Genomic DNA, 230686 nt, shown 5'->3' with positions numbered 1-230686 from the left:
ACCGACGGAATAGCCGGTGCCTAACCAGTTATCTTGCTGTACGCCGACCTGGAAGCTAACGCCGCTTTCGGTGCCGTAACCCACACCGAAGTTGAAGCTGCCGGTGTTACGCTCTTTCACTTTATAAACCACGTCGACCTGATCCGGGCTGCCTGGTACGCGCTGGGTATCCACATCAACCGTTTCGAAGTAGCCGAGGCGGTTTAGACGCTCTTTCCCCTGGTCAACCAGGTTGCTGCCGAGCCATGCGCCTTCCATCTGGCGCATTTCGCGGCGCAGCACGGAATCTTTGGAAGTGTCGTTGCCCTCAAAACGGATTTTACGCACATAGAAACGGTTACCGGAATCCACATTCACATGCAGCTTCACGGTCTTATCCGCATCGTTGATTTCCGGCTGCGTCTGCACGCGCGGATAGGCGTAACCATAACGACCCAACAGTTTCTTGATGTCGTCTTCCATTTTGGTCACTTTCGTGCCGTTGTAGAGCTCGCCCGGTTCCATTTTGGTCAGGCTTTCAATTTCAGCAGAGTGGCCAGCAAGGTTGCCGTTCACCTCAACGCCGGCAATCTTATACTGATCGCCTTCGGTTACGTTGACAGTGATATAGATACCTTTTTTATCTGGCGTCAGACTCACCTGCGTGGAGTCGATATTGAAACGCGCGTAGCCGCGGTCCAGATAATAACTGCGCAGCGTCTCAAGGTCGCCCTGCAGTTTCTGTTTCTGATATTTGCGATCGCCTACAACGTTCCACCACGGCACTTCGTCACGCAGCTGGAAGTGAGAGATAAGCTCTTCAGTGCTGAAAGCGTGGTTGCCAACGATGTTGATCTGCTGGATTTTGGCCGAAACCCCTTCCTGGAAGACCAGTTTGAGATCGACGCGGTTACGCGGTAGCGGCGTAACGACAGCTTTTACGCTGGCGCTATATTTACCAACGCTGTAGTAGAAATCTTCGAGTCCCTTTTCGATATCAGACAGGGTTGTGCGGTCAAGTGACTCCCCTACCCGAACGCCGGAAGCTTCGAGGTTCTGCTTAAGCATGTCATCCTTCACCGATTTGTTGCCGGAGAAGGTGATGCTGGCAATCGTCGGACGTTCTTTAACCTGAACCAACAGGTTGTCGCCGTCGCGCAGCACCCTTACGTCCTCAAAGTTGCCAGTGGCAAAAAGAGCACGGATCGTATTACTGATATCCTCGTCGTTAACCGTATCGCCTGGACGTACTGGCATACTGAGGAGGGCCGCACCAACGGCGACTCGCTGCAGGCCTTCGAAATGAATGTCCTTCACCACGAACCCGTCTGCACCGTATACGGTGGCGCTGCTAAACAGCAGCGACGCTATGAGCAACTTTTTCATCGCCATCGTTGTTATGCGTTCTTCCTAACCTGGCTCTCTTTATAACCGAGAGAAATCATTGAAAAGTGCAAGCCCCATTAACAACACCAGCAAAATCGAGCCAATGCGATAACTAAAGTCTTGAACTCGCTCGGAAACCGGCCCGCCTTTAAGCTTCTCAATCGCCAGAAAAAGCAGGTGTCCCCCATCAAGCACGGGCAGCGGAAACAGGTTGATGATGCCCAGATTGACGCTTATTAGCGCCAGGAACATCAGATAGTAAACCAACCCGTACTCCGCCGACATTCCTGCCCCCTGGGCGATAGAGATAGGCCCACTGAGGTTATTCAGTTTAACGTCGCCGGTTATCAATTTCCCCAGCATGGTTACTGTCAGCTTCATCAGTTGCCACGTTTTATCCGTAGCTTCAGCGATGGCGGCGAACGGCCCATACTGGCGCACTGTTTTATATTCATCAGGCAGCGGGATTACCTTCGGCACTACGCCTGCGAATCCCTCAGCCTTTTCATTACCGGGTTTTGTATCCGGTATCAGCGTTAAAGACAAGGGGCTCCCCTGTCTTTCTATCTCAATTGAGAGCGGCCGCGATGGGTTATCCCGCACCAGGGTGACAAAAGTCATCCACGTTGTCAGCGGCTGCCCTTCGACTTTAACGATCCTGTCTCCGGCTTGCAAACCTGCTTTGCTGGCTGCCGACTGTGGCTGTACCTCTGCAAGCACAGGTTCGATTTTCGGGCCGCGCGGCTGAATGCCAAGCGATGAGACCGGGTCTTCCTTGTCCGGTTCAAACTGCCAGTTGCGCAGGTCGAGCGTTTTCTCCGTACGCGCATCGCTGCCAAAAGGTGCGACGCTTAGCGTTGTTCGCTCGTCCCCAATTTTCGCTACCAACGCCAGGCGAACAGCATCCCAATCTGGCGTTTCGATACCGTCGATGGCTTTTAGTTCCGTACCCGGTTCGATTTGTGCCTGCGCAGCGATGGAGTTGGGCGTTATTTCGCCAATGACGGGCTTAACGCTGGGAATACCGATGAGAAAGACCAGCCAGTAGGCAAAAACAGCGAAGAGGAAATTAGCTATCGGGCCTGCTGCGATTATCGCCGCACGCTGGGCGACAGTTTTGTTGTTGAAAGCCTCGTGGCGCATCTCCGGCGTAACCGGCTCAACACGCTCATCCAGCATTTTGACATAGCCGCCCAGCGGGATCAGGGCAATCACATATTCGGTGCCCTGACGGTCGGTGCGTCGCCAGAGCGCTTTGCCAAAGCCGATGGAAAACCGCTCAACCCGCACGCCAGCTTTTCGGGCTACCCAGAAATGGCCAAACTCGTGCACGGTGATAAGAACGCCCAGTGCAACGATAAACGCCGCCAGATTCCAGAGTATGCTTAACATAAAAATTTCCGTCAGAGGATCCTGAAGACCAACAGCAGCAGGCATGCAAAGACCGGTACCGCCGCCGTCAGGCTGTCAATGCGGTCCAGTACCCCGCCGTGGCCAGGAATCAAATGGCCGCTATCCTTAATTCCCGCTTCGCGCTTAAACATGCTTTCCGTTAAATCTCCCAGTACGGAAGCAAGCGCCGCGACAACCGAACAAGCCAGCAGAACGCCTGGCGTTACGTTCAGATTCGCCCAGATGCCAAAGAGCCAGGCGATAACCGCCGAGGTAAGCAGCCCGCCGATAAAACCCTGCCACGTTTTCCCCGGGGAGACTTTCGGCGCCAGCTTATGCTTACCAAACAGCTTACCAAAAATGTAAGCGCCGGAATCTGCGCCCCATACAAGAAACATCACATAGAGCAGCCAGAGAGAGCCGCTGTACTGACTTGATTCATAGTGCCATGAGCGCAACGCCACCATGCCCCAGAAAAAGGGCACGATAGTCAAGACGCCAAAGATAAGACGTAGCACGCGTGAATGTCGCCAGAAATTCGCCGAGGCCGGATAAAACAGCACGAGCAATAATGCCCCGCACCACCAGGCAAGGGAGGCCCAAAGCGCCACCTGCACCATGGGCAATTCAATGGTGCGTTGGTAATCAGGCAAAATGAACAGCATTAAAGCGAGCAGCAAGCCGCAAAGCACCGCCAGACCAACCCGTTGCGCGCGTGAAGATAAACCGCATAGCTGGCCCCATTCCCAGGCTGCCAGCATGCAAACCACCAGGGTAACGACAGCGAAGCCCATTGGCGGCAGCCAGAAAAGCGCGGCGATAACAACAGGTATTAATACAAAAGCAGAAAGCAGGCGATACTTCAGCAAAAGCTACCCCCATCAGGCATCAATGCCACCCGGTGCAGTACCGCCAAAACGACGTTCGCGATTGGCAAAGGCATTTAATGCACCTTCAAAGTCTTGTTCATCGAAATCAGGCCAGAGAACATCGGTGAAATAAAGCTCCGCATAAGCGATTTGCCACAGCAGAAAATTACTGATTCGATGCTCTCCCCCTGTCCTAATTACTAAATCAACGGGAGCCAGTTCATGCATGCAGACCTGCTGGTTAAGCAACTCTTCATCAATCTCATCCGGGCGTAACTGCCCTTCCTGAACCTGTTCAGCCAGGCGTCTGACTCCCTGAATAATATCCCAGCGACCGCCGTAGTTCGCGGCGATATTCAGCGTCAGCCCGGTATTCTGGCTGGTTAACGCTTCAGCTTTATGGATGCGGTCCTGCAGGCGCGCGTTGAAACGGCTGATATCGCCGATAACCCGCAGACGTACGTTATGGCGGTGCAGGCTTTTCACTTCGCTATCCAGCGCCCAGACAAACAATTCCATCAGCGCGCTGACTTCCTGCGCGGGCCGATTCCAGTTTTCGCTGCTGAAAGCATAGAGCGTCAGAGCATCAATACCATTATTCGCCGCAAAAGAAACCGCGCGGCGAACTGATTTAGCCCCCGCTTTGTGACCAAAGGCTCGGATTTTCCCTTGTCTTTTCGCCCAGCGACCATTGCCATCCATAATAATGGCAACATGGCGCGCACCATGCGCGGGCAAGCTCTCGCTTAAGGGTTGATTAGCAGACAACATAACGCGTATTTATTCCCTGATAAGGATTAAGCGGTACTCAGGAACCTTGAAGCCTCGCATACACAAAAAAGCCGTGACAAACACGGCTGACCCGACCGGAATGGCTCGTTCACCTGCGTTCAGGTGGCGCAGACTATATCACTGAAGCACAACGCTAACAAATAACGTCTCTGCCGCTGTGTAAATGATCATCAGCTTGCGAAGCGAGTCACGAGTTTGTTCGCCGTTTCACGCGCCTTTGCATCAACCTGCAACACCTGCTCCACGCTTTCCGGTTCGTGGAGATCCATCTCGTTAAGCACGGCCTGATTAAGCGCGGCAATATCGGTGAAACGGATCGCGTGCGCCAGAAAAGCCGCTACCGTCACTTCATTCGCCGCGTTCAGCGCCGTCGTCGCCGCCTGCCCTTGCTCAAAGGCGTCAATAGCCAGTTTCAGGCAGGGGTAACGCTGATAGTCTGGCTCGCAAAAACTCAACGTTCCGATGGTGCAAAAGTCGAGCGGATTAACCCCGGAGCGGGCTCGCGAAGGCCAGGCCATCGTATGCGCGATGGGGGTGCGCATATCCGGTTCGCCTAACTGCGCCAGCACGCTGCCATCGGTGTAACGCACCATAGAGTGAATCACCGACTGCGGATGGATAAGCACTTCCATCTGATCGGCGCGAGCGTTGAACAGCCAACGGGCTTCAATATATTCCAGACCTTTATTCATCATGGTGGCGGAATCAACGGAGATTTTTCGACCCATTGACCAGTTCGGATGACGGCAGGCTTGATCGGGCGTCATACCCGCCAGCGCATTCAATGCCGTTTCCCGAAACGGACCACCAGACCCTGTGAGGATAATTGACGAAACGCCATTATCTTCTAACTTAGCGTACCCCAGGTTATGTTGAATTGTTCCCGGTAAACTCTGAAAAATCGCGTTATGTTCGCTGTCGACCGGCAACAGTTGCGCGCCGTTTTGCTTCACGGCGTCCATAAACAGGCGGCCGCAGGTTACCAGCGACTCTTTATTCGCCAGTAAAACGGCCTTACCTGAACCGATAGCCGCAAGCGTCGGCAACAGCCCCGCCGCGCCTACAATGGCCGCCATGACTTGATCCACCTCATCCAGCGCCGCCATTTCGCAGGCTGCCTGACGCCCTGCCAACACCTCGGTACGACTCCCCTGCTCGCGAAGCGCAACACGTACCGCACTGGCGCTAGCCTCATCATCCATTACGGCGTAGCGAGGATGAAATTCCAGACAATCCTCAACCATGCGGGCTACGTTTTTACCGGCTACCAGGGCGGTTACGGCAAAGCGGTCTGGATTATGACGAACAACGTCAAGAGTGCTGCCACCAATCGATCCGGTGGAGCCGAGAATGGTCAAATGCTTCATGAGACGCTCAACAGAGGGAAAGAGAAAGATCCGCGTCGCCGGACGCGCGGCCCAATGCAAAACGCCGTCAGCCAAAACCACAACATGCGGCCTGGCTGTACGGCGTTGTTTACCATCAGCGAGAAATCAGAACTGCATCAGTTCAGTTTCTTTGTCGGCCAGAGCCGCGTCCACTTTTTTGATAGCAGCGTCAGTCAGTTTCTGAACATCGTCCTGCGAACGACGATCGTCATCTTCACTGATTTCTTTGTCTTTCAGCAGCGCCTTCACTTTATCGTTAGCGTCGCGACGCACGTTGCGCACGGCAACACGGGCCTGCTCAGCTTCGCCGCGCACGACTTTGATGAGGTCTTTACGACGCTCTTCAGTCAGCGGGGGCAGCGGAACGCGAATATCGCTGCCCGCAGAGCTCGGGTTCAGACCCAGATCGGAAGCCATGATAGCTTTCTCAACGGCAGGCCCCATGGAGCGATCGAAAACGTTGATTTTCAGCGTACGGGTATCTTCTACCGTTACGTTAGCCAGCTGGCGCAGCGGAGTCGGCGTACCGTAGTACTCTACGACGATGCCATCCAGCAGGCTCGGAGAAGCGCGGCCGGTACGAATTTTGCTGATTTGGTTTTTGAAGGCCTCAACGCATTTTTCCATACGCACTTCGGCATCTTTTCTGATATCGCTAATCACGTTACGAATCCTTGAAAACTGGTTTTAGGCAGGCCATCTACGTTCGCGTCACGGCGTAATACGCGGTGAAGATAAGTATAGACCCGTTTAATTCATGGCAACCTGGCGTTACCTATCATCGAAACCGACTTTTGAAGCGGAATCTTACCCGTATTTCGGGCTCACGGAAATTAATCTGTGATGAGAGTGCCTTCTTTTTCGCCCATGACGACGCGGCGCAGCGCGCCTGGCTTATTCATGTTGAACACGCGAATCGGCAGGCTGTGGTCACGCGCCAGGGTAAAGGCCGCAAGATCCATCACTTTCAGCTCTCTTTCCAGCACTTCCTGGTAAGTCAGCTGCTCATAAAGCGTAGCGGTAGGATCTTTCATCGGGTCAGCGGAGTAAACGCCGTCAACTTTGGTCGCCTTCAGCACCACGTCAGCTTCAATTTCAATGCCGCGCAGGCAGGCTGCGGAGTCGGTGGTGAAGAACGGGTTGCCGGTACCGGCAGAGAGGATCACTACGCGGTTGTTGCGCAGCAGGCTAATCGCCTCAGCCCAGCTGTAGTTGTCGCACACGCCGTTGAGCGGAATGGCGGACATCAGTCGGGCGTTCACATAGGCGCGGTGAAGCGCATCGCGCATCGCCAGGCCGTTCATCACGGTGGCAAGCATGCCCATGTGGTCGCCCACAACGCGATTCATGCCCGCTTTAGCAAGGCCTGCGCCGCGGAACAAGTTGCCGCCGCCGATGACCACCCCGACCTGGATACCCAGCTCAACCAGTTCTTTAATTTCCTGCGCCATGCGATCCAGTATGCTCGCATCAATACCGAAGCCTTCTGCACCTTGCAGCGCTTCGCCACTCAGCTTGAGCAGAATGCGTTTGTAAACGGGTTTTGCATTGGTAGCCATGTTTCTTTCCTGGAACTGTCAACGAATGGGATGATTACTGGCGACATCTTGCGTCGCATTAGCGCCTTTGCTGTATAAGAGCAGGCTGAATTTGTAAGGCAGATAAAAAGGAGCCGCCCTGAGGCGGCTCGCTTACAGCATTAAGACTGCTTGGACATAGCAGCAACTTCTGCTGCGAAGTCAGTCTCAACTTTCTCGATGCCTTCACCCACTTCGAAGCGGATGAAGTTGATAACGTCAGCGTTGTGCTCTTTCAGCAGCTGGCCAACGGTCTTGCTCGGATCAACAACGAAAGGCTGACCGGTCAGAGAAACTTCGCCGGTGAATTTCTTCATGCGGCCTTCAACCATTTTCTCTGCGATTTCTTTCGGCTTGCCAGACTGCATGGCGATGTCCAGCTGTACCTGGTACTCTTTCTCAACCACTTCAGCAGACACGTCTTCCGGCTTAACGAATTCCGGCTTGCTCGCCGCAACGTGCATAGCCAGCTGTTTGATAAGCTCTTCGTCAGCGCCTTTAGCGGAGATCAGAACGCCGATGCGCGCGCCGTGCAGGTAGCTGCCAAGCTCAGCGCCTTCGAGGGCGGCAACGCGGCGAATGTTGATGTTCTCACCAATTTTCGCTACCAGCGCTACGCGCTCTTCTTCAAACTGTGCTTTCAGCACTTCAACGTCAGTGATTTTGCCAGCAACTGCGGCATTCAGCACTTTGTCAGCAAACGCCTGGAAACCGCCATCTTTAGCAACGAAGTCAGTCTGGCAGTTAACTTCCAGAATCACACCGTAGTCGCCTTCGATTTTGGTTTTGATCACGCCGTCAGCAGCCACGTTGCCTGCTTTTTTCGCTGCTTTGATAGCACCGGACTTACGCATGTTCTCGATTGCCAGCTCGATGTCGCCGTTGGCTTCAGTCAGCGCTTTTTTGCAATCCATCATGCCAGCGCCAGTACGTTCGCGCAGCTCTTTTACCAGGGAAGCGGTAATTTCAGCCATTCTATATTCCTCGGTTATCTCATTTGGGGAGATATACCCTACCGGCCTCAGGTTACAGTCTGCGACGTACCATAAAAGCGGGTGGGTATAGGCCTGGCGTGCCCGAAAGGTGTCTGACAAGCCAGACTCAAACAAAAAAGGGGCCTGAAGACAGGCCCCCTAACCAAACTTGTTACTACCTGGTTAATAAGGGCTCAATACGAGCGAACCTTATTATTCAGCTTCTACGAAGCTTTCTTCCGCCTGAGAAGCCAGGTCCTGAGAACGGCCTTCGCGTACGGTTGCAGCAACAGCGTTCAGGTACAGGCTAACAGCACGGATTGCGTCGTCGTTACCCGGGATAACGAAGTCAACGCCGTCCGGATCGGAGTTGGTATCAACGATAGCAAATACCGGGATGCCCAGGTTGTTCGCTTCTTTGATAGCGATGTGTTCGTGATCGGCGTCGATAACAAACAGTGCGTCCGGCAGGCCGCCCATGTCTTTGATACCGCCGAGGCTGTTTTCCAGCTTGTCCAGCTCACGAGTACGCATCAGCGCTTCTTTCTTGGTCAGCTTGTCGAAGGTGCCGTCCTGAGACTGAGTTTCCAGGTCTTTCAGACGCTTGATGGACTGACGAACGGTTTTCCAGTTGGTCAGCATGCCGCCCAGCCAGCGATGGTTCACGAAGAACTGATCGCAGCTCTGAGCCGCTTCTTTTACCGCTTCGCTAGCAGCGCGTTTGGTACCGACGAACAGGATCTTACCTTTACGGGAAGAAATTTTGCTCAGCTCAGCCAGGGCTTCGTTGAACATCGGTACGGTTTTCTCAAGGTTGATGATGTGAACTTTGTTACGCGCACCGAAGATGAACGGCTTCATTTTCGGGTTCCAGTAACGGGTCTGGTGACCGAAGTGAACACCAGCCTTGAGCATATCGCGCATGGAAACAGTTGCCATGTTTAAAACCTCTATATAAAAGTATGGGGTTATGCCTCCACGTATCCCATATTGCCGACCCCGAAGGGCACCCCGGAATATGTGCCGATACGTGTGTGTTATTACACAATGTGAGAGTAATCGCCTCTGCACCCGTTTTTGGTACAGAAGTCCGGCGCGCTTTATATCACAAAATCGGCCCAGACTCCAATAGTTGTTCACGCCCTTCCCGCTGAGTGAATCTCAATTTGGCACCCTATGCATGCCCTGATAACATTGATTTCACTTTCACTCTTATTTGTCGGGAATCCGGCAACAGCGGACCTGAATATGGCTATCTCAATTAAAACCCCAGAAGAAATCGAAAAAATGCGCGTCGCCGGCAGGCTTGCCGCCGAAGTGCTGGAGATGATCGAAGCGCACGTCAAACCCGGCGTCAGCACCGGCGAGCTGGATCGCATCTGCCACGACTACATCACAAATCATCAGCACGCGATCTCCGCAAGCCTGAACTACCACGGTTTTCCGAAATCGGTCTGTATTTCTGTCAACGAAGTGGTTTGCCACGGCATCCCGGATGACGAAAAGCTGTTAAAAGATGGCGACATCGTAAACATCGACGTGACCGTGATTAAAGATGAATATCATGGCGACACCTCAAAAATGTTTATCGTCGGCAAACCGACCATTCTTGGCGAGCGTCTGTGCCGCATCACGCAGGAAAGTCTCTATGCTGCGCTGCGCATGGTAAAACCGGGCATTCGTCTGCGCAGCCTCGGCGCCGCTATTCAGAAGTTTGTCGAAGCGGAAGGGTTCTCGGTCGTGCGTGAATATTGCGGTCACGGCATTGGCCGCGGCTTCCATGAAGAGCCGCAGGTGCTGCACTATGACGCGGATGACGGCGGCGTTATCCTGCAGCCGGGCATGACCTTCACCGTAGAGCCGATGGTGAACGCGGGCGACTACCGCATCCGCACCATGAAAGACGGCTGGACGGTTAAAACTAAAGACCGCAGCTTGTCTGCTCAGTACGAGCATACTATTGTGGTGACGGAAAACGGCTGCGAAATTCTGACGTTGCGTAAGGACGACACGATCCCCAACATCATTTCGCATAACGATTAATAAGAAGCCGGCTCAAGCCGGCTTTTTTATGGGCGGCGCATGATGAGTAATAGTTTACCTGAGCAGTATGCGAACACGGCTCTCGCTTCTTTACCGGGCCTGCCAGCCCAACCCGCCACCTGGCCGCAAGAAGCGTTACACTGCGCGGCGATAAAACAGCATCTGGATGATTTTCAACGCTGGCTCGGCGTCGCCTTCGACAGCGGCGTCAGCGCCGAAGATCTTGTCGAAGCGCGTACGGAATTTATCGACCAGCTTCTGCAGCGCCTCTGGCTGCATTACGGTTTTGGCGATACAGAGGAAACGGCGCTGGTGGCGGTCGGCGGTTATGGGCGCGGCGAACTGCACCCGCTTTCAGACATCGACCTGCTGATTTTAAGCCGCAAACGCCTGCCCGATGCGCAGGCGCACAAAGTCGGCGAGCTGTTAACCCTGCTCTGGGACGTGAAGCTTGAAGTGGGCCACAGCGTGCGCACGCTTGAAGAGTGTCTGCTTGAAGGGCTGTCCGATTTAACCGTCGCCACCAACCTGATTGAGTCCCGCCTGCTGATTGGCGACGTCGCGCTGTTTCTTGAACTGCAAAAACACATTTTTAGCGACGGCTTCTGGCCTTCTGAAAAGTTTTTCCCGGCGAAAGTGGAAGAGCAGAATGAACGCCACCAGCGCTATCACGGCACCAGCTATAACCTTGAGCCCGATATCAAAAGCAGCCCCGGCGGCCTGCGCGATATCCATACTCTCCAGTGGGTCGCGCGTCGCCACTTCGGCGCCACGTCACTGCGTGAAATGGTAGGGTTCGGTTTTCTGACGGAAGCGGAGCGCAATGAGCTCGACGAATGTCAGCATCTGCTCTGGCGCATCCGCTTCGCCCTGCACCTGGAGCTGAACCGCTACGACAACCGTCTGCTGTTCGATCGCCAACTGAGCGTCGCCCAGCGCCTGAACTACCAGGGCGAAGGCAACGAGCCGGTCGAGCAGATGATGAAAGATTTCTATCGCGTCACTCGCCGGGTGGGCGAACTTAATCAGATGCTGTTGCAGCTCTTCGATGAAGCGATACTTGCGCTCTCCACCGATGAAAAACCCCGCCCGCTGGATGATGATTTCCAGCTTCGCGGCACGCTTATCGACCTGCGCGACGAAACGCTTTTTATCCGCGAGCCGCAGGCGATACTGCGGATGTTTTACGCCATGGTGCGCAACCGGGACATCACCGGCATTTACTCCACCACGTTGCGTCATCTGCGCCACGCCCGCCGCCATCTTAAACAGCCGCTGTGCTATATCCCCGAAGCGCGTTCGCTGTTCTTGACCATGCTGCGCCATCCGGGCGCGGTCAGCCGCGGGCTGGTGCCTATGCACCGCCACAGCGTGCTGTGGGCTTATATGCCGCAGTGGTCGCACATTGTCGGCCAGATGCAGTTCGACCTCTTTCACGCTTACACCGTCGATGAGCACACTATCCGGGTGCTGCAAAAGCTTGAGAGCTTTTCTCTTGAAGAGACGCGGTCGAAGCATCCGCTGTGCGTTGATTTATGGCCGCGCCTCTCGCATCCGGAACTTATTCTGATCGCCGCGCTGTTCCACGACATCGCCAAAGGGCGCGGCGGCGACCACTCCGTTCTCGGCGCGCAGGATGTCTTAAAATTCGCCGAGCTGCATGGCCTCAACTCCCGTGAAACGCAGCTGGTAGCCTGGCTTGTGCGCCAGCATTTATTAATGTCAGTTACCGCCCAGCGGCGCGATATTCAGGATCCGGAAGTGATCAAGCAGTTCGCCGAAGAGGTGCAGACGGAAAATCGCCTGCGTTTCCTGGTGTGCCTGACAGTCGCTGATATCTGCGCCACCAACGAAACGCTGTGGAACAGCTGGAAACAGAGCCTGTTGCGCGAGCTTTACTTCGCCACCGAGAAACAGCTGCGCCGGGGCATGCAGAATACGCCGGATATGCGTGAGCGGGTGCGCCACCATCAGGTGCAGGCGCTGGCGCTGCTGCGTATGGAAAATATCAACGAAGAGGCGCTGCACCATATCTGGGCGCGCTGCCGGGCGAATTATTTTGTACGCCACAGCCCAAACCAGCTCGCCTGGCACGCGCGTCATTTGCTGAAGCACGACCTCAACCAGCCGCTGATTTTATTAAGCCCCCAGGCGACGCGCGGCGGCACGGAGATTTTTATCTGGAGTCCGGACCGTCCTTATCTTTTCGCCGCCGTGTGCGCCGAACTGGATCGCCGCAACTTAAGCGTTCATGACGCGCAAATCTTCACCACCCGCGACGGCATGGCGATGGATACCTTTATCGTGCTGGAGCCCGACGGCAGCCCGCTTTCCGCCGACCGCCATGAAGCTATCCGTCATGGGCTTGAGCAGGCCATTACCCAGCGAACCTGGCAACCGCCGCAACCGCGTCGCCAGCCAGCCAAATTGCGCCACTTTACGGTGGAAACCGAAGTGAATTTCCTGCCGACGCACACGGAGCGACGCTCATTCCTTGAGCTTATCGCACTCGACCAGCCAGGGCTTCTGGCGCGTGTCGGCCAGGTGTTCGCCGACCTCAGCATTTCGCTGCATGGCGCAAGAATCACCACCATTGGGGAGCGAGTAGAAGATTTATTTATAATCGCGACAGCTGACCGGCGCGCCCTTAATAATGTGCTGCAACAAGAGGTGCAACAACGGTTGACAGCAGCCCTCAATCCAAACGATAAAGGGTAAACCCTTTTTTACATCGTTAAGTGAACCATCAGGAAAGAGCAAATAATGCATCAGCTACAAAATGTTATTGAAACCGCCTTTGAACGTCGCGCAGAGATCACCCCGGCTAACGTGGATACCGTTACCCGTGAAGCGGTGAACCAGGTTATCGCCCTGCTGGACAGCGGCGAACTGCGCGTGGCAGAGAAAATCGACGGCCAGTGGGTCACCCACCAGTGGTTGAAGAAAGCGGTTCTGCTCTCCTTCCGCATTAACGACAACCAGGTTATCGAAGGCGCGGAAAGCCGTTACTTCGATAAAGTGCCGATGAAGTTCGCCAATTACGACGAAGCGCGTTTCCAGAAAGAAGGTTTTCGCGTAGTCCCGCCGGCCGCCGTTCGCCAGGGCGCGTTTATCGCCCGCAACACCGTGCTGATGCCTTCTTATGTGAACATTGGCGCGTTCGTTGATGAAGGCACCATGGTAGACACCTGGGCGACCGTAGGCTCCTGCGCGCAGATTGGTAAAAACGTGCACCTCTCCGGCGGCGTGGGCATCGGCGGCGTGCTGGAGCCGCTGCAGGCGAACCCGACCATCATTGAAGATAACTGCTTCATCGGCGCGCGTTCTGAAATTGTGGAAGGCGTTATCGTCGAAGAAGGCGCTGTGATTTCTATGGGCGTGTACATCGGCCAGAGCACCAAAATCTATGACCGTGAAACGGGCGAAGTCCACTACGGCCGCGTGCCGGCGGGCTCTGTTGTCGTGTCCGGCAACCTGCCGTCGAAAGATGGTTCTTACAGCCTCTACTGCGCCGTTATCGTGAAAAAAGTGGATGCGAAAACCCGCAGTAAGGTTGGCATCAACGAATTGCTGCGCACTATCGACTAACAGCAGTAAAAAAGGCGGGCCTGGCCCGCCTTTTTGCTCTCTGATGGTGGCGTAAAAGGATATTTTCGTGAATTATCTATAGGTTAATGATTCCCCAGGGGGCCCGCTTATGTACGATAATCTGAAGAGTCTTGGCATAACCAATCCTGATGAAATCGACCGTTACAGTCTTCGCCAGGAAGCGAACAACGATATTCTGAAAATCTACTTTCAGAAGGATAAAGGCGAATTTTTCGCCAAGAGCGTGAAGTTTAAATATCCCCGCCAGCGCAAAACGGTTGTCGCCGACGGCGTTGGGCAAGGGTTCAAAGAAGTGCAGGAGATAAGCCCGAACCTGCGTTACGTGATTGATGAACTCGATCAGATCTGCCAGCGCGATCGCAGCGAAGTGGATCTTAAGCGAAAAATTCTGGATGACCTGCGCCATCTGGAAAGCGTGGTCGCCAACAAGATCAGCGAAATCGAATCCGATCTCGAAAAACTTACCCGCAACAAGTAACGCCTTCAGGGCTGGCTTGCCAGCCCCTTTTGTTTTACCGCATCCCAGCTATCCCAACGTGTGCCTACACTTGCTCATCATCCGTATGAGAAAAGCGGCGTCATAAAAAAGGCCGCTCGGGGCGGCCTTTTTAGCGCAATGCCTTTTACTGCATCAACAGGTAGATAGAGCTGTCGCCGCGCTGAATATTCAGCGCCAGCACTGACGGCTTGCTGTCGAGAATTTTACGCAGCTCGGCGATGTTATTTACCGGTTGCTGGTTCGCCCCGACGATAATGTCGCCTTTCTTAAGCCCGATGCGCGCCGCCTGGGAGTTCGCCTTCACGCTGTTGACAATAACGCCCTGGTCTTTGCCCGTACGGTTGCTCATCTCCGCGCCTTCAATGCCGTTGAAGACGGTGGAAGACTCAACCTGAGTCTGGCTGCTCTGCTGCAGCTCCAGGTTAACGTTGACTTCCTTGCCTTCGCGCAGCAGGCCGAGCGTCAGCTTGCTGCCGACCGGCATAGAGCCCACCTGGGCGCGCAGCGCCGCGAAGCTGTTGATAGGCTTGCCGTTCAGGGAGGTGATCACATCGCCCGCCTTCACACCCGCTTTCGCGGCGGAGGAGTTCGGCATCACCTGGCTTACAAACGCGCCACGCTGGGCGTCGACTTTCATCGCTTTCGCCAGCTCAGAGTTCAGCTCGGTGCCAAGAATACCCAGCTCGCCACGGCGCACCTGACCATACTGCACCATCTGCGCAGTCAGGTTTTTCACCATGTTGCTCGGAATGGCGAAGCCGATGCCGATGTTGCCGCCGTCCGGCGCCAGAATAGCGGTGTTAATGCCTATCAGCTCGCCGTTCAGGTTCACCAACGCGCCGCCGGAGTTGCCGCGGTTAATAGCGGCGTCGGTCTGGATAAAGTTTTCGTAGTTTTCCGCATTCAGGCCGCTGCGGCCCAGCGCCGAAACGATACCGGAGGTCACGGTTTCACCAAGGCCAAACGGGTTGCCGATAGCGACGGTGTAATCGCCCACGCGCAGCTGATCGGAGTCGGCGATTTGAATCGCCGTCAGGTTTTTCGGATCCTGAATCTGAATCAGCGCGATATCCGATCGCGGATCTTTACCTACCATTTTGGCGTCGAGCTTACGCCCGTCGCTCAGCTGCACTTTAATTGAGGTTGCGTTATCCACCACGTGGTTGTTAGTCACCACATAGCCTTTCGCGGCATCAATAATGACCCCGGAACCCAGCGCCATAAATTTCTGCTGCTGGCCGCCGTCGCCGCCTTCACCGCCACCCTGACAGAAAGGCGAACTCTGGAAAGGCGAACCTTCCTGGCAGAACGGCGAGTTATCGCCAAAGAATTGCTGGAAATTACGCGGCAGACGCGGCGTATTCACCGTCGTGCTCCCTTCAACGTTAATGCTCACCACTGATGGCATCACTTTCTCCAGCATCGGCGCCAGGCTCGGCATCTGTTGCGAGGTGGCGGAAGAAGATGCAGTCTCAGCGGCGAAAGCGGACACCGGCCCCAGCGCCAAACCCAGACTCAGAGCCAGCGCACTCATTGCTAACGTGGTTTTTTTCATCTTTTCAATCTCAGCTAAAAGTTACGTCAATTACCTGCTGTGTACGTGACAGTAAGAGTGACTTTATAGCGCGAAGTTCCAGCGTTAAGTTTCTGAATAAGTAAAAATTTATTGAGCGTCTTTACAAAACTCGCGCTATTTATTCCACCGCCATCAGGCGTCGATATTCATCCCATGCATATAAATCGGTCATGCCGCTGATATAATCCTGAATCAAACGGCAGCGATAATAATATTCCCACAGGGGATAATCCGCCGCCTCGGGATGCAGATTATTCACCGCTTCAATATAAGCCAGCCGGTGACGACCAGAAAGCTTGTGAAATAAGCGCGTCTCAATCGGTAAACGTCGCACGCCTTCGGTTTCCACCAGCTCGCGGAAATCCGTCAGCGGCAGTTTTAACAGCGGCTGGTAAATATCCAGCAGGCCGCTTATCACCCGGTAACCTTGTAATTCTAGCTGTTCAACGTCGGGGTGATTAAATACGCGACGCACCGCCACGCGCTTATAGAGCTCAAGCAGGCGGCTTGACGGGCTCTCATCCTCAAGCAACGCCTGGTTAAACGAGCCGTCAAAAACAGCAGGCAGGTTTTCAATAAACCGCTGCGCGGCATAGGGCACCAGCTTATTTAGCGTATTGACGCGCAAATACATAAAGAACTGGTCTTCGGCAATGCGCCGAAGCGGATTGGTCTTCGCTTTTTCATAAGCGTTTTCCACTACCTGCGCGAAAAGATCTTCAGGCTCGTGCTCGCCCCAGGATTCATAAAGATGCTGATAAAGCTGCTCGACGGTAAATATGCGTTTCTCTACCGCGTCTTCAAGGTCGGCCACGCAATAAGAGATGTCATCCGCCGCTTCCATAATCCAGGTCAGCGGAAAACGGCTATATTCGCCAAGCGAAAGCTCTTTACGTAGGCGGGAAATATAGCCCTCTTCCGCCAGGTAAAAACCGGGCTTTTTCATCAAATAGCTGTGGCTTTTCGGCACCGGGCCAGCATGCCACGCCGGGCGCGTATATTTTAAAATGCAGCCCACCTGCGCCCAGGTCAGGTTCATGCGCAGCAAAGTATGGACAAGGCGAATGCCCTGCGCGTTGCCTTCAAAATGGCACAAATCCTGGCGTATTTTGCGACGCAGCGCGTTGAGTTCTTCTTCGCCTTCCTGCAGCTTTAGCACCGCGACGGCGCAGCGGTCGTGGCTCAGCGGCTGGCTGGCGGCGTCGACAGGAAAAAGACGCTGGCTGAACCAGTCGTTGATCGCCGCTTCGCCAAAATGGCCGAACGGCGGGTTGCCGATGTCATGCATCAGGCAGGCCATCTCGACAATGCTTTCAAACGGCCCGGTTAGCTCCGCCAGCCCGTATTGTTCAAGCTTGCCCTGCTCTTTCAGCCGGCTTAATACCTCTTTGGCGATATAACGCCCGACCTGTTGCACTTCCAGCGAATGGGTGAGCCGCGTGCGTACTGCGGCGTTGCGCTCCAGCGGAAAGACCTGCGTTTTTTGCTGCAGGCGGCGAATGGCTGGCGAATTGATAACGCGTCCCCGGTCGCTTTCAAAAATGCGCAGGATCTCATGTTCACTTTTCGCTCCCTGCGGCGAGCGATACCGGCGACGCCAGTTTATTTTGTTGCGAAAATCGATCTCAGCCATAGGCTCTCCCGGTTCGCGCGCTTACGCGAATTAAATCCTTGTTGTCTGCCATGATAGACTATCCCCGTTAATCCATCATTTAGCGAGTATCTCTATGAAAGCAGGCATTATTGGTGCAATGGAAGAAGAAGTTACGCTGCTGCGCGACAAAATTGAACATCGTCAGACGCTGAAACTGGCGGGCTGCGAGATCTATACCGGCACGCTTAACGGCGTCGAGGTGGCGCTGCTCAAGTCGGGCATCGGTAAAGTCTCCGCCGCGATGGGCGCGACGCTGCTTCTTGAACACTGCAAGCCTGATCTCATCATTAACACCGGCTCGGCGGGCGGCCTTGCGCCTACGCTCAAAGTAGGCGATATCGTGGTTTCCGACGAAGTTCGCTATCACGACGCTGACGTGACCGCCTTCGGCTACGAATATGGCCAGATGGCGGGTTGCCCGGCCGCCTTTAAAGCGGATGAAGCGCTTATCGCCGCCGCTGAAGCCTGCATCGGCGAGCTCAACCTGCATGCGGTGCGCGGCCTGGTGGTGAGCGGCGACGCCTTTATCAACGGCGCCGACGCGCTTACCCGCATCCGCACCCGTTTTCCGCAAGCGATCGCTGTGGAAATGGAAGCGACGGCTATTGGCCACGTCTGCCATAACTTCGGCGTGCCATTCGTGGTGGTGCGCGCCATTTCCGACGTAGCGGACCAGCAGTCGCACCTGAGCTTCGAGGAGTTCCTCGCTGTCGCGGCAAAGCAGTCCAGCCTGATGGTAGAAACGCTGCTCGCCGCCGTAAACCGTGGCTAAGCGGCCGCTTAACAGGGCGCTCGCCGCCCTGCTTCTTCTCTTCCCGGCGTGGCTGATAGCCGCGCCGCGCGTCATTTCGCTCTCCCCTGCCAATACCGAGCTCGCTTTCGCCGCCGGCATTACGCCCGTTGCCGCCAGCGCTTATTCTGACTATCCCGAAGCGGCGAAAAATCTGGAGCAGGTGGCGAACTGGCAGGGTATGAACCTTGAGCGCATCGTGGCGCTTAAACCCGATCTGGTGCTCGCCTGGCGCGGCGGCAACGCCGAACGCCAGGTCAATCAACTCAAATCGCTTGGCATTCAGGTAATGTGGCTTGATCCGGCAAGCGTGGAGCAGGTCGCGGCGGCGCTTCGCCAGCTCGCGGCCTTCAGCCCTGCACCTGAAAAGGCGCAAGCGGCGGCAACCTCGCTACTTGAGGAATTTACGGCCCTGAAAAAGCACTACGCCGGGAAAGCGAAAAAGCGGGTCTTTCTGCAATTTGGCGGCCAGCCGCTTTTCACGACCAATAAAAGCTCCATTCAGAATCAGCTTGTCGAGGTCTGCGGCGGCGAGAATATCTTCGCCGACAGCCCCGCGCCCTGGCCGCAGGTAAGCCGCGAGCAGGTGTTGATGCGCCAGCCGGAAGCCATCATTACTGCGGGCGATGAAAAGGAAATTCCACAGATAACGCAGTTCTGGCATGAGCAGCTAAAAGTTCCGGTTATTACCGTAAAAGACGACTGGTTTGAGCGCGCCGGGCCGCGTATTATCCTCGCCGCGAAACAGCTCTGCCAGGCACTGGCAGCTACGAAATAACGAGTCGAGGAAAGGAAATGCTGGTTTATTGGCTGGATATCATAGGCACAGCCGTGTTTGCCATCTCTGGCGTTTTGCTGGCCGGAAAGCTGCGGATGGATCCGTTCGGCGTTCTGGTACTGGGTGTGGTGACGGCGGTGGGCGGCGGCACGATCCGCGATATGGCGCTCGATCACGGCCCGGTGTTCTGGGTCAAAGATCCCACCGATCTGGTGGTGGCGATGGTGACCTGCCTGCTGACCATTGCGCTGGTGCGCCAGCCGCGGCGCTTGCCGAAGTGGATTCTGCCGGTGCTGGACGCCGTAGGCCTGGCGGTGTTTGTCGGCATCGGCGTGAACAAGGCGTTTCTGGCAGGCACCGGTCCGCTGGTAGCCATCTGCATGGGCGTGGTGACGGGCGTGGGCGGCGGTATTATTCGCGATGTGTTGGCTCGCGAAATTCCTATGATCCTGCGAACCGAAATTTACGCCACCGCCTGTATTGCGGGCGGCATCGTCCACGCCACCGCGTTTTACACCTTCAGCGTGCCGCTTGAGCAGGCCAGTATGACAGGCATGGCGGTGACGCTTGCCATCCGGCTTGCCGCTATTCGCTGGCACCTGAAGCTGCCCACCTTCGCGCTCGACGACCACGCATAAACAAAAAAGCCGTGTTTCACAACACGGCTTTTTTTCTCCGGCTTACCCGGCGGGATTAGATGCTGAAGGAAGAGCCACAGCCGCAGGTGCTGGTGGCGTTCGGGTTGCTCACCACGAAACGAGAACCTTCCAGCCCTTCGGTGTAATCCACCGAGCCGCCCACCAGATACTGCAGGCTCATTGGGTCAACCACCAGCGCGACGCCCTGTTTTTCGATGGTCATGTCGCCGTCGTTGATCTGGTCATCAAAGGTAAAACCATACTGGAAGCCGCTGCAACCGCCACCGGTGATGTAGACGCGCAGTTTAAGGTTCGGATTCTCTTCATCCGCGATCAGGCTTTTTACTTTATTGGCTGCTGCATCGGTAAATTGCAGAGGCAGCGCTATGTCATCACTCATTTTATGCTCCCAACGAAGACCGCAATCGGGCAAAGAATAACCCGATCTTTAAGGCCATTATCTATTACCCTGGTAAATCGTTCAAGTATTCTGCCCGGCCTGCGCCTGCTGTTCCGCCTGCTGTTTTGCCAGCGTACGGGCAAGAATAGAGGAATAGAGCGGCTTGCCGCCAAGAAACTGCGCCAGCAGCGTAGCGCCAAGGCAGGTAATGATCATTGGCAGAATGAGCTGGTAATTATCGGTCATCTCCAACACCAGCACGATGCCGGTCAGCGGCGCCCGCACGGAGGCGGCGAACAACGCGCCCATGCCGGCGATGGCGAACGTCCCCGCCTCCAGATGATACGCCGGGAACCAGGCCGCGCAGGCCATGCCGAACGCGGTGCCAAGCAGCGTGCCGAGCGCCAGCATCGGGGCGAAAATCCCGCCTGGCGCGCCGGAAGAGAAACAGAGCAGCGTGGTTATCACCCGGGCGATAAAGATAAACAGCAGCATGCCCACGCTAAAGTTACCCGCCGCGGCGATGGGGATAAGGTTAAAGCCGCCGCCCGCCGCCGCAGGCTCAATCAGCGCCAGCACGCCGCACAAGCCGCCAAGCGCGCCGCCCACCAGCACCCACTTCGTTATATTGCCGCCGTGAATACGTTGAAACATATCCTGGGCGCGAAAAATCAGATGGTTGAAAAGCGGGCCTACCGCGCCAAAAATAATGCCGAGCATCAGGTAGAGCCAGAGTGTATTGACCGGCGCGTTAGTCAGCCTGCCGACTTCAATCACTGCGCCTTCGCCATTAAAGAGGCGAAAAACGATGCTCGACATAATGACGCCGGTAAAGACCGCCTTGATGGAGATAAGGTTGTAGCGAAACTGCGGGCGCATCTCCTCAATGATAAACAGGATGCCTGCCAGTGGCGCGTTGAAAGCGGCCGAAAGCCCCGCCGCCGCGCCGGTGGCAAGCAGCGTATGGCGCGCCTCCGCGCCGCGCTGGCGAAACAGGTCCAGCACCATGCGGCCGATATTGCCGCCAATCTGCACCGTCGGCCCCTCGCGGCCCAGCACCATGCCCGCGCCGAGCGTCCCCATGCCGCCGATAAACTTCACCGGCAATACCCGCCACCAGCGCACCGGGCGCAGCTCTTCCAGCGCCCCTTCAATTTCAGGAATGCCGGAGCCGCCCGCCTCCGGCGCGAAGCGGCGCACCAGCCAGTACCCCACCATCGCCAGCAGCGCGGAGGCGATAAACGCCAGCGGCCAGACCAGCCAGGCGCGGTCGGCGACCTGCGCCAGCATGCCGATGCGGTTTTGCTGCACCCAGCCGACGGCCCGTTCAAACGCCACACCCGCCAGCCCCGCAAGCGTACCCACTACGGCCGCCATCAGCAAAATGGCCAGCGGCGTTTTATCGCGGCGGATCAGGTGGCGAATCATCATCATGCGGCGTAAGCGGAGCCGCTGTTGTGCTCTGAAAGGGGAAGCGTGTGGTTTCATGCCGTCATCATTTGTGGGTAAAACAGAATGGAGCGCTATTTTACCCGCCGTCCGTCGCCGCGTCGCATGAAAAATCCCCTGCTATTCGAGCACTTCAATCGGGCAAAACTTTCATAACCTTTATCGGATGCCTTAGAATAGCCCGTTACCCTTTTTCCCGAATCAGGAGCCGATTCATGAGTAAGTCTGAAAACCTCTACGCCGCCGCCCGCGAACTTATCCCCGGCGGCGTTAACTCGCCGGTGCGCGCCTTTACCGGCGTGGGCGGCGTCCCGCTGTTTATCGAGCGTGCGGACGGGGCTTATCTGTATGACGCCGACGGTAAAGCCTATATCGATTACGTGGGCTCCTGGGGTCCGATGGTGTTGGGCCATAACCACCCCGCCATCCGCAACGCGGTCATTGAAGCGGCGCAGCGCGGCCTGAGCTTTGGCGCGCCGACGGAAATGGAAGTGAAAATGGCGCAGCTCGTCACCGAACTGGTGCCGACAATGGACATGGTGCGCATGGTGAACTCCGGCACCGAGGCGACGATGAGCGCCATCCGCCTTGCGCGCGGCTATACCCGCCGCGACAAAATAATCAAATTTGAAGGCTGCTACCACGGCCACGCCGACCACCTGCTGGTAAAAGCCGGCTCCGGCGCGCTCACACTCGGTCAGCCTAATTCGCCGGGCGTGCCGGCGGATTTCGCGAAGCACACCCTGACCTGCACCTATAACGATCTCGCCTCTGTGCGCGAGGCATTCGAGCTCTATCCGCAAGACATCGCCTGCATCATCGTCGAGCCGGTCGCGGGCAACATGAACTGCATCCCGCCGCAGCCCGATTTCCTGCCGGGCCTGCGCGCGCTGTGCGATGAATTTGGCGCGCTGCTGATTATTGATGAAGTAATGACCGGTTTCCGCGTGGCGCTGGCGGGCGCTCAGGCCTACTACAACGTTGAGCCGGATCTCACCTGCCTTGGCAAAATCATCGGCGGCGGCATGCCGGTGGGGGCATTTGGCGGCCGCCGTGAAATCATGGAAGCGCTGGCGCCGACCGGGCCGGTTTACCAGGCGGGCACCCTCTCCGGCAACCCGATTGCGATGGCGGCGGGCTACGCTTGTCTTAGCGAAGTGGCGCAGCCTGGCGTGCATGAAACGCTGGACGATCTCACCACCCGCCTGGCCGAAGGGCTGCGCAAAGCGGCGAAAGAGGCGGGCATTCCGCTGGTGGTTAACCACGTCGGCGGCATGTTCGGCCTCTTCTTCACCGCGGCCGACAGCGTAACCTGCTATAAAGATGTGGTCGCCTGCGACGTGGAGCGCTTCAAGCGCTTCTTCCATCTGATGCTGGAGGAAGGCGTCTACTTCGCGCCCTCCGCGTTTGAAGCGGGCTTTATGTCCGTTGCCCACAGCGAAGAAGATATCAACAACACTGTCGACGCCGCCCGTCGCGTGTTTGCGAAGCTGTAATTTGTCTCGCGATAAAAAAAGGCGGGGACTTCCCCGCCTTTTTATTTGCCTTCACGCCCGCGCTTACCGGCTCTGCTTTCTCAACAGATAAACAAAGTAAGGCGCGCCGATAAAGGTCGCCAGCAGCCCCGCCGGGATCTGATAAGGGAAGATAACCATACGCCCGCACCAGTCGGCGAAGAGCATCAGCATGCCGCCCAGCAGCGCCGAGATAACCAACTGCGGCAGCGCCCGGCGAAAGCCCATCAGCCGGGTGATATGCGGTGCCATCAGGCCGACAAAGCTGAGCGGCCCGATAGTCAGCGTGGCCGCGGCGGTCAGCGCGGCGGCGAGCAGCAGCAGCGCAATGCGGGCAGGCGTCAGCGCCATGCCGACCGCGCGGGCGGTATCGCCGCCAAGCGGCAGGATAGTCAACCAGCGGCGGCAGAACGGCGTCACCGCCAGCAATACCGCCATTACGCCAAGCGTGCGCAGCGCATGCTGCGGGGTCACGCTGTAGGTCGAGCCAGAAAGCCAGGTGATAACCTGCGCCATACGCGGGTCGCCGCTTGCCTGCAGCATCACCAGCATCATGGTGAAGGCGGTACTCAGCGCCATCCCCGCCAGCAGCATGCGGTGCGGCGAGAAGCCTCCGCGCCCGGCGGCGATAAGGATAACGAGCAGCGTGCCTGCCGCCCCCAGGCTACCGGCGGGCAGCAGCCAGGCAAAAGCGTCCACGGGCACGAAAAAGAGCATCAGCACCACGCCGAAGGCGGCGCCCGCGCTGATACCGAGCACTTCGGGACTGGCCATCGGGTTGCCGGTCAAACGCTGAATAATACAGCCCGCCACCGCCAGCATGGCGCCGGCGCTGAGCGCCGCCAGCACCCGCGGCCAGCGCCACGGCATCATCTCATTGAGCAACGAACCGCTCGCCCACTGCCAGCCCTGCGCGTCGCGTCCCAGACAAAGCGCCGCCGCCAGCATCGCAAGCAGTACCACCAGACCCGCTATCGCCCAGCGCAGAAGATGCTGGCGCTCAGCGGGCACGCTGTCGCCTGCGCTCATGTCCGGCGCGCTCATGGTGCGAAGACGCGGCAGCAGCCAAAGCAGCAGCGGCGCGCCAATCAATGCCGTCACCATGCCGGTGGAGATCTCCATCCAGACGCGGGTCAGCCAGACGATGAACTGATCGGAAATCCACAGGATCAGCGCACCGATAAGCGGCGCCAGCAGCAGGCGCGCAAGCAGCCGTCTCGCGCCTAACATTTTGGCAAGCAAGGGCGCGAAAAGACCAATAAAGCCGATAATCCCCACCGCGTTCACCAGCAAGGCGCTGATGACTATTGCAAGCGTCAGCGCCGCCAGCCTCGCCAGCGAAAGCGCAAGCCCCAGGTTGCGCGCCACGCCGTCATCAAGACCCATCAGGGTTAACGGACGCAGCAGCAACAGCGTCAGCATCACGCCGCCCAGCAGCTGCGGCCACAGGCGATTAACGATGCTCCAGTCGGTCTGGTTAAGCGCGCCGCTGCTCCAGAGGAACATGCTCTGCAACTGCTCGTGATGAAAAATCACCAGCAGCTGATTTACCGCGCCGCAGTACAGGCTGACAACCAGGCCCGCAAGAATGAGCGTGACCGGCGAAAGGCGTTTGCCCCACGCTACACCGAACACCAGCAGGCCAACGAGACAGGCGCCTGTCAGCGCGGCGAATTGCATCGTGAAAACGCCGCCCGGCAGCGACCAGAGCGTAACGACAGTAATGCCAAGCTGTGCCCCGGTGGCGACGCCAAGCGTCGTCGGCTCCGCCAGCGGATTGCGCAGCACTTGCTGGAACAGCACGCCCACAAGCCCCAGCCCTGCCCCCACCAGTAGCGAAACCGCCAGGCGCGGCAGCGCGCTGTAGTGGAACAGCATCTGGTTGATGACGTTAACATCCGGCTGCCAGAGCGCCTGGCGCCATTCACCGCGCGGCAGTTGCGCGTTAAGGTTGAACCACGTCAGCGCAAGCGCGGCGATAAAGAGCGCGGCGAGCAAAAGCGTCGGGAAAAGCGCGTGGCGCGTTCTCATGCCCGGCCTCCCAGCGCGTTATCCAGCACGCGGCAAAAGCGCATGGTGGAGAGCGTCGCGCCATAAAACCAGACCGCCGGCACCCGCTGAAAACGTTGGTTGCGGATAAAGGGCATCGCCTGCCACAACGGCGTGGCGGCTATCTGCCCCATCAATGGGTCATCACCGTGTTCGAAGCAAAGCACATCGGCATCCTTGATAGCGGCAAGCTGCTCAATCCCTACGATCGCGCTGCCCCAGAAATTGGTCTCGCCCGTCCAGCCGTTGCGCACGCCCAGCACGTCCATCGCCTGCTGGAACAGGCTGTTTTGCCCAATCAGCAGCACGTGGCGGGCGTCTATCAGCGTCATCAGCACCACCGGCCTTTCGCCTCGCGCGGCGAAACGCGGCTTCATCTGCTGGAGAAAGTTATCAAACTGCGCCAGATGATCGCGGGCCGCCTGCTCGCGGTCGATACGGCTTGCCAGCTGCATCAGCGATTTGCGCGCCATCTCCAGCGGCGCTTTGCCGTCGGTAAAGGCGATGCCAAGGCCCGGCGCGATGCGCGACAGCTGCTCCTGCGAAGGACCATAGCCTGACGACCAGATAAGCAGCGTGGGTTTAATGGCGGTCAGCAGTTCCATATTCGGTTCGGTGCGCAGGCCGACATCAATAACGGAAGCGGGCAGTTTCGGGTCGTTAACCCACAGGTTGTAGTTCGGAATATCCGCGACGGCGTAAGGCGTAACGCCCAGCGCCAGCAGCTGTTCCACAGGCAGCCACTCCAGCGCCACGACGCGTTCGGTAACCGGTTCCGCCGCCCGGGCTTTTTGCATCTGCCAGAGCAGCGGCGAAAGCGCCATCGCCGTCAGCAACCGGCGGCGGCTGAAAGAGAAAGTGAAATCGCGCATCAGTAAACGAAGCTCACCGGCGCAAGGCCCGCCGGATGGGGCAGAATGCCCATCGGAATACCGTAGATCTGCGCCAGGTTTTCGCTGGTCATCAGCGCGTCGGGGCAGCCTTCGGCAATCATTTCGCCGCCGCGCAGCGCCACTAAGTGGTCGCAGTAGCGCGCCGCCATGTTGATATCATGCAGCACGGCGATCACCGTGAGCCCGCGCTGCTGGCTTAAGCGATGGATGAGCGCCAGCACCTCCACCTGGTGGGCGATATCGAGCGCCGAGGTCGGTTCGTCAAGCAGGAGACAGCGGCTGTTTTGCGCCACCAGCATCGCTATCCATGCCCGCTGCCGCTCGCCGCCGGAAAGACTATCCACCAGCCGGTGCGCCAGCGGCTTCAGGCCCACCAGCGTTATCGCCTCCTCCACCAGTTCGCGATCTTTCACGCCGAAGCGCCCAAGCGCGCCGTGCCACGGATAGCGGCCAATCGCCACCAGCTCGCGCACGGTCATCCCTTCTGCGGCGGGCAGTTGCTGCGGCAGATAAGCCACCTCGCGGGCAAACGCTTTGCTGCCCCAGTTTTCAAGCGGCTGGCCGCCCAGTGAAATCTCCCCTTCAGAAGGCGGCTGATGACGGCCAAGCATTTTTAACAGCGTGGATTTGCCGGAACCGTTATGGCCGATTAAGCCAGTAACCTTGCCAGCGGGAAACGTCAGGGAGAGCGGGTGAAGCAGCGTGCGGCCTGGCACACGAAAAGCGACTTGCTTGAGGGAAAAGGTGGTGTCGGGATACGTCTGTTTATCCTGCATAGTAGCCAACTTGTAAAAGGGCACGGCGAACCGTGCCCGAAAACGGATCAGAAGCGGAATGTCGCGGTAGCGGTGACCTGACGCTCCGCGCCCCAGAAGCAGCCGTAAGTCTGGAAGCAGCTGGCGACATATTCGCGGTCGAGCAGGTTATTCACGTTCACCGCAACGCTTGAGCCAGCAAGGCCGAAGCGCGCGAGGTCGTATTTCACCACAGCATCCATGACTGCGGCACTACCAACTTTAAAGGTGTTCGCCGGGTCGCCATAGCTGGAGCCGATAAAGCGGCCGCCGGTGCCGAGAGTCAGGCCGGAGAGCGGGCCGTCGTTAAAGGTGTAATCGCCCCACAGGGAAGCCATATGCTTCGGCACCTGCACCGGTGTATTGCCTTTGTAGTTGGTGTCGGTGGTGTATTCAGCGTCGGTATAGGTATAAGAAGCCAGTACGTTGATATTGGCGTTTACCGCCGCTTTCGCTTCCAGCTCTACGCCGCGAGAACGGATTTCGCCGCCCTGAACAGAGAAGAAAGAACCCGCCGGATCGCCCATCAGGTTATTGGTTTTCGTCAGCTGGTAGACCGCACCGGTAACCACAACCGGCATATCTTTCGGAACATATTTCACGCCAGCTTCGTACTGTTTACCTTTCGAAGGCGCAAAAATATCTCCGCCCGCACCTGTTGTTGAGGCAGGCTCAAACGACTCGCTATAGCTGAAGTAAGGCGATACGCCGTTATCGAACAGGTAGTTAATACCGCCGCGCCAGGTAAACTGGTTATCGTTACGGCTATCTTCCGTACCCGTTGAGCGGTTCAGAGATTTTTGTTCAGCCCAGTCGTAGCGGCCGCCCAGCGTTAGCACCCAGTTATTCCACTGCGCCTGATCCTGCGCATAAATACCGGTCTGTTTTTGCGTGTTTACAATGCTATAGGCCCCTGAAACAACGGGCTCTCTTGATCCAAAATCAAAATTATCATAGCTCGGGTTATAGACATCCAGAGCAGCGACAGAGCCTGCATAGCCAAACCAGGAGTCGATATCATTACGCATGCGCATAAAATCCACGCCGGTCAGCAAAACATGATCAACGTCGCCAGTGGCGAACGTGCTTTGCAATTGCGTATCCACGGAGAAGTTTTGCAGTTTTTCATTATCCGCAACGTACTGCCGCGTCAGGTAGTGCCCTCTTTCAGAGGCTGGAATGCCTGTACACGCCGCATTGGCTGAATTAATCGGATCAGAACACATGCCATAGCCATAGACGCTGTTCTGAGACGTTTTATTCTCTGCGAAGCGCAAATTCTGACGTACCGTGAAAGTATCATCAAAAGCATGGTCAAAACTGTAACCCACCATTTTCTGGTTACGGGAATAGGTATTGTTTTGCGCGCCTTCATTAAAGTCCGTGGATAAACGCTCACCGTTCGGCAGCGGATCGACTGTCCCCTCTTTTGGCAGCCAGCCGTAATACCCCGTATCCGGCTCGTTCTGGAAATAGGAGAGGAAAGTAAAATTGGTTTTATCGTCCGGGCGCCAGGAGAACGACGGCGCGATGGTGTAGCGCTGCTCCTCAGCCCTTTCCTGCTGCGCGTCTGCGGAACGCGCAAGACCGGTCAGACGATAAGAGAACTCACCGTTGTCATCCAGCGAATCGCTGAAGTCGAAGCCGGTCTGGTAAAGGTTATCCGTACCGACCTGGAACTGAATTTCGTGCAGCGGCTCGGTTGTCGGACGCTTGCTGACCATATTCACCAGCCCGCCAGGGTTGCTTTTGCCGTACAACACAGACGTTGGCCCACGCAGCAGCTCTACCCGCTCAAGGAAATAAGGGTCGATAACGGCGTCGTTATAGAAGTTGCCCTGAAGCTTCAGGCCATCAAGATAGTTGTTCTGGCTCTGCCCTTCTGCGGAGAACCCGCGAATGATCAAAAAGTCGTAGGTATTCGAAGCGCCACGGGTAGAAACGTTAACACCCGGCGTGTAACCCAGCGCCTCTTTCACCGACGCGGGCTGGCGAATGTCCATCTCTTCACTGGTTACCACCGAGATAGACTGCGGCGTCTTTTCAATCGGCGTGTCGGTTTTGGTGGCAGTCGCCGTGCGTTTGGCGGCGATGGTCGGCGCCGGACCCCAGGCGCTTTCCTGCGGCGCGGCGGCGCTAACGGTAATGGTATCTTCTTTTTTCGCCGTCTCGGCGGCGGTAGCGGTAACGGCGATGCTGCCGGTTGCCGCGGCAATCAGCACGGCAAGCTTGCGCAGCCGGGTATGAGTAGGCTGAAAGGTGTTGGAACGCGCCATTTTATTTTCTCTGAGTGAAAGTAACGAACGATAACGTAAACGAGAATTATTATTATGAACGCAAGATAATATGCGAAACGCCGTTTATATGGCAAGCGTCAGACGGCCCAGAGATGGCTAAAGGCAGCGTAATTAACCAGCGTAATAGCAGGGAGTTACGAGGTCGCTAAACAGCGGTTACCGGGTGGTAATAGAGAAGATAAAAAAACGCGGCGTAACAGGTTTCCCCATTACGCCGCGTTACCGTTGCGTTCATCGCGAAGCGAGGCGCGAACCGTTAATTACTGCCGAACATATCCTTAATCCAGCCCGCTACGCCGTCGCTCTTCTCCTGCTGCTGCGGCGCCTGCTGTTGCTGAGGCTGCTGCTGCGGCTGCGCCGGAGCAGACTGCTCAAACGGGTTTTCCGCCGGCGGCGGCGCGCTCTGCTGGCAAAGCGCATCCGGGTTGGTGGTCCACACCGGCAGCGTGCGGAAACCGCCGCCGCACTGGAAGTAGCCCATATCATCCACGCCCATCTCGACGATATCTTCCGGCGGCGTCAGCTCCAGCGGCACCGGCGACTGGTTGCTCAGATAGCGCTGGTAAATCGCCATCGCGCCGCTGGCCCCGTAGAGTTTAGTCGGCTGGTTGTTATCGCGACCCACCCAGGTTATTACCACTTCACGCCCGTCGATGCCGGCAAACCAGGTATCGACATTGTTGTTGGTGGTCCCCGTTTTCCCCGCCAGATGCAGTTTCGGGAACTTCGCGGCAAGGGCCCGGCCCGTACCGCGCTGCACCACTTGCTGCATCGTGTAGAGGGTCAGATAGGCCGCCTGCGGCGGCACGGCCTGCTCCGCCTGCGGGAAGCTCTGGAACAGCACCGAGCCATCTTCGGCGATCACCGAACGCAGCACGGAGAGCGAAGCGCGGTTACCGCCGCTGGCGATGGTCTGGAACGCCTGCGCCACTTCCACCGGCGTCAGGTTAAGCGCGCCAAGCAGCATCGCCGGAACCGGGTGCAGCTGCTCTTTCGGCACGCCAAGCTTCGTCCAGGTCTCGGTAACGGCTGGCAGCCCCAGCGCCATGCCAAGGTTAACCGTCGGCACGTTCATAGAGCGGGCAAGCGCATCCACCAGCATCACCTGGCCGCTGTAGCGATGGTCATCGTTCTGCGGCGACCAGACCTGGCCGTTCGGCTGACGCAGCGAAATCGGCGCGTCGGCAATCCAGGTATTCAGGCGATACTGGTTCGGCTGGCTTAACGCGGTCAGGTAAGTGGCCGGTTTCGCCAGCGAGCCGATGGAGCGGCGCGCCTGCATGGCGCGGTTGTAGCCCGCAAACTGCGGGTTCGCGCCGCCGACCATGGCGCGCACTTCGCCGGTCGTCTTGTCGACGACCACCATCGCGGTTTCCAGGTCTTTCAGCTTGCGCTGTTTAATCAGCGCCGGAATGCCTTCCGTCACCGCTTTTTCCGCGGCGTCCTGCGCAACCGAGTCAAAGGTAGTAAAGATCTTCACGCCGGAGAGATCTTTAACCTTGTCGCCCAGCTTGCTTTGCAGCTCCTGGCGCACCATCTGCATAAACGCGGGCTGCGGTGAGATCACCCCGCCGCGCGGCTGCACGCCCAGCGGCCGCGCGCTTAGCATGTCATACAGCTCCTGGTCTATTACTTGCTGCTCCTGCAGCAGACGCAGCACCAGGTTGCGGCGCTCCAGCGCAAGCTTCGGATTGCGCCATGGGTTGTAGAGCGAAGCCCCTTTCACCATGCCCACCAGCAGCGCCTGCTGGTCAAGGCTCAGCTCTTCCACCGGACGGCCAAAATAGTAAAGGCTCGCCAGCGGGAAGCCGCGGATCTGGTCGTCGCCGCTCTGGCCGAGGTAAACCTCGTTCAGATAAAGCTCCAGAATGCGGTCCTTGCTGTAGCGCGCGTCCATGATGAGCGCCATGTAGGCCTCGTTGGCTTTACGCCACAGGGTGCGCTTGTTGGTCAGGAAGAGGTTTTTCACCAGCTGCTGGGTCAGCGTACTGCCGCCCTGCACCGCCCGGCCCGCCGTCAGGTTCGCCAGCACGGCGCGACCGATAGAGTAGACGCTGATGCCGTCGTGCTCATAGAAGTGACGGTCCTCGGTGGCGATAAGCGTATCCACCAGCAAGTCCGGGAAGCCGGTGCGCGGCACAAACAGGCGCTGCTCGCCGTTCGGCGAAGAGAGCATGGTGATAAGCCGCGGGTCAAGACGGAAGAAGCCGAACTGACGGCCGCTGTCCATATTCTCGATAGACTCAAGGCGATCGCCGCTGAAGCTCAGGCGCGCGCGCACCTGTCCTTCTTTGCTGTCCGGGAAGTCGAACGGGCGACGAATCATCTCAATGCTGTTGGCCTGCACGGTAAACTCGCCAGGACGGGTCATTTTCGTCACCTGACGGTACTGCGTGGCCTCCAGCAGCTTGATCATCTCCTGCTTGCTGTAGAGCGAGTCCGGCTCAAGGTTGACCATGCGGCCATAGACAGCCGCCGGCAATTGCCAGACTTTGCCGTCGATGCGGCTGCGGATCTTCTGGTCGAGATAGACGCCGTAGGCGACCATCACCACCACGAGGATCAAAAACAGCTTTAGCAAAAACCAGAGCCAGCGGCGTTTTTTGGCAGGCTTGCGCCCTTTGCCGCCACCGCCGCCGTTGCCCCTGCCCTTCGCCGTTCTCGGCGCGGGTTCTTCATCTTCATACTCATCGTCATACTCCTCTTCCCTGAGCCGACGACGGCTAACTTTCTCTTTTACCGGACGCGCTGGTCTGCCCTTGCGTCCGATAGGTTCGCGGTCATTCCCCGCCATGCTTTTTCTCCGCAGATAATTCAGGCGCAAGGGCCTGATTCTTGTTTCTTCCGCACCCGCGCGAAAGAAGAAAGCTCTCAAATTAAAAGGCGAACGCTCCCGTTGCGTTACGAATACTTCTTCGTGCGGCGCGTGGGTTGCGCATTGGCCGGGTCATCCGGCCAGACGTGTTTCGGGTAGCGTCCCTTCATCTCTTTTTGCACTTCCCGGTAAGCGCCGCGCCAGAAGGCGGCCAGGTCGCGGGTTATCTGCAACGGCCGCTGGGCAGGCGAAAGCAGCTCCAGCGTCAGGGGTACCCGCCCCTGTGCAATGACCGGCGTTGCGGCTTCGCCAAACATCTCCTGCATCCGCACCGCCAGCGCTGGCGGGTTATCGGCGTCATAACGAATGGCTATACGGCTTCCGGTCGGCACAGTGTAATGAGTTGGCAATGCACTATCCAGCCGTTGACGTAATGACCACTCCAGCAGATGGTTAAGCGCCACCGTAAGGTTAAGGTTTTTTAGCGCCCGCAGCGAATGCACGCCGTTCATCTCCGGCAGCAGCCATTTCTCAAGCGAGGCCAGCAGCGCCTCGTCATCCACCGCAGGCCATGGATGCTCCGGCAGCCAGCGGGCGGCGCAGGCCAGACGCAAACGTAGCTGTTCTGCTTCCGGCGTCCAGTTAAGCACCGAAAGCCCTTTTTCGCGAATGCCGTTAAGCATCGCCTGGTGTAGCTCTTCTTCTGAGGGTTTCGACAGCGGCTGCGTCTTGACCACCAGTTGCCCAAGCCGCCAGCGGCGAAACGCCTTCAGCGTTCCCTGGGCTTCGTCCCACTCGACTGAATCGCTCTGCTGCAACAGGTGCGGATAGTCAGCGATAAGCGCGTCGAGGTCGAACGGCAGCGCCAGCAAAATACGCGCGTCCGGCGTGTTGCCGCCCTGCAACAACAGCGGCGCGATAAGCCACTCGTAGCGGGAGAGCGCATCGTCCTGATCGAGCATCGCCCCCATGCCGTTGGCGAGCTGATAACGGCCATCCAGCCCGCGGCGGCGGGCGATGCGATCGCTAAACGCCTGCGCCAGCAGCCCGGCGGCCAGAGAAATGTCGCCTCTACCGCCGGACGATTTTAATCGCTTAAGCAGCTGGTTGCCGCGCGCCTGCCAGTTGCTCTGGTTGCGGGCAAAGGCGCCGCGCAGATCGCTCTCCCTGCCGCGCGGCGGCTCTTCCAGCAGCGCGGCGAGACGGGCGGCGGTAGCCTGTTCGTCCGCATCGCCAGCGCCGACCAGCATTGCGGCCAGACGCGGGTCGTTGCCAAGCTGCGCCATCTGACGCCCGCGCGCCGTAAGCGCGTTGTTCTCCAGCGCACCCAGTTGGCTTAGCAGCGTCCGCGCCGCCTGAAGGTTAGCCGCAGGCGGCGTATCGAGCCAGCTAAGCTCGCTGATATCCCGACATCCCCACTGCAACAGCTCCAGCAGCAGGCCGCTGAGATCGCTTTGCAGGATCTCCGGTTCGCCCTGCGCCGCCGCGCGCTCCGCCTGCTCTTTGCCGATAAGATGCAGGCAGATGCCCTCTTCCAGACGCCCGGCGCGGCCTGCGCGCTGGGTCATGGAAGCCTGGCTTACCCGCTGCGTCACCAGCCGCGTTAAGCCGGTACGGGCATCGAAGCGCGCCACCCGCTCCTGGGCGCTGTCCACCACCAGACGAATGCCCTCAATGGTAAGACTGGTCTCGGCGATATTGGTCGCCAGCACCACTTTGCGAAAGCCCGGCGGCGCGGGCAGAATCGCTTTGCGCTGTTCGCTCAGCGGCAGCGCGCCGTAGAGCGGACAGAGGAGCACATCGGAGGCGACGCGTTCGGTCAGTTGCTCCTGCACGCGCTGGATCTCGCCCACGCCTGGCAAAAAGAGCAGCAGCGAGCCGCGCTCCTCCCGCAGCAGCCCGCTCACCGCCTGCGCCACCGCGTCGTCGAAGCGCTGGTGGGCGCTGAGCGCCTGGTAACGGCGCTCGACGGCAAACGCCCGCCCCTCGGACACGATCACCGGCGCCTGGGGGAGCAGCTGTTGCAGACGCGCGTTGTCCAGCGTCGCCGACATAATCAGCAGCCTGAGATCGTCGCGCAGCCCCTGCTGCACATCCAGCAGCAGCGCGAGCGCGAGGTCCGCCTGCAGGCTTCGCTCATGAAATTCATCAAGGATCACCAGCGAAACGCCATTAAGCTCCGGGTCGCGCTGGATAAGCCGGGTAAGAATGCCTTCCGTCACTACCTCAAGACGCGTATTCGGCCCAACGCACGTTTCAGCGCGCATGCGGTAGCCTACCGTTTCGCCGCACGCTTCGCCCAGCAGTTCGGCAAGCCGTTGCGCCACGTTGCGCGCCGCCAGCCTGCGCGGCTCCAGCAGCAGAATACGCCCGCTCAACCCGCCCTTTTGTAAAATTTGCAGCGGCAGCCAGGTCGATTTCCCGGCGCCGGTGGGGGCGATAAGCAGGGTCTGCGGGGCGTGTTGCAGGGCGGTGAGAAGTTCAGGCAGTACGGCGGCGACCGGCAATGACGACACAAAAGGCTCCAGCGGGTTAACATAATAAGGAGAGCATTGTAGCATCTCGCCTCTTCATTCACCGAGTCACGCTATGTCAGAGTCTAAACGCCTGTTTTTCGCGCTTGAAATACCCGGGGATATTCAGCAGCACATCGTGCGCTGGCGCGCCGAACAGTTTCCCGTTGAAGCGGGGCGCCCGGTAGCGGCGGCCAACCTGCACATTACGCTCGCTTTCCTGGGCGACGTGAGCGAGGAGAAGCAGCGGATACTCGCCGCCCAGGCGGGCCGCATCGCTCAGCCCGCTTTCCAGCTTCGCCTGGACGACGCCGGCCACTGGCCGCGCTCGCGGGTCGTCTGGCTTGGCCCGCGCCAGGCGCCGAGAGGGTTGCTGCAGTTGGCGAATCTGCTGCGCGCCCAGGCCGCACGCAGCGGCTGCGCGCAGTCGCCGCAGCCCTTTCATCCGCATGTCACATTACTGCGCAACGCTCAGCACCGGGTTGCGCTGCCGCCGCCAGGCTTTGGCTGGACGTTCCCTGTTGATGCTTTCGTGCTCTATGAGTCGCTGTTCGAACAGGGACGCACGCGTTACAAGCCAGTCGATCGCTGGTTGCTTAAATAAAGGAAGCGAAATGGAATTTACCCCTCCCCTGCAATCCGCCACGTTGATTAAGCGCTATAAGCGTTTTCTCGCCGATGTGATCACGCCGCAAGGCGAGACGCTGACGCTGCATTGCCCTAATACGGGCGCGATGACCGGCTGCGCCACGCCCGGCGACACCGTGTGGTACTCCACCTCGCCGAACCTGACGAGAAAATACCCGCATACCTGGGAATTAACCGAAACCCAAACCGGTTCGCTTATCTGCGTTAATACTTTACGGGCCAACGCGCTCGTGAAGGAGGCGCTGGTGGAAAACCGCCTGCCGGAACTGGCCGGTTATACCTCGATTCAGAGCGAAGTAAAGTATGGGGCGGAGCGCAGCCGCATCGACTTTATGTTGCAGGCGGATTACAGGGTTAACTGCTATATTGAGGTGAAATCCGTAACGCTATCGGAACAGGGATCGGGCTACTTTCCCGACGCGGTAACGGTACGGGGTCAGAAGCATTTACGGGAGCTGATGAGCGTGGCGGCCAGCGGCGAACGCGCCGTTTTGTTATTCGCGGTGCTGCACTCCGCTATCGGCCAGGTTGCTCCCGCTCGCCATATCGACCCCCGGTACGCCGGGCTTCTGGAAGAAGCGCTGCGCAGTGGGGTGGAAGTGATGGCGTGGAAAGCTTCGCTTTCGGCTACCGCGATGACGTTAACGTCGCCGTTAGCGGTCAACTTATAAACTTTTGATAAGAATTGTTGTTTAACCGTTCTGGTCGCGTATGCGAATACGCTTTTCCTCACAGGGTTGTCAAGTGTAACGTTTAGATAATTGCTATCCGGAAAAGCTTCTGCTATTTATAGCGGCCTGATTTTTCCCCCGACAAGGGGATCGATAGTGCGTGTTAAGGAGAAGCAACATGCAAGAAGGGCAAAACCGTAAAACATCGTCCCTGAGTATTCTCGCCATCGCTGGGGTGGAGCCGTATCAAGAGAAACCGGGCGAAGAGTATATGAACGAAGCCCAGCTGGCGCACTTCAAGCGAATTCTTGAAGCGTGGCGTAATCAACTCAGGGATGAAGTCGATCGCACCGTTACGCACATGCAGGACGAAGCTGCCAACTTCCCTGATCCGGTGGACAGAGCCGCTCAGGAAGAGGAATTCAGCCTCGAACTGCGCAACCGTGACCGCGAACGCAAGCTGATCAAAAAGATCGAAAAAACCCTGAAAAAAGTAGAAGACGAAGATTTCGGCTACTGCGAATCCTGCGGTGTGGAAATCGGTATTCGTCGCCTGGAAGCGCGTCCGACAGCCGATCTGTGCATCGACTGCAAAACGCTGGCGGAAATCCGCGAAAAACAGATGGCTGGCTAACGGCTTACGGTTATCTGACCTTATCACTGGCGGGAGCTTCTCCCGCCTTGTTTTTTTCTGTCTTATGTAAACCATGTCCTCGCAACCCTATATTGGCCGTTTCGCCCCCTCGCCTTCCGGCGAACTGCACTTCGGCTCGCTTATCGCCGCGCTTGGCAGCTATCTTCAGGCCCGCTCACAGCAGGGTCGCTGGCTGGTGCGCATCGAAGATATCGATCCGCCGCGGGAAGTGCCTGGCGCCGCCGGGACAATTTTACGCCAGCTGGAGCATTACGGCCTGCACTGGGATGGCGAAGTGCTGTACCAGTCCGCCCGCCATGAAGCCTACCGCGAAGCGCTCGCCTTCCTGCGCGAACAGGGTCTGAGCTACTACTGCACCTGTCCCCGCAGCCGCATACAGCAAATCGGCGGGATTTATGACGGCCACTGCCGAAACCTGCATCACGGCCCGGAAAACGCCGCCACGCGCCTTGTTCAGCAGCATCCGGTGCTGGCGTTTGACGACCGTCTGCGAGGGCATATTGTCGCCAACGAAGCGCTGGCGCGTGAGGATTTTATCATCCACCGCCGCGACGGCCTTTTTGCTTATAACCTGGCGGTCGTGGTGGACGATCATTTCCAGGGCGTGACGGAAATCGTGCGCGGCGCGGACTTAATCGAACCCACGGTGCGGCAAATTTCGCTTTACCGGCAGTTTGGCTGGCCTGTTCTGGACTACGTGCATCTGCCGCTGGCGCTTAACGCGCAGGGCAATAAGCTGTCGAAGCAGAACCATGCGCCAGCCCTGAGCCACGACGACCCGCGCCCGGTATTGCTGGCGGCGTTAAGCTTCTTAAACCAGCCGGTCACGCAAGCCATGCGGGAGCTGAGTCTCGCCGCTTTGCTTAACGAAGCGGTGCGAAACTGGGCGTTGTCAAGGGTGCCTGCGGCAGCTGCGGTGAATCCGGCATTCTCAAACGCGCCGCACTGAGCTATATTAGCCGCTGTTTTTTGTCCAGAGTCTCACTACCGAGGTGTACTATTTTTACCCGAGTCGCTAATTTTTGCCGTAAGGTGTTAAACCGCGAGGAGAGCGTGGTTGAAGAGGCCACCGTGCAACCAGCCATGACGATTATCCCGCGTGAACAGCACGCTATTTCCCGCAAAGATATCAGTGAAAATGCCCTCAAGGTGCTCTACCGTCTGAATAAAGCAGGCTATGAAGCCTACCTCGTCGGCGGTGGCGTGCGCGATCTGCTGCTTGGCAAAAAACCGAAAGATTTCGACGTCACGACTAACGCCACGCCCGATCAGGTTCGCAAACTGTTTCGCAACTGTCGGCTGGTAGGGCGCCGTTTCCGTCTCGCTCACGTGATGTTCGGGCCGGAAATCATTGAGGTCGCCACCTTCCGTGGTCATCACGAAGAGAGCCAGAGCGACCGCGCTATTTCGCAGCGCGGCCAGAATGGCATGCTGCTGCGCGATAATATCTTCGGCTCGATTGAAGAAGACGCCCAGCGTCGCGATTTCACCATTAACAGCCTTTACTATAGCGTGGCCGATTTCACGGTCCGCGATTATGTCGGCGGCCTGCGCGACCTGCAGGAAGGCGTGATTCGCCTGATTGGCGACCCGGAAACGCGCTACCGTGAAGACCCGGTGCGCATGCTGCGCGCGGTGCGTTTCGCCGCCAAGCTCGATATGCGCATCAGCGCAGAAACCGCTGAGCCTATCCCACGTCTCGCCACGCTGTTAAACGACGTGCCGCCCGCGCGCCTGTTTGAAGAGTCGCTGAAGCTGCTGCAGGCGGGCTATGGCTTCGCCACCTATAAGCTGCTTTGCGAATACAACCTGTTCCAGCCGCTGTTCCCCGTCATCAACCGCTACTTTACCGAGCAGGGCGACAGTCCGATGGAGCGCATTATCGCTCAGGTGCTGAAGAACACCGATACGCGCATTCATAACGATATGCGCGTGAACCCGGCGTTCTTGTTCGCTGCGATGTTCTGGTATCCGCAGCTGGAGACGGCGCAGAAAATCGCCCAGGAGAGCGGGCTTGCCTATTATGACGCTTTCGCGCTGGCGATGAACGACGTGCTGGACGAAGCGTGCCGCTCGCTCGCCATTCCAAAGCGCATCACCACGCTTATCCGTGATATCTGGCAGCTGCAGCTGCGCCTGTCACGCCGCCAGGGCAAACGCGCGTGGAAGCTGATGGAGCATCCGAAATTCCGCGCCGCTTACGATCTGCTGGCGCTGCGCGCCGAGGCGGAAAGTAACGCCGAACTGCAGCGCCTCGCCCGCTGGTGGGGTGAGTTCCAGTCCGCCGCGCCGCCGCTGCAAAAAGACATGCTGAACGACCTTGGCGATGAACCGGAAGCGCGTCGCCGCAACCGTCGTCCCCGCCGTCGCGCGCCGCGCCGTGAAGGCAATGCATGACCATCGCCTATATTGCGATAGGCAGCAACCTCGCTTCGCCGCTCGATCAGGTCAACGCGGCGATTGCCGCGCTCGCGGCGATCGCCCAAAGTCGGTTGCTGGCGCAGTCCAACTTCTACCGCACTCCGCCGCTCGGCCCGCAGGATCAGCCTGATTACCTGAATGCCGCCGTGGCGCTGGAAACCGCCCTCGCTCCCGACGCGCTGCTCGACCACACCCAGCGCATTGAACGGGAGCAGGGTCGGGTGCGCAAAGCGGAACGCTGGGGGCCGCGCACCCTCGATCTCGATATCATGCTGTTCGGCGACGAGGTGATTAACACGCCGCGTCTGACGGTGCCCCACTACGACATGAAAAACCGCGCTTTCATGCTGCTGCCGCTGAGCGAGATTGCGCCCACGCTGCGCTTCCCCGACGGCGCGCCGCTGGCGGGCGTGCTTGCCACGCTTGACCAGACGGGCATTTCCCGCTGGTAAAACCCCCAAAAAAGCCACGCTAAAAGTGTGGCTATCCACGTTTCTGGCAATCGATTACACTACGTTTCATTTTCAAATTTCGGGATTGTTATGAAACCGACAACCATCTCCCAGCTGCGTCGCTGGAAACAGGAAAAGACCCGCTTCGCCACCATTACCGCCTACGACTACAGCTTCGCGAAGCTGTTTGCCGAAGAAGGCATTGGCGTAATGCTGGTGGGCGATTCGCTGGGCATGACCGTACAGGGCCATGACTCCACGCTGCCGGTCACCGTTGACGAGATTGCCTACCACACCCGCGCGGTACGCCGCGGCGCGCCGCAGTGTCTGCTGCTCGCCGATCTGCCGTTTATGGCGTACGCCACGCCGGAGCAGGCGTTTGAAAATGCCGCGACCGTTATGCGCGCGGGCGCCAACATGGTGAAGATTGAGGGCGGCCGCTGGCTCGCCGAGACCGTGCGCATGCTGACCGAGCGCGCCGTGCCGGTTTGCGGCCATCTGGGGCTGACGCCGCAGTCGGTCAACATTTTTGGCGGCTATAAAGTGCAGGGCCGCGACGACGCGGCCGCGCAAACGCTGCTGGATGACGCGCTGGCGCTGGAAGCAGCGGGCGCGCAGCTGCTGGTGCTGGAGTGTGTGCCGGTGGAGCTTGCTAAACGCGTCACCGACGCGCTCTCCATTCCGGTTATCGGCATCGGCGCAGGCAACGTTACCGATGGCCAAATTCTGGTGATGCACGACGCTTTCGGCATCACTGGCGGCCACATTCCTAAATTTGCGAAAAACTTTCTCGCGCAAGCGGGCGATATGCGCGCCGCGGTGCGCCAGTATATTGCTGAAGTAACGTCCGGCGCCTATCCGGGCGAAGAACACAGTTTCCACTGACAGGAGTACGGTTGTGCTGATTATTGAAACCTTACCGCTGCTGCGCCAGCATATTCGCCGCTTTCGCATGGAAGGCAAACGCGTGGCGCTGGTGCCGACCATGGGTAACCTGCACGACGGTCATATGAAGCTGGTGGACGAAGCGAAAGCCCGCGCCGATGTGGTGGTGGTGAGTATTTTCGTCAACCCGATGCAGTTTGACCGCGCCGACGACCTGGCGCGTTACCCGCGCACGCTGCAGGAAGATTGCGAGAAGCTGAACCGCCGCGGCGCGGACATGGTATTCGCGCCCACGCCGGAAGAGGTTTACCCGAAAGGCATGGGCGAGCAGACCTTTGTTGAAGTGCCCGGCATCTCCTCCATCCTGGAAGGCGCCAGCCGTCCGGGCCATTTTCGCGGCGTCTCCACGGTAGTGAGCAAGCTCTTTAACCTGGTGCAGCCGGATATCGCCTGCTTTGGTGAGAAGGATTACCAGCAGCTGGCGCTGATTCGCAAGATGGTCGCGGACATGGGCTACGACATCGACATCGTCGGCGTGCCGACCGTACGCGCGAAAGATGGCCTGGCGCTGAGTTCGCGCAACGGCTATCTCACCAGCGATCAGCGGAAAATCGCCCCTACCCTTAGCAAAGTGATGAACGCCATCGCGCAGAAGCTGCGCGCGGGCGAGCGTAACCAGGACGAGATGCTGGCGGCGGCGGCGCAGGAGCTGAGCGAGAAAGGCTTCCGTCCGGACGACCTGCAAATTCGCGACGCCGACACGCTGCTGGAGCTGAATGACAAGAGTGCGCGCGCGGTTATTTTGATGGCGGCGTGGCTCGGTCAGGCACGGCTGATAGACAATCAGACCGTGGAATTAACCCAGTAGACAGAGGGTATAAAACGGGCAATACTGCCCGGGATAAATTCCTGGTGCGGCGGTAAACGCCGCGCTGATATCGTTCTGGTAAACAAGGTTCTATTTATGATTCGCACAATGCTGCAGGGCAAGCTGCATCGCGTCAAAGTGACTCAGGCGGACTTGCATTACGAAGGCTCCTGCGCCATTGACCAGGATTTCCTTGAGGCGGCGGGTATTCTGGAATATGAAGCCATTGATATCTACAACGTTACCAATGGCAAACGCTTCTCAACTTACGCCATCGCCGGCGAGCGCGGTTCAAAAATCATCTCCGTTAACGGCGCTGCGGCGCACTGCGCGGATGTGGGCGATATTCTTATCATCGCAAGCTATGTCACGATGCCGGACGCCGAAGCGCGCGCCTGGCAACCGAAAGTCGCGTATTTCGAAGGTGATAACGAAATGAAGCGCAAGGCGAAAGCCGTACCGGTTCAGGTTGCCTGAGCTCCTTCCAGGCCCTCTTCGCGAGGGCCTTGTTGTATCTGAGCGTTACCCCTGCGGCTGGTTCGTAATGATTTTCGCCATGGTCTCCAGCGAGTCCGTTTTCAAAATATAGAGCCGCTTAAGCAGGAACGGGTTGTCTCCCGGCTTTACTTTTCCCTTCACCGTCGTGACCGCCAGATGAAAACCGGCGTCGTTGGCCGCCTTTACCGCTTTCTCGTCATAGCCGCCGAATGGATATGAAAGATAGAGCACGTGCGGATTGAACTGCGCCAGCGCGCGGCGCGAACGTTCAAAGTCAAACAGCACATTGTGATAGCTGCGGCTTAACAGAATGGGGTGATGCAGCGCATCGACGCGATGAAGAAAATGGGTGTGGGACTGAATATCGAACACATCGGCTATCTCTCGCAGTTCAGAAACGCTCATAAACTGCAGCGACTTCGGGTCCCAGCGTTGCGGGCGGCCTTTAATGCGGGAAGAGATAATAAAGGCGGTGGCTTTAAAGCCGTACTGCTTCAGTACCGGGTACGCGTAGCGGCTTACCGATTTCAGCCCATCGTCGAAGGTTATCACCACCGCGCGAGCGGGCAGATTCATGCGGTTTCGCACGTAGCCCTCCAGCTGATACATCGACAGCGTCGCATAGCCTCTGTCGCGCAGCCAGGCCATCTGGTTGTTGAACGCGCGCACGGAAGTGGTGGTGGAGGTGTGCCGAAAACGGGTGTTCTCTTCGTCGCGCAGGATATGATGGTACGTCAGCACCGGAATGCCGTTATCCTGCTGCGCGTCAAGGCTGCTGATATAGCCCAGGCGGTTGCCGATGCGAACCTCATACCAGGTCTGGTTCAGACGATCTTTAAGCTTGCCGATAATCGGATAGCGCAGGTTTTCCGCGAGCGTGCCGAACGGCGCGCTGCGGCTGTCCGGGGCGTTATAGACGGTAACATCCTGCCAGGTGAGCAGGTTCTGGTTGCTGAGCGGCTTATTCAGATCGCCCAGCCTGTCCTGCACCCGCTGTTTGCCCTGCACCGGCTCCAGATGCTGTTTATCGATAAACCCGGTGCCGAAGCCGAAACGGAACTCGTAATAGTCCGCCGCCATCGGCGAAACGGCGATAATTTGCCCCTCTTCTATCGTGCCCACCGAGATGACCTGGTCCCCGACCTGCGCCCAGATATCGGCATCCTGCGTGGTTTGCATATATTGCGGCGGCACAGGCTGGCCGACAAACGGGCCTGCGTAAGCGGCGCCTGCGCATAACAGCAACAGGCTAAACAGAAGACGAGTCAACATGATGAAGCACAGAACCAGAGTGAAGCGAGTGGCCGCCAGTTTAACAAACCCACCGGCAATTACAGCGCGTGTTTGAGCACAAAGGGCGGGTTTTTCTGTTGCTGGTGCCAGAGGCTGCTGACGTTTTCGCCGCCCTGCTCCACAATTTTCAAGCGAAAAGATTCGCTGGTCAGCGTTTCTCGCCATGCAACCGCGGCGCCCAGCAGCGCAACCGTCACGCCCGAGATAACTTCACAGTGGGGATGCTTGTGGCTTAACAGCGCGGCGGTGCGATAAGGCGTGCCGCCATTCTCTTCGGTGAAGAAAATAACGCCGTCGCCGCTGTCGGTTTCGTGCAGCGCGTCGCAAAGCATGCGGCTCAGCATGTTGGCGCTTAGCCCTTCCTGCACATTCACCGCCCGGCACTGCGTCAGCGCGCCCGCTTTTTCTTCCAGCGCCGCCTGCATTTCCTGCGCCGCGTAGCCGCGACAGACGATAACCCACCCCAACATAGCGTATCTCCTTATTTCAGGCGGGCAGTTTACCCCAGGGAGAAATCGCAGGGCTGATATGCATCAACAGAAAGAAAAAGCCCTCCGCGACGGGAGGGCTTTTTTTCAGGTGCGCAGACCGCGTCCGCGGCTAATCAAATACCAGCACAGCAGGTAGAAGACGATGATAAACGCCGCCAGTACCGCAACGGTAAAGAGCAGCGGAACATCGCTGATGCCGAGAAAACCGAAGCGGAAACCGCTAATCATGTAGACTATCGGGTTTAAATGCGACAGCGCCTGCCAGAACGGCGGCAGCAGCGTCAGCGAATAGAACACCCCGCCGAGGTAAGTCAGCGGCGTCAGCACGAAGGTCGGGATCAGGCTGATGTCATCAAAGGTTTTCGCGAACACGGCGTTCAGCAAGCCGGCCAGCGAGAAAAGCACGGCGGTGAGCAGCAGCGTCAGCCCGACGAAAAGCCAGGAGTGAACCTGGAACGGCACAAAGAAGAGCGAAACCGCCGTAACCAGAATGCCGACGCAGAGGCCGCGCGCCACGCCGCCGCCCACATAACCTGCGATAATCACGTGCGTTGGCACCGGCGCGACCAGCAGCTCTTCAATATTGCGCTGGAATTTGGCGCTGAAGAACGACGAGGCGACGTTGGCATACGCGTTGGTGATCACCGCCATCATAATCAGCCCCGGCACGATGAACTGCATGTAGGTGAAGCCATGCATTTCGCCGATACGCGAGCCAATCAGGTTGCCAAAAATAATGAAATAAAGCGTCATGGTGATGACCGGCGGCACCAGCGTCTGCACCCAGATTCGGGTAAAGCGGTGGATCTCTTTGGCCCAGATGCTTTTTAGCGCCACCCAGTAAAGCTGCATCATGCGTGGTCTCCTTGTTTTTCGTTCACCAGCGTGACAAACAGCTCTTCGAGACGGTTGGCTTTGTTACGCATGCTTAATACCTGAATTCCCTGCGCCGTCAGTTGGTTAAAGACGCTATTGATCCCCTGCTCACGCAGCACTTCCACTTCCAGCGTAGAGGTATCCACCAGCCGGTACTGGTACCCGTCAAGCTTCGGCAGCGGGCTTTTCGACGCCAGATCGAGGATAAAGGTTTCTGATTTCAGCTTGGAAAGCAGCGACTTCATCGAAGTGTTTTCCACCAGCTCGCCGCGCTGGATGATGCCGATGTTGCGACACAGCATCTCCGCCTCTTCCAGGTAGTGCGTGGTGAGAATGATGGTAGTGCCTTTGTCGTTGAGATCTTTAAGAAAGCCCCACATGGAGCGGCGCAGTTCAATGTCCACGCCCGCTGTTGGTTCATCGAGGATCAGCAGCTTCGGCTCGTGCATGAGCGCGCGGGCTATCATCAAACGGCGCTTCATCCCGCCGGAGAGCATACGCGCACGTTCGTTGCGTTTTCCCCACAGATCGAGCTGATTAAGGTATTTTTCGCTGCGCGCGACGGCTTCGCGACGATCCACGCCGTAGTAGCCCGCCTGGTTGACGACAATCTGCTGCACCGTCTCGAAGGGGTTGAAGTTAAACTCCTGCGGCACGAGGCCGAGCTGGCGTTTGGCGTTCACCACGTCACGCTCAAGATCATAGCCAAACACCCGAACGCGCCCGGACGTTTTATTCACCAGCGAGCTGATGATGCCGATGGTCGTGGATTTGCCCGCGCCGTTTGGGCCAAGCAGCGCGTAAAAATCTCCCGCCTCCACTTTTAAATCAATCCCACGCAGCGCTTGTACCCCGCCTGCGTAGGTTTTCTTTAATTGCTCCAGTTCCAGTGCTATTGTCATGGATATTCGCTTACCTTATTTCGCACAAAAGTTGTGTGGTTTAAAAAATTTTTGAGTTGCCCTATATTACCCCAACGCAATTCTTCGGTTACAGGCCGTTAACCTTTATGAAAGATATCGACACACTCATTAGCAACAACGTCCAGTGGTCCAAAATGCTGGTGGAAGAGGATCCGGGCTTTTTCGAACGACTGGCGAAGGCGCAGAAGCCGCGCTTTCTGTGGATTGGCTGCTCCGACAGCCGCGTGCCCGCCGAGCGCCTTACCGGCCTCGAACCGGGTGAGATCTTCGTTCATCGCAACGTCGCCAACCTGGTCATCCATACCGATCTTAACTGCCTTTCGGTTATTCAGTATGCGGTTGACGTGCTTGAAGTGGAACACATTATTATCTGTGGACACTACGGCTGCGGCGGCGTGCAGGCGGCGGTGGAAAACCCGGAGCTTGGGCTTATCAACAACTGGCTGCTGCACATCCGCGACATCTGGTTTAAACATAGCTCACTGCTTGGTGAAATCCCGCAGGAGAAACGCCTCGACGCGCTGTGCGAGCTGAACGTGATGGAGCAGGTTTATAACCTGGGCCATTCCACCATCATGCAGTCAGCGTGGAAACGCGGCCAGAAAGTGACCATTCACGGCTGGGCCTACGGCATCCACGATGGCCTGCTGCGCGACCTGCAGGTAGCCGCAACCGATCGCGAAACGCTGGAACAGCGCTATCGCAGCGGCATCGGCAATCTTCAGCAAACGCACAATATTCACAAGTAATAGTGATAAAAAAAGGGGCCGCGGCCCCTTTTTTATGCCCGCCGGTTATTCGGCAAGCGGAACCACTTTGCCAATGAATGGCAGATGGCGATAGCGCTGGGCGTAGTCGATGCCGTAACCCACCACAAACTCATCCGGAATGGAAAAGCCGATAAACTCGACGTTCACTTCCACTTCGCGGCGGGAAGGTTTATCCAGCAGCGTGCAGATAGCCAGCGATTTCGGTTCGCGCAGGCTCAGGATCTCGCGCACTTTCGACAGCGTATTGCCGGAGTCGATAATATCTTCGACGATCAGCACATCTTTGCCGCGGATGTCTTCATCCAGATCTTTCAGGATTTTCACATCACGCGTGGTCGACATGCCGCTGCCGTAGCTCGAAGCGGTCATAAAATCGACCTCATGGGAAACCTGCACTTCACGGCAGAGGTCCGCCATAAACATAAACGAGCCGCGCAACAGACCAACCAGCACCATATCGCTGCCGCTGTCTTTATAACGCTCGGTTATTTCACGTCCCAGTTCTGCAACGCGCGCTTTGATGTCCGCTTCGGGGATCATTACTTCTACAGTATGTTTCATATCTATAACCATCTGATTTTAAATTGAAATCATCAAACGGCAGCGTTTCGTTCGCCAGCGCTTATTGATAAGGCAGGCAGTATACCAGCAAAAAGCATTTACGGCAGAAATGCATAAAAAAGCCTTTATTGTGATTCAGATCACACATGTTAATAACTATAATTAGTTGCTACTAAAAATATACGAGTGTCATCATGGCGGAAACAAAAGTAAAACAGTCACGTTTGCTCGTGACTCTGACAGCCCTGTTCGCAGCACTATGCGGACTTTATTTATTAATTGGCGGGGTATGGCTGGTCGCTATTGGCGGCTCCTGGTACTACCCTATCGCCGGGGTGGCGATGCTGGCGACGGCCTGGCTGCTGTGGCGTCGTAACGCGGCGGCGCTCTGGCTTTACGCCGCTATCCTGCTTTGCACCATGATCTGGGGCGTCTGGGAAGTCGGTTTCGATTTCTGGGCCCTGACGCCGCGCTGCGACGTGCTGGTGTTCTTTGGCATCTGGCTGATTTTGCCGTTTGTCTGGCGCCGTCTCGCCACCCCTGCGCGCCCGGGCGTTACCGCGCTGGTGGTTTCGCTTATCATTACCGGCGGCATGCTGGTATGGGCGGCCTTTAACGATCCGCAAGAGATTCACGGCACCCTTTCCGCCGACGCCACGGCGGCAGCGGCAAGCGGCGCGGCGGCTATTCCGGAAGGCGACTGGCCGGCTTATGGCCGCAACCAGGAAGGCCAGCGTTATTCTCCCCTCAAACAGATCACCGCTGATAACGTCCACCAGCTTAAAGAAGCCTGGACTTTCCGTACCGGCGACCTGAAGCTGCCGAACGATCCGGGTGAAATCACCAACGAAGTAACGCCGATTAAAGTGCGCGACACCCTTTACCTCTGCACCGCACATCAGCGTCTTTTCGCGCTGGATGCCGCGACCGGTAAAGAAAAGTGGCACCTCGATCCGCAGCTGAATACCAACCCGACCTTCCAGCACGTGACCTGCCGCGGCGTCTCTTACCATGAGGCTACCCCGGCTAACGCGACGCCGGAAGTGCTGGCCGACTGTCCGCGCCGCATTATCCTGCCGGTAAACGACGGCCGTCTGTTTGCGGTGAACGCCGATAACGGCAAGCTGTGCCAGACCTTTGCTAACAAAGGCATCCTGAACCTGCAGACCAACATGCCGGTCACCACGCCGGGCATGTACGAGCCGACGTCGCCGCCGATCGTCACTGACAAAGTGATTGTGATTGCCGGTGCGGTAACCGATAACTTCTCCACCCGTGAGCCTTCCGGCGTTATCCGCGGTTTTGATATCAACACCGGCGCGCTGCTGTGGGCCTTCGATCCGGGCGCGAAAGATCCGAACGCTATTCCGGCGGACGAACATCACTTCACGCCGAACTCGCCGAACTCCTGGGCGCCAGCCGCCTATGACGCGAAGCTGGACCTGGTTTATCTGCCGATGGGCGTGACCACGCCGGATATCTGGGGCGGCAACCGTACGCCGGAGCAGGAACGCTATGCCAGCTCCATTGTGGCGCTGAACGCCTCTACCGGTAAGCTCGCCTGGTCTTATCAGACCGTTCACCACGACCTGTGGGATATGGACCTGCCGGCCCAGCCGACGCTTGCCGACATTACCGTGAACGGCCAGACCGTACCGGTTATCTATGCGCCGGCGAAAACAGGCAACATCTTTGTGCTCGACCGTCGCAACGGCCAGCTCGTTGTCCCGGCGCCGGAAAAACCGGTTCCGCAGGGCGCGGCGAAAGGCGACTACGTGACGCCGACCCAGCCCTTCTCTGATCTCTCCTTCCGTCCGAAGCAAGATCTGAGCGGCGCGAACATGTGGGGCGCCACCATGTTCGACCAGCTGGTTTGCCGCGTGATGTTCCACAGCATGCGTTATGAAGGCATCTTCACGCCGCCTTCTGAACAGGGCACGCTGGTCTTCCCGGGCAACCTGGGGATGTTTGAATGGGGCGGTCTCTCTGTTGACCAGAACCGTCAGGTCGCGATTGCCAACCCGATTGCCCTGCCGTTCGTCTCTAAACTGATCCCGCGCGGCCCGGGCAACCCGATGGAGCAGCCGAAAGACGCGCAGGGCACCGGCTCTGAATCCGGCATTCAGCCGCAGTACGGCGTGCCGTATGGCGTAACGCTGAACCCGTTCCTGTCGCCGTTTGGTCTGCCGTGTAAGCAGCCTGCCTGGGGTTATATCTCCGCGCTGGATCTTAAGACCAACAAAATTGTCTGGCAGAAACGCATCGGTACCCCGCGCGACAGCTTCGGCTTCCCGATGCCGGTTCCGGTTCCGTTCACGCTGGGCATGCCGATGCTGGGCGGTCCGATTTCAACCGCGGGCAACGTGCTGTTCATCGCCGCGACGGCGGATAACTACCTGCGCGCTTACAACGTAACCAACGGCGACAAGCTGTGGGAAGGACGTCTGCCAGCAGGCGGCCAGGCCACGCCGATGACGTATGAAGTTAACGGTAAGCAGTACGTGGTGGTTTCCGCAGGCGGCCACGGGTCGTTTGGCACGAAGATGGGCGACTACATCGTTGCCTATGCGCTGCCGGATGACGCGAAATAATCTGCGATAAGCAAAACAAAAGCCCCTCACTGAGGGGCTTTTTTATGGGCATAAAGCAACGAGATAAACCGCGCGTTGCTTATACGCCCGGCATCGCTTTGCCGCCGGGAAAGGCGATAAGCCTTTCGTCGGGCGGGGTAGCGCCGCGCCGCGTCTTGCTTTTTTGGTGCGGCTTCAGCTCACCGTAAACCCTAACATCATGCCCGTATCTTCATGCTCAAGCAGATGACAGTGAGCCATATAGGCATGTTCAGCGGGCGCTACGTGGTCGAAACGCACCAGCACTTCGCTGCGCGCGCCCTCCACCCAGACCGTGTCTTTCCAGCCCGCGCGGTGCGCCGCAGGCGGCTTGCCGTTTTCGGTAAGGATGCGAAACTGCGTGCCGTGGATATGGAACGGATGCAGCATCATGTCGCCTTCGCCCGAGAGGGTCCAGCGCTCATACTGGCCTTTCGCCACGTTGAACGCCGGGGCGTTCATATCAAACGCTTTGCCGTTAATCTTGTTGGCGTTGTGGAAATCCATGCCGTGGCCGTGACCATGATTCATCTGCCCCATCATCTGCATATGCTGCTGATGGCCCGCCAGCGCCTGCTCGCCATATTTCTCCTGCAGCGCCTGCATGCCCATCATGTCGAGCATCGGGTCCATCATCAGCTGTAGCCAGCGCGCCTGTAGCCCGTCGAGCGAAGGCAGCGCGGGCGCCTTAACCAGAGTATCGGGCAGGCTGCCGGAGGCGGGAATGACCAGCGGCTGAATGCGCACCACCGGCTGCGGCTTATCGAACGGCGCTATCGCCATCCCCATCTGGTTGACCGGCAGCGTGATGATGTCGAACGGCTTGCTGTCGCTCGTATCCACCAGCACCTCAAAGCGTTCGCCGGTCAGCATGGGCAGTTCGCTCACCTTAACCGGCTCCGGCAACAATCCGCCATCGCTCGCCACCACATAAAGCGGGCGGTTGTCGCTGGCGGCAATCTTCAGCGTGCGGGCATTGCAGCCGTTTAACAGGCGCAACCGCAGCCAGCCTTTCGGCGCGTTATGTTGCGGATACGCCACGCCGTTGCAGAGCAGCGTATCGCCGAACCAGCCCACCGCCGCGCTCATCACATCCAGCTGATAATCGACGTGGCCGTCGGCGGTGAATTTTCTGTCCTGAATAATAAGCGGCACATCGTCGATGCCCCACAGCTTTGGCAGCATCAGTTGCAGGCTTTCGACATCCTCAATCAACACCAGGCCCGCCAGCCCCATCGCCACCTGATGGCCGGTTTTGCCATGCTGATGCGGGTGGAACCAGCAGGTCGCGGCGCGCTGCTGCGGCGTAAAACTCACCGTTCGGGTCGCGCCTGGCGCAATCACCCCCTGCGGCCCGCCATCCACTTCGCCCGGTATTTCCACGCCGTGCCAGTGCACTGTGGTTTCCTCGGGAAGCGCATTGCGGATATCCACCGTCACCGGTTTACCGGATGTGAGCTTTACCGCCGGGCCGAGCAGGTTGCCGTTATAGCCCCACGTCGCCACCTTCTGGCCGTTGAACTGGCTGGCGCCCGCCTGGGCGGTCAGGCGAATTTTGCTTTGCGCGTCGGGCGTTAAGAGTTCGGGAATGGGTAAGGTCGGGCGTTTTGCCGCAGGTATCACGCGCCCCCAGGCAGGCAGCATGCTGAACGCGCCCAGCGCGGCGCTGTATTTTAAAAAATCACGGCGGTGCATCTTATTTCCTTATCGACGACAGGCATGCCATGAGCTTAAACCTTTCCCCAACGGGAAGGTCAAGTTTCAACGGGAAAAAGCGAGGAGGAGCGCCCGGGCGGCGGTGAACCGGGCGTTGAGTGAGCATGGCGGCTCGGCATTTCTAAGCTGCTTGTGCGGCAGTGAACTGAACTACAGCGTTGCAGGGCTGGCAATATTTTTTCTAAGCTGCCTGTACGGCAGTGAACCCCAAGCCTCCGGCGTGGCAGCAGAAGCTACATTTCTAAGCTGCCTGTACGGCAGTGAACATGGAGTTCGCGCCGCTCGCAAGGATTGAGTTTTTCTAAGCTGCCTGTACGGCAGTGAACTGTACGCTCCGAGCGCTTGCTGGTATGGTGTGTTTCTAAGCTGCCTGTACGGCAGTGAACAAGGCGGAGGCGCGCCAGCGCGGGTATTCGGCTTTCTAAGCTGCCTGTACGGCAGTGAACAAGAGCGGATTTTAGCTAATTCGCTGTATTAACACCAAATACCTTTAATTTGCTGTTGCAGACCCTTTTTTCCGGCGCTTTTATAGCGCCTTTAAAATCAATCGTTTAAAAAACGGCGTTAAAAAAGGGTTTTGGCATGAGAGACAAAGTTAATTTTTCGTGCGCCGTTTCGTTCGCTTTCGCTTTTTGGCGAGGCCGCTTTTTCCTTTCGAAACGCGGCGTTTGCCGCTTACTTTTTCACCTCTGCTTAAATCATCTTGTTTTCATTTTGAAAAGCGCGCCAGGCCGCGTCATACGGGCATTTATCCGCCATAAAAGGGATCAAATATCCTCGTCGCGTCTGAACGAAATGTGCTATCGTTTGGTATCTTTTGGCGAGTGGTAGACGTAATGAACAAGTGGGTCAGGGTGATGTTGCTGGGCTGTCTGATGGGCTTTTCCGCCAGTAGCTTTGCGTTAAGTGAATCAGAAGCGGAAGACATGGCCGATCTCACCGCCGTTTTCGTGTTTCTGAAAAATGACTGCGGCTACCAGAACTTGCCAAACGGGCAGATTCGCCGCGCGCTGGTCTTTTTCGCCCAGCAAAACCAGTGGGATTTAAGCAATTACGAAAGCTTTAATATGAAGGCGCTTGGCGAAGACAGCTATCGCGATTTGAGCGGCATCGCCATTCCCACCGCACGGAAATGTAAGGCGCTGGCGCGCGATTCTTTAAGCCTGCTCGCCTACGTAAAGTAACCCCCTTCCCCGCCCCTTCGTCGAAATAATGACCGTGCATCCACGGTTATTGTTAGCTATTATGTTGCGCCCATTTTCCGAGGGTGTTAACGAAGGAGGTATCAGCCAATGACCGGGAATACGCTGTGGCACGAGACGCTGCACGACAAATTTGGTCAATACTTTGCCGTTGATAACGTGCTTTACCACGAGAAAACCGATCATCAGGATTTGATCATTTTCGAAAATGCGGCTTTTGGCCGGGTAATGGCGCTGGACGGTGTGGTGCAAACCACCGAACGTGACGAGTTTATCTATCACGAAATGATGACCCACGTGCCGCTGCTGGCGCACGGTCACGCAAAGCATGTGCTGATCATCGGCGGCGGCGACGGCGCCATGCTGCGTGAAGTCTCCCGCCATAAAAGCGTGGAATCCATCACCATGGTGGAGATAGACGCAGGCGTCGTTTCATTCTGCCGTCAGTATCTGCCTAACCATAATGCCGGCAGCTATGACGACCCGCGCTTTAAGCTGGTGATTGACGACGGCGTCAATTTTGTTAACCAGACGACGCAAACGTTTGATGTGATTATCTCTGACTGTACCGACCCTATCGGTCCGGGCGAGAGCCTGTTCACGTCGGCATTCTACGAAGGGTGCAAACGCTGCCTGAACCCAGGCGGAATTTTTGTCGCGCAAAACGGCGTCTGTTTTCTGCAGCAGGATGAAGCCATCGACAGCCACCGCAAGCTCAGCCACTATTTTACTGACGTCAGCTTCTATCAGGCGGCTATCCCGACCTATTACGGCGGCATCATGACCTTCGCCTGGGCGACGGACAACGACGCGCTGCGCGACCTGCCCACTGAAACCCTGCAAGCGCGTTTTCACGCCGCGGGAATTCAGTGCCGCTATTACAATCCGGCTATTCATACGGCAGCTTTCGCTCTGCCGCAGTATTTGCAAGATGCCCTGTCCGATCAGGCATCCTAAGGAGGTGATCAAAATTGAAAAAGCTGAAACTGCATGGCTTTAACAACCTGACCAAAAGCCTGAGTTTTTGTATTTACGATATTTGCTACGCCAAAACGGCGGAAGAGCGCGATGGTTATATCGCTTATATCGATGAACTCTACAACGCCAACCGTCTGACTGAGATCCTGACAGAGACCTGCTCCATCATCGGAGCCAATATCCTGAACATCGCGCGTCAGGATTATGAACCGCAGGGCGCCAGCGTCACCATCCTGGTGAGCGAAGAGCCGGTAGACCCGAAACTGATTGATAAGTCTGAACACCCGGGTCCGTTGCCGGAAGCCGTGGTGGCCCACCTGGACAAAAGCCACATCTGTGTGCACACCTATCCGGAAAGCCATCCGGAAGGCGGGCTTTGCACTTTCCGCGCCGACATTGAGGTTTCGACCTGCGGCGTGATTTCGCCACTGAAGGCGCTGAATTACCTCATCCACCAGCTCGAGTCCGATATCGTCACCGTCGACTACCGCGTTCGCGGCTTTACGCGCGACGTGAACGGCATGAAGCACTTTATCGATCACGAAATCAATTCCATTCAGAACTTTATGTCAGAGGATATGAAGTCGCTGTATGACATGGTGGACGTGAACGTTTATCAGGAAAATATCTTCCACACCAAAATGCTGCTTAAAGAGTTCGACCTTAAGCACTATATGTTCCACACCAAACCGGAAGATTTAACCGAAGAAGAGCGCAAGACCATTACGGACCTGCTCTGGAAAGAGATGCGCGAAATTTACTACGGCCGTAATATTCCCGCCGTATAAACGCCAGTGGAGCAGGGACGCTCCACGCCGCCGCGCTTAGCGCTGATTAAGAAAGGCGCGATAAGCCGCCGCTACCTGCAGGAAATCTTCAAGGCCACAGAGCGACAGGCTTTCTTCGTCGTAATAACTCATCCCCTCTTCCATCTCGTCGCCCGAAAACTCCAGCTGATTGGCGCGCACCATCACCTCTTCGCCATCAAGCCACAGCGTGTATTCGTGACCCGTTTTCTGCCACTGACGCTCGCTGCCTTTTACTTCACGCGCCGCCTGCTCCACTTCGTCGAGCAGAGACAAGTTGTCCTTCACTTCTTCGTTAAACCAGTGGCCGACCGCTTCATGCCCCATCGACATGCGCACTTTCACCGAGCCGGTAATATCGCGCAAGAATTCGTAATCCATGGTGTTTTCCTCTGCAAAAGGCAATGCGTGACCGCTGCATTGTACCTGTGTAGTTATTATCGCAGCATGAAAGCGAAAAAAAAGCGGACCGGGCGGCGTCTGGCGAAAAAAGCGCTGACGCCCGCCCTCTGGTCTGGCTGTGCTATGCTGTGACCTTTCTTAACGCCTTAATTCATAAAGACCTATGCAAAAATTGAAAATGACGCTCGCCCGGGCCCTGCTGCTGTGCGCCGTCGCGCTGCCCCTTTCCGCCGCTTATGCGGGCGAAGCGGTGCGGCTTGACTGCCTGACGCGGCAAAACGTGCTGATCTCCTTTTTTAAGTATCACCTCACCACCATGAAGTGGGGCGATCATTTTCAAATCGCTTCCGGTATTCATAAAGCGGAAACGAAATCGGGCAACCGTTACGACGTTATCTCCTTTCGCAACGGCGACGACTTAATCTACTTCCCGGCGAAAGAGAGCTATTTCCTGATTTATGCCGACCAGCAAAAGCCGGAGCGCTGCCGGACGGAAGAGAGTTTTACTTATCCCGTGGTCAGCCTGCCGCGCTACGACGGCAAAGCAAACTCCTGAGGCGATAATGCATAAAAAAAGGGAAGCGCTGAGGCTTCCCTTTTTTCGTGCGGCCCGGCGAACCGGGCACGCGTTGCATCAAACGGCGGTCTGGAAAATCACGCCGTCCGCTTTCTCGGTGTACTGGGAAAGCTGGTCGAAGTTCAGGTAGCGATACGTATCCACCGCGGTCTTATCCACCTGCGCGACAAAGGTCTGATACTCTTCCGGCGTCGGCAGCTTGCCGATAAGCGCCGCAACGGCCGCCAGCTCCGCAGAGGCCAGATAGACGTTCGCGCCGGTGCCTAAGCGGTTCGGGAAGTTACGGGTCGAGGTGGAAACCACCGTCGAGCCGTCCGCCACGCGCGCCTGGTTGCCCATGCACAGCGAGCAGCCCGGGATCTCAATACGCGCGCCGCTCTTACCAAACACGCTGTAGTACCCCTCTTCGGTCAGCTGCGCGGCGTCCATGCGGGTCGGCGGCGCCACCCACAGGCGGGTCGGCAACTGGCCTTTATGGCTGTCCAGCAGTTTACCGGCGGCACGGAAGTGGCCGATGTTGGTCATGCAGGAGCCGATAAACACTTCGTCAATCTTGTCGCCCTGAACGTCAGAGAGCAGGCGCGCATCGTCAGGATCGTTCGGCGCGCACAGAATCGGCTCTTTGATTTCGTTCAGATCGATGTCGATCACCGCCGCGTATTCCGCGTCGGCATCCGCTTCCATCAGCTGCGGATCCGCAAGCCACTTCTCCATGCCCTGGATACGACGCTCCAGCGTACGACGGTCGCCGTAGCCTTCAGCAATCATCCATTTCAGCAGCACGATGTTGGAGGTCAGGTACTCGATGATCGGCTCTTTGTTGAGCTTGATGGTGCAACCTGCCGCAGAACGCTCGGCGGAAGCATCGGTCAGCTCAAACGCCTGCTCGACTTTCAGATCCGGCAGACCTTCGATTTCCAGAATGCGGCCGGAGAAGATGTTCTTCTTGCCCTTCTTCTCAACGGTCAGCAGACCTTGCTGGATGGCATAGTAAGGGATAGCGTGAACCAGGTCGCGAAGCGTAATGCCCGGCTGCATCTGGCCTTTAAAGCGCACCAGCACCGATTCCGGCATATCGAGCGGCATCACGCCGGTCGCCGCGGCGAACGCCACGAGGCCGGAACCCGCCGGGAACGAAATACCGATCGGGAAACGGGTGTGGGAGTCGCCGCCGGTGCCAACGGTATCCGGCAGCAGCATGCGGTTCAGCCAGGAGTGGATAACGCCGTCGCCCGGGCGCAGCGACACGCCGCCGCGGTTCATGATGAAGTCCGGCAGCGTGTGGTGCGTGGTAACGTCAACCGGCTTCGGATACGCCGCAGTGTGGCAGAAGGACTGCATCACCAGATCGGCGGAGAAGCCCAGGCACGCCAGGTCCTTCAGCTCGTCGCGGGTCATCGGACCGGTGGTGTCCTGGGAACCTACGGAGGTCATCTTCGGTTCGCAGTACTGGCCCGGGCGAATACCCGCTACGCCGCAAGCGCGGCCGACCATTTTCTGCGCCAGCGAGAAGCCGCGGTCGCTCTCGGCGACATCTTTCGCCTGACGGAACACGTCGCTGTGCGGCAGACCCAGCGCTTCGCGCGCTTTGGTAGTCAGCCCACGACCGATGATCAGCGGAATACGTCCGCCCGCACGCACTTCGTCAATCAGTACGTCGGTTTTCAGTTCAAAGGAGGCCAGCAGCTCATCAGTGTAGTGATTACGCACTTCGCCTTTGTACGGGTAAATATCGATAGCGTCGCCCATATTGAGGTTCGACACATCGACTTCGATCGGCAGTGCGCCCGCATCTTCCATGGTGTTGAAGAAGATTGGCGCGATTTTGCCGCCCAGCACCACGCCGCCGCCGCGCTTGTTCGGCACGAACGGGATATCTTCGCCCATGAACCACAGCACGGAGTTGGTCGCGGATTTACGGGATGAACCGGTGCCCACGACGTCGCCAACATACGCCAGCGGGAAGCCTTTTTGCGCCAGCGCTTCAATTTGCTTGATAGGGCCGACTGCGCCTGGCTGATCCGGCTCAATGCCGTCGCGGGCGTTTTTCAGCATCGCCAGCGCGTGCAGCGGGATATCCGGGCGCGACCAGGCGTCCGGCGCCGGAGAAAGGTCGTCGGTGTTGGTTTCGCCCGTCACTTTAAAGACGGTAACGGTAATTTTCTCAGGCAGCGACGGGCGAGACAGGAACCACTCGGCATTCGCCCAGGAGTGCATAACCTGCTGCGCATGGGCGTTGCCCGCTTTCGCTTTCTCTTCCACATCGTAGAAGTTATCGAACATCAGCAGCGTATGGGACAGCGCTTTGGCGGCAATCGGCGCCAGCTTTTCATCATCCAGCGCGTCAATCAGCGGGTGAATGTTATAACCACCCTGCATGGTGCCCAGCAGTTCAATCGCTTTTTCCGGGGTGACCAGCGGAGAGGAGGCTTCGCCTTTGGCGATAGCGGCAAGGAATCCGGCTTTTACGTAGGCGGCTTCGTCAACGCCTGGGGGTACACGGTTGGTAAGCAGATCTAACAGAAACTCTTCTTCACCCGCTGGCGGGGTTTTCAGCAGCTCGACGAGCGCTGCCATTTGGGTTGCATCTAAGGGTTTGGCTACAATCCCCTCGGCGGCACGCTCAGCTACGTGCTTACGGTATTCTTCTAGCACGACGGTTCTCCTCGCTCTCATTGTCATATGGGGAGCCAGGCTATTCTCTTCACGCTCCTGTGAGACAGCAGTTTGTAGGGTAAATGCCCGGTTCCGCGTCGGGCAGAATAGCAGGAATTGGGGTCTCTGTTAATCTGTTTACAAAAAAGCAACATTAAATATTTGCTGAATCGTTAAGCAACGCATAACGCGTTTCAGAAGTGAGATTTCAGGCACAAAAAAACCGCCTGACGGCGGTCTTCTTGTTGTGTGCGGGTGGTAGCAGGCACCTTCACACAGGTTATGTGGCAAGTACAACACGAAATGAATCATGCCATCGGTTAAAAAAAGGGGCAAGTCGAACTGTACGATTTGCGCACCGCTTTCGGAATTTACATGTAAGCCAATGCAACGCTTTAAAACGGCTTTCAGCCCTGGAAAAAACGGTTTACCTTGCCCGCTGGCCTGCTTCGCTGGCGTAGCAGCCAGTCACCGGGCCCGGAAGCAGTTCCCTGATCCTACGTGGCAAGTACAACACACTTGCCTGGTTCTGCCTTTCCCGGTGAAGAAGGAATCGACGTAGCCCGCAAGGGATTACGCGCAATGGAAATGCGTTTGCTCTATACGCTTCTCATTGTATTAAGCGCAGCGATGGCGCTGATGCAGGGTGGCTGGAACATTTCAGACATCCACATTCAGTTCATCCTGAACTTAGGCAATTAAGCTCCTGACCGCCCGCAAGGGCGGTCTTTCAGGCGACCTCACAGCGGCAAATTTAATGTCGCTTATAATTGCGCAATAAATACTCACATTTTTATTCGGACAAATGCGGTTCATTGCCAGTTATAGCTAAAACCGTAAAAAAACGAAGGATATACTCGCGGCAACCCAAACGCCTTATGGCATCGCTCTCGTCGGAGTTCCCTATGAAGTTGCCTTTCAAGCCACATCTGTTTGTCCTGCTGTGCAGCGCCGGGCTCCTGGCTGCCTCAGGCGCGCTATTCGTAAAAAGCCAGACGCCTGCGGCTGTGAACGAAAACGCGCCTGCCGCGCCAGCGCAAACTCAGCCCTCTCCCGCCGCGCCGGCACCGAACCAGCCCACTCCCGCAACGCCTGTCGCGCCCACTTACACAGCCGCGCAAATCGACCAATGGGTGGCGCCCGTCGCGCTCTACCCTGACGCGCTGCTGTCGCAAATTTTAATGGCGGCGACTTACCCCGCGAATGTGCTTCAGGCGGTGCAGTGGTCGCGGGATAACCCCAAACTGCAGGGCGATGCGGCGATAGAGGCGGCTAAGAATCAGCCCTGGGACGCGAGCGTAAAATCGCTGGTCGCCTTCCCGCAACTCATGTCATTGCTGGGTGAAAACCCGCAGTGGGTGCAAAATCTCGGCGACGCATTCCTGGCGCAACCCAACGATGTGATGGACTCGGTGCAAAGGCTGCGCGCACTGGCTCAGCAAACCGGCGCGCTGACCTCCACTGCGCAGCAGAAAGTCACCACGACGACAAAAGCGGCAACGCCTGCCCCGCCAAAAGAAGCTAACGGGGCAGCGCCGTCAGCCGCCAGCAGCCCGACGATTATTAAAATCGAACCCGCCGATCCGCAGGTCGTTTACGTGCCGACCTATAACCCGGCGACGGTCTACGGCACGTGGCCGAACGCCAGTTACCCGCCGGTGTACCTGCCGCCGACGCCTGGCGAGCAATTCGGCGAGAGTTTCGTTAAAGGATTGGGTTACAGCCTCGGCGTCGCGACGACCTATGCGCTGTTCAGCAGCATCGACTGGGACGACGACGATCACCATGACGACCATCATCACGGCGGCGGCTATTCGCATAACGGCGACAACATCAATATCAATGTAAATAATTTCAACAAGATAACCGGAGAGCACCGCGTCGATAACACGTTGCGCTGGCAGCATAATCCCGCCTATCGCAACGGCGTTCCCTACTCTGACAACCGTGTCGCCACGCAGTATCGCGCCAACGCCGCAGCAAGCGTAAACGCCGCTTCGCCGCAACCGGTTAACCGGGATAGCCAGCGACAGGCAGCCATGGCGCAGCTCCAGCAAGCCGCCGGTAAAAACCGGACGCCAACGCCACGCCCGGCCATGAAAGAAGCGCAGCGGCAGGCGGCGAATCAGCAGCTCAAGCAGATAGCGCAACGCAATAACTACCGGGGTTACGACACCGATAAACCGCGCGCGCAGCAACAGGCCAACCGCCCGCAGAAAACGCAGCGGGCGAATAAACCCCAGCGTGAAGCCCCCTCTGCGGCGCGTCCGTCACCTCGCTATAACACAGCGCGCGCGAATGCGTTAAGCGGCAACGACAGCCGCTCAGCCAGCTGGCAGGCGCAGCAACAGCGCGGAATGCAGAGCCGTCAATATGCGTCGACAAATCGGGAGCGCGCGCCCGCCAGAGAGCGACGCGCTGAAAACCGCGACGTTAACCGCCATCGCTAAGGGAAAGAAAATGAAGCTAAAACGACTCACTGCGCTGGCGTTGTTCCTGGTCTCAGTTCACACCTTCGCCAACCAACCATTCACTACCCCGGAACAGGCCGCCGATGCGCTGATGCAGGCGATTGAACAGCAAAACGAAACCGCGCTGAATCAACTTCTCGGCGAGGACTGGCGACAATTTTTACCTTCTGAAGGGGTTGATCCCGAGGCCGTTGCGCGTTTTCTGCGCGACTGGAAAACCGGCCATCGTATCGTTCAGCACGGCGATACCGCGCACCTGGTGGTTGGCGATAACGGCTGGCAGCTGCCGATTCCTCTGGTAAAAGCAGCGGAAGGCTGGCGATTTGATATGCAGGCGGCGGAGGATGAAATACTGACCCGCGCCATTGGCCGCAACGAGTTGGCCGCTATCGAGGCGCTGCACGCCTACGTTGATGCGCAACAAAGCTATTACGCAATGCATCAACGCTATGCGCAAAAAATTGTCAGCGCCGTCGGGAAAAAAGATGGCCTTTACTGGCCGGTCAAACCCGGAGAACCCCCCAGCCCGCTTGGCCCCGCCTTTAGCCCAAAAGAACCGGGCATGGGATATCACGGCTACCATTTTCGCATTCTGCCTGATAACCGTAACGGCTTTGCGATGATTGCCTGGCCGGTCAGTTATGGAGAAAGCGGCATAATGAGCTTTATGATTAACGGCGACGACAATGTCTGGCAGGCGGACCTTGGCCCCGACACGGCGGAAAAAGCACAAGCGGTATCGGTCTATAACCCGGATGGGCAGTGGCAGCTTGTGGCGCCGTAGGCGCGTTACCCGACGGGTTTGTTTACGGCGTCAGCCGTAGCCGCGGCGACAGAAGCGTAACACAGCGGCGATAGCCTACGGCTTAACGGACCGCCCGGGTCAGCGGTCCGTTATCGCTACGGTTACAGAATGTTAGCAACCGATTTCGCCAGCTGCGCTTCGAGCTGTGGTTTCGCCTCTTCAAACTTCAGATTAACTTTGTTGGCGGTGGAAACGACGCGGGTCTGGTATTTCGCGCGGTTACCCTGCTCGCTGCTGGTTTGCAGTTTGATGCCGGAGGTTCCCTGACGCAGAGCCGCGATGTTGTCGGTAGTTACCGCTGTTTTGCTGCGCTCTGAAATCTGCAGGTCAGTGACCATGGTGTAGTTAACATCTTCCACCATCGCGTCAGCCGCCAGGCCAATCAGACCCGCCGCCAGGCCTACGCCCAGCGCCGCACCTGACGAGTTGCTGTTATAAGCGGTGATCCCCGCGCCCAGCGCCGCGCCCATTGCCGCCCCTTCGTAACCGCTCTTCAGGTAATTCTGCGATTCGCGCAGATCCATTTTGTCAGCCTTCAGCACGTTAGCCTGTACCCAGTAGTAAGCGGTATCCGGCGAACTGGTCACCTTGTAACCTTTCGCGGAAAGATCGTTTGCAATCAGCGTCTGCAGGTTGCTCATATCTTTATCAGAGGTGTTTTTCACCTGGATATAGACCGTTTTCTCAGAGGAAGGCTCCAGCCAGACGGTTTCGCTCATCTGGGTTTTCACTTCCAGGTTACGCTTTTTCACAGCGGTCGTCATTGCACCGCAACCAGAGAGGGCAAAGGCGGTCAACACCACGCTAACAACAGCCAACTTTTTAAAAGACATAGTTTTTCCTTTTTTGTCGATGAAATCGTCAGAGAGACGAAAAAGAGAAAGCCGGACGCCTGGCGCGCCAGCCAAATGCAGTGAGATTGTGTGTAGAGACCGCACAACGGCGGCACGATTTGAGAGAAGGTCAAAACTCAACGGCATTCCTTGTCCTGCGCATACCTGTCCGTGCGCCGCTAACGGCAACAACAATAAATGAACAGCTCACTCGGTAAACTTGTTTAACGTTATATCGGCAGCGGGAAACGAAGATTGAGAGAAAATTGCCTACCAGATTAGGTAGTTACGCAAGAACGACGCAGCGGGAGAAGTAAGGCGGAAATAAAAAACGCCTCCGAAGAGGCGTTTATCACTAAAGCGAAGAGGCTTATTTTTTCTTCGCTTTCGGGTTCGGCAGGTCAGTAATGCTGCCTTCGAACACTTCAGCAGCCAGACCCACAGACTCGTGCAGAGTCGGGTGCGCGTGGATGGTGAGCGCGATATCTTCAGCGTCACAGCCCATCTCGATAGCCAGACCGATTTCGCCCAGCAGCTCGCCGCCGTTGGTGCCGACAATCGCGCCGCCGATAACACGGTGGGTCTCTTTGTCGAAAATCAGCTTGGTCATACCGTCTGCGCAGTCGGAAGCGATAGCACGGCCGGAAGCCGCCCACGGGAAGGTGGCGGTCTCGTAGCTGATGCCTTTCTCTTTCGCTTCTTTCTCGGTCAGGCCAACCCATGCCACTTCCGGCTCGGTGTATGCGATGGACGGGATGACTTTCGGGTCGAAGTAGTGCTTCATGCCTGCGATAACTTCAGCGGCAACGTGGCCTTCATGAACGCCTTTGTGCGCCAGCATCGGCTGACCGACGATATCGCCGATAGCGTAGATGTGCGGCACGTTGGTGCGCATCTGCTTGTCAACGCGGATGAAGCCGCGGTCGTCCACTTCCACGCCCGCTTTGCCCGCATCCAGGTTTTTACCGTTCGGCACGCGGCCGATAGCCACCAGCACGGCGTCGTAACGCTGCGCTTCAGCTGGCGCTTTTTTGCCTTCCATGGAAACGTAAATACCGTCTTCTTTCGCTTCAACGGCAGTCACTTTGGTTTCCAGCATCAGGTTGAATTTCTTGCTGATGCGTTTGGTGAAGACTTTCACGACATCTTTATCGGCAGCCGGGATAACCTGGTCGAACATTTCAACCACGTCGATCTCTGAACCCAGCGCGTGGTAAACGGTACCCATCTCCAGACCGATGATACCGCCGCCCATGACCAGCATGCGCTTCGGCACTTCTTTCAGCTCCAGCGCATCAGTGGAATCCCATACGCGCGGATCTTCGTGCGGAATAAACGGCAGTTGAATCGGACGGGAACCCGCCGCGATGATGGCGTTGTCGAAGTTGATAACGGTTTTGCCGTTTTCGCCTTCAACTTCCAGGGTGTTGGCGCCGGTGAATTTACCCAGGCCGTTAACCACTTTCACTTTACGGCCTTTGGCCATACCAGCCAGACCACCGGTCAGCTGATTGATAACTTTTTCTTTCCAGGTGCGGATTTTGTCAATATCGGTTTTCGGCTCGCCAAAAACGATACCGTGCTCCGCCAGCGCTTTCGCTTCTTCGATGACTTTCGCTACGTGCAGCAGCGCTTTAGAAGGGATACAACCCACGTTCAGGCAAACACCACCGAGGGTGCTGTAACGTTCTACGATGACGGTTTCCAGACCTAAATCCGCGCAACGGAAGGCCGCAGAGTAGCCTGCCGGGCCTGCCCCAAGTACCACGACCTGAGTTTTGATTTCAGTACTCATCATGACCTCTTAATTTATATCCGGCGGGTCTGACGCTTTTGTTATTACGCCCATCATCCACCGGGACGTTCTATCCGCTCGCATTTTACAAAATTGTTAACAATTTTGAAACAACAAACGGCAAACGAATCCTGTTTAGCAGCCGATAATCTTACGCAACTCCTGAGATTATCAGAAAAAAGCCGGCCGTCAGGCCGGCTTCTTCGCTTACATCACCAGACGGCGAATGTCAGACAGCGTGTTGTTGATGATGGTGATAAAGCGCGCACCATCAGCCCCGTCGATCACGCGGTGGTCGAAGGAAAGCGAGATCGGCAGCATCAGGCGCGGCGCGAACTCTTTACCATTCCAGACCGGTTCCATGGACGATTTGGAGACGCCCAGGATAGCCACTTCCGGCGCGTTGACGATCGGCGCGAAGTGGGTGGTGCCCAGGCCGCCGATGCTGGAGATGGTGAAGCAGCCGCCCTGCATTTCGCCAGCGGTCAGCTTGCCATCACGCGCTTTTTTGGAGATGGTCATCAGCTCGCGAGACAGCTCGATGATGCCCTTCTTGTTCACATCCTTGAACACCGGAACCACCAGGCCGTTCGGGGTATCAACCGCCACGCCGATGTTGATGTATTTCTTCAGCGTCAGACGCTGGCCATCTTCGGACAGAGAACTGTTGAAGCGCGGCATCTGCTCAAGCGCTGCGGCGACGGCTTTCATGATGAAGACAACCGGGGTTATCTTCACATCCAGCTTACGCTTCTCCGCTTCGGCGTTCTGCTGTTTACGGAACGCCTCCAGGTCGGTGATGTCGGTTTTGTCGAAGTGCGTAACGTGCGGGATCATCACCCAGTTACGGCTCAGGTTCGCGCCGGAGATTTTCTGGATGCGGCCCAGCTCCACTTCTTCCACTTCACCAAACTTGCTGAAGTCCACTTTCGGCCACGGCAGCAGACCCGGCAGAGAACCGCCGGAGGCAGCGGCGGCAGGCGCCGCTTCAGCGCGTTTAACCGCTTCTTTCACATAAGCCTGAACGTCTTCACGCAGGATGCGGCCTTTACGACCGGTGCCCTTCACTTTCGCCAGGTTAACGCCGAATTCGCGCGCCAGGCGACGAATCAGCGGGGTGGCGTGAACGTAAGCGTCGTTCTCAGCGAACTCAGACTTGCCTTCCGCTTTAGCCGCCGGAGCAGCAGCCGGTTTAGAAGGCTGTGCAGCCGCAGCTGGCGCCGCCGCTTCCTGTTTAGCCGCCGGAGCAGCAGCAGGCGCAGCGCCTTCCACTTCAAAGACCATAATCAGCGAGCCGGTGGAGACTTTGTCCCCCACGTTCACTTTCAGCTCTTTCACGGTGCCCGCGAACGGCGCCGGAACTTCCATGGAAGCTTTGTCGCCTTCGACGGTAATCAGAGACTGTTCAGCGGAGACTTTGTCGCCCACTTTCACCAGCACTTCGGTGACTTCAACTTCGTCGCCGCCGATATCCGGTACGTTAACCTCTTTCGCGCCCGCCGCCGCCGCCGGCGCGGTTGCCGCCTGCTCGGTAACGGTCGGTTTAGCCTGCGCAGCCGGCGCTTCGCCCGCCACCTCGAAGACCATAATCAGAGAACCGGTGGAAACTTTGTCGCCAGTGTTGATTTTGATCTCTTTAACCGTACCCGCGAACGGCGCCGGCACTTCCATAGAGGCTTTGTCGCCTTCTACGGTTATCAGAGACTGCTCAGCGGTAACCTGGTCGCCCACTTTGACCAGGATTTCGGTGACTTCGACTTCGTCGCCGCCGATATCCGGTACGTTAACCTCTTTTGCAGCCGCAGCAGCCGCAGCCGCCGGGGCAGCAGACTGCGCCGGAGCCGCTTCTTTTTTCTCTTCCTGCGCAGGTGCAGCGGCGGCTGCACCCTCGGCGGAATCGAAAATCATGATCAGTTTGCCGGTCTCGACTTTGTCGCCAACGGAGACTTTGATCTCCTTAACAACGCCCGCCTGCGGAGACGGCACTTCCATAGAGGCTTTATCGCCTTCTACGGTGATCAGCGACTGTTCAGCTTCAACTTTGTCGCCCACTTTGACCAGGATCTCGGTGACTTCAACTTCGTCCGCCCCGATGTCCGGTACATTGATTTCGATAGCCATTCTTCTTTTACCTCTTATGCCAGACGCGGGTTGACTTTATCTGCATCGATGTTGAATTTGGTGATTGCTTCCGCCACCACTTTCTTGTCGATTTCGCCACGTTTAGCCAGTTCGCCCAGTGCTGCTACAACCACGTAAGAAGCGTCAACTTCGAAGTGGTGACGCAGGTTTTCACGGCTGTCAGAGCGACCGAAACCGTCGGTACCCAGTACGCGGTAATCATCAGCCGGTACATAAGTACGAACCTGCTCGGCGAACAGTTTCATATAGTCAGTGGAAGCCACGGCCGGCGCATCGTTCATCACCTGAGCGATGTACGGAACGCGCGGGGTTTCCATCGGGTGCAGCATGTTCCAGCGCTCGCAATCCTGACCGTCACGAGCCAGCTCAGTGAAGGAGGTGACGCTGTAAACATCGGAACCGATGCCGTAGTCTTTCGCCAGGATCTGCGCTGCTTCACGTACGTGACGCAGGATAGAACCAGAGCCCAGCAGCTGAACTTTACCTTTCGCGCCGTCAACGGTTTCGAGTTTGTAGATACCTTTACGGATACCTTCCTCGGCGCCCTGCGGCATCGCCGGCATGTGGTAGTTTTCGTTCAGCGTGGTGATGTAGTAGTAAACGTTCTCTTGTTTCTCACCGTACATACGCTCCAGACCGTCGTGCATGATCACAGCGACTTCGTAAGCGTAAGCCGGGTCGTAAGAGATACAGTTCGGGATAGTCAGAGACTGAATGTGGCTGTGACCATCTTCGTGCTGCAGACCTTCGCCGTTCAGGGTGGTACGACCGGAGGTGCCGCCGATCAGGAAGCCGCGCGCCTGCTGGTCGCCCGCCGCCCAGCACAGGTCGCCGATACGCTGGAACCCGAACATGGAGTAGTAGATGTAGAACGGGATCATCGGCAGGTTGTTGGTGCTGTAAGAGGTCGCCGCCGCCAGCCAGGAAGAACCTGCGCCCAGCTCGTTGATCCCTTCCTGCAGAATCTGGCCTTTCTCGTCTTCTTTATAGTAAGCAACCTGCTCACGGTCCTGCGGGGTGTACTGCTGGCCGTTCGGGCTGTAGATACCAATCTGACGGAACAGACCTTCCATACCGAAGGTACGCGCTTCGTCGGCGATGATCGGAACCAGACGATCTTTGATCGAGTTGTTCTTCAGCATCACGTTCAGGGCGCGAACGAAAGCGATGGTGGTGGAGATCTCTTTGTTCTGCTCTTCCAGCAGAGAACGGAAGTCTTCCAGCGTCGGCAGCTCAAGCTTCTCGGTGAAGTTCGGCTGACGGGACGGCAGATAACCGTGCAGCGCCTGACGGCGTTCGTGCAGGTATTTGTACTCTTCAGAGCCTTCCGGGAAGGTGATGTACGGCAGTTTTTCCAGGTCGGCATCGGCTACCGGAACGCTGAAACGGTCACGAACGTAACGCACGCCGTCCATGTTCATTTTCTTAACCTGGTGCGCGATGTTTTTACCTTCGGCGGTGTCGCCCATGCCGTAACCTTTAACGGTGTGAGCAAGGATAACGGTCGCTTTGCCTTTGGTTTCCTGCGCTTTTTTGAATGCAGCGTAGATTTTCTTCGGATCGTGGCCGCCACGGTTCAGCGCCCAAATCTCATCGTCAGACCAGTCAGCGACCAGCGCGGCGGTCTCCGGGTATTTACCGAAGAAGTGCTCGCGAACGTAGGCGCCGTTTTTGGATTTGAAGGTCTGATAGTCGCCGTCAACGGTTTCGTTCATCAGCTGAATCAGCTTGCCGCTGGTATCTTTACGCAGCAGCTCGTCCCAACGGGAGCCCCACATCACTTTGATGACGTTCCAGCCAGCGCCGCTGAAGATGCCTTCCAGTTCGTTGATGATCTTGCCGTTGCCGGTTACCGGACCATCCAGACGCTGCAGGTTGCAGTTGATAACGAAGACCAGGTTGTCCAGCTTCTCACGGGTCGCGATAGTGATGGCGCCTTTGGATTCCGGCTCGTCCATCTCGCCGTCGCCGAGGAACGCGTACACGGTCTGCGCAGAGGTATCTTTCAGGCCGCGGTGTTCCAGATATTTCAGGAACTTAGCCTGGTAGATGGCGCCAATCGGGCCCAGACCCATAGAAACGGTCGGGAACTGCCAGAATTCCGGCATCAGTTTCGGGTGCGGGTAAGAAGAGAGGCCGTTGCCGTGCACTTCCTGACGGAAGTTATTCATCTGCTCTTCAGTCAGACGACCTTCAAGGAAGGCGCGCGCGTAAACGCCCGGAGAGATGTGACCCTGGAAGTAAACCAGATCGCCGCCGTCTTTGTCGTTGCGAGCGCGGAAGAAGTGGTTAAAGCACACTTCATAAATGGTCGCTGAAGACTGGAAGGAAGCCATGTGGCCGCCGAGTTCCAGATCTTTTTTGGACGCGCGCAGAACGGTCATAATGGCGTTCCAACGGATAGCAGAACGAATACGACGCTCAAGGTCCAGATTGCCCGGGTATTCCGGTTCATCTTCAACGGCAATAGTGTTGACGTAGTTGCTAGCCCCTGTACCAGCCGCTACTTTCACGCCGCCTTTGCGGGCTTCGGAGAGTAACTGGTCGATCAGATACTGAGCGCGCTCAACACCTTCTTCACGGATGACCGATTCGATCGCCTGTAGCCAGTCGCGAGTTTCGATCGGATCCACGTCATTTTGGAAACGTTCTGACATGGGGGTATTCCTTATCTCTCTAATACGTTGATTTGTCTGGAACCTGTCCCATTGCGCTCTTTGTTCTTCATATTTTAGGTTTCTCTTTGTTGGCTGCGCTTCCTCACCCCGGTCACATAGTTCGCTATGCTCCCGGGGATTCGCGCGCTTGCCGCCGCGATATAACCCAAATTATTTGAACAACTAAAAGCACAATAAGACAGGTTCTGCGTTTAGTTGCCGCGCTCTAAAACACTGGCGCTTAGTCCTTACGTTGCTGTAGGCGGCGCAGTGAGCGTTCACGACGACTTTGCTCACGGCTGCGGTCCAGCAAGATTTCCTCAATGAAGGCAAGGTGACGGTGAGACGCTTCGCGCGCCTGCTCCGGCTCCCTCGCCATAATCGCCTCATAAATACTGGTGCGATGGCTGCTGACCAGCGGAAGCATCTCCCGCCGGGCATACAGTAATTCGAAATTCTGGCGAACATTCTGAGCGAGCATCGGCTCCATGCAGCGCAACAAGTGTAGCAACACTACGTTGTGCGCGGCTTCTGTCACCGCAATTTGGTACTTCATCACCGCATCGGATTCCGCATCCAGATCGCCGGACTGCTGCGCCAGCTCAATGGCGTGATGCAACTCGCGAATGCGCACCCGATCCTCGTCCGTGCTGCGCAGCGCAGCGTAATACGCGGCGATGCCCTCCAGCGCGTGGCGGGTTTCAAGCAGGTCAAACTGGGATTCGGGATGATCGGAGAGCAGTTCCACCAGCGGGTCGCTGAAGCTCTGCCACAGACTGTTCTGGACAAACGTGCCGCCACCCTGGCGACGAAGCAGCAGGCCCTTCGCCTCGAGACGCTGGATAGCCTCTCGCAGGGAGGGACGAGAAACGTCGAACTGTTTGGCCAGCTCACGTTCAGGAGGAAGTTTTTCGCCGGGACGCAGCGTCCCTTCGAGGATGAGAAACTCCAGTTGCTGCTCAATCACATCAGAAAGTTTAGGTTGGCGGATTTTGCTGTAGGCCATGTTCCCTGTCTCTGCCATTCGCCCGGAGTCAATTGGTATGACCAATTGCATGTTCGTGACGCTAAAGTAACAAAGTATTCACCTTCTGTCCATATTGGTTTTGATTGAAATCAGGAAAGCAGGCACATTTTAACAACCCTACAGAAATGACGTTTCAGAAATGTAACTTTGAACAAATTAACCATTTACCTCGCAAGGAGTAGTTTTAACTTTGTCGAAACGCACAACTTTTCATTCTGAACCGATTCACCACAGCGTTATATGAATAACCAGGCGTTTTTATAGCTTAATCTTATCCATCGACCTGCAGAGTCCCCGCCCCGCGCCATTTACAAATGGTTTCTTTTTATTCACTCCGACATTGCCCCTCGCGAAAGCAGGTGCATTCGCGGGCGCTTATCACTATTCTTGGCCCTACGGAAGCATTTCTATAAAAATTCCGGTTTTTGCTCCGTAAAGAAAAAACTACAAACGACGGAATTAATAAATTACAGCGGCCACGCTGAAGAGAAACAACCACACACGAGGTTCACTTATGGAAGGTCAACAGCACGGCGAAACGCTGAAGCGCGGCCTTAAAAACCGCCATATCCAGCTTATCGCGCTGGGTGGAGCAATCGGAACGGGGCTCTTTCTGGGTAGCGCATCCGTTATCCAGTCTGCGGGTCCCGGTATTATCCTTGGCTACGCAATTGCTGGCTTTATCGCATTTTTAATCATGCGCCAGCTTGGCGAAATGGTGGTTGAGGAGCCGGTAGCCGGCTCCTTCAGCCATTTCGCCTATAAATACTGGGGCGGTTTCGCCGGTTTCGCTTCCGGCTGGAACTACTGGGTGCTTTACGTTCTGGTGGCAATGGCGGAACTCACCGCCGTCGGCAAGTATATTCAGTTCTGGTGGCCGGAGATCCCGACATGGGTTTCCGCGGCGGCCTTCTTTGTGCTTATCAACGCCATTAACCTGACCAACGTCAAAGTGTACGGTGAGATGGAGTTCTGGTTTGCGATTATCAAAGTGGTCGCCGTTATCGCCATGATCCTCTTTGGCGGCTGGCTGTTGTTTAGCGGCGACGCAGGCCCGCAGGCGACCGTGCGCAACCTCTGGGAGCAAGGCGGCTTCCTGCCGCACGGCACCATGGGACTGGTGATGATGATGGCTATCATCATGTTCTCTTTCGGCGGTCTTGAACTGGTGGGCATTACCGCGGCAGAAGCGGATAACCCGGAAGTCAGCATCCCGAAAGCGACGAATCAGGTTATCTATCGCATCCTCATCTTCTATGTAGGCTCGCTGGCGGTATTGCTTTCACTGATGCCGTGGACGCGTGTAACCGCCGATACCAGCCCGTTTGTGCTTATCTTCCACGAACTGGGCGACTCGCTGGTAGCCAACGCGCTGAATATCGTTATCCTCACGGCGGCGCTGTCGGTCTATAACAGCTGCGTATACTGCAACAGCCGTATGCTGTTCGGCCTGGCGCAGCAGGGCAACGCGCCGAAATCGCTGCTGAAAGTGGACAAACGCGGCGTGCCGGTCAATACCATTCTGGTTTCTGCGGTTACCACCGCGCTGTGTGTGCTGATTAACTACCTGATGCCTGGCGAAGCCTTTGGCCTGCTGATGGCGCTGGTCGTCTCGGCGCTGGTGATTAACTGGGCCATGATTAGCCTTGCCCATATCAAATTCCGCCGTAAGAAAGATAATCAGGGCGTGAAAACCCGCTTCCCTGCTCTCTTCTATCCGCTAGGCAACTGGGTCTGCCTGCTCTTTATGGCGGCGATTTTGGTGATTATGGCGGTAACACCGGGTATGGCGATTTCTGTCTGGTTGATCCCGGTCTGGGTTGCCATCCTGGGCATCGGTTACTGGATTAAAACGCAGCGCAGCGCGAAAACCGTAAAAGCGCATTAATCCATTTTTTGCATCAAAACGCCCCGGTCGGCTTGCTGCCCGGGGCGTTTTCTTTACAAATATTATTTTCAAACGCCGCAGCCTTCGCTTCCCGCCAATCCCCTGTTTATGTTCACGAATAAAGCCACCGATAGCGTAACCCTGCGCCGCGACTGCTTTCTCAGCACAGAATCGTCTTCTGGAGCCGCGCAGAGCCAGTGATTTAACGCACACTTATACAGGTTGAGTACAGTAAGAGGAGGCCGCATGAATGATTCCCCCTGGCCGAACCCGCTTGTGCGTTATCGCTCGGATCCTTCCGTACTGCTGCATGGCGGTCAGTACTACTTCGCGTCGTCGGTCATGGAATATGACCGGCTGGAGCTGCGCCGCGCCCCCTCGCTTGAGGGGCTTAATACGGCGAAACCTGTGGTGGTCTGGCGTAAGCCCGATAGCGGCCCGATGAGCCTGCTTATCTGGGCGCCGGAGCTGCATAATATTCAGGACAAGTGGTATCTCTACTTCTCCGCCACCCCAACGCATGAAATGGAGGGCAACACGTTGCAACATCGCATGTTTGTGCTGGAGTGCAGCGACCCGGACCCGCTTACCGGCAAATGGATAGAAAAAGGGCAGATTAAAACGGCGCTGGATACCTTTTCGCTGGATTCCACCGTTTTCGTGCTTAAAGGCAAGCTGTGGTATGCATGGTCGCAAAAGACGCCCAATATTGAGAGCAACTCCAATATCTACCTGAGTGAAATGGCAAACCCGTGGACGCTGAAAGGCAAGGCGGTGCTGCTGAGCAAGCCCGAATATGAATGGGAAAAACAGGGCTATCCGGTTAACGAAGCGCCCGCGGCAGTGACGCATGGCAACCGCATTTTTATCAGCTATTCCGCCAGCGCGACAGATAAGCACTACTGCTTAGGCCTGCTCTGGGCGGATATCTCTGACGATCTGCTTAACGCCGAAAGCTGGCATAAATCGCCCGACCCGGTCTTTATGACTCACATTGAAAACCAGCAGTACGGTCCTGGTCATAATAGCTTTACTAAAACGCCGGACGGCCAGGATGTGCTGGTTTATCATGCGCGCATGAGTACGGAAGGCGAAGGCGACCCTGCGTATTGCCCGTGCCGCCATACCCGGGCGAAGATTTTTCACTGGGATGACAACGGTATGCCGCAGTTTGGCGTCCCGCCGCCGGATCACCCCTGATGATTAACCTCTGAGCGCGTCCCGGCCTGTTTCCACTGCCGGGCCGCTTTGTTATCTGCTTCACAGTTTGGCTTCGATAGCCCGATTATCCATCTCTGCGCCTTATTACTGCTGAGCACTTTTCTCTCATCGGACCAATACTCCTGTCCATAATTATTCAATGGAGTCACGTCGATGAATAACAACAAGCTGTCGGTAAAAGAAAAAATCGGCTATGGAATGGGCGATGCCGGATGCAATATCATCTTTGGCGCCATCATGCTGTTTGTTAACTATTTTTATACGGACATTTTTGGCCTGGCGCCGGCGCTGGTGGGCGTTTTACTGCTCTCTATCCGCGTAGTCGACGCGGTAACCGACCCCATTATGGGCGCGATTGCGGACCGAACCCGCAGCCGGTTTGGCCGGTTTCGTCCATGGCTGCTGTGGATTGCCGTCCCTTATGCTCTCTTCAGCGTGCTGATGTTTACTACCCCGGAATGGAGCTATAGCAGCAAGGTTGTCTATGCCTTTGTCACCTACTTCCTGCTTTCGCTGACCTACACGGCGATCAACATCCCCTACTGCTCGCTCGGCAGCGTCATCACCAATGACCCGCAGGAGCGCGTCGCCTGCCAGTCTTATCGCTTTGTTATGGTAGGCATCGCCACGCTGCTGCTTTCGCTGACGCTGCTGCCGATGGCCGACTGGTTCGGCGGCGGCAATAAAGCGAAGGGCTACCAGATGGCGATGACCGTGCTGGCCCTGATTGGCATGTGCATGTTCCTGTTCAGTTTCGCCACGGTGCGCGAGCGTATTCGCCCGGCGGTGCCGAGCAATGACGACCTCAAAGCGGACATGAAAGATATCTGGAAAAACGACCAGTGGGTGCGCATTCTGCTGCTGACCCTCTGCAACGTCTGCCCGGGCTTTATCCGCATGGCCGCCACCATGTATTACGTCACCTGGGTGATGGGCCAGAGCACCAGCTTCGCCACGCTGTTTATCAGTCTTGGCGTGGTGGGCATGATGATCGGCAGCATGCTGGCGAAAGTGCTCACCGACCGCTGGTGCAAGCTTAAGGTCTTCTTCTGGATTAACGTCGCGCTCGCTATTTTCTCGGTGGGCTTTTACTTCCTGAATCCGCATGCCACCGCGCTCATCGTGACGATGTATTTCCTGCTGAACGTGCTGCATCAAATCCCTTCCCCGCTGCACTGGTCGCTGATGGCGGATGTGGATGACTATGGCGAGTGGAAAACCGGCAAGCGCATCACCGGCATTAGCTTTTCCGGCAATATCTTTTTCCTGAAGGTTGGGCTGGCGATAGCGGGCGCGATGGTTGGCTTTCTGCTCTCCTGGTATGGCTACGACGCTGGCGCGAAACAGCAAAGCGCAACGGCTATCAACGGCATTATGCTGCTCTTCACCGTAATCCCGGGCGTGGGTTACCTCATTACCGCTGGCGTGGTTCGTCTGCTGAAAGTGGATCGCGACCTGATGAAAACGATTCAGGCCGATCTTGAGAAACGCCGCGTTAACTACCATGAGCTGAGCCATTATCAGGACATCAAGACCGCCGACACAGTAAGGAAAGCGTTATGACCATTTCTGCCTGGCCGAACCCTTTTATTGAGCAGCGCGCCGACCCGTTTATTCTGCGCCACAGCGGCGTTTATTACTTCATCGCCTCGGTGCCGGAATATGACCGTCTGGAAATTCGCCGCTCCGCCACCCTTGCAGGGCTGCGCCACGCAACCCCGGTCGTGGTCTGGCGCAAGCCGGAGCGCGGCCCGATGAGCGAACTCATCTGGGCGCCGGAGCTGCACTTTATTCAGGGCAAGTGGTACATCTATTACGCCGCCGCGCCTACCAAAGCGCTCGATCATCTCAATATGTTCCAGCACCGCATGTTCGCGCTGGAATGCGCCGACGCCGATCCGCTCACCGGCGCCTGGGAGGAGAAAGGCCAGATAAAAACGCAGTTTGATACTTTCGCGCTGGACGCCACCACTTTCGAGCATCAGGGCAAGCGCTGGTATTTATGGGCGCAGAAAGCGCCCGACATACCCGGCAACTCGAACATTTATCTTTGCGAGATGGCAAATCCGTGGACGCTCAAAGGCGAGCCGGTGATGTTAAGCAAGCCGGAGTTCGACTGGGAGTGCCGGGGCTTTATGGTCAACGAGGGGCCTGCGGTGCTCAGACACGGCGAGCGTCTGTTTATTAGCTACTCCGCGAGCGCGACCGATGAGAACTACTGCATGGGGCTGTTGTGGATAGACCTGGCGGCGGAGATAACCAACCCGCATAACTGGCGTAAATCGCCGCAGCCGGTTTTTACCACCAGCTACGAAAACCGGCAGTACGGACCAGGGCATAACAGCTTTACCACGACGGAGGAGGGGCAGGATGTGCTGGTCTATCACGCCCGCAACTACACGGAAATAGAAGGCGACCCGCTCTATGACCCGAACCGCCATACCCGGCTGAAACTCATCAGCTGGAATGAAGAAGGGATGCCGCAATTTGGCATCCCTCCCGCCGATCGTCCCTGACAGCGCGGCACGCTACACCAGCGTGCCGTAAATCGTCAGCAGCGCCACGATAACCACTATCACCAGCGACGCTTTCTTCGCCATCGAGACGGCCGCTTTAGGCGTCTCGATTTTATCGAGATGCGGTTCACGGGCGAGAGAATACTGCGCCAACTGCGTCAACACCTGATACTGCGAAGAGTGGCGATCGCCAAGCGATGAGAACCAGGCGGGCAACGCCTTCTCGCCGTGTCCCAGCAGAGCGTAAACCACCCCGACAAGCCTTACCGGCACCCAGTCGAGCACATGCAGAATCGCGTCGATGCCGGAGTGCAGTCGCTGGCGCGGCGAATGATGACGCGCAAGCCAGGTCTGCCAGGCGCGCAGAAAGGCATAGCCCATCAGCGTGACCGGACCCCATGGGCCGCCCACGACAAACCAGAATAGCGGCGCCAGATAAAAACGGTAGTTAATCCACAGCAGCGCGTTTTGCAGCTCGCGCAAGTATTCGCGCTCGTCACAATCCGGCGGCACGCCGTGAATAAGCGTTAACTCATAGGCCATGTTCTCGCGGGCATGAGCGTCATCCCGGCTGGCGGCCTTCAGGTACGCATGATAATGCAGGCGCACCTGACCTGCGCCGATGCAGAGCAGTCCCAGCAGGATCCAGAACACCAGCAGCGGCACATTAAAAAAGATCCCCTGCAGCGCGCGAACGCAAAGAAAGACGACCAGCATCGCCAGTATCGTCATACCAAGCGTGCGAACCAGCGAAAAGTGGCGCAGGCGACGAAACAGCGCTTCGAGACGGTGGTCAAGCTGCCAGTGCTCGCCAAGCTTAAACAGGCGTTCAGCAAACAGCACCAGCAGCAGCGTAAATAACGTCATCTCATCTCCTTTTCCACCTGACCGGCCAATGCCTCGCGAAAACGCGTCCAGTCAAACGCCGGGCCGGGGTCGGTTTTGCGCGCCGGGGCAATATCGCTATGGCCTGTAATATTAGCGGCAATCTGCGGGTAAAGCGGGATAAGCGCACGGGTAATGGCAACCAGTTGTCGATACTGCTCATCGGTATAGGGCAGCGTATCGGTGCCTTCCAGCTCAATGCCGATGGAAAAATCGTTGCAGCGTTCGCGGCCTTGATAGGTAGAAACGCCCGCATGCCATGCGCGTTTATCAAAAGGAACATACTGCACGATTTCACCGTCGCGACGAATCAGACAGTGGGCGGAAACGCGCAGATGGGCGATGCCGGCAAAGTAAGGGTGCGCATCAGGGTCGAGCGTGCCGGCGAACAGCGCGTCTATCCATGGGCCGCCAAACTCCCCGGGCGGCAGGCTGATATTGTGCACCACCAGCAATGAAGGGGTCTCTTCCTCAGGTCGGCAGTCATGATGCGGCGAAGGCTCCCGCCTTGCCCCCTCCAGCCAGCCATCTCTCAGCTGCATGTAAGATTCTCCTTAATATGGTACTGAAAGTCGCTTCAGAGTAGCATGTTTCACTCTGATGATTAGCCACCAATCTGGAGTTTTATCATGCCGCCTCGCCGCTACAACCCCGACCACCGACGTGACGCGCTACTGGAACGAATCAACCTTGATATCCCGCAAACAGTGGCCCTGGCGCTACGAGAAGACCTGGGCGGCGACATTAACGCCGACAACGATATTACCGCGCAATTGTTGCCGTCAGAGAGTCGCTCTCATGCGGTTGTCATCACGCGCGAAGAGGGCGTGTTTTGCGGCAAACGTTGGGTGGAAGAGGTTTTTATCCAGCTCGGCGGCAATGTAAAGGTAACCTGGCATGTGGAAGATGGCGCCCAGGTGAAAGCGGATCAGCCGCTGTTTGAACTCGAAGGCCCGGCCCGCGTGCTGCTTACCGGCGAGCGCACCGCGCTTAACTTCGTCCAGACGCTTTCCGGCGTTGCAAGCCAGGTACGCGAGTATGTCGCTTTGCTTGCCGGGACAAAAACCCAGCTGCTGGATACCCGCAAAACCATACCCGGCCTGCGTACCGCATTGAAATACGCCGTGCTGTGCGGCGGCGGCAACAACCATCGTCTGGGCCTCTCTGATGCGTTCCTGATAAAAGAGAACCATATCATCGCCTCCGGCTCGGTACGTCAGGCGGTTGAAAAAGCGTTCTGGCTGCACCCGGATGTGCCGGTTGAAGTGGAAGTGGAGACGCTGGAGGAGCTGGACGAAGCGCTGAAAGCGGGCGCCGATATCATCATGCTGGATAACTTCACGGTCGCACAGATGCGTGAGGCGGTAAGCCGTACCGCAGGCCAGGCACGGCTGGAAGTTTCCGGCAACGTCACGTCACAAACGCTGCGCGAATTTGCTGAAACCGGCGTTGATTATATCTCGGTCGGCGCGCTGACGAAGCACATCCGCGCGCTCGATCTCTCTATGCGTTTTCGCTAACTGCCCCGCTTCAGGATGGGCTATCCGCCCATCCTTCTCTCTACTTTGCGAGCCTGCTCGTAAAACCGTTTCGTTCCATTGCAAGCGATTAAAACAGGCTGGAATCATCCTTCCTGAAACCACTTTTGCCACTCGTCTATTACCGCCTCTCTTGTCACAGTATCGCCACTGACAACAAGGAGGAACCATGGAAAAACAAAGAGGTTTTACGCTCATCGAACTGATGGTGGTCATCGGCATCATCGCTATTCTTAGCGCCATTGGCGTGCCCGCTTACCAGAACTACCTGCGTAAAGCGGCGCTGACGGATGTGCTGCAAACCATCACGCCTTACCGCACCGCCGTGGAGCTTTGCGCTATCGATCGTGGCGGCGTCAGTAGCTGCGACGCGGGCAGCAACGCCATTCCGGCGGTCAAAACCACACGCTACATTTCAGAGATGAGCGTGGCGGCGGGCGTCATCGCTATTACGGGCCAGGAAAGCCTGAACGGCTTAACGCTGACGTTGACGCCTAAATGGAACAATAACAACGGCATGGAGTCATGGCAGAGAAATTGCTCCGTGACTGGCGGCGGCGCCCTGCAGCAGGCCTGTGAAGATGTGTTCCGCTTTGACGGGAAATAAGGCAGGCCGATATGAATCAGGATGCATTGAACCGCTTGTGCCAGCGCTACAACGCGCTGGTGTTGGCGGTAGACGAAACGGCGATTTACATCGCCGTAGTCGGTAGCCCGGCGCAGGAGCTAATGGAAGCGTTGCGCTTCGCCACGCAAAAGCATATCGACATCGAATGCTGGTCTGCCGAACGGTTTGAAAAGCAGCAACGGCTCGAAACGCCTTCCGGCTCAAGCCTGCTTACGCAGGAAAGCGGCAGCGCGACGGAGCGGGTCAACCATATTCTGCAACAGGCGCTTTCACAACGCGCCTCCGACATTCATATCGAGCCTGGCGAAACCGCCTGCCGTGTACGGCTGCGTATTGATGGCGTGTTGCAATCCCTTACGCCGCTGTCTGTGGAAACGGGCCTGACTTTAACGGCTCGTCTTAAGGTGCTCGGCAAGCTGGATATCGCCGAGCGTCGTCTGCCGCAGGATGGTCAGTTCACCATTGAGCTTGAAGGTAAGAACGTCTCGTTTCGCCTTTCCACCCTGCCCTCCCGACACGGTGAAAAAGCAGTGCTTCGCGTACTGCAACAGACGGAGCAGGCGCTGGAAGTAGAGGCGCTTGGCATGTCGGCGCAGCAGCAAGCCTGCTTTTCACAGGCGCTAAACTGTCCGCAGGGTTTGATACTGGTCACCGGCCCCACGGGAAGCGGAAAAACCGTTACGCTTTACAGCGCCCTTGGCGCGTTGAATAACCCACAGGTCAACCTTTGCAGCGTGGAAGATCCGGTGGAGATCCCTCTGCCGGGCCTCAATCAGACGCAAATCAATCCCAAAGCCGGGCTGACTTTTCAGCGCGTTTTGCGTGCGCTGCTGCGTCAGGACCCCGACATCATCATGATTGGTGAAATCCGTGACGGCGAAACGGCGGAAATCGCTATTAAAGCGGCGCAGACGGGCCATCTGGTGCTTTCGACGCTACACACTAACTCCACGTCGGATACGCTCGTCAGGCTGGAGCAGATGGGCGTGCCGCGCTGGATGTTAACCTCCGCACTTCAACTGGTTATCGCCCAGCGGTTGGTAAGAAAATTATGTCCTTGCTGTCGCAGCGCCCTGCCAGAGCCGCTGCGTTTACCAGCCAATCTTTTTCCTCGTCCCCTGCCTCAATGGCAAGCTAACGGTTGCGAACGCTGCTACAGCGGTTTTTACGGGCGGCTCGCGCTGTTTGAACTGCTGCCGGTAAACGCTGCGCTTCGTCAGGCAATGCTGGAGGGGTTACCTGCGCGGGAAATCGAAACGCTGGCCCGTCAACAGGGAATGGTTTCACTGTTCGAAAGCGGATGTCTCGCTGTTGAAGAGGGGCTGACAACCATCGAAGAGATTTACCGGGTGCTGGGTTTCCCGGATGGCTAATCAACTCTGGCGCTGGCAAGGGCTAAACACCCAGGGAGAACGCCTGAGCGGCCAGCTCTGGGCAAGCGACCGCCCTCATGCCTTGCTGTACCTCAGCGAGGCCGGGTTGCATCCGCTTTCGTTACGCAAGGCCGCGGTAAATAAACGTCTTTGGCGGGGTACGCACAGTCTGCCGGTTATTCGCCAACTGGCAACGCTGCTACAGGCAGGCGTTTCTCTTACCGATGGATTAGCGTTGCTTGCCCGACAGCAAAGTTCCGTTCAATGGCGCGCGTTGCTGGAACAGATTGCTGGCGAAGTCCATCGCGGCGTAACGCTCTCTCAGGCGATGTCGGCATGGCCGGACGTGTTCACGCCGCTGGCAGTCGCTTTGGTTCAAACCGGCGAGATGACAGGTAAGCTGGATATTTGCTGCGAGAAGCTGGCAAACCAACAGGAAGAGCAGCAGCACCTTCGCCAGTTAGTCGGCAAGGCGCTGCGCTATCCGGTGATTATCCTCATTATGGCGCTGGCGATGACGCTGGGCATGGCGGGGTTTGTACTGCCGCAATTCGCGGCGATTTACGCCTCTTTTTCAACGCCATTGCCCTGGATAACGCGTGCGGTTATCGCGTTTTCTCAGGGGCTTACGCGCTATGCTCCGGTATGGATAAGCGTAGGAGCGCTTTGCGTCGCCGCTATCATATTTTTTCGCAAACGTCCCGCCTGGCGGCTGGCTGAAGAAAAGATGGGGCTTAAGCTGCCGCTGTTCGGTCTGTTGTTGCGTGGCCAGAAACTCAGCCAGATTTATACCGTGCTGACGATGACGCAGCAGTCGGGCATCCCCCTGCTGCAGGGGTTAACCTCGGTTGAAATGACGCTCTCCTCTCCTTTCTGGCAGGCAGCGGTCGCGCGGATCCGCATGAAGATAGCGCAAGGGTTGCCTTTCTGTCAGGCGATAGAAGACGAAGCCGGGTTCAGCACGTTGTGTATGCAGATGATACGGACAGGCGAAGAGACCGGCGCGCTGGACAGCATGCTGGCGCGTCTTGCGCAATGGCATACTCACCAAACGCAGCAGCGAGCGGAAACGCTGGCGACCTCGCTTGAACCTATCATGATGATTGTGATTGGGCTGATTATAGGTACGCTGGTGATTGCGATGTACCTGCCGCTATTTAACCTGGGCGACGCCATGAGCGGCGTGCGATAAACCGGCGCAGAGGCTGCGCCGGTTTGGGAACATCACAGCATGTTGAAAACGCGGTTTTCCTGTTCCTGAACGCGGATAAAAGTGGTGCGTTTGGTCAGTTCTTTCAGACGGGAAGCGCCGACGTAAGTGCAGGCGGAACGCAGCCCGCCCATAATATCGCGAGCGGTATTTTCTACCGGGCCGCGCAGCGGGAGCTTCACCGTTTTGCCCTCTGCCGCGCGGTATTGCGCAACGCCGCCCACATGGCGGTTCATTGCAGACTCGGAACTCATCCCGTAGAACAGCATGAATTTCTCGCCATCCTCTTCAACCACGGTGCCGCCGCTCTCATCGTGGCCCGCCAGCATGCCGCCCAGCATAACGAAATCCGCGCCGCCGCCAAACGCCTTCGCTACATCGCCCGGCACGGTGCAGCCGCCATCGCTGATAATACGCCCGCCCAGACCGTGCGCGGCGTCAGCGCATTCGATAACCGCAGAAAGTTGCGGATAGCCGACGCCGGTTTTCACTCGCGTGGTGCAAACCGAGCCCGGACCGATGCCCACTTTAACGATATCCGCGCCTGCGAGAATAAGTTCTTCACACATCTCGCCAGTCACTACGTTGCCCGCGATAATCGCTTTGTCCGGCCAGGCTTCACGCGCTTTACTGACGAATTGCACGAAATGCTCGGAATAGCCGTTCGCTACATCGATACAGATAAATTTCAGCAATGGAGAAAGCGCCAGGATCTCTTTGGTTTTATTAAAATCGGCGTCAGAAGTGCCAGTAGAAACGATCACGTGCTGCAACACGGTTTCCGGCACGGCGTTAAGGAATTCCTGCCACTCCTGCACGCTATAGTGCTTATGTACAGCGGTCAGAATATCGAATGCCGCCAGCGCTTTTGCCATATCAAAGGTGCCGACGGTATCCATGTTAGCGGCGATAATGGGTACACCGGACCACTGAACGCCAGACTGTTTGAATGTAAATTGACGAGCAAGCTCGACTTCGGAGCGGCTTTTGAGGGTAGAGCGTTTAGGGCGGATAAGAACGTCTTTAAAACCTAACTTCAGATCTTCTTCAATACGCATGAGCGGATTCCTGGTAATGGCGATGAACGCGTGAACGTAAGCGTAAGCGGCGGAACAACTGCCAACTCCAGTGACGCTATCATACGCACTAATAATGGGCCCGCAAGACTGCGAAAGCGCTCTTTTTTACGCTACAATCCTATAAATTTACCTTGTGGAGAGAAAAGCGGTTTCATCAGATTCGCTTTTTCTTTCCCGGTGGCGGGCCAGGCGTGACAAAGCGAAAAAATCTGCCCGCTAAGCTTTTGTTTTTATAACATTCTGGATGATGGCGTTATGGGTTATACGGTCGCGTTGACGGGGGGAATTGGTAGTGGAAAAAGTACTGTCGCCGATGCCTTTTCCCGTTTAGGCGTTACTGTTATCGATGCAGATATTATTGCCCGACAGGTTGTGGAACCCGGGCAGCCCGCCCTTGAGGCTATCGCCACGCATTTTGGTCAATCTATTCTCCATCCCGATGGCACTCTTAATCGTCGCGCGCTCAGGGAAAGGATCTTTGCGAAGCCCGAAGAAAAAGCCTGGCTCAACGCGCTGCTTCACCCGTTGATTCAACAGCAAACGCGTACAGAAATCGCGCAGGCTGCCTCGCCTTATGTGCTGTGGGTAGTGCCGCTGCTGGTTGAGAATCAGCTTCATAAGCGGGCCGACCGTGTGCTGGTGGTCGACGTAACGCCCGAAACGCAGATCCAGCGAACCATGTTGCGGGACAATGTTTCACGCGAGCATGCAGAGCAGATCCTCGCCGCGCAGACGACGCGCGAAGCGCGCTTAACCATTGCGGATGATGTGATTAATAATAACGGCGCGCCAGATGCCCTTGCCGCAGACGTGGAACGTCTGCACCAGCGCTATCAGCATCTGGCGGCGCAGGCAGCACAACAGGAAAACAGGTAATGCATACCCAGGTTCTTTTTGAACATCCCCTTAATGAAAAAATGCGCACCTGGTTGCGTATTGAATTTCTGATCCAGCAAATGAAATCCCATTTGCCTGTCAGCGATCATGCGTCAGCGCTTCACTTTTTTCGCAATGTAGGCGATCTGCTGGATGTTTTTGAGCGCGGCGATATTCGCGCAGAATTGCACAAAGAATTTGAACGTCAGCAGCGCAAACTGCAAAGCTGGGCGGAAGTGCCGGGTGTTGATAACGATCGCATCACGCAGTTGCGTCAGGAGCTTAAGCAACGCAGCGCCACGTTGATGGCCGCGCCGCGCCTGGGCCAGGCGCTGCGTGAAGACAAGCTCATCGCTCTGGTGCGCCAGCGTCTGAGCATTCCGGGCGGCTGTTGCAGCTTCGATTTGCCTACGCTGCATTTATGGCTCCATGTTCCGCAGGAGCAACGCGACCGCCTGGTCGACAGCTGGCTTGCAAGCCTGCAGCCGCTGACTCAGGCCCTGGACATGATACTGGATCTGATTCGCCACTCCGCGCCGTTTCGCAAACAGACCAGCCTCAACGGCTTTTACCAGGATAACGGTGAAGACGCCGATTTACTGCGCCTTCAATTGCAGTTGACCGATGCGCTTTATCCGCAGGTATCCGGCCATAAAAGCCGTTTTGCTATTCGCTTTATGCCGCTCGACAGTGAACATGGCCGCGTGCCGGAGCGGTTCGATTTTGAACTGGCTTGTTGCTAAGCAAGCCTGGAGTCAAGTATGTCTGATATTACCGTAGTTAACTGCCCCACCTGCGGGAAGCCTGTAGAGTGGAGCGAGAAAAACCCTTACCGCCCTTTCTGCTCTAAGCGTTGCCAGCTTATCGATCTTGGCGAATGGGCGGATGAAGAGAAGCGGATCCCAAGCAGCGGCGACCGCTCTGAAAGCGACGACTGGAGCGAACAGCAGCCTTAAGGCTGCTGACGCAGTTTAGTGATAACGGGCTCATTAGCGGGCGGGAACTCGTCGGCGATGAGCTCGCGTTGCGACACCCATCTTCCCGGCTGCCCTTCTTTGCCCCACGGCTCGCCTTCCCAGCTCTCCACCAGGAAAAACCACAAAGTGATGTGCCTGTCCGGAAACTGGTAGTCCAGCGAATCAAACAGCGTGGCGGAGGTAACCTTGATACCCGTTTCTTCGGCCAGCTCGCGCCTCAGCGCTTGTTCGGGGCTCTCGCCTTCTTCTACTTTACCGCCGGGAAATTCCCATTTATTCGCCATATGAGCGTCAGCGGCGCGACGCGTAATAAAGATTTCTCCCTGGCGATTACGAATAATACCTGTTGCGATAGTCAGTCTTTTCATTTGTTTTACCCGTAAAAAAAGGCGCAGCACGCTGCGCCTTTTTGTTTCTGGGTGCCTTAGCTCAGACGGCCATGGCACTGCTTATATTTTTTTCCGGAACCGCAAGGGCAAGGGTCGTTACGGCCCACTTTGCGCTCGCCAGTTTGCTCGGCGATAGCCGCCGCAGCGGCAGACTGATCGTCCTGATGGCTAAGCTGCTGCATCTGCGCCAGACGCTCCGCCTCCAGGCGACGCTGCTGCTCCATCTCTTCCACTTCTTCCGGCATGCGCACCTGAACTTTGCTGAGCGTGCTGATCACTTCATATTTCAGTGATTCCAGCATCGAGGCGAACATAGCGAAAGACTCACGCTTATACTCCTGCTTCGGATCTTTCTGCGCATAGCCGCGCAGATGAATACCCTGACGCAGGTAGTCCATCGCCGCCAGATGCTCTTTCCACAGCGAGTCAAGCGTCTGCAACATTACGCCTTTTTCGAAGTTGCGCATCATTTCTGCGCCTACTACTTCTTCCTTGCGCTTGTAAACGTCAATAGCGGTATCCAGAATGCGCTGGCGCAGCGTCTCTTCATGCAGATCCGGTTCTTTATCCAGCCAGTCCGCAATCGGCAATTCAAGATCAAAATCGTTTTTCAGGCGCTCCTGCAGGCCAGGGATATCCCACATCTCTTCCAGAGACTGCGGCGGAATATGCGCGTCGATTGTGGTTTTGAAGACATCTTCGCGGATGCTGTTAACGGTGTCGCTAATATCCGCCACGTCCAGCAACTCGTTACGCTGCGTATAGATAGCGCGACGCTGGTCGTTGGCTACATCATCATATTCCAGCAGTTGCTTACGGATATCGAAGTTGCGGCTCTCGACCTTACGCTGTGCGTTGGCAATAGCTTTGGTCACCCATGGATGCTCGATAGCCTCGCCCGGCTTCATGCCCAGTTTACGCATCATGTTAGAAACGCGATCGGATGCAAAAATACGCATCAGCGCATCTTCCATAGAGAGGTAGAAGCGAGAGGAACCGGCATCGCCCTGACGACCGGAACGGCCGCGCAGCTGGTTATCGATACGGCGGGATTCATGACGCTCGGTACCAATAATATGCAGGCCACCGGCAGCCAGTACGTCATCATGACGCTTTTGCCAGTCCGCCTTAATCTGGGAGATTTGCTCCGGCGTCGGATTCTCCAGTTCAGCGATTTCCGCCTGCCAGCTGCCGCCCAGCATGATATCGGTACCACGGCCCGCCATGTTGGTAGCAATGGTCACCGTACCCGGATAACCAGCTTGCGCCACGATATCTGCTTCGCGCGCATGGAACTTGGCGTTCAGCACGTTGTGCTGGATACCCGCTTTGGTCAGCTCCTGCGATACCAGCTCTGATTTTTCAATCGAGATGGTACCAACCAGCACCGGCTGGCCTTTAGCGGTACGCTCTTTGATATCTTCGATAATCGCCGCGATTTTCTCCGCTTCGGTCATATAAACCAGGTCCGGCAGATCCTTACGGATCATCGGGCGGTTGGTTGGCACCACGACGGTATCCAGCTTGTAGATTGAACTGAATTCAAAGGCTTCGGTATCTGCTGTACCGGTCATCCCTGCCAGCTTCTCATAAAGACGGAAATAGTTCTGGAAAGTGATAGAGGCCAGCGTCTGGTTTTCGTTCTGGATTTGCACGCCTTCTTTGGCTTCAACGGCCTGGTGCAGACCATCAGACCAGCGGCGACCTTGCATGGTACGCCCGGTGTGCTCGTCAACGATGATAACTTCGCCATCTTTAACGATATAATCCACATCGCGGGTAAAGAGCGCATGAGCGCGCAGCGCAGCGGTAACATGATGCATCAGCATGATGTTGGCAGGAGAATAGAGCGACTCGCCCTCTTCCATGATGCCTTCGTTAACCAAAAGTTCTTCCACCAGCACCAGGCCGCGCTCGGTCAGGTTAACCTGCCGCGCTTTCTCATCAACTGAGAAATGGCCCTCGCCCTGGAACGTATCAGAATCTTCTTTTTCCTGGCGCACCAGATGAGGAATAATTTTGTTAACTTTCTTATAAAGCTCGGAGCTGTCTTCCGCCGGGCCGGAGATGATAAGCGGCGTACGCGCTTCGTCGATAAGGATGGAGTCCACCTCATCCACCAGCGCGTAGTGCAGTTTACGCTGTACGCGTTCTTCAGGGCTGAAAGCCATGTTGTCGCGCAGGTAATCGAAGCCGTATTCGTTGTTGGTGCCGTAAGTAATATCAGCAGCGTATGCTTCACGCTTCGCCGGCGCAGGCATGCCCGGCAGGTTGATGCCGACGGTCAGGCCAAGGAATTCAAAAAGCGGACGGTTATTTTCGGCGTCACGCTGGGCGAGATAATCGTTGACGGTGACAACGTGCACGCCTTTGCCGGTCAGGGCGTTCAGGTAAGCAGGCAGCGTTGCGGTCAGGGTTTTACCTTCACCGGTACGCATCTCCGCGATGCAGCGGTCATTCAGCACCATACCGCCCAGCAGCTGTACGTCAAAGTGGCGCATGCCGAAAACGCGCTTGCTGGCTTCACGGACTACGGCGAATGCTTCCGGCAACAGGTTCTCCAGCGCCTCGCCTTTCTCAAGGCGTGCGCGGAATTCAGCGGTTTTCCCTTTCAGCTCATCATCGGAGAGCTTCTCCAGCTCAGGCTCCATGCCGTTAATCAGGGTGACAGCTTTGCGCATGCGGCGCAAAGTACGGTCGTTACGACTGCCGAAAACTTTAGTTAATAATTTGATTAGCATAATAAAATCTCAAACGCCTTGCTTAGCGAAGTTAGTTAAATCAGGGGTAAACGTTTTAGCAAGGACGTTGTGGACCTGCGCGAATAGCCTGAACGCGACTTATCCAGTCCGTGATGCGAAAGACATTAACAGGTGGGTGAGGCAAAAAGGCATCAGGCTGCGCTTTGCCAGACGACAGATTCTCTTGCGTCAGCAAAACGCTGAGCGTATCAAGCAGCGCGAGATGTTGTACCTGAAGCGGCAGAGTCTCTTCTTTTGCCACAGAAGCAGCCTGCGGCGTCATGGCGAAAGAAAGGTGGCGAATAACCGTACGGATGGCGTGTTGGTGCCAGTAGTCCACGCTGAAGGAAGGACGACGGTTAGCGTCCTGCAATAGCGCCAGACTGTCTAAACGTATCGGATTAACGCGATTTAAATTACTCGTTGCTGCTTCCGCAGGCGCGCCGGGTTCCGCATTACTGGCTAACGCGGGCAGGCCAAGGCTTGCCGCGACCATCCCCAAAAGGAGATGCGGCCAAAAGTAACGCCTGCCTAATTTTCGCCAACACGTAAAAATTCCAGACACTTTATTCACCGGGGACAAGGCGTGGCCCTGTCGAAGTTCATAGAAACGAGCGCATAAATAGTAACATTAATCCCGCACAGCGGCAGCAGTATCGCAAGCGAAGCGGTCTAAAAACGAGCAGGAAAAAAGCAATTGAATGCCCAGAGGCAGAAATGAAAGGGGGAAAGCGAGAAAATTAATCGATAAAAACAGAAACGACTGGCAATTCAGGCCGGAGAGAGTACCTGAATCAACCAGTCGTTATCTTTAAACCGCCAGGATTATGCGAAAACCATAGAAGGCGCTTTGAATGCCAGCGGCAGTTCTGCTTCGTCTTCGAAGGTCACATATTCCCAGGCTTCCTGTTTAGCCAGGACTGCCTGCAGCAGTTTGTTATTCAGAGCATGGCCTGATTTGTAGGCGGTAAACGCGCCGATAATATTGTGACCGCACATAAACAGGTCGCCGATGGCGTCCAGCATTTTATGGCGCACAAACTCATCTTCAAAACGCAACCCGTCTTCATTCAGCACGCGGTAATCGTCGACGACAATCGCGCAATCAAAGCTGCCGCCCAGGCACAACCCACGAGACTGCAGATATTCGATATCGCGCATAAAGCCGAAGGTACGAGCGCGGCTGATCTGACGCATAAACGCTTCTGCAGAAAAATTCATGCAGTAACGCTGATTGCTCGCATCAATCGCTGGATGGTTGAAGTCAATGGTGAAATCCAGAGAGAAACCGTTAAACGGTTTGAACTCTGCCCATTTGTCGCCATCTTCGACGCGCACGGTCTCTTTGATACGAACGAATTTTTTAGCGGCGTTCAGTTCATCAATGCCAGCATCCAGCAGCAGATAAACAAATGGCGCGGCGCTACCGTCCATAATCGGGATTTCCGGCGCATCGACTTCAACAATAATATTGTCAATGCCAAGGCCCGCCAGCGCGGCGTTCAAATGCTCGACTGTCGAAATCCGCACGTCATGCTCATTCACCAGGCACGTACAGAGCATGGTATCACGCACAGATTTGGCATCGGCCGGGAAATCTACCGGGGGATTCAAGTCGGTGCGACGATAGATGACCCCGGTATTGGCCGGCGCAGGGCGTAGCGTCAGGGTGACTTTTTTGCCGGTATGCAAACCGACGCCAGTCGCCTGAACGATACGTTTAAGTGTCCTTTGTTTGATCATCGTATAATCTCGCCAAATTATTCACCTTACCGATAGTGTACATCACAACCGGCAGCGCATTTTAGCACAAAGAGCGGATAACCCCAACTTCCAGCTTATTCTTAGTCGGCTTGCTTACGCAAAAAGGCCGGAATATCCAGATAATCAGGCTCTTTCGCCGCCTGCGAAGTGGTGTCGTTTACCACTTTCGAAGCCGGTTTCTGCTCTTGCGTCAGCGGCGCCATGCCATGCTGCTGATAGCGATCCATCACTGGCTGCTGCGCTTGTTTGTTTGTCACCAGAGTGATTTCCGGACGCTTATCCATACCGATACCGGTCGCCACGACGGTAACACGCAGCTCGTCGTTCATATCCGGGTCAAGAGAAGTACCGATGACCACAGTAGCGTTATCAGAAGCGAAGGCGCGAATCGTGTTGCCCACCGTTTCGAACTCATCCAGACGCAAATCAAAGCCAGCGGTAATGTTGACCAGCACGCCGCGAGCGCCGGAGAGATCGATATCTTCCAGCAGCGGGCTGGAGATAGCCATTTCAGCCGCTTCTTCCGCACGGTCTTCACCACGCGCCACGCCAGAACCCATCATTGCGTAGCCCATTTCGGACATCACGGTGCGCACGTCTGCAAAGTCAACGTTCATCAGGCCCGGACGAGTAATCAGTTCGGCGATGCCCTGTACCGCGCCTTTTAGCACGTCATTCGCCGCGCCGAAGGCGTCCAGCAGAGAGATACCGCGACCCAGCACCTTCAACAGCTTATCGTTAGGAATGGTGATAAGCGAGTCGACATGCTTGGAGAGCTCAGCGATGCCCTGTTCGGCAAACGCCATGCGCTTTTTGCCTTCAAAGTTGAACGGCTTGGTGACAACCGCAACCGTCAGGATACCCAGATCTTTAGCAACTTCCGCGACGACTGGCGCCGCGCCTGTGCCTGTACCGCCGCCCATACCGGCTGCGATGAACACCATATCCGCCCCATCCAGCGCAGCGCGCAGCGCTTCGCGATCTTCTTCGGCAGCATTACGGCCCACTTCAGGGTTTGCGCCTGCGCCGAGACCTTTGGTGATGCCACCGCCGATCTGGATGGTCTGGCCCACAGCCGTTTTACGCAACGCCTGGGCATCGGTGTTCACAGCGAAGAATTCAACACCTTCGATGCGTTCGCGCACCATGTGTTCAACGGCATTACCACCGCCACCACCGACGCCGATGACTTTAATCACCGCGTCGTTGGTCAGTTCCATAGGTTCAAACATAATTTCTCTCCGTTTTGTGCCTGTCGCCTGAGACCGCTAATTTTGTCCGGTCTCTGAAAAAAATTAAAACTCTTTTCGCAGCCAACTGTTGATTCGCTTGATCCACGAACCCACCGAGGCGCGCTTTTCCACTTCCATCTCACCGCTCAGGTGGGTTTCTTTGCCGTAGTGCAGCAAACCCACCGCCGTGGAGTAATAAGGCTCCTGGGCATAGTCGGTAAGACCTGTAATATTCAATGGTTGCCCAATGCGCACTTGCGTATGGAATACGCGCTGCGCACAGGCAGCCAGGCCTTCAATTTGCGCCGCGCCACCCGTTAATACAATCCCCGCCGCCAAATGATGTTTCACACCCTGCTGGCGGAGCTGCTCCTGCAACTGCAGGATCTCTTCGTTAACGAGGTTAAGCAGCTCGGTATAACGCGGCTCAATCACTTCAGCCAGCGTCTGGCGTTGCAGGCTGCGCGGCGGTCGCCCGCCCACGCTTGGCACTTCAACGCTTTCATCTTTCCCCACCAGCGAACCTAACGCGCAGCCGTGACGAACTTTAATCGCTTCGGCGTCGCTCGGCGGGGTACCAAACGCATAGGCGATGTCGCTAGTGACGACATTCCCTGCGTAAGGGATAACTTTCGTATGGCGCAACGCGCCGCCAGTGTAGACAGCCATGTCCATTGTACCGCCACCAATGTCCACTACACAGACGCCCAGCTCACGTTCGTCTTCTGTTAAGACGGAATAGCTGGCGGCAAGACCGGCAAAAATGAGTTGGTCAACTTTAAGACCACAACGTTCCACGGCTTTAACAATGTTTTTCGCCATATCGTTGTGACATGTGATCAAGTGCACTTTTGCCTGCATGCGCACGCCGGATAACCCAACGGGGTTTTTAATCCCCTCCTGGTAATCAATAGCGTATTCCTGTGGAATCACATGCAATACGCGATGCTCATCACGAACACGAACCGATTTTGCGGTATGGACGACGTTTTCAACATCTTCCTGTGTAACTTCTTCTTCAGAAATTGGCACCATACCGATTTCGTTCTGGCAACTGATGTGCTTGCCGGACAGCGCCAGGTATACCGACGAAATCTGGCAGTCCGCCATCAGTTCGGCCTGGTCGATGGCGCGCTGTACACACTTCACCACCGATTCCAGGTCGTTAACGCCGCCTTTATCCATACCACGGGAAGGGCAGCTCCCTACGCCAATGATATTGACCATACCGTCGGGCAGAACTTCCCCTACTAAAGCGGCAACCTTTGCGGTACCGATCTCCAGTCCAACTACCAGTTTTCTGTCCGTCGCCTTGATCATTGTTGTTCTGCCTGTGCCTGATTCTGTTGCTGATTAGATTCCTCGATGGGGGCGGGCTCCCAGCCAACCGCCGCGCCAGAGTCATAACGCAGATCAACGTAACTTATCCGTTTCCCGTCGGCCTGCGCCTGCTGTTGTAAAACAGGGTAAAGTTCCACAAAGCGATCCAGCCGTTTCATCGTTTCGTCCCGGCCAAGGTTGAGCTTAATCCCGTTGGTCAGCGTCAACTGCCAGGAGCGCCGGGCGGTCATCGCCGCCTCTTTCAACGTAAAATTGCTCTTAGCCAATACCTGCCCCATCGCGCGAAAACCTTGTAAAACCTCGCTCTCGCTCCCTTCAGGGCCCGAAAGCATCGGCAAGTTTTGCTTGCTGGTGCGGTCCGACGGCACGCTAAAAGCGTTTCCGTCGGCATCTATCATATGCTGGTCATTCCAACGCGCTAAAGGCACATATTCAACCAGATGAATCTTCAATTCGTCAGGCCATTGCTTTCTTACGCTTGCTTGTTTGATCCAGGGCAAGCGCTCAATCTGACTCTGGATGATATTAACGTCCTGCGTCATAAACGTGCCGGGAGCGCCAAGCGCCAGAATTGACTGACGAATATCATCATTACGGGTGTAATGCCGCTCGCCAGTCACTACCAGCTTCGAGAGCGGCAGTCGCTGCGCGTCATCCATCCAGCCAAGCACCATCCAGCCGCCGAAAAACACGGTCAACAATACTGCCAGCAGGAAAATGATTCCTGCAAGACGCGTTCCATTATTCCGACGAGAGGACGCAATCTCTTCCTGGCGTGTACGCGTGTTCAGAGCAGCCTGAGACATATCAGTTCGCCAGCTCCAGAATACGCACCACCAGTTGCGAGAAGCTCATCCCCGCCTGACGCGCCGCCATCGGCACCAGACTATGGCTCGTCATTCCAGGGGCGGTGTTTACCTCCAGCAAATAAAACGCGCCGTCGCTGTCCAGCATGACGTCTACTCGCCCCCACCCTTCGCAGCCGAGGCTGTTCCAGGCTTGCATCACCAGCGCCTGTAACGCCGCCTCACGCTCTGCTTCAAGGCCGCTTGGGCAAAAATATTGTGTCTCATCAGAGAGATACTTCGCCTCATAATCATAGAAGACGCCAGCGGGTTGGATGCGGATCGAGGGAAGAATTGTTTCTCCCACAATAGCCACGGTAAATTCCGGGCCGCTCAACCACTTCTCGACTAACACTTCATCGTCATGTTCAAAGGCAAGCTGCAGCGCGTCTGACAGCGCCTGCGGCTTATCCACCTTCGACATGCCCACGCTGGACCCCTCACGGCTCGGCTTAACAATAACCGGCAACCCCAGCGCGGCAATTCGCGCCTCGGTCTGCGCGTCCAGTCCCTGGCTTACTTGCTGACGGGTTAACGCCACCCACGGCGCCACGGGCAGCCCGGCGCCTTGCCAGAGCAATTTGGTGCGCATTTTGTCCATCGTAATGGCCGAAGCCATCACGCCGCTGCCGGTATAGGGCAAGCCAAGAAACTCCAGCGTCCCCTGCAACGTACCGTCTTCGCCGCCGCGGCCATGCAGCGCGATAAACACTTTATCGAAGCCCTGAACCTTAAGCGTGGTGACAGGAACCTCACGCGTATCCACCGGATGCGCGTTGACGCCCGCTTCACGCAGGCCAGCCAGCACCGCAGCACCGGACTGTAAAGAGACCTCACGCTCAGCGGATGTTCCACCCAACAGAACGGCGATTTTCTCAGCCATGTTGCGTCTCCTCTTGCGCACGGGGTTGCAGCTTCGCTTCCGCCAGTTGACGGGCAATTTTCCCGATATTGCCTGCCCCTTGCACCAGAATCAAATCATTGCCCGACAGTACCGGCGCCAGCATTTCCGTTACCTGAGTCGGGTCAGAGACCAGAATCGGATCGACTTTGCCGCGAGCGCGAATGGTGCGGCACAGAGAACGGCTGTCCGCGCCGGGAATAGGCGCTTCACCTGCCGGATAAACGTCCAGCATCAACAGCACGTCAACCTGCGCCAGCACATTGGCGAAATCGTCATAGAGATCGCGCGTGCGGGTAAAACGGTGCGGCTGGAAAATCATGACCAGGTTTTTCTCCGGCCAGCCAGCGCGCGCCGCTTTGATAGTCGCTTCCACTTCAGTCGGATGATGACCGTAGTCATCCACCAGCATGGCGGTGCCCGCTTTGCCGTTCACCGTTTCCAGCGGATATTCGCCAAGGAAATCGAAGCGACGCCCGGTGCCCTGGAAACTTTCCAGCGCACGCAGAATAGCGTCATCTTCAATGCCCTCTTCCGTCGCTACCGCGACTGCCGCCGCCGCGTTCAGCGCGTTATGGCGGCCCGGCGCGTTAAGCGTCACGCGCAGTTCCGGTTTATCCTGGCGCACCAGCGTAAAGTGCCCCTGCGCGCCAGTCTGGCGGTACTCTTCAATGCGCACGTCAGCGTCATCGCTGAAACCGTAGGTCGTCGTCTGACGTCCAACGCGAGGCAGCAACTCACGGATAACCGGGTCATCCACACACATAACCGCACGTCCATAAAACGGCAGATTGTGCAAAAAGTTGATAAAGGTTTGCTTTAAATTTTCGAAGTCGCCCTGGTAGGTATCCATGTGATCGGCTTCGATGTTGGTAACAATCGCCACCATTGGCTGCAAATGCAGGAAGGAAGCGTCGCTTTCATCCGCTTCGGCAATCAGATAACGACTGTTGCCGAGACGAGCATGCGTACCCGCCGCTTTCACCAGGCCGCCGTTAACAAAGGTCGGGTCCAGGCCCGCCTCAGCGTAAATGCTGGACACCATCGCCGTGGTCGTGGTTTTGCCATGCGTACCCGCAACGGCGATGCCGTGACGAAAACGCATTAATTCCGCCAGCATTTCCGCACGGCGAATAACCGGGATGCGCGCTTCATGAGCGGCGACGATTTCCGGGTTATCCGCTGTAATCGCGCTGGAAACCACCACCACGCTTGCGTCGCGTACGTTTTCAGGGCGATGGTTGAAATAAATTGTCGCGCCAAGCGACGTCAACTGCTGCGTGACAGCGTTCGGCGCCAGATCGGAGCCGCTGATCTGGTAGCCTTCGTTGGCCAGCACTTCGGCAATGCCGCCCATACCGGCGCCGCCGATACCAACAAAGTGAATGTGCCGGACGCGACGCATCTCGGGCACGATAGAACGCAGTTTCGCCAGTTGTTGTGTATTCATTCTCTTAAAGCCTTCGGCATCAACGCCATCAACATCTCAAATCACGCGGAGCAACACGCATCCGCAATAGTTACGCCAGCGCGGCAGCGCGGACCTCGTTCGCCACCCGCTCGGTAGCGTCCGGAATGGCGGCGGCGCGAGCCCGCTCAGCCATAGACAGCAGCGTTGCTCTGTCCCACTGCGCCAGCGTTTCAGCCACCGCCTCAACGGTGAACTGCGGTTGTTCAAGAATTTTCGCCGCGCCCGCTTTTTCAAGCGGCAGCGCATTCCAGTACTGCTGCCTGTCTTTGTGCTGGAAAGGCACAAACAGCGCCGGCAGGCCTGCTGCAGCGATTTCGCTGACGGTCAGCGCGCCGGAACGGCACACGACCACATCAGCCCAGGCGTAGGCCGCAGCCATATCATCAATAAATTCGGTGACCTTATGCTGCGGCTCGCCCGCAGCGGCATAGGCCTCTTGCACATCTGACTGCGCACCTTTGCCGCTCTGGTGCCAGATAGTGACTTTATCGCCCAGACGCCCCGCCACGTGCGGCATCGTCTGGTTTAAAACGCGCGCGCCCTGCGAACCGCCCACGACAAGTACGCGTACCGGCCCTTCACGTCCCGCTAATCGCGTCTGCGGCAACGGAAGCGCCAGCACATCAGTGCGCACCGGGTTGCCCACCACGTCCGCATTGGGGAAAGCGCCGGGAAAAGCCTGCATGACCTTGCGGGCGATTTTCGCCAGCCATTTATTCGTCAAGCCTGCAATGCCGTTTTGCTCATGCAGCACCACCGGCACGCCGAGCGACCAGGCCGCCAGCCCGCCGGGGCCGGAAACATAGCCGCCCATGCCCAGCACGACATCCGGCTTAAAGCGTTTCATAATGGTCCGCGCCTGCCGCCAGGCGTTGAAAATACGTAGCGGCGCCAGCGCCAGCGCTTTTACGCCTTTGCCCCGTAAGCCTGAGATGCGAATAAAATCGATCTCAATCCCGTGCTTCGGAACCAGGTCCGCCTCCATGCGATCCGCGGTACCCAGCCAGCGCACCTGCCAGCCCTGGGCCATTAAATGGTGCGCCACGGCAAGGCCCGGAAAGACGTGTCCGCCCGTTCCGCCCGCCATCACCATTAACCGCTTCGGTTGACCAGCCATTCTTAACCTCTTGTAAACGCCTGCGCTTTCTCCAGGCGCGTTTCATAATCAATTCGCAACAGCAGCATGATAGCTGTCGACATAATCAGTAAGCTCGAGCCGCCGTAACTGATAAGCGGCAGCGTCAGACCTTTGGTCGGCAGCATGCCGGCGGCCGCCCCCACGTTCACCAGCGCCTGGAAGCTAAACCAGATACCGATGGAACAGGCCAGGAAACCGGAAAAGCGCTGGTCAATCTCCAGCGCCCGACGCCCTATCGACATAGCACGAAAAGCCACGAAGAATACCATTAAAAGCGCCAGCACCACACCGATATAACCCAGCTCTTCAGCAATGATGGAGAAGATGAAGTCGGTATGCGCTTCCGGCAGGTACTCCAGTTTTTGCACCGAGTTGCCAAGTCCTTGACCCCACAGCTCGCCGCGACCAAACGCCATCAGCGACTGGGTCAACTGGTAGCCGCTGCCGAAAGGATCTTCCCACGGGTTCCAGAAAGAGGTTACGCGGCGAATACGGTAAGGCTCGGCCAGGATCAGCAGCACCACGGCCGAAATGCCCATGCCGATAATGGCGATAAACTGCCAGAGCTTGGCGCCTGCCAGGAACAGCATCGCAAGTGTCGTAACAAACAGCACCACCACCGTACCAAGGTCCGGCTGCGCCAGCAGCAGCACCGCCATCACCAGAATCACGCCCATCGGCTTTAAAAAGCCCCGCAGGTTGTTTCGCACTTCATCCACCTTGCGCACCAGGTAGTTGGAGAGGAAGCAAAACAGCGAAAGCTTGGAGAACTCCGCAGGCTGAATACGCAGCGGGCCAAGGGCAATCCAGCGCGACGCCCCGTTAACAGAGCTGCCGACCACCAGCACGATGAGCAGCATAATGATGGAAGCGATAAGCATGGCGGCGCTGTGCCGTTGCCAGAAAGCCATCGGCAAACGCAGCGTGATCATCGCCAGGCAAAACGCCAGCACGATATAAAGCGCATCGCGCTTGGCAAACAGAAAGGGGTCGCTCGCCAGCCGCTGCCCTACGGGCATTGAGGCTGACGTCACCATGATAAAGCCAATGGCGGCCAGGCCGAGGGTCAGCCACAGCAGGGTGCGGTCGTACAGCACGATGCTGTTGGCATCTTTTTCCCGCGAACCCATCACCCAGCCTTTTACCGCCATAAACAGCCATACCAGGATAGCGGATCCCGGTACGCGCGGCAGACGAAGGCGTGGAAGAGACAAGCGCATCAGCCTAACTCCTTCGCCAGTCGGGTAAAGATGTCGCCACGCTGCTCGAAGTTTTTAAACTGATCGAGACTGGCGCAGGCGGGAGAGAGCAGCACCATATCGCCCGGCTGCACCACAGCGGCTATCTGACGCATCGCCTGCTCCATCGTTTCGCTCTGTTGAGCGACGTCAGGGCGCAGCGCCGCCAGTTCGGCCCCGTCGCGGCCAAAACACCACAGGCGAATACGATCGCCCTGCAGATAACGACGCAGCGGGGAGAAATCCGCGGATTTGCCATCGCCGCCCAGCAGCAGATGCAGCGTACCGTCCACGTTTAGCCCGTTTAAGGCCGCCTCGGTGCTGCCGACGTTGGTGGCTTTAGAATCATTGATCCAGCGAACCTTATTATGCTCAAAGGCCAACTGGAAGCGGTGGGGCAAACCGGTAAAGGTGGTCAGCGCCTTAAGGCTGCTGGCCCGCGGCAGGCCTGCGGCATCCGCCAGCGCCAGCGCCGCCAGGGCATTGGTAAAGTTATGCTGGCCAACAAGCTTCATCTCTTTCACGTTAAGCACTTTTTCACCGTTCACCCGCAACCAGGTCTCGCCCTGCTGACGGTTAAGGTGATAGTCGCCCACATCAATGCCGAAACTGATGCAACGCTCATCTGCGCCGCGCACCGGCATTGTCAACGCATCGTCGGCGTTAACGACGCAGACCTTCGCGTTCTCGTAGATACGCAGTTTTGCCGCGCGATACTGCTGCAGGCCAAACGGGTAGCGATCCATATGATCTTCCGTCACGTTAAGGATCGTGGCGGCCGCAGCCTTCAGGCTGGAAGTGGTTTCAAGCTGGAAGCTGGAAAGCTCGAGCACGTAGAGTTCCCGCTCTTCATCCAGCAGCATCAGGGCAGGCAGACCGATGTTGCCGCCGACGCCCACATTCACGCCAGCGGCTTTGGCCATCTCGCCTACCAGCGTTGTCACGGTGCTTTTACCATTTGAACCGGTAATAGCGACGATGGGCGCCTGCGCTTCACGGCAAAAGAGCTCAATGTCGCCAACAATTTCTACCCCTGCATCCGCCGCCGCGCTCAGCGCCGGATGCGCCAACGCGATGCCAGGGCTGGCGACGATAAGATCGGCGTCCAACAGCCAACTTTCATTTAAATCGCCAAGATGTCGTTCTACCGCTTCCGGCAGCTTATCCAGGCCTGGCGGAGAGAGACGAGTATCCACTACGCGCGGCGTAACGCCGCGCGCCAGGAAAAAGTCCACGCAGGAAAGCCCGGTTAGCCCAAGGCCGATGATGACGACTTTTTTACCCTGATACTCTGCCATGATTAACGTACCTTAAGCGTAGCCAGGCCAATCAGCACCAGCATCAGCGAAATTATCCAGAAGCGCACGATAACGCGCGGCTCCGGCCAGCCTTTCAGTTCATAGTGATGATGGATAGGCGCCATGCGGAAAATACGCTGGCCGCGCAGCTTGAAGGAGCCTACCTGCAGGATCACCGACAGGGTCTCTACGACAAACACGCCGCCCATAATCACCAACAAAAACTCCTGACGCAGCAGCACGGCGATAACGCCGAGCGCGCCGCCAAGCGCAAGCGACCCGACATCGCCCATAAAGACTTGCGCCGGGTAGGTGTTGAACCATAAAAAGCCCAGCCCCGCGCCGACGATAGCGGTACAGACAATCACCAGCTCGCCCGCGTGACGCAGATAAGGAATATGGAGATAGTTAGCGAAGTTCATGTTGCCGGTCGCCCAGGCCACCAGCGCGAAGCCGCCCGCCACCAGCACGGTCGGCATAATCGCCAGTCCGTCGAGGCCATCCGTCAGGTTAACGGCATTGCCGGTACCGACAATCACGAAATAGGCCAGCAGGACGTAGAAAATGCCCAGCTGCGGCATAACATCTTTAAAGAACGGCACGACCAGTTCCGTCGCAGGCGTATCCTTACCGGTGATGTAGAGCGCAAAAGCCACCGTCAGCGCAATAACCGACATCCAGAAATATTTCCAGCGGGCAATCAGCCCCTTAGTGTCTTTGCGCACCACTTTGCGGTAATCATCCACGAACCCTACCGCGCCGTAACCTACCAGAACGAAGAGCACGCACCAGACATACGGATTGGAGGGATAAGCCCAGAGCAGCACCGAAACCACAATGGAAGTCAGGATCATAATGCCGCCCATGGTCGGCGTCCCGCGCTTGCTGAAATGCGACTCCGGGCCGTCGTTGCGAACAACCTGACCGAAAGAAAGCTGTTGCAGGCGCGCGATGAGGCGCGGCCCCATCCATAAAGAGATGAAGAGCGCGGTCAGCAGGCTGACGATGGCGCGAAACGTCAGATAAGAAAAGACGTTAAAGCCCGAATAATATTTGACCAAATGCTCGGCCAGCCAAACTAACATGTCCCCTTCTCCTGTAATGCGCGTACCACCTCTTCCATGGCGGCACTACGTGAACCTTTCACTAAAATGGTGATGATGGAATGCTCTGCTATCAGCGCCTGCAGACGCGCTACAACGGCGTTTTTATCGCTAAAATGCTCGCCTACGCCGCTTGCTTCGCCAAGCGCCTGGCTAAGATTGCCCACGCTTAGCACGCGGTCGATGCCTGCGGCCTTCGCCGCTTCGCCCACCTGTCGATGGCACTCCACCGCTTCCGCGCCCAGCTCGGCCATATCGCCTACCACCATTACCCGGTAGCCAGGCATGTCGGAAAGCACCTGAGCCGCCGCCGTCATGGAGCCGACGTTAGCGTTGTAGCTGTCGTCCAGCAGCAGTTGGTTTTCGCCAAGTGCAATGGGGAACAGGCGTCCCGGTACGGCTTTAAGCTTCGCAAGACCCGTTTTGATCGCTTCATGACTTGCGCCAACCGCCATCGCCAGCGCCGATGCCGCCAGCGCGTTCGCGATGTTGTGACGTCCCGGCAACGGGAGCACGACATCGATATCGCCTGTCGGCGTACGAAGCGTGAACTCGGTACCGTGGGAAGTCACATGAATATTGGTGGCGGTAAAATCGCTCTGCGCCGCGTTGGGCGAGAAGCGCCATACTTTACGATTGCCAATCACGCTCTGCCAGTTCAGCCAGTCGTTATTGTCCGCGTTGAGAATGGCGATACCGTCCTTCGGCAGGCCGGTAAAAATTTCCCCTTTGGCTTTCGCTACGCCGGCAAGCGAGCCAAACCCTTCCAGGTGCGCCGCTGCGAGGTTGTTCACCAGAGCCGCTTCAGGACGCGTCAGGCTGACGGTCCAGGCGATTTCGCCCTGATGATTAGCGCCAAGCTCAATCACCGCGAACTCATGTTCTGGCGTAAGGCGCAACAGCGTCATCGGCACGCCGATGTCATTATTGAGATTGCCTGCCGTATAAAGCGTGTTGCCGCATTCGCCAAGAATGGACGCAGTCATCTCTTTAACCGAGGTTTTGCCGGAAGAGCCAGTCAACGCCACGACGCGCGTCGGCACCTGCTGGCGCACCCAGGCGCCCAGCGCACCGAACGCCAGCCGGGTATCTTCAACAACCAGTTGCGGCAGCTCGCACTCGACCTTACGGCTGACCAGCAGCGCGCCCGCGCCGCCCGCTTTCGCCTGGTCGACAAAATCATGCGCGTCAAAACGTTCGCCTTTCAGCGCGACAAACAAACAGCCTGCGGTAACTTTGCGGGTATCGGTCGTCACCTCTGCGATATCGGTATCGCTGCCATGCAGCTCAGCGTTCAGGATGCTGGCAAGCTGGCTTAAAGAAACGCGGATCATGCGACAACTCCCAGCAGGCGGGCTGCAGTAACGCGGTCGGAGTAATCGAGACGACGGGTGCCGACAATCTGATAATCCTCATGGCCTTTGCCTGCTATCAGCACGACGTCGTTCTCTTTCGCCTGCATAATGGTGCTGGTTACCGCCTCAGCGCGGCCTTCCACCACGCGAGCGCGGCCCGCATCCATCATGCCGGCGAGAATATCGGCGATAATCGCCTTCGGCTCTTCAGTGCGCGGGTTATCGTCCGTAACCACCGCGATATCAGCATACTGTTCAGCGATAGCGCCCATCAGAGGACGTTTGCCCTTATCGCGATCGCCGCCGCAGCCAAAGACGCACCATAAGGTGCCCGCGCAGTGCAGTCGCGCAGCCTCAAGCGCTTTTTCGAGCGCGTCCGGCGTATGGGCGTAATCGACAACCACGGTGGGTTTACCCGGCGCGCTAAAGACCTCCATGCGTCCGCAAACGGGCTGCAGACGCGAAGCGGTGGCGAGCAGTTCAGCCAGCGGGTAGCCCAGCGCCAGCAGCGTCGCCAGTGAAAGCAGCAGGTTGCTGACGTTAAAGGCGCCCATCAGACGACTTTCGATTTCGCCCTCTCCCCAGGAGGAGGCGAAGCGGATAGTGGCGCCGCTGTCGTGATAATCCACACCGGTCGCTTTCAACCAGCGACCATGGCAGTTCGGATTAATATTCTCTTCCATCGACACCGCTACGGCGTCCGGCAGCTTTGCCAGCCAACGGCGCCCCACTTCGTCATCGGCATTCACGATGGCCTGTCCATAGTGGTGCGAGGAAAAAAGCAGCCATTTGGCGGCTTCGTAGTGCGTCATGTCGCCGTGATAATCCAGATGGTCGCGGCTTAAGTTGGTAAAGACCGAGGCGGCGAATTTCAGCGCCGCCACGCGATGCTGCACCAGACCGTGGGAAGAGACTTCCATAGCGGCGACGGTTGCGCCCTGCCCTGCGAGGCTCGCCAGCACTTGTTGTACATCGACTGCCGAGCCAGTGGTGTTTTCCGTCGGGCTAACTTTACCCAGCAGCCCGTTGCCCACTGTGCCCATCACTGCGCTGGACTCGCCAAGCAGCGCGCTCCACTGCGCCAGCAGTTGAGTCGTGGTCGTTTTACCGTTAGTGCCAGTAACGCCAATCAGGCGAAGACGTTCGGAAGGCACTTCATAAAAGCGGCCCGCCAGCGCGGAAAGGCGCTCAGTAAGCTGGCTTAAATAGATAACCGGTACGCCATGCATTTCGCGGATTTCACCGTCGGTCGCTTCGCCCTGCGCTTCAGCAACGATGGCAGCCACACCTTGCGCTATTGCCTGCGGGATATATCGACGCCCGTCCGCCTGATGACCGACCACCGCCACAAAGAGATCGCCCGATGCAGCCACACGGCTGTCAAGCGTCATCTCCCGCAGTGCCCGCTCCGGTGCGCCTGGCACCCAAGGAGCGAGAAGGTCGCGCAAATTACGATCTGCCACCTGTTCCCTCTTCTCGATTAATTACAAATTCACTTTTCTCGCCCGTTGCCAGCGCGTCCGGCTCGATATTCATGGTGCGCAATACGCCGCCCATGATGGCGCCGAACACAGGCGCTGACACCGCGCCGCCGTAATATTTACCCGCCTGCGGGTCGTTGATAACCACTACCAGCGCGAAACGCGGGTTGCTGGCTGGCGCAACGCCTGCGGTATAAGCGATGTATTTGTTGATGTAGCGCCCGTCCGGCCCTACTTTTTTCGCCGTACCGGTTTTAATGGCGATGCGGTAACCCTTGATAGCCGCCTTCACGCCGCCGCCGCCCGGCAGCGCCACGCTTTCCATCATATGTACGACGGTGCGGACGATAGATTCCGGGAAGATGCGCTCGCCTGGCACTGGCGGGTCAACTTTGGTTATCGACAGCGGACGGTAAATGCCGTAGCTGCCGATGGTTGCGTAGACTCGCGCTAACTGTAACGGCGTTACCATTAGCCCGTAGCCGAAAGAGAAGGTGGCCCTCTCTATGTCAGACCACCGTTGTTTTTGAGGATATAAGCCACTGCGTTCTCCGACCAACCCCAAATTGGTCGCTTTTCCCAGTCCAAAACGTGAGTAAGTATCTACTAACGCTGAGGACGGCATCGCTAACGCCAGCTTGGAAACGCCGACGTTACTCGACTTCTGCAACACCCCGGTCAGGGTTAATTCGCTGTAACGCGCCACGTCTTTGATTTCATGGCCGTTAATTCGGTAAGGGACGGTATTCAGTACGGTATTCTCACGCACCACGCCGCGCTGCAAAGCCGTCATCACGACCATGGGTTTGACCGTGGAACCGGGTTCAAACACGTCGGTAATGGTGCGGTTACGCATGACATCTTTCGGAGTGCCGGAAATATTGTTTGGGTTGTAAGAGGGGCTATTGGCCATCGCCAGCACTTCGCCGGTATTGACGTCCACCAGCACCGCGCTGCCCGATTCCGCCTTGTTAAAGGCGACAGCATTGCTCAGTTCGCGGTAAACCAGCGCCTGAAGGCGTTCATCAATACTGAGGGCAAGATTATGCGCGGCCTGGCTGTCGGTTGAAGAGATATCTTCAATTACCCGACCGTAACGGTCTTTACGGACGATACGCTCGCCCGGTTGGCCGGTAAGCCATTTGTCGAAGCTTTTCTCTACGCCTTCAAGACCCTGACTATCCACGTTGGTAAAGCCGATGAGGTGAGCGGTTACTTCGCCTGACGGGTAATAACGACGAGATTCCTGACGTAAGTGAATGCCAGGAAGCTTCAGTTTTTTGATGTATTCCCCGATATCCGGGTTGACCTGACGGGCAAGATAGATAAAGCGGCCTTTCGGGTTGGCGTTTACTCGCGCGGACAGCTGATCCAGCGGCAGTTTGAGCGCATCAGACAACGCCTTCCAGCGGTTATCGAGCGTGATGCCGCCAGCGTCATGCAGCTCTTTCGGGTCTGCCCAGATAGCGTTAACCGGCACGCTCACCGCGAGCGGCCTGCCTGAACGGTCCGTTATCATGCCGCGAGAAGTAGAAACTTCCTGTACGCGCAGGGAACGCATGTCGCCCTGGCGCACCAGCATATCGGGATTGATAATCTGAAGCCACGCCACGCGCCCTAACAGGAATGCCAGCGCCAGCAAAATACAGCCGCAAAGCAACGCAAAACGCCAGCTCACAAAGCTGGCCTGATCTTCCTGGCGTTTCGGTTTAAGCGATTTTGCCGCTGCTTTCATTCGTCGCGTTAATCCTTATTTCTGTACCACAATATTTTCCTGCGAGGGATCGACGTGCTGCAGTTGCAGCTTCTCGGTCGCTATCCGCTCCACCCGGCTGTGATCGCCCAGGGCGTTTTCTTCAAGGATCAGGTTTCGCCATTCAATATCCAGCGCGTCGCGCTCTACCGCCAGTTGCTCGCGCTGCGCCGTTAAAAGGCGTGTGTGATGCGCGGTGGTGACCACCATCACGGCAGTGATAATAATGGCGACAAACAGGCAGAGTGGCAGTTTCCCGTGACGCAACAGATCGCCGCCGATTACGCCAGGCAGGGCATGGCGCTCGGTACCGGAAAGCGAGCCGGTGACTCTGTTGAAGGTCTCTGTCACTCTGCTGATCATGCGCTGGTCCTTTCTGCAATACGCAGCACTGAACTACGGGCGCGTGGGTTTTCCGCCACTTCCTCTTCGCCCGGCATCAACTTGCCTAGCGCGCGTAACTCCCGCCCGCCCAGTTTGCGCAACTGTTCTTCCGTCATCGGGATCCCCGCCGGCACCTGCGGGCCACGGCTCTGCTCGCGCATAAAGCGCTTCACCAGTCGGTCTTCAAGCGAGTGGAAACTGATAATAGAAAGGCGCCCGCCTGGCGCCAGCGCCGTCAAAGAACCTTTGAGCGCTTGCTCAATCTCTTCGAGTTCACTGTTCACCCAGATGCGCACCGCCTGGAAAGTACGTGTCGCTGGATGCTTAAATTTATCTTTTACCGGCGTAGCGGCAGCCACCACTTCAGCCAGCTCTTTGGTGCGGGTCATCGGCTGCTCGCGATTACGCTCGACAATTGCGCGCGCAATCCGCTTAGCGAAACGCTCTTCGCCGTAGGTTTTCAGCACCCAGGCGATATCCGCCTCTTCCGCCGTCAGCAACCATTCGGCGGCAGACTGGCCGCGGGTGGGATCCATACGCATATCCAGCGGGCCGTCGCGCATAAAGGAAAAACCGCGTTCCGGATCGTCTAACTGCGGCGATGAAACGCCGAGATCGAGCAAAATGCCGTCTATCTTGCCGGCCAGATCGCGCTCCTGCACGTAGTCAGCCAGCGCGGAGAAAGGTCCATGTACAAAAGAAAAGCGAGGATCGTCAATGGTTTCCGCCACGGCAATAGCCTGCGGATCGCGGTCGATCGCCAGTAACCGCCCCTGGGGTCCGAGGCGGGAAAGAATAAGACGTGAGTGACCGCCGCGACCAAAAGTGCCATCAATATAGATGCCATCTGGACGAATATTCAGGCCATTGACGGCTTCATCAAGCAATACCGTCGTGTGTTTATAATTTTCCATCATCTTTATAAAGACAAATCCTGCAGTCGTTCTGACAACGTATCCGAAGACGACTGCTCAGCGTCGATGTCTTCCCTGACTCGTTGATACCAGGTCGTTTCGTCCCACAGCTCAAACTTATTGAACTGCCCAACCAGCATCACTTCTTTGGTCAACCCGGCATGTTGGCGCAATACGGGTGCCAGCAACAATCGGCCGGCGTTGTCCATCTGGCATTCGCTGGCATGCCCCAGTAACAGGCGCTGAACGCGACGTTCCACGGGGTTCATGCTCGACAGACGAGACAACTTATGTTCGATAATTTCCCATTCGGGGAGTGTATAAAGCAGCAGACAAGGATGGTGGATATCAATAGTGCATACCATCTGGCCTGATGCGGCTTCGATTAATTTTTCCCGATAGCGGGTCGGGACGGATAAACGCCCTTTGCTGTCGAGATTAACTAACGTCGCGCCACGGAACATACCTGCCTCATCCGGTTATGCTCATTCCCACCACTTTATCCCACAAATTACCACCAACGCGAGTTTACGGAGCGGAGGAAAAGCTTGTCAAGCCAGCGCGCAAGCAGGCACAGACAAAACATCTCACCTCATTGGTTAAGACGGGCCGGAGAAAAAACCAGGCAGGTAATTCCCTTAAAATTAAGGCTATGAATATTTGTAAAAAAATAACGGCTATTCGCAGCGTGATAAAATTGGCTTCATTCAAGCCGTGGAGCTAACTCTGTATGGAGTTTGCGACACGAGCGGCATTTTAAGGCAAAACTTCTTTTGGTAACAGCGAGAGTTAGCGTAGCGGCCCATGCCAGTAATAGCGGGCTTGTGACAAAAAGAGGCAAAGCGATGTCACGCTGATAAACGAAACGGCTGTAACAAAATAATACATAATAAGCAGGCGCTTATCATTGCACGCGCATTTTATAAAAAAGCAAATCGTTGGCGGCCTTCATTCGTAATCGCATTTTCCGGGCTGACTGGATAAATCCGAATAATAGAAAAAGGCGGTCTGAGCCGCCTTTCATCATTACCGACTTAAGCTGCCGCGCCGGTAAAGGTTACGCTTAATGCGCGTCAAGCCAGGTTTGGGTTTGCGCGGTTCATCCAGACTCGCCAGCACCAGCTCCAGTACGCGTTCCGCCACATCGCGGTGACGCTGGGCGACCGCCAGTACGGGGCATTGCAGGAAATCCAACAGCTCATTGTCACCGAAAGTCGCGATAGCCAGATTCTCAGGTAAACGCCCTTCTCTGCGCAGCGTCACATCCATAACGCCCTGCAGCAACGCAAAAGAGGTAGTAAACAGCGCCTGCGGCATAGGGTGCGTCTCCAGCCATTTCTCAAACAGTTGGCCAGCCGCTTCGCGTTCGTAGCTGTTAGCGTAAAGGAAGTGCACGTCGCGCGGGTCATCTTTCCATGCCTGGCGGAAACCCTGCTCGCGCAGAAAACTGACGGAAAGTTCCGGCAATGCGCCCAGGTAAAGCACGGTTTCAGCAGGAAATTTTCGTAATTCGCTGGCCAGCATCTCGGCATCATCCTGATCGGCGCCGACGACGCTTGTAAAATGTTCGCGATCGAGTGCGCGATCCAGCGCGACGATGGGGAAGGAATCACGGGCCCAGCGCTGGTAAAAGGGATGCTCTGGCGGTAAAGAAGTCGAGACGATAATGGCATCGACCTGCCGTTGCAGAAGATGCTCAATACAGCGCATTTCGTTGTCGGGTTGGTCTTCCGAACAGGCAATCAACAACTGATAGCCCCGCTGGCGCGCCTGACGTTCAAGATAGTTGGCGATGCGGGTATAACTGGTGTTTTCCAGATCCGGGATAACCAGGCCGATAGAGCGGGTGCGTCCGGCCCGAAGCCCGGCGGCAACGGCGTTAGGGTGATAATTGTGCTCTCGTACCACCGCCATCACTTTTTCAACAGTTTTGTCACTGACCCGATACTGTTTAGCTTTTCCATTGATGACATAGCTCGCCGTGGTGCGCGACACGCCAGCCAGCCGCGCGATTTCATCCAGTTTCACGATTGCCCCTTAATAAAAATGTTACTCCATAACCTTTACAGGGTTATAAGTTAAAATCCTTAACATCTAAGCGCAGAACAGTAACCTGGGCAACTGCTTTTATAGGCTCATGCCTGAGCGGCTGCAAAAAAAAGCCCGAGCGGATGCATCGGGCTAATAAAGAGGCAACTTTAGCGACTAGCGCATAATCTTTTCGCCGCGGGCAAGGCCCACCACGCCGGAACGCGCGACTTCAACAATTTTGGCTACATCGCGCAGCGTAGCGAGGAAAGCATCCAGCTTTTCGCTGGTGCCTGCCAACTGAACGGTGTAGAGCGACGGGGTGACATCAATAATCTGGCCGCGGAAGATTTCAGTATTACGTTTTACCTCTTCTCGCCCATAACCGCTGGCCTGGATCTTAACCAGCATAATCTCGCGCTCAACGTGCGCCCCCTGCCCCAGTTCACTGACGCGAAGCACGTCAACTAACTTGTGCAGCTGCTTTTCAATTTGCTCCAGCACCTTTTCATCGCCCACCGTCTGGATGGTCATACGTGAAAGGGTGGGATCATCGGTCGGCGCGACCGTCAGGCTTTCAATGTTGTAGCCGCGCTGGGAGAAAAGCCCAATGACCCGGGACAACGCGCCCGACTCGTTTTCCAGTAAGACAGATAATATCCGGCGCATAGTCAGGTTCTCTCCGTTTTGCTTAACCACATTTCATCCATACTGCCGCCGCGGACCTGCATAGGATAAACGTGCTCAGTGCCATCCACCGTCACATCCACAAAGACCAGGCGGTTATTGCGTACATGCTCCAGCGCTTCGCTAAGCTTGCTTTCAAGCTCCTCCGGTTTGGTGATGCCGATGCCCACGTGGCCATAAGCCTGCGCGAGACGAACAAAATCCGGCAGCGATTCCATATAAGACTGCGAGTGGCGGCCGGAATAGATCATATCCTGCCACTGCTTCACCATGCCGAGATAGCGGTTGTTCAGGTTGAGCACCAATACCGGCAACTCATACTGTAGCGCGGTAGAGAGTTCCTGAATGTTCATCTGGATGCTGCCATCGCCCGTCACGCAGACGACGGTTTCGTCCGGCAAGGCCAGCTTAACGCCCAGCGCCGCAGGCAAGCCAAACCCCATGGTGCCGAGGCCGCCGGAATTAATCCAACGACGCGGCTTATCAAAGGTGTAGTGCAGCGCGGCGAACATCTGGTGCTGGCCTACATCGGAAGTGACGTAGGCGTCGCCATGGGTTAAACGGTGCAGCGTCTCAATCACCGCCTGCGGCTTAATGCTGCCGCTGTCGCGGTCATAGTTCAGACACTGACGCGCGCGCCATTGTTCTATCTGCTGCCACCAGTCGCGGATGTCATCGAGCGGCTGCTGGGCCTCTTCTTGCTCCAGCAGTTCCAGCATTTGCTGCAGCACCTGACGAGCATCACCCACGATAGGGATATCTGCCGACACCGTTTTGGAAATGGAAGTCGGGTCGATATCAATGTGCAGCACCGTCGCATTCGGACAATATTTTGCAAGATTATTGGTAGTGCGATCGTCGAAACGCACGCCCACTGCAAAAATCACGTCTGAATGATGCATCGTCATATTGGCTTCATAGGTACCGTGCATGCCTAACATGCCAAGCGCCTGGCGATGCGATCCCGGAAAAGCGCCAAGCCCCATTAAAGAAGAAGCAACGGGAATGTTCAGCTTTTCCGCTACGGCGCGCAGTTCCGGTTCGCAAGCGGCATTAATCGCCCCGCCGCCTACATACATAACCGGCTTTTTCGCCGCAACCAGCGTTTGCAGGGCGCGCTTGATCTGTCCCTTATGCCCCTGCGTAGTGGGATTATAAGAACGCATGCTGACGGATTCAGGCCAAACGTAAGGCAGCTTTTTCGCCGGATTGAGAATATCTTTCGGCAGATCCACCACTACCGGACCAGGACGGCCGCTCGCAGCGAGCCAGAACGCTTTTTTCAATACGGTTGGAATATCTTCCGTTTGCTTAACCAGAAAGCTGTGTTTTACCACCGGGCGGGAGATCCCCACCATGTCACATTCCTGAAAAGCATCATAACCAATAAGAGAAGTCGCCACCTGACCGGATAGCACCACCAGCGGAATGGAGTCCATATAAGCCGTCGCGATACCGGTAATCGCGTTAGTGGCGCCAGGACCGGATGTCACCAGCACAACGCCCACTTCGCCTGTTGCACGGGCAAGCCCATCGGCCATATGCACCGCTGCTTGTTCATGACGCACCAGCACATGATCGATACCGCCGACAGTATGAAGCGCGTCATAAATATCCAGCACCGCACCTCCGGGATAACCGAATATCTGTTTTACGCCCTGATCGATAAGCGATCGGACGACCATCTCGGCTCCTGATAACATCTCCATGGTTTGCCTCCAGGCTTGTGTTTATAGGCTGACGGCAGAAATCATTTCCACCCTGTCATTGTTACAGGTAAGCGTGCCCTGTCATTTTTATCATTTGAGTAATGGCCCTAACATAACCGTTGAAAATGAGGCAATCAAATGGCGAACGCAGGTCAAAGGCCAGGCGTAGCGGTGAACGCAATAATAAAAACCGAGGCGATACGGTAAGAAATACTAAATATAAGCAAAAGCGATGAATGGAAATGTTGTCAGAGGGTCGATTTGCAGCGTTAAATCAAATTAATGCCGCTTTTAACGAAACAAGACCTCTGATAGCGCCTCCATCAGTCGAATATGCTGAAAAAACCCTTAAAAGCAGAAAAACCGGACAGTGTAAACCACCCGGTTTTTCTCTGGCTGAAATTAACTACGCTGGCAAATAGAAACCAGCAGCTCTTCCATCCATTGATGCCCCTTATCTCTACCCGCAGCCTCATGCCAGCAAAGATAACATGTGCGGTTATTCAGTACTAAAGGCAACGGCAGTACGGCTAAATTCCATGTTTGGGCATATTCTTCCGCCAGCCAGCGCGGGGCAATAGTGACGAGATTGGTGCGTGACACGACGTTTAAGACACTCGTCATCGCCATTCCCTGATAAGCGATGCAGGCTTCTTTTTCGGGTGTGTTATACCAGGGCGCGCTAAACGAACCGTAACGATCCAGCACGACAACGGCATGCTGCTCCTGGTAGATATTTGACTCGAGCGTCAGCTCGTTTTGACGCGGATGGTTTTTACTGCACACTAATACCATCTCATCTTTGAAGAGCGGCACGCAGGAAAATTCCGGGCGACGGAAATCATCGTAGCCAATAACAAATTCAACTTCCTGATAACGTAACTGGTGTTCGATATTCTGATTAAGTGAAGATTTAAAGACCAGGTGGATATTAGGCGCAATGTTATTAACTTTATTGTAGATAAGAGAGGTAAGCAGATTATCCAGCGGGCTGCAGACGCACAGGTTAAACAACCTTTCGCTGCTTAGGGGTTCAAATCCCGAACCAGGCAATTCGTTTTGGACTAATTGCAACGCCTGACGGATGGAGCCAAACAGCTGATGGGCCCGTGCAGTAGGTTGTATTCCACGACCATAACGAACGAACAATTCGTCATTAAACATAACCTTAAGCCGGGCTACCGCGTTGCTGACCGCAGGCTGCGACATGCCCAGCATTTGCGCGGCCCGGGTGATATTTTGCTCCTGCATAACCGCATCAAAAACGGTTAAAAGATTAAGGTCTACCGTGCGTAATTGTGTTTTTAAACCTTCTTGTACCGGCGGATGCTCAATATAATCCTCAGACATAGTCTACTCCACTCATTCATCAATTCCCTTGCCCAGGAAGAACCACAACTATTTCGTTTAACATGTAGCAATCGCAAGCAAAAGGTCGAAGACAACAATTCAGAAAAAACCAAAGTTTTATCAGGAAATATGAAAATTTTGGCAGGGCTGAACATGAAAAAGCGATTCTCGCATGCTTAATTAATGCTTTTACTTTTAAGCGGCGAGATCAAATCATAAAACCTGCAACTTCACAACAATTCATCCGGTGAATATTTATTTAAGCTTTATTAAAATGTTACCGCGCTACTTCCGCTGTATTTAACAAAACCGCAGCAATTCAAGAATAAATATATTAAATGATATTCATGGGGAGAATTATATCTTTTATATCATCAAGATAAATAAAGAGGTATACCAGGCACAATTACACCATAAATCATAAAAAATATGTATAAATGCGACAAGTTAAAAATAATGGCCGATGCGGCCATAACGTTTATCACTTCATACAGAGGAATTTTTAGCACAATACGCTAAATATCATTCTCGTCCGGATCGGCGAGAAACGCCCTAACATTGCGTTAAGGGGTTGACACCTCCCTGCGTATCAAGTACCACTAAAAGCATATTCCGATTAACAGTTTCCGATTCCGAGGCTTGATTCATGATTCGCACGACTCGTCTGGCAGCGCTACTACTACTAAACGCATTTACTGTGCGCGGTAGAGTGCTGGGCGACGGTTGCCACTGAGTGACATCAAGCCATCAGCAAAATACAGAAACCCGCGCCAATGCGCGGGTTTTTTTATGCTCGTAGCAGGCGCCCTCAGACAGGATAAGGACCGTAACCATGAGCCAGCAAGTCATTATTTTTGATACCACTTTACGCGATGGTGAACAGGCGCTGCAGGCGAGCCTGAGCGTGAAAGAGAAACTGCAAATTGCGCTGGCGCTGGAGCGTATGGGAATTGACGTTATGGAAGTCGGCTTCCCGGTCTCTTCCCCTGGCGATTTTGAGTCTGTCCAGACCATTGCCCGTCAGGTTAAAAACAGCCGCGTCTGCGGGCTGGCGCGTTGTGTTGAAAAAGATATCGACGTCGCCGCCGAGGCGTTGCGTGTCGCTGAAGCTTTCCGCATCCATACCTTCATCGCCACCTCGCCGATGCATATCGCCACCAAGTTGCGCAGCACGCTGGATGAGGTGATTGAGCGCGCTGTCTATATGGTCAAACGCGCCCGCAACTATACCGATGATGTAGAGTTTTCATGTGAAGACGCAGGCCGCACGCCGATAGACGACCTGGCTCGCGTAGTGGAGGCCGCGATTAACGCTGGGGCCACCACTATCAATATCCCGGATACCGTCGGTTATACCCTGCCCTTCGAATTCAGCAATATCATTACCGGTCTGTATGAACGCGTACCTAACATTGATAAAGCCATTATCTCTGTGCACACCCATGACGATTTAGGCATGGGCGTCGGCAACGCCATCGCGGCGGTGCAAGCCGGAGCGCGTCAGGTCGAGGGAACGCTGAACGGCATCGGCGAACGCGCCGGCAACTGCGCGCTGGAAGAGGTCATCATGGCCATCAAGCTGCGTCAGAACCTGCTGAACGTTCATACCAATATCAATCATCATGAAATCTGGCGCACCAGCCAGACCGTCAGCCAGATCTGCAATATGCCGATCCCGGCGAACAAAGCGGTGGTAGGCTCGGGCGCCTTCGCCCATTCCTCCGGCATCCATCAGGATGGCGTACTGAAAAACCGCGAAAACTACGAAATCATGACGCCGGAATCCATCGGTCTGAACCAGGTGCAGCTGAACCTGACCTCCCGTTCAGGCCGCGCGGCGGTAAAACACCGCATGGAAGAGATGGGCTATCACGAAGAAGACTACAACCTGGACGATCTGTATGCGGCTTTCCTGAAGCTGGCGGATAAAAAGGGCCAGGTATTCGATTACGATCTGGAGGCGCTGGCCTTCATTAATAAGCAGCAGGAAGAACCGGAGCATTTCCGTCTGGATTACTTCAGCGTGCAGTCTGGTTCTAACGATATCGCCACGGCTTCCGTGAAGCTGGCGTGCGGCGATGAAGTGAAAGCCGAAGCGGCCAACGGCAACGGCCCGGTGGATGCCGTTTACCAGGCAATTAACCGCATCACGGATTACAACATTGAACTGGTGAAATATGGCTTAAGCGCCAAAGGCCACGGTAAAGACGCGCTGGGGCAGGTGGATATTGTTGTCAACTATAACGGTCGCCGCTTCCACGGCATGGGGCTGACGACCGATATCGTCGAATCTTCCGCCCGCGCCATGGTGCACGTGCTGAACAATATCTGGCGCGCCGGCGAAGTGGAAAAAGAGTTGCAACGCAAGGCACAGAATAAAGAACACAATCAGGAAACCGTGTGATGTCTAAAAATTATCATATTGCAATTTTAGCGGGCGACGGCATTGGCCCGGAAGTGATGGCGCAAGCGCTGAAAGTACTGGATGCAGTTCGTAGTCGTTTTGATATGCGCATTACCACCAGCAGCTATGACGTAGGCGGCATCGCCATCGACCGTCACGGCAACCCGCTGCCGCAGGCAACGGTGGAAGGCTGCGAGCAGGCCGACGCGATTCTGTTCGGCTCCGTAGGCGGCCCGAAATGGGAACATCTGCCGCCTGCCCAGCAGCCGGAGCGCGGCGCCCTGCTGCCGCTGCGTAAACATTTCAAGCTCTTCAGCAACCTGCGCCCGGCGAAGCTGTACCAGGGGCTGGAGGCCTTCTGCCCGCTGCGCGCCGATATCGCCGCCAACGGCTTTGACATTCTCTGCGTGCGTGAACTGACCGGCGGCATCTATTTCGGTCAGCCGAAAGGCCGCGAAGGCAGCGGCATGCACGAAAAAGCGTTCGACACTGAGGTTTATCACCGTTTCGAGATTGAACGCATCGCGCGAATCGCCTTTGAATCCGCACGCAAACGCCGCAACAAAGTGACCTCTATCGATAAAGCGAACGTGCTGCAAACATCGCTGCTGTGGCGCGAAATCGTCAATGAAATCGCCAAAGAGTACCCGGACGTTGAACTGGCGCACATGTACATTGATAACGCCACCATGCAGCTGATTAAAGACCCGTCTCAGTTCGACGTGCTGCTCTGCTCCAACCTGTTCGGCGATATCCTTTCCGATGAATGCGCGATGATTACCGGCTCGATGGGCATGCTGCCTTCCGCCAGCCTCAATGAACAAGGCTTCGGCCTGTATGAACCCGCAGGCGGCTCCGCGCCGGATATCGCAGGTAAAAACATCGCCAACCCTGTGGCGCAAATCCTGTCGCTGGCGCTGCTGCTGCGCTACAGCCTGGAGGCGGACGAAGCCGCTACGGCCATTGAAAAAGCCATTAACCGCGCGCTGGAAGAAGGCGTGCGCACAAGCGACCTGGCCCGTGGCGGTCAGGCAGTCAGTACCGATGAAATGGGCGACATCATTGCCCGCTATGTCGCCGAAGGGGTGTAATCATGGCAAAGACCTTATATCAAAAATTGTTTGACGCCCACGTGGTCTATGAAGCGCCGAATGAAACCCCGCTGCTCTACATCGATCGTCATCTGGTGCATGAAGTGACCTCGCCGCAGGCTTTCGACGGTCTGCGCGCTCACGGCCGCCCGGTGCGTCAGCCGCGTAAAACCTTCGCGACGATGGACCACAACGTCTCCACGCAGACGAAAGACATCAACGCCTCCGGCGAGATGGCGCGCATTCAGATGCAGGAGCTGATTAAGAACTGTAACGAGTTCGGGGTTGAGCTGTATGACCTGAACCACCCCTATCAGGGCATTGTTCATGTGATGGGGCCGGAGCAAGGCATTACTCTGCCGGGGATGACCATTGTGTGCGGCGACTCGCACACCGCGACCCACGGCGCGTTCGGGGCGCTGGCGTTCGGCATCGGCACTTCTGAAGTGGAACACGTGCTGGCGACCCAGACCCTGAAGCAGGGCCGCGCCCGGACCATGAAAATTGAAGTAAAAGGCAAAGCCGCGCCGGGGATCACCGCCAAAGATATCGTGCTGGCGATCATCGGAAAAACCGGCAGCGCGGGCGGTACGGGTCATGTTGTCGAGTTCTGCGGCGAAGCCATTGAGGCGCTGAGCATGGAAGGCCGTATGACCCTTTGCAATATGGCTATCGAGATGGGCGCCAAAGCGGGGCTGGTCGCACCGGACGATACCACGTTCAACTATGTGAAAGGCCGTCTGCACGCGCCGAAAGGTCAGGATTTTGAAGAAGCGGTCGCTTACTGGAGAACGCTGAAAACCGACGAAGGCGCGCAGTTTGATACCGTCGTTACGCTCAATGCCGAAGATATTGCGCCGCAGGTCACGTGGGGCACTAATCCAGGCCAGGTTATCGCCGTCACTGATATTATTCCGGATCCGTCCTCTTTTATTGATCCGGTAGAGCGCGCCAGCGCCGAAAAAGCGCTGGCTTATATGGGCCTGAAACCGGGCGTGCCGCTGACTGAAGTGGCTATCGATAAAGTATTTATCGGCTCCTGCACCAACTCGCGCATCGAAGATTTACGCGCCGCGGCGGAAATCGCCAAAGGCCGCAAAGTGGCCCCTGGCGTCCAGGCGTTAGTGGTGCCGGGTTCCGGCCCGGTGAAAGCGCAAGCGGAAGCGGAAGGACTGGATAAAATTTTTATCGAGGCCGGTTTTGAGTGGCGTCTGCCGGGCTGTTCCATGTGTCTGGCGATGAACAATGACCGTCTGAACCCGGGCGAGCGCTGCGCTTCCACCAGCAACCGTAACTTTGAAGGTCGTCAGGGCCGCGGCGGACGCACCCATCTGGTCAGCCCGGCGATGGCGGCAGCGGCCGCCGTTAGCGGCCATTTCGCCGATATTCGCGGCATGAAATAAGGAGAACACCATGGCAGAAAAATTTACGCAACACACCGGCCTGGTGGTTCCTCTGGATGCCGCCAACGTCGATACTGACGCCATTATTCCGAAACAATTTTTGCAGAAGGTCACGCGTACCGGCTTCGGCGCCCATCTGTTTAACGACTGGCGCTTTCTGGACGATAAAGGCGCACAGCCGAACCCGGAGTTTGTGCTGAATTTTCCGCAATACAAAGGCGCCTCTATCCTGCTGGCGCGGGAGAACTTCGGTTGTGGTTCGTCACGCGAACACGCGCCGTGGGCGCTGACCGATTACGGCTTTAAAGTTGTCATTGCGCCGAGCTTCGCTGATATCTTCTACGGCAACAGCTTTAATAACCAGCTGCTGCCTGTAACGTTGAGCGAGCAGGAAGTGGATGAAATGTTCACACTGGTTAAAGCGAATCCGGGGATCCGTTTCGAGGTGGATCTGGAAGCGCAGGTCGTGAAAGCAGGTGAGAAAACCTACGCTTTTACTATCGACGCTTTCCGCCGCCACTGCATGCTGAATGGCCTCGACAGCATCGGCCTGACGCTGCAGCATGAAGACGCCATTGCCGATTACGAGAACAAGCAGCCCGCGTTTATGGGTTGATGAAAAAGGCGTCTGCGGACGCCTTTTTTGTTACTTTGTTTTCACCTGTCTTGAGAGACGCAGACGGGTAAGCGCAGCGCCATCCGCCATCGTCGCGACGTTGTTCTTAAACGTCTTTTACCCGGCTTGTCAGCACAAGCGTCAGCAGCGAAATACCCGCAATGACCCAATAAACGGCAAAATGTCCGAAGCTTTCCACCAGCGCCCCCTGAATCACCCCGGCAAGAATCACGCCCGTAGAAATACTGTTAGTAAAAAGCGTCGTCGCGGAACCCGCCCGCCCCGGCATTAAGTCCTGAAACCAGAGCATGCCGATACCGGCGATAATGCCGATAAATATCGCGTTAAAAATTTGCAGCCCTAACAGCGCCTCGTGGCTGTGGAACAGAATAAGCCCCAGATAAAACAGCACGCCCGCCGCCACCGCCAGCACCATCAGCCGACGCTTGCCGAAACGCTTAACGCAGTAGCCCGCCAGCAGCATGGCCGGGATTTCCAGCCCCGCCGCCGTGCCCATCAGCACGCCCGCCAGCGTATCCGGCAGCCCCAGATCCTGACTTATCCACAACGGCATATCGATGATGTACATTGTGTTGCAGGTCCACATCAGCATCGAGGCGATAAACAGCAGCCGCACGTTTTTATCTTTCCAGCCGCTAACCTGCGTCAGCGCCACGTCTGTCGGTTGCTCCACCCGCTCCACCGAAGGCAGCGCGAAAGTAATAATGGCGAGGCTGATAATAAATATGCCCGCCGCTATCAGGAACATCGTTGTAAAGCCGTAGTTAAGCGCCAGCATAAAAGAGAGCGGCGGGCCGATGACCCATGCAAGCGACAGTTGAGCGCGCATAACGGAGCTGAACATCACTACCTCGCGCGCCGATTTATCGGCGTATTCGCGCGCCAGGGCAAAAATTTGCGGCATGGAGGTGTTCGCCAGCGAGGCCAGCAATACGCCCGCGGTAATCAGCGTCAGATAGTGCCGGTTAAAAGCGAAAAGCAGGCAGTTCGCCACCGCCATCAGGCAGCAGAACATAATCAGTTTGCGGCGATCCCCGCGGCTATCCGAGCGTTTCGCCAGCCACAGACTCACCAGAATTCCGACAATGGCGTTCACCGTATAAAAGAGTCCGACCCAGAACGGGCGCACTTCCACTTCACGGCTAAGAAACAGACTGAGGGTCGGCGCCTGCAGCGCGCCCGCAACCCCCATCATAAAAGCTACGGACATAAAGGCGACATAGACCCGATTCAGGCGACGGCCTTGGGTTAAAAACCAGAGCATTGAAATGCATCCTTTCAAGAAGGCGGGGGATAAGTTCAGCAAACAACAACGAAAAAAGCCAGCAGTAGAAACTGCTGGCCGGTGAAGAGCACCAATACTCAGTTACACTCGATGTTGGCGGGAGAGGCGTTTCAGGGAAACGGGGGTTGTAACCTCCCACTGCATCACCGAGTCCAGCATCTGCAAGCGCTGTGATGCGCTCAGGCGGGCCAGCCAGGATGCGCCAGCGTCCTGCGTTGCGAAAAAGTAGTGCTGCCAGAATGTGTATGCCGATGACCGTTTCATAAATGCCTCCTCGCTTTCATCGAAGAGAATTATTGGCGTAATATAGGGAAAGATAAATTGATGAGTTTCGGCAAGGAGTTCCCCTTTTATGTCCACCGGTCGTCTGCAACAGCAATTTATTCGCTTATGGCAATGCTGCGAGGGGAAAACGCAGGAAACCACGCTCAACGATCTGGCGGAGCTGCTGAACTGCTCGCGCCGCCACATGCGCACGTTGCTCAATACCATGCAGGAAAAAGGCTGGCTGAAATGGGAAGCGGAAGCCGGGCGCGGCAAGCGCTCGCGCTTAACCTTTCTCTATACCGGCCTCGCGCTCCAGCAGCAGCGCGCCGAGGATTTGCTTGAGCAGGACAGAATCGACCAGCTGGTGCAGATAGTCGGCGATAAAACCGCGGTGCGCCAGATGCTTATCTCGCATTTGGGGCGCAGCTTCCGGCAGGGGAGGCATATTCTGCGGGTGCTGTACTATCGTCCGTTGCAAAACCTGCTGCCGGGCAGCGCATTGCGTCGTTCGGAAACGCACGTGGTGCGGCAAATTTTTAGCGGATTGACACGCATAAACGAGGAAAATGGGGAACTGGAAGCGGACATTGCTCATCACTGGCAGAAAATGTCCCCGCTGCACTGGCGTTTTTTCTTACGCCCCGGCATCCATTTTCATCATGGTCGCGAACTCGATATGCTCGACATTATCAGTTCGCTTGAGCGCATCAACACGTTGCCGCTTTATTCGCATCTCTCCCATGTCGTCTCCCCTACTCCGTGGACGCTTGATATTCATCTCAGCCAGCCAGATGAATGGCTGCCCTGGCTGCTGGGCAGCGTAGCGGCGATGATCCTGCCTCGCGAATGGACAACCCTGCCCCATTTCGCCAGTAAACCGATCGGTACCGGCCCGTATGCCGTGGTACGTAATAACAACAATCAGCTTAAGATCCATGCTTTTGATGATTACTTCGGCTACCGGGCGCTGATTGATGAAGTGAATTTTTGGGTATTGCCGGATATTGGCGACGAGCTGGGCGGCAGCGTTCAGCTTGAAGGCCCCACCGGCGGCGAGAAAGCCGTTGAAAGCCGCCTTGAAGAGGGATGTTACTACCTGCTTTTTGACTCACGCTCTCCTACGGGCGCAAATCCGCAGGTGCGTCAGTGGCTGAGCCACCTGCTCTCTCCGGTCAATTTTCTCTATCACGCCGCAGAACACTATCAGCGCTACTGGTTCCCCGCTTACGGCTTGCTGCCGCGCTGGCACCATGCGCCGCGAACTGCCGCCGTTGAGCGCCCCGCAGGCCTTGAGAACCTAACGCTGACTTACTATCGCGACCATATCGAAAACCGCGCTATCGGCGCTATCCTGGCGACGTTGCTCGCCGAACAGGGCGTAAACGTAGAGATAAACGAGGTGGACTACACTGAGTGGCATCAGGGTGAAACGGTAAGCGATCTGTGGCTGAACAGCGTTAACTTTACGTTGCCGCTGAATTTTTCGCTGTTCGCCAACCTTTATGAAACGCCGCTGATGCAAAAATGCGTGCCGCTGAACTGGCAGCAGGATGCCGAAAGCTGGCGCGCCGGGGCGCTGGATTTGCCGACCTGGTGTAAACAACTGCTTGAAAGCCAGCACCTTTTGCCGCTCGTGCATCACTGGCTGATTTTGCAGGGGCAGCGCAGTATGCGCGGCCTGCGTATGAACACGCTGGGCTGGTTTGACTTTAAATCCGCCTGGTTTGCGCCGCCGGAGCCGTAACCCTTTCGAAACATTCAGCAAATCATTACAATGAACCGTTCTCAACGGGGTGCCGCACCGCTCGTGCGCGCTGAGATAATACCCGTCGAACCTGATCCGGATAACGCCGGCGAAGGGATTTGAGGCTATCGCTCAAAATCCTTTGCCCCCTATGCTCAAAGGTGCAAAGTGCTTAAAAAATGTCTCCCGCTGCTGGCGCTGGTCGCCGCGCCCGTTTTCGCCAAACCCGTTCTGACCGTTTACACCTACGACTCCTTCTCCGCCGACTGGGGCCCGGGCCCGAAAGTAAAAAAAGCGTTTGAAGCCGACTGCGGCTGTGAGCTGAAGTTCGTGGCGCTGGAAGATGGCGTATCGCTGCTTAACCGCCTGCGTATGGAAGGCAAAAACAGCAAGGCGGACGTGGTGCTGGGGCTGGATAACAACCTGCTCGAAGCCGCCGCCGCCACGAAACTTTTTGCACCGAGCGGCGTAGCGGCGGAGGCCGTTAACGTGCCGGGCGGCTGGAAGAACGACACGTTTGTGCCCTTCGATTACGGCTATTTCGCCTTCGTCTACGACAAAAACAAGCTGAAGAACCCGCCGAAAAGCTTAAAAGAGCTGGTGGAGAGCGATAAGAAATGGCGTGTCATTTATGAGGATCCGCGCACCAGCACGCCGGGCCTTGGCCTGCTGCTGTGGATGCAAAAAGTGTATGGCGACAAAGCGCCGTCAGCCTGGCGCGCGCTTGCGGCGAAAACGGTCACCGTTACCAAAGGCTGGAGCGAAGCGTACGGCCTGTTCCTGAAAGGGGAAGGCGATCTGGTGCTGAGCTACACCACCTCGCCCGCTTACCACCTCATTGAAGAGAAAAAAGAGAATTACGCCGCGGCTAACTTCAGTGAAGGTCATTACCTTCAGGTTGAAGTGGCGGCCCGCACCGCCGCCAGTAAGCAACCGGCGCTGGCTGAAAAATTCCTGAAGTTTATGGTTTCGCCCGCCTTCCAGAGCACCATTCCCACCGGGAACTGGATGTATCCGGTAACCGATGTCCCGTTGCCGGAAGGCTTCAACGCCCTGCAAAAACCGCAAACATCGCTGGAATTTACACCGCAGGTCGTGGCGCAACAGCGCACGCAATGGATTAACGAATGGCTTCGCGCCGTCAGCCATTAATTCCCGGCTGGCTGTGGCCGGGGCTGCTCGCCGCCCTGCTGATGGCGGCGGTCGCTCTGGCGGCGTTCTCCGCGCTCTGGCTTAACGCCCCGCAAACCGATTTTCCGGCGCTGCTGCAGGACAGTTATCTGTGGCAGGTGGTGCGCTTCTCCTTCTGGCAGGCGTTTCTCTCCGCCCTGCTCTCCGTCGTGCCCGCTATTTTTCTCGCCCGCGCGCTCTACCGCCGCCGCTTTCCCGGCCGCAACGCGCTGCTGCGGCTTTGCGCCATGACGCTTATCCTGCCGGTGCTGGTCGCCGTTTTCGGCATCTTAAGCGTCTATGGCCGCAGCGGCTGGATAGCCGCGCTTTGCCACCAGCTGGGCGTGGAATGGCGCTTCTCGCCCTATGGGCTGCAGGGCATTCTGCTGGCCCATATTTTCTTTAATATGCCGATGGCGACCCGTCTGCTGTTGCAGGCGCTGGAAAATATTCCCGGCGAGCAGCGCCAGATTGCCGCCCAGCTCGGCATGCGCGGCTGGGCCTTTTTCCAGCTCGTTGAATGGCCGTGGCTGCGCCGGCAAATTCCCCCCGCCGCCGCGCTGATTTTTATGCTCTGCTTTGCCAGTTTCGCCACGGTGCTGTCGCTTGGCGGCGGCCCGCAGGCAACCACCATTGAACTCGCTATTTATCAGGCGCTGAGCTACGACTACGACCCGGGACGGGCGGCGCTGCTGGCGCTGGTACAGATGGCTTGCTGCCTTGCGCTGATGCTGCTAAGCCAGCAACTCAGCAAAGCGATACCGGTTGGGGCGACGCACCTGCGCGGCTGGCGCGACCCGCAAGATTCCCGCTTAAGCTGGTTTACCGATAGCCTGCTGATTTTTCTCGCTATGTTATTACTGTTGCCGCCGCTGCTGGCGGTGGTAGCCGATGGGCTCACGGGCAGCGCGGGCGAGTCGCTTTTTCAGCCGGCGCTGTGGCGCGCGCTCTGGACGTCGTTGCGCATCGCGCTCGCCGCCGGGCTGCTCTGCGTGGCGCTGACCATGATGCTGCTGTGGAGCGCGCGCGAGCTTTATCTGCGCGAGCGACGCCTGGCGGGCCAGAGCCTCGAGCTGAGCGGCATGCTGATTCTCGCCATGCCGGGCATCGTGCTCGCCACCGGTTTTTTTCTGCTGCTTAACAGCAGCGTCGGGCTGCCGCAATCAGCAGACGGCATTGTGATTTTCACCAACGCGCTGATGGCTATCCCCTACGCGCTGAAAGTGCTGGAAAACCCGATGCGCGATCTGGCCGCCCGTTACGCCCCGCTCTGCGCGTCGCTCGATATCCACGGCGTTAACCGCTTGCGCCTGATCGAATTTCGCGCGCTGAAAAGGCCGCTGGCGCAGGCCCTGGCTTTCGCCAGCGTGCTTTCGATAGGCGATTTCGGCGTCGTGGCTCTGTTCGGCAATGAAGATTTCCGCACGCTGCCCTTTTATCTTTACCAACAGATTGGCTCTTACCGCAGCGAGGCGGGAGCCGTAACGGCGCTGATCCTGCTGCTGCTCTGCTTCCTGCTCTTTACGCTGATAGAAAAACTCCCGGGGCGTCATGCTGACACTGATTGATCTCACCTGGCTTTATCATCATCTGCCGATGCGCTTCTCGCTTGAGGTCAAAGCGGGCGAGCGCGTGGCGGTGCTGGGGCCAAGCGGCGCGGGAAAAAGCACGCTGCTGAATTTAATCGCGGGCTTCCTGCCGCCAGCGAGCGGCACGCTGCGGCTGAATAATGCCGATCATACCCGCACGCCGCCATCCGCCCGCCCGGTCTCTATGCTGTTTCAGGAAAACAACCTGTTCAATCACCTGACGGTGCGTGAAAACATCGGGCTCGGCCTGCATCCGGGCCTGAAGCTGACGGCGGCGCAGCGCGAAAAAGTAGCGCATATAGCGCATGAAATGGCGATGGGCGATTTACTTGAGCGACTGCCCGGCGAACTCTCGGGCGGCCAGCGTCAGCGGGCGGCGCTGGCGCGCTGCCTGATACGCCAGCAGCCGGTCCTGTTGCTTGATGAGCCGTTCTCGGCGCTCGACCCGGCGCTGCGCCAGGAGATGCTTACGCTGCTTGAGCGCCTTTGCCTGGAACAGAACCTGACGCTGCTGATGGTGTCGCACAGCATTGAAGATGCGGCGCGCATTGCGCCGCGCTCGATAGTGGTGGTGGACGGGCGCATCGTCTGGGATGGCGATACCGCTCAACTGGCAAGCGGGAAAGCGAGCGCCTCGATGTTACTTGGCATAACGCCTTAATGTCCGCCGCGGACGACTTTCCCGAGGATATTAAGGTACACCGGCATCAACGGATGCTGCAGGATGGCGATAAAAGCCGCCAACGCTACGCCGCTCGTCAAAGGCGCGAGCCAGTGCAGGCGTGAGCGCGGCAGGACGTGCGACAGCCTGTCGGTGGTTTTGCCGCTGCGCCACCAGCGCCAGCACAGCCATGCCGCCAGCCACAGCAACAGCGCCACGCCAAGCAGCAGCCACTTAAAGCCGCTGCTTTTCATGTCGGCGGGAATGTCGATAGCCGCGCCGGCCAGAATGCCCGGCAGGAAGTAGAGCGGCGGCCAGAGCAGACAGCCAATAATATTCGGCAGAACAAATTTCGCGACGGGCAGGTCGAGCATGCCCGCGACCATCGGCACCAGCGGACGCGTGGGACCCACAAACCGCCCAACCAGGATGGTGAACATGCTGTGTTGATGCAAGGCGTGCTCGGTTTTATCCAGCAGCGCCTTGTGCTTTTTCAGAAAGCTCCAGCGGTGCAGCGGTTTCTTAAAGCGCCAGCCCAGCCAGAAGGAGATCCAGTCGCCCAGCAGGCAGCCTACAATGCCCGCCGCCCAGGCTTCGTAAAACCCTACCTCGCCGCTGCCAATCAGCGCCCCCAGCGCCGCCATCATCACCGTCCCCGGCAATAACAGCCCTACCAGCGCCAGCGACTCGAGAAACGCCACCAGCGCCACGGCGATAAGCGAATAAGCGAGCGACTGCGTAATAAAATGTTCCAGCAAGGCTTCCATAACGTACCCGGTTGAGTGAGGAGAAAAGATTCTCCCGGCGGCCTTGACCTGCGTCAAGATATCCGTGCTTTGAATAAGTTACCGGTTACGACATTCGTAAAAGCATTTAGTTTCGGTTTAGCTTATTCGCAGCCTGCCCGAAACTCGCTGGGGCTGGCGCCCGTACATTTTTTAAAAACCCGCGAAAAGTAGAGCTGATCTTCAAAACCCACGTTGCGCCCTACACTTGCAATCGGCATGCGCGTCGTGCTGAGCAACAGCTTCGCCTGACTAATGCGCTGATCTTCGCGCCAGCTCAACACGCTAACGCCAAGCTGCTGGCGGAACAGGTGCGACAGTCGAGACGGCGACAGGCAGACATGCTGCGCCACGCTTGAAATATCAAAATGGCTGTCCGCCAGATGGTCGCTGATGTACTGACAGGCGTCGCGCACCCGGTTGTCGAGCGGCGCCTTCATCGACTCGTTTATCGCTTCCACCCGCCTTAGCAATAGCTGCTCCAGCAGGTTAATCGCCAGCAGTTCGGCGTAGCGTCCCGGCCCTTGCGCGGCGTTGATTATCTCCTGAAAAAGCGTAGAGCACTGCAGCTGATGAGCGTCGTCAGGGCGATAAAACCCGGTGTGAGCAAAGATGGTCGGCCAGTTCAGCCACTCGTGCCAGTAAGCCCGCGGGCGGAAATAAACCCACTGGTGATACCACTCTTTCGCCTCCGGATGGCGGCCATAGTGGTGCACTTCGCCAGGCGGAAAGAGCAGCATATCGCCCGGACGGCAGACAAACTCCTGCCCCTGATTTTTCACCACCCCCTCGCCCCGTATGGTCAGGTTAAGAATAAAGCCCTTCATGCCAAGCGGGCGGTCGACAAAGAAATCGAGATAGCCGTTGGCCTCGATGGGGGTCAGCCCGGCAACCAGATGCGCGTTGAAAGAGTATCCCGGCAACAGGGGATCGTTTTGCGTTTCGGCCATCGTCAGCGGTGCTCCGAAGCTAGATTAAGGAAACCATTTGTCCATATCGCAAAAAGCAGGGCGGCACACCGTTCTGCTTACGCTCTGTTCAGCTTAACGGGGTTGTTAAAGCCGCGTCATCACAGAATTTAGCCCGTCGCGTCTGTTTCATCAGGCTTTTTCAATGATGGCTAAAGTGTCTATAAACATGGCAGGAATGTCCACATCGATAATTTGCGTGGCGTCACAATTTCTCAACCCATAGCATTTTAATCCATAAGTTCAGCGAATCCACCCTGACCCTTTTCAGCCCGTAAAACTAATGTTCTCTGCATGTTTGTTTACCTCATGGAGTGTGAAGATGGCTATTGCGCTGGGACTTGATTTCGGCAGTGATTCAGTACGCGCGCTGGCGGTGGATTGCGCCAGCGGCGCCGAGCTCGCCACCCAGGTGGAGTGGTATCCCCGCTGGCAGGAAGGCCGCTACTGCGACGCCGCCCATAACCAGTTTCGTCATCACCCGCTCGATTACATTGAGTCAATGGAAGCGGCGTTGAAGCGCGTTCTGGCCGAGTTGAGCGAAAAGCAGCGCGCCGACGTGGTCGGCATCGGCGTGGATTCAACGGGCTCCACCCCTGCGCCGATTGACGCGCAGGGCAACGTGCTGGCGCTCAACCCGCAGTTCGCCGATAACCCCAACGCCATGTTTGTGCTGTGGAAAGATCACACGGCGGTGGAAGAAGCGGAAGCGATAACGCGGCTGTGCCACCAGCCGGATAAAGTGGACTATTCGCGCTACATCGGCGGCGTTTACTCCAGCGAGTGGTTCTGGGCCAAAATTCTCCACGTGACGCGGGCGGACAGCGCCGTGGCGCAGGCGGCCGTCTCCTGGATTGAGCTATGCGACTGGGTGCCCGCTCTGCTCTCCGGCACGACCCGTCCGGCGGATATTCGCCGCGGACGCTGCAGCGCCGGGCATAAATCGCTGTGGCATGAGAGCTGGGGCGGTTTGCCGCCAGCCAGCTTCTTCGATGAGCTCGACCCCATCATCAACCAGAATCTTGATTACCCGCTGTTCACCGACACCTGGACTGCGGAGATTCCTGTAGGCAACCTCAGCCCGGAATGGGCGATGCGGCTGGGCTTGCCGGAAAGCGTGGTGATTTCCGGCGGCGCGTTTGACTGCCATATGGGCGCGGTGGGCGCAGGCGCTCAGCCCAATACGCTGGTAAAAGTTATCGGCACCTCCACGTGCGACATTCTTATTGCAGACAAGCCAAGCGTGGGCGACCGCGCGGTGAAGGGCATCTGCGGCCAGGTAGACGGCAGCGTAGTGCCGGAATTTATCGGGCTTGAAGCGGGACAATCCGCCTTCGGCGATATTTACGCCTGGTTTGGCCGCCTGCTCGGCTGGCCGCTCGATCAGCTGGCGCAGCAGCATCCGGAGCTGAAAGAGACCCTCGCCGCCAGCAAAAAGCAGTTGCTACCTGCGCTCACCGAAGCCTGGGCGAAAAACCCTTCGCTTGATCATCTGCCGGTCATTCTTGACTGGTTCAACGGCCGCCGTACGCCGAACGCCAACCAGCGTCTGAAAGGGGTCATTACCGATTTGAATCTGGCTACCGACGCCCCGCTGCTCTTCGGCGGACTGATCGCCGCCACCGCCTTCGGCGCCCGCGCCATTATGGAGTGCTTTACCGAACAGGGCATTGCGGTGAATAACGTGATGGCGCTGGGCGGCATCGCCCGTAAAAACCCGGTGATCATGCAGGTCTGCTGCGACGTGCTGAACCGCCCGCTGCAAATCGTCGCCTCCGATCAATGCTGCGCGCTGGGCGCGGCGATTTTCGCCGCCGTCGCCGCAGGCGTTCACCCGGATATTCCCGCCGCGCAGCAGGCGATGGCGAGCCAGATTGAAAACACGCTGCAGCCTGTCCCGGAACGGGCCGCCCGCTTTGAGCAGCTCTATCGCCGCTATCAGCAGTGGTCCGCCAGCGCGGAACAGCATTATCTCCCTTCACTACCGGCCAGCGGCGCAACCCACCGCGAAGGCCAGGCAGCACTGACACATTAAGGATATGACGATGACTATTTTCGACCAGTATGAAGTGTGGTTTGTAATTGGCAGCCAGCATCTGTATGGACCAGAAGCGCTGCGCCAGGTGAATCAGCATGCCGAACAGGTGGTGAATGCCCTCAACGCCGAGGCGAAGCTGCCTTGCAAGCTGGTGCTGAAACCGCTCGGCACGACCCCGGACCAGATTACCGACATCTGCCGCGACGCCAACTATGACGACAAATGCGCAGGCATGGTGGTATGGCTGCACACCTTCTCGCCCGCCAAAATGTGGATAAACGGCCTCTCTATCCTCACCAAGCCGCTGCTGCAGTTTCATACCCAGTTCAACGCGCAGATCCCGTGGGACAGCATCGACATGGACTTTATGAACCTGAACCAGACCGCTCACGGCGGCCGCGAGTTCGGCTTCATCGGCGCTCGCATGCGCCTGCAGCACAGCGTCGTCACCGGCCACTGGCAGGATGGTGAAGCGCATAAACGCATCGGCGCGTGGATGCGTCAGGCGGTTTCGAAACAGGATACTCGCCACCTGAAAGTGGCGCGCTTTGGCGACAACATGCGCGAAGTGGCGGTCACCGAAGGGGATAAAGTGGCCGCGCAGATCAAGTTCGGCTTCTCGGTAAACACCTGGGGCGTCGGCGATCTGGTGGCTGTCGTCAATGAAGTTAGCGAAGGCGACATCAGCGCGCTGGTGGACGAATATGAAAGCAGCTACCGCCTCACTCCCGCAGCCCAGGTCAATGGCGACAAACGCCAGAACGTTATCGATGCGGCGCGTATTGAGCTTGGCATGAAGCGCTTCCTGGAACAGGGCGGCTTCCATGCTTTCACCACTACCTTTGAAGATTTGCACGGCTTAAAACAGCTTCCCGGTCTTGCGGTGCAGCGCCTGATGCAACAGGGCTACGGCTTCGCGGGCGAAGGCGACTGGAAAACCGCCGCCCTGCTTCGCATCATGAAAGTGATGTCCACCGGCCTGCAGGGCGGCACCTCCTTTATGGAGGATTACACCTATAACTTCGAATCGGGCAACGACATGGTGCTCGGCTCCCACATGCTGGAAGTGTGCCCTTCTATCGCCACCGATGAAAAACCGATCCTCGACGTGCAGTACCTCGGCATTGGCGGCAAAGCGGATCCGGCGCGGCTGATCTTCTCCACCACCACCGGGCCTGCCATTAACGCCAGCCTTATCGATCTTGGCGATCGCTTCCGCCTGCTGGTCAACTGCGTGGATGCGGTAAAAGCGCCGCACGACCTGCCGAAGCTGCCGGTCGCCAACGCCTTGTGGAAAGCGCAACCGGATCTGCCGACCGCGTCCGAAGCGTGGATCCTCGCTGGCGGCGCGCACCACACCGTCTTCAGCCAGGCGCTGAATCTTGACGATATGCGTCAGTTTGCTGAGTTGCATAACGTGGAGATCGCGGTTATCGACAACGACACTCGCCTGCCCGCCTTTAAAGATGCGCTGCGCTGGAACGAGGTCTACTACGGTTTCAAACGGTAAAAACAGGGTTCGGCCAGCTCGCAAGGGCTGGCCCTCTTTTTTATCAGGAGGTTCAGGATGCTGGAAGAGTTAAAACGTCAGGTGCTGGAAGCGAACCTGGCGCTGCCGAAACATAATCTGGTGACGCTCACATGGGGCAACGTCAGCGCCGTTGACCGCGAACGCGGCGTTTTCATTATTAAGCCTTCGGGGGTCGATTACACCGTAATGACCGCGGAAGATATGGTGGTGGTGAGCATAGAGACCGGCGAGGTGGTGGAAGGAACGAAAAAGCCCTCTTCGGATACGCCGACGCATCGTCTGCTTTATCAGCAGTTCCCGACCATTGGCGGCATTGTACATACCCATTCGCGCCACGCCACTATCTGGGCGCAGGCGGGTCTGCCGATTCCGGCGACGGGCACTACGCACGCGGACTACTTCTACGGCACCATCCCCTGCACCCGCAAAATGACGGACGCGGAGATCAACGGCGAATATGAGTGGGAAACCGGCGTGGTCATCGCCGAGACCTTTCGCGAAAAAGGGATCGACCCGGCGCAAATGCCCGGCGTACTGGTACACTCGCATGGCCCTTTCGCCTGGGGTAAAGACGCCTCCGATGCGGTGCATAACGCCATCGTGCTGGAAGAGGTCGCCTACATGGGCATCTTCTGCCGCCAGCTCGCCCCGCAGTTGCCGGATATGCAGCAAACCCTGCTTGATAAACACTACCTGCGTAAGCACGGCGCGAAGGCTTATTACGGGCAATAGGCCTTTTATCCTGTTAAGATTCGGCCAGAAAAATGTCTCAGGGAGAGCGACTGGCCATGAATACCAGACAATCGTTCGGCCTGCTCGCTGCGGTATTGCTGCTTATCGCTACGTTGGGCGTGGTCAATGCCGTATCGATTTACCAGTACAGCCTGCTTAGTGAAACGCAGCGCGCCGATTGCGCTATTGTGGCTGGCGCCGGGATAGCCGATAGCCAGCCTTCTCCCGTCTTTAAGGAACGCCTCAACCATGCTTTTGAACTATATCGTCAGGGTTATGCGCCAATAATCATCCTGACGGGTGGAACCAGCGCGGGCAGTTCTGTATCGGATGCGGCTATCGCCCGCACTTACCTTCTTACTAAAGGGATGAGCGAAAACGCCATTCTCCTCGAAGAAAAATCCCGTGTGACGCGGGAGAACTTCCGTTATGCCCGGCAGATTATGGCGGCGCATCATTTACGTACGGCTTTACTGGTTAGCGATCCATTACATATGAAAAGAGCCATGCTCATTGCCCGCGATGAGGGGATTGACGCCCGGCCTTCTCCCACGCCTACAACCCGCTACCGCTCTTTCGAAGCCCGGCTCTCTTTTCTTATCCGCGAGACGTTTTATTACTCTGGCTATCAGCTGCTTCGGTTAAAGCAGAGCCTGCTTAGCACTGTATAAAACACCAGCGAAAGAGCCCAAACCAGGCTATAATCAGGCCTGGTTTTTTGTGCGGGATAACGGTGTGTCTGAAGCGCGTCAGGGTTTTATATTGACCCGCCACTGGCGGGATAGCACGCAAGGTACGGAAGTAGAATTCTGGCTGGCGACCGACGACGGCCCGCTGAAGGTTCGCCTGCCGCCGCAGGAATCCGTCGCCTTTATCCCCGAAGCTCAGCGCCCCCAGGCCCAGCGTCTGCTGGCGAATGAAAGCGATGCGCGCCTTGCGCCGCTCGCCCTTAAAGATTTTCACCACCAGCCCGTCTGCGGGCTTTATTGCCGCTCCCACCGCCAGCTGATGCGCCTGGAAAAACTGCTGCGTGAGCACGGCGTTACGATGTATGAAGCAGATATTCGCCCGCCAGAGCGTTTTTTAATGGAGCGTTTTATCACCGCCCCGGTGTGGGTGAGCGGCGAGCCGCAGGGCGCGATGTTAAGCAACGCGCGTCTGAAGCCGAATCCGCACTACCGTCCCCCGCTGAAATGGGTGTCGCTGGATATCGAAACGAACCGCCATGGCGAACTCTACTGCATCGGGCTTGAAGGCTGCGGCCAGCGCGTGGTTTATATGCTGGGTCCGGAAAACGGCGACGCCAGCGCGCTCGACTTTCAGCTTGACTATGTGACAAGCCGTCCGCAGCTGATTGAGAAACTCAACGCCTGGTTTGCGCAGCATGACCCCGACGTGCTGATAGGCTGGAACGTGGTGCAGTTTGACCTGCGCATGCTGCAAAAACATGCCGAACGTTACGGCGTGCCGCTGCGACTGGGGCGCGGAAACAGCGAGCTGGAGTGGCGCGAACATGGCTTCAAAAACGGCGTCTTTTTTGCCCAGGCCGCGGGCCGACTGATTATCGACGGCATCGACGCGCTGAAGTCCGCGTTCTGGAATTTCGCCTCTTTCTCGCTGGAATCGGTGTCGCAAGAACTGCTGGGCGAGGGCAAAGCTATCGACGATCCGTGGCACCGCATGGCGGAGATAGACCGCCGTTTCGCCGAAGATAAGCCAGCGCTCGCTACCTATAATCTAAAAGATTGCGAACTGGTGACGCGTATCTTCCATAAAACCGAGCTGATGCCCTTTTTGCTGGAGCGCGCGACGGTAAACGGTTTGCCGGCGGACCGCCACGGCGGCTCCGTCGCCTCTTTCAGTCATCTCTATTTTCCGCGCATGCACCGTGCGGGCTTCGTCGCGCCCAATCTCGGCGACGTGCCGCCGCAGGCAAGCCCTGGCGGTTACGTGATGGATTCCCGTCCCGGCTTGTATGACTCCGTGCTGGTGCTGGATTACAAAAGCCTTTATCCGTCGATTATTCGCACCTTTTTAATAGACCCGGTGGGACTGGTGGAAGGGCTCGCGGAGCCTGACGAGCAGCACAGCATTGAAGGCTTTATCGGCGCGCGCTTCTCACGCGTTAAACACTGCCTGCCGGAAATAGTGACGCAAATCTGGCAGGGTCGCGAAGAGGCGAAGCGCCAGGGCAATAAGCCGCTCTCCCAGGCGCTGAAAATAATCATGAACGCCCTGTATGGCGTGCTTGGCACCAGCGCCTGTCGCTTCTTCGACCCGCGCCTCGCCTCGTCAATTACCATGCGCGGCCATGAGATAATGCGTCAAACCCGCGAACTGATTGAAGCGCAAGGGTATGAGGTGATTTATGGCGATACGGATTCCACCTTCGTCTGGCTTAAAACGCCTCATAGCGAAGCGGAGGCCGCGCGCATCGGCCAACAGCTGGTGGAGCATGTCAACGCCTGGTGGCGCGCGCATTTGCAACAACCCCTGGGGCTAACCAGCGCGCTGGAGCTGGAGTTCGAAACGCACTTCAGCCGTTTCCTGATGCCGACCATCCGCGGCGCGGAGCTTGGCAGCAAAAAGCGCTACGCCGGGCTTATTCAGGAAGGCGAAAGCCAGCGCATGGTTTTTAAGGGCTTAGAGACGGTGCGCACCGACTGGACGCCGCTCGCCCAGCAGTTCCAGCAGCATCTTTACCTGCGGGTTTTTCGCAAGGAGCCCTACCAGGATTTTGTGCGCGAGACTATCGCAAAGTTGATGGCCGGCGAGCTTGACGACCAGCTAGTCTATCGCAAGCGGCTGCGCAGGCCGCTGGCTGAATACCAGCGCAACGTGCCGCCGCACGTGCGCGCCGCAAGGCTTGCGGATGAAGAGAACCTGAAGCTTGGCCGCCCGGCGCAGTACCAAAACCGGGGCACCATTAAATATGTCTGGACCACCAGCGGTCCTGAGCCGGTCGATTATCAACGCTCGCCGCTTGATTACGACCACTATCTGGAAAAACAGCTTCAGCCTGTTGCGCAAGGCATTTTACCCTTCCTTGAGGATGACTTTGCTACACTGATGACGGGGCAGTTAGGGCTATTTTGACAGGTGACGAATGCGTTGCCATCCAGTACCATAGCGCCCTTTCCAAAACCGTACCCAATCTCGACCCCCCGCCTCTTCGCAGGCGGGAGTCATACTATTGCCTGCAAATTTGTAACGAGAATAGAGCCGATATATGCCTTTTACACTTGGTCAACGCTGGATCAGCGATACGGAGAGCGAACTGGGACTGGGAACCGTAGTGGCGATTGATGCCCGCATGGTCACCCTGCTTTTCCCGGCTACCGGTGAAAATCGTCTGTATGCCCGAAATGACTCCCCCATCACCCGCGTGATGTTTAACCCGGGCGATACCGTGACCAGCCATGAAGGCTGGCAGTTGAAAGTGGATGAAGTAAAGGAAGAGAACGGCCTTCTGGCCTATATCGGCACTCGTCTGGATACGCAGGAAGCGAACGTGATGCTGCGCGAAGTGCTGCTCGACAGCAAGCTGGTGTTCAGCAAGCCGCAGGATCGCCTGTTCGCCGGCCAGCTTGACCGCATGGATCGTTTCGCCCTGCGCTATCGCGCCCGTAAATACCAGAGCGAACAATACCGCATGCCGTGGAGCGGCCTGCGCGGCCAGCGCACCAATCTTATCCCTCACCAGCTCAACATCGCCCACGACGTGGGCCGCCGCCATGCGCCGCGCGTGCTGCTGGCGGATGAAGTGGGCCTTGGGAAAACCATCGAAGCGGGCATGATTATTCACCAGCAACTGCTCTCCGGCGCTGCCGAGCGCGTGCTGATCGTGGTGCCGGAAACGCTGCAACACCAGTGGCTGGTGGAGATGCTGCGCCGCTTTAACCTGCGCTTCGCCCTGTTTGACGATGAACGCTACACCGAAGCGCAGCATGAATCGGATAACCCGTTCGATACGGAACAGCTGGTGATCTGTTCGCTCGATTTCGTACGCCGCAACAAGCAGCGCCTGGAGCACCTGTGCGAAGCGCAGTGGGATTTGCTGGTGGTCGACGAAGCGCACCACCTGGTCTGGAGCGAAGGCGCGCCGAGCCGCGAATATCAGGCGATTGAACAGCTGGCCGAGCAGGTGCCGGGCGTACTGCTGCTGACCGCCACGCCGGAACAGCTGGGCATGGAGAGCCATTTCGCCCGCCTGCGCCTGCTGGACCCGAACCGTTTTCACGACTTTGCGCAGTTTGTCGAAGAGCAGAAAAATTACCGTCCGGTGGCCGACGCCGTGGCGCTGCTGCTCGCCGGCAACAAGCTCAGCAATGAAGAGCTCAACACCTTAAGCGATCTGATTGGCGAGCAGGATATCGAACCGCTGCTGCAGACCGCCAACAGCGACCGCGACGGCGCCGAAGATGCGCGCCATGAGCTTATCGATATGCTGATGGACCGCCACGGCACCAGCCGCGTGCTGTTTCGCAACACCCGCAACGGGGTGAAAGGCTTCCCGAAACGCGAGCTGCATACCATTAAACTGCCGTTGCCGACCCAGTACCAGACGGCGATTAAAGTTTCCGGCATTATGGGCGCCCGCAAATCGGTGGAAGATCGCGCCCGCGATATGCTCTACCCGGAGCAAATTTATCAGGAGTTTGAAGGCGACAGCGGCACCTGGTGGAACTTCGATCCGCGCGTGGAATGGCTGATGGGCTACCTTACCAGCCACCGCTCGCAGAAAGTGCTGGTTATCTGCGCGAAAGCGGCCACGGCGTTACAGCTGGAGCAGGTGCTGCGCGAGCGGGAAGGCATTCGCGCCGCCGTGTTCCATGAGGGCATGTCGATTATCGAACGCGACCGCGCCGCCGCCTGGTTTGCCGAAGAGGATACCGGCGCGCAGGTGCTGCTCTGCTCGGAAATCGGCTCCGAAGGCCGCAACTTCCAGTTCGCCAGCCAGCTGGTGATGTTCGACCTGCCGTTTAACCCGGATCTGCTGGAGCAGCGCATCGGCCGTCTGGATCGTATCGGACAGATGCATGATATCCAGATCCACGTGCCTTATCTGGAAAAAACCGCGCAGTCGGTGCTGGTGCGCTGGTACCACGAAGGGCTGGACGCTTTCGAACACACCTGCCCGACCGGCCGCGCGATTTATGACAGCGTTTACGATTCGCTTATCGGCTACCTCGCCGCGCCGGAAGAGACGGAAGGCTTTGACGAACTCATAAAGTCCTGCCGCGAGCAGCATGAAGCGCTGAAGGCGCAGCTGGAGCAGGGTCGCGACCGCCTGCTGGAGATCCACTCCAACGGCGGCGAAAAAGCGCAGCGCCTGGCGGATGATATCGCCGGCCAGGACAACGACACGGGCCTCGTAAACTTCGCCATGAACCTGTTCGATATTATCGGCATTAACCAGGATGACCGCGGCGAGCATATGATTGTGCTTACGCCTTCCGATCATATGCTGGTGCCCGACTTCCCGGGTCTGCCGGAAGACGGCTGCACCATTACCTTCAACCGCGACGTGGCGCTTTCCCGCGAAGACGCGCAGTTTATTACCTGGGAACATCCGCTGATTCGCAATGGCCTGGATCTTATCCTCTCCGGCGATACGGGCAGCAGCGCGCTTTCGCTGCTGAAGAACAAGGCGCTGCCGGTAGGAACGCTGCTGCTGGAACTGATGTATGTCGTCGAGGCGAAGGCGCCGAAACAGCTGCAGCTCAATCGCTTCCTGCCGCCGACCCCGGTGCGCATGCTGGTGGATAAAAATGGCACCAACCTGGCTTCGCAGGTGGAGTTTGAAAGCTTCAACCGCCAGCTGAGCGCAGTGAATCGCCATACCGGCAGCAAGCTGGTGAACGCGGTGCAGCAGGACGTGCACGCCATTCTGCAACTGGCGGAAGTTCAGGTAGAGAAAGCGGCGCAGGCGCTGATTGCGGCGGCGCGCGAAGAGGCGGATGAAAAACTTTCCTCGGAGCTTTCTCGCCTGGAAGCGTTGCGGGCGGTGAACCCGAACATTCGCGATGATGAGCTGAGCGCCATTGAGACGAATCGCCAGCAGGTGCTGGAGAGCCTCGACGAGGCGAGCTGGCGTCTGGACGCGCTGCGTCTTATTGTCGTAACGCATCAGTAAACGGAGCCGGACGATGCTCGAATCTTACCATCCGCCGCAAGACCCCTGGCTGGTCATCCTTTATCAGGATGACCATATTATGGTGGTCAATAAACCGAGCGGCCTGCTCTCCGTGCCGGGCCGTCTCGAAGAGCACAGAGACAGCGTGATGACGCGCATCCAGCGCGATTTCCCGCGGGCGGAATCCGTGCATCGTCTGGATATGGCGACCAGCGGGGTGATTGTGGTTGCCCTCACCAAAGCGGCGGAGCGGGAGCTTAAACGCCAGTTCCGCGAGCGGGAGCCGAAAAAGCAGTATGTGGCGCGGGTATGGGGCCATCCAGCGAAGGCCGAAGGGCTGGTGGATTTACCGCTGATTTGCGACTGGCCGAACCGGCCGAAGCAAAAAGTGTGTTATGAGACCGGCAAGGCGGCGCAGACGGAATATGAAGTGCTGGAATACGCGCCGGATAACACGGCGCGCGTATTGCTGAAACCCATTACCGGGCGTTCGCATCAACTGCGCGTACATATGATGGCGCTCGGTCATCCGATCCTCGGCGATAAGTTCTATGCCACGCCGCAAGCGTTCGCGCAGGCGGACCGCCTGTTACTGCACGCGGAGTCGCTGACCATCACCCATCCCGCCTACGGCTCGTCTATGACCTTCCGCGCCCCTGCGGATTTCTGACGTCGCAACAGTACAAGGTGGGTAGCGCCCGGCTTACCCACCCGACAAAAGCGGCAACTTTTTTTGAAACATCACTGCCGTGAAAGGTCGGCGGCGCTGCGCCTGTTCGGCCCGGAAATACGCCAGTTGATTGCGCGCCATAATAAAAGGGGTGACGCCCTCTCCTCTTTGAAGAGAGGGCGGGGATGGAGAGTCAAACCGCGCTTACTTGACCCCTTTCGCAGCCTTAATTAAATCGTACGCCTTTTGAATTTCCTGCGCTTTTTGCTTGGCCATCTGCATCATTTCAGGCGGCAGCCCTTTTGCGACCAGCTTGTCCGGGTGATGTTCGCTCATCAGCTTGCGATAGGCGCGCTTGATGGTAGTCATATCATCCGTGGCCTTCACGCCTAATACGTTGCAGGCATCTTCAAGCGTTGGACCGCGCTGCGCCTGCTGCCAGCCGCCATTCTGCTGCGACTGCTGCTGGTAACCGCCGTTGAACTGCGCGCCGCCTTGCATCATGCGCAGGAACTGGTCGAACTGCACGCGCGAGATACCCAGCTCTTCTGCGATGACATACAGCACTTCGCGCTCGTTTGGGTGAAGCGTGCCATCGGCAAAAGCCGCCTGAATCTGAATTTCCAGAAACATCCGAATCAGGTCGAAGCGGCCAAAACAGACGCTTCTGAGCTGGCGCATTTTTTCCCGCAGCGGATAGCCGTTTTCTTTGCCAATGCGAAAAGCATGCTGCGCCGCGCGGCGCGACTCGCCGTGAAGGTTCATTCGGTCCATCAGCAGCGTGGCGATATGGATATCCGCCTCGGTCACTCGCCCCTTGGATTTAGTCAGATGCCCCATCACCTCAAAGGTGGTGCTGAAAAAGAGCGACTGACGCTCGCGCTGGCTGGCAAACCAGACGGTACGACGACTACGTGCTTTATCAAACATGTGGCCTATCAGCAGGCCGATGACGGCGCCCCAGAAACCGCCGCCCATCAGCAGCGCTATCGCCACGCCAACCACTTTTCCCCAATACTGCATATACTCCCCAAATCGTCATGCCGTCGGCTAGAATTTGCTTTATCATACCCGTCATTCTAAGCCGTGCCTAACACAGAGGCTCGAAAGCGGGCAGGATTAACACTAGCGCTGTGGTGATGAGTAAGTTAGTCTCTGACCGTTTGCCGGCGCCAAGCCAATGATGACGGAACAACGAATAACACGTATGAAAAAACGTATTCCCACCTTGCTGGCCACGATGATTGGCACAGCCCTCTATAGCCAACAAGGGATGGCTGCCGATCTCGCTTCACAGTGTATGCTCGGCGTGCCCAGCTATAACCGCCCTCTGGTACAAGGCGACCCAAACCAGCTACCCGTAACTATCAATGCCGATAGCGCAAAAGGAAACTACCCTGACGACGCGGTGTTCAGCGGCAATGTGGATATTCAACAAGGTAACGGTCGGCTTCAGGCTGACGAAGTCCAGTTGCATCAGAAACAGGTAGAAGGCCAACCGGATCCGGTGCGTACGGTCGACGCTCTGGGTAATGTGCACTATGACGACAATCAGGTCATCCTGAAAGGTCCGAAAGCCTGGTCGAATCTCAACACCAAAGACACTAACGTCTGGAAAGGCGACTACCAGATGGTGGGGCGTCAGGGCCGCGGCACCGCCGACCTCATGAAACAGCGAGGCGAAAACCGTTACACCATACTCGAAAACGGTACGTTTACCTCCTGTCTGCCGGGTTCCGACACCTGGAGCGTGGTGGGCAGCGAAGTTATTCACGATCGTGAAGAGCAGGTCGCGGAAATCTGGAACGCCCGCTTCAAGCTGGGCCCGGTTCCGGTCTTTTACAGCCCTTATCTGCAACTGCCCATAGGCGATAAACGCCGCTCCGGTTTCCTTATTCCGAATGCGAAATACGGTACCAACAATGGGTTCGAGTTCACTCTTCCCTACTACTGGAATATCGCGCCTAACTTCGATGCGACGATTACGCCGCATTACATTGAAAAGCGCGGCAACGTCCAGTGGCAGAACGAGTTTCGTTATCTGACGCAGGCGGGCGTTGGCCTGATGGAGTTTGATTACCTGCCTTCCGATGATGTCTACCGGGACGATACCACTCGCACCGATGATAACGAGCACCGCTGGCTGTTCTATTGGCAGCATGCGGGCGTGCTGGATCAGGTATGGCGCTTCAACGTTGACTATACCAAGGTCAGCGACGATCGCTATTTCAATGATTTTAGTACTAAATATGGATCAAGCACCGACGGCTATGCGACACAATTCTTCAGCGCGGGCTATGCTGTAGAAAATTTTGATGCCCGTCTCTCGGCGCGTGATTTCCAGGTATTTAACAATGTCGGCAACACCTACCGCTCGTTGCCGCAGCTTGACGTTAACTTCTACCAGAATGACGTAGGGCCTTTCGATACGCGTCTTTATGCGCAGGCGGTGAAGTTTACCAACGTAAACGAAAACTACCCGGAAGCGACGCGTCTGCATCTGGAACCGACCATCAACCTGCCGCTCTCCAATGACTGGGGAAGCATTAATACCGAAGCCAAGCTGATGGCGACGCATTATCAGCAGGACAATCTGGAACGCTATCGTAACTATCTGGGTGGTAATAACGCGGCGGCCAACAACCTGGAAGATTCCGTCAATCGCGTCCTCCCACAGTTTAAAGTTGACGGTAAGATGGTCTTTGAACGTGATTTCAGTTCGCTTGCAGAAGGCTACACGCAAACGCTGGAGCCGCGCGCGCAGTACCTTTACATCCCTTATCGCGACCAGAGCACCATCAATAACTACGACTCTTCGCTGCTGCAGTCTGACTATTCCGGCCTGTTCCGCGACCGCACCTACGGCGGCCTGGACCGCATCGCTTCCGCCAACCAGGTAACGACCGGCGTCACATCCCGCGTTTATGACGATAAGTCCGTTGAACGTTTTAACGTTTCTGTTGGTCAAATCTACTATTTCACCGAGTCCCGTACCGGTGATGACAACATCAACTGGGAGAAAGACAAAGAGACCGGCTCGATGGTATGGGCGGGAGATACTTACTGGCGCATCAGCGACCGGTGGGGCTTGCGCGGCGGCGTACAGTATGACGCGCGGCTTAACAACGTGGCGACGGGCAACGGCGTAATTGAGTATCGCCGTGATGAAGACCGGTTGCTGCAGTTGAACTACCGTTACGCCAGCCCGGAGTATATCCAGGCGACGCTGCCTTCCTACTCTACTGCTGAGCAATATAAAGAGGGCATTAACCAGGTAGGCGTAACCGCGAGTTGGCCTGTTGTCGATCGCTGGTCTGTGGTTGGAGCCTATTACTATGACACCAACGCCAGCAAACCAGCCGACCAGATGCTGGGCGTGCAATATAACTCCTGCTGCTATGCCATCCGTGTCGGTTATGAGCGGAAGATTAACGGTTGGGAAAAAGATCAGAGCAAGTATGACGAAGTGTTCGGCTTCAACATCGAGCTGCGCGGCCTGAGCTCCAACTATGGTCTCGGCACGCATCAGATGCTGCGCTCCAACATTTTGCCGTACCAAAGCTCGCTGTAATGCACTGAATTAAACGTAATCCGCTTTGCGGTTAATCGAAATGGAAAAGGTATGAAGAACTGGAAAACGCTGCTTCTTGGTATCACTTTGGTAGTGAATACCAGCTTCGCTGCGCCGCAGGTTGTCGATAAAGTTGCAGCCGTCGTGAATAACGGCGTAGTGCTGGAAAGTGACGTTGATGGCCTGATGCAGTCAGTAAAGCTCAATGCAAACCAGGCGGGGCAGCAGCTTCCTGATGACAGCACGTTGCGTCATCAGATCCTGGAGCGTCTGATCGTGGATCAGATAATGTTGCAGATGGGCCAGAAGATGGGCGTCAAAATCACCGACGAGCAGCTTGATCAGGCTATCGCGAATATCGCAAAGCAAAACAATATGTCTTTGGATCAGATGCGCAGCCGTCTGGCCTACGAAGGGGTGAACTACAGCACCTATCGCAACCAGATCCGCAAAGAAATGCTTATTTCTGAAGTGCGTAATAACGAAGTGCGCCGCCGCGTAACGATCCTGCCGCAGGAAGTGGAAACGCTGGCGAAACAGGTTGGCAACCAGAATGACGCCAGCACTGAACTGAACCTGAGTCACATCCTGATTCCGCTGCCGGAAAACCCGACTTCTGCGCAGGTGGATGAAGCAGAAACGCAGGCGCGCTCTATTGTCGGTGAAGCGCGCAACGGCGGTGATTTCGGCAAGCTGGCTATCACCTATTCCGCAGACCAACAGGCGCTGAAAGGCGGCCAGATGGGCTGGGGGCGTATTCAGGAATTGCCTTCCCTCTTCGCTCAGGCGTTAAGCACGGCGAAAAAAGGCGACATCGTCGGCCCGATCCGTTCCGGCGTCGGTTTCCATATCCTGAAAGTCAACGACATGCGCGGTCAGTCGCAAAGCATTTCCGTCACGGAAGTGCATGCCCGCCATATTCTTCTGAAACCTTCGCCGATCATGACCGATCAGCAGGCGCGCCTGAAGCTTGAAGAGATCGCTGCGGATATCAAGAGCGGTAAAACCTCTTTTGCTGATGCTGCGAAAGCCTTCTCTCAGGATCCAGGTTCAGCTAATCAGGGCGGCGACCTGGGCTGGGCTTCTCCGGAAGTTTACGATCCGGCCTTCCGCGATGCGCTGACCCGCCTGCAGCGCGGCCAGTTAAGCGCTCCGGTGCACTCTTCTTTCGGTTGGCATTTGATTGAGCTGATGGATACGCGCAACGTGGATAAAACCGACGCCGCGCAGAAAGAGCGCGCTTACCGCATGCTGTTTAACCGTAAATTCTCTGAAGAAGCGGCAACCTGGATGCAGGAACAGCGCGCCAGCGCCTATGTCAAAATTCTGAGTAACTAATGGCAAACACTCCTCGTGTGACCCTCACTCCCGGCGAACCCGCCGGGATTGGTCCCGACCTGGTCATCGCGCTGGCGCAACGCGACTGGCCCGCTGAACTGGTCGTCTGCGCCTCTCCTGACCTGCTCGCCGAACGCGCTAAATGTCTTGGTCTGCCGCTAACGCTCCTTCCCTATACGCCTGATGCGCCTGCCGCTGCGCAACGTGCGGGTACGTTGACCGTCCTGCCCGTCGCTCTGCGGGAGCCGGTCACCCCGGGCGTCCTGGATGTGCGCAATAGCGACTACGTAGTAGAGACGCTGGCGCGCGCCTGTGACGGCTGTCTGAACGGCGAATTCGGCGCGCTCATCACAGGCCCCGTGCATAAAGGCATCATTAACGATGCGGGCATCCCGTTTATCGGCCACACGGAGTTTTTTGAAGCGCGTTCGCACAGCGAAAAAGTCGTGATGATGCTGGCGACCGAAGAGCTGCGCGTTGCGCTGGCTACGACTCACCTGCCGCTTAAAGCGATTGCGGAGGCGATTACGCCGGAGCTGCTGCGTCATATCATCACCACGCTGTATCACGATCTGCAGAGCAAATTCGGCATTGCGCAGCCGCATGTGCTGGTCTGCGGCCTGAACCCGCACGCGGGCGAAGGCGGTCATATGGGCACCGAGGAGATAGATACGATTATCCCTGTGCTGGAAGAGATGCGCGCACGCGGCATGAATCTCACCGGCCCGCTCCCTGCCGATACGCTGTTCCAGCCGAAATACCTCGACCACGCCGACGCGGTGCTGGCGATGTACCACGATCAAGGGCTGCCCGTGCTAAAATACCAGGGCTTTGGCCGCGCGGTTAATATCACGCTTGGTCTGCCCTTTATTCGCACCTCGGTCGACCACGGTACTGCGCTGGAGCTCGCAGGCCAGGGCACCGCCAGTGTCGGCAGTTTTATTACGGCGCTTAACCTCGCCATCCAGATGATTTTAAACAGTAAGAACGAATGAATAATCGAGTCCATCAGGGCCATTTAGCCCGCAAACGCTTCGGGCAAAACTTTCTTAACGACCAGTTCGTTATCGACAGCATCGTCTCCGCCATCAATCCGCAGAAAGGTCAGGCGATGGTGGAAATCGGCCCCGGTCTCGGCGCGCTGACCGAGCCGGTAGGTGAACGTCTGGACAAGCTCACGGTTATTGAGCTGGACCGTGACCTCGCCGCCCGCTTGCAAACGCACCCTTTCCTTGCGCCTAAGCTGACTATTTATCAGCAGGACGCGATGACCATGAACTTCAGCGAGCTCTCTGCCACGCTTGGTCAGCCGCTGCGCGTATTCGGCAACCTGCCGTACAACATCTCCACGCCGCTGATGTTTCATCTGTTTAGCTATACTGATTCGATTGCCGACATGCATTTCATGCTGCAAAAAGAGGTGGTAAACCGACTGGTTGCAGGGCCGAACAGTAAAGCGTATGGTCGTTTAAGCGTTATGGCGCAATACTACTGCCAGATAATCCCTGTGCTGGAAGTGCCGCCGACAGCGTTCGCGCCGCCGCCGAAAGTGGATTCCGCCGTGGTTCGCCTGGTGCCGCACGCACAGTTGCCGCATCCGGTGAAAGATCTGCGTTTGCTGAGCCGCCTGACGACAGAGGCGTTCAACCAGCGCCGTAAAACGATCCGCAACAGCCTCGGCAACCTCTTTAGCCCGGAAGTGCTGACGGAGCTCGGGATAGACCCGGCCCTGCGTGCAGAAAACATTTCTGTGGCGCAATATTGTCAGATGGCTAATTATTTAGCCGACAATCCGCCCTCGAAGGAGAGCTAAGCCATGCTAGATTCGCCCCGTGTCTGCGTTCAGGTGCAAAGCGTTTATATCGAATCGCAATCCTCGCCGGATGAAGAGCGTTTCGTTTTTGCCTATACCGTTACTATCCGCAACCTGGGGCGAACTCCCGTTCAGTTGCTGAGCCGCTACTGGCTTATCACCAACGGCAACGGACGCGAAACAGAAGTTCAGGGCGAAGGCGTTGTCGGCGAACAGCCGCATATCGCCCCGGGCGGCGAATACCAGTACACCAGCGGCGCGGTGATAGAAACGCCGTTCGGCACGATGGAAGGCCATTATGAAATGGTCGATGAACAAGGCAGCCGCTTTCGCATCGCCATCCCGGTTTTCCGGTTGGCCTTACCAACACTCATTCATTAATACGATGTCAACATACCTGATTGGCGACGTTCACGGTTGCTACGATGAACTGGTCGCCCTGCTAAAGCATGTCGAATTTACTCCCGGCAAGGATACGCTGTGGCTGACCGGCGACCTGGTGGCGCGCGGGCCGGGTTCGCTCGAAGTGCTGCGCTATGTCCGCTCGCTTGGCGACGCGGTGCGCGTGGTGCTGGGCAACCATGATTTGCATCTGTTAGCGGTTTACGCTGGCATCAGCCGTAATAAGCCGAAAGACAGAATTACCCCGCTGCTGGAAGCGCCCGACGCCGATGAGCTGATCAACTGGCTGCGCCGCCAGCCGCTGCTGCAGGTCGATGAAGAGAAAAAGCTGGTGATGGCCCATGCCGGCATTACGCCGCAGTGGGATCTGCAGACCGCCATGGGCTGCGCCCGTGATGTCGAAGCGGTGCTTGCAAGCGACAGCTACCCGCTGTTTCTCGACGCCATGTATGGCGACATGCCAAACAACTGGTCTTCGGAACTGACCGGCCTTGCGCGCCTGCGCTTTATCACTAACGCGCTGACCCGGATGCGCTACTGCTTCCCGAACGGCCAGCTTGATATGTTCTGTAAAGACACGCCGGAAAATGCCCCCGCGCCGCTGAAGCCGTGGTTCGCTATTCCGGGTCCGGTTTCGCAGAACTATTCCATTGTCTTCGGCCACTGGGCGTCGCTTGAAGGCAAAGGCACGCCGGAAAATGTCTACGGGCTGGATACGGGCTGCTGCTGGGGAGGGACGCTGACCTGCCTGCGCTGGGAAGACAAAGCGTTCTTCGCTCAGCCGTCGAATCGTCAGCTCGATCTGGATGAAGGCGAAACCGCAGTAGCGTCGTAATAAGCGTCGGCGCCCTCAGACGAGGGCGGCCGAATGAGAGGCGTCGGGTAATGTACCCGCAAGGGGCGCCGCTTATCGGCGCTCCAGAATTTCAAAGCAGTAGCTGTGCGAGTTCTGTTCGTCAGCGTCATGAAACTCACTAAACACCGACTGCCATTCGTCCGGTTCATAATCCGGAAAATGGGTGTCCCCTTCGACTTCTGCATCGATATGCGTGAGATAAAGACGCTGCGCTTTCGGCAGGAACTGCTCATAAACGCGACCGCCGCCGATCACCATGATCTCCTGCGCATCGCCGCAGGCCTTCAGCGCCTCTTCCACCGAGCTTACCCACACCACGCGATCGTCATCGCCTGCTTTGCTGCTAAGCACAATATTTTTACGGCCCGGCAGCGGACGGCCAATAGATTCCCAGGTAAGACGGCCCATAATGACCGGTTTATTCAGGGTCGTGCGCTTGAACCAGGCGAGATCGGCCGGCAAATTCCACGGCATGGCGTTCTCCATGCCAATAACGCGATCCACAGCTAACGCTGCAATCAGACTGATCATTGATTGATTCCCAGATGGTAAAAAAATTGTCGCCACTATACGTAAAGCGCATTCCTTAGTCGACTAACGCAACGCAGGGGATCGGTAAAATTTTTGGTTCTGCCAGCTTACCCACAACGTTCGCTGGACAGAGGACCATCCACTTAACGCCCTAGCTCAATATTATGGCCAAACGCGACGATCTCAGGCGACCTCAGCGATCATTTTGACAACGTTTTGCGCTATAGTTCTGCCCACGTTTTACGATGAGGTTTGCGCATGCTTGAAACCACTTTGTTTGTGGCGACCATCGCCGCGCTGGGAATGCTCTCCCCCGGCCCCGATTTTTTTCTGGTGATTAAAAATGCGGCCCGCTATCGTCGCGCCGCCGCGCTCACCACCGCGGCGGGCGTCATTTTCGGGGTGATAACGCACATGACTTATTGCGTGGCAGGCATCGCCGTCGTGATAACCACCACGCCGTGGCTGTTTGGGCTGCTGAAATACGCGGGCGCCGCCTATCTCATCTGGCTCGGCGTACAGGCGCTGCTTGCGCGAGGCGGGAGCAAGCTTGCCGTGAGCGATGTCGCCCATGAAGAGGTGTCGCTGAGGAAAGCCTTTTTACAGGGCTACCTGTGCAACCTGCTTAACCCGAAAGCCACGCTTTTCTTCCTGGCGATGTTTACTCAGGTGTTAAACGTGAATTCGGGCCTCGGTGAGAAACTCTGGTATGCGGGCATTATCGTCGGCCTGACGGTAGTGTGGTGGCCGCTGCTGGTGGTGCTGATTCAGAGCGAGCCGGTGCGCCGCGGGTTGACCAAAGCGCAGAAAATTATCGATAAACTGCTCGGCGGCATGCTGCTGGCGCTGGGCATTAAAGTCGCGCTGAGCTAAAAAAACGCCCCTTTCGGGGCGTTTCTTATCACGCCTGCGGTTTCACTTCCGGTTCGTCCGCCTCGTTGCCGGTATGTTTGCCTTCCTGCGTTCCCTGCCAGCCGTGACGTTGCACCACCGAAAGATGCGCCCGGTCTTCGCTGATTATTTCGGTCAGCATCGCGCTGGTGCGACGGAACGTCGCGGCGCGAGCGGCGGTATCGTTATCGCCATCCGCCATCTCTTCCACCATCTGCTGGTTATAGTGGCGGAACACATCGGCACGCTCGCGCGCTTCATACGGCCCCAGCCCTAACCCTTCCAGCGCCAGGCGTCCCACTTTTAAAGCGCCTTCGAAGGTTTCACGTTCAGGCTGCTCCACGCCCGCCTGACGCAGCCGAATATAGTGATCGACATCGCGAGCGCGGGCGATGATGCGCACCTGCGGGAAATGCGCTTGCACCAGCTCGGTAAGCTGCAGGTTAGTTTGCGGATCGTCTATTGCGTTGATTAACACCTCGGCTTTCGCCACCCCTGCTGATTCCAGCAAGTCCACCCGCGTGGCATCACCGTAAAAGACCTTCATGCCGAACTTGCGCAGGGTTTCGATGTGGTCCGGGTCGTGATCGAGCACCACCATTTTTACGCCGCTTGAAAGCAACAAACGGCCGGCGATCTGCCCGAAGCGGCCGAAGCCCGCGATGATAACCCGCGGCTGCTCTTCGTCGATTTCATCCGCCTCGCGCGCCTGCGCCGGCGCCGCTTTCTCAAGCCGCGTCAGCAACACCAGCAGCACTGGCGTTGCCGCCATGGAAAGCGCCACCGCGAGGGTGAGCGATTTCGCCCATTCCGGGTCAAGCACCTGCGCCGTCTGCGCCGCGCCGAAAATCACAAAAGCGAATTCGCTCCCCTGCCCCAGCAGTACAGCGAACCAGCGGCGCTGTTTGCCCGGCACTTTTAGCGGCTTCGCCACCAGCCACAGCGTTACGGTCTTGATGACAAGAAACCCAACCAGCAGAATAATCACCCGCAGCGGGTTCGCCACCAGCGTGCCAAAATCGATGGACATGCCGACGCCGATAAAAAAGAGGCCGAGCAGCAACCCCTTAAACGGTTCGATATCGCTTTCCAGCGCATGGCGATATTCGGAGCTTGCCAGCAGCACGCCGGCAAGAAACGCCCCCATCGCCATGGAAAGCCCCGCCTCTTCCAGCAGCAAACCGAAGCCGAACACCAGAAACAGCGCGACGGCGCTGAACACTTCGCGCAGCCCGGAGCGCGCCACGAAGCGCAGCGCCGGACGCGCAACGTAGCGCCCAAGCAGCACGACTATCGCCAGCGCGGCGATTACTTTCAGCGCGGAAAGCGTGAAAGCGCCGAGCGTGGTCGCCGCCCCGCTGGCGGCCAGCAGCGGGATCATCGCCACCAGCGGAATCGCGGCGATATCCTGAAACAGCAGCACCGCAAAGGCGCTGCGGCCCATTTGCGACACCGTCAGGTTGCGCTCATTCATTGCCTGCATCGCTATCGCCGTAGAGGAGAGCGCGAGCGTCAGGCCAATCAGCGTGGCCACTTGCCAGCGCAGACCCAACGCCATACAGAACAGGCCCAACAACAGGCCGCAGGCGATCATCTGCATCGCCCCGCCGCCGAATACCGAAGCGCGCAGCGTCCAGAGGCGGCGCGGGTCCAGCTCCAGTCCGATGACAAAAAGCATCAGCACCACGCCAATCTCGGCGAAGTGCAGAATGGACTGCGCATCGGTGACAAGCCGCAACCCCCATGGGCCGATAATGCAACCTGCAATCAGGTAGCCGAGCACCGAACCCAATCCCAGCCGTACCGCCATCGGCACTATCAGCGCCGCCGAGCCAAGGTAAATAAGAGCCTGAATCAGAGTATGACTATCCACGGCGCCCCTCCTGCCATTCCATCAACCGTTGTTTATAGTGGCGCGCCTGGCCTTCCAGCGTTTCATCGTCACAGACAAAAGCGCCATGCAGCGTAAAAGGCGGCAACCATTTTAGCCCGCAGTAGATTGCGGTAGCCTGCAGCGGTTGGGCCAGCACGTCGAAACCCGGATGATCGCCAAGGTCAAAATGGTGCGCATCGCCGCCGGTAGTGACCGCCCAGAGCACGCTTTTGCCATGCAATGCCGTACCGCCGTGACCATAGGCCCAGCCGTGAGTCAGCACTTTATCTATCCAGAGTTTAAATAGCGGCGGCACGCTGTACCACTGCATCGGATGCTGCCAGATGATTAATTCCGCCCGGCTTAACGCTTCCTGTTCGGCGAGAATATCGATATTGAAATCGGGATAGAGCTGGTAGAGCGAGCGAACTTCCACATCCGGCAAGTTACTGATTTGCTCAAGCATATGGCGGTTGGCATGGGAGTGTCGCGGGTAGGGGTGTGCATAAATAATCAAAATCATGGAGTCGCCTGTCTTGCGGACGCGGTTAATCCTCAGAGTGTAGACGGATTGACGTTTCGCTTACAGAGACAATATGCAGGGCTTTTAGGCAAGAAGAGGAAGCAGTGGCAGATGCCACTGCTGCTGCGGCAAAGCGAAAGGATCAGTTATCCAGCTCGTTCATCGACTTAACCTGATCGCGGTTTATCTGCTCGGTTTTACCGGTTTCCGCGTTTTCATAGGATACCAGCCCGGTATCGTTATCCACCTGCGGCTTGCCATCGGTCACTATCGTATGGCCGTCAGTGGTTTTTACCGCCTGGTTAGAGGAGCAGCCGCCCATCAGCAGCGCCGCAGCGGTAAAAGAGGAAGCGAGAAGTAATTGCGTTCGCATGGTTATCTCCCTGCGTCTTTGTTGGTTTCATTTCAAAGCCTAGCTCAGATGACTAACAGGCCGCACAGAAACGGAACATTCCTGAAAAGTAAAAAGCCAGCCTCATCATGAGGCTGGCTTTTGGCCTGGCGGCGTTGATTACTTCGCGATTTGCGCGTGCATCTCCTGCACTGACGTGACTTTCTCGGTCGCGTCGGCATTCAGCGCCATCGCAGTGGCGAAGCCGCCGTTCAGCGTGGTGTCGTAATGCACCTTATACTGCAGCGCGCTGCGGCGAATCAGCTTGGAGTCCTCAATCGCCTGGCGGCCTGCGGTGGTGTTGATGATGTAGGTGTACTCGCCATTCTTGATGCGGTCCTGAATGTGCGGACGGCCTTCATGCACCTTGTTCACCAGACGCGGGTTAATGCCCGCCTCGCCCAGCACAATCGCCGTGCCGTGGGTGGCGTCCAGCTCAAAGCCATATTTCAACAGCTTGGCGGCCAGATCCACCACGCGCTCTTTGTCGCCTTCGCGTACGGAGAGCAAAGCGCGGCCCTTCTTCTTCATGGTGGAGTTGCTGCCAAGCTGCGCTTTCGCGAACGCTTCCGCGAAGGTGCGCCCCACGCCCATCACCTCGCCGGTAGAGCGCATTTCCGGCCCCAGCAGCGGGTCGACGCCCGGGAACTTGTTGAACGGCAGCACCACCTCTTTCACCGAGTAGTACGGCGGGATGATCTCTTTGGTGTGGCCCTGCTCCACCAGCGTTTTGCCGGTCATGACGCGCGCGGCGACTTTTGCCAGCGCCACGCCGGTCGCTTTAGAAACGAACGGCACGGTGCGCGCGGCGCGTGGGTTCACTTCAATCAGATAAACTTCGTTATCTTTCACCGCGAACTGCACGTTCATCAGGCCGCGTACCTGCAGTTCCATCGCCAGTTTCTGCACCTGCTGGCGCATCACATCCTGAATTTCCTGGCTCAGCGTGTAAGCCGGCAGTGAACACGCGGAGTCCCCTGAGTGCACGCCCGCCTGCTCGATGTGCTCCATGATGCCGCCAATCAGCACGGTTTCGCCGTCGCAGATAGCATCCACGTCCACTTCCACCGCATCGTCCAGGAAGCGGTCAAGCAGCACTGGCGCGTCGTTAGAAACGCTGACCGCCGTCATGAAGTAGCGACGGAGATCCGCCTCGTCATAGACGATTTCCATTGCGCGTCCGCCCAGTACATAGGAAGGGCGTACCACCAGCGGGTAGCCAATCTGCACCGCTTTCTCGACGGCCTGCTCGATGGTGGTTACCGTGGCGTTAGCCGGCTGCCTGAGCTTCAGGCGCTCAACCGCCTGCTGGAAGCGCTCGCGGTCTTCGGCGCGGTCGATGGCGTCCGGGCTGGTGCCGATAATCGGCACGCCTGCGGCTTCAAGCTGGCGCGCCAGCTTCAGCGGCGTCTGGCCGCCGTACTGCACGATAACCCCTTTCGGCTTCTCGATGCGGACGATTTCCAGCACATCTTCCAGCGTAACCGGCTCGAAATAGAGGCGGTCGGAGGTGTCGTAGTCGGTCGAAACGGTTTCCGGGTTGCAGTTCACCATGATGGTTTCATAACCATCTTCACGCAGCGCCAGCGACGCGTGTACGCAGCAGTAGTCGAACTCAATGCCCTGCCCGATACGGTTCGGCCCGCCGCCCAGCACCATAATCTTGTCGCGATCCTGATTCGGATTCGCCTCGCACTCTTCTTCATAAGTGGAGTACATATAAGCGGTGTCGGTGGCGAACTCCGCCGCGCAGGTATCCACGCGCTTGTAGACCGGATGCAGGTTGTACTGCTCGCGCAGCTTGCGGATTTCCGTTTCGCGAACGCCGGCGAGCTTCGCCAGCCGCGCGTCGGCAAAACCTTTGCGCTTAAGCGCGCGCAGGAAATCAGCGTCCAGGCCGGTAATGCCCACTTCTGCCACTTTCTCTTCCAGACGCACCAGCTCTTCAATCTGCACCAGGAACCAGCGGTCGATATTGGTCAGGTTGAAAACGCCGTCGACGGACAACCCGGCGCGGAAGGCGTCGGCGATGTACCAGATACGCTCGGCGCCCGCGTCTTTCAGTTCACGGCGGATTTTGGTCAGCGCTTCCGGGTCATCCAGGCTCACTTTCGGGTCAAAGCCAGTTGCGCCCACTTCCAGGCCGCGCAACGCTTTCTGCATCGATTCCTGCTGAGTGCGGCCAATCGCCATCACCTCGCCCACTGATTTCATCTGGGTGGTCAGGCGGTCGTTCGCGCCGGCGAATTTCTCAAAGTTGAAGCGTGGAATTTTGGTAACCACGTAGTCGATAGAGGGTTCGAACGACGCCGGGGTACGTCCGCCGGTAATGTCGTTCATCAGCTCGTCGAGGGTGTACCCCACCGCAAGTTTCGCCGCCACTTTGGCAATCGGGAAGCCGGTGGCTTTGGACGCCAGCGCCGAGGAGCGAGACACGCGAGGGTTCATCTCGATAACAATCAGGCGGCCATTTTTCGGGTTAACCGCAAACTGCACGTTGGAGCCGCCGGTTTCGACGCCGATTTCACGCAGTACCGCCATCGAGGCGTTACGCATGATCTGGTATTCCTTGTCGGTCAGCGTCTGGGCTGGCGCCACGGTGATGGAGTCGCCGGTGTGAATGCCCATGGCGTCGAAGTTTTCAATGGAGCAAACGATGATGCAGTTGTCGTTCTTATCGCGCACCACCTCCATCTCGTACTCTTTCCAGCCGATAAGCGACTCGTCAATCAGCAGCTCTTTGGTCGGGGAGAGGTCGAGCCCGCGCGCGCAGATCTCTTCAAACTCTTCGCGGTTGTAAGCGATGCCGCCGCCGGTGCCGCCCATGGTGAAAGAAGGACGGATGATGCACGGATAACCGACGTCTGCCGCGACCGCCAGCGCTTCGTCCATATTATGCGCGATGCCGGAGCGCGCGGTCTCCAGACCGATTTTCTTCATCGCCACGTCAAAGCGACGGCGGTCTTCGGCTTTGTCAATCGCATCGGCGGTGGCGCCAATCATGGTGACGCCAAACTCTTCCAGCACGCCCTGGCGCTCCAGCTCCAGCGCGCAGTTCAGCGCCGTCTGGCCGCCCATGGTCGGCAGCACCGCGTCCGGGCGCTCTTTTTCGATAATTTTGCGCACCACTTCCCAGTGAATCGGCTCGATGTAGGTTGCATCCGCCATTTCCGGGTCGGTCATGATGGTCGCCGGGTTGGAGTTCACCAGGACAACGCGGTAGCCCTCTTCACGCAGCGCTTTACACGCCTGGGCGCCGGAATAGTCGAATTCGCACGCCTGGCCGATAACAATCGGGCCTGCGCCAAGAATCAGGATGCTTTTAATGTCTGTACGTTTTGGCATGTTTCATTTTCTCCTGATTATTTGGCGGTCTTACGGTATTGCACAATTAAGTCAATGAAATGGTCAAACAGCGGCGCGGCGTCGTGCGGGCCCGGGCTCGCCTCCGGGTGTCCCTGGAAGCTGAAGGCGGGTTTGTCGGTGCGGTGAATCCCCTGCAGCGTGCCGTCGAACAGCGATTTATGCGTGACGCGCAGGTTGGCTGGCAGCGTCGCTTCATCTACTGCAAAACCGTGGTTCTGCGCAGTAATCATTACGCGGTTGTTATCCACGTCTTTCACCGGATGGTTGCCGCCGTGGTGGCCGAATTTCATCTTCACCGTTTTCGCGCCGCTCGCCAGCGCCAGCAGCTGGTGACCGAGGCAGATGCCGAACACCGGCAGGTCGGTTTGCAGGAATTTCTCGATCGCGTCGATGGCGTAGTCGCACGGCGCCGGGTCGCCGGGGCCGTTTGAGAGGAACACGCCGTCCGGATTCATTTTCAGCACCTCTTCCGCCGGGGTTTTCGCCGGCACAACGGTCAGGCGGCAGCCGCGGTCTACCAGCATGCGCAGAATGTTGCGCTTCACGCCGTAGTCGTAAGCCACCACGTGGTAAGGCAGCTCTTCTTCTTTCTTCGCTTCCGGCAGCTCGCCTGAAAGCGTCCAACTGCCCTGTGTCCAGCTGTAAGGCTCAGCGGTGCTGACCTCTTTCGCCAGGTCCATGCCGTTCAGCCCCGGGAAACCCTTCGCTTTTTCCAGCGCCAGACGCGCGTCCAGATTGTCGCCCGCGATGATGCAGCCGTTCTGCGCGCCTTTCTCACGCAGCAGGCGGGTCAGTTTACGGGTGTCGATATCGGCAATCGCCACGATGTTATGGCGCTTCAGGTAAGAAGAGAGATCCTCGGTGTTGCGATAGTTGCTGGCAATCAGCGGCAGGTCGCGAATGATGAGACCTTGCGCGTGCACCTGGGAGGATTCTTCATCGGCTTCGTTAGTACCGACATTACCAATATGGGGATAAGTAAGAGTGACAATCTGGCGGGAGTAGGAAGGATCAGTGAGGATTTCTTGATAACCGGTCATTGAAGTATTGAAAACGACTTCCCCAACCGCCGAACCTGATGCCCCAATGGCCCGACCGTAAAATTGGGTCCCGTCTTCCAGAACCAACAGCGCTGACTTAATCAAAACGTCCTCCAGGGAATAAACAGTCAATTTATTTGCATATTAATTCAAACAGCAGGGATGAATCAATTGCAAAACAGCCTGCCTGACGAATTTTTGGCAAACGGCGGCATTCTAGAGAGAACACAGGGCAAAGTCTACTCTGCAGGTGATTTTTTCTGATATTTTTAGCTCACTGACAGCGAATACGCTTAAACAGAGCTAAAAAGAGAGTAAAACTCAGTGACGAAACCGTTTCGTTGACAGCGAAAATCGTAAACAAAACGTCAGGAAGGAAAAAAGTGGACCATTTGGTCAAAATTTACAGCATGGCAACATAAAAACCAAAGAAGATTACCTGTTTTTAAGCCTTAACAAGGATAAATAATCAAGACCGTTGAAATTCAATAAAATAAAAAGGGCAATAAATTATTGCCCCGCCAATCAAACAGTTATGATTGTAATAACCACATCACGATGGGTAATTCTTACTACAAGTTATTTAAATCGAGTACGTCCCGCATGTCATAAAGGCCATTTTTATGGCCCTTTAACCATAAAGCAGAGCGAACCGCGCCATTTGCAAAAGTCATCCGACTTGAAGCCTTATGGGTAATCTCAATGCGTTCGCCAATATCAGCAAACATAGCGGTATGCTCGCCAACGATATCGCCTGCGCGAACCGTAGCGAAGCCGATGGTGCCAGGTTCCCGTTCGCCGGTATAACCTTCGCGCGCATAAACAGCGCACGCTTTGAGATCTTTATCCAACGCCTGAGCAATTGCCTCCCCCATCGCCAGCGCCGTGCCGGATGGCGCGTCCACCTTATGGCGATGGTGAGCTTCGATAATTTCGATGTCGGTGTAGTTGCCCATCACTTTCGCCGCTTTCTCCAACAGCTTCAGCATGACGTTGACCCCAACGCTAAAATTAGCGGCAAAAACGACAGGGATAGCTTTGGCGGCTTCGCTGATGGCCTGCTTGCCCGCTTCGTCAAAACCGGTCGTGCCGATGACCATGCCTTTGCCATGCTGGCGGCAAAACGCCAGGTGCGCCAGCGTGCCTTCCGGTCGGGTAAAATCGATGAACACATCGAAATCATCGACGATCGCATCGAGACTGCTCTGTACGATGACCCCTGACTTACCCGCGCCCGCCAGTTCTCCGGCGTCGCTGCCGACCAGCGATGAGCCTTCACGCTCCAGCGCCGCGCCAAGCGCCACGCCATCCATCTGTAATGCCGCCTGGATTAACTGCCGCCCCATGCGGCCGCTTGCTCCGGCGATGGCGACGCGGATTTGTACTTCTTGCATAGTTATACTCTTCGTATGTTAAGAAATTGCTTATAAAACGTTCTCAGGTTAACCAGCCCACCCACGGGCTGCCAGCGAAAAACGCGCATAATTAGAAATTTATGACAAAACGGAGGGGATATCAGTAAAAGACATTAAAGGCGCATGCTTTTTATGGATAAGCATGCGCCTGCAAGGCAGAAACGCTTAATAGTTGCAGAAAAGACTATCCTGCCAGCTGGTAGGCCACGATCAGTTGTCCTTTCTTCACTTTCAGGCTGGTCAGCTTCACTTCCCCTAACTCCGCCAGCGAAACGACATGCGTGCCGCCGCAGCCGTAAACGGGTAAATCGCCAAAACGCACCTGGCGAAGCGCATTGTCGAAGGTGACCAGGCGCGGCAAATCGGCGGCTATCCAGGCGGCGATTTTTTCACTTAACGCGCAGGCCTCAGGCGCAAGCGCGCCTTCTGTCGCATTAAAGGTGATTTTGCCTTCGCCCGGCCAGTGGTGCGCTTTTACCGGGCGCCAGCCATGCTGCTCGCCTGCATAACCAATCAAATGTCCCGCGGAATGCCAGCGGGAGTGCAGCTTACGCAGCGACACATTCACCTCAAGCTTTACCCTTTCTTGCGCCACTGGCTGCCCGAGAAAATGAATAACCTTATCGCCGCGGTTTTCCAGGCGCATCAGAGGGATGCCGTTAATCGTACCGCTGTCCGCAGGCTGCCCGCCGCCCTGGGGATGAAACAGCGTGGCATCGAGTTCCACTTCATAGAGCCCGTCGCTGTTCGCCTCGCAGCGCAGCACCTGCGCTTCGCCGCTTACGGCATCGCTGGTGTAATAGCTTTTTTCAGTCATTATTGTCCTCCCGGTTATCCAGACAGTATATTGATTAGCCCGGGGAAGATAATCCCGCTCTCAGACAATGCACCTTTGCATACGGCGCATAAATATGAACCTGACGTTATTGCCTGAAATCGCCGCCTTCGTCATCGTGGTGGAGAGCGGCAGCTTCTCCGCCGCCGCCCGCAAGCTCGGCGCAACGCCCTCTTCCGTCAGCCGCAGCATTTCACGGCTGGAGAAAGAGCTCGGCGTTAAGCTGCTGCATCGCACTACCCGCAAGCTGCGCCTGAGCGACGCAGGCAGCGAGGTGTTAAAATCCGCCACGGTAATGCTGGACTCCGCACGCCAGGTCCTTTCGCAGGGCGGCATCGATCAACAGGCGCCGCAGGGCAAGCTCACCCTGAGCGTGCCCAAAGCGGTAGGCCGCTTTGTCCTGCACCCGGTGATGGCGGAATTTCTGGCTCGCTATCCGCAGGTGGACATCTGCCTGCGGCTTGAAGATCGTTATATGGACCTGATTGACGATGGCGTGGATCTCGCGCTGCGCATCACCAATACCCCTTCGCCAGGGTTGCATGGCAAAGCGCTAATGCCTATTACGCATCTGTTGTGCGCCACGCCGCATTATCTGGCGCAGCATGGTACGCCGCAGCACCCTCAGGATTTGCGGGCTCACAGCTGCATCAGCCTTGGGGAAACGCCAGTGGACTCGCGCTGGAAGTTTCGCCAGCACAGCAAAACGCTGGTGGTGCAAACCCACGGGCGCTATGCGGCGAACCATACTGGCGTGCGGCTGGACGCGGTAAAGCAACACCTGGGCATTGGCAGCCTGCCGCTCTTTACCGCCCGTGAAGCGCTGGCGAGCGGCGAGATTGTACAGATACTGCCGGAATGGGAATTTATTAGCACCTATTCCGGCCAGCTCTGGCTGCTCTGGTCCGCAGGCCGCCAGCTACCGGTTAAAATGCGGGTGATGATTGATTATCTGGCTGAAAAGCTGACCGTTAGCAACCGATAATCTTTCGCTATGGCGCCAGCGCGAGGGTTTGCGCCACCCACGCCTGGAAGGCCGGAACGTCAATATCCAGCGCAACCTGCGCGTTAGCGGGCTGCTTCAGCCTGCCGTCGAGATCGACAACCGTTGTGCCAGCAGTGTATTCACCCTGCGTCTCTACCGCCACAAAACACGACTTCAGAGTAAATAGCTCGGGCTTAACCAGAAAAGCAATCGCACAGAGATCGTGCATCCGAAGCCCAGTAGCCATACTGCCGCTGCGGTAGTGACTAAAAAGCGCATGCAGCATCGCGCCGGTGCGGTTAAGGGTAGCAAGCGCGGCGAGATACGCTGGCGTTAACTGCGCCCGGTTAGTGACATCAAGACCACACATCACAATCTCCAGCCCGCTTCGAAAAACACGCGCCGCCGCCTCCGGGTCGATAGCGATGTTAAATTCAGCGTTAGGGGTAAAGTTACCGCGCCCGGCGGAGCCGCCCATCATCACCAGCCGTTTGATTTTACTGATACAGTCGGGGTAATGGGTCAGTAGCAGCGCGATATTGGTCAGCGGGCCGATGGTTACCAGCGTGACAGGCTCCTCGCTCGCCGTCAGGCAATCATAAATAACCTGAAAAGCCGGCGCCTCCAGCGCGAGCCTGTCGTGAGCCACAAAGTGATACCCTTCCATGCCCGACTCGCCGTGAACATAAGCCGCATCGCGAAGCGGACGCACCAGCGGCGTGGCGGCGCCCTGCGCCAGCGGCACGTCCTGCTGCCAGAAATGGAGCAGTTGCAGGGCGTTGCGGGTTGTTTTCTCCACGCTGACGTTACCCGCCACGGTGGTAACCAGCCGCAGTTCGAGTTCAGGCGAGAAGATGGCGGCGGCAAGGGCGACGGCGTCGTCGATGCCCGGGTCGGTATCCAGAATGAAGGGTAACGGGCTCATGATTTTCTCCATAAAAAAATGCCAGACGGGATTAGCGTCTGGCATCTTCTCATAAACAGAGCGGATGAAGGTTAGTTGACTTCACGAACGTCCATGCGCAGCTCTTTCGGCACTTCGAAAACAATATTCTCTTCACGGCCTTCCAGCGGCACCGCTTCGCCGCCGCCCAGCTCCTGCAGGCGGGCAATGACATTCTGCACCAGGATATCCGGCGCGGAGGCGCCAGCGGTGACGCCGACGCACTTCGCCGCTTTCACCCACTCTTCCTGGATATCGCTCGCGTCGTCAATCAGAAATGCGGCTTTCCCCATACGCTGCGCCAGTTCGGCCAGACGGTTGGAGTTAGAGGAATTTTTCGAGCCGACCACCAGCACCACGTCAGCCTGTTCAGCCAGCGCGCGTACCGCTTCCTGACGGTTGGTCGTGGCGTAGCAGATGTCGTCTTTACGCGGCCCGACAATTTTCGGGAAGCGATTACGCAGCGCGTCGATAACATCGGAAGTGTCATCCACCGAGAGCGTGGTCTGGGTCATAAACGACAGCTTCGCCTCGTTTTTAACGTCCAGTTTCCAGACGTCGTCCGGCGATTCGACAAGGTACATGCCCCCTTCCGGGTTGCTGTACTGGCCCATCGTGCCTTCCACTTCAGGGTGACCCGCGTGACCGATAAGGATGGACTCTTCGCCGCGACGGCTGGCGCGCGCCACTTCCATATGCACTTTCGTCACCAGCGGGCAGGTGGCATCAAAAACCGTTAGGTCGCGGCTTTTCGCTTCGTTGCGCACCGCCTGAGAAACGCCATGGGCGGAGAAAATCAGGATCGCGCCGTCCGGCACTTCGCTTATCTGTTCGATAAAAATAGCGCCGCGCTCGCGCAGGCTGTCCACCACGTAACGGTTATGCACTACTTCATGACGGACATAAATGGGCGCGCCATAAATCGCCAGCGCGTTCTCAACAATGCTGATAGCGCGGTCCACGCCCGCGCAAAAGCCGCGTGGGTTAGCCAACAGGATCTGCATCAGGCTCCTCCAGTACCGGATCGACTTCCAGCACTTCGATATCAAAATGGATGGTCTGCCCGGCGAGCGGGTGGTTAAAGTCAACGGTGATGGAGTCGCCGTTCACTTCGCGGATCACGCCAGGCATTTCACTGCCATCCATTGCGGTAAATAACATAATCGCGCCGATTTCCGGCTCGCCCGCGTCGATAAAATCGCGACGCGAAAAATATTGAATCAGGTCCGGGCTCGGTACGCCATACGCCGCATCGGGTTCCAGCGAAAACGCTTTTTTGTCGCCCGCATGCAGGCCCAGCAGCTGCTGTTCCAGCCCCTCGGAAAGCGAAGTGTCGCCAAGGCGAAACAGCGCCGGCTTGCCGTTATTGCGCGTGGATTCCGCCGTGGAGCCATCTTCGAGTTTCAGCGTGAAGTGCACCAGCACTGCGCTGTTGCTCTGTACAGAGTTAGTCATGCATTACAGCCTTTTATATGTAGCGGATATCTGCGTTGTTGTCTTCGCGAGGCGATTAATGTCGGCCTTAAAAAACGAATGGCGGATGGCTCCGCCATTCATCAATCGTCAGGCCTGGTTGGGCTGCTTTTTACCCGGCGAAGGTAAAAACCCTTCCAGCACCACCAGCGCCGCGCCGATGCAGATGGCGGTATCGGCCAGGTTGAAGGTGGCGAAGTGCCAGTCGCCGACATAAAAATCGATCATGTCGACAACAAAGCCGTGCCAGAGGCGGTCAAACAGGTTGCCGAGCGCGCCGCCAATAATCAGCGCGTAAGCAATGTTGTTCAGCTTCTGGCTCGCTTTTGCGCGGTACATCAGCACCGCCAGCACCACGCAGATGCCGATAGCGATACCGGCGAAGAACCAACGCTGCCAGCCGCCTTTATCCGCAAGGAAGCTAAAGGCGGCGCCATAGTTACGCGCATAGTGCAGATTAAGCGACGGGAACAGAGAAACTGTCTCCCCCAGCGCAAAGTGCTGAAGGATTAACGCCTTACTGCCCAGATCGATAATCAGTACGACTACCACCAGCCAAAGCCAGCGGAGCCCGGTTGAGAAGATCGGTTTACTCATCAGGCAAACTTACGTTTTTCGCCGTCACCGGCTACGTTGCTGACACAGCGACCGCAGATATCTGCGTGTTCCGCTACCAGACCGACATCGGTGGTGTAATGCCAGCAGCGCGGGCATTTCTCACCTTCGGCTTTTGCGAGCGCCACTTTCAGCCCCTTCAGCAGTTCGCTCTGCTGGGCTTCGTCCGTCGCCTGCGCATAATCCTCAACCTTCGCCTGCGAGGTCAACAGGACGAATCGTAATTCATCGCCCAGCGCCGTCAGCTTCGCCGCCAGTTCCGGCTCGGCAAACAGGGTAACGGCCGCTTCCAGCGAACCGCCGATGCGTTTATCGGCGCGCGCCTGCTCGATAACCTTGTTCACTTCGCCGCGCACTTTCAGCAGCTCATCCCAGAAAGCGTCGTTCATCGCTTCGGTTTCCGCCAGACCAAACAGGCCGGTGTACCACTCGCCGGTAAAGACATATTTCTCGCGTTCGCCCGGCAGGTAGCCCCAGATCTCGTCAGCAGTGAAGGACATGACAGGCGCCATCCAGCGCACCAGCGCTTCGGCTACGTGATAGAGCGCAGTCTGGCAGCTGCGGCGCGCCACGCTGTCCGCTTTCGCGGTGTACTGGCGATCTTTAATGATGTCGAGGTAGAACGAGCCCATTTCGATGGAGCAGAAACGCATCAGGCGCTGCACTACTTCGTGGAAATCATACGCTTCATACGCTTTGATGATATCTTCCTGCGCCGCTTTCGCGCAGCCCACCGCCCAGCGGTCCAGCACGACCATCTCTTCCGGCTTGACCATGTCTTTCACCGGGTCGAAACCGTTCAGGTTAGCCAGCAGGAAGCGCGCAGTGTTGCGAATACGGCGATAGCTGTCGGCGGCGCGTTTGAGGATCTCGTCAGAAACCGCCATTTCACCGGTGTAGTCAGTGGAAGCGACCCACAGACGCAGAATATCCGCGCCCAGTTTGTTCATCACATCCTGCGGGCTAACCGTGTTGCCGATAGATTTCGACATCTTGCGGCCCTGGCCGTCCACGGTGAAGCCATGCGTCAGCACCTGACGATACGGCGCTTTGCCTTTCATCGCCGTGGAGATCATCAGAGAAGACATAAACCAGCCGCGATGCTGGTCGGAGCCTTCCAGATACATATCCGCCGCGTGACCTGCGAATTCCGGGCGCACATCGACGACAGAGGCGTGCGTAGAACCAGAATCGAACCAGACGTCGAGGGTATCCGGCACTTTTTCATAGCTATTCGCGTCGTCGCCCATGATGTCGCGTGGGTCCAGATCCCACCATGCCTGGATGCCGTCTGCTTCCACGCGCTTCGCCACTTCTTCCATCAGCTCCTGCGTGCGCGGATGCAGTTCCTGCGTCTCTTTATGGACGAACAGCGACATCGGCACGCCCCAGGTGCGCTGGCGGGAGATACACCAGTCCGGGCGGTTAGCGACCATAGATTCGATACGCGCCTGGCCCCAGTCCGGGATCCACTGCACGCCTTTGATCTCTTTCAATGACTGCTCGCGCAGGCCTTTTTGATCCATGCTGACGAACCACTGCGGCGTAGCGCGGAAGATGATCGGCGTTTTGTGGCGCCAGCAGTGCGGGTAGCTGTGCAGCAGTTTTTCTACGTGCAGCAGCGCGCCTTTCTCGCGCAGCAGGTTGACGATGATATCGTTGGCTTTGAATACCTGAACGCCGTCGAGCGTCGGGTAAGTGCCCGGCAGATAGGTGCCATCCGGCCCAACCGGGTTAGCCGTCTCCAGGCCATATTTCTGGCCGATGACATAGTCGTCCGGGCCGTGGCCGGGAGCGGTATGCACCGCGCCGGTACCCGCATCAAGCGTAACGTGCTCGCCAAGGATGGCCGGCACGTCGAAATCCAGGAACGGGTGCTTAAAGCGCATCAGTTCGAGATCCGCGCCCTTCACGGTGCCAAGGATCAGCCATTCGCTGATGTTGGCGCGCTTCATAACGCTTTCTACCAGTTCTTTAGCGAGGATCAGCGCCTGGCCTTCTACCTGCACCAGCGCGTATTCGATCTCTGGATGCAGCGAGATAGCGCGGTTAGCCGGCAGGGTCCACGGCGTGGTGGTCCAGATAACCAGAGAAACCGGGCCGTTGACATTTTGCGCGCCGAATTTGGCGGCTACGGCGCCCGCGTCTGACGCATTAAAGGCGACGTCGATAGACGGGGATGTTTTGTCGTAATACTCCACTTCCGCTTCCGCGAGCGCAGAGCGGCAGTCAACGCACCAGTGCACCGGCTTCGCGCCTTTATGCAGGTGGCCGTTGCCAATGATTTTACCGAGCGCGCGGATGATGTTGGCTTCGGTTTTAAAATCCATGGTCAGGTACGGATGCGACCAGTCGCCCAGCACGCCCAGGCGGATAAAATCCTGGCGCTGGCCATCTACCTGCTCGGCGGCATATTTGCGGCACGCGGCGCGAAACTCGGCGGCGGAGACTTTCTCGCCCGGCTTGCCGATAAGCTGCTCGACTTTCAGCTCAATAGGCAGGCCGTGGCAGTCCCAGCCCGGCACATAAGGCGAGTCGAAACCGGAAAGCCCTTTGGACTTAACGATAATGTCTTTCAGAATCTTGTTAACCGAGTGACCAATATGAATGCTACCGTTCGCATAAGGAGGGCCATCATGCAGGATGAAGGTTTTCTTGCCCTTTTTCGCATTACGGATGATGCCGTACAGATCGTCATCATTCCAACGCGCCAGCATGCCCGGTTCGCGTTTGGCGAGATCGCCGCGCATCGGGAACCCTGTTTCCGGCAAATTCAGGGTAGATTTATAGTCACTCATCAGATTCTCGGTTCCGTATTTCGGTGTGATAATTAGCCGATCAGGCGTTAAGCCGGTGTCGGTAGCCCAAAAAAGTCGCGGGCGGTGATTACATCTCTGGCGATTTGCGCTTTCAGCTCGTCAAGCGAAGCAAACCGCTGCTCGTTGCGTATTTTTTTACGCAGCACCACATCTATATGGCGTCCATAGAGGTCCATTGCAACATCCAGCAGATGAACTTCCAGCTGCTGGCGCAGACCTGCCACCGTTGGACGGGTGCCGATATTGGCGACCCCTGGCACAGGCTTTTCGCCAAGCCCCATCACTTCCACCGCATAAACCCCTTTTACCGGGGTGACCTGACGGCGCAGCGGAATATTCGCCGTCGGAAAACCTATGGTGCGTCCCAGCGCGTCGCCGTGCACCACGCGGCCAGAAAGGGCGAAGGGGCGGCCCAGCAGCATCTGCGCCTGTTCAAGATTGTCTTCAGCCAGCGCCTGGCGCACCGCCGTGCTGCTGATGCGCAAGCCATCCTGACAAAAGCTTTGCGTGCTGGTGACTTCGAAGCCATATTCGCGCGCAGCCTTTTGTAATAACAAGAAATCGCCTTGCCGACCAGCGCCGAAGCGGAAATCATCGCCAATGGCGAGAAAACGCACGCCGAGACGCTTAACCAGCAGTTCGCTGACAAAGCTTTGCGCCGTCAGCGCCGCGAAACGCCGATCAAAGCGCACGCACAGCACATAGTCGACGCCGCACTGCGCCAGATAGCGCAGCTTTTCGCGCAGGCGCGTCAGCCGCGCGGGGGCTTTGTCGGCGGCAAACAGTTCCAGCGGCTGCGGTTCGAAAATCATCACCATGACCGGAAGGCGGCGCTCGCGCCCTTCTTCACGCAGCCCGTTAAGCAATGCCTGATGGCCACGGTGAACGCCATCGAAATTGCCGATGGTAAGGACACAGCCGTGGTGTTCAGGAGTGAGATTATGTATGCCGCGTATCAGCTTCATGACAGGCTCAGGACAGTGAAAATCGTCGGATTATACCTTGTACAGCGCCCAAGGTTAACCGGCGATTGGCGCTGCCGGGCAGAAAGCATCAGGGTTTTCCTGATACAGTACCGTAATTTGCGAGAAATCAGGCCTGCAGGCGCGAATTTTGTCCGATAAAGACTGTATTCAGGGCGGGCAAGCTGGTAGAATCTTGCGCCATCACTACGTAACGAGCGCCGCCATAGTAAACGGCGCTTATTTGCACAAATCCATTGACAAAAGAAGGCTAACGGGGCATATTCCTCGGCCTTTGAATTGTCCACATAGATCATATTTGGGAGTTGGACCTTGGCTAATATCAAATCAGCTAAGAAGCGTGCCGTTCAGTCTGAAAAGGCCCGTAAGCACAACGCAAGCCGTCGCTCTATGATGCGTACTTTCATCAAGAAAGTATACGCGGCGATTGCAGCAGGCGATAAAGAAGCTGCACAGAAAGCATTTAACGAAATGCAACCGATCGTGGACCGTCAGGCCAGCAAAGGTCTGATCCACAAAAACAAAGCAGCGCGTCATAAGGCTAACCTGACCGCGCAGATCAACAAACTGGCTTAATCGTCCGTTCGTTGTTGCTTGTTAAAAAGACCCGCTTAACGCGGGTTTTTTTATGCCTGCCGTTCAGCCTTCGTGAAGATTAAATAACGCCGAATAGTTCTTGTTGCAGATACGCTGCACAGCAGGATGCTGGATCATACGCTCGGCAAAAATCGCATGATACTCTTCCATCACGTTATCTATTCGCCCTATTTCGATAATGCTGTCATCGCTGTAAAAATCCTGCGCGTAGAGCGTCGGCGCGATAAATATCGCATTATGCGCCGCCCCAAAGGCTTTCATTAACGCCGCATCGTCAAACTCGCCGAGGATTTCCACCTTCAGCCCCTGAGAGTTAATCCAGTTAAGCAACTTACGTCCGAGCATGGAACGGCGCCCCGGGACGAGCAGGCGGCGTTCTTCCAGGCATTCCGGAAACGGTTTGTTCGGCGGCGGGTTCTGGCACCAGAAACTGATGCTGCATTCGCCAATCTTCACGGAAAAGAGGCCTTCCTGCTGAGTGGAATCAATGGGGCAATCCGAGATAATCATATCCAGCTTATGCTGACTTAGCTGTTCCAGCAGCATTTCATGGGTGGACTCGAAGCAGCGCAGGTGAATTTGCTCATTCTCAACCACTACCGCTTCCAGCACGCCGCTCACCAGATGTTTAGACAGCGCGTCAGCCACACCGACATCAAACAGCAAATGCGACTCTTTGCGGTAGTTCACGATATCCAGCATCTCCTGACTCAGCGTGAACATCCGATCGGCATAGCGAAAAACCAGCTGTCCCAATTCGCTGGGCTCGAGCCCGCGCCCCTTGCGCTTGAACAGTTTTCCCTGAAGGCGCTCTTCCAGCGCTTTGATCTGACCGGTTATCGTCTGGGGCGTAAGGTAAAGCGCCTCGGCTGCCCCGACTACAGAGCCTTCTTTGTAAACATGCCAGAAGTAGTACAAGTGGTTGTAATTGATATGCGACATAGCCTTTCGCTCCCTGATGTTGAATGATCAATAAGCGCGCTCCCCCCTGGAGCGCGCCACGCGAAGTCAGGCCCGATGCGGAACCTTAAAACTGAACCTCAGCAGGCTGTAACCTGTTACCGCCGCCAGTAGCGAACCAATGAGAATTCCCAGCTTGGCCCATTTGACAAGGGCAGGCTCCACATCCCCAAACGCCAGCGTGGAGATAAAAATCGACATGGTAAAGCCGATGCCGCATAGCACGCCCACCGCCATAATCTGACGAAAAGTCGCGCCCTGCGGCAGCTTCGCCAGCCCAAGCTTCAACGCAAGCCAGCAGAAAAGGCTAATGCCGAGCGGCTTGCCGATAAAGAGGCCGGCGATAATGCCAAGCGGCAGCAGCGAAGCCAGCCCTTGCGGAGTTACGCCTTCGAGCGAGACACCTGCGTTAGCGAAAGCAAAAAGCGGCAGGATCAGAAACGCAACCCACGGATGAAGCACATGCTCCAGCGATTTCGCTGGCGATTTCCCGCCCTGATCTTTTAGCGGAATAAAAAAGCCAATCGCCACCCCAGCGAGCGTGGCGTGAACGCCTGATTTCAGCACCGCTGTCCACAGCACCAGCCCGACCAGAATGTAAACCCCGGTGCGGCGAACATTACACACGTTCAGCAACGCCAGCACAAAAATCGCTCCGGCAGCAATCATCAGCGACAGCAGCGAAAGCTCATGGGTGTAAAACAAGGCGATAATAATAATCGCGCCCAGGTCGTCAATAATCGCCAGCGCCATCAGAAATACTTTCAACGCCGGCGGTACGCGGCTGCCAAGCAGGGCGAGCACCCCGAGCGCGAAAGCGATATCCGTTGCGGCCGGAATAGCCCAACCTTCACGCGTAACAGGGTCCTGAACGGTAAACGCCAGATAGAGCGCCGCCGGGATAACCATGCCGCCCAGCGCGGCGATGACCGGAAAAGAAGCCTGACGCAAACTGGCAAGCGAGCCCTGCAGTAATTCGCGCTTCACTTCCAGACCTATCAACAAAAAGAAAACCGCCATCAGCGCATCGTTGATCCACAACAGAAGATTTTTATTTATCTCCAGTGAACCAATACGCAGCTCAACAGGCGTATCCAGAAATGCCTGATAAGGCAGGCTGGTGGCATCAAGGTTTGCCAGCACCATCGCCAGCGAGGCGGCGATAATAAGGATAATGCCTCCGCTCGCTTCGCCAGCCATTAAACGTTTCACTACCTTCATCATCTGTAACCCTGCGCTTTATGGAGAGAGTAAGTGTCCGCTCAAGCCTATCGCGCAGGAAAGCTCGTTAAAAGCAGATTATAACGGCTTATCCCATCGGTTTTTTCGCATAAAATGCATTGATGAAGGATCCGTTAGCGAACTTATTATAGAACAGCAAACAGTGATGCTTTGATTGATAAAGGGTTTTATTAAGCCAGCAGAGTATGCTGCCTTAATCTAAATCACAGAGGAAGCGCTAAGGCCCACAAAAAGGCAATAAAAAAGCCCGAGCGCTGAATAAGGCTCGGGCCTGGTCGTAAGGCCGACGATTAGCGGGTCAAATCATCAAAAAATTTCTTCACGCCGTCGAAAAAGCTTTTGGAGCGCGGGCTGTTCTTCTCACCTGTCGGGCCGCCGAAACTTTCCTGCAACTCCTGCAGCAGCTGTTTCTGACGGTCATTCAGGCCAACCGGCGTTTCCACCACGACACGGCAAAGCAGGTCGCCCTGCGCCCCGCCGCGCACCGATTTCACGCCTTTGCCGCGCATGCGGAACAGCTTGCCGGTTTGGGTTTCGTTCGGCACTTTCAGCATCACGCGGCCATCCAGCGTCGGCACTTCGATTTCACCGCCGAGCGCCGCCATTGCGAAGTTAATCGGCACCTCGCAATACAGGTTATTGCCTTCGCGCTCAAAGATTGGGTGCTGTTTCACCTGTACCTGAACGTACAGATCGCCTGCCGGCGCGCCGTGCTCGCCCGCTTCGCCTTCGCCTGCAAGACGGATGCGGTCGCCCGTATCCACACCTGCCGGGATCTTAACGGACAAGGTTTTGGACTTCTCTACGCGGCCGTGGCCGTGGCATTTGGTGCACGGATCTTTAATCAGCGTACCGCGCCCCGAACAGTGCGGACAGGTCTGCTGCACGGCAAAGAACCCCTGACGCATCTGCACCTGACCGGAACCATGACAGGTCGGACAGGTCTGCGGCTGGGTACCCGGTTTAGCACCGTTGCCGTGACAAACGTCGCACTCTTCAAGCGTAGGAATGCGGATCTCTTTGGTTACGCCGCGAACCGCTTCTTCCAGCGTTAACTCCATGTTGTAGCGCAGATCGGCGCCACGCGCGGCGCGACGACCACGTCCGCCGCCAAAAATATCGCCGAATACGTCGCCGAAAATATCGCTGAAATCTGCCCCGCCGCCGAAGCCGCCATTAAAGCCGCCGCCCATGCCGCCCTGCTCAAACGCGGCGTGGCCATACTGATCGTAAGCCGCGCGTTTTTGCGCGTCGGTCAGCACTTCATACGCTTCTTTAATCTCTTTAAATTTGGCTTCCGCCTCTTTATCGCCCTGGTTGCGGTCCGGGTGATATTTCATGGCAAGGCGCTTATAGGCCTTTTTGATTTCACGCTCTTCCGCCGTCTTCGGAACGCCTAAAATCTCGTAATAGTCTTTCTTCGCCATTTTGGTTTTCTGCCCTTAACATGCGAGCACGGGCGTGGAGATAACTCCTACGCCCGTGCTGGTTTATCTACCCTGCATCAGGGCGATTATTTTTTATCTTTCACTTCTTCGAACTCAGCGTCGACAACGTCGTCATCTTTCGCATTGCTTGCGGAAGCGTCAGCGCCGCCCGCCTGCTGCTGCGCGTGCTGCTGCTGAGCGATTTCCATCAGCTTCTGGGAAACCTGCGCCAGCGCCTGCATTTTCGCTTCGATATCCGCTTTGTCTTCGCCTTTAAGAGCGCTTTCCAGCGCGCTCAGCGCCGATTCGATAGCGGTTTTGTCGTCAGCCGGCAGTTTGTCGCCTGCTTCTTCCACCTGCTTACGGGTGCTGTGCACCAGGTGATCGGCCTGGTTGCGGGTCTGCACCAGCTCTTCGAATTTACGGTCAGCTTCAGCGTTCGCTTCCGCTTCGCGCACCATTTTCTGGATCTCTTCCTCGTTCAGACCGGAAGAAGCCTTGATGGTGATCTTCTGTTCGCGGTTGGTATTCTTGTCTTTCGCAGAGACGTGCAGAATACCGTCGGCGTCGATGTCGAAGGTAACTTCGATCTGCGGCATACCGCGCGGCGCCGGGTTAATGCCATCCAGGTTAAACTGACCCAGAGACTTGTTATCGGCAGCGCGTTTACGCTCACCCTGCAACACATGAATCGTTACCGCAGACTGGTTGTCTTCCGCCGTCGAGAACACCTGGCTGTGCTTGGTCGGGATGGTGGTGTTTTTGTTGATGAGCGCAGTCATCACGCCACCCATCGTTTCGATACCCAGAGACAGCGGGGTTACGTCGAGCAGCAGAACGTCTTTGACGTCGCCGGTCAGTACGCCGCCCTGCACCGCTGCGCCGATTGCCACAGCTTCGTCCGGGTTAACGTCCTTACGCGGCTCTTTGCCAAAGAACTCAGCCACTTTCTTCTGCACCATCGGCATACGGGTCTGGCCGCCAACGAGGATAACGTCGTTGATGTCAGACACGGACAGACCGGCATCCTGCAGAGCGACTTTCAGCGGCTCGATGGAACGGTTCACCAGGTCTTCCACCAGGCTTTCCAGTTTCGCGCGAGTCACTTTAATGTTCATGTGTTTCGGACCGGTCGCGTCTGCGGTGATGTACGGCAGGTTCACGTCGGTCTGCTGAGCGGAAGAGAGCTCGATTTTCGCTTTCTCAGCCGCTTCTTTCAGACGCTGCATCGCCAGCGGGTCGTTACGCAGATCGATGCCCTGGTCTTTCTTAAACTCTTCTACCAGATAGTTAATCAGACGGCTGTCGAAGTCTTCGCCGCCCAGGTGGGTGTCACCGTTGGTGGCCAGCACTTCAAAGGTTTTTTCGCCGTCAACTTCATCGATTTCGATGATGGAGATATCGAACGTACCGCCGCCCAGGTCATAAACCGCGATGGTGCGGTTGCCGGTCTCTTTGTCCAGACCGTAAGCCAGCGCTGCCGCAGTCGGTTCGTTGATAATACGTTTTACTTCCAGGCCCGCGATACGGCCGGCGTCTTTGGTCGCCTGACGCTGAGCATCGTTGAAGTAAGCCGGAACGGTGATAACCGCTTCCGTTACCGCTTCGCCCAGGTAATCTTCCGCTGTTTTCTTCATTTTTTTCAGCACTTCAGCGGAAATCTGCGGCGGAGCCATTTTCTGGCCTTTTACGTCCAGCCATGCGTCGCCGTTATCAGCCGCGATGATTTTATACGGCATGATAGAAACGTCGCGCTGCACTTCTTCGTCCTGGAAGCGGCGGCCAATCAGGCGCTTGATCGCAAACAGGGTGTTCTGCGGGTTCGTCACTGCCTGACGTTTAGCCGGCTGACCAACCAGAGTTTCACCATCCTGGGTATAAGCAATGATAGAAGGCGTGGTGCGATCGCCCTCGGCGTTCTCCAGCACACGTGCAGTAGTGCCGTCCATAATCGCTACACAAGAGTTGGTCGTACCCAGGTCGATACCAATAATTTTACCCATCTAAACGTCTCCACTAAAAATTCGGTCAATATGTGGTGTGAACCTGTTATGCGGGCGAAACGTGCGGTTTCAACTGCCCAAATCATCATTTTTTTCAGGTTCACCCTTTTCGGTTAACCAGAAGATGGGGTCGCATCACCGGGCATCAAGGGGGACGGCTGAAAATTTTTTTCTTTTCCCCCTGTTCAGATCATAGACGGCGAAAATTGCCGCGATTATGATGCCGCGCCCCGCTCAGAGCATGCTGGCGACGGGCCTTTTTAATTTCAATTTTTTACCTATTTTATGAGGGTTTATGGGTAACACCACGTTGGCAAATCCGGCTCCTCTGGGCCTTATGGGCTTTGGTATGACGACCATTCTGCTCAATCTGCATAATATCGGCCTGTTCCCGCTGGATGGCATTATCCTGGCGATGGGCATTTTCTATGGCGGCATCGCGCAAATCTTTGCCGGTCTGCTGGAATATAAAAAAGGCAATACCTTCGGCTTAACCGCCTTTACCTCTTACGGCTCTTTTTGGCTGACGCTGGTCGCTATTCTGCTGCTGCCGAAGCTCGGCCTGGCGGAGGCGGCGAACGGCCACTTCCTCGGCGTTTATCTTGGCGTCTGGGGCGTGTTTACGCTGTTTATGTTCTTCGGCACTCTGCAAGGCGCGCGCGTGCTGCAATTTGTTTTCCTGAGCCTGACGGTGCTTTTCGCGCTGCTGGCGGCAGGTCATCTGCTGGATAACGAAGGCATTGTGCGCGTGGCGGGCTGGATTGGTCTTATCTGCGGCGCCAGCGCCATCTACCTGGCGATGGGCGAAGTGCTGAACGAGCAGTACGGCCGCACTGTATTGCCGATTGGCGAACGCCATGAAGCTTCAAACGCCGCGATGAACGCCCTGGCGCAGTAATACGAAAAGCCCACCGGCGCGGTGGGCTTTTTTCTCTGTAATACTTCAGATATGCGCTGGCGAGCTTTCAGCGACGCTATCCGGCTGATGAAGATCCTGACGCAGCCAGATCCCTACCCCCAGCCCCAGCAGCGCCAGAGCAAGCACATACCAGGCAGGCGCCATCGGCGATACGTTCATCAGCAGCGTCACCAGAATCGGCGTCAGGCCGCCGAAAATAGCGTACGCCACGTTATAAGAGAACGAAATGCCGGTGAAACGAACCTCCGCCGGGAAAGCGCGCACCATCACATAAGGCACCGCGCCGACTACACCAACGCTGAACCCGACCAGCCCATAAAGCGGGAATAAGTAAGCGGGATTGCCTGCCGTCAGGTGATAGAAGAGCCAGCTGCATACCGCCAGCAGCAGGCTGCCCGCGATAAAGGTTTTACTCGCCCCTACGCGATCCACAACTGTCCCTGCCGCCAGGCATCCCAGCGTCAGCATAACGGTAGCGAGGCTGTTGGCCTGCAGGGCCAATGCCGGCGCGATGCCCAGTTGCTTTTGCAGCCAGACAGGAGACATCAGGATAACCACGACAATGCCTGCGGAAAGCAGCCAGGTCAGCAGCATTGATACCACCACCGCTTTCCTGTGATTCACCACCACCGCTTTTAACGGCAGCTCTTCCGCCAGCGCTTTACGCTGCTGCATCTCGATAAAAACAGGCGTTTCCTGAAGCCAGCGGCGCAGGTACATCGCGACCAGACCAAACGCGCCGCCGAGCAGGAAAGGAATACGCCAGCCGCCGTCATGGATCGTTTGCTGAGTCATGCTGGTGTTGATAAGCGTGGCGACCACCGAACCGAGCAGAATACCTACCGTCAACCCCGCCGTCAGCGTGCCGCAGGCGATGCCGATACGCTTAGCGGGCACGTGCTCCGCGACAAAAACCCAGGCGCCAGGCACTTCGCCGCCAATGGCCGCGCCTTGCAATACCCGCATTAACAACAGCAACAACGGCGCAGCGATGCCCAATGAGGCGTAAGTCGGCAGCAAACCGATAGCCAGCGTAGGCACCGCCATTAATAAAATACTCAGCGTGAACATCTTTTTGCGGCCGACCAGGTCGCCAAAATGCGCCATGATGATGCCGCCCAGCGGTCGCGCCAGATAGCCTGCCGCGAAAATACCGAAAGTCTGCACCTGGCGCAGCCATTCAGGAATATCCGCAGGAAAGAAGAGTTCGCCTACAACGGCGGCAAAGAAAACAAAGATGATGAAGTCATAAAACTCCAGCGCGCCGCCAAGGGCGGCAAGCGTCAGGGTCTTATAATCCTGTCGATTGAGAGGTCGCGTGTGTTCTGACATAAGAAAGCCGTTTGTAAAGAGATTTGTTAGAATTATTTTACGACGAAGCCGTAAACCTATCCTTACTATAACGGCATAAATACTTCACGCCAGAGCGTTCTGGCGTTTATCTTATAATCAGAAAATAATCAGGATTTAATTTCACGTATCGCGTTTTTAGGGCGAAAAGCCGCTACCACTTGCGGGTCAGTTTCAATATAAGGCCCATCGAGAAGCTGTATGCAATACGGTACGCTGGCAAAAATGCCCGGCACCACCACTTCACCGTTTTCCTGCTTTAGCCCTTCAAGCGTCTCTTTAATCGATTTCGGCTGGCCCGGCAGGTTAAGAATCAATGCCTGTTTACGAATCACCCCCACCTGGCGCGAAAGGATAGCGGTAGGGACGAAGCGCAGGCTTATCTGGCGCATCTGTTCGCCAAAGCCCGGCATTTCGCGGTCGGCGACGGCAAGCGTGGCATCTGGCGTCACATCGCGGCGCGCAGGGCCGGTGCCGCCTGTAGTCAGCACCAGATGACAGCCCATTTCATCCACCAGCTCGCATAGGGTTTGCTCGATAAGCGGCTGCTCGTCGGGAATAAGGCGGGTTTCAATAACTAACGGCGTGGTCAGCGCCTGCGCGAGCCACTCCTGCAAGGCGGGAATGCCTTTATCCTGGTAAACGCCGCTGGAGGCGCGGTCAGAGATGGAAACTAAGCCGATGCGTAACGTGTTCATATCAATTCCGAAAACAGATTCACTTTGCGAAATGATACACGCGAGCGGGGGAAAGCGGGAAGAAACGTGGCCGGAATGCCCGGCCACGGAGGGATTACAGCAGCGCTTCGACCATTTTTTCCAGTTTTTCCTGGTCGACGGCGAACTTGCGGATACCGTCCGCCAGTTTGTCCACCGCCATCGGATCCTGGTTATGCTGCCACAGGAACTCAGACTCGGTGATGCGCTCCGGACGTGCTTTTACGTCGCCAGAGTAAGCAAGCTTGCGCTCCACAGCGCCTTCGCTTTCCGCCAGCTCTTTGAGGAGCGCCGGAGCGATAGTCAGACGATCGCAACCTGCCAGTTCAAGGATTTCGCCTGTATTGCGGAAGCTTGCGCCCATCACCACGGTTTCATAACCGTGCTGCTTGTAGTACTGGTAGATTTCGCTGACGGAAACCACGCCCGGATCGTCCTGCGGCGCATACTCTTTTTTGTCCGTATTGGTTTTGTACCAGTCGAGGATACGGCCTACGAACGGGGAAATCAGGAACACGCCCGCTTCAGCGCAAGCACGCGCCTGCGCGAAGGAGAAGAGCAGCGTCAGGTTACAGTTGATACCCTCTTTTTCCAGCTGCTCCGCCGCGCGGATACCCTGCCAGGTGGAGGCCAGCTTGATCAGGATGCGGTCATTGCTGATGCCGGCATCGTTATAAAGTTTGATCAGACGCTTGGCTTTGGCGATGCTGCCTTCAGTGTCATAAGAGAGACGCGCATCCACTTCGGTAGAGATACGGCCCGGGATGAGCTTAAGAATTTCCAGACCAATATTTACCGCCAGCTTGTCGGTCGCGTCCACAACCTGCTGCGCGCGGTCGTTGCTCTGGCTTTTCGCCCAGGTTACGGCGTCATCAATCAGCTTGCGGTACTCAGGAATTTGCGCGGCGTTAAGGATCAGAGAAGGGTTGGTGGTGGCATCCTGCGGCTGATACAGCTTCATTGCCGCGATGTCTCCAGTGTCAGCCACTACGGTGGTGAACTGACGAAGGGAGGTCAATTTATCCGTCATGATAATGTTTCTCTTAAAACTTCGTGTTAGGGAGATGTAACCGGCCTGCGCTGATGATAACACGAGACACTTTCAGCGCAACCGGGGCGAGCGGGCCTGACCGCTGTGGTAAACTGCGCCAGCTTGTTAGTTGTCAGTCCCGGCGGCACCCGCCGGCACAGAGAACAGCATGCCAGCACCGGACAAGACCAGACGGCGGCAAGAGGGAAATGAATGTCAGATTTTCTGTATTTTATCAGCGACATACTCTGGGGTTCGGTGATGATTTACCTGCTGCCCGGGGCAGGAATCTGGTTCACCTTTCGCACTGGCGGGATTCAGTTCCGCTATATTCGCCATTTCGCTAAAAGCCTGCGCAGAAGCGTGGCTCCCGCCACCGACGGGCTGACCTCCTTCCAGGCCCTTTGCACCAGTCTCGCTGCCCGCGTCAGTAGCGGCAATATCGCAGGCGTGGCGATAGCTATCGCCACGGGCGGGCCGGGGGCCGTGTTCTGGATGTGGGTAACGGCTTTGGTGGGTATGGCGACCTCTTTCGCCGAATGTTCTCTGGCGCAGCTCTACAAAGGGCGAGACGCGAGCGGACGCTTTCGCGGCGGCCCCGCCTGGTACATGGAACGCGGTCTCGGCATGCGCTGGATGGGCGTATTGTTCTCAATTTTCCTGCTTATCGCCTTTGGCCTGGTTTTTAATGCCGTGCAGGCAAACTCGCTTACCCTTGCCCTGAACCATGCCTTCAACGTCCCTAAATGGCTTATCGCTGTGGTGCTGGTAGCCGCCACGCTGCTGGTTATTCTGCGGGGCATAAACGGCGTGGCCCGCTTTTCGCAGTGGGTTATGCCCATAACGGCAGGCGCCTGGGTGCTGACCGCCGCTATCGTCGTGCTGCTCAATCTGCCGCGCCTGCCTGAAGTGGCGGCGCTGATTTTCAAAAGCGCGTTCGGCTGGCACGAAGCGGCCTCCGGCGCGCTCGCCTGGACCCTGAGCCAGGCGATAACCAGCGGCTTTCAGCGCGGCATGTTTTCGAATGAAGCGGGAATGGGCTCCACGCCGAATGCGGCGGCGGCGGCCGCATCATGGCCCCCTCACCCCGCTGCGCAGGGCATCGTCCAGATGATTGGCGTGTTTATCGATACGGTGATTATCTGTTCCGCTACGGCGGCTATTTTGCTGCTCTCCGGCGTGCAGGAGCAAACCAGCGCCTCTTACGATGGCATCATGCTCACGCAGCAGGCGCTCGCCACGCTTGCAGGCGGCTGGGCCTCCGGCTACGTCGCTCTTGTTGTGATGTTCTTTGCCTTTACCTCGATTGTGGCGAATTACGCCTATGCCGAAAATAACCTGCTGTTTCTGACTCACAGCACGCCGCTGCGCCTGTGGCTGCTTCGCGCAGGTACGCTGTCGATGGTGCTTTTCGGCACGTTCGCTACCTTCCCCATAGTCTGGCAACTGGCTGATATCGCTATGGCGCTGCTGGCGATAACCAATCTCATCGCCATTTTGCTGCTTTCGCCCGTCGTCAAGCTGATTGCGGATGATTACCTGCGTCAGCGCAAGCTTGGCATAAAACCCGTTTTTGACGTCAGGCGCTATCCCGATATCGAAAGGCAGCTGGAGGCGGACAGCTGGAAGGACCTGCCCCGTGAATGAGCGGTTTTCAATCACACCTATTGGTCACTCCGGCGACGTTTTTTGGTAAAGTTCGGGGAAATTTCGAGAAGGAAAAGAGATGCTGATTCTTATTTCACCCGCCAAAACCCTGGATTACCAGAGCCCGCTCGCAACGCAGCGCTTTACGCAGCCGGAACTGCTGGACCATTCACAACAGTTAATCGATGTGGCGCGCCGCCTTTCGGATGCAGAGATAGCGGACCTGATGAGCATCAGCAGCAAGCTTGCGGCGCTTAACGCTACCCGCTTCCACGACTGGCACCCGGACTTCACGCCGGAAAACGCCCGTCAGGCGATCCTCGCGTTTAAAGGCGATGTTTACACCGGGCTTGAGGCGGAAACCTTCAGCGAAGCGGATTTCGATTTCGCTCAGCAGCATCTGCGCATGCTCTCCGGCCTCTACGGCGTGCTGCGCCCGCTCGATCTAATGCAACCTTACCGCCTGGAAATGGGCACCCGCCTGGAGAACGCCCGCGGCAAAGATCTCTACAGCTTCTGGGGCGAGACGATCACTCATAAGCTTAACGAAGCTATCGCCGCGCAGGGCGACAATATCGTTATCAATCTGGCTTCCGATGAGTATTTCAAAGCGGTGAAGCCTGGCAAGCTGAACGCGGAAATCATCAAGCCCGTGTTCCTGGATGAGAAAAACGGCAAGTTTAAGGTGATCAGTTTCTACGCCAAAAAAGCGCGCGGGCTAATGAGCCGTTTTATTATCGAAAAACGGCTGACGAAGCCGGAGCAATTGCAGGATTTCAACAGCGAAGGCTATTTCTTTGACGACGCGGCGTCCGGACCGACGGAGCTGGTCTTTAAGCGCCACGAGCAATAACAAAAACGCCAGCTTAAGCTGGCGTTTTTTATTAGTGATGATGACGGCCATGGTCGTCACGCTCTTCAACGCGCGGGCCCGGGCGATGGTCGCGGCCGTGAGGCTGCCAGTGTTTGTCGCGCCACTCGTAGTGTTTGTTCCACCAGCCACGGTCGCGCCAGTGGCCGCCGTCCCAGTAATTACCGCGGTTGTCCTGGTCGCCAATTTGCAGTTTTACAGCAGGCAGCAGCGTAATCTCGGACGCCTGCGCCGCGAACGGAGCCACCATCATTACGGTTAACGCCAGAATCATTGATTTCAACATAGGTCACTCCTCACAACATCATTGCCCTGAATGGGTCGATGGGGAGAGCTTATGCCGAACGCGCGCCATGCGTTAGTCTCTGCAATCCTAATTGCTAAGTTACCGCATTTATTGGGAATTTCTGCTTTTTTCCTGCCAGATTCCTGCCGATTTTCTTCACAGTTGGCGGTAAAAAAAACAAAAAAAGGAGAGGCTAGCCTCTCCCTGAAGGGTTACTGCGCCTTGCTCATCATCAGCTCGCGCAGCGCGGCGAAATCCGCCGGCAGGTTATGTGAGAGCAGCTCCAGCCCGGCGCGCTCCGCCAGCGCCTGCGGCAGCGTCAGCGTTTCGCCCAGCACCGCTTCCACGCTCTCGCTGAACTTCGCCGGATGCGCGGTGCCGAGGAACAGTCCATATTCGCCCGGGTGCAGCTGGTCGCGCAGCGCGCGGTAAGCCACCGCCGCGTGCGGCTCTGAAACGTACCCTTTCGTTTGCAGCTCACGCATGGTGGCTTTCGTGGTTTCGTCGTCGATAGCCGCCACGCCCAGATCTTTCAGACGCCAGTTTTTGCGACGGAACAGTTCCTCCACGCGCGGCCAGTTGTTCGGCTGGCTGACGTCCATGGCGTTGGAAAGCGTGGCGACGGTAAGGTTTGGCGACCACTCGCCGTTTTGCAGAAAACGCGGCACCGTGTCGTTAGCATTGGTAGCGGCGATAAAGCGTTTCACCGGCAGCCCCAGCGCTTTAGCGAGCAGCCCCGCCGTTAAGTCGCCGAAGTTGCCGCTTGGCACAGACACCACAAGCTGATTGCGCGCTTCCTGCGGCAGTTGCGCCACCGCTTCGAAGTAGTAGCAAATCTGCGCCAGCAGGCGGCTGATGTTAATGGAGTTCGCTGAGTTAAGCCCCAGCTTCTGCTTCAGCTCTTCATCATCAAACGCCTGTTTTACCAGCGCCTGGCAGGCGTCGAAATCGCCGTCGATGGCCACGGTTTCAATGTTGCCGCCAAGCGTACAAAACAGCTTCTCCTGCAGCGGGCTAATTTTGCCGCGCGGGTAGAGGATCACAACGCGCACGTTTTTCAGGCCATAGAAGGCGTGGGCCACCGCCGCGCCGGTATCGCCGGAGGTGGCGGTAAGAATGGTGACCGGCTTATCGCCGCTAATGTGCGCCAGCATCTGCGCCATAAAGCGTCCGCCGAAATCTTTAAACGCCAGCGTCGGGCCGTGGAACAGCTCCAGGCAACCAATATCGTCTTCAACCGGCTTCACTGGCGCCGGGAAGGTAAATGCCTTGCGCACGCGCTCTTCCAGAATCTCTTGCGGAATTTCGTCGCCGATAAACGCAGAGAGGATCTTGCTGCTGCGCTCGACGAAATCGAGCTCCAGCATGGCGTCGATATCCGTCAGGCTGAATTCAGGCAGGTCGTGCGGAAAGAAGAGCCCCTGGTTTTTACCAAGGCCCTGCGTGACGGCCTGTGCGAAGGAGACCTGCTCGTTATGATCTTTAAGGTTATAGAGTTTCATTTTTTATCCCAGTACTCGTGCGCCCGCCGTGTCGAGACGGCAAATATGTACAAAGCCTTCCTGATTTTGCAGATAGTGTTGACCCAGCCACTCCGCCACACGCTGCGCGGTGTCCGGTTTGTCGCAGACGGCGAAAAGCGTGGGTCCGGATCCGGAGATGCCGCACGCCAGCGCGCCGGTCTCCATCGCCGCCTGGCGCGCCTCGCCGAAGCCTGGCAGCAACTTCGTGCGATACGGCTCGGCGATAACGTCCTGCATCAGCGTCGCGGCAAGCGCAGGCTGACGCGTATGGCAGGCATGAATGAAGCCCGCCAGATGACGGCCATGAGCGATGCAGTCCTGGCGGCGATACTGCGCCGGAAGGATGGCCCGCGCTTCGGCGGTGGAAACCTTAATTCCCGGATAAGCCAGCACCCATAACCACTCCTCAAAGCCTGGCACGGACTGACTGATAATGCCGTTTTCCTCAATCATCAGCTGCATGCCGCCAAGAAAGCAAGGCGCGACGTTGTCGTAATGCACGCTGCCGGAAATGCGCCCTTCCAGCTCGCCCATCAGCAGCAGCAACCGCGAGTCGCTAAGCGGCTTGCCGCAATACTCGTTCATCGCCACCAGCGCCGCGACCACGGAACAGGCGCTGGAGCCAAGCCCGGAACCGATAGGCATATTTTTCTCAAGCGTCATCGTCACCGGCACCGTTTTGCCAAGCTCCTGACAGAAACGCTCCCAGCACTGCCAGACGATATTTTCCCGGGGCTCGGTCGGCAGCTTGTCGGCGAAGCGGCCAAGGTTTTGCACGCTGAAGCGGTCTGCCGCTTCTACCGTAACGTAGTCGCCCAGCAGCGCGCCATCCACCGGCGTCACCGCCGCGCCCAGCACGTCAAAGCCGACGCTCATGTTAGCGCTGGAAGCGGGGGCATAAACTTTAACCATATTAGACTCCTAACTTCCATGAGAGCGTACGCAGCAGGTCAGCGAATACGCCCGCCGCCGTCACGTCATTTCCTGCGCCGTAGCCGCGCAGCACCAGCGGCAACGGCTGATAATAACGACTGTAAAAGGCCAGCGCGTTCTCGCCATTTTTCACTTTATAGAGCGGGTCGTTGCCGTCCACGGCGGCTATCTTCACGCGGCAGACGCCGTCTTCTTCAATATTGCCGACATAGCGCAGCACTTTGCCTTCGTCGCGGGCCTGCGCCACACGAGCGGAAAACTCGTCATCCAACTGCGGCAGGCGCGCCATAAAGCTTGCCACGTCGCCAGAAGCATCGAAACTTTGCGGCAACACTGACTCCACCACGATATCGGAAAGCTCAAGGTGGCGTCCCGTTTCACGCGCCAGGATAAGCAGCTTACGCGCCACATCCATGCCAGAGAGATCGTCACGCGGGTCCGGTTCGGTGTAGCCCATTTCACGCGCAATGCCGGTTGCTTCCGACAGGCTCATGCCTTCATCCAGCTTGCCGAAAATAAAAGAGAGCGAACCGGACAGGATGCCGGAGAAGCGCTGCAATTCATCGCCCGCGTTGAGCAGGTTTTGCAGGTTTTCAATGACAGGCAACCCGGCGCCGACGTTAGTGTCGTAAAGGAACTTACGGCGCGATTTCGCCGCCGCATGGCGCAACTGGTGGTAATACGCCATCGAAGAGGTATTCGCTTTTTTGTTCGGCGTGACGACATGAAAACCTTCGCGGAGGAAATCAGCGTACTGGTCGGCAACCGTCTGGTTGGAAGTACAGTCGACAATCACCGGGTTCAGCAGGTGATACTCTTTCACCAGGCGAATCAGGCGGCCCAGGTTAAACGGCTCTTTCGCTTCCGCCAGTTCCGCACGCCAGTTCTCCAGATCGAGTCCATGCACGTTGGTCAGCAGCGCTTTTGAGTTGGCTACGCCGCAGACCCGCAGGTCGATATGCTTCTGCTTAAGCCAGGCCTGCTGACGTTTCACCTGTTCCAGCAGCGCGCCGCCCACGCCGCCTACGCCGATAACAAAGACTTCAATCACCTGATCGGTATTGAAGAGCATCTGGTGCGTTACGCGCACGCCGGTGGTGGCGTCGTCGTTATTAACCACCACTGAAATAGAGCGCTCGGAGGAGCCCTGGGCAATCGCGACAATATTGATATTGGCGCGAGCGAGGGCGGCGAAGAACTTCGCGGAAATGCCGCGCAGCGTGCGCATGCCATCGCCTACAGCAGAAATAATCGCCAGACGCTCCATGATGGAAAGCGGCTCCAGCAGCCCCTCTTTCAGCTCCAGATAAAACTCCTCTTCCAGCGCCTTACGCGCCCGCACGCTATCGCTTTGCGGCACGCAGAAGCTGATGCTGTATTCCGAAGAGGACTGGGTAATGAGCACGACGGAAATACCCGCGCTGGACATCGCGGCGAATACGCGCGCCGCCATGCCGGGCATGCCTTTCATGCCGGGGCCGGAGACGTTAAACATCGCCATGTTATTCAGGTTGCTGATGCCTTTTACCGGCAGGCCGTCTTCGTCGCTGGTCGCGCCAATCAGCGTGCCTGGCGCTTGCGGGTTACCGGTGTTTTTAATCAGGCAAGGGATCTGGAACTGGGCGATGGGGGAAATGGTGCGGGGGTGAAGCACTTTGGCGCCGAAGTAAGAGAGCTCCATCGCCTCCTGATAAGACATCGATTTCAGCAGCCTGGCGTCCGGCACCTGACGCGGGTCGCAGGTATAAACGCCATCCACGTCGGTCCAGATTTCACAACAGTCGGCGCGCAGGCAGGCGGCCAGCACGGCGGCGGAGTAATCAGAGCCGTTACGACCCAGCACGACCAGTTCCCCTTTGTCGTTGCCAGCGGTGAAGCCCGCCATCAGGATCATATGATCCGCCGGAATTTTACTGGCGGCGATGCGGCGGGTTGATTCGCCAATATCGACGGTAGATTCAAGGTAATGCCCCACGGCGAGCAGTTTTTCGACCGGGTCGATAACAGAAACTTTATGGCCTCGCGCTTCCAGCAACCCCGCCATGATAGCGATGGACAGCTTTTCGCCCCGGCAGATAAGCGCGGCGTTGATGCTGTCCGGGCACTGGCCCAGCAGGCTGATGCCGTGCAGCACGTGTTTGATTTGCGCGAATTCCTGGTCGACCACCGCCTTCAGACGAGCCAGCGGAAACCCAGGCTGCGCTTCGGCAAGGCCGTTAAGCAGATCGGCAAAAATATGTTCAGCGTCGTTGATGTTCGGCAGTGCATCCTGGCCGCTAATGGTTTTTTCAATCATCGCCACCAGATGGTTAGTAATTTTCGCCGGGGCAGAGAGCACGGTCGCCACCTGCCCCTGTCTGGCATTACTTTCCAGAATATCGGCAACGCGCAGAAACCGCTGCGCGTTCGCCACTGATGTACCGCCAAATTTCAACACTCGCATGGTGGATCCTCTTGATTTTTGGTCGAAAAAAAGCCCGCACTGTTCAGGTGCGGGCTTTTTTCAGTATTTCCTGTACGCGTCAGCCCGCACCGTTACCTGTGGTAATGGTGGTGGTAATAATTGTGGTAATCAGGCTGATGCGAATCATGGATGTTGTGTGCTCTTAATCAGGACTTTCTTGTGTTAGTGCTCTATTGGTTAAAGTATTGACTGCGGCAAGTCAATGAATATTTCATTTACGCACCGGTCGCAAATATCCGCCGTTGCGCTGCCTTACCGCCTCCTTTCATCCTGTTCCGTTGTCATTGGCTACGCTTATCCAGCATATAAAACCAATATGGAAAACTTATAAGGCATTTTATTCGACGAGCTTTTTTTCAATATCATGCAGCAATCTGTGCAACATTGCGGTGTCTCGTTGCTCAAGCAGCCCAAGACGCTGCTGAACCCAGTCGGCCATTTTTACATCATCCGCCACCTCCAGACGCGCAAGCAGATCGTTCATTCGCTGGCGCAAAGCCTGCAGCTGATGATTGTCGGCGTGCTGCGCTTTAACCGACGCCGTTTGCATTAACGAAGTTAACTGATAACAGTAGACCATCACCGCCTGGCCCAGATTGAGCGACGGGTAATCCGCAACCATCGGCACGCCAGTGAGCATGTCCGCCAGCGCCAGTTCTTCATTGGTTAGCCCCGAATCTTCGCGGCCAAACACCAGCGCCATCGTATTCATCCACTGCGCTTTTTCCGCTAAAACAGGCAAAAGCGCCTGCGGCGTGGCGTAGTAATGAAACCGGGCCCGGCTGCGGGCCGTGGTAGCGACGGTAAAATCCACATCGGCCAGCGCCTGCTCAAGCGTTTCAAATTCCTTAATATTATCAATGATATCTCCCGCGCCATGCGCAACCACACGGGCTGCGGGCTCCCGGTGCGCTTCGCTTGCGACGATGCGCAACTCGGTAAACCCCATGGTTTTCATCGCGCGGGCGGCCGCGCCAATATTTTCAGCCCTGGCGGGAGAGACCAGGATTACAGGCAAACGCATAAGCTTCTCAATTTCAGGTTAACAGGTCAGAAAGACAGCGCAGGTCACATAATACGCAGCGCAAATTTACATTAGTTCAACATAAACGGGCGAATCGGCGCCTTATTAATCATAAATAGTTTTGATACTTCATTCAAAAAAACGCGACGTATAAACCCGGCATTTTGACGTTATCTTTTTGTTTAATATAGATAAAATCACTTCAATACGGCAAATTTATTAGATCGCGAATTGTTTATTAATTATTTGGCGCAACGGCCTGAGATATTAAGAGAATGTAATTAAAGTCAGGAATACGCTACGATGATTTCATTGAACTGTTAACGTGCTACAATTGAATTTGATATATGTCAACGAAGCGTAGTTTTATTTGGTGTCGGCAGCGTCTCAACCTGTTATGTTGCTGTTAAAGTGGTTAGGATGTCAGCCGTTTTTGACACCGTCGGGTCCAGAGGGAAAGTACCCACGACCAAGCTAATGATGTTGTTGACGTTGATGGAAAGTGCATCAAGAACGCAATTACGTACTTTAGTCACATTAGGCCGGACATGTTAATTCGGGACATGTACCAGGCAGGTCAGGGACTTTTGTACTTCCTGTTTCGATTTAGTTGGCAATTTTAGGTAGCAAACATGCAGACCCCGCACATTCTTATCGTTGAAGACGAGTTGGTAACACGCAACACGTTAAAAAGTATTTTCGAAGCAGAAGGCTATGATGTATCCGAAGCGACCGATGGCGCTGAGATGCACCAAATCCTCTCTGATAATGATATCAACCTGGTCATCATGGATATCAACCTGCCGGGCAAAAATGGCCTGCTGCTGGCGCGCGAATTGCGCGAGCAAGCGAACGTGGCGCTGATGTTCCTGACGGGCCGCGACAATGAAGTGGACAAGATTCTGGGCCTTGAGATCGGCGCAGATGATTACATCACTAAACCCTTCAACCCTCGCGAGCTGACTATCCGCGCGCGCAACCTGCTCTCCCGCACTATGAATCTGGGTACCGTGAGCGAAGAGCGTCGCAGCGTGGAAAGCTACAAGTTCAACGGCTGGGAATTAGATATCAACAGCCGTTCGCTGATTAGCCCTAACGGCGAGCAGTACAAACTGCCGCGCAGCGAATTCCGCGCTATGCTGCATTTCTGCGAAAACCCGGGCAAGATCCAGTCCCGTGCGGAATTGCTGAAGAAAATGACCGGTCGCGAGCTGAAGCCGCATGACCGCACTGTAGACGTCACTATCCGCCGCATTCGTAAACATTTCGAATCAACGCCGGATACGCCGGAAATCATCGCCACCATTCATGGCGAAGGTTACCGCTTCTGCGGCGACCTGCAGGAATAAGCCTGTCAGGCGCAAAACAATAAAGGGCGGTTAATCCGCCCTTTTTTTATTTCCACGGCATAATCGGCACCGCGCTCAGCGCATTCTTCGGCGAGCCTTCCACGACTTTGTCAGAGTAAGCAAGATAGGCAAGCGTATTGCGCTTCTCGTCATAAAAACGCACCACCTGCAGCTTTTTGAAGATAAGCGACGTACGTTTCTGAAAAACGACGATCCCCTTGCCCTTTGCAGATTTGATTTTTTCGCTCAGCTCAATCGGCCCAACCTGCTGACAGGAGATAGCGGCATCCGACGTGTCTTCCGCCAGCCCCAGCCCGCCTTTAATACCGCCGGTTTTCGCCCGGCTCAGGTAGCAGGTGACGTTTTTTACATCCGGATCGTCAAACGCTTCAACGACAATTTTATGGTCCGGCCCAAAGATCTTGAACACCGTATCAACCGAGCCAATTTCCTCGGCATGGGCGCCGCCGGCAAAAGCAAAAAGCAGAACTGACGCTATTAAGGCCTTACATTTCATATTGTTACCATCTTTAAAAATTGATCGGAGTGACTATTCGTCTTTTTATAGAAAAAGTATTAAATATCAGCTTTTTACAAAAAATGTGCGCTGACGCGGACCAGGTAAGCACATTCAGTTAAAAAAAACACGCAATGCTAAAAGAACAAAAAATGCTACTATTCGCTACCTTAATCGAAGGCACTCGCATTCAGGATGAGGATTAACTATGGATCAGGCTGTGATCATTCGCGATCTGCTTACCTGGCTTGAAAGCCATCTGGATCAGCCCCTTTCTTTGGACAATGTGGCGGCCAAAGCGGGTTATTCCAAGTGGCATTTACAACGAATGTTTAAAGAGGTAACGGGTCAGGCGATCGGCGCTTATATTCGCGCGCGTCGTCTGTCTAAATCCGCTGTCGCCTTACGCCTTACCGCTCGTCCTATCCTGGATATCGCGCTGCAATATCGCTTTGATTCCCAGCAAACCTTTACGCGCGCTTTCAAAAAACAGTTTTCTTTGACCCCTGCGCTCTATCGCCGCGCCGCGGACTGGAACGCTTCCGGCATTTGTCCGCCTATCCGGCTGGGCGATTTCACGCCGCCGCAGCATAAATTCGTGACGCTTGCGCAGACGCCTTTAGTGGGCTTAACGCAAAATTACACCTGCTCGCTGGAAGAGATTTCCGATTTTCGCCACGAAATGCGCGTGCAGTTCTGGACGCAGTTTCTCGCCAATTGCCCCACGCTGCCGCCGGAACTTTACGGCCTGAACGAATCACGCCCTAGCTACGAAAAAGATGATGAGCAGGAGGTCTTTTACACCACCGCGCTTTCACCGGAACTGGCAAACGGCTACATCCAGAACACCCACCCGGTCACGCTTGAAGGGGGCGATTACGTCCAGTTTACTTACGAAGGGCCAGGCACCGGGCTACAGGAATTTATCCTGACCGTTTACGGCACCTGCATGCCCGCGCTGGGCCTCACGCGCCGTAAAGGTCTGGATATCGAGCGTTACTTTCCGGCGAGCGAAACGCGCACAAACCAGCGCCCCGTCCATTTACGCTGTGAATATCTGATTCCGCTGCGCCGTTAACGCTGAAGCTCATCCAGTGCGGGAGCGTCCAGATGCGAGACGTCTCCTGCCGTTTCCACCACCCAACCGGAAGCCAGCCACGGGCTTTGCTGATAATCCACGCGAGAAATTGAACAGTTGCGCAGACGCAACCGGCGCTCCGCATACGCGGGCAGCCCCAGAATGGTGCTGACCAGACAGCCGAGCGCCATGCCGTGGCTGACCAGCAGCGGACGGCTTCCCGGCGGCAGATCCAGACAGGCGTTCAGCGCCGCATGCATCCTTTCACTCATCTCCTGCATCGACTCGCCATCCGGAATACGTCCATCCGGCGTACCGTTGACAAGCTGCCGGCGCCAGCTCTCTTCTTCTTCAGTCAGCGACTCAATATGGCGTCTTTCCAGTACGCCCATATCGAGTTCGCGCAGACGCGAGTCGAGTTGCACATCGCAGCCGCACGCCTTAGCGATAATTTCAGCGGTGCGCCGCGTGCGGCCCAGATCGCTTGCGATAATATGGGTAATGCCGAGCGTTTTTGCCCGCTCTCCCACTTGCCACGCCTGGCGCTCGCCTTTATCGGTAAGTTGACTGTCAGACTGCCCTTGAATACGGCGTTCGGCATTCCACTGCGTTTCACCGTGGCGAACAAGGTATACCTGTAACATGCTTTTTATCCGTTATACTGCTTCGAAATTTAGTCGTCAGAGTGTTAGTTGATTATGTACGAAGTTGTCTGCGCCACCACTAACCCAGCCAAAATTCAGGCTATTCTGCGAGCGTTTAGCGAGATTTTCGGTGAGGCATCCTGCCATATCGCCTCTGTGGACGTCGAGAGCGGCGTTCCGGAACAGCCCTTCGGCAGCCATGAGACACGCACCGGCGCGCGTCAGCGCGTCATCAATGCCCGTCAAGCGCACCCGCAGGCCGATTTCTGGGTCGCCATCGAAGCGGGCATCGACGATGACAGCACCTTCAGCTGGGTCGTGATTGAAAATGCTCAACAACGCGGCGAAGCGCGTTCCGCCACGCTGCCGCTGCCTGAGGTGATTCTGGAAAAAGTGCGGGCGGGCGAAGCCCTGGGACCGGTAATGTCTGCCTGGACCGGCATTGACGAAGTGGGACGCAAAGAAGGGGCAATCGGCGTTTTCACCGGGGGCAAGCTCACCCGCAGTAGCGTTTATCATCAGGCGGTGATCCTCGCGTTAAGCCCTTTCCATAACGCGATTTACCGCTGATGATTCAGCAGTTCCTGCTCAAGCCACGCGCGCAGCTCCGGCGGGGCGGCCTTCAGGCTGTTGGAGCCGCGCGTAATCGTGGCGATGCCCGCCCCGAGCTCGTTTTTCAACTCGCGCTGGCTCATTTCGCCGCGCAGCAACTCTTCGATAATCCGCACCCGCGTGCCGAGCGCAGCGCGTTCATCTGGCGTGAGTAAAAGCGTTAACAGAGGAAGATGCAGTTGTTCATCGAACGACTGTTTCAGCAACTCGACGAAGCGAAGCCACTCCTGGTTACTCTGTTCGGCATGCGCCGCGGAATAGGTAGAATGCTGGGTCATGATAAGCTGCCATACTCTTTAACTAGTACGGCAGCATAGCACAAAGCGGAGAGGATCAGTAACGGCGCTGCCATTCCGCGTCGGTCATCAGCACCGGTTTATCGCCCATGAAATAGCGATAATAGGCGTCGTAAGCCAGCACATTTTTCACGTAGCCGCGCGTTTCCGAGAACGGAATGCTTTCAACAAAGGCCACCGCGTCAATGCGCGCCGCGCTGTTGCCAAGCCAGGTGCGCACCCGCCCGGGACCCGCGTTATAACCCGCTGAAGTCAGAATGCGGTTGTTGCCGAACTGCTGATAAACATACTGCAGGTAGCTGGTGCCGATGTTGATATTGGTTTCCGGTTCCAGCAGCTGGCCTACGTTGCTATAGCCGGGAATATTAAACATCTTCACCGTATGGGTTGCGGTGCCGGGCATGATTTGCATCAGCCCCGACGCGCCCACTGGCGAGCGGACTTTCGGGTTCCAGGCGCTCTCCTGGCGCGCTATCGCCATAGCGTAGCTTGCCGTAACCGCTTTATCGCTGACGTAGCGGGCGAACAGATCTTTGTACGCCAGCGGGAAACGCTCTTCCAGTTGATCCCAAAGTTTACCGGCTATGGTCGCCTGCACGCTGAGGTCCCACCAGCGCTGATCAAAAGCGTAACGCGCCAGCGCCGCCTGCTCCTGCTTCGGACGGCTGGTAATCAGGTTCGCCCATTCGCTGCGCGCCGTGTTATCCATGTTCCAGTACATCAGCTCGCGCACGCGGGCCATTTCCGGTCCCTGAAAGAGCGCGGCGTTAACCGCAGGCGCTTTATCGACGCGCAACGGATAATCTTCATTCAGCCGCTGGGCCGCCGCCATCGGGTAGAAACCACGCTGCTGCATCAGCGAATGCAGGATGGTTTTCGCCTCGTCGTCACGTCCGCGCTCCAGCAATAGATCCGCCTGCCAGTAGCGCCATTCGTCTTTCTCTTTCGCCTCCATCGGCAAACGCGCAAGCCAGGTGTTTAGCCCGTTGCGATCGCCTGCGCCAAGCGCGATACGAATGCGGCGTTCGATAAGCGAAGTGGATTGCGAACGCATAATCACATCGTCGCGCCAGCGCGCCTGTTCACTGGTGATGTCGTTGCCCATCAGGCGCCACGCCACAATCTCTTTTAGTTCCTGAGTTTGATCCTCGTTAAGCTGTTGCGCCTGCGCAAGCGAAGGGATCATCAGCCTCGCGTTTTCCGCATCCTGACGCGCCACGCTTGCGAACGCCACGGCCGCCATCTGGCGCGTAAAATCGGTAGCGCCGACGCTGCGAGCGAAAGTCATCACGCTGTTGGGATCGTTGGCGAGGCTCACCAGCGCGCTGGAGACAGTCTGGTAATCGGCGGGCAGCTGGTTCGCCAGCGTATTCACCAGGCGGGTATTGCCTGCTTTCATCGCCAGCCGGATACGCTCCAGATAAGCGAGCGGATCCTGGGTTCCGGAACTGCGCCATACAGAGAAGAGGCGGTCGCAGGCGTCCGGCAGATTTTTACCGGTCAGCCAGAGGGTTTTCGCCCCTTCCCAGGCGGATTGCGCATCGCCGGTGTTCCATTTCGCGTAGTAGTAGTTGCATTGAGCCTCGGTGCTGCCAGGCGGCTCAGGGCTGAAGGCAAGTAACCCACGCCAGTCTTCACGTCGCGCCAGCTCATTCACAAAACGCGATTTCAGCGTGCGCGAAGGCGGCAGCGTCGGGTTAGCCTGAATAAACTGGCTAACAGTCAGCGAAGGCTGATTCATTAAATCATCGCTGAGCTGGCGATATTGCAAATAAGGATAGAGAGGATAATTCTGCAGCGTGGGCATCAACTGCTGCACCACATCCATCTGTCGGTTATCCCATGCTTGTTTGATTTGCGCATAACGGCTGCGCTGTTCATCCAGCGAATCAGCGCGTGCAGCCTGGCTTAGCGAAAGCAGGCACATCCCTGCCGTTAACAGCCGCCAGGCAACCTGTTTGGCTTTCCCCACAACAACTCCTCACAGTGAAATGGCATCGCAGCATCTTGCCGCTTTGATAAGGCGATTACTTCATGCTAACCAGGGTGGTGCGGTTGCGCCACGTTACAGACACTTTTTTACCCATCTCACGCTCCTGCACGCCGGGCGCTTGCGCACGCCTTGTTGGCTGGGATTAGCGACGGAAAAAGGCTACACTCCGCAGTTGGGAAACACCTTTATCACGATAAAAGAGGCGAAGTCGCAACGTGGCTCAATTCGTTTATACCATGCATCGCGTCGGCAAAGTGGTTCCGCCGAAGCGACATATTCTGAAGAATATCTCTCTGAGCTTTTTCCCGGGCGCTAAAATCGGCGTGCTGGGCTTAAACGGCGCCGGTAAATCTACCCTGCTGCGCATTATGGCTGGCATCGATAAAGATATCGAAGGCGAAGCGCGTCCGCAGCCTGGCATCAAGATTGGCTACCTGCCGCAGGAGCCGCAGCTCAATACCGAACATACCGTTCGCGAATCTATCGAAGAAGCCGTTTCCGAAGTGGTGAACGCGCTTAAGCGTCTGGATGAAGTTTATGCGCTGTATGCGGACCCGGATGCGGATTTCGACAAGCTCGCCGCCGAACAGGGCAAACTGGAAGAGATCATCCAGGCTCACGACGGCCACAATCTGAACATGCAGCTGGAGCGCGCCGCAGACGCGCTGCGCCTGCCGGACTGGGACGCGAAGGTAGGCAATCTCTCCGGTGGCGAACGCCGCCGCGTCGCGCTCTGCCGCTTGCTGCTGGAAAAGCCGGACATGCTGCTGCTCGACGAACCGACCAACCACCTGGACGCCGAATCCGTCGCCTGGCTGGAGCGCTTCCTGCATGATTTCGAAGGCACCGTGGTGGCTATCACCCACGACCGCTACTTCCTCGACAACGTAGCAGGCTGGATCCTTGAGCTTGACCGCGGCGAAGGCATTCCGTGGGAAGGCAACTACTCCTCCTGGCTTGAGCAGAAAGATCAGCGTCTGGCGCAGGAAGCGTCTCAGGAAGCGGCTCGCCGTAAATCCATTGAGAAAGAGCTGGAGTGGGTGCGTCAGGGCGCCAAAGGCCGTCAGTCTAAAGGCAAAGCGCGTCTGGCCCGCTTTGAAGAGCTTAACAACGTCGAATACCAGAAACGTAACGAGACCAACGAGCTCTTTATTCCGCCGGGACCGCGTCTGGGCGATAAAGTGGTTGAAGTTAGCAACCTGCGAAAATCTTACGGCGACCGCGTGCTGATTGACGACCTGAGCTTCTCCGTACCGAAAGGCGCGATTGTCGGCATCATCGGTCCGAACGGCGCGGGTAAATCCACGCTGTTCCGTATGATGTCCGGGCAGGAACAGCCTGACAGCGGTACCATTACCCTTGGCGAAACCGTGAAGCTCGCCTCCGTTGATCAGTTCCGTGACGCGATGGACAACAGCAAAACCGTCTGGGAAGAGGTTTCCGGCGGGCTGGATATCATGAAGATCGGCAATACCGAGATGCCGAGCCGCGCTTACGTCGGTCGCTTTAACTTCAAAGGCGTAGACCAGGGTAAACGCGTTGGCGAGCTTTCCGGCGGTGAGCGCGGTCGTCTGCACCTGGCGAAGCTGCTGCAGGTTGGCGGCAACATGCTGCTGCTTGATGAACCGACCAACGACCTGGATATCGAAACCCTGCGCGCGCTGGAAAACGCCCTGCTGGAGTTCCCGGGCTGCGCGATGGTTATCTCGCATGACCGCTGGTTCCTTGACCGTATCGCCACCCATATTCTGGATTACCAGGATGAAGGTAAAGTGGAATTCTTCGAAGGTAACTTCACCGAATACGAAGAGTACAAAAAACGCACGCTGGGCGCGGAAGCGCTGGAGCCGAAGCGTATTAAGTACAAACGTATCGCGAAATAAAGCGCAATGGCCTTCCCTGCGAAGGCCATTTTTTCATCTGTTTTATTTTATCTGGATATTTATTTTTAATAATTAGTTAATTTAATTTCAATTAAAGAAAGCAGCATTCAATTATTTCCCCACCTATTAAACATCTTTGTTTTATATTTTTCTAAAATAACACACTTATATTATACGCCTGTCCTTTCTGTACGATCTGTTCTCTCGACTAAAAACAGACGAGCCATTATAGTTTTTTCTTACTTCCTCGCTGGGTCAGAAGCGCGCTATTGCCACTTCGTGATAAGCCTTAGCCATAACAGGAACAAAACAGGGATAGCCGCTTCAGGGCGTTGTTAAAACGTGCTGCCAGTAGCGTTCATCAAGGCCGATGGTGTTCCAAATTTGACCGGTTAGCACACCCATTTATACGTTACTGGTGTGCTAATAGCAGAGCACCTCTCGACATTACCGCAATCGAGTCACAACAGTCGTATGCGCATTAAAAAATTGACCGCTTCATTAGCCGGGCTTTTTAAAAAAGGCTTATCGGCAATATTTGCTGTTTTGCAACACTATACGGGCCGGGTAATTATTTTAATCCCCATGGCTTTGCTGTTGCTTTACTTAATAATTTTCAGCCAACCGCGGTACTTAAGCGAATCCCAGGTCGCCATTAAGCGGGCTAGCGATATCGATAACGCCAGCTTAAATATCGGTTTGCTGATGGGCGCATCGAATCCCAGCTCCGCTGAAGATGCGCTCTATCTGAAAGAATATCTGCATTCGCCGGATATGCTGTCCATTCTCGATAAGCAGCTCGACTTTAAAAAAGCCTTTGGCGAAAGCGGCTTAGATCTTTTCTATCATCTTTCACGGAATGCCACGGCGGAGGAGTTTCTTGATTACTACCGCCACCGCATCACCATTAATTTTAATAACAAAAATGGCCTGTTGACCATTCAAACCCAGGGGTTTACACCCGAGTTCGCCCTGCGCTTCAACCAGGCGGCGCTAAAAGAGGCGGAGCGCTTTATCAACGAGCTTTCGCATCGCATCGCGCGCGATCAGCAGCGTTTCTCGGAAGAGGAGCTGGCCCGGGCGGGCGAGCGGCTGAACCGAAGCAAAGGCGCCCTGCTCGCTTACCAGAACAGCAAGAACGTGCTGGACCCGCAGGCGACGGCGCTGGCGGCCAATACGCTGGTAAACAATCTGACCGAGCAGAAAATTAAGCTCGAAACCGAACTGCGCAACCTGCTCACCTATCTGCGTGAAGATGCCCCGCAGGTCGTTACCGCTAAAAACGCGCTTGCGTCTGTCGAGGCGCAGATTGCAAAAGAGCAGCGCAACATTACCGCGCCGGAAGGCGACAAACTCAACCGTATGGCGGCGGATTTCGACGAACTGAAATCTAAAGTCGCCTTTGATACCGACCTTTATCGCCTTGCGCTGACGGCCATTGAAAAAACCCGCGTTGAAGCCGCGCGCAAGTTAAAAAGCCTTTCGGTTATCAGCTCGCCGCAACTGCCCCAGCAGCCTCGCTTTCCGGATGTGCCCTGGCTGCTGGCAAGCTGGCTTTTCGTCTGCGGCCTGCTTTACGGCACCCTCAAGCTTTTACTGTCCATTGTGGACGATCACAGAAACTGAATTTTTCAGAGATAGTTATGAAATTACGTAAAACCGGGACGCTTTTCCTGCTGCTGACGGCTACCAGCGTCAACGCAGTCGATCTCACGGCAGATCCAGCCCTGACTGGTGCTGCGTCCTTCCCGGCGCCCCTGGTCGCACCGACTGCCCCGACCAATACCGAAGGGTTTGATAATACCCCTGCTCCAATAGCGCCCGCGCCTTTGAGCCGTATGTTCGGCGCACAGCTTTTTACGGCGCCTGGCGCGGACAGCGGAGCGGGCATCGGTTTCAACCCTAACTACATCATTGGCCTTGGCGACACCGTGCAAGTGCGTCTGTGGGGCGCGTTCGTTTACGACGGCACGCTGACCGTCGATCCGAAAGGCAATATATTCCTGCCTAATGTGGGGCCGCTGAAGGTCGCCGGCATCACTAACGGCCAGCTCAATACGCTGGTGACTAACCGGGTAAAAGAAGTCTATCAGGCGAACGTTAATGTCTACGCGTCGCTCCTGCAGGCGCAGCCGGTGAAGGTGTTCGTCACAGGCTATGTTCGTACCCCGGGGCTGTACGGCGGCGTCGCTTCCGATTCCCTGCTTTCGTACCTGAATAAAGCAGGCGGCGTGGACAGTGAGCGCGGCAGCTATGTAGATATCACCGTCAAGCGCGGCCAGAAGGTACGTTCGCACGTCAACCTGTATGATTTCCTGCTCAACGGCAGCCTTGGTCTTTCTCAATTTTCCGAGGGCGACACCATCGTAGTCGGTCCGCGCCAGCATACTTTCAGCGTTGAAGGGGACGTCTTTAACGGCTATGACTTTGAGTTTGAAGATGGCGCCATTCCGGTTACTGAGGCGTTGAAATGGGCGCGGCCGAAACCCGGCGCTACGCACGTTACCCTGATTCGCCAGCAAGGCGCGATGAAGCAGAGCGAGTATTTCCCTATCAGCAGCGCGGCAGGGCGGACGTTGCATGACGGTGACAGAATGGTGCTAAGCTCCGACCGTTATGCGGGGACGATTCAGGTGAGGATCGAAGGGGCGCACTCCGGCGAGCATGCCATGGTGTTGCCTTATGGCGCCTCTATGCGTCAGGTGCTGACAAAGATCCGCCCGAACGCGATGTCGCAACTTGGCGCCATCCAGCTTTACCGTAAATCGGTCGCCATACGGCAGAAAGAGATGCTGGATATCGCCTTGCAGAAACTAGAGCAAGCCTCACTCTCCGCCCAGTCCTCTACGCAGGAAGAGGCGCGTCTGCGCATGCAGGAAGCGCAGCTTGTCAGCCGCTTTGTCGCTAAAGCGCGCACGGTGGTGCCCAAAGGCGAAGTTGTTCTTAACGAAAGCAACCTCGACCAGGTACTGCTGGAAGATGGCGATGTGATAACGATTCCCGAGAAAACGTCACTGGTGATGGTGCATGGCGAGGTGCTCTTTCCGAACGCCATTAGCTGGCAGAAGGGCCTGGATCCACAGGATTATATCGATAAATGCGGCGGCATGACGCAGAAGTCGGGTAATGCCAAAGTCATTGTGATCCGCCAGAATGGCGCAGCGCTGGACGCTGATGATGTAGATGATATGCAGCCTGGCGATGAACTGATGGTACTGCCGAAATACGAGACTAAAAACCTCGAAGTTTCTCGCGGTATTTCCACCATTCTTTATCAGTTAGCCGTTGCCGCTAAAGTTATTTTGACGTTGTAATCAGATACTTTTATGGCGACAGGCATTTACTCGAGGGGGATTTGGCGCATCCCCCATCTCGACAGTTTCCTTCTTACGGCATGTCGGAAACTCTGTTTACACAGGCATTTACCCGAAGATATTCATGCCATCGCGGTATGGGGTTATCGACCGGGCACAGCACGGGCTGTGAAAAAAAGTCGTCTTGCCAACCTGCCTGTCATTCGTCTTGAAGATGGGTTTATTCGCTCGCTGCGCCCTGGAGTTACAGGGGAAGCGCCGCTCGCGCTGGTTATGGATGAAGAGGGAATTTATTACGACGCTCGCCGTCCTTCCACGCTTGAGCGCTTAGTTCAGGATAATACGGGCAACCAGTTGCGCATCGCCGAGGCGAAGCAAGCTATCAGCCTTATCCTCGAGCATCAGCTTTCGAAATATAACCACGCGCCTGCCTTTCGTGCCGAAAATATCGAAGAAGCGGTGCTGGTAGTCGATCAGACTCGCAACGACATGGCCGTACGCTACGGCAACGCTGATGCGCTTTCTTTCAGGCGGATGCTGGAGGCTGCGCTGGCGGAAAACCCGCAGTCGAAGGTTTGGGTAAAAATACATCCGGATGTTCTGTGCGGTAAAAAAACAGGCTATCTGACAGGGCTCGAGGCGCACCCGCGGGTACGCATTATTGCCGAAGAGGTCGCGCCGCTTTCGCTGCTTCGCCATGTGCAGCGCGTATATGTTGTGACTTCGCACTATGGTTTTGAGGCTTTGCTTGCCGGTAAGCCTGTAGTTTGCTTTGGACAACCCTGGTACGCGGGTTGGGGCCTAACGGACGACCGCCATCCGCAGGCCGCCACACTCGCCGCTCGCCGACAGCCTGCGCCGCTGGAGCATCTTTTCGTAGCCGCCTACTTACGTTACAGCCGTTACATCCATCCGCTTACGGGCCGCCCCGGTACATTGTTTGACGTCATTGATTATCTGCAACGTCAGCGACAGTTTTGCGCAACGCGCGCTGGCGAACTGTGGGCGCCCGGCTTAACCCTTTGGAAACGGGCGATTCTAGCGCCTTTTTTAAAAACGCCTTTTTCCGGGCTGAGTTTTACCAAAGCCAGGCCGCAAACGACCGCCTGCGTGGTCTGGGGCACGAAAGGCGAGCAACGATGGGAAAGCGCGGCCAGAACTCGGCGACTGCCTGTTTGGCGTATGGAAGATGGTTTTCTGCGCTCGGTCGGCCTTGGCAGCGAACTCCACGCGCCGCTTTCGCTGGTGCTGGATAAACAAGGCATTTACTACGACGCCACCCGGCCAAGCGACCTGGAGACGCTGCTGCAACACAGCGAGCTTACCCGGGCCGAAGCTGAACGGGCGCAACGCCTGCGCCTGCGTCTTACCCAGGCGCGCCTGTGTAAATACAATTTCGGCGAGCCGTGGCGGCTGCCTGAATACGCAAAAAGAGAATCAGTCGTTCTGGTGCCGGGCCAGGTTGAAGACGACGCTTCTCTGCAAACCGGCGCGCCGGGTATCGCCACTAACCTGGCGCTGCTACGCGCCGTGCGTCAGGCTCGTCCTGATGCGTTCATCGTTTATAAACCGCACCCGGATGTTTGTTTCGGTCATCGCCCCGGACTTATCACGCCGCGAGAAGCGTTGCGCTGGGCGGATGTCATCGCCGAAAAGGCGGACACTATCGACTGCATCCGGCAGGCGAATGAAATCCATACCATGACGTCTCTTTGTGGTTTTGAAGGTCTGCTGCACGGCAAAAGCGTGTTTTGTTACGGTTTGCCTTTCTATGCCGGATGGGGGCTGACCACCGATGCTTTTAGCGCTCCCAGGCGCACCCGAATGCTCACGCTCGATGCGCTGGTTTACCAGGCGCTAATCGCCTACCCCACCTATATCCACCCCATCAGCAAAAAAGTTATCGCCGTTGAGGACGCGGTGGATTATCTGATTTGCGCTACAGCCAGGGCGCGCCCTTCACAGGTGCCGCTCGCTCGTTACCTGCGCCTGCTGCGCGAACTGCTGGCTCTGACCTCACTAAAGCATCGCTAACAACGGAACGCCAGCATGAACAGCAACGCCATGAAAACCCTGCTTGCAGGACAACGTTATTTACTGCTACAGGGACCCATGGGGCCTTTTTTCAGCGAACTTACCCAGTGGCTGGAAATGCAGGGACGCACAGCCGTAAACGTAGTTTTCAACGGCGGCGATAAATTTTATTGCCGCAAAGTAAAAGCTTACGCCTGGCGAAAGACAGCGGCAGAGTTTCCGCAATGGCTGGAAGAAACCTGGCAGGGATATCGTTTTGATACAGTGATTTGCTTTGGCGATTGCCGCCCGCTGCACCAGGCCGCCAGGCAGTGGTCGCAGGCAAGGGGGGTGCGTTTTTTGGTGTTTGAAGAGGGCTATCTGAGGCCACATTACATCACGCTTGAAGAAAATGGCGTTAACGCCTGGTCTTCATTACCGCGGGATGCAATGTTTTATCACAATCTAAGCGATCTTCCCGCCTTGCAGGCCAAAGAGATCAAAGCCTCCGCTTTCCTGCGTTGCTGGCATGCGGCCGTTTATTATCTGATGGGCTGCTATCATCGCGATGATTTTCCTCATTACCGGCACCACAAATGTTTTTCTCCCTGGTATGAAGCGCGTTGCTGGTGGCGTGCCGGCTGGCGAAAACAGTGGTACAGGCTGCTGGAAAGGGAAGTGTTGAAGAGGATGAGTAACGAGCTTAGTCAGCATTATTACCTGGCGATTCTGCAGGTTTATAACGACAGCCAGATAAGCCACCACAGTAACTATGGCGATGTAAGGGAGTATATTGAAGAGGTTATCGCTTCTTTTGCCAAAAACGCGCCGCTGCGCGAACACCTTGTTATCAAGCATCACCCGATGGATCGTGGACACCGCATGTATGGCCCGTTAATTAAACGGCTCAGTGATATTTACGGCGTTAGTGATAAGGTAATTTACGTACACGACCTACCGATGCCGCAGTTATTGCATCATGCCAGAGCCGTAGTGACGATCAACAGCACCGCAGGTATTTCTGCGTTGGTACATAAAAAACCCCTGAAGGTCATGGGCCGCGCAATGTATGACATAGACGGCTTAACCTTTCAGGGGCACCTGGACGCGTTCTGGACGTCAGACTTCAAACCCGACGGCGAACTGTTTAGCAAGTTTCACGCTTATTTGAAAACGAGCACACAGATAAATGCGGTGTTTTATAGCAAGTCGCGTTGGCCTTATTAACTTTTCTTCCATAAATAGACATGGCCATTTTGACTGTACACGTCAACAGATTCACTTGAAGCAAGTAATTTGTTATCTGCGCCTGCATCGACCTCTAATGCTTTACGGGCATAGTGTTCCTGGCAGGTAATATCCAAAAGGATAATATAACGACCCACAGGAAGACCTTGTAAATTAAGTCCTTGATATTTTGGCGTACAAAACCAACCTTTATCATAATTGACGAAGCCTCCTGCGTATAACTGTCTGCTCAGAATAGAACGATGGGCTTTGGCTATTCGGAACACTTCTTCAAACTCTTCATTTTTAAATACCAGATCAACTTGTATATCCTGGTATTCGCCACAACTTACTCCCTTAAGTACGGCTATTCCTTCAGGAAAAATTAGCGTACCCGTAACAGCGATCCTCTTTAAAAGAGCGACAGGCTGCGGCTTTACCGGGCGTGAAAATAAAGTGTTGTCCGCAATAAGCTTACAATCACCATAGCGAGGGACAGCCCCTTGGGAAAGGGAATAAAAAATCCCTAGCAGTAGCGGTACATGATAAGAGGTTACTTGATTATGTTCCCTTATCAGCTGAGACGTAGCCATAAAAATATTAAAATTATGATATTTCCTGAAAGTATCGATATAAGGCTTTATCTCTCCTTCATATTGATAGTCTGCCTCAGACGTCAACAAATAGATATTCTTCTCTAAAAAAGTATCGTTAAGTAATAGTTGCGGCAATAATGTATCCAGCAGAGTAATGGATTTTTTATTTGCTGTACCAGTCATATGCTTTAAAACATGGGGCCACTCCCGATTGGCAAAACTACCAATATGAAATTGCGGCACAGTTGAAATAATATTTATGAAATGGTATTTAAGGCCATAATACAATGCCGCACTGCCGCCTTTAGAAAATCCAGCCAGCGTACAACACGAACGATCCAGATCATAACGCGTCAACATATTTTCGATAAAAGTAATAACGGCTTGTTCAATGCTGTAATCCATATTCTGACAAAGATAATAAGCACAGCAATCATTAAAATCATCTTTAATCCATACAACATGAGCCGGGCAATCCTGTAAAGCATTTTCAAAATCATAAGTAAACATACTGGCACTGCCGAACCCACAAAAAATAAATATTATATGCCGCGCGTCATATTTTCTTTGTTTATATTTATACTTAATCTGAACTCCATTTATTACTTCTTTTTGTTCCACCATATCAACTCCTCAAAAAAACAGACGCAAATTAGCGCCTGTTTTTGGCAATAACATTATTTTTATTCAACGGATTGCTTCACTGAAAGCTCGCTTAATAATTTTAAGCTCTGCAATGTTTCAGCGGCATTTTCTGGGAGATTTTGTGGATAGTGACGTAATAAACTTAGCCAACAATTGTAGGCTTCATCCCAGTGTTCGCTTAGCTGGGCCAGCTCGCATCTTAACATCCAAGCTTTTTTTGTGTATCGGCTAATCTTGTGACGAACAACTGCCAGCGCCTGATTAAAACGGCCAGCATCCTTAAGTGCGCTGGCATAAATAAGATAAAGTTCATCATCTGGTTTATCTATTTTTTCAAATAGCGTAAACACTTCCGTTACCTTATTTAGTGCAAGGCAGGCTTGAGCATAAAGTTTCACTAAGCTGGCAGTGTTTTTTATGTCAGCATTCAATCTTTGATAATAATTATAAAGGTCGCCATATTTCCCTGTACGAAGAAGCGCCATGAAATAGTAATAAACATGCTCATCTGGAAGGTGAGCAACATCGGAACAGGCCTTATTTAATTGTGTAATGATTTTTTCCCAGTTCTGCCGCAAAAAAGCCAGCCGGGCTATTTTTAAACGGCACTGAGGATCGTTTTCAATATACTGTTCATAAGTTGCCAAAAAACGATGCGCATCGTTTAGCTTATTCATTTGCTGGTAGCAGTAGGAAAGCGTTATTAAAAGCTTATTATCCAGACTCTCTTGCGAAGTGACATTAACAGCCTGTTCCTCAACATACGCAACCCCTTCTTGCCATTTTTTCTTAGCGAGGAGCAAACAAAAGCGAGCGTAGCTAAAACCCGTTACCGGCTGAGATTTTTTACACAACGCTTCCAGTACGGAAATCTGGCCGCTACGATAAAGGCTATAACAATAACGGGTATTATCGATGTGCGCCTGACCTGCCTCTTGCCAGTAAAACGCGGCCTGCTGCCAGCGATGTTCTGCCATTTCTAACAGCGCCATGCTTGCAGATAACATCGGATGAGATTGCTTCGGATATCGTTCCTGCCACCGATGGATTGAATTGTGCGCATCGATAAGTTTGCCTTGTTTGCGCTGAGCTTCTGTAAGGCCAGCATAACCCTGCGCCTCTTCTTCCTGAGTAAGCGCAAGCGTCAGATAAGCTTGCCAACGCTGTTCTGCAAGCGCCCAGCGGCGGGCCTCTGCAGCCTGCATGGCATATTGCTGATAAATTTCCGCATCTGCGAAGCCAGTGGGTAAAGGCTTATCCAGCGAAGCAATAGCCTGATAAGTACGTTCACAGTTAAGACCATCGCGGAAAGGAAACGTATCGCTGATACGCCTGAGAATTTTAGCGGAGGGTACCGCGTTATTTTTCAACAGCGTGTTGAGCTCTTTAAAAAGTTCTTTTTCAGACTCTACTACTGGGCCAAAGCCATGCTTGCGATAATCAAAATAGCCTTTCGAATAAATGTGCGCGCCGCTAAAGCACTCCTTTGCATCAAACTGATAATAAATTACCGGCTTGTTTTGTACGGCCATCTCAAAAGCGACTGATGAGTAGTCGGTTACCATTAGCGAGGCGCGTTTGAAAAGGTTCTGAATCGAACCCTGCGCATGAGTAATAATCTCTATGTAATCGGGCACCTTAAATTGTGACAAGTAAGGCTGAATATTAGCATGAGGAAAGAATGCGACTTTAAAACCATATTTGTCCGCATATTTTTGCAGCAAGGGGGAATGTAAAATGTTGTACCAACACTGTGCGAACTGCGTTTGCATAAAGAATGGGTTAAGCGCTCTCTCTTCCCCATCACCAATTACTGGCCCTACAATAGTCTGCCGCCAGGTTGGCATAATAATTATCAACCGTTCTTTATTATCATTAACAATCAATTTATCGTGACGCGGGAAGCCTGTCAGCACCACTTCCTTTTTGGTGTAGTAATAGCGACTGCCATTTCCATGGATTGAGTGGTATTCATAGGGAGATGCAGTGACAAAACAGTTAATATCCTCCTTATTATTAAGCCAGCCAGAGATATCATCTTTAGTAACGCCATGTTGTAAAAAGATGTAATGTTTACCGGCTAACATTTTAGGACCCAACAAATTGGTAACGTAGCGATTAGCGTGAGAGCTAATCACTTTGCTACAGGATCCAAGCGCCAGCTTATGTTCCTGAGAACCAAACTCCAGTAGCTTAAAGCCTTCCTGCTCCAGTCGAGGCCAGTCATGTGACGATTTTTGTAAGACGAAAAAGATATTCTGTTGAGGATAGTTATCGCGCACATAACGATAAAGATGTTCAGCATTATCATCCGCCTGAGTATCTCTGTCCATAAAGATCCATGCCTGATGATACTCTTTTTTCATTTCATAGCGTGGTATAAGGCTAGAAAAGTACTGAACGATATCAACGACCTTTACGCCTTCCTTATTCTGTTTTCCGCCTAATGATAGACGCGTAGGCAACTGAGAAACGTTAATATTAATCTCTTGCGCATCGCCAAGCGCTACCCATAAACGTCGCTCCAGAATCAATGTTTCATCCATAAAGTCATGTCGAATAGTTTTGGCGTAAGCCGGGATAATATCCTTGCCATCCAATGAGATCTGTTCGAGCCCTACGGGGTTAGTAAAATATCTTAGCTGTACCATATGCTTGAAAGAATCGTATCTTTCAACGTAAACAATTTGGGAATCAGGCTGCTGTTGTTTGAAAAAAGAGAGCATAGCTGCTTTATGAAAAAACCACGCACCAGCAAGCTCGAAGTCCATAATTATTTTTTTATCAAGATAAGAGAAAATTTCCTTCAGATTATTAATAAATATTTTTGTTGCGTCACTGCTTAGGAAAACTGTTTTCTCTCCATGATTTACCAAATGCTTAATATACCATACCATTTCGTATAGCACGGTCCTCTGAATATAAGCGGGAATATGCCCTTTAGCTTCCTTGAATTTTCGCAGCATATCTAGATAACCGAATTCTGGTACATTAAGGAAACGTTCTGGCTTAGTCCATGAGGTATCCAGCGTTGAAGAGCCATCCTCTCGTTTACGATAATAATACTTACTGTCTCGCAAAAAACCCACAGAGCCGTTATTCAAATTCAAAAGATAATTGGCAATAAAATGTCCATCTTCAAAGTTTGGCTTTACGCGGCTATCAAATAACAAATTATTATTTATAATATCATCTTTTTTAAAGAAGGCACTACTTGCAGAAAGCTGCACTTCTTTTTCCAGCTCATTTAGAGGGATGAGGTAATTCCCTTTTTTAAAACGATAACTTAAGGGATGACCATCTTTAAAAATATCATTCGATTCAATATAAAAGATAATATTGCAGCCTAACAGTTTAATATCGTGATTTCTATTACTATAAACAAAACGGTCAACATTATAAAAATAATCCTGTCCCAGAAAATCGTCCGGATCAATAAAAGTCACCCATTCACTTTTAACGTGCTGCAAGCCAAGATTTCTGGCGCACGACTGCCCAGCATTCTCTTGATAAAGATACGTAATATTAGCCGGGTACTTTTTTTGCCATTTCTTTATAATGAAAGCAGAATCATCAGTTGAGCCGTCATCTACCATCACCAGGTGAATATGCTTTTTGAAAATCAGTTTCTGTCTGATAATACTGGCAAAAAAATCATCCAAATAGCGGCCTACGTTATAGACTGCAGAGACGACAGTATACTCATAATGGCCTTCTACTTTCTTCACGTAGACTTTACCAAGCTTTCTCAGCTGGTTGGCGGCCATATCACTAAAAAACAGCCCAGGTTTTTTAATTAGCTTCCGTAGCTTTCCTTTAAACATATTTCTTTTTTCCAGTTCCATAATAGCTATCTAAAAATTTCTCAAGTAAAACGTGATAATTTGCCAAAGCATTCTTCGATGAAGAAAAGTCGTTGGCACAAAAAGAGTGTGGTGAACTACCGTTCATTTTTGCTTTAAGCAAAGCTTCATAATGTGTTCTGGCAGCAGGCGAGCGAATATTAAAATAATGACAAATATCCCGCTGCGGCGTTGCCAATCCTTTAATGTATGCCAGCCATGGTACTAAAAAGGTCGCCAGATTAAGATCGTTGTTAGTTCTGAATTTTGATGAGGTAAACGCGGTGATCTCATCGTTATATTCTTCCCAGGCGAGAGTAAACATGCTTTTACGTAGCGGTACATAGGTATGGACCAAAGGAGAATCAATGACCAACCCGTAGCGAGCCGTAAGTAACCCTACCGCTTTGCATGAAGCAGAGAGAGTGGGAGTACTTATCCCTTTGCGCGCCATCGCGCTGAGGCTTTTATCCGCTAAAAATAATGAAGCGTGGCCATTCCCTTTAAAAAAATGACTAGCGGGCAACGGACGTGCAACAAAAACATCATCATTAAAATAGATAAAATGTTCGGCCAGCCCCGGAATATTATGTAAATGCGCCTCAATAACATGTGAATTGAAAGTGGGCAACAATTCGCCTGGAATAATTTCCCGGTGATCGATAACTTTTACCTTTTCAGAAACCTCAAGCGCTTCAGGAACTTGATTATCGGTGACGATAAAAACTTTCCTTACCCAAGGCATAAACGTAATAACGCTGTTGATGGCAAAAATCACTTCATTATTATTATTATAGCGAGCCGGGTCAAAATTATACTGCGTACCGTCTTCATACAGATGTTGCTGATGATAATAGAACCTTTCCTTCCAGACTGGATCTTTATCATTTACCCACGTGAATACCACATCTATTGGCAAATTGACCTGAATTTTACGTTCTATATTCAGATCGTTTTCAATAAGAATGGCTTCCTCTCCAATCGAGCATCTTATTTCATTCAATACCAAAGGATATTTTCGATTAAAATAATCGCGAAAAAACAGTCCCGGAGAAGACAACAGCTTCAGGGTTTTCCGATAAAATGATGCATTAAGCTTTAGACTACTATCCATAATAACTCGTAGCCTCGTTCTATAGGTGCTCTTGTTCTTTATATTTATTCAGGGCTTCATCGATACTCTCATAAAGTTGCACCAGGTTATCCCTTCCAAGCAGAATGGCGATATCACAATATTGCTTAAGTGAATTGAGATTATGGGACACCATAATAAAGCTTGATTCCTGATGCCGCTCATTAAAGACGGCATCACACTTCATCCGGAACCTCGCATCCCCCACCGACGTCACTTCATCGACCAGATAATAGTCAAATTTAAACGCCATGCTCAGTCCAAAACTGAGTCGGGAACGCATGCCGGACGAATAGGTCTTAATAGGCATATCAAAGTAGTTGCCCAGCTCAGCAAACTCCTCGACAAAAGCCACCTTCTCTTTCAGCTCCGCTTTACTGGCGTAGAGGCGAGCCACAAATTTTACGTTTTCCCGCCCTGTCAGGCTTCCCTGAAAACCGCCGGAAAGCCCCACCGGCCAGGAGATTGAGCGTTGGGAAACAATGCGCCCACAGTCAGGCTTATCAATGCCGCCTATCATGCGTAATAAAGTGGATTTACCTGCCCCATTGCGGCCAATCAGCGCCACGCTTTTCCCGGCGGGCAGTTCAAGGTTGAGATCTTTAAATACATAGTGCCTGCCGTTCGGCACGCGATAAGACTTGGTGAGATTTTCAATTTTAATCATGAGGTCAACATCGCCTCTTCACGGCTGCGGTAAAGCAGTAGTCCAACAAACAGCACAATCAGCGTGCTAAAAGCGAGATAAGCGAGGCTTGCACCCTCGCTCTGGTAGTTAATAGCCAGCGACTCGCGGGCAAGCTCTACCACGTGAAGCAGCGGGTTCCAGAGAAGCCAGCCCCAATACTCTTCAGGCACCGAATTCAGCGGAAACATAATGCAGGAGATGAAATATAGCGGCTTGATGATAACAGGAAGAAATTTTTCCATTTCTGGAAAAGTATTACCCACCACCATGACGATCAGCCCCAGACCGAAAGAGAAGACAATCAGCAGAAACCCTACGGTGCAAAGCTCGATAAGATTAATTTTATCAATAGCTTCCCCGCTCAGCAGCAACAACGCCATTAACAGAAAATACACCATAGTATAAATAAATGTTTCCAGAACAGCGCGTGCGATGATGGTATCGACAGGCTTTACCGGGCGGTAGTTGAATAACCCCTGGTTTGCCTCAAAAGCATTAATGGAACGCGTAGCGATATTGCTGAACAAGAAATAGGGAATGAGCCCGTTAAGCAAGAAAACGGGGAAAGAAATATCGGGCATTGCCCGTTGCATCACATAGTCAAAAACAACCCATAGTACGAACAAATGCAGGACAGGCTCCAGCAATGCCCAACAGTAGCCGAGCCGGTATTTACCGAAACGGGTTTTAATCTCACGCAAGAATAGCGCAATCACTGTTGATTTCTGAATGTGAAATCCTTTTCTTATCATAAATATAATCCGTATTTGAGAAGAAACGCGCAGGCTACCGCACAGGCAATGACGCATCCGCCGCCGCCTGCTGGCAATGAATTAAGCCGATTTTTCGTTAAGAGAAGTAAAACTGCGCCTGAGAAGTTATGCCGCGTTGCGCAACACTCATAAATAAAAAATATAATTCATGGAATTATATTGATTCAGGCAATATTCATTCCCGCTATGCGGGCAAAAAGATAACGCTAATCCTTTATTCAGGCAATAACTAAGAAGAGTCTTATTCATCTGAATGATTAATAATAAACAAAGCAGAATATAACCCTGGCAAAAAAATATAAACACCAAGCCATGGCGTATTTATTTGTCAGGATCTGCCTTTTTCAACTCCCTATTAAAATTAACTATTTATTTCCATATAAAAATGCCTTACTTCATCGGAGCGCAGGACAAAATCAATATAACGCATTAATGCCGGCGAATTGAGCTTACGCCCCGGGTAGATAAGCCAGAGATCGTTGCCCGCGACCTGCCACTGCGGCAGTACAGGCGCCAGCAGCCCCTTCTCAAGATTATCTTCCAGTAAAAAAGCAGGGAGTAACGTTATGCCCGCTCCGGCAATGGCGCTGCCGCGGGCATAAAGCAGGTTATCGGTCTGGTGAGCGGGGTTCAGCAGGCAGAGGTAATCTTCATTTTCTCGCTGAAACAGCCATTGCGACCAGGCTTTATGCACAATGCAGCGGTGTTCAACCAACTGGCTTGGGTGGGTAATCGGCGCGTAGCGGGCCAGATAATCGGGCGAAGCGAGCAGATAGCGCGGGCAGTGGCCAATCATCCGCCCCACCAGCGAAGAGTCCTGCGGCTTACCGGTCCGTAACGCCACATCGAACCCCTCTTCCACCAGATCCAGCACGTCATCCGAAACGCACACGTCCAGCGAAACATCAGGATAGCGGGCCTGAAACTGCGCATTCATATGCGCCAGCAGCGTAGCGCCAATTCCCGCTGGGCAAGTGATGCGCAGCCTGCCGCTTGGGTTATCGCGCAGGCGCTGCACCGCCAGTTCCGCCCGTTCGCTTGCCGCCAGCATCTCACGACAATGCACCAGATAGTGCTCGCCCGCGAAAGTCAGGTTGAGCTTGCGGGTGGTTCGGTTGAGCAGCCGCAGCCCTATCTGGCTTTCAAGCTGACTGATGCGCTGGCTGACGCTCGATTTAGGCAGTCCCGCTTTGGCAGCCGCCGCGGTAAAACTGCCGGTTTCCGCCACCAGGGCGAACAGGGCCATGTCCTGCAGCTGTTTAAACATGATTGTTCATCCTGTATGAACACTTCGTTCGGGATTGTCCATCTTATCACCCGCATCGTCGGCGCGTAGTCTACATTCATCAAGTCACGTACTTCACCGTCTCTATGAGGAGTTCCTTATGTCCGTTAAATCCATTGCCGTTAACCCGCAGGATCCAAAAAGCTTTATTGAAATCACCTCCGGGATGCCGCAGCCAGGCGATTACGATCTGCTGGTCGAGGTAAAAGCGGTGTCCATCAACCCGGTGGATACGAAGGTTCACGCCGGTCTGCAAAAAAATGGCCTGCAGGAACCGCGCGTGCTGGGGTGGGATGCCAGCGGCGTTGTGAAAGCCGTGGGCAGCAAAGTGAATGGCTTCAAAACTGGCGACGAAGTCTATTACGCAGGCGATATTACGCGCCCCGGCAGCAATACGACGCATCAGCTGATTGACGCCCGCATCGTGGGGCATAAACCAGGATCGCTGGACTGGGCGGCTGCCGCATCTATCCCCTTAACCGCACTGACAGCCTGGGAAGGGTTGTTTGAACGCCTGAACATTCAGGACGCGGCAGAGGATAAAACGCTGCTGATTATCGGCGGCGCAGGCGGCGTGGGCTCGCTCGCCATTCCCTTTGCCCGCCACAACAGCAAAGTGAAAATCATCGCCACCGCCTCACGCGAAGATTCCGCGCAGTGGTGTCGCGACCGCGGCGCCGATCTGGTGGTGAACTATCACGATCTGCCGGGCGAGCTGGCGAAACATGAGATTAAGTTCGTCGATTATATCTTTATCCTCAACGATACTGACGGCCACTGGGAGGCGGTAAGCCAGTTGATCGCGCCGCAGGGCCATATCTGTACCATTGTTGAGAACAAACATCCGTTAAATCAGGATGCGCTGAAATCGAAATCCGCCGCGCTGCACTGGGAATTTATGTATACCCGCAGCATGTACCAGACCGCCGATATGGCGCGCCAGGGCGAGATTTTAGATAACGTCGCGAAGCTGGTGGATGAGGGTGTGGTGGAAAGCGCGCTGAGCGAAACGCTGCACGGGCTGAGCGTGGAAAGCATCGCCGAAGCGCATGCGAAAGTGCTGGAAGGCCATATGCGCGGCAAGGTCGTGGTGGCGTTTTAAGGCTCAGAGAAATAAAAGCCCGCCCTGTTTAAAGGGCGGGCTCTATTTTCAGATGGCGGGTGATGCTTCGCTTACCCGCCCCGGGAAAGCCGGACGGCGTAAAGCGCCGCTATACTTGCTCGCCCATGAGCTGCTTAACCAGTTCGACGCAGCGCAGAAAACGGGCGTCATAATCCGCTTCTTCAACATGCACAAAATCGACATTGTTCGCTTCCAGCATCGACACCAGCATGGTCTGGAATTCCTTACGGTCTACCGAACTGCCAAGGCTTCTTAACCCATCGGCCACCCAGGGAGTGTTGTTTTCCAGCAGGATAACCAGGTCGAAGCGGTACTCGTCTATCAGCGCCTGCACAAAGGGATGCTCCTTCCCCTCGTATTTCTTACAGAACGCCTGAGTGGTGACGAAATCCGTGTCGACAAACGCCACCTTGTTGGCGTATTTGACTGCGAAATCAATATACTGCGCATGGCCGAGGGCGATTTTATCGTAATCGGAATATTGCAGCGCCATCTCGTCGCCGCCCAGATGCGAAAAGACGTAATCGCGGCCATATTCCCAGGCGCTGGTAGTGTTGAAAATATTGGCGAGCTTATTCACCAGCGTCGATTTGCCGCTCGATTCCCCGCCCAGTATCGCCACCGTGCGCACGAAGAAAGGTTTTACCTCGGTAGGAATGTATTCCCAGTAGCGGAACGGGTTTTCGCGGATCTGCGCGCCGCTAATGTTCATAAACGTGCGTTTCGGGTCGATAAGCACCGTCTCAATGCCAAGGTGCTCGCGATACTGCGGCGCATCGGCCTCTTCAGAAGTGTAAACCCGATCGGGATGGATGCCCTTTTCTTCAAGGAACGCCTTAATGCCGTTGCTCCAGACATCCCAGCCGTGCGGATACGGCTCCATGTCCTCTTCGTTAAAGGCGTGAATGCGAATATTCTTTTGATACTTGAAGGTTTGCAACAGCCAGCGCAGGCGGTCAGGCACGGTGGGCTGTTGCGACATGGCGCTCTCTTCGAACAGCTGACGGTCGCGTTTTTCGTCAAACCCCATAATGATGTGCAGCTCATCTACCTGGCTACAGGCGCGCTGGATAAGATAAATATGGCCGGTATGCAGCGGGTAAAACTTACCGAAAACCACCCCGACGCTTTTTTGCAGGCGGGGAAACTCCAGCCCGAGAAAGCGATGCAGCGCCTCAAGCTTCTGGGCGCTGGGGCTTTTAATTTTGGCGTTCAGGAGCTGGCTTAAATAACCCTTGGTCATGCCGCAAGCTTCCGCGACTTCCTGCAAGGTGCAGCCCTTTTGACGGATCGCGGTTTTGAGATAGTCGAATGATGACACAAGAGCCTCCTGCTGAATGGTCGTGCCGGAAAATAATGGCTGAATATACAGAACGCGGTAAGGCGGGTCCGCAACGCGCCACCCGCCAAAACATGAGCTTATGGATTATAGGTCGTCAAAGACGGCTAATGCATCCGACAGTTTTTTCACACCAAAGATTTTCATCCCTTCCGGCACTTTTTTCGGCACGTTAGCCGCGGGCACGATGGCGCGACGAAAGCCGTGCTTCGCCGCCTCGGAGATGCGCTCCTGGCCGCTCGGCACCGGGCGAATTTCGCCCGCCAGCCCCACTTCGCCGAAGACCACCAGGTCCTGCGGCAGCGGACGGTCGCGCAGGCTTGATACCATCGCCAGCAGCAACGCCAGGTCGGCGCTGGTCTCGGTGACTTTTACGCCGCCTACCACATTGACGAACACATCCTGGTCCGCCATCTGCAAGCCGCCGTGGCGGTGCAGCACGGCAAGCAGGATAGCCAGACGGTTTTGCTCAAGCCCCACCGCCACACGACGCGGGTTACCCATCATTGAGTGATCCACCAGCGCCTGAATTTCAACCAGCAGCGGACGCGTGCCTTCCCACACCACCATCACGGAGCTGCCGGACGTCACTTCATCGCCGCGGCTTAAGAAGATGGCGGAAGGGTTGCTCACTTCGCGCAGCCCCTGCTCGGTCATGGCGAATACGCCAAGCTCGTTCACCGCGCCGAAGCGGTTTTTATGGCTGCGCAGGGTGCGAAAGCGGGAGTCGGCGTCGCCATCCAGCAGCACTGAACAGTCGATACAGTGCTCCAGCACTTTCGGACCCGCCAGCGAACCATCTTTGGTAACGTGGCCGACCATAACAATCGCCACGCCGCGCGTTTTCGCAAAGCGCGTCAGGTAGGCTGCGGTTTCGCGCACCTGGGCAACGCTGCCCGGCGACGACTGAATGTCCGCCATGTGCATCACCTGAATGGAGTCGATAACCATCAGCTTCGGCTGCTCTTCTTCCGCAATCTGACAGATGGTTTCGATGCTCGTCTCAGAAAGCATATTCAGGTTGGTGGTCGGCAGGCCCAGACGGTGGGCGCGCATCGCCACCTGCTGGAGCGACTCTTCGCCAGTCACATACAGCGTTTTCATCTGCTCAGCGAGCTTGCACAGCGTTTGCAGCAGCAGCGTTGATTTGCCCGCGCCGGGGTTGCCGCCAATCAGAATGGCGCTGCCGGGCACGACGCCGCCGCCGAGCACGCGGTCGAACTCTTTAAAGCCGGTGGAGAAGCGCGGCAGCGCCTCCAGGCTAATTTCAGAGAGCTTCTGGACTTTGGCCGAGCCCGCGCTGCCCGCATAGCCTGCCAGCCGTTCATTGCGCGCCGCTTGCGGCGAGGCGGCGATACGCACTTCCGTGATGGTATTCCAGGCATGACAGGCGCTGCACTGTCCCTGCCAGCGCGGATAGTCCGCACCACACTCATTACACACAAACGCGCGTTTTGGAGCTTTCGCCACCTTTTACCTCTTTATTTCTGGTTCAGGCTGCCTGAAAGAATGCAGAACACCCCCATCAGGTCAGCGTGACGGATGGTCACTTCCGTCTTTTCATTCACTTTCGGTTTGGCGTGGTAGGCGATGCCCAGCCCCGCCGTCTGGATCATCGGCAGATCGTTGGCGCCGTCGCCAATCGCCACCGTCTGCGCCATCGGGATCTCATACTGCTCCGCCAGCGCTTTAAGCGTCTGCGCTTTAAACTGCGCGTCGACTATCTGGCCGATAACTTCGCCCGTCAGCTTGCCGTCGCGGATCTCCAGCTCATTCGCCACCACGGCGGTCAGATGCAGCTTCTCGCGTAAATAGTCGGCGAAGAAGGTGAAGCCGCCGGAAGCGATAGCCACTTTCCAGCCGAGCGACTCAAGCTTTAACACCAGTGACGTCAGCCCCGGCATCAGCGGCAACACGTCGCGCACCTGACGCAGGATATCGGCGTCCGCCCCTTTCAGCGTGCCGACGCGGCTGCGCAGGCTGGCAGTGAAATCCAGTTCGCCGCGCATGGCGCGCTCGGTCACTTCCGCCACCTGGTCGCCCGTGCCGGCAAGCTTTGCAATCTCGTCGATACATTCAATCTGGATGGCAGTGGAGTCCATGTCCATCACCAGCAGACCTGGCGTTTTTAAATGAGGAATTTTACCGAGCGGCGCAACGTCGAAACCGGCTTCGTGCGCAAGGCGGGTAGCGCGCGGCGTCAGCGAACCGGCCAGGCGGATCACCTGATAATCTTCCACGCACCAGGCGGTAACGATAACCATCGCCGCGCCCAGTTTATGTTGATATTGGGTCAGCGACTGCTTATTTAAACCCCGTCCATACAGGAGCCAGCCGCTGCGGCCGGCATGATAATCGAGCGGCATCACTTCGTCGCCGCTTAAGGAAAGCGGCAAGCCGGGCCAGTGGGATACGTCGTTCGGCAGGTCGCACCAGGTCAGACTGTTCGGCATTCAAGCTCCTGTAAATATAATCAGGTCGGGACAAAACAACGCATGAGGCTACCTTGTCCGCAGCGCTTCTGGCAACATTAAGATTCACATTTTAAGCAGGTAAATTATGACCCGCGCAAAACTAAAATTTCGGCTGCATCGCGCAGTCATCGTCCTTATCTGTCTTGCCCTGCTGGTGGCCTTAATGCAGGGAGCCTCCTGGTTCAGTCAGAGCCACCAGCGGATGCGCAACGTTCAGCTTGAAGAGCTGGCGCGCACGCTGGCCCGCCAGGTGAGTTTTAGCCTCGCGCCGCTAATGAAAGGGGAAAACCCCGACGAAAAACGCATTACCGCCCTGCTGCGCCAGCTTACCGAGGGAAGCCGCATCCTGGATGCAGGCGTCTATGATGAAGAGGGCGAACTTATCGCCCGCGCCGGCGAAGGCGTGGAGGTGCGTGACCGCCTGGCGCTGGATGGCAAAAAGGCGGGCAGCTACTTTAATGAACAAATCGTCCAGCCAGTACAGGATAAAAGCGGCCCGATTGGCTATTTGCGCATTACGCTTGATACCCATACCCTGCCCACCGAAGCCAAACAGGTGGATAACACCACCAATATCCTGCGTCTGATGATGCTGCTCGCGCTGGCGATTGGCATTGTGCTGACGCGAACGCTGCTGCAGGGCAAGCGCACTCGCTGGCAACAGTCTCCTTTTCTGCTTACCGCCAGCAAATCGGTCCCGGAAGAGGAGACCGGCGAGAACGATTCGCCGCCGCGCGGCGGGTCGTAAAAGGCCCTTTTTCGCACCGCCCGCGCCGCGCGGGCGTGATAATCTTGCTTTTCATCTTCACGAATGGATATCGCTATGTCTTCTTTGCGTCTGCTGATTTCAGATTCTCACGACCCCTGGTTCAACCTGGCGGTGGAGGAGTGCATTTTCCGCCAGATGCCTGCGACTCAGCGGGTGCTGTTTCTGTGGCGCAATGCCGATACGGTGGTTATCGGGCGCGCCCAGAACCCCTGGAAAGAGTGCAACACCCGACGGATGGAAGAAGATAACGTGCGCCTGGCGCGACGCAGCAGCGGCGGCGGCGCGGTCTTCCACGACCTCGGCAACACCTGCTTCACCTTCATGGCGGGCAAGCCGGAATATGACAAAAGCGTCTCCACGGCGATTGTGATTAACGCGCTGGCGGCGCTTGGCATTCCGGCGAGCGCTTCGGGGCGTAACGATCTGGTGGTGGCGACGGCGCAAGGCGACCGCAAAATCTCCGGCTCCGCCTACCGGGAGACGATGGATCGCGGTTTCCATCACGGCACGCTGCTGCTGAACGCCGACTTAAGCCGTCTCGCCAACTACCTGAATCCGGATAAGAAAAAACTGCAGGCTAAAGGCATCACCTCGGTGCGCGGTCGCGTGGCGAACCTCAACGATCTCTCTCCCGGCATCACCCATGCGCAGGTTTGCGAGGCGGTAACGCAGGCATTTTTTGACTACTACGGCGAGCAGGTGGAGGCAGAAGTTATCTCGCCGGACGCCGCGCCGGATTTGCCCGGCTTCACGGAAACTTTTGCTCGCCAGAGCAGTTGGGAGTGGAATTTCGGTCAGGCGCCCGCCTTTACCCATCTGCTTGACGAGCGGTTTACCTGGGGCGGCGTGGAGCTGCATTTCGATGTCGAAAAAGGCCACATCACCCGCACGCAGGTGTTTACCGACAGCCTTAACCCCGCGCCGCTGGAGGCGCTGGCCAACCGTCTGCAGGGCTGTGTTTATCGGGCAGAAGCGCTTAAGCAGGAGTGCGAAACGCTGATTGGCGATTTCCCGGCGCAGGAAGCGGAGCTGCGCCAGGTCGCAGAGTGGATTGCGCAGGTGGTGCGTTAGGTTTTACCCCTCCTCCTTAAAAGGGCGAAAGAGCAAACCGCTGACAAGTGCGTTACCCTGCAAGGCAACAAGCCACGCTTTTACCTCCAGGAGCAGGTAAGCGGTGCGCCAGTCGTTATCACGCGCCCACAAAAAAGGGCGCCGCAGCGCCCTTTTCACGTCAAATACACGCTTACTCTTTATCGCCCAGCAGTACGGATTCCAGCGCGATGTGGATCATGTCGTTGAACGTCGTCTGACGCTCTGCCGCCGTAGTCTGCTCATGGGTACGAATATGGTCGGAAACGGTGCAGATAGTCAGCGCTTTTGCGCCGAACTCCGCCGCCACGCCATAAATGCCCGCCGCTTCCATCTCTACGCCGAGGATGCCGTATTTTTCCATGACGTCGAACATGGACGGGTCCGGCGTGTAGAACAGGTCTGCGGAGAAGATATTGCCGACGCGCGCTTCCACGCCCAGCGCTTTCGCCGCGTCCACCGCGTTGCGCACCATGCCGAAATCCGCAATCGCGGCGAAGTCATGGTCTTTGAAACGCAGACGGTTAACTTTGGAGTCGGTGCAGGCGCCCATGCCGATAACGACATCGCGCAGCTTCACATCCGCACGCACCGCGCCGCAGGAACCGACGCGGATGATTTTTTTCACGCCGAAATCGGTTATCAGCTCTTTGGTGTAGATGGAGCAGGACGGAATGCCCATGCCATGGCCCATCACAGAGATTTTGCGGCCCTTGTAGGTGCCGGTGAAGCCCAGCATGCCGCGCACGTTGTTCACTTCACGCACGTCTTCAAGGAAGGTTTCTGCAATGTGCTTAGCGCGCAGCGGGTCGCCCGGCATCAGCACAACGTCAGCGAAATCGCCCATCTCTGCATTAATGTGTGGGGTAGCCATTTTTATTTTCCTTAACGTTTAAAACAAAAAGCAGGGCGGAATAATCCGCCCCGTAAAATCAGAACATCGCCTTGCCATATTCCATATCAGAGAGGCCAAAGTATTTGGCGACGGTCTGACCGATATCGGCGAAGGTTTCACGGTGGCCGAGCGAGCCCGGTTTCACTTTCGGGCCGTAGATCAGTACCGGAATGTGTTCGCGGGTGTGATCGGTGCCTTTCCAGGTCGGGTCGCAGCCGTGGTCGGCGGTAAAGATGATAATGTCATCTTCGCCAACCAGTTCCAGCAGCTCCGGCAGACGGCGGTCGAACAGCTCAAGGCCGCCCGCATAACCCGCCACGTCGCGACGGTGGCCCCAGGAGGAGTCAAAGTCCACAAAGTTGGTAAAGACGATGGTATTGTCGCCAGCGTCTTTCATCTCTTTGATGGTGGCGTCAAACAATGCGTCGAGGCCGGTGGCTTTCACCTTTTTGGTGATGCCCATATTGGCGTAAATGTCCGCAATTTTACCCACGGAAACCACCTGGCCGCCCTTCTCGTCCACCAGTTTTTTCAGCACGACAGGTGACGGCGGTTCAACCGCCAGGTCGTGGCGGTTGCCGGTGCGCTGGAAGTTACCCGCTTTGTCGCCGACAAACGGACGCGCGATGACGCGGCCAATGTTATAGCCGCCTTCGGTCAGCTCTTCACGGGCGATTTCGCACAGCTTATAGAGCCTGTCGAGGCCAAAGGTCTCTTCATGGCAGGCAATCTGGAAAACCGAGTCGGCGGAGGTGTAGAAAATCGGCTTGCCGGTTTTCATATGTTCTTCGCCCAGCTCATCCAGAATCACAGTGCCGGAGGAGTGGCAGTTGCCGAGATAACCTGGCAGATCCGCACGCTCAACCAGTTTGTCGAGCAGCTCCTGCGGGAAACTGTTTTTCTCGTCGGTGAAATAGCCCCAGTCGAACAGCACCGGCACACCGGCGATTTCCCAGTGGCCTGACGGGGTGTCTTTACCGGAAGAGAGTTCATGCGCCCAGGCGTAGGCGCCGGTGATTTCCGCTTCGCCATCCATACCTGCGGGGATAAAACCGGTCGCGCCTTCATGCGCTTTCGCCAGACCCAGTCTGGTCAGATTCGGCAGATAAAGCGGGCCCTGGCGGCCGTTATCCGCCTCGCCCTTCGCGCAGGCCTCGGCGATATGGCCGAGGGTATCGGAACCCGCGTCGCCAAAGCGTTCCGCGTCTTCCGTTGCGCCAATTCCGAAAGAGTCCAGCACCATAATAAATGCACGTTTCATATGTTCTCCGTACCTTTTGCGCTGTAAAAAAATGATCAGATCAGTATGCCACTTATTGGCTGATTCTGCGATAGACAACCGGCGAGCTTTCCGGTGCGGCATCGTTAATTTTGATTGCCGCTTTTACCGCTTCCGCCGCCTGTTTCCAGTTCGCTTCACTGCTGGCGTGAATGATAGCCAGTGGACGCTCGCCATCGACCTTCTCGCCAAGGCGCGCCATGTCGGTGAAGCCGACGCTGTAGTCAATGCGGTCTGAGGCCTGGCGACGACCGCCGCCCATGGAAACCACCGCCATACCGAGCGCGCGGGTGTCCATTTCGCTGACGAAACCGGCGCGATCGGCGTAAACCGCTTTGCTCAACATCGCGGTCGGCAGGTAGCGATCGTAATGTTCAATAAAATCGCCCGGCCCTTTCTGCGCCGCGACCATACGGCCGAAGATTTCCGCCGCGCTGCCGTTATCCAGCGCCGCCTGAAGCTTGCCGCGCGCATCGGCTTCGTCTTTCGCAAGCTGGCCGGAGATGAGCATCTCCACGCACAGCGCCATGGTCACTTCATACAGACGGGGATTGCGGTACTCGCCGGTCAGGAAGCGCACCGCTTCACGCACTTCCACCGCATTACCGGCGCTGGAAGCCAGCACCTGGTTCATGTCGGTGAGCAGCGCCGTGGTGCGCACGCCCGCGCCGTTGGCGACACCGACAATCGCTTCCGCCAGCTCTTTTGAAAGCTCCCAGGTCGGCATAAACGCCCCGCTGCCGACCTTCACATCCATGACCAGCGCGTCCAGCCCCTCAGCGAGCTTTTTCGCAAGGATAGAGCCAGTAATAAGCGGAATAGAATCGACCGTGGCGGTAATGTCGCGGGTGGCGTAAAAGCGCTTGTCGGCAGGCGCCAGCGAGTTGGTCTGGCCGATAATCGCCACGCCGACCTCTTTAATAATCTGACGAAAGCGGTTGTCATCCGGGAAAATATCGAAGCCAGGAATGGCTTCCAGCTTGTCGAGCGTGCCGCCGGTATGGCCAAGGCCGCGCCCGGAAATCATGGGAATGTAGCCGCCGCAGGCCGCCACCATCGGACCGAGCATCAGCGAAGTGACATCGCCCACGCCGCCAGTCGAGTGTTTATCGACAATCGGGCCATTCAGGTTGAGGCTCTTCCACTCCAGCACGGTTCCTGAGTCTCGCATCGCCATGGTCAGCGATACGCGTTCAGGCATCGTCATATCGTGAAAGAAAATGGTCATCGCCAGCGCGGCGATTTGCCCTTCGGAAACCGTGTTATCGCGAATGCCGTTGATAAAAAAGCGAATCTCTTCATCGCTCAGCGGCTGGCCATCGCGTTTTTTTCGAATAATTTCTTGTGCGAGAAACAAGGTAACCCCCTGACGTCATCAGGTTAAAAACGGCGGTGACCCGCCGCAGAAGAGATTAGTACTGGCTGGCGCTTTTGCCGTCGCCGTGGCCGAGCGCTTTCAGCAGGCTTGCCAGCAGGCTGGAAGCGCCGAAACGGTAGTGACGGGCATCGGCCCAGTCAGCGCCGAAAAGCGCATCCGCCACCGCCAGGTATTTAGCCGCGTCTTCCGCCGTGCGCACGCCGCCCGCCGGTTTGAAACCTACGCTTTCCTGAACGCCCATATCGCGGATCGTTTCCAGCATAATGCGGGCGCTTTCCGGCGTGGCGTTAACCGGCACTTTACCGGTAGAGGTTTTAATGAAGTCGGCGCCCGCTTTGATAGCGATTTCTGACGCTTTGCGGATTAACGCTTCTTCCTTCAGCTCGCCAGTTTCGATGATCACTTTCAACAGCACCTTAGCCGCCGCGCACGCGTCCTTACAGGCTTTAACCAGGTCAAAACCCACCTGCTCATTACCGGCGATAAGCGCGCGATACGGGAACACGACGTCCACTTCATCCGCGCCATACGCGATGGCCGCACGGGTTTCCGCCAGCGCTATCTCAATGTCGTCGTTGCCGTGCGGGAAGTTAGTCACGGTCGCGATACGAATATCCGGCGTCCCCTGCGCTTTCAGGGTTTTACGAGCAATGGGAATAAAGCGCGGATAAATGCAGATGGCGGCGGTGTTGCCAACCGGGGTTTTCGCCTGATGACAAAGCGCAATCACCTTTTCGTCGGTGTCGTCGTCATTCAGGGTAGTGAGATCCATCAGTTGCAGCGCACGCAGGCTGCTTTTGGTCAAATCAGTCATAAAAATCTCCAACAAAAAAATGTATCTCAGAGGAGAAACTCAACACGTTGGAGCGGGCTTGATTCCATGAAGAGGCGTGGCGCTAACCGCCAACACGTTAAGATCCTTCTCACCGCCGTTCACCACAGGGGATGTTAGAATTTTAACATCACCACTGAAAATGATTTTGTGTTGCGTTTCACAATTTGAAAAGCATGGATTGCATTCGTACAACCATTATATGTGATAAACATAACACTATGACAGCCTGAACACGGGCCATGTGTTAAAAATAGCCTGCTCGCCTGCGTCGGGTTGAGTGGACGGCAAATGTTATAATAATAACAAATGCATCAGCAGCGAGCGGTTTGTCGCCGTTAGAGTGAAGCGTAGCAAACCCGCGTTACGCGCAGGCGAACAACCTTCACAGGAGAGAAGAAAAACCCGGATTTCAGGCGGGAAAATCGAATAATTGCAGAGTATTTTGCAAAATGGTGTCGGCAATCAGTTCAGGCGGCTCAGGGCGCAGCTCACAAAGAACGTCAAACACGCCGTTTACTCGTTCCGGACGATTCGGCTGCCCCTGAAACCCGTTGAGCGGCATATCAGGCGCGTCGGTTTCCAGAAGCAGCGCTGAAAGCGGCAATTGCGCAATGACGTTGCGTGTTTTACTGGCGCGGGGATAGGTGATAGTGCCGCCCACGCCAATCCGATAGCCCATTTCAACAAAACGCTGCGCCTGTTGCAGGCTGCCTGCGAAACCGTGCACCACCCCTTTACGCGGCAGGTCGTGCCGCTTCAGATGCATCGCCAGCTTATCGTGAGTGCGGCGGGAGTGAAGAATAACCGGCAGTTCATACCGTTTAGCCAGCTGCAACTGCGCGTCGAGTATCGCTTCCTGGCGCTCAAACAGCGGGTTCTCCATATAGAGATCGAGGCCAATCTCGCCTATCGCCACCATTTTCTGCGGCCGGTTTTGCAAGTGGTGTTCGAGCAACGCCAGCGCCGCGTCGTTATGTTTGTAAATCACGATGGGATGCAGACCGAGCGCGGCATGAATGCCTTTATGCTCCTCAGCAAGCGACAGCACAGTGGCGAAACGCTCGGCTTCAATAGCGGGTAAGATTATTTTCTCCACGCCTGCCTGCGCCGCCTGCTCAAGGCTTCTCGCCTCGTCGCCGGGAAAAGGCGCAAAATCAAAATGGCAATGGGTGTCGATAAAGCGCCGCATCAGGCCAGATCCTCGTTATCAAAAGCCGCATCGTTAGCCTCCGGCGCAAAAAGCGGCGTCGTAGCGACCACGTCGTTGGCAACGGTAGCTGGCGGCACCACGAGCGTAGGCGGCGTCGCCATCCGATGACGATGCAGCGGCGGCTTCGAGGTCAGAAGCTTACCGACTGTCGCCAGGAAGTAACGCCCGCACAGACGGCCAGTTTTATAATCCGCCATCAGCGCCGGCAAACGGCTGCCAAGCGCCATGCTCATCAGCGGTTTAGGCGGGTATATTTCAAAAATACGCAGCTTGCCGGGGGGCTTTTCAATAAATTCCTGAATGGCGCGATAGCTGGTTTCATGGTGCTGCACCAGGTTTAATAGCGGCTGCAGGCTGCTGTCGGTGAGCCAGCGCTCCATGCGTTTAAACCACTGCGGGGTGTAATACATTTGCGAAGGCACAGTGCGGATAACCACCAGGGTGGTTGCCCCTCTGCGCGCCGCTTCCTGCACCGGAATAGCGTCGCTAATGCCACCATCCTGGTAGCTTACGCCATCCAGCATTACGCCTGTGCGATAAAAGCCCGGTATGGCGCTGGAAGCGCGAATAATATCAAGCCATGTCTGGTTTTGCGGCGCAAAGTAGCCGGGCGAATAGTCGTCGCTTCGACAAGCGCACATGTAAAATTCTTTACCCGCGTCGAACAAACGCGCCGCGCTGTCCATCGCCAACGGCATTTTGCTTGAGGTCGCCTCCACAAGCCAGTCGAGGTCGATAAGGTTGCCGCCCCGTACAAAACGAACGGGGTCAAAAAATTCGCGGGTTGTGGTGTAGCGTGTAATGACGCGCCGGGCATAGCCAGGCTGGTTACAGACATAAGCAGAGAGATTTTGGGCGCCGGCGGAAGTGCCGTAGAAAGCGTCGAAGGGGTTAAATTCAGCGCGCATGAACTCATCCAGCACACCGGCTGTGAAGATCCCGCGCTGACCGCCGCCCTCGCATACGATAGCCAGCTTGCCGGGACGAAACGGCTTTAACGCCAGCGGCGCAATGTTGCCGAGCGTTACCGGAATACGTTGTCCCACCCTGCCACCTGCTTTTTATCGCGCCCTTAAAGGCGCTTATTTTGCTCCCAAAGCGTGAAAGCCAGTCATAAAGACTGGCCTTCCCGTCTGCCTGTTACAGTTTTATCACACTATGGACGACGACGGCCCATGAAAAGACTGACCAGGAACAGAATAATACCCACAACGAAGACGATCTTCGCAGCGCCTGCTGCCGTACCCGCCAGGCCACCAAAGCCCAGAGCGGCGGCGATTAATGCGATAACCAGAAAAATAATGCCCCAACGAAACATAAGACTCTCCTTTACCATAGTTAAACTTTACCGCTTCTTAGTGAGCGTCTGACCCACTGACGGTGTTTTCTTGGTGGTCATACTTACCTTCTCTCCCGGCCACATCCGGGAGAGTGGGTCTGGGGTGTTACGACTTCACTTTCAGATCGTTTTTGACGCTTTTCACGCCATCAACGGCTTTAGCGATGCTTTCGGCCCGGTCAGACTGTTTCTGAGAATCCACGGTACCGGAGAGCTGAACGACGCCGTCAGTGGTTTCCACTTTAATCTTACGAGACGGCACAATGTCATCAGCCAGAAGTTTAGCTTTGATTTCGCTGGTAGTCGCTGCATCACCTGCGTAACCTTTCACCGACTGGTCTTTACCATCGCGAACATGCAGTTTGTCGCTGACGGACTGTACGCCTTCAACGCCTTTCGCGATTTTGACCGCCTGTTCAGCCTGCGCCTGGCTTTCTACGAAGCCGCTCAGGGTGACCACGCTTTTCTCGGTTTTCACGGAGATATCGGTGCTCTTGATGTTTTCATCGTCCACCAGTGCCGCTTTTACTTTCGCGGTGATGGCGCTGTCATCCATGAAATTACCGACTTTATTCATAGAGCTATCGATTTTTTGCCCTGCGGTATCGGCAGCGGATTTTGTTTTGTCCGTAACGGAGCTTTCAGCGTGAACCGCAGAAGTCGCCATTACAGAACCCAACACAACGGCCAGCAGAGTTTTCGAAATCTTAGTCTTGTTCATCGATTCATTCCTGTAGTTTGCTCAGAATTTGAGCCTTAAGCCATAACGACACTGGCTTTTCCTAAACAGCAGGGCTTGTGGCCTTGCTCAAGGTTGCTCAGACAGTGAAGCGTTCTGTCAACAGCCTCATGCTATTGCAGTAACTCTCGCCACACCGGCTTAAGTCAGTTATTAATATCAAACAAGTGATAGATTCACGGTTTAAACACTGCCAAACACGCATTGAATGGTTGTTTAAACCAGCGACCTTGTCATCACAGTGTTAAATATAGATCACTCTCTTAAAAACGCCTGGTGGCGAAGGCGAAAAAACGGCAAAACGGCAAAGAAAGCAGGAATTTAAGAAATTTCCGCAAGGGGAAAAACAGAGGGATAAAGCGCGGAAAAAAGAGGCGGGGCGCGGCTTGCGGCGCGCCCCGTAAGAAAAATTAATGCTCGCGTGTTTTACGGAAAACAACGTCAGGATAACGCTCCTGAGTAAGGTTCAGGTTGACCATGGTCGGCGCGATGTAAGTCAGGTTATCGCCGCCGTCCAGCGCCAGCTGCACTTCGTTTTTACGCTTGAACTCTTCAAACTTCTTCACGTCCGCGCATTCAACCCAGCGGGCGGTCGCCACGTTTACCGATTCGTAAATCGCTTCAACGTTGTACTCGCTCTTCAGGCGCGCCACGACCACATCAAACTGCAGCACGCCTACTGCGCCGACAATCAGATCGTTGTTGGCGACCGGGCGGAAAACCTGCACCGCACCCTCTTCCGAAAGCTGCACCAGGCCTTTTAGCAACTGTTTCTGCTTGAGCGGATCTTTCAGGCGGATACGGCGGAACAGTTCCGGCGCGAAGTTCGGAATGCCGGTGAACTTCATCATCTCGCCCTGGGTAAAGGTATCGCCAATCTGAATGGTGCCGTGGTTGTGCAGACCGATGATGTCGCCCGGGTAAGCCTCTTCAACATGAGAGCGGTCGCCCGCCATAAAGGTCAGCGCGTCAGAGATAACCACATCTTTGCCGATACGCACCTGGCGCAGCTTCATTCCTTTCTCATATTTTCCGGATACCACGCGCATGAAGGCCACGCGGTCACGGTGTTTCGGGTCCATGTTGGCCTGGATCTTAAAGACGAAGCCGGAGAACTTTTCCTCTTTCGCTTCAACTTCACGGGTGTCGGTTTTACGCGGCATCGGCGCAGGCGCCCATTCCACGAGGCCGTCCAGCATATGGTCAACGCCGAAGTTACCAAGCGCGGTGCCGAAAAAGACCGGCGTGATTTCGCCGCTCAGGAACAGCTCCTGGTCGAATTCGTGCGAAGCGCCTTTCACCAGCTCAAGCTCGTCACGAAGCTGCTGAGCGAGATCGTCGCCTACGGCTTTATCAAGATCCGGGTTATCAAGGCCTTTAACGATGCGCACTTCCTGAATGGTGTGGCCCTGCCCTGTCTGATAAAGGTAGGTTTCATCTTTATAAAGGTGATAAACGCCCTTAAAGAGCTTGCCGCAGCCAATCGGCCAGGTGATCGGCGCGCAGGCGATTTTCAGCTCGCTCTCCACTTCATCGAGCAACTCCATCGGGTCGCGGATGTCGCGGTCGAGTTTGTTCATAAAGGTCAGAATCGGCGTATCGCGCAGGCGGGTCACTTCCATCAGCTTGCGGGTGCGATCCTCTACCCCTTTCGCGGCGTCGATAACCATCAGGCAGCAGTCCACCGCCGTCAGGGTGCGGTAGGTATCTTCGGAGAAGTCTTCGTGGCCTGGGGTATCCAGCAGGTTTACGAGGCTCTCTTTATAGGGAAACTGCATCACGGAAGTGGTAATAGAAATGCCGCGCTGCTTTTCCATCTCCATCCAGTCTGATTTCGCATGCTGGCTGGAGCCGCGGCCTTTTACCGTACCGGCGGTCTGGATAGCCTGTCCGAACAGCAACACCTTTTCGGTGATGGTGGTTTTACCGGCGTCCGGGTGAGAGATGATGGCAAACGTGCGGCGTTTGGCCACCTCTTGCAAATAAGGAGACAACGTCATAGTCAAAATCTTCTGTGTAAGCGCGCGGCAAGACGCCCCGCGGCGTGTGAGTCGAAAAATGCGGCTATTGTACCCATCAGGGGCGGGCAGACAATTATTGTTTACACAGCAGTTGCTCCAGTTCGCTCAACGAAGTGACCTGATAAAGCGGGGCGATATCTTCCGGCAGCGTACGCCCGTGGTGGTTTAGCCAGCAGGTCGCTATCCCGGCGTTAATGCCGCCAAGAATATCCGACTCCGCCGTATCGCCCACCATCAACACGCGTTCGCGCGGCGGGTTGCCCATGCGCGCCAGCGCGTAATCAAACACGCGCGGGTCCGGCTTCGCCACCCCGACCTCTTCCGAAATCACGATGAGATCAAAATAGTCACGCAGCCCTGTGCGTTCAAGACGAATCTGCTGCAGCGCGGTAAAGCCGTTAGTAATGATGCCAAGCTTCGCCTTGCCTTTAAGGGAATCGAGCAGCGACACGGCGCCCGGCAGCGGCGCGCAAATCTCCGCCATCGCGTTGAGAAAAGCGCGGTTGAGGTCGCTTGCCGGCACGTTAAGACGCTCGGCCCAGCTTTCAAAACGCTGATGTTGAAGCTGCAAAGCCGTGATGGTGCCGTTCTGGTAATCGACCCAGAGCGGCTTATTGATGGCCTGGTAGTCCTGATAATCCTCGGCGGTGAAGGTCACGCTATAGTCGAGAAACATCCGCTGTAAGCCGCCGAAAGCGTCAAAGGTAAACAGCGTTTCGTCAGCATCAAAGAGTATCCAGTCCCACTTCATTACATCACCTTTTCTTTGTTATCAGCCCAGCGGCAGGGCCATGATTATCGCGTCTTCGCGCCCCTCTTTGGTGGGGTAGTAATTACGGCGGATAGTCGCCTCGTTAAAGCCCAGGCTTTCATAAAGCGCAATGGCGGCCACGTTAGAGGCCCGCACTTCAAGCCAGAGCGTGAGCACGCCGCGGGTTTCCAGCTCGCTGATTAAATGTTCGAGCAGCTGACGGCCAAGCCCGCGCCGCTGATAAGCGGGGTCGACCGCGATATTAAACAGGGTTGCTTCGTCGAGCACGACCTGGGTAATGGCGAAAGCCGCCATCTCGCCCGCCATATCCAGGCGGTAATTGAGGTAGCGCTCGCCCTGATTGCTCGCGAAAGTTTTCTCGCTCCAGGGAAAGGCGTGGCTTCGCGTCTCAATGGCGTAAGCCGCCGCGAGATCAGTCGGCTGCAGGAAAGAAATCGTCATCATTTTCGCAAATTTGTTGCCACAAAGCGGCGCGAGCGGCGCTGCTGCGCCGAAGCCCTTCCAGCCCCGGCGAGACCAGCTTCGCGCCCGGCAGCGCAAGGGGATCCGTCACGCCAAGACACCAGCTGTTGCAATGGCCGTCGTGCAGCATCGCCACCCGATCCGGCGTAAGCTGCATTACCTCATCGGGACGCAACTTCAACGTACGCAGCACATCCTGAATAATCGGCTCGCTCAGCGCAGGAAGTTCTTCCGCCACCATGACCAGACGGACATGAGCAGGCAGCGCGATAGCAATTTCGCCCAGCAGCGCGGCGGGGCGACGTAATACCCACTGGGTGATGCCCAGCTGTTGTAAACGCCAGTCTCGTCGGGATGTCATAGCGGTGCCTGAGTGAATGCCGGAGGGGCGCAAATATAGCAAATCCGTCGAACATGCGCCAACAAACCACTATAATCGCCCCTCAAGTTTCCAAAGGAGTTTTTCATGTCCGCTTTTTCCCCGGCAAGCGAAGTCCTGCTGCGCCACAGTGATGATTTTCTGGAAAGCCGCGTGCTGTTCGCCGGCGATATGCAGGATGACCTGCCCGCGCGCCTTGAGACAGCGGCAAGCCGCGCGCATACGCAACAGTTCCACCACTGGCAGGTGCTCAGCAAGCCAATGGGAGAGCGGGCGCAGTATGGCCTGACGGCTGACGCCGAACTGGTTGGCGACAGCGACACGCTTATCTACTACTGGCCGAAGAACAAACCCGAAGCGCAGTTCCAGTTGATGAACCTGCTTTCCCTGCTGCCGGTAGGAAGCGATGTGTTTGTGGTCGGCGAAAACCGCAGCGGCGTTCGTAGCGCCGAACAGATGCTGGAAGAGTACTGCCCGCTGACTAAAATCGACAGCGCCCGCCGCTGCGGTCTTTATCACGGTCGCCTTGAAGCCAAACCGACGTTTGATAAAGACGCCTGGTGGAACGAGTACCACCTGGACGAACTGACCATCAAAACGCTGCCGGGCGTTTTCAGCCGTGACGGGCTTGATGTCGGCAGCGATCTGCTGCTCGCTACCCTTTCGCCGCACACCAAAGGCAAAGTGCTGGATGTGGGCTGCGGCGCCGGCGTACTGGCGGCAGTGCTGGCCAGCCACTCGCCGAAGGTGCGTCTGACGCTGTGCGACGTGAGCGCGCCTGCGGTTGAAGCAAGCCGCGCAACGCTTGCCGCGAATGGTTTTGAAGGCGAGGCCTTCGCCAGCAACGTCTATTCTGAAGTGAAAGGCCGCTTCGACATGATTATCTCCAACCCGCCGTTCCACGACGGGCTGCAGACCAGCTTTGAAGCCGCTCAGACGTTGATTCGCGGCGCGGTCAAGCACCTTAACAACGGCGGCGAGCTGCGCATAGTCGCGAACGCTTTCCTTCCTTACCCTAACTTGCTGGACGAAATGTTTGGCAACCATGAAGTACTGGCGCAGACCGGGCGCTTTAAGGTTTACCGCGCGGTCATGGGGCGTAACGCGAAGCGTTAATCGCCCTGCGTCACAAAAGTGCCGCTTTTTGCACCACTCAGAAAAGCGGCATGCAATTAACTGTTGACGAAGCCCAGAAAACATCTAGAATGCGCCTCCGTGGTTGCAATACTTCCCGGTATTGCTGGTATGCGAAGGTGGCGGAATTGGTAGACGCGCTAGCTTCAGGTGTTAGTGTCCTTACGGACGTGGGGGTTCAAGTCCCCCCCCTCGCACCAAAGACCACATGATATTGCTCTCACCGGGCGAAGGTGGCGGAATTGGTAGACGCGCTAGCTTCAGGTGTTAGTGTCCTTCGGACGTGGGGGTTCAAGTCCCCCCCCTCGCACCAACGAGGCGATATCAAGATTCAGAATACAGTGCGAAGGTGGCGGAATTGGTAGACGCGCTAGCTTCAGGTGTTAGTGTCCTTCGGACGTGGGGGTTCAAGTCCCCCCCCTCGCACCACTTTCTGAATATCTCTTCTCTTTTTCTTTCCATGAGTTGCCTTCCTTAAGCTTTACCCTTTCAGGTTCATAACCATCAACATGAGTCCGCTTGCGAATGCAATGCACGATGGCAGCAGCAGGAAATGGCGTAACCGTTTGTGAAAAAGCATTAATGATGTGGAAAGCAGCGCCAACACCACAATCAAGCGCCACTGTGCAAAGCTAAGATCGCTCAACGCCAGCAGCGTCACCAGGATCCCGGGCACGATAATTCCCCATCCGCTTTCCAGCCGCTTTTGCAACATGTCTCTGTCTCTCGCATCGATAATGATAAACAATATCATATGATATTAATTCTCATCTGTCAGCGTTTACAATGAAGCGGGTTATCCTTTACGCATGGCTAATGACATGCCTGCGCTAAGGTGATAAATTGGTCATCATTACAGCAGCATTAAACTCTTATTTAACTTTTGCGAAACTATTGTTTCGCCCGTTATTTCTTTCACCTGGCTTTTAAATCTGTTACGGCGCTGATAAATAACGACTTATATATGACAGCTCAAACCTGGCGAGCCCTGCTTAAAGAGAAATATCAACTCTCTCTACGCTTGTTTCTGTTTCTGAACGCTTTCTCCGCACTGTTTAGCATTGTGAGCCCGCTTTATGCCGCTCAACAAGTTACGCTGCCTTTAACCGGCGTGCTTGTCGGCAGTACAGGGCTGCTTATCTGGCATGCGCTGAATAGCCAGCGACGCATTAATATCAACCTGGTCTCTTTACTTTTCGGGCTGATGTGGGCCGCGCAAATCGCCCTTAAATTCACGGCGATTCCGAAACCCGATCTCTCGTACCTGCTGGTGGCGTTGCTCACCGTGCTGTTTATCGGCTCGTTATCTTTTATCAATAACCTCAGCGCTTTTATCTGCCACTGTCTGCCGGTTATCGTCACGGTTATCTGGCTTGATCAGGCGCAGCATTTAATGCGCATGGCTTATGCCGTCGCGCTGCCGATGCTCGGCATCGCCATTCAACACCTCATTCAGAAACGCAGCGATACCTTTTCGCAGGGTCTGATGTTAAAGCTGCTGGAAGAAAAAGAGACGCTGACCGATTTAAGCATGATGGACCCGCTTACGGGTCTTTATAACCGACGCGGCTTTCAGAACCGGCTGGAGCATGTGCTGGCGCTCGGCACCGGCCAGCATTTCGTCATGCTGATGGATATCGACCATTTCAAAGCTTATAACGATCACTACGGGCATATGATGGGCGACCAGGCGCTGACGCGGGTTTCCGCTGCGATTCGCGATTCGGTGCGCTCGCGCGATATCGTTACCCGTTATGGCGGCGAAGAGTTTCTGGTGCTTCTGACGAATTCCGATCCCCAGAGCGCCCGCCAGGCTGCGGAGCGCATTCGTCAGCGGGTTTATGATTTACGTATCCCGCATATGTTTAACGAAAGCGTAGCGACCAATGTGACGCTAAGCATTGGCATTGCGCCGCTGGAAAATCAGGATATCGATTCGGCGCTGCGTAAAGCGGATGCCGCGCTTTATGAAGCGAAAAATCAGGGACGCAACCACATTCTTTTCTCTGAATCTCGCCACGCTGCCTGAGCATTTTGCGTCAGGCTCCACATCTTCAGGCATTACGGATATCCGCTTCGGTGAATCCGCTTGCTATCGGCCCCGCCTATAGTTAGGATTGGCAATCATTATCATTTAGATTTGCTATTAAGCAGGGTCATGGCTTACCACTCCTTTCAGATTGCTGATGATCTTATCTGGCGCGCCCCGCTTTACCAGCCCTCTTCTGAGCTGGCGGAGGCGTTACGCGAAGCGTTTACCACCCACCGCGCGCATTTTCATGAGATAATTCGACTGAATGAGACGCCGCCGGGCGTGGCGATGACGCTGGAACAATGGGCGCATCCCACCCGCCTTGCTTCTCTGATGGCTACCTATTCCGATCATATCTATCGTAACCATCTTACGCAGCCGCGTGAGGCCAAGCCGCTGGTCTCGCTCTGGGCGCAGTGGTATCTGGGTTTACTGGCGCCGCCGCTGATGCTGGCGCTGCTGACGCAGCCGCAGGCCATCGCCGTTACGCCTTCGCATATTCATGTCGAATTCCATGAAACCGGCCGCGCCGCCTGCTTCTGGCTGAACGTGCAGGAGGATAACCTCGCCAGCGCCTTATCCGCACGCGAACGTATCGAGAAGCTGGTGACAGATTGCTTGCAGCCGGTGGTGAAAGCGCTTGAGGCGACCGGCGATATCAACGCGCGGCTTATCTGGAGCAACACAGGCTACCTGATCAACTGGTGCCTTGGCGAGTGGAAGAGCTTTCTTGGCGAAGAGACAGTAAACGCCCTTCGCGAAGCCTGCTTCTTTGAAAAACAGCTACGCAACGGGCAGGACAACCCGCTTTACCGCACCGTTGTGCTGCGTGAAGGTTTGCTGGTTCGCCGCACTTGCTGTCAGCGTTACCGTCTGCCGGACGTGCAGCAATGCGGCGACTGCACCCTGAAATAGATAACGGCGGGTCTCCCCGCCGTTTTTGATTACGCCACCTGGCGCCCTTCGGCTTCCGCCTCTTTTTGTGCATCCGCTTCCGCCGCTTCCTGCGCCAGCAGCTGTTTTTCGTACACTTTAAAGAACGGGAAGTAGATGACGGCGGAAATGACCGCCAGCACTACCACCAGGATAGCCGCACGAAAATCCCATCCCAGCCCCCAGGCGGCGCCAATAGGCGCAGGCGCCGTCCACGGCACGACCGAAATGACGCGCCCAATCAGGTCAAGCTTCATCGCCGCCCAGGCAATGATAGCGTTAACCATCGGTGCCAGCAGGAACGGGATAAAGAAGACCGGGTTCATCACGATAGGCGTACCGAAGATAACCGGCTCGTTGATGTTAAAAATGCTTGGCACTACGCTCAAACGGCCAATCGAACGCAGATGCACCGAGCGACTGCGCAGGTAGCAAAGCACCAGTCCCATGGTTGCGCCCGAACCGCCCACCACGATAAAGAAAGTCCAGAAGGCTTCCATAAAGATATGCGGCAACGGCGCGCCCTGCGCCAGCGCGCTCTGGTTCATCCCAAGGTTCGTCAGCCAGAACATCTGCAACATGCCTGAGACAATGGCCGCGCCGTGAATGCCGGCAAACCAGAGCAGGTGGCCAATCAGCACCGCCAGCAGGATCGCGGGCAGCGAGTCCGCTGCTGAAACCAGCGGTTTAAAGAGGGACATGATTGCCTGCGGGATCAGCATATCGAACTGCGTCTGGATAAACAGGCTCAGCGGGTAGAGCGTCAGCACGACCACCAGCACCGGTATCAGCAGGTCGAAAGAGTTTTTAATCATCGGCGGCACTTGATCCGGTAAACGTATGCCGATGTTGTGCGCTTTCAAAAAACGCATCATCTCTACACAGTAAATCGCCACCAGAATGGCAGTAAAAATCCCGGTGCCGCCCAGGCTATCGACGGGTAAGGTGCCTTTGGTTTTCGGCGCTGCAACCAGCAGAAAAGCCATCAGCGACAGCATGGCGCACATAAAAGGATCGAGCTGATGGGATTTAACGTAATGCTTGCCCAGGTTATAGGCGATAGCGGCGCAGATATAGATAGACATAATGCCCATCGTCATATCAAACGGCGTCAGGATTTGCCCTTCAAACTGCTTTGCGAGATCAAGCCAGCTGCGCGCGAACCCCCAGGTGGTGTCCGGCGAAAAAGGCGGATAGGCGAAAACCAGTAAAAATGACCCGACAATCATAAACGGCATGGCGGAAATAAAACCGTCACGAATAGCCATTACGTGACGCTGGGAAGAGATGCGTCCTGCAATAGGGCTAACATAATTTTCTACAAAGCGAAAAATCACATTAAAGGCGGCATGGTTGGCAGACATAGCGGCTCTCCTGTCAGGCTAATAACGCGAGTGCGTCAGCGAGAATTTTGTCGCCGCGCATCATTCCATAATCCATTGAGTTAATGACAGATACGGGTATCTGGCTGGTGGCTGCCTGTGCCCTGCATGCCTCAAGATGTGTTTTAACCTGTGGCCCCAGCAGGCAACAGTCATAACGGGAAAATGATTCCGTGAATACGTTAATGCCCGCCGCGTTAAGCTCCACAGCGATATTCTGCTGCTCTGCGGCCTGCCTCATACGATTCACTACCATGCTGGTCGACAGACCAGCGGCACAGCATACAAGGATACGTTTCATAGACGGCTCTTATTATTTAAGGGATACAGAGGGTGGTTACGGAACCAGTATTAATCGCCCGGAGCTGGGCTGCAACCGGTTACAGTAACCGGTTTCTGTGATTGTGAAGAAGATCCAGAAAACACCGACTTGTTACCGGTGAGTTAATCAATAACAATCACCAGCCCATTCTGGTTTATATCAGCAAAGGAAAGTCTTCAGCAGGAGAAACGCATGAGTCTGGAATCTGTACGGCAGTTTTTAGCCGAGAAAGCCCCCGACATCGACATTATTGAACTCAACGAAAGCACGGCGACCGTCGCGCTGGCCGCCGCCGCGCATAACGTTGAGCCAGGACAGATAGCCAAGACCCTGTCGTTAAAGGTAAGGAACGAGATTATCCTTATCGTGGCGAAAGGCGATGCCCGCCTGGATAATAAAAAGCTCAAAGCAGCCTTTGGCGCTAAAGCGCGTATGCTGAGCAGCGATGAAGTGATCACCTGGACTGGCCATCCGGTCGGCGGCGTTTGCCCTTTCGGCCTTGAACACCCGCTTGCGGTCTATTGCGATGTATCGCTTAAGCGTTACCAGGAAGTGTTACCCGCCGCCGGCGCCATTCATAGCGCCGTGCGCATCTCCCCTTCCCGCCTTGCAGAACTGACCGAGGCGCAGTGGATAGATGTCTGCCAGTAAAAAACGATGTTGCCGCGCAGCCTAATCCTGAACCCTTCTGAAGGGGCAGGAATAAAAGTGGTGAGAAAAAAGCTCCGGCCAGATCCCCCTGCCGGAGCCTGAAAATCAAAAAGGGGTAGCGCGATGCAGCAGCATATCTGCCGCATTAAGCAGGCCAGCATCTGTATTAACGCCGAGTTTGAGCATAGCGTTGAACTTATGCGCGCGAATCGTCTTGATGTTACGCTCCAGCTGAGAGGCGATTTGCGAAATAGAATAGCCGTCCGTCAGATAACGTAAAATTGTACGCTCTGTAGGGCTTAAAAGGCGCGGCGCCGCTTTTACCGGGTTAGCCTTATTAGCGCCTTCACTGTTTTTGGGGTTTTCACCTAGCGCTGCGAAAATATTTTCTGCAAAGCTATTAAGCGGCACGGATTTATCCAGTACGCCATGAAATGAGGTTAAGGAAAGTTGGTTTATCAGCCGCGCTTCCGCTTCGTTGTTCGCCATCACCAGCCGCTTTACTTTCGGGTGGCTTTTTACCATTTCGCCAAAAAAGGTAAGACACTCGCGCCGATGCTCACGCGTACCCGGTAAAGAGAAGATAACGGCGGAAAAAGATTCGGCTTCTTGCGCCGCAAGAAATTCTGCCGGCGTTGTAAAAGTGAAAACCTGGTAACGCGGCCTGCGGTTTTGTTGCAGTAATACACTGACCCCCGCTGCGCTCATCACGCAGCTTTCAATAAGGGCAATTTTCACTTCTGATGCGATAAATTCCATTCTGCCTGTTCCTTTTGCAGTGAAAGCAAATTCAATTCTTTGACGCCCT

General features: G+C 56.0%; 201 protein-coding genes, 3 tRNA genes, 1 CRISPR repeat array, 1 riboswitch and 1 other annotated feature (2 of these 207 running past the window's edge). Of the genes, 83 read left to right on the top strand and 121 right to left on the bottom strand.

What is annotated here, in order from left to right; all coding sequences use genetic code 11:
* From bamA to rpsB, 9 genes are all read right to left on the bottom strand, one after another.
* Positions 1-1371, bottom strand: the 5' portion of a protein-coding gene (bamA, locus tag ACU4F7_RS04075) for an outer membrane protein assembly factor BamA (RefSeq protein WP_481638082.1). 1047 nt of this gene lie to the left of the window's left edge; 1371 of the gene's 2418 nt are visible here — the first part of the coding sequence; the start codon lies at positions 1369-1371; its stop codon lies beyond the left edge, outside the window.
* A gap of 33 nt (positions 1372-1404) precedes the next feature.
* On the bottom strand, positions 1405-2757 hold the full coding sequence (rseP, locus tag ACU4F7_RS04070) for a sigma E protease regulator RseP (protein WP_029591153.1): 1353 nt from the start codon (positions 2755-2757) through the stop codon (positions 1405-1407).
* A gap of 11 nt (positions 2758-2768) precedes the next feature.
* On the bottom strand, positions 2769-3626 hold the full coding sequence (gene cdsA, locus ACU4F7_RS04065; protein ID WP_029591154.1) for a phosphatidate cytidylyltransferase: 858 nt from the start codon (positions 3624-3626) through the stop codon (positions 2769-2771).
* A gap of 12 nt (positions 3627-3638) precedes the next feature.
* Positions 3639-4397, bottom strand: coding sequence for a (2E,6E)-farnesyl-diphosphate-specific ditrans,polycis-undecaprenyl-diphosphate synthase (ispU, locus tag ACU4F7_RS04060; protein WP_029591155.1), 759 nt, complete (start codon positions 4395-4397; stop codon positions 3639-3641).
* Positions 4398-4588: 191 nt separating this feature from the next.
* Entirely contained in the window at positions 4589-5785 is a 1197-nt protein-coding gene (gene ispC / locus ACU4F7_RS04055; protein ID WP_481638081.1) for a 1-deoxy-D-xylulose-5-phosphate reductoisomerase, read from the bottom strand.
* A 126-nt stretch (positions 5786-5911) separates the two neighbouring features.
* Complete coding sequence (gene frr / locus ACU4F7_RS04050; RefSeq protein ID WP_029591157.1) at positions 5912-6469, bottom strand: ribosome recycling factor; 558 nt, start codon at positions 6467-6469, stop codon at positions 5912-5914.
* Positions 6470-6639: 170 nt separating this feature from the next.
* Positions 6640-7365, bottom strand: coding sequence for a UMP kinase (pyrH, locus tag ACU4F7_RS04045; protein WP_029591158.1), 726 nt, complete (start codon positions 7363-7365; stop codon positions 6640-6642).
* 140 nt (positions 7366-7505) lie between these two features.
* Positions 7506-8357: a translation elongation factor Ts gene (gene tsf, locus ACU4F7_RS04040; RefSeq protein ID WP_024552946.1), complete on the bottom strand. Its 852-nt coding sequence runs from the start codon at positions 8355-8357 to the stop codon at positions 7506-7508.
* Between the two features lie 213 nt (positions 8358-8570).
* Entirely contained in the window at positions 8571-9296 is a 726-nt protein-coding gene (rpsB, locus tag ACU4F7_RS04035) for a 30S ribosomal protein S2 (RefSeq protein WP_024559241.1), read from the bottom strand.
* A 309-nt stretch (positions 9297-9605) separates the two neighbouring features.
* On the opposite strand from rpsB, the gene map reads away from it, so the two are divergent.
* The 4 genes from map to ACU4F7_RS04015 all read left to right on the top strand — a co-directional run bounded on the left by map (position 9606) and on the right by ACU4F7_RS04015 (position 14487).
* On the top strand, positions 9606-10400 hold the full coding sequence (map, locus tag ACU4F7_RS04030) for a type I methionyl aminopeptidase (RefSeq protein WP_481638080.1): 795 nt from the start codon (positions 9606-9608) through the stop codon (positions 10398-10400).
* 42 nt (positions 10401-10442) lie between these two features.
* Positions 10443-13118: a bifunctional uridylyltransferase/uridylyl-removing protein GlnD gene (gene glnD, locus ACU4F7_RS04025; protein ID WP_481638691.1), complete on the top strand. Its 2676-nt coding sequence runs from the start codon at positions 10443-10445 to the stop codon at positions 13116-13118.
* A gap of 45 nt (positions 13119-13163) precedes the next feature.
* Entirely contained in the window at positions 13164-13988 is an 825-nt protein-coding gene (gene dapD / locus ACU4F7_RS04020; protein WP_024560452.1) for a 2,3,4,5-tetrahydropyridine-2,6-dicarboxylate N-succinyltransferase, read from the top strand.
* A 109-nt stretch (positions 13989-14097) separates the two neighbouring features.
* Positions 14098-14487, top strand: a complete 390-nt coding sequence (locus ACU4F7_RS04015) for a DUF3461 family protein (protein ID WP_024559245.1) — start codon at positions 14098-14100, stop codon at positions 14485-14487.
* Between the two features lie 145 nt (positions 14488-14632).
* Here the strand turns inward: ACU4F7_RS04015 and degP are convergent, their stop codons facing one another.
* Positions 14633-16063: a serine endoprotease DegP gene (gene degP / locus ACU4F7_RS04010; RefSeq protein WP_029591160.1), complete on the bottom strand. Its 1431-nt coding sequence runs from the start codon at positions 16061-16063 to the stop codon at positions 14633-14635.
* A 139-nt stretch (positions 16064-16202) separates the two neighbouring features.
* Positions 16203-17717 carry a dGTPase gene (dgt, locus tag ACU4F7_RS04005; protein ID WP_024558133.1) on the bottom strand — a complete coding sequence of 505 codons (1515 nt, stop codon included), beginning with the start codon at positions 17715-17717 and terminating at the stop codon, positions 16203-16205.
* 94 nt (positions 17718-17811) lie between these two features.
* Here dgt and mtnN point away from each other — a divergent pair, with 94 nt between their 5' ends.
* The 3 genes from mtnN to ACU4F7_RS03990 are packed head-to-tail and all read left to right on the top strand — an operon-like array spanning position 17812 to position 19944.
* Positions 17812-18510: a 5'-methylthioadenosine/S-adenosylhomocysteine nucleosidase gene (gene mtnN, locus ACU4F7_RS04000; RefSeq protein ID WP_029591161.1), complete on the top strand. Its 699-nt coding sequence runs from the start codon at positions 17812-17814 to the stop codon at positions 18508-18510.
* Entirely contained in the window at positions 18503-19306 is an 804-nt protein-coding gene (btuF, locus tag ACU4F7_RS03995) for a vitamin B12 ABC transporter substrate-binding protein BtuF (RefSeq protein WP_481638079.1), read from the top strand. Before mtnN ends, btuF begins: the two co-directional genes overlap by 8 nt.
* A 17-nt stretch (positions 19307-19323) precedes the next feature.
* Positions 19324-19944, top strand: a complete 621-nt coding sequence (locus ACU4F7_RS03990) for a TRIC cation channel family protein (protein ID WP_024558136.1) — start codon at positions 19324-19326, stop codon at positions 19942-19944.
* A gap of 55 nt (positions 19945-19999) precedes the next feature.
* Here the strand turns inward: ACU4F7_RS03990 and erpA are convergent, their stop codons facing one another.
* Positions 20000-20344 (bottom strand): iron-sulfur cluster insertion protein ErpA, encoded by a 345-nt coding sequence (gene erpA / locus ACU4F7_RS03985; protein WP_481638078.1) that lies wholly within the window; start codon positions 20342-20344, stop codon positions 20000-20002.
* Between the two features lie 81 nt (positions 20345-20425).
* A complete protein-coding gene (gene clcA / locus ACU4F7_RS03980) occupies positions 20426-21832 on the bottom strand; it encodes a H(+)/Cl(-) exchange transporter ClcA (RefSeq protein ID WP_029591163.1) in 1407 nt (468 codons plus the stop codon).
* 176 nt (positions 21833-22008) lie between these two features.
* Between clcA and hemL the strand changes: the two genes are divergently transcribed.
* Entirely contained in the window at positions 22009-23289 is a 1281-nt protein-coding gene (gene hemL, locus ACU4F7_RS03975) for a glutamate-1-semialdehyde 2,1-aminomutase (protein ID WP_481638077.1), read from the top strand.
* A 63-nt stretch (positions 23290-23352) separates the two neighbouring features.
* Here hemL and fhuB read toward each other — a convergent pair whose 3' ends face one another.
* The 6 genes from fhuB to hrpB all read right to left on the bottom strand — a co-directional run bounded on the left by fhuB (position 23353) and on the right by hrpB (position 34671).
* A complete protein-coding gene (gene fhuB, locus ACU4F7_RS03970) occupies positions 23353-25338 on the bottom strand; it encodes a Fe(3+)-hydroxamate ABC transporter permease FhuB (protein ID WP_481638076.1) in 1986 nt (661 codons plus the stop codon).
* Complete coding sequence (fhuD, locus tag ACU4F7_RS03965; RefSeq protein WP_481638075.1) at positions 25335-26228, bottom strand: Fe(3+)-hydroxamate ABC transporter substrate-binding protein FhuD; 894 nt, start codon at positions 26226-26228, stop codon at positions 25335-25337. Before fhuD ends, fhuB begins: the two co-directional genes overlap by 4 nt.
* The gene (fhuC, locus tag ACU4F7_RS03960) at positions 26228-27025 is read right to left on the bottom strand and encodes a Fe3+-hydroxamate ABC transporter ATP-binding protein FhuC (protein WP_029591167.1); all 798 of its coding nucleotides are present in this window, start codon (positions 27023-27025) and stop codon (positions 26228-26230) included. Before fhuC ends, fhuD begins: the two co-directional genes overlap by 1 nt.
* A gap of 47 nt (positions 27026-27072) precedes the next feature.
* Positions 27073-29319 (bottom strand): ferrichrome porin FhuA, encoded by a 2247-nt coding sequence (gene fhuA, locus ACU4F7_RS03955; protein WP_481638074.1) that lies wholly within the window; start codon positions 29317-29319, stop codon positions 27073-27075.
* 277 nt (positions 29320-29596) lie between these two features.
* A complete protein-coding gene (gene mrcB, locus ACU4F7_RS03950) occupies positions 29597-32134 on the bottom strand; it encodes a bifunctional glycosyl transferase/transpeptidase (protein WP_029591169.1) in 2538 nt (845 codons plus the stop codon).
* A gap of 107 nt (positions 32135-32241) precedes the next feature.
* A complete protein-coding gene (hrpB, locus tag ACU4F7_RS03945; protein WP_481638073.1) occupies positions 32242-34671 on the bottom strand; it encodes an ATP-dependent helicase HrpB in 2430 nt (809 codons plus the stop codon).
* 73 nt (positions 34672-34744) lie between these two features.
* Here hrpB and thpR point away from each other — a divergent pair, with 73 nt between their 5' ends.
* The 9 genes from thpR to panD all read left to right on the top strand — a co-directional run bounded on the left by thpR (position 34745) and on the right by panD (position 41745).
* On the top strand, positions 34745-35272 hold the full coding sequence (gene thpR, locus ACU4F7_RS03940; protein WP_024558146.1) for an RNA 2',3'-cyclic phosphodiesterase: 528 nt from the start codon (positions 34745-34747) through the stop codon (positions 35270-35272).
* A 10-nt stretch (positions 35273-35282) separates the two neighbouring features.
* Positions 35283-35987 (top strand): DNA/RNA nuclease SfsA, encoded by a 705-nt coding sequence (gene sfsA, locus ACU4F7_RS03935; protein ID WP_029591172.1) that lies wholly within the window; start codon positions 35283-35285, stop codon positions 35985-35987.
* Positions 35988-36165: 178 nt separating this feature from the next.
* Positions 36166-36621, top strand: coding sequence for an RNA polymerase-binding protein DksA (gene dksA / locus ACU4F7_RS03930; protein WP_007749299.1), 456 nt, complete (start codon positions 36166-36168; stop codon positions 36619-36621).
* Between the two features lie 73 nt (positions 36622-36694).
* Positions 36695-37591 carry a tRNA glutamyl-Q(34) synthetase GluQRS gene (gluQRS, locus tag ACU4F7_RS03925; protein ID WP_481638072.1) on the top strand — a complete coding sequence of 299 codons (897 nt, stop codon included), beginning with the start codon at positions 36695-36697 and terminating at the stop codon, positions 37589-37591.
* 50 nt (positions 37592-37641) lie between these two features.
* Entirely contained in the window at positions 37642-39039 is a 1398-nt protein-coding gene (gene pcnB / locus ACU4F7_RS03920; RefSeq protein WP_208855877.1) for a polynucleotide adenylyltransferase PcnB, read from the top strand.
* The gene (gene folK / locus ACU4F7_RS03915) at positions 39036-39515 is read left to right on the top strand and encodes a 2-amino-4-hydroxy-6-hydroxymethyldihydropteridine diphosphokinase (RefSeq protein WP_481638071.1); all 480 of its coding nucleotides are present in this window, start codon (positions 39036-39038) and stop codon (positions 39513-39515) included. The genes pcnB and folK overlap by 4 nt, the downstream gene beginning before the upstream one ends.
* A gap of 90 nt (positions 39516-39605) precedes the next feature.
* Positions 39606-40400 (top strand): 3-methyl-2-oxobutanoate hydroxymethyltransferase, encoded by a 795-nt coding sequence (gene panB / locus ACU4F7_RS03910; protein WP_029591175.1) that lies wholly within the window; start codon positions 39606-39608, stop codon positions 40398-40400.
* A 13-nt stretch (positions 40401-40413) separates the two neighbouring features.
* Positions 40414-41268: a pantoate--beta-alanine ligase gene (gene panC / locus ACU4F7_RS03905; protein ID WP_481638070.1), complete on the top strand. Its 855-nt coding sequence runs from the start codon at positions 40414-40416 to the stop codon at positions 41266-41268.
* A 96-nt stretch (positions 41269-41364) separates the two neighbouring features.
* On the top strand, positions 41365-41745 hold the full coding sequence (gene panD / locus ACU4F7_RS03900; RefSeq protein ID WP_024558153.1) for an aspartate 1-decarboxylase: 381 nt from the start codon (positions 41365-41367) through the stop codon (positions 41743-41745).
* A 45-nt stretch (positions 41746-41790) separates the two neighbouring features.
* On the opposite strand, the gene ACU4F7_RS03895 is transcribed toward panD, so the two are convergent.
* The 4 genes from ACU4F7_RS03895 to ACU4F7_RS03880 all read right to left on the bottom strand — a co-directional run bounded on the left by ACU4F7_RS03895 (position 41791) and on the right by ACU4F7_RS03880 (position 45328).
* Positions 41791-43038, bottom strand: a complete 1248-nt coding sequence (locus tag ACU4F7_RS03895) for a polysaccharide deacetylase family protein (protein ID WP_481638069.1) — start codon at positions 43036-43038, stop codon at positions 41791-41793.
* A gap of 59 nt (positions 43039-43097) precedes the next feature.
* Positions 43098-43529 (bottom strand): PTS sugar transporter subunit IIA, encoded by a 432-nt coding sequence (locus tag ACU4F7_RS03890; RefSeq protein WP_029591178.1) that lies wholly within the window; start codon positions 43527-43529, stop codon positions 43098-43100.
* A 105-nt stretch (positions 43530-43634) separates the two neighbouring features.
* Positions 43635-44405, bottom strand: coding sequence for an ABC transporter permease (locus ACU4F7_RS03885; RefSeq protein WP_024558156.1), 771 nt, complete (start codon positions 44403-44405; stop codon positions 43635-43637).
* Positions 44402-45328: an ABC transporter ATP-binding protein gene (locus tag ACU4F7_RS03880; protein WP_029591179.1), complete on the bottom strand. Its 927-nt coding sequence runs from the start codon at positions 45326-45328 to the stop codon at positions 44402-44404. The genes ACU4F7_RS03885 and ACU4F7_RS03880 overlap by 4 nt, the downstream gene beginning before the upstream one ends.
* Before the next feature lie 107 nt (positions 45329-45435).
* On the opposite strand from ACU4F7_RS03880, the gene can reads away from it, so the two are divergent.
* Complete coding sequence (gene can / locus ACU4F7_RS03875) at positions 45436-46098, top strand: carbonate dehydratase (RefSeq protein ID WP_029591180.1); 663 nt, start codon at positions 45436-45438, stop codon at positions 46096-46098.
* A 45-nt stretch (positions 46099-46143) separates the two neighbouring features.
* Here the strand turns inward: can and hpt are convergent, their stop codons facing one another.
* Positions 46144-46680: a hypoxanthine phosphoribosyltransferase gene (hpt, locus tag ACU4F7_RS03870; protein ID WP_029591181.1), complete on the bottom strand. Its 537-nt coding sequence runs from the start codon at positions 46678-46680 to the stop codon at positions 46144-46146.
* A 194-nt stretch (positions 46681-46874) separates the two neighbouring features.
* Here hpt and ACU4F7_RS03865 point away from each other — a divergent pair, with 194 nt between their 5' ends.
* Positions 46875-49271, top strand: coding sequence for a glucose/quinate/shikimate family membrane-bound PQQ-dependent dehydrogenase (locus tag ACU4F7_RS03865; protein WP_029591182.1), 2397 nt, complete (start codon positions 46875-46877; stop codon positions 49269-49271).
* A 174-nt stretch (positions 49272-49445) separates the two neighbouring features.
* On the opposite strand, the gene cueO is transcribed toward ACU4F7_RS03865, so the two are convergent.
* Positions 49446-50984 (bottom strand): multicopper oxidase CueO, encoded by a 1539-nt coding sequence (gene cueO / locus ACU4F7_RS03860; RefSeq protein ID WP_481638068.1) that lies wholly within the window; start codon positions 50982-50984, stop codon positions 49446-49448.
* 139 nt (positions 50985-51123) lie between these two features.
* Positions 51124-51451: direct repeats of the CRISPR family, unit length 28 nt; unit sequence TTTCTAAGCTGCCTGTACGGCAGTGAAC.
* A 390-nt stretch (positions 51452-51841) separates the two neighbouring features.
* Between cueO and ACU4F7_RS03855 the strand changes: the two genes are divergently transcribed.
* The 3 genes from ACU4F7_RS03855 (at position 51842) to speD (ending at position 53973) form a co-directional block, all read left to right on the top strand.
* Positions 51842-52189: a YacC family pilotin-like protein gene (locus tag ACU4F7_RS03855; RefSeq protein WP_024558295.1), complete on the top strand. Its 348-nt coding sequence runs from the start codon at positions 51842-51844 to the stop codon at positions 52187-52189.
* Between the two features lie 108 nt (positions 52190-52297).
* The gene (gene speE, locus ACU4F7_RS03850) at positions 52298-53164 is read left to right on the top strand and encodes a polyamine aminopropyltransferase (protein WP_481638067.1); all 867 of its coding nucleotides are present in this window, start codon (positions 52298-52300) and stop codon (positions 53162-53164) included.
* A gap of 14 nt (positions 53165-53178) precedes the next feature.
* Positions 53179-53973 carry an adenosylmethionine decarboxylase gene (gene speD / locus ACU4F7_RS03845; protein WP_024558293.1) on the top strand — a complete coding sequence of 265 codons (795 nt, stop codon included), beginning with the start codon at positions 53179-53181 and terminating at the stop codon, positions 53971-53973.
* A 36-nt stretch (positions 53974-54009) separates the two neighbouring features.
* On the opposite strand, the gene yacL is transcribed toward speD, so the two are convergent.
* Entirely contained in the window at positions 54010-54372 is a 363-nt protein-coding gene (gene yacL / locus ACU4F7_RS03840) for a protein YacL (protein WP_024558292.1), read from the bottom strand.
* Positions 54373-54565: 193 nt separating this feature from the next.
* On the opposite strand from yacL, the gene ACU4F7_RS03835 reads away from it, so the two are divergent.
* Positions 54566-54949 carry a hypothetical protein gene (locus tag ACU4F7_RS03835; protein WP_481638690.1) on the top strand — a complete coding sequence of 128 codons (384 nt, stop codon included), beginning with the start codon at positions 54566-54568 and terminating at the stop codon, positions 54947-54949.
* 78 nt (positions 54950-55027) lie between these two features.
* Here the strand turns inward: ACU4F7_RS03835 and acnB are convergent, their stop codons facing one another.
* Positions 55028-57625 carry a bifunctional aconitate hydratase 2/2-methylisocitrate dehydratase gene (gene acnB, locus ACU4F7_RS03830; protein ID WP_152977092.1) on the bottom strand — a complete coding sequence of 866 codons (2598 nt, stop codon included), beginning with the start codon at positions 57623-57625 and terminating at the stop codon, positions 55028-55030.
* A 501-nt stretch (positions 57626-58126) separates the two neighbouring features.
* Between acnB and ACU4F7_RS03825 the strand changes: the two genes are divergently transcribed.
* The 3 genes from ACU4F7_RS03825 (at position 58127) to ACU4F7_RS03815 (ending at position 60880) form a co-directional block, all read left to right on the top strand.
* Positions 58127-58327: a hypothetical protein gene (locus ACU4F7_RS03825; RefSeq protein WP_481638066.1), complete on the top strand. Its 201-nt coding sequence runs from the start codon at positions 58127-58129 to the stop codon at positions 58325-58327.
* Positions 58328-58530: 203 nt separating this feature from the next.
* Positions 58531-60075, top strand: a complete 1545-nt coding sequence (locus tag ACU4F7_RS03820; RefSeq protein ID WP_481638065.1) for a DUF3300 domain-containing protein — start codon at positions 58531-58533, stop codon at positions 60073-60075.
* Positions 60076-60085: 10 nt separating this feature from the next.
* Entirely contained in the window at positions 60086-60880 is a 795-nt protein-coding gene (locus tag ACU4F7_RS03815) for a DUF2950 family protein (protein ID WP_481638064.1), read from the top strand.
* A gap of 122 nt (positions 60881-61002) precedes the next feature.
* On the opposite strand, the gene traT is transcribed toward ACU4F7_RS03815, so the two are convergent.
* The 5 genes from traT to pdhR form a co-directional block, all read right to left on the bottom strand.
* The gene (gene traT, locus ACU4F7_RS03810) at positions 61003-61734 is read right to left on the bottom strand and encodes a conjugal transfer complement resistance protein TraT (RefSeq protein ID WP_481638063.1); all 732 of its coding nucleotides are present in this window, start codon (positions 61732-61734) and stop codon (positions 61003-61005) included.
* Between the two features lie 370 nt (positions 61735-62104).
* A complete protein-coding gene (lpdA, locus tag ACU4F7_RS03805) occupies positions 62105-63529 on the bottom strand; it encodes a dihydrolipoyl dehydrogenase (protein ID WP_024555107.1) in 1425 nt (474 codons plus the stop codon).
* 207 nt (positions 63530-63736) lie between these two features.
* Positions 63737-65650 carry a pyruvate dehydrogenase complex dihydrolipoyllysine-residue acetyltransferase gene (gene aceF / locus ACU4F7_RS03800; RefSeq protein ID WP_481638062.1) on the bottom strand — a complete coding sequence of 638 codons (1914 nt, stop codon included), beginning with the start codon at positions 65648-65650 and terminating at the stop codon, positions 63737-63739.
* A gap of 14 nt (positions 65651-65664) precedes the next feature.
* Positions 65665-68328: a pyruvate dehydrogenase (acetyl-transferring), homodimeric type gene (aceE, locus tag ACU4F7_RS03795; RefSeq protein ID WP_029591192.1), complete on the bottom strand. Its 2664-nt coding sequence runs from the start codon at positions 68326-68328 to the stop codon at positions 65665-65667.
* A gap of 241 nt (positions 68329-68569) precedes the next feature.
* Positions 68570-69334 carry a pyruvate dehydrogenase complex transcriptional repressor PdhR gene (gene pdhR, locus ACU4F7_RS03790; RefSeq protein WP_024558283.1) on the bottom strand — a complete coding sequence of 255 codons (765 nt, stop codon included), beginning with the start codon at positions 69332-69334 and terminating at the stop codon, positions 68570-68572.
* 535 nt (positions 69335-69869) lie between these two features.
* Here pdhR and aroP point away from each other — a divergent pair.
* From aroP to ACU4F7_RS03770, 4 genes are all read left to right on the top strand, one after another.
* Entirely contained in the window at positions 69870-71243 is a 1374-nt protein-coding gene (gene aroP / locus ACU4F7_RS03785) for an aromatic amino acid transporter AroP (protein ID WP_481638061.1), read from the top strand.
* A gap of 246 nt (positions 71244-71489) precedes the next feature.
* On the top strand, positions 71490-72443 hold the full coding sequence (locus tag ACU4F7_RS03780) for a glycoside hydrolase family 43 protein (RefSeq protein ID WP_029591194.1): 954 nt from the start codon (positions 71490-71492) through the stop codon (positions 72441-72443).
* A gap of 174 nt (positions 72444-72617) precedes the next feature.
* Positions 72618-74027, top strand: a complete 1410-nt coding sequence (locus ACU4F7_RS03775) for a glycoside-pentoside-hexuronide (GPH):cation symporter (protein ID WP_029591195.1) — start codon at positions 72618-72620, stop codon at positions 74025-74027.
* Positions 74024-74980 (top strand): glycoside hydrolase family 43 protein, encoded by a 957-nt coding sequence (locus ACU4F7_RS03770; protein ID WP_481638060.1) that lies wholly within the window; start codon positions 74024-74026, stop codon positions 74978-74980. The genes ACU4F7_RS03775 and ACU4F7_RS03770 overlap by 4 nt, the downstream gene beginning before the upstream one ends.
* Before the next feature lie 12 nt (positions 74981-74992).
* Here ACU4F7_RS03770 and ampE read toward each other — a convergent pair whose 3' ends face one another.
* Both ampE and ampD read right to left on the bottom strand, forming a co-directional pair.
* Positions 74993-75847 carry a beta-lactamase regulator AmpE gene (gene ampE, locus ACU4F7_RS03765; RefSeq protein ID WP_029591197.1) on the bottom strand — a complete coding sequence of 285 codons (855 nt, stop codon included), beginning with the start codon at positions 75845-75847 and terminating at the stop codon, positions 74993-74995.
* Complete coding sequence (gene ampD, locus ACU4F7_RS03760) at positions 75844-76407, bottom strand: 1,6-anhydro-N-acetylmuramyl-L-alanine amidase AmpD (protein ID WP_029591198.1); 564 nt, start codon at positions 76405-76407, stop codon at positions 75844-75846. The genes ampE and ampD overlap by 4 nt, the downstream gene beginning before the upstream one ends.
* A gap of 87 nt (positions 76408-76494) precedes the next feature.
* Between ampD and nadC the strand changes: the two genes are divergently transcribed.
* The 4 genes from nadC to hofC all read left to right on the top strand — a co-directional run bounded on the left by nadC (position 76495) and on the right by hofC (position 80596).
* The gene (gene nadC / locus ACU4F7_RS03755) at positions 76495-77385 is read left to right on the top strand and encodes a carboxylating nicotinate-nucleotide diphosphorylase (protein ID WP_029591199.1); all 891 of its coding nucleotides are present in this window, start codon (positions 76495-76497) and stop codon (positions 77383-77385) included.
* Positions 77386-77572: 187 nt separating this feature from the next.
* A complete protein-coding gene (gene ppdD / locus ACU4F7_RS03750) occupies positions 77573-78010 on the top strand; it encodes a prepilin peptidase-dependent pilin (protein ID WP_024558275.1) in 438 nt (145 codons plus the stop codon).
* An 11-nt stretch (positions 78011-78021) separates the two neighbouring features.
* Positions 78022-79404, top strand: a complete 1383-nt coding sequence (gene gspE / locus ACU4F7_RS03745; RefSeq protein ID WP_481638059.1) for a type II secretion system protein GspE — start codon at positions 78022-78024, stop codon at positions 79402-79404.
* Entirely contained in the window at positions 79397-80596 is a 1200-nt protein-coding gene (gene hofC, locus ACU4F7_RS03740) for a protein transport protein HofC (RefSeq protein ID WP_481638058.1), read from the top strand. The genes gspE and hofC overlap by 8 nt, the downstream gene beginning before the upstream one ends.
* 32 nt (positions 80597-80628) lie before the next feature.
* Here the strand turns inward: hofC and ACU4F7_RS03735 are convergent, their stop codons facing one another.
* Positions 80629-81672: a GMP reductase gene (locus ACU4F7_RS03735; RefSeq protein WP_029591202.1), complete on the bottom strand. Its 1044-nt coding sequence runs from the start codon at positions 81670-81672 to the stop codon at positions 80629-80631.
* A gap of 276 nt (positions 81673-81948) precedes the next feature.
* Between ACU4F7_RS03735 and coaE the strand changes: the two genes are divergently transcribed.
* From coaE to yacG, 3 genes are read left to right on the top strand one after another with little or no spacing between them, the layout of a single operon-like run.
* Positions 81949-82569 (top strand): dephospho-CoA kinase, encoded by a 621-nt coding sequence (coaE, locus tag ACU4F7_RS03730; protein WP_029591203.1) that lies wholly within the window; start codon positions 81949-81951, stop codon positions 82567-82569.
* Positions 82569-83312 (top strand): cell division protein ZapD, encoded by a 744-nt coding sequence (zapD, locus tag ACU4F7_RS03725; RefSeq protein ID WP_029591204.1) that lies wholly within the window; start codon positions 82569-82571, stop codon positions 83310-83312. Before coaE ends, zapD begins: the two co-directional genes overlap by 1 nt.
* An 18-nt stretch (positions 83313-83330) precedes the next feature.
* Positions 83331-83525, top strand: a complete 195-nt coding sequence (gene yacG / locus ACU4F7_RS03720; RefSeq protein ID WP_024558269.1) for a DNA gyrase inhibitor YacG — start codon at positions 83331-83333, stop codon at positions 83523-83525.
* On the opposite strand, the gene mutT is transcribed toward yacG, so the two are convergent.
* The 23 genes from mutT to leuO form a co-directional block, all read right to left on the bottom strand.
* Entirely contained in the window at positions 83522-83914 is a 393-nt protein-coding gene (mutT, locus tag ACU4F7_RS03715; RefSeq protein WP_029591205.1) for an 8-oxo-dGTP diphosphatase MutT, read from the bottom strand. The two genes, yacG and mutT, sit on opposite strands and share 4 nt — an antisense overlap.
* A 56-nt stretch (positions 83915-83970) precedes the next feature.
* Positions 83971-86676, bottom strand: a complete 2706-nt coding sequence (gene secA / locus ACU4F7_RS03710; RefSeq protein ID WP_481638057.1) for a preprotein translocase subunit SecA — start codon at positions 86674-86676, stop codon at positions 83971-83973.
* Positions 86677-86731: 55 nt separating this feature from the next.
* Positions 86732-87241, bottom strand: coding sequence for a secA translation cis-regulator SecM (gene secM, locus ACU4F7_RS03705; RefSeq protein WP_481638056.1), 510 nt, complete (start codon positions 87239-87241; stop codon positions 86732-86734).
* 260 nt (positions 87242-87501) lie between these two features.
* Positions 87502-88419 carry a UDP-3-O-acyl-N-acetylglucosamine deacetylase gene (lpxC, locus tag ACU4F7_RS03700; RefSeq protein ID WP_029591208.1) on the bottom strand — a complete coding sequence of 306 codons (918 nt, stop codon included), beginning with the start codon at positions 88417-88419 and terminating at the stop codon, positions 87502-87504.
* A gap of 101 nt (positions 88420-88520) precedes the next feature.
* Positions 88521-89672 carry a cell division protein FtsZ gene (gene ftsZ, locus ACU4F7_RS03695; RefSeq protein WP_024558264.1) on the bottom strand — a complete coding sequence of 384 codons (1152 nt, stop codon included), beginning with the start codon at positions 89670-89672 and terminating at the stop codon, positions 88521-88523.
* A 63-nt stretch (positions 89673-89735) separates the two neighbouring features.
* Positions 89736-90992 carry a cell division protein FtsA gene (gene ftsA, locus ACU4F7_RS03690; RefSeq protein WP_024558263.1) on the bottom strand — a complete coding sequence of 419 codons (1257 nt, stop codon included), beginning with the start codon at positions 90990-90992 and terminating at the stop codon, positions 89736-89738.
* On the bottom strand, positions 90989-91819 hold the full coding sequence (gene ftsQ / locus ACU4F7_RS03685) for a cell division protein FtsQ (RefSeq protein WP_024558262.1): 831 nt from the start codon (positions 91817-91819) through the stop codon (positions 90989-90991). The genes ftsA and ftsQ overlap by 4 nt, the downstream gene beginning before the upstream one ends.
* 1 nt (position 91820) lies before the next feature.
* Positions 91821-92741: a D-alanine--D-alanine ligase gene (locus ACU4F7_RS03680; RefSeq protein ID WP_024560674.1), complete on the bottom strand. Its 921-nt coding sequence runs from the start codon at positions 92739-92741 to the stop codon at positions 91821-91823.
* The gene (murC, locus tag ACU4F7_RS03675; RefSeq protein ID WP_481638055.1) at positions 92734-94209 is read right to left on the bottom strand and encodes a UDP-N-acetylmuramate--L-alanine ligase; all 1476 of its coding nucleotides are present in this window, start codon (positions 94207-94209) and stop codon (positions 92734-92736) included. The genes ACU4F7_RS03680 and murC overlap by 8 nt, the downstream gene beginning before the upstream one ends.
* 70 nt (positions 94210-94279) lie before the next feature.
* Entirely contained in the window at positions 94280-95347 is a 1068-nt protein-coding gene (murG, locus tag ACU4F7_RS03670; protein WP_481638054.1) for an undecaprenyldiphospho-muramoylpentapeptide beta-N-acetylglucosaminyltransferase, read from the bottom strand.
* Between the two features lie 2 nt (positions 95348-95349).
* Entirely contained in the window at positions 95350-96588 is a 1239-nt protein-coding gene (ftsW, locus tag ACU4F7_RS03665; protein WP_481638053.1) for a cell division protein FtsW, read from the bottom strand.
* Complete coding sequence (murD, locus tag ACU4F7_RS03660; protein WP_029591212.1) at positions 96588-97904, bottom strand: UDP-N-acetylmuramoyl-L-alanine--D-glutamate ligase; 1317 nt, start codon at positions 97902-97904, stop codon at positions 96588-96590. Before murD ends, ftsW begins: the two co-directional genes overlap by 1 nt.
* 2 nt (positions 97905-97906) lie before the next feature.
* On the bottom strand, positions 97907-98989 hold the full coding sequence (mraY, locus tag ACU4F7_RS03655; RefSeq protein WP_029591213.1) for a phospho-N-acetylmuramoyl-pentapeptide-transferase: 1083 nt from the start codon (positions 98987-98989) through the stop codon (positions 97907-97909).
* Positions 98983-100341: a UDP-N-acetylmuramoyl-tripeptide--D-alanyl-D-alanine ligase gene (gene murF, locus ACU4F7_RS03650; protein WP_029591214.1), complete on the bottom strand. Its 1359-nt coding sequence runs from the start codon at positions 100339-100341 to the stop codon at positions 98983-98985. Before murF ends, mraY begins: the two co-directional genes overlap by 7 nt.
* Positions 100338-101825 carry a UDP-N-acetylmuramoyl-L-alanyl-D-glutamate--2,6-diaminopimelate ligase gene (gene murE / locus ACU4F7_RS03645; protein ID WP_481638052.1) on the bottom strand — a complete coding sequence of 496 codons (1488 nt, stop codon included), beginning with the start codon at positions 101823-101825 and terminating at the stop codon, positions 100338-100340. Before murE ends, murF begins: the two co-directional genes overlap by 4 nt.
* On the bottom strand, positions 101812-103578 hold the full coding sequence (locus tag ACU4F7_RS03640) for a peptidoglycan glycosyltransferase FtsI (protein WP_029591216.1): 1767 nt from the start codon (positions 103576-103578) through the stop codon (positions 101812-101814). The genes murE and ACU4F7_RS03640 overlap by 14 nt, the downstream gene beginning before the upstream one ends.
* 15 nt (positions 103579-103593) lie before the next feature.
* Positions 103594-103959: a cell division protein FtsL gene (gene ftsL / locus ACU4F7_RS03635; RefSeq protein ID WP_024558252.1), complete on the bottom strand. Its 366-nt coding sequence runs from the start codon at positions 103957-103959 to the stop codon at positions 103594-103596.
* Positions 103956-104897: a 16S rRNA (cytosine(1402)-N(4))-methyltransferase RsmH gene (rsmH, locus tag ACU4F7_RS03630; protein WP_481638051.1), complete on the bottom strand. Its 942-nt coding sequence runs from the start codon at positions 104895-104897 to the stop codon at positions 103956-103958. Before rsmH ends, ftsL begins: the two co-directional genes overlap by 4 nt.
* Positions 104898-104899: 2 nt before the next feature.
* Positions 104900-105358: a division/cell wall cluster transcriptional repressor MraZ gene (mraZ, locus tag ACU4F7_RS03625; RefSeq protein ID WP_024558250.1), complete on the bottom strand. Its 459-nt coding sequence runs from the start codon at positions 105356-105358 to the stop codon at positions 104900-104902.
* A 562-nt stretch (positions 105359-105920) separates the two neighbouring features.
* Positions 105921-106922 (bottom strand): catabolite repressor/activator, encoded by a 1002-nt coding sequence (gene cra, locus ACU4F7_RS03620; protein ID WP_029591218.1) that lies wholly within the window; start codon positions 106920-106922, stop codon positions 105921-105923.
* A 177-nt stretch (positions 106923-107099) separates the two neighbouring features.
* Positions 107100-107591 carry an acetolactate synthase small subunit gene (gene ilvN / locus ACU4F7_RS03615; protein ID WP_024558248.1) on the bottom strand — a complete coding sequence of 164 codons (492 nt, stop codon included), beginning with the start codon at positions 107589-107591 and terminating at the stop codon, positions 107100-107102.
* Between the two features lie 2 nt (positions 107592-107593).
* Positions 107594-109318 (bottom strand): acetolactate synthase 3 large subunit, encoded by a 1725-nt coding sequence (ilvI, locus tag ACU4F7_RS03610; RefSeq protein WP_481638050.1) that lies wholly within the window; start codon positions 109316-109318, stop codon positions 107594-107596.
* A 402-nt stretch (positions 109319-109720) separates the two neighbouring features.
* Positions 109721-110668: a transcriptional regulator LeuO gene (gene leuO, locus ACU4F7_RS03605; protein WP_481638049.1), complete on the bottom strand. Its 948-nt coding sequence runs from the start codon at positions 110666-110668 to the stop codon at positions 109721-109723.
* Positions 110669-111314: 646 nt separating this feature from the next.
* On the opposite strand from leuO, the gene leuL reads away from it, so the two are divergent.
* The 5 genes from leuL (at position 111315) to leuD (ending at position 116182) form a co-directional block, all read left to right on the top strand.
* On the top strand, positions 111315-111401 hold the full coding sequence (leuL, locus tag ACU4F7_RS03600) for a leu operon leader peptide (protein ID WP_125454223.1): 87 nt from the start codon (positions 111315-111317) through the stop codon (positions 111399-111401).
* Between the two features lie 99 nt (positions 111402-111500).
* Positions 111501-113072 (top strand): 2-isopropylmalate synthase, encoded by a 1572-nt coding sequence (gene leuA / locus ACU4F7_RS03595; RefSeq protein WP_029591221.1) that lies wholly within the window; start codon positions 111501-111503, stop codon positions 113070-113072.
* Positions 113072-114163, top strand: coding sequence for a 3-isopropylmalate dehydrogenase (gene leuB, locus ACU4F7_RS03590; protein WP_029591222.1), 1092 nt, complete (start codon positions 113072-113074; stop codon positions 114161-114163). The genes leuA and leuB overlap by 1 nt, the downstream gene beginning before the upstream one ends.
* 2 nt (positions 114164-114165) lie before the next feature.
* On the top strand, positions 114166-115566 hold the full coding sequence (leuC, locus tag ACU4F7_RS03585) for a 3-isopropylmalate dehydratase large subunit (protein WP_024560682.1): 1401 nt from the start codon (positions 114166-114168) through the stop codon (positions 115564-115566).
* Between the two features lie 10 nt (positions 115567-115576).
* Positions 115577-116182 (top strand): 3-isopropylmalate dehydratase small subunit, encoded by a 606-nt coding sequence (leuD, locus tag ACU4F7_RS03580; protein WP_481638048.1) that lies wholly within the window; start codon positions 115577-115579, stop codon positions 116180-116182.
* A gap of 106 nt (positions 116183-116288) precedes the next feature.
* Here the strand turns inward: leuD and ACU4F7_RS03575 are convergent, their stop codons facing one another.
* Together ACU4F7_RS03575 and sgrT are read right to left on the bottom strand one after the other, a co-directional pair.
* Complete coding sequence (locus ACU4F7_RS03575; RefSeq protein ID WP_029591224.1) at positions 116289-117467, bottom strand: sugar efflux transporter; 1179 nt, start codon at positions 117465-117467, stop codon at positions 116289-116291.
* A gap of 102 nt (positions 117468-117569) precedes the next feature.
* Positions 117570-117752, bottom strand: coding sequence for a glucose uptake inhibitor SgrT (gene sgrT, locus ACU4F7_RS03570; RefSeq protein ID WP_024558240.1), 183 nt, complete (start codon positions 117750-117752; stop codon positions 117570-117572).
* 88 nt (positions 117753-117840) lie between these two features.
* Here sgrT and sgrR point away from each other — a divergent pair, with 88 nt between their 5' ends.
* The 4 genes from sgrR to thiQ all read left to right on the top strand — a co-directional run bounded on the left by sgrR (position 117841) and on the right by thiQ (position 122919).
* Entirely contained in the window at positions 117841-119499 is a 1659-nt protein-coding gene (gene sgrR / locus ACU4F7_RS03565; RefSeq protein WP_029591225.1) for an HTH-type transcriptional regulator SgrR, read from the top strand.
* Positions 119500-119534: 35 nt separating this feature from the next.
* A riboswitch (TPP riboswitch) is annotated at positions 119535-119635 on the top strand.
* 32 nt (positions 119636-119667) lie between these two features.
* Positions 119668-120651, top strand: a complete 984-nt coding sequence (gene thiB, locus ACU4F7_RS03560) for a thiamine ABC transporter substrate binding subunit (protein WP_029591226.1) — start codon at positions 119668-119670, stop codon at positions 120649-120651.
* Positions 120627-122237, top strand: coding sequence for a thiamine/thiamine pyrophosphate ABC transporter permease ThiP (gene thiP, locus ACU4F7_RS03555; RefSeq protein WP_481638047.1), 1611 nt, complete (start codon positions 120627-120629; stop codon positions 122235-122237). The genes thiB and thiP overlap by 25 nt, the downstream gene beginning before the upstream one ends.
* On the top strand, positions 122221-122919 hold the full coding sequence (thiQ, locus tag ACU4F7_RS03550) for a thiamine ABC transporter ATP-binding protein ThiQ (protein WP_029591228.1): 699 nt from the start codon (positions 122221-122223) through the stop codon (positions 122917-122919). The genes thiP and thiQ overlap by 17 nt, the downstream gene beginning before the upstream one ends.
* Here thiQ and ACU4F7_RS03545 read toward each other — a convergent pair.
* The gene (locus tag ACU4F7_RS03545) at positions 122916-123686 is read right to left on the bottom strand and encodes a DedA family protein (protein ID WP_024558791.1); all 771 of its coding nucleotides are present in this window, start codon (positions 123684-123686) and stop codon (positions 122916-122918) included. The genes thiQ and ACU4F7_RS03545 overlap by 4 nt on opposite strands.
* A gap of 122 nt (positions 123687-123808) precedes the next feature.
* Positions 123809-124654 (bottom strand): arabinose operon transcriptional regulator AraC, encoded by an 846-nt coding sequence (araC, locus tag ACU4F7_RS03540; protein WP_029697791.1) that lies wholly within the window; start codon positions 124652-124654, stop codon positions 123809-123811.
* 340 nt (positions 124655-124994) lie between these two features.
* Here araC and araB point away from each other — a divergent pair, with 340 nt between their 5' ends.
* From araB to rluA, 7 genes are all read left to right on the top strand, one after another.
* Positions 124995-126707 carry a ribulokinase gene (gene araB / locus ACU4F7_RS03535; RefSeq protein WP_029591229.1) on the top strand — a complete coding sequence of 571 codons (1713 nt, stop codon included), beginning with the start codon at positions 124995-124997 and terminating at the stop codon, positions 126705-126707.
* Between the two features lie 10 nt (positions 126708-126717).
* Positions 126718-128220: an L-arabinose isomerase gene (araA, locus tag ACU4F7_RS03530; protein ID WP_029591230.1), complete on the top strand. Its 1503-nt coding sequence runs from the start codon at positions 126718-126720 to the stop codon at positions 128218-128220.
* A 57-nt stretch (positions 128221-128277) separates the two neighbouring features.
* A complete protein-coding gene (gene araD, locus ACU4F7_RS03525; protein WP_481638046.1) occupies positions 128278-128973 on the top strand; it encodes an L-ribulose-5-phosphate 4-epimerase in 696 nt (231 codons plus the stop codon).
* Positions 128974-129029: 56 nt separating this feature from the next.
* Positions 129030-129644 carry a YdcF family protein gene (locus ACU4F7_RS03520; protein ID WP_481638045.1) on the top strand — a complete coding sequence of 205 codons (615 nt, stop codon included), beginning with the start codon at positions 129030-129032 and terminating at the stop codon, positions 129642-129644.
* Positions 129645-129708: 64 nt separating this feature from the next.
* Positions 129709-132069 carry a DNA polymerase II gene (polB, locus tag ACU4F7_RS03515; RefSeq protein WP_481638044.1) on the top strand — a complete coding sequence of 787 codons (2361 nt, stop codon included), beginning with the start codon at positions 129709-129711 and terminating at the stop codon, positions 132067-132069.
* Between the two features lie 133 nt (positions 132070-132202).
* Entirely contained in the window at positions 132203-135109 is a 2907-nt protein-coding gene (gene rapA / locus ACU4F7_RS03510; RefSeq protein ID WP_481638043.1) for an RNA polymerase-associated protein RapA, read from the top strand.
* 13 nt (positions 135110-135122) lie between these two features.
* Positions 135123-135779 carry a bifunctional tRNA pseudouridine(32) synthase/23S rRNA pseudouridine(746) synthase RluA gene (gene rluA / locus ACU4F7_RS03505; RefSeq protein WP_029591234.1) on the top strand — a complete coding sequence of 219 codons (657 nt, stop codon included), beginning with the start codon at positions 135123-135125 and terminating at the stop codon, positions 135777-135779.
* A gap of 204 nt (positions 135780-135983) precedes the next feature.
* Here the strand turns inward: rluA and djlA are convergent, their stop codons facing one another.
* Positions 135984-136802 (bottom strand): co-chaperone DjlA, encoded by an 819-nt coding sequence (djlA, locus tag ACU4F7_RS03500; RefSeq protein WP_029591235.1) that lies wholly within the window; start codon positions 136800-136802, stop codon positions 135984-135986.
* A 184-nt stretch (positions 136803-136986) separates the two neighbouring features.
* Between djlA and lptD the strand changes: the two genes are divergently transcribed.
* The 6 genes from lptD to apaH are packed head-to-tail and all read left to right on the top strand — an operon-like array spanning position 136987 to position 143738.
* Positions 136987-139350: an LPS assembly protein LptD gene (gene lptD / locus ACU4F7_RS03495; protein ID WP_029591236.1), complete on the top strand. Its 2364-nt coding sequence runs from the start codon at positions 136987-136989 to the stop codon at positions 139348-139350.
* 51 nt (positions 139351-139401) lie between these two features.
* Entirely contained in the window at positions 139402-140688 is a 1287-nt protein-coding gene (gene surA / locus ACU4F7_RS03490; protein WP_029591237.1) for a peptidylprolyl isomerase SurA, read from the top strand.
* Complete coding sequence (gene pdxA / locus ACU4F7_RS03485; protein WP_029591238.1) at positions 140688-141683, top strand: 4-hydroxythreonine-4-phosphate dehydrogenase PdxA; 996 nt, start codon at positions 140688-140690, stop codon at positions 141681-141683. The genes surA and pdxA overlap by 1 nt, the downstream gene beginning before the upstream one ends.
* Positions 141680-142501, top strand: coding sequence for a 16S rRNA (adenine(1518)-N(6)/adenine(1519)-N(6))-dimethyltransferase RsmA (gene rsmA / locus ACU4F7_RS03480; protein WP_024558803.1), 822 nt, complete (start codon positions 141680-141682; stop codon positions 142499-142501). The genes pdxA and rsmA overlap by 4 nt, the downstream gene beginning before the upstream one ends.
* A 3-nt stretch (positions 142502-142504) precedes the next feature.
* On the top strand, positions 142505-142882 hold the full coding sequence (gene apaG / locus ACU4F7_RS03475) for a Co2+/Mg2+ efflux protein ApaG (protein ID WP_029591240.1): 378 nt from the start codon (positions 142505-142507) through the stop codon (positions 142880-142882).
* Between the two features lie 4 nt (positions 142883-142886).
* Entirely contained in the window at positions 142887-143738 is an 852-nt protein-coding gene (gene apaH, locus ACU4F7_RS03470; protein ID WP_024558805.1) for a bis(5'-nucleosyl)-tetraphosphatase (symmetrical) ApaH, read from the top strand.
* A 72-nt stretch (positions 143739-143810) separates the two neighbouring features.
* Here apaH and folA read toward each other — a convergent pair whose 3' ends face one another.
* Positions 143811-144290, bottom strand: a complete 480-nt coding sequence (gene folA / locus ACU4F7_RS03465; RefSeq protein ID WP_035887801.1) for a type 3 dihydrofolate reductase — start codon at positions 144288-144290, stop codon at positions 143811-143813.
* A 258-nt stretch (positions 144291-144548) separates the two neighbouring features.
* On the opposite strand from folA, the gene ACU4F7_RS03460 reads away from it, so the two are divergent.
* On the top strand, positions 144549-145163 hold the full coding sequence (locus tag ACU4F7_RS03460) for a LysE family transporter (RefSeq protein WP_481638042.1): 615 nt from the start codon (positions 144549-144551) through the stop codon (positions 145161-145163).
* A gap of 28 nt (positions 145164-145191) precedes the next feature.
* On the opposite strand, the gene kefC is transcribed toward ACU4F7_RS03460, so the two are convergent.
* From kefC to ACU4F7_RS03425, 7 genes are all read right to left on the bottom strand, one after another.
* Positions 145192-147054 (bottom strand): glutathione-regulated potassium-efflux system protein KefC, encoded by a 1863-nt coding sequence (gene kefC / locus ACU4F7_RS03455; RefSeq protein ID WP_481638041.1) that lies wholly within the window; start codon positions 147052-147054, stop codon positions 145192-145194.
* Complete coding sequence (gene kefF / locus ACU4F7_RS03450) at positions 147047-147577, bottom strand: glutathione-regulated potassium-efflux system oxidoreductase KefF (protein WP_024558808.1); 531 nt, start codon at positions 147575-147577, stop codon at positions 147047-147049. Before kefF ends, kefC begins: the two co-directional genes overlap by 8 nt.
* Before the next feature lie 142 nt (positions 147578-147719).
* A complete protein-coding gene (locus ACU4F7_RS03445; protein ID WP_024558809.1) occupies positions 147720-147950 on the bottom strand; it encodes a YgdI/YgdR family lipoprotein in 231 nt (76 codons plus the stop codon).
* Between the two features lie 138 nt (positions 147951-148088).
* Positions 148089-151313 (bottom strand): carbamoyl-phosphate synthase large subunit, encoded by a 3225-nt coding sequence (gene carB, locus ACU4F7_RS03440; protein ID WP_481638040.1) that lies wholly within the window; start codon positions 151311-151313, stop codon positions 148089-148091.
* Positions 151314-151330: 17 nt separating this feature from the next.
* On the bottom strand, positions 151331-152479 hold the full coding sequence (carA, locus tag ACU4F7_RS03435; protein WP_029591244.1) for a glutamine-hydrolyzing carbamoyl-phosphate synthase small subunit: 1149 nt from the start codon (positions 152477-152479) through the stop codon (positions 151331-151333).
* A 467-nt stretch (positions 152480-152946) separates the two neighbouring features.
* Positions 152947-153768, bottom strand: a complete 822-nt coding sequence (gene dapB, locus ACU4F7_RS03430) for a 4-hydroxy-tetrahydrodipicolinate reductase (RefSeq protein WP_029591245.1) — start codon at positions 153766-153768, stop codon at positions 152947-152949.
* Between the two features lie 205 nt (positions 153769-153973).
* Positions 153974-154606, bottom strand: coding sequence for a serine-tRNA(Ala) deacylase AlaX (locus ACU4F7_RS03425; RefSeq protein WP_029591246.1), 633 nt, complete (start codon positions 154604-154606; stop codon positions 153974-153976).
* Positions 154607-154700: 94 nt separating this feature from the next.
* On the opposite strand from ACU4F7_RS03425, the gene ACU4F7_RS03420 reads away from it, so the two are divergent.
* Positions 154701-155609 (top strand): LysR family transcriptional regulator, encoded by a 909-nt coding sequence (locus tag ACU4F7_RS03420; RefSeq protein WP_481638039.1) that lies wholly within the window; start codon positions 154701-154703, stop codon positions 155607-155609.
* 7 nt (positions 155610-155616) lie between these two features.
* Here ACU4F7_RS03420 and rihC read toward each other — a convergent pair whose 3' ends face one another.
* From rihC to ribF, 6 genes are all read right to left on the bottom strand, one after another.
* Complete coding sequence (rihC, locus tag ACU4F7_RS03415; protein ID WP_481638038.1) at positions 155617-156534, bottom strand: ribonucleoside hydrolase RihC; 918 nt, start codon at positions 156532-156534, stop codon at positions 155617-155619.
* Positions 156535-156605: 71 nt separating this feature from the next.
* Positions 156606-157556, bottom strand: a complete 951-nt coding sequence (gene ispH, locus ACU4F7_RS03410; protein WP_029591249.1) for a 4-hydroxy-3-methylbut-2-enyl diphosphate reductase — start codon at positions 157554-157556, stop codon at positions 156606-156608.
* Positions 157537-158007 carry an FKBP-type peptidyl-prolyl cis-trans isomerase gene (gene fkpB / locus ACU4F7_RS03405; protein ID WP_024556370.1) on the bottom strand — a complete coding sequence of 157 codons (471 nt, stop codon included), beginning with the start codon at positions 158005-158007 and terminating at the stop codon, positions 157537-157539. Before fkpB ends, ispH begins: the two co-directional genes overlap by 20 nt.
* 108 nt (positions 158008-158115) lie before the next feature.
* Positions 158116-158622 carry a signal peptidase II gene (gene lspA / locus ACU4F7_RS03400; RefSeq protein ID WP_024556371.1) on the bottom strand — a complete coding sequence of 169 codons (507 nt, stop codon included), beginning with the start codon at positions 158620-158622 and terminating at the stop codon, positions 158116-158118.
* Positions 158622-161438, bottom strand: coding sequence for an isoleucine--tRNA ligase (ileS, locus tag ACU4F7_RS03395; protein WP_481638037.1), 2817 nt, complete (start codon positions 161436-161438; stop codon positions 158622-158624). Before ileS ends, lspA begins: the two co-directional genes overlap by 1 nt.
* 47 nt (positions 161439-161485) lie before the next feature.
* Positions 161486-162424, bottom strand: a complete 939-nt coding sequence (gene ribF / locus ACU4F7_RS03390) for a bifunctional riboflavin kinase/FAD synthetase (RefSeq protein WP_029591251.1) — start codon at positions 162422-162424, stop codon at positions 161486-161488.
* Between the two features lie 330 nt (positions 162425-162754).
* On the opposite strand from ribF, the gene rpsT reads away from it, so the two are divergent.
* Complete coding sequence (gene rpsT / locus ACU4F7_RS03385) at positions 162755-163018, top strand: 30S ribosomal protein S20 (protein WP_024551208.1); 264 nt, start codon at positions 162755-162757, stop codon at positions 163016-163018.
* Between the two features lie 63 nt (positions 163019-163081).
* Here the strand turns inward: rpsT and nhaR are convergent, their stop codons facing one another.
* From nhaR to dnaK, 4 genes are all read right to left on the bottom strand, one after another.
* The gene (nhaR, locus tag ACU4F7_RS03380) at positions 163082-163981 is read right to left on the bottom strand and encodes a transcriptional activator NhaR (protein WP_481638036.1); all 900 of its coding nucleotides are present in this window, start codon (positions 163979-163981) and stop codon (positions 163082-163084) included.
* 66 nt (positions 163982-164047) lie between these two features.
* Complete coding sequence (gene nhaA / locus ACU4F7_RS03375) at positions 164048-165220, bottom strand: Na+/H+ antiporter NhaA (protein ID WP_481638689.1); 1173 nt, start codon at positions 165218-165220, stop codon at positions 164048-164050.
* 311 nt (positions 165221-165531) lie between these two features.
* A complete protein-coding gene (gene dnaJ, locus ACU4F7_RS03370) occupies positions 165532-166668 on the bottom strand; it encodes a molecular chaperone DnaJ (RefSeq protein WP_024556376.1) in 1137 nt (378 codons plus the stop codon).
* 86 nt (positions 166669-166754) lie between these two features.
* Complete coding sequence (gene dnaK / locus ACU4F7_RS03365) at positions 166755-168671, bottom strand: molecular chaperone DnaK (RefSeq protein ID WP_024556377.1); 1917 nt, start codon at positions 168669-168671, stop codon at positions 166755-166757.
* Between the two features lie 295 nt (positions 168672-168966).
* Here dnaK and satP point away from each other — a divergent pair, with 295 nt between their 5' ends.
* On the top strand, positions 168967-169569 hold the full coding sequence (gene satP, locus ACU4F7_RS03360; protein ID WP_029591254.1) for an acetate uptake transporter: 603 nt from the start codon (positions 168967-168969) through the stop codon (positions 169567-169569).
* 45 nt (positions 169570-169614) lie between these two features.
* On the opposite strand, the gene ACU4F7_RS03355 is transcribed toward satP, so the two are convergent.
* The 3 genes from ACU4F7_RS03355 to tal all read right to left on the bottom strand — a co-directional run bounded on the left by ACU4F7_RS03355 (position 169615) and on the right by tal (position 172686).
* Positions 169615-170922, bottom strand: coding sequence for an MFS transporter (locus tag ACU4F7_RS03355; protein WP_481638035.1), 1308 nt, complete (start codon positions 170920-170922; stop codon positions 169615-169617).
* Positions 170923-171050: 128 nt separating this feature from the next.
* A complete protein-coding gene (gene mog / locus ACU4F7_RS03350; RefSeq protein WP_481638034.1) occupies positions 171051-171638 on the bottom strand; it encodes a molybdopterin adenylyltransferase in 588 nt (195 codons plus the stop codon).
* A 94-nt stretch (positions 171639-171732) separates the two neighbouring features.
* A complete protein-coding gene (gene tal / locus ACU4F7_RS03345; RefSeq protein ID WP_481638033.1) occupies positions 171733-172686 on the bottom strand; it encodes a transaldolase in 954 nt (317 codons plus the stop codon).
* Between the two features lie 213 nt (positions 172687-172899).
* Between tal and ACU4F7_RS03340 the strand changes: the two genes are divergently transcribed.
* The gene (locus ACU4F7_RS03340) at positions 172900-174333 is read left to right on the top strand and encodes an alanine/glycine:cation symporter family protein (protein WP_481638032.1); all 1434 of its coding nucleotides are present in this window, start codon (positions 172900-172902) and stop codon (positions 174331-174333) included.
* Between the two features lie 79 nt (positions 174334-174412).
* Positions 174413-175186: a peroxide stress protein YaaA gene (yaaA, locus tag ACU4F7_RS03335; protein WP_024556383.1), complete on the top strand. Its 774-nt coding sequence runs from the start codon at positions 174413-174415 to the stop codon at positions 175184-175186.
* 31 nt (positions 175187-175217) lie between these two features.
* On the opposite strand, the gene ACU4F7_RS03330 is transcribed toward yaaA, so the two are convergent.
* From ACU4F7_RS03330 to yjjY, 7 genes are all read right to left on the bottom strand, one after another.
* Positions 175218-175490, bottom strand: a complete 273-nt coding sequence (locus ACU4F7_RS03330; RefSeq protein WP_029591259.1) for a DUF2502 domain-containing protein — start codon at positions 175488-175490, stop codon at positions 175218-175220.
* Positions 175491-175702: 212 nt separating this feature from the next.
* Positions 175703-176992 (bottom strand): threonine synthase, encoded by a 1290-nt coding sequence (thrC, locus tag ACU4F7_RS03325; protein ID WP_029591260.1) that lies wholly within the window; start codon positions 176990-176992, stop codon positions 175703-175705.
* Between the two features lie 3 nt (positions 176993-176995).
* Positions 176996-177925 carry a homoserine kinase gene (gene thrB / locus ACU4F7_RS03320; protein ID WP_481638031.1) on the bottom strand — a complete coding sequence of 310 codons (930 nt, stop codon included), beginning with the start codon at positions 177923-177925 and terminating at the stop codon, positions 176996-176998.
* Between the two features lies 1 nt (position 177926).
* Positions 177927-180389 carry a bifunctional aspartate kinase/homoserine dehydrogenase I gene (thrA, locus tag ACU4F7_RS03315; protein ID WP_029591262.1) on the bottom strand — a complete coding sequence of 821 codons (2463 nt, stop codon included), beginning with the start codon at positions 180387-180389 and terminating at the stop codon, positions 177927-177929.
* A 23-nt stretch (positions 180390-180412) separates the two neighbouring features.
* Positions 180413-180530: a sequence feature (Thr leader region), on the bottom strand.
* Positions 180469-180537, bottom strand: coding sequence for a thr operon leader peptide (gene thrL / locus ACU4F7_RS03310; RefSeq protein WP_071788444.1), 69 nt, complete (start codon positions 180535-180537; stop codon positions 180469-180471). Its footprint overlaps the feature before it by 62 nt.
* A 210-nt stretch (positions 180538-180747) precedes the next feature.
* A complete protein-coding gene (locus ACU4F7_RS03305; protein ID WP_481638030.1) occupies positions 180748-181434 on the bottom strand; it encodes a tRNA/rRNA methyltransferase in 687 nt (228 codons plus the stop codon).
* Positions 181435-181829: 395 nt separating this feature from the next.
* Positions 181830-181970, bottom strand: a complete 141-nt coding sequence (gene yjjY, locus ACU4F7_RS03300; RefSeq protein ID WP_049293858.1) for a YjjY family protein — start codon at positions 181968-181970, stop codon at positions 181830-181832.
* 96 nt (positions 181971-182066) lie between these two features.
* On the opposite strand from yjjY, the gene arcA reads away from it, so the two are divergent.
* The gene (arcA, locus tag ACU4F7_RS03295) at positions 182067-182783 is read left to right on the top strand and encodes a two-component system response regulator ArcA (protein ID WP_024551224.1); all 717 of its coding nucleotides are present in this window, start codon (positions 182067-182069) and stop codon (positions 182781-182783) included.
* 46 nt (positions 182784-182829) lie between these two features.
* On the opposite strand, the gene creA is transcribed toward arcA, so the two are convergent.
* On the bottom strand, positions 182830-183300 hold the full coding sequence (creA, locus tag ACU4F7_RS03290) for a protein CreA (RefSeq protein ID WP_029591264.1): 471 nt from the start codon (positions 183298-183300) through the stop codon (positions 182830-182832).
* A 208-nt stretch (positions 183301-183508) separates the two neighbouring features.
* Between creA and robA the strand changes: the two genes are divergently transcribed.
* On the top strand, positions 183509-184378 hold the full coding sequence (robA, locus tag ACU4F7_RS03285; RefSeq protein ID WP_481638029.1) for an MDR efflux pump AcrAB transcriptional activator RobA: 870 nt from the start codon (positions 183509-183511) through the stop codon (positions 184376-184378).
* Here robA and gpmB read toward each other — a convergent pair.
* Positions 184375-185022, bottom strand: a complete 648-nt coding sequence (gene gpmB, locus ACU4F7_RS03280) for a 2,3-diphosphoglycerate-dependent phosphoglycerate mutase GpmB (protein ID WP_029591266.1) — start codon at positions 185020-185022, stop codon at positions 184375-184377. The genes robA and gpmB overlap by 4 nt on opposite strands.
* Positions 185023-185076: 54 nt before the next feature.
* Here gpmB and yjjX point away from each other — a divergent pair, with 54 nt between their 5' ends.
* On the top strand, positions 185077-185592 hold the full coding sequence (yjjX, locus tag ACU4F7_RS03275) for an inosine/xanthosine triphosphatase (RefSeq protein WP_481638028.1): 516 nt from the start codon (positions 185077-185079) through the stop codon (positions 185590-185592).
* Here yjjX and trpR read toward each other — a convergent pair.
* Positions 185583-185912, bottom strand: a complete 330-nt coding sequence (trpR, locus tag ACU4F7_RS03270) for a trp operon repressor (RefSeq protein ID WP_024556393.1) — start codon at positions 185910-185912, stop codon at positions 185583-185585. The genes yjjX and trpR overlap by 10 nt on opposite strands.
* A 55-nt stretch (positions 185913-185967) precedes the next feature.
* Complete coding sequence (gene sltY / locus ACU4F7_RS03265) at positions 185968-187902, bottom strand: murein transglycosylase (RefSeq protein WP_481638027.1); 1935 nt, start codon at positions 187900-187902, stop codon at positions 185968-185970.
* A 236-nt stretch (positions 187903-188138) separates the two neighbouring features.
* Between sltY and ettA the strand changes: the two genes are divergently transcribed.
* From ettA to ACU4F7_RS03240, 5 genes are all read left to right on the top strand, one after another.
* On the top strand, positions 188139-189806 hold the full coding sequence (ettA, locus tag ACU4F7_RS03260) for an energy-dependent translational throttle protein EttA (RefSeq protein ID WP_024556395.1): 1668 nt from the start codon (positions 188139-188141) through the stop codon (positions 189804-189806).
* A gap of 585 nt (positions 189807-190391) precedes the next feature.
* Positions 190392-191432 carry a capsule biosynthesis protein gene (locus tag ACU4F7_RS03255; RefSeq protein WP_414842468.1) on the top strand — a complete coding sequence of 347 codons (1041 nt, stop codon included), beginning with the start codon at positions 190392-190394 and terminating at the stop codon, positions 191430-191432.
* 17 nt (positions 191433-191449) lie between these two features.
* Complete coding sequence (locus ACU4F7_RS03250; protein WP_029591270.1) at positions 191450-193120, top strand: polysaccharide biosynthesis/export family protein; 1671 nt, start codon at positions 191450-191452, stop codon at positions 193118-193120.
* A 12-nt stretch (positions 193121-193132) separates the two neighbouring features.
* The gene (locus tag ACU4F7_RS03245; protein WP_029591271.1) at positions 193133-195154 is read left to right on the top strand and encodes a capsular polysaccharide biosynthesis protein; all 2022 of its coding nucleotides are present in this window, start codon (positions 193133-193135) and stop codon (positions 195152-195154) included.
* Between the two features lie 15 nt (positions 195155-195169).
* Positions 195170-196360, top strand: coding sequence for a capsule biosynthesis protein (locus ACU4F7_RS03240; RefSeq protein ID WP_481638026.1), 1191 nt, complete (start codon positions 195170-195172; stop codon positions 196358-196360).
* On the opposite strand, the gene ACU4F7_RS03235 is transcribed toward ACU4F7_RS03240, so the two are convergent.
* The 6 genes from ACU4F7_RS03235 to ACU4F7_RS03210 form a co-directional block, all read right to left on the bottom strand.
* Positions 196357-197580 (bottom strand): alpha/beta hydrolase, encoded by a 1224-nt coding sequence (locus ACU4F7_RS03235; protein WP_481638025.1) that lies wholly within the window; start codon positions 197578-197580, stop codon positions 196357-196359. The two genes, ACU4F7_RS03240 and ACU4F7_RS03235, sit on opposite strands and share 4 nt — an antisense overlap.
* A gap of 59 nt (positions 197581-197639) precedes the next feature.
* Positions 197640-201425: a CDP-glycerol glycerophosphotransferase family protein gene (locus ACU4F7_RS03230; protein WP_481638688.1), complete on the bottom strand. Its 3786-nt coding sequence runs from the start codon at positions 201423-201425 to the stop codon at positions 197640-197642.
* A complete protein-coding gene (locus ACU4F7_RS03225) occupies positions 201418-202557 on the bottom strand; it encodes a Stealth CR1 domain-containing protein (protein WP_481638024.1) in 1140 nt (379 codons plus the stop codon). Before ACU4F7_RS03225 ends, ACU4F7_RS03230 begins: the two co-directional genes overlap by 8 nt.
* Before the next feature lie 19 nt (positions 202558-202576).
* The gene (locus ACU4F7_RS03220) at positions 202577-203242 is read right to left on the bottom strand and encodes an ABC transporter ATP-binding protein (RefSeq protein ID WP_029591276.1); all 666 of its coding nucleotides are present in this window, start codon (positions 203240-203242) and stop codon (positions 202577-202579) included.
* Positions 203239-204015 carry an ABC transporter permease gene (locus ACU4F7_RS03215; protein ID WP_029591277.1) on the bottom strand — a complete coding sequence of 259 codons (777 nt, stop codon included), beginning with the start codon at positions 204013-204015 and terminating at the stop codon, positions 203239-203241. Before ACU4F7_RS03215 ends, ACU4F7_RS03220 begins: the two co-directional genes overlap by 4 nt.
* A 382-nt stretch (positions 204016-204397) precedes the next feature.
* Complete coding sequence (locus tag ACU4F7_RS03210; RefSeq protein ID WP_247365846.1) at positions 204398-205303, bottom strand: LysR family transcriptional regulator; 906 nt, start codon at positions 205301-205303, stop codon at positions 204398-204400.
* A 118-nt stretch (positions 205304-205421) separates the two neighbouring features.
* On the opposite strand from ACU4F7_RS03210, the gene ACU4F7_RS03205 reads away from it, so the two are divergent.
* A complete protein-coding gene (locus ACU4F7_RS03205) occupies positions 205422-206423 on the top strand; it encodes a zinc-binding alcohol dehydrogenase family protein (RefSeq protein WP_481638023.1) in 1002 nt (333 codons plus the stop codon).
* A 109-nt stretch (positions 206424-206532) separates the two neighbouring features.
* On the opposite strand, the gene nadR is transcribed toward ACU4F7_RS03205, so the two are convergent.
* The 3 genes from nadR to serB form a co-directional block, all read right to left on the bottom strand.
* On the bottom strand, positions 206533-207765 hold the full coding sequence (nadR, locus tag ACU4F7_RS03200; RefSeq protein WP_481638022.1) for a multifunctional transcriptional regulator/nicotinamide-nucleotide adenylyltransferase/ribosylnicotinamide kinase NadR: 1233 nt from the start codon (positions 207763-207765) through the stop codon (positions 206533-206535).
* Positions 207766-207870: 105 nt separating this feature from the next.
* Positions 207871-209253: a DNA repair protein RadA gene (gene radA, locus ACU4F7_RS03195; RefSeq protein ID WP_024556408.1), complete on the bottom strand. Its 1383-nt coding sequence runs from the start codon at positions 209251-209253 to the stop codon at positions 207871-207873.
* A gap of 11 nt (positions 209254-209264) precedes the next feature.
* Positions 209265-210236, bottom strand: coding sequence for a phosphoserine phosphatase (serB, locus tag ACU4F7_RS03190; RefSeq protein ID WP_029591281.1), 972 nt, complete (start codon positions 210234-210236; stop codon positions 209265-209267).
* Positions 210237-210342: 106 nt separating this feature from the next.
* On the opposite strand from serB, the gene ACU4F7_RS03185 reads away from it, so the two are divergent.
* Positions 210343-211005, top strand: coding sequence for a YtjB family periplasmic protein (locus ACU4F7_RS03185; protein WP_029591282.1), 663 nt, complete (start codon positions 210343-210345; stop codon positions 211003-211005).
* 75 nt (positions 211006-211080) lie between these two features.
* A complete protein-coding gene (lplA, locus tag ACU4F7_RS03180) occupies positions 211081-212097 on the top strand; it encodes a lipoate--protein ligase (RefSeq protein WP_029591283.1) in 1017 nt (338 codons plus the stop codon).
* Between the two features lie 172 nt (positions 212098-212269).
* On the opposite strand, the gene deoD is transcribed toward lplA, so the two are convergent.
* From deoD to ACU4F7_RS03120, 12 genes are all read right to left on the bottom strand, one after another.
* On the bottom strand, positions 212270-212989 hold the full coding sequence (deoD, locus tag ACU4F7_RS03175; protein WP_024553362.1) for a purine-nucleoside phosphorylase: 720 nt from the start codon (positions 212987-212989) through the stop codon (positions 212270-212272).
* Between the two features lie 58 nt (positions 212990-213047).
* A complete protein-coding gene (deoB, locus tag ACU4F7_RS03170) occupies positions 213048-214271 on the bottom strand; it encodes a phosphopentomutase (protein WP_029591284.1) in 1224 nt (407 codons plus the stop codon).
* Positions 214272-214323: 52 nt separating this feature from the next.
* Positions 214324-215646, bottom strand: a complete 1323-nt coding sequence (deoA, locus tag ACU4F7_RS03165; protein ID WP_481638021.1) for a thymidine phosphorylase — start codon at positions 215644-215646, stop codon at positions 214324-214326.
* A 55-nt stretch (positions 215647-215701) separates the two neighbouring features.
* Positions 215702-216481, bottom strand: a complete 780-nt coding sequence (gene deoC / locus ACU4F7_RS03160; RefSeq protein WP_481638020.1) for a deoxyribose-phosphate aldolase — start codon at positions 216479-216481, stop codon at positions 215702-215704.
* A 430-nt stretch (positions 216482-216911) separates the two neighbouring features.
* Positions 216912-217694 (bottom strand): TatD family hydrolase, encoded by a 783-nt coding sequence (locus tag ACU4F7_RS03155; protein ID WP_481638687.1) that lies wholly within the window; start codon positions 217692-217694, stop codon positions 216912-216914.
* A complete protein-coding gene (locus ACU4F7_RS03150) occupies positions 217691-218758 on the bottom strand; it encodes a patatin-like phospholipase family protein (protein ID WP_481638019.1) in 1068 nt (355 codons plus the stop codon). The genes ACU4F7_RS03155 and ACU4F7_RS03150 overlap by 4 nt, the downstream gene beginning before the upstream one ends.
* A gap of 110 nt (positions 218759-218868) precedes the next feature.
* The gene (locus tag ACU4F7_RS03145) at positions 218869-219030 is read right to left on the bottom strand and encodes a DUF1328 domain-containing protein (RefSeq protein WP_002437547.1); all 162 of its coding nucleotides are present in this window, start codon (positions 219028-219030) and stop codon (positions 218869-218871) included.
* A gap of 127 nt (positions 219031-219157) precedes the next feature.
* Positions 219158-219772 (bottom strand): molecular chaperone OsmY, encoded by a 615-nt coding sequence (gene osmY, locus ACU4F7_RS03140; protein WP_029591289.1) that lies wholly within the window; start codon positions 219770-219772, stop codon positions 219158-219160.
* Between the two features lie 428 nt (positions 219773-220200).
* The gene (gene prfC, locus ACU4F7_RS03135) at positions 220201-221790 is read right to left on the bottom strand and encodes a peptide chain release factor 3 (protein WP_481638018.1); all 1590 of its coding nucleotides are present in this window, start codon (positions 221788-221790) and stop codon (positions 220201-220203) included.
* A 94-nt stretch (positions 221791-221884) separates the two neighbouring features.
* Positions 221885-222562, bottom strand: coding sequence for a pyrimidine 5'-nucleotidase (gene yjjG / locus ACU4F7_RS03130; RefSeq protein WP_029591291.1), 678 nt, complete (start codon positions 222560-222562; stop codon positions 221885-221887).
* Between the two features lie 21 nt (positions 222563-222583).
* Positions 222584-223027, bottom strand: a complete 444-nt coding sequence (gene rimI, locus ACU4F7_RS03125) for a ribosomal protein S18-alanine N-acetyltransferase (protein ID WP_029591292.1) — start codon at positions 223025-223027, stop codon at positions 222584-222586.
* A complete protein-coding gene (locus ACU4F7_RS03120) occupies positions 222996-223406 on the bottom strand; it encodes a DNA polymerase III subunit psi (protein ID WP_029591293.1) in 411 nt (136 codons plus the stop codon). Before ACU4F7_RS03120 ends, rimI begins: the two co-directional genes overlap by 32 nt.
* 105 nt (positions 223407-223511) lie before the next feature.
* On the opposite strand from ACU4F7_RS03120, the gene rsmC reads away from it, so the two are divergent.
* From rsmC to ACU4F7_RS03100, 4 genes are all read left to right on the top strand, one after another.
* On the top strand, positions 223512-224540 hold the full coding sequence (gene rsmC / locus ACU4F7_RS03115) for a 16S rRNA (guanine(1207)-N(2))-methyltransferase RsmC (RefSeq protein ID WP_481638017.1): 1029 nt from the start codon (positions 223512-223514) through the stop codon (positions 224538-224540).
* A 131-nt stretch (positions 224541-224671) separates the two neighbouring features.
* Positions 224672-224758, top strand: a tRNA-Leu gene (locus ACU4F7_RS03110).
* A gap of 27 nt (positions 224759-224785) precedes the next feature.
* Positions 224786-224871: transfer RNA gene (locus ACU4F7_RS03105), tRNA-Leu, on the top strand.
* A 30-nt stretch (positions 224872-224901) separates the two neighbouring features.
* A tRNA-Leu gene (locus ACU4F7_RS03100) sits at positions 224902-224987 on the top strand.
* Positions 224988-225039: 52 nt separating this feature from the next.
* Here the strand turns inward: ACU4F7_RS03100 and ACU4F7_RS03095 are convergent.
* A complete protein-coding gene (locus ACU4F7_RS03095) occupies positions 225040-225312 on the bottom strand; it encodes a DUF1435 domain-containing protein (protein ID WP_029591294.1) in 273 nt (90 codons plus the stop codon).
* Between the two features lie 210 nt (positions 225313-225522).
* Here ACU4F7_RS03095 and ACU4F7_RS03090 point away from each other — a divergent pair, with 210 nt between their 5' ends.
* Both ACU4F7_RS03090 and fhuF read left to right on the top strand, forming a co-directional pair.
* Entirely contained in the window at positions 225523-226587 is a 1065-nt protein-coding gene (locus tag ACU4F7_RS03090) for a diguanylate cyclase (RefSeq protein ID WP_481638016.1), read from the top strand.
* A 129-nt stretch (positions 226588-226716) separates the two neighbouring features.
* Positions 226717-227505 carry a siderophore-iron reductase FhuF gene (fhuF, locus tag ACU4F7_RS03085; RefSeq protein WP_481638015.1) on the top strand — a complete coding sequence of 263 codons (789 nt, stop codon included), beginning with the start codon at positions 226717-226719 and terminating at the stop codon, positions 227503-227505.
* Positions 227506-227534: 29 nt separating this feature from the next.
* Here fhuF and ACU4F7_RS03080 read toward each other — a convergent pair whose 3' ends face one another.
* Both ACU4F7_RS03080 and ACU4F7_RS03075 read right to left on the bottom strand, forming a co-directional pair.
* The gene (locus tag ACU4F7_RS03080; RefSeq protein WP_024559506.1) at positions 227535-228887 is read right to left on the bottom strand and encodes a PTS sugar transporter subunit IIC; all 1353 of its coding nucleotides are present in this window, start codon (positions 228885-228887) and stop codon (positions 227535-227537) included.
* Between the two features lie 13 nt (positions 228888-228900).
* Complete coding sequence (locus ACU4F7_RS03075) at positions 228901-229206, bottom strand: PTS sugar transporter subunit IIB (protein ID WP_024559505.1); 306 nt, start codon at positions 229204-229206, stop codon at positions 228901-228903.
* A gap of 213 nt (positions 229207-229419) precedes the next feature.
* Here ACU4F7_RS03075 and ACU4F7_RS03070 point away from each other — a divergent pair, with 213 nt between their 5' ends.
* Positions 229420-229878, top strand: coding sequence for a YbaK/EbsC family protein (locus ACU4F7_RS03070; RefSeq protein WP_029591297.1), 459 nt, complete (start codon positions 229420-229422; stop codon positions 229876-229878).
* A 105-nt stretch (positions 229879-229983) separates the two neighbouring features.
* Here the strand turns inward: ACU4F7_RS03070 and bglJ are convergent, their stop codons facing one another.
* Both bglJ and ACU4F7_RS03060 read right to left on the bottom strand, forming a co-directional pair.
* Positions 229984-230637 (bottom strand): DNA-binding transcriptional activator BglJ, encoded by a 654-nt coding sequence (bglJ, locus tag ACU4F7_RS03065; RefSeq protein ID WP_481638014.1) that lies wholly within the window; start codon positions 230635-230637, stop codon positions 229984-229986.
* A protein-coding gene (locus ACU4F7_RS03060; RefSeq protein WP_035887814.1) for a helix-turn-helix transcriptional regulator crosses the window boundary here: on the bottom strand, positions 230613-230686 show its 3' end. The gene runs 634 nt beyond the window's last position; 74 of the gene's 708 nt are visible here — the last part of the coding sequence; its start codon lies beyond the right edge, outside the window; it ends in the stop codon at positions 230613-230615. The genes bglJ and ACU4F7_RS03060 overlap by 25 nt, the downstream gene beginning before the upstream one ends.

It is taken from the genome of Franconibacter pulveris (genome assembly GCF_056780215.1).
Note: the sequence above shows the minus strand (reverse complement) of the source record. Positions and strands in the feature narration are given on the sequence as shown.

Bases quoted from the DNA above. Each gene is read 5' to 3' on its own strand.
- rseP (WP_029591153.1), bottom strand. From the start codon at position 2,757: ATGTTAAGCATACTCTGGAATCTGGCGGCGTTTATCGTTGCACTGGGC.
- ispU (WP_029591155.1), bottom strand. From the start codon at position 4,397: ATGTTGTCTGCTAATCAACCCTTAAGCGAGAGCTTGCCCGCGCATGGT.
- ispC (WP_481638081.1), bottom strand. From the start codon at position 5,785: ATGAAGCATTTGACCATTCTCGGCTCCACCGGATCGATTGGTGGCAGC.
- pyrH (WP_029591158.1), bottom strand. From the start codon at position 7,365: ATGGCTACCAATGCAAAACCCGTTTACAAACGCATTCTGCTCAAGCTG.
- tsf (WP_024552946.1), bottom strand. From the start codon at position 8,357: ATGGCTGAAATTACCGCTTCCCTGGTAAAAGAGCTGCGCGAACGTACT.
- rpsB (WP_024559241.1), bottom strand. From the start codon at position 9,296: ATGGCAACTGTTTCCATGCGCGATATGCTCAAGGCTGGTGTTCACTTC.
- map (WP_481638080.1), top strand. From the start codon at position 9,606: ATGGCTATCTCAATTAAAACCCCAGAAGAAATCGAAAAAATGCGCGTC.
- glnD (WP_481638691.1), top strand. From the start codon at position 10,443: ATGAGTAATAGTTTACCTGAGCAGTATGCGAACACGGCTCTCGCTTCT.
- dapD (WP_024560452.1), top strand. From the start codon at position 13,164: ATGCATCAGCTACAAAATGTTATTGAAACCGCCTTTGAACGTCGCGCA.
- ACU4F7_RS04015 (WP_024559245.1), top strand. From the start codon at position 14,098: ATGTACGATAATCTGAAGAGTCTTGGCATAACCAATCCTGATGAAATC.
- degP (WP_029591160.1), bottom strand. From the start codon at position 16,063: ATGAAAAAAACCACGTTAGCAATGAGTGCGCTGGCTCTGAGTCTGGGT.
- dgt (WP_024558133.1), bottom strand. From the start codon at position 17,717: ATGGCTGAGATCGATTTTCGCAACAAAATAAACTGGCGTCGCCGGTAT.
- mtnN (WP_029591161.1), top strand. From the start codon at position 17,812: ATGAAAGCAGGCATTATTGGTGCAATGGAAGAAGAAGTTACGCTGCTG.
- ACU4F7_RS03990 (WP_024558136.1), top strand. From the start codon at position 19,324: ATGCTGGTTTATTGGCTGGATATCATAGGCACAGCCGTGTTTGCCATC.
- erpA (WP_481638078.1), bottom strand. From the start codon at position 20,344: ATGAGTGATGACATAGCGCTGCCTCTGCAATTTACCGATGCAGCAGCC.
- clcA (WP_029591163.1), bottom strand. From the start codon at position 21,832: ATGAAACCACACGCTTCCCCTTTCAGAGCACAACAGCGGCTCCGCTTA.
- hemL (WP_481638077.1), top strand. From the start codon at position 22,009: ATGAGTAAGTCTGAAAACCTCTACGCCGCCGCCCGCGAACTTATCCCC.
- fhuB (WP_481638076.1), bottom strand. From the start codon at position 25,338: ATGAGAACGCGCCACGCGCTTTTCCCGACGCTTTTGCTCGCCGCGCTC.
- fhuD (WP_481638075.1), bottom strand. From the start codon at position 26,228: ATGCGCGATTTCACTTTCTCTTTCAGCCGCCGCCGGTTGCTGACGGCG.
- fhuC (WP_029591167.1), bottom strand. From the start codon at position 27,025: ATGCAGGATAAACAGACGTATCCCGACACCACCTTTTCCCTCAAGCAA.
- fhuA (WP_481638074.1), bottom strand. From the start codon at position 29,319: ATGGCGCGTTCCAACACCTTTCAGCCTACTCATACCCGGCTGCGCAAG.
- mrcB (WP_029591169.1), bottom strand. From the start codon at position 32,134: ATGGCGGGGAATGACCGCGAACCTATCGGACGCAAGGGCAGACCAGCG.
- thpR (WP_024558146.1), top strand. From the start codon at position 34,745: ATGTCAGAGTCTAAACGCCTGTTTTTCGCGCTTGAAATACCCGGGGAT.
- sfsA (WP_029591172.1), top strand. From the start codon at position 35,283: ATGGAATTTACCCCTCCCCTGCAATCCGCCACGTTGATTAAGCGCTAT.
- dksA (WP_007749299.1), top strand. From the start codon at position 36,166: ATGCAAGAAGGGCAAAACCGTAAAACATCGTCCCTGAGTATTCTCGCC.
- gluQRS (WP_481638072.1), top strand. From the start codon at position 36,695: ATGTCCTCGCAACCCTATATTGGCCGTTTCGCCCCCTCGCCTTCCGGC.
- folK (WP_481638071.1), top strand. From the start codon at position 39,036: ATGACCATCGCCTATATTGCGATAGGCAGCAACCTCGCTTCGCCGCTC.
- panB (WP_029591175.1), top strand. From the start codon at position 39,606: ATGAAACCGACAACCATCTCCCAGCTGCGTCGCTGGAAACAGGAAAAG.
- panD (WP_024558153.1), top strand. From the start codon at position 41,365: ATGATTCGCACAATGCTGCAGGGCAAGCTGCATCGCGTCAAAGTGACT.
- ACU4F7_RS03895 (WP_481638069.1), bottom strand. From the start codon at position 43,038: ATGTTGACTCGTCTTCTGTTTAGCCTGTTGCTGTTATGCGCAGGCGCC.
- ACU4F7_RS03890 (WP_029591178.1), bottom strand. From the start codon at position 43,529: ATGTTGGGGTGGGTTATCGTCTGTCGCGGCTACGCGGCGCAGGAAATG.
- ACU4F7_RS03885 (WP_024558156.1), bottom strand. From the start codon at position 44,405: ATGATGCAGCTTTACTGGGTGGCGCTAAAAAGCATCTGGGCCAAAGAG.
- ACU4F7_RS03880 (WP_029591179.1), bottom strand. From the start codon at position 45,328: ATGACAATAGCACTGGAACTGGAGCAATTAAAGAAAACCTACGCAGGC.
- can (WP_029591180.1), top strand. From the start codon at position 45,436: ATGAAAGATATCGACACACTCATTAGCAACAACGTCCAGTGGTCCAAA.
- hpt (WP_029591181.1), bottom strand. From the start codon at position 46,680: ATGAAACATACTGTAGAAGTAATGATCCCCGAAGCGGACATCAAAGCG.
- ACU4F7_RS03865 (WP_029591182.1), top strand. From the start codon at position 46,875: ATGGCGGAAACAAAAGTAAAACAGTCACGTTTGCTCGTGACTCTGACA.
- cueO (WP_481638068.1), bottom strand. From the start codon at position 50,984: ATGCACCGCCGTGATTTTTTAAAATACAGCGCCGCGCTGGGCGCGTTC.
- ACU4F7_RS03855 (WP_024558295.1), top strand. From the start codon at position 51,842: ATGAACAAGTGGGTCAGGGTGATGTTGCTGGGCTGTCTGATGGGCTTT.
- speE (WP_481638067.1), top strand. From the start codon at position 52,298: ATGACCGGGAATACGCTGTGGCACGAGACGCTGCACGACAAATTTGGT.
- yacL (WP_024558292.1), bottom strand. From the start codon at position 54,372: ATGGATTACGAATTCTTGCGCGATATTACCGGCTCGGTGAAAGTGCGC.
- ACU4F7_RS03820 (WP_481638065.1), top strand. From the start codon at position 58,531: ATGAAGTTGCCTTTCAAGCCACATCTGTTTGTCCTGCTGTGCAGCGCC.
- ACU4F7_RS03815 (WP_481638064.1), top strand. From the start codon at position 60,086: ATGAAGCTAAAACGACTCACTGCGCTGGCGTTGTTCCTGGTCTCAGTT.
- traT (WP_481638063.1), bottom strand. From the start codon at position 61,734: ATGTCTTTTAAAAAGTTGGCTGTTGTTAGCGTGGTGTTGACCGCCTTT.
- lpdA (WP_024555107.1), bottom strand. From the start codon at position 63,529: ATGAGTACTGAAATCAAAACTCAGGTCGTGGTACTTGGGGCAGGCCCG.
- aceF (WP_481638062.1), bottom strand. From the start codon at position 65,650: ATGGCTATCGAAATCAATGTACCGGACATCGGGGCGGACGAAGTTGAA.
- aceE (WP_029591192.1), bottom strand. From the start codon at position 68,328: ATGTCAGAACGTTTCCAAAATGACGTGGATCCGATCGAAACTCGCGAC.
- pdhR (WP_024558283.1), bottom strand. From the start codon at position 69,334: ATGGCCTACAGCAAAATCCGCCAACCTAAACTTTCTGATGTGATTGAG.
- aroP (WP_481638061.1), top strand. From the start codon at position 69,870: ATGGAAGGTCAACAGCACGGCGAAACGCTGAAGCGCGGCCTTAAAAAC.
- ACU4F7_RS03780 (WP_029591194.1), top strand. From the start codon at position 71,490: ATGAATGATTCCCCCTGGCCGAACCCGCTTGTGCGTTATCGCTCGGAT.
- ACU4F7_RS03775 (WP_029591195.1), top strand. From the start codon at position 72,618: ATGAATAACAACAAGCTGTCGGTAAAAGAAAAAATCGGCTATGGAATG.
- ACU4F7_RS03770 (WP_481638060.1), top strand. From the start codon at position 74,024: ATGACCATTTCTGCCTGGCCGAACCCTTTTATTGAGCAGCGCGCCGAC.
- ampE (WP_029591197.1), bottom strand. From the start codon at position 75,847: ATGACGTTATTTACGCTGCTGCTGGTGCTGTTTGCTGAACGCCTGTTT.
- ampD (WP_029591198.1), bottom strand. From the start codon at position 76,407: ATGCAGCTGAGAGATGGCTGGCTGGAGGGGGCAAGGCGGGAGCCTTCG.
- nadC (WP_029591199.1), top strand. From the start codon at position 76,495: ATGCCGCCTCGCCGCTACAACCCCGACCACCGACGTGACGCGCTACTG.
- ppdD (WP_024558275.1), top strand. From the start codon at position 77,573: ATGGAAAAACAAAGAGGTTTTACGCTCATCGAACTGATGGTGGTCATC.
- gspE (WP_481638059.1), top strand. From the start codon at position 78,022: ATGAATCAGGATGCATTGAACCGCTTGTGCCAGCGCTACAACGCGCTG.
- hofC (WP_481638058.1), top strand. From the start codon at position 79,397: ATGGCTAATCAACTCTGGCGCTGGCAAGGGCTAAACACCCAGGGAGAA.
- ACU4F7_RS03735 (WP_029591202.1), bottom strand. From the start codon at position 81,672: ATGCGTATTGAAGAAGATCTGAAGTTAGGTTTTAAAGACGTTCTTATC.
- coaE (WP_029591203.1), top strand. From the start codon at position 81,949: ATGGGTTATACGGTCGCGTTGACGGGGGGAATTGGTAGTGGAAAAAGT.
- zapD (WP_029591204.1), top strand. From the start codon at position 82,569: ATGCATACCCAGGTTCTTTTTGAACATCCCCTTAATGAAAAAATGCGC.
- yacG (WP_024558269.1), top strand. From the start codon at position 83,331: ATGTCTGATATTACCGTAGTTAACTGCCCCACCTGCGGGAAGCCTGTA.
- mutT (WP_029591205.1), bottom strand. From the start codon at position 83,914: ATGAAAAGACTGACTATCGCAACAGGTATTATTCGTAATCGCCAGGGA.
- secA (WP_481638057.1), bottom strand. From the start codon at position 86,676: ATGCTAATCAAATTATTAACTAAAGTTTTCGGCAGTCGTAACGACCGT.
- lpxC (WP_029591208.1), bottom strand. From the start codon at position 88,419: ATGATCAAACAAAGGACACTTAAACGTATCGTTCAGGCGACTGGCGTC.
- ftsZ (WP_024558264.1), bottom strand. From the start codon at position 89,672: ATGTTTGAACCTATGGAACTGACCAACGACGCGGTGATTAAAGTCATC.
- ftsA (WP_024558263.1), bottom strand. From the start codon at position 90,992: ATGATCAAGGCGACGGACAGAAAACTGGTAGTTGGACTGGAGATCGGT.
- ftsQ (WP_024558262.1), bottom strand. From the start codon at position 91,819: ATGTCTCAGGCTGCTCTGAACACGCGTACACGCCAGGAAGAGATTGCG.
- ACU4F7_RS03680 (WP_024560674.1), bottom strand. From the start codon at position 92,741: ATGGCTGAGAAAATCGCCGTTCTGTTGGGTGGAACATCCGCTGAGCGT.
- murC (WP_481638055.1), bottom strand. From the start codon at position 94,209: ATGAATACACAACAACTGGCGAAACTGCGTTCTATCGTGCCCGAGATG.
- murG (WP_481638054.1), bottom strand. From the start codon at position 95,347: ATGGCTGGTCAACCGAAGCGGTTAATGGTGATGGCGGGCGGAACGGGC.
- ftsW (WP_481638053.1), bottom strand. From the start codon at position 96,588: ATGCGCTTGTCTCTTCCACGCCTTCGTCTGCCGCGCGTACCGGGATCC.
- murD (WP_029591212.1), bottom strand. From the start codon at position 97,904: ATGGCAGAGTATCAGGGTAAAAAAGTCGTCATCATCGGCCTTGGGCTA.
- mraY (WP_029591213.1), bottom strand. From the start codon at position 98,989: ATGTTAGTTTGGCTGGCCGAGCATTTGGTCAAATATTATTCGGGCTTT.
- murF (WP_029591214.1), bottom strand. From the start codon at position 100,341: ATGATCCGCGTTTCTTTAAGCCAGCTTGCCAGCATCCTGAACGCTGAG.
- ACU4F7_RS03640 (WP_029591216.1), bottom strand. From the start codon at position 103,578: ATGAAAGCAGCGGCAAAATCGCTTAAACCGAAACGCCAGGAAGATCAG.
- ftsL (WP_024558252.1), bottom strand. From the start codon at position 103,959: ATGATCAGCAGAGTGACAGAGACCTTCAACAGAGTCACCGGCTCGCTT.
- rsmH (WP_481638051.1), bottom strand. From the start codon at position 104,897: ATGATGGAAAATTATAAACACACGACGGTATTGCTTGATGAAGCCGTC.
- mraZ (WP_024558250.1), bottom strand. From the start codon at position 105,358: ATGTTCCGTGGCGCGACGTTAGTTAATCTCGACAGCAAAGGGCGTTTA.
- ilvN (WP_024558248.1), bottom strand. From the start codon at position 107,591: ATGCGCCGGATATTATCTGTCTTACTGGAAAACGAGTCGGGCGCGTTG.
- ilvI (WP_481638050.1), bottom strand. From the start codon at position 109,318: ATGGAGATGTTATCAGGAGCCGAGATGGTCGTCCGATCGCTTATCGAT.
- leuO (WP_481638049.1), bottom strand. From the start codon at position 110,668: ATGTCTGAGGATTATATTGAGCATCCGCCGGTACAAGAAGGTTTAAAA.
- leuL (WP_125454223.1), top strand. From the start codon at position 111,315: ATGATTCGCACGACTCGTCTGGCAGCGCTACTACTACTAAACGCATTT.
- leuA (WP_029591221.1), top strand. From the start codon at position 111,501: ATGAGCCAGCAAGTCATTATTTTTGATACCACTTTACGCGATGGTGAA.
- leuB (WP_029591222.1), top strand. From the start codon at position 113,072: ATGTCTAAAAATTATCATATTGCAATTTTAGCGGGCGACGGCATTGGC.
- leuC (WP_024560682.1), top strand. From the start codon at position 114,166: ATGGCAAAGACCTTATATCAAAAATTGTTTGACGCCCACGTGGTCTAT.
- leuD (WP_481638048.1), top strand. From the start codon at position 115,577: ATGGCAGAAAAATTTACGCAACACACCGGCCTGGTGGTTCCTCTGGAT.
- ACU4F7_RS03575 (WP_029591224.1), bottom strand. From the start codon at position 117,467: ATGCTCTGGTTTTTAACCCAAGGCCGTCGCCTGAATCGGGTCTATGTC.
- sgrT (WP_024558240.1), bottom strand. From the start codon at position 117,752: ATGAAACGGTCATCGGCATACACATTCTGGCAGCACTACTTTTTCGCA.
- sgrR (WP_029591225.1), top strand. From the start codon at position 117,841: ATGTCCACCGGTCGTCTGCAACAGCAATTTATTCGCTTATGGCAATGC.
- thiP (WP_481638047.1), top strand. From the start codon at position 120,627: ATGGCTTCGCGCCGTCAGCCATTAATTCCCGGCTGGCTGTGGCCGGGG.
- thiQ (WP_029591228.1), top strand. From the start codon at position 122,221: ATGCTGACACTGATTGATCTCACCTGGCTTTATCATCATCTGCCGATG.
- ACU4F7_RS03545 (WP_024558791.1), bottom strand. From the start codon at position 123,686: ATGGAAGCCTTGCTGGAACATTTTATTACGCAGTCGCTCGCTTATTCG.
- araC (WP_029697791.1), bottom strand. From the start codon at position 124,654: ATGGCCGAAACGCAAAACGATCCCCTGTTGCCGGGATACTCTTTCAAC.
- araB (WP_029591229.1), top strand. From the start codon at position 124,995: ATGGCTATTGCGCTGGGACTTGATTTCGGCAGTGATTCAGTACGCGCG.
- araA (WP_029591230.1), top strand. From the start codon at position 126,718: ATGACTATTTTCGACCAGTATGAAGTGTGGTTTGTAATTGGCAGCCAG.
- araD (WP_481638046.1), top strand. From the start codon at position 128,278: ATGCTGGAAGAGTTAAAACGTCAGGTGCTGGAAGCGAACCTGGCGCTG.
- ACU4F7_RS03520 (WP_481638045.1), top strand. From the start codon at position 129,030: ATGAATACCAGACAATCGTTCGGCCTGCTCGCTGCGGTATTGCTGCTT.
- rapA (WP_481638043.1), top strand. From the start codon at position 132,203: ATGCCTTTTACACTTGGTCAACGCTGGATCAGCGATACGGAGAGCGAA.
- rluA (WP_029591234.1), top strand. From the start codon at position 135,123: ATGCTCGAATCTTACCATCCGCCGCAAGACCCCTGGCTGGTCATCCTT.
- djlA (WP_029591235.1), bottom strand. From the start codon at position 136,802: ATGCAGTATTGGGGAAAAGTGGTTGGCGTGGCGATAGCGCTGCTGATG.
- lptD (WP_029591236.1), top strand. From the start codon at position 136,987: ATGAAAAAACGTATTCCCACCTTGCTGGCCACGATGATTGGCACAGCC.
- surA (WP_029591237.1), top strand. From the start codon at position 139,402: ATGAAGAACTGGAAAACGCTGCTTCTTGGTATCACTTTGGTAGTGAAT.
- pdxA (WP_029591238.1), top strand. From the start codon at position 140,688: ATGGCAAACACTCCTCGTGTGACCCTCACTCCCGGCGAACCCGCCGGG.
- rsmA (WP_024558803.1), top strand. From the start codon at position 141,680: ATGAATAATCGAGTCCATCAGGGCCATTTAGCCCGCAAACGCTTCGGG.
- apaG (WP_029591240.1), top strand. From the start codon at position 142,505: ATGCTAGATTCGCCCCGTGTCTGCGTTCAGGTGCAAAGCGTTTATATC.
- apaH (WP_024558805.1), top strand. From the start codon at position 142,887: ATGTCAACATACCTGATTGGCGACGTTCACGGTTGCTACGATGAACTG.
- folA (WP_035887801.1), bottom strand. From the start codon at position 144,290: ATGATCAGTCTGATTGCAGCGTTAGCTGTGGATCGCGTTATTGGCATG.
- ACU4F7_RS03460 (WP_481638042.1), top strand. From the start codon at position 144,549: ATGCTTGAAACCACTTTGTTTGTGGCGACCATCGCCGCGCTGGGAATG.
- kefF (WP_024558808.1), bottom strand. From the start codon at position 147,577: ATGATTTTGATTATTTATGCACACCCCTACCCGCGACACTCCCATGCC.
- ACU4F7_RS03445 (WP_024558809.1), bottom strand. From the start codon at position 147,950: ATGCGAACGCAATTACTTCTCGCTTCCTCTTTTACCGCTGCGGCGCTG.
- carB (WP_481638040.1), bottom strand. From the start codon at position 151,313: ATGCCAAAACGTACAGACATTAAAAGCATCCTGATTCTTGGCGCAGGC.
- dapB (WP_029591245.1), bottom strand. From the start codon at position 153,768: ATGCAAGAAGTACAAATCCGCGTCGCCATCGCCGGAGCAAGCGGCCGC.
- ACU4F7_RS03425 (WP_029591246.1), bottom strand. From the start codon at position 154,606: ATGACTGAAAAAAGCTATTACACCAGCGATGCCGTAAGCGGCGAAGCG.
- ACU4F7_RS03420 (WP_481638039.1), top strand. From the start codon at position 154,701: ATGAACCTGACGTTATTGCCTGAAATCGCCGCCTTCGTCATCGTGGTG.
- rihC (WP_481638038.1), bottom strand. From the start codon at position 156,534: ATGAGCCCGTTACCCTTCATTCTGGATACCGACCCGGGCATCGACGAC.
- ispH (WP_029591249.1), bottom strand. From the start codon at position 157,556: ATGCAGATCCTGTTGGCTAACCCACGCGGCTTTTGCGCGGGCGTGGAC.
- fkpB (WP_024556370.1), bottom strand. From the start codon at position 158,007: ATGACTAACTCTGTACAGAGCAACAGCGCAGTGCTGGTGCACTTCACG.
- lspA (WP_024556371.1), bottom strand. From the start codon at position 158,622: ATGAGTAAACCGATCTTCTCAACCGGGCTCCGCTGGCTTTGGCTGGTG.
- ileS (WP_481638037.1), bottom strand. From the start codon at position 161,438: ATGAGTGACTATAAATCTACCCTGAATTTGCCGGAAACAGGGTTCCCG.
- ribF (WP_029591251.1), bottom strand. From the start codon at position 162,424: ATGAAGCTGATACGCGGCATACATAATCTCACTCCTGAACACCACGGC.
- nhaR (WP_481638036.1), bottom strand. From the start codon at position 163,981: ATGTCGCATATCAATTACAACCACTTGTACTACTTCTGGCATGTTTAC.
- nhaA (WP_481638689.1), bottom strand. From the start codon at position 165,220: ATGAAGGTAGTGAAACGTTTAATGGCTGGCGAAGCGAGCGGAGGCATT.
- dnaJ (WP_024556376.1), bottom strand. From the start codon at position 166,668: ATGGCGAAGAAAGACTATTACGAGATTTTAGGCGTTCCGAAGACGGCG.
- dnaK (WP_024556377.1), bottom strand. From the start codon at position 168,671: ATGGGTAAAATTATTGGTATCGACCTGGGTACGACCAACTCTTGTGTA.
- satP (WP_029591254.1), top strand. From the start codon at position 168,967: ATGGGTAACACCACGTTGGCAAATCCGGCTCCTCTGGGCCTTATGGGC.
- ACU4F7_RS03355 (WP_481638035.1), bottom strand. From the start codon at position 170,922: ATGTCAGAACACACGCGACCTCTCAATCGACAGGATTATAAGACCCTG.
- mog (WP_481638034.1), bottom strand. From the start codon at position 171,638: ATGAACACGTTACGCATCGGCTTAGTTTCCATCTCTGACCGCGCCTCC.
- tal (WP_481638033.1), bottom strand. From the start codon at position 172,686: ATGACGGATAAATTGACCTCCCTTCGTCAGTTCACCACCGTAGTGGCT.
- ACU4F7_RS03340 (WP_481638032.1), top strand. From the start codon at position 172,900: ATGTCAGATTTTCTGTATTTTATCAGCGACATACTCTGGGGTTCGGTG.
- yaaA (WP_024556383.1), top strand. From the start codon at position 174,413: ATGCTGATTCTTATTTCACCCGCCAAAACCCTGGATTACCAGAGCCCG.
- ACU4F7_RS03330 (WP_029591259.1), bottom strand. From the start codon at position 175,490: ATGTTGAAATCAATGATTCTGGCGTTAACCGTAATGATGGTGGCTCCG.
- thrC (WP_029591260.1), bottom strand. From the start codon at position 176,992: ATGAAACTCTATAACCTTAAAGATCATAACGAGCAGGTCTCCTTCGCA.
- thrB (WP_481638031.1), bottom strand. From the start codon at position 177,925: ATGGTTAAAGTTTATGCCCCCGCTTCCAGCGCTAACATGAGCGTCGGC.
- thrA (WP_029591262.1), bottom strand. From the start codon at position 180,389: ATGCGAGTGTTGAAATTTGGCGGTACATCAGTGGCGAACGCGCAGCGG.
- ACU4F7_RS03305 (WP_481638030.1), bottom strand. From the start codon at position 181,434: ATGCGTTTGCCTGTAATCCTGGTCTCTCCCGCCAGGGCTGAAAATATT.
- arcA (WP_024551224.1), top strand. From the start codon at position 182,067: ATGCAGACCCCGCACATTCTTATCGTTGAAGACGAGTTGGTAACACGC.
- creA (WP_029591264.1), bottom strand. From the start codon at position 183,300: ATGAAATGTAAGGCCTTAATAGCGTCAGTTCTGCTTTTTGCTTTTGCC.
- robA (WP_481638029.1), top strand. From the start codon at position 183,509: ATGGATCAGGCTGTGATCATTCGCGATCTGCTTACCTGGCTTGAAAGC.
- gpmB (WP_029591266.1), bottom strand. From the start codon at position 185,022: ATGTTACAGGTATACCTTGTTCGCCACGGTGAAACGCAGTGGAATGCC.
- yjjX (WP_481638028.1), top strand. From the start codon at position 185,077: ATGTACGAAGTTGTCTGCGCCACCACTAACCCAGCCAAAATTCAGGCT.
- trpR (WP_024556393.1), bottom strand. From the start codon at position 185,912: ATGACCCAGCATTCTACCTATTCCGCGGCGCATGCCGAACAGAGTAAC.
- ACU4F7_RS03255 (WP_414842468.1), top strand. From the start codon at position 190,392: ATGGCTTTGCTGTTGCTTTACTTAATAATTTTCAGCCAACCGCGGTAC.
- ACU4F7_RS03250 (WP_029591270.1), top strand. From the start codon at position 191,450: ATGAAATTACGTAAAACCGGGACGCTTTTCCTGCTGCTGACGGCTACC.
- ACU4F7_RS03245 (WP_029591271.1), top strand. From the start codon at position 193,133: ATGGCGACAGGCATTTACTCGAGGGGGATTTGGCGCATCCCCCATCTC.
- ACU4F7_RS03240 (WP_481638026.1), top strand. From the start codon at position 195,170: ATGAACAGCAACGCCATGAAAACCCTGCTTGCAGGACAACGTTATTTA.
- ACU4F7_RS03235 (WP_481638025.1), bottom strand. From the start codon at position 197,580: ATGGTGGAACAAAAAGAAGTAATAAATGGAGTTCAGATTAAGTATAAA.
- ACU4F7_RS03230 (WP_481638688.1), bottom strand. From the start codon at position 201,425: ATGTTTAAAGGAAAGCTACGGAAGCTAATTAAAAAACCTGGGCTGTTT.
- ACU4F7_RS03225 (WP_481638024.1), bottom strand. From the start codon at position 202,557: ATGGATAGTAGTCTAAAGCTTAATGCATCATTTTATCGGAAAACCCTG.
- ACU4F7_RS03220 (WP_029591276.1), bottom strand. From the start codon at position 203,242: ATGATTAAAATTGAAAATCTCACCAAGTCTTATCGCGTGCCGAACGGC.
- ACU4F7_RS03215 (WP_029591277.1), bottom strand. From the start codon at position 204,015: ATGATAAGAAAAGGATTTCACATTCAGAAATCAACAGTGATTGCGCTA.
- ACU4F7_RS03210 (WP_247365846.1), bottom strand. From the start codon at position 205,303: ATGTTTAAACAGCTGCAGGACATGGCCCTGTTCGCCCTGGTGGCGGAA.
- ACU4F7_RS03205 (WP_481638023.1), top strand. From the start codon at position 205,422: ATGTCCGTTAAATCCATTGCCGTTAACCCGCAGGATCCAAAAAGCTTT.
- serB (WP_029591281.1), bottom strand. From the start codon at position 210,236: ATGCCGAACAGTCTGACCTGGTGCGACCTGCCGAACGACGTATCCCAC.
- ACU4F7_RS03185 (WP_029591282.1), top strand. From the start codon at position 210,343: ATGACCCGCGCAAAACTAAAATTTCGGCTGCATCGCGCAGTCATCGTC.
- lplA (WP_029591283.1), top strand. From the start codon at position 211,081: ATGTCTTCTTTGCGTCTGCTGATTTCAGATTCTCACGACCCCTGGTTC.
- deoD (WP_024553362.1), bottom strand. From the start codon at position 212,989: ATGGCTACCCCACACATTAATGCAGAGATGGGCGATTTCGCTGACGTT.
- deoB (WP_029591284.1), bottom strand. From the start codon at position 214,271: ATGAAACGTGCATTTATTATGGTGCTGGACTCTTTCGGAATTGGCGCA.
- deoC (WP_481638020.1), bottom strand. From the start codon at position 216,481: ATGACTGATTTGACCAAAAGCAGCCTGCGTGCGCTGCAACTGATGGAT.
- ACU4F7_RS03145 (WP_002437547.1), bottom strand. From the start codon at position 219,030: ATGTTTCGTTGGGGCATTATTTTTCTGGTTATCGCATTAATCGCCGCC.
- osmY (WP_029591289.1), bottom strand. From the start codon at position 219,772: ATGAACAAGACTAAGATTTCGAAAACTCTGCTGGCCGTTGTGTTGGGT.
- prfC (WP_481638018.1), bottom strand. From the start codon at position 221,790: ATGACGTTGTCTCCTTATTTGCAAGAGGTGGCCAAACGCCGCACGTTT.
- yjjG (WP_029591291.1), bottom strand. From the start codon at position 222,562: ATGAAGTGGGACTGGATACTCTTTGATGCTGACGAAACGCTGTTTACC.
- rimI (WP_029591292.1), bottom strand. From the start codon at position 223,027: ATGATGACGATTTCTTTCCTGCAGCCGACTGATCTCGCGGCGGCTTAC.
- ACU4F7_RS03120 (WP_029591293.1), bottom strand. From the start codon at position 223,406: ATGACATCCCGACGAGACTGGCGTTTACAACAGCTGGGCATCACCCAG.
- rsmC (WP_481638017.1), top strand. From the start codon at position 223,512: ATGTCCGCTTTTTCCCCGGCAAGCGAAGTCCTGCTGCGCCACAGTGAT.
- ACU4F7_RS03095 (WP_029591294.1), bottom strand. From the start codon at position 225,312: ATGATATTGTTTATCATTATCGATGCGAGAGACAGAGACATGTTGCAA.
- ACU4F7_RS03090 (WP_481638016.1), top strand. From the start codon at position 225,523: ATGACAGCTCAAACCTGGCGAGCCCTGCTTAAAGAGAAATATCAACTC.
- fhuF (WP_481638015.1), top strand. From the start codon at position 226,717: ATGGCTTACCACTCCTTTCAGATTGCTGATGATCTTATCTGGCGCGCC.
- ACU4F7_RS03080 (WP_024559506.1), bottom strand. From the start codon at position 228,887: ATGTCTGCCAACCATGCCGCCTTTAATGTGATTTTTCGCTTTGTAGAA.
- ACU4F7_RS03075 (WP_024559505.1), bottom strand. From the start codon at position 229,206: ATGAAACGTATCCTTGTATGCTGTGCCGCTGGTCTGTCGACCAGCATG.
- ACU4F7_RS03070 (WP_029591297.1), top strand. From the start codon at position 229,420: ATGAGTCTGGAATCTGTACGGCAGTTTTTAGCCGAGAAAGCCCCCGAC.
- bglJ (WP_481638014.1), bottom strand. From the start codon at position 230,637: ATGGAATTTATCGCATCAGAAGTGAAAATTGCCCTTATTGAAAGCTGC.